This window comes from Enterococcus malodoratus ATCC 43197 (genome assembly GCF_000407185.1).
Taxonomy (GTDB): domain Bacteria; phylum Bacillota; class Bacilli; order Lactobacillales; family Enterococcaceae; genus Enterococcus_A; species Enterococcus_A malodoratus.
In genome coordinates this window covers 115,344-346,029 of the sequence record NZ_KE136483.1, presented here as the reverse complement: position 1 = coordinate 346,029, position 230,686 = coordinate 115,344, and the positions used below count along the sequence as shown (strand labels likewise).

At 39.8% G+C, this 230,686-nt stretch carries 218 protein-coding genes and 1 other annotated feature (2 of these 219 only partly in view); of the genes, 48 read left to right on the top strand and 170 right to left on the bottom strand.

Features of this window, described 5'->3' with window-relative positions:
* From asnS to I585_RS17080, 6 genes are all read right to left on the bottom strand, one after another.
* Positions 1-416: the 5' end (the start) of an asparagine--tRNA ligase gene (gene asnS, locus I585_RS17105; RefSeq protein ID WP_010740780.1), read on the bottom strand. 883 nt of this gene lie to the left of the window's left edge; only the first 416 of its 1,299 coding nucleotides appear in the window; it begins with the start codon at positions 414-416; its stop codon lies beyond the left edge, outside the window.
* 38 nt (positions 417-454) lie between these two features.
* Positions 455-1,642, bottom strand: a complete 1,188-nt coding sequence (locus I585_RS17100) for a pyridoxal phosphate-dependent aminotransferase (protein WP_010740781.1) — start codon at positions 1,640-1,642, stop codon at positions 455-457.
* 27 nt (positions 1,643-1,669) lie between these two features.
* On the bottom strand, positions 1,670-2,173 hold the full coding sequence (locus I585_RS17095; protein WP_010740782.1) for a cell wall elongation regulator TseB-like domain-containing protein: 504 nt from the start codon (positions 2,171-2,173) through the stop codon (positions 1,670-1,672).
* 54 nt (positions 2,174-2,227) lie between these two features.
* Positions 2,228-4,981, bottom strand: a complete 2,754-nt coding sequence (locus I585_RS17090; RefSeq protein WP_010740783.1) for a helicase C-terminal domain-containing protein — start codon at positions 4,979-4,981, stop codon at positions 2,228-2,230.
* Positions 4,982-5,267: 286 nt separating this feature from the next.
* On the bottom strand, positions 5,268-5,468 hold the full coding sequence (locus I585_RS17085) for a cold-shock protein (protein ID WP_010740784.1): 201 nt from the start codon (positions 5,466-5,468) through the stop codon (positions 5,268-5,270).
* A gap of 191 nt (positions 5,469-5,659) precedes the next feature.
* Positions 5,660-6,763, bottom strand: a complete 1,104-nt coding sequence (locus I585_RS17080; RefSeq protein ID WP_010740785.1) for a baeRF6 domain-containing protein — start codon at positions 6,761-6,763, stop codon at positions 5,660-5,662.
* 396 nt (positions 6,764-7,159) lie between these two features.
* On the opposite strand from I585_RS17080, the gene I585_RS17075 reads away from it, so the two are divergent.
* Complete coding sequence (locus I585_RS17075) at positions 7,160-7,699, top strand: PH domain-containing protein (protein WP_010740786.1); 540 nt, start codon at positions 7,160-7,162, stop codon at positions 7,697-7,699.
* 42 nt (positions 7,700-7,741) lie between these two features.
* Here the strand turns inward: I585_RS17075 and I585_RS17070 are convergent, their stop codons facing one another.
* The 11 genes from I585_RS17070 to dnaX form a co-directional block, all read right to left on the bottom strand.
* The gene (locus tag I585_RS17070; RefSeq protein ID WP_010740787.1) at positions 7,742-8,086 is read right to left on the bottom strand and encodes a P-II family nitrogen regulator; all 345 of its coding nucleotides are present in this window, start codon (positions 8,084-8,086) and stop codon (positions 7,742-7,744) included.
* 24 nt (positions 8,087-8,110) lie between these two features.
* A complete protein-coding gene (locus I585_RS17065) occupies positions 8,111-9,325 on the bottom strand; it encodes an ammonium transporter (protein ID WP_010740788.1) in 1,215 nt (404 codons plus the stop codon).
* 150 nt (positions 9,326-9,475) lie between these two features.
* Positions 9,476-10,330: a 16S rRNA (cytidine(1402)-2'-O)-methyltransferase gene (gene rsmI / locus I585_RS17060; RefSeq protein WP_010740789.1), complete on the bottom strand. Its 855-nt coding sequence runs from the start codon at positions 10,328-10,330 to the stop codon at positions 9,476-9,478.
* Positions 10,331-10,531: 201 nt separating this feature from the next.
* Entirely contained in the window at positions 10,532-10,879 is a 348-nt protein-coding gene (locus I585_RS17055) for a DNA replication initiation control protein YabA (protein WP_034709502.1), read from the bottom strand.
* Positions 10,879-11,691: a PSP1 domain-containing protein gene (locus I585_RS17050; protein ID WP_010740791.1), complete on the bottom strand. Its 813-nt coding sequence runs from the start codon at positions 11,689-11,691 to the stop codon at positions 10,879-10,881. Before I585_RS17050 ends, I585_RS17055 begins: the two co-directional genes overlap by 1 nt.
* Positions 11,692-11,717: 26 nt before the next feature.
* On the bottom strand, positions 11,718-12,656 hold the full coding sequence (holB, locus tag I585_RS17045) for a DNA polymerase III subunit delta' (RefSeq protein WP_034709367.1): 939 nt from the start codon (positions 12,654-12,656) through the stop codon (positions 11,718-11,720).
* Between the two features lies 1 nt (position 12,657).
* Complete coding sequence (locus tag I585_RS17040; protein ID WP_010740793.1) at positions 12,658-12,987, bottom strand: cyclic-di-AMP receptor; 330 nt, start codon at positions 12,985-12,987, stop codon at positions 12,658-12,660.
* Between the two features lie 12 nt (positions 12,988-12,999).
* Positions 13,000-13,644, bottom strand: a complete 645-nt coding sequence (gene tmk / locus I585_RS17035; RefSeq protein WP_010740794.1) for a dTMP kinase — start codon at positions 13,642-13,644, stop codon at positions 13,000-13,002.
* 63 nt (positions 13,645-13,707) lie between these two features.
* The gene (gene recR / locus I585_RS17030; RefSeq protein ID WP_010740795.1) at positions 13,708-14,304 is read right to left on the bottom strand and encodes a recombination mediator RecR; all 597 of its coding nucleotides are present in this window, start codon (positions 14,302-14,304) and stop codon (positions 13,708-13,710) included.
* Positions 14,305-14,458: 154 nt separating this feature from the next.
* On the bottom strand, positions 14,459-14,773 hold the full coding sequence (locus tag I585_RS17025) for a YbaB/EbfC family nucleoid-associated protein (RefSeq protein WP_010740796.1): 315 nt from the start codon (positions 14,771-14,773) through the stop codon (positions 14,459-14,461).
* A 16-nt stretch (positions 14,774-14,789) separates the two neighbouring features.
* Positions 14,790-16,538: a DNA polymerase III subunit gamma/tau gene (dnaX, locus tag I585_RS17020; RefSeq protein WP_010740797.1), complete on the bottom strand. Its 1,749-nt coding sequence runs from the start codon at positions 16,536-16,538 to the stop codon at positions 14,790-14,792.
* Positions 16,539-16,720: 182 nt separating this feature from the next.
* On the opposite strand from dnaX, the gene I585_RS17015 reads away from it, so the two are divergent.
* The 4 genes from I585_RS17015 to I585_RS17000 all read left to right on the top strand — a co-directional run bounded on the left by I585_RS17015 (position 16,721) and on the right by I585_RS17000 (position 21,279).
* Entirely contained in the window at positions 16,721-17,956 is a 1,236-nt protein-coding gene (locus I585_RS17015) for an SPFH domain-containing protein (RefSeq protein WP_010740798.1), read from the top strand.
* 28 nt (positions 17,957-17,984) lie between these two features.
* Positions 17,985-19,055, top strand: a complete 1,071-nt coding sequence (locus I585_RS17010; RefSeq protein WP_010740799.1) for a TFIIB-type zinc ribbon-containing protein — start codon at positions 17,985-17,987, stop codon at positions 19,053-19,055.
* The gene (locus I585_RS17005) at positions 19,052-19,843 is read left to right on the top strand and encodes a TPM domain-containing protein (RefSeq protein ID WP_010740800.1); all 792 of its coding nucleotides are present in this window, start codon (positions 19,052-19,054) and stop codon (positions 19,841-19,843) included. The genes I585_RS17010 and I585_RS17005 overlap by 4 nt, the downstream gene beginning before the upstream one ends.
* A gap of 143 nt (positions 19,844-19,986) precedes the next feature.
* Positions 19,987-21,279, top strand: a complete 1,293-nt coding sequence (locus I585_RS17000) for a serine hydrolase (protein WP_010740801.1) — start codon at positions 19,987-19,989, stop codon at positions 21,277-21,279.
* Positions 21,280-21,343: 64 nt separating this feature from the next.
* Here the strand turns inward: I585_RS17000 and I585_RS16995 are convergent, their stop codons facing one another.
* Complete coding sequence (locus tag I585_RS16995; RefSeq protein ID WP_010740802.1) at positions 21,344-21,829, bottom strand: GyrI-like domain-containing protein; 486 nt, start codon at positions 21,827-21,829, stop codon at positions 21,344-21,346.
* A gap of 162 nt (positions 21,830-21,991) precedes the next feature.
* Here I585_RS16995 and I585_RS16990 point away from each other — a divergent pair, with 162 nt between their 5' ends.
* Positions 21,992-23,185 (top strand): YdcF family protein, encoded by a 1,194-nt coding sequence (locus I585_RS16990; RefSeq protein WP_010740803.1) that lies wholly within the window; start codon positions 21,992-21,994, stop codon positions 23,183-23,185.
* A 70-nt stretch (positions 23,186-23,255) separates the two neighbouring features.
* Here the strand turns inward: I585_RS16990 and I585_RS16985 are convergent, their stop codons facing one another.
* On the bottom strand, positions 23,256-25,604 hold the full coding sequence (locus tag I585_RS16985; RefSeq protein WP_010740804.1) for an ABC transporter ATP-binding protein/permease: 2,349 nt from the start codon (positions 25,602-25,604) through the stop codon (positions 23,256-23,258).
* Positions 25,605-25,734: 130 nt separating this feature from the next.
* Between I585_RS16985 and I585_RS16980 the strand changes: the two genes are divergently transcribed.
* From I585_RS16980 to I585_RS16970, 3 genes are all read left to right on the top strand, one after another.
* Positions 25,735-26,409, top strand: a complete 675-nt coding sequence (locus tag I585_RS16980; RefSeq protein ID WP_010740805.1) for a response regulator transcription factor — start codon at positions 25,735-25,737, stop codon at positions 26,407-26,409.
* On the top strand, positions 26,406-27,455 hold the full coding sequence (locus I585_RS16975; RefSeq protein WP_010740806.1) for a sensor histidine kinase: 1,050 nt from the start codon (positions 26,406-26,408) through the stop codon (positions 27,453-27,455). Before I585_RS16980 ends, I585_RS16975 begins: the two co-directional genes overlap by 4 nt.
* Before the next feature lie 86 nt (positions 27,456-27,541).
* Entirely contained in the window at positions 27,542-27,850 is a 309-nt protein-coding gene (locus I585_RS16970; protein ID WP_010740807.1) for a hypothetical protein, read from the top strand.
* A 37-nt stretch (positions 27,851-27,887) separates the two neighbouring features.
* Here I585_RS16970 and I585_RS16965 read toward each other — a convergent pair whose 3' ends face one another.
* Both I585_RS16965 and I585_RS16960 read right to left on the bottom strand, forming a co-directional pair.
* Positions 27,888-28,205, bottom strand: a complete 318-nt coding sequence (locus tag I585_RS16965; RefSeq protein WP_010740808.1) for an AzlD domain-containing protein — start codon at positions 28,203-28,205, stop codon at positions 27,888-27,890.
* Positions 28,198-28,953, bottom strand: a complete 756-nt coding sequence (locus tag I585_RS16960; RefSeq protein WP_010740809.1) for an AzlC family ABC transporter permease — start codon at positions 28,951-28,953, stop codon at positions 28,198-28,200. The genes I585_RS16965 and I585_RS16960 overlap by 8 nt, the downstream gene beginning before the upstream one ends.
* Before the next feature lie 548 nt (positions 28,954-29,501).
* On the opposite strand from I585_RS16960, the gene I585_RS16955 reads away from it, so the two are divergent.
* Entirely contained in the window at positions 29,502-30,191 is a 690-nt protein-coding gene (locus tag I585_RS16955; protein ID WP_010740810.1) for a YoaK family protein, read from the top strand.
* Between the two features lie 35 nt (positions 30,192-30,226).
* Here I585_RS16955 and I585_RS16950 read toward each other — a convergent pair whose 3' ends face one another.
* From I585_RS16950 to I585_RS16940, 3 genes are all read right to left on the bottom strand, one after another.
* Complete coding sequence (locus tag I585_RS16950) at positions 30,227-30,739, bottom strand: VanZ family protein (protein ID WP_010740811.1); 513 nt, start codon at positions 30,737-30,739, stop codon at positions 30,227-30,229.
* A 28-nt stretch (positions 30,740-30,767) separates the two neighbouring features.
* Positions 30,768-31,583 (bottom strand): DUF4097 family beta strand repeat-containing protein, encoded by an 816-nt coding sequence (locus I585_RS16945; protein ID WP_010740812.1) that lies wholly within the window; start codon positions 31,581-31,583, stop codon positions 30,768-30,770.
* An 87-nt stretch (positions 31,584-31,670) separates the two neighbouring features.
* The gene (locus tag I585_RS16940; RefSeq protein WP_010740813.1) at positions 31,671-32,621 is read right to left on the bottom strand and encodes an aromatic acid exporter family protein; all 951 of its coding nucleotides are present in this window, start codon (positions 32,619-32,621) and stop codon (positions 31,671-31,673) included.
* 273 nt (positions 32,622-32,894) lie between these two features.
* Between I585_RS16940 and I585_RS16935 the strand changes: the two genes are divergently transcribed.
* The 5 genes from I585_RS16935 (at position 32,895) to I585_RS16915 (ending at position 36,913) form a co-directional block, all read left to right on the top strand.
* Positions 32,895-33,356: a DUF441 domain-containing protein gene (locus I585_RS16935; protein WP_010740814.1), complete on the top strand. Its 462-nt coding sequence runs from the start codon at positions 32,895-32,897 to the stop codon at positions 33,354-33,356.
* Between the two features lie 160 nt (positions 33,357-33,516).
* Positions 33,517-35,259, top strand: a complete 1,743-nt coding sequence (locus tag I585_RS16930; protein ID WP_010740815.1) for an ABC1 kinase family protein — start codon at positions 33,517-33,519, stop codon at positions 35,257-35,259.
* Positions 35,260-35,523: 264 nt separating this feature from the next.
* The gene (amaP, locus tag I585_RS16925; protein ID WP_010740816.1) at positions 35,524-36,099 is read left to right on the top strand and encodes an alkaline shock response membrane anchor protein AmaP; all 576 of its coding nucleotides are present in this window, start codon (positions 35,524-35,526) and stop codon (positions 36,097-36,099) included.
* A gap of 11 nt (positions 36,100-36,110) precedes the next feature.
* On the top strand, positions 36,111-36,299 hold the full coding sequence (locus tag I585_RS16920) for a DUF2273 domain-containing protein (RefSeq protein ID WP_010740817.1): 189 nt from the start codon (positions 36,111-36,113) through the stop codon (positions 36,297-36,299).
* Between the two features lie 77 nt (positions 36,300-36,376).
* A complete protein-coding gene (locus I585_RS16915) occupies positions 36,377-36,913 on the top strand; it encodes an Asp23/Gls24 family envelope stress response protein (RefSeq protein ID WP_010740818.1) in 537 nt (178 codons plus the stop codon).
* A gap of 98 nt (positions 36,914-37,011) precedes the next feature.
* Here the strand turns inward: I585_RS16915 and I585_RS23895 are convergent, their stop codons facing one another.
* From I585_RS23895 to I585_RS16895, 5 genes are all read right to left on the bottom strand, one after another.
* Positions 37,012-37,266, bottom strand: a complete 255-nt coding sequence (locus tag I585_RS23895; RefSeq protein ID WP_257007101.1) for a P1 family peptidase — start codon at positions 37,264-37,266, stop codon at positions 37,012-37,014.
* Between the two features lie 11 nt (positions 37,267-37,277).
* On the bottom strand, positions 37,278-37,961 hold the full coding sequence (locus tag I585_RS16910; protein WP_010740820.1) for a P1 family peptidase: 684 nt from the start codon (positions 37,959-37,961) through the stop codon (positions 37,278-37,280).
* Positions 37,962-38,105: 144 nt separating this feature from the next.
* Positions 38,106-39,110: a nucleoid-associated protein gene (locus tag I585_RS16905; RefSeq protein WP_010740821.1), complete on the bottom strand. Its 1,005-nt coding sequence runs from the start codon at positions 39,108-39,110 to the stop codon at positions 38,106-38,108.
* A 177-nt stretch (positions 39,111-39,287) separates the two neighbouring features.
* The gene (locus I585_RS16900; protein WP_010740822.1) at positions 39,288-39,959 is read right to left on the bottom strand and encodes an ABC transporter ATP-binding protein; all 672 of its coding nucleotides are present in this window, start codon (positions 39,957-39,959) and stop codon (positions 39,288-39,290) included.
* 1 nt (position 39,960) lies between these two features.
* Complete coding sequence (locus tag I585_RS16895; protein WP_010740823.1) at positions 39,961-41,031, bottom strand: ABC transporter permease; 1,071 nt, start codon at positions 41,029-41,031, stop codon at positions 39,961-39,963.
* Between the two features lie 110 nt (positions 41,032-41,141).
* Here I585_RS16895 and I585_RS16890 point away from each other — a divergent pair, with 110 nt between their 5' ends.
* Positions 41,142-41,732 carry a TetR/AcrR family transcriptional regulator gene (locus I585_RS16890; protein ID WP_010740824.1) on the top strand — a complete coding sequence of 197 codons (591 nt, stop codon included), beginning with the start codon at positions 41,142-41,144 and terminating at the stop codon, positions 41,730-41,732.
* Between the two features lie 35 nt (positions 41,733-41,767).
* Here the strand turns inward: I585_RS16890 and I585_RS16885 are convergent, their stop codons facing one another.
* The 5 genes from I585_RS16885 to I585_RS16865 form a co-directional block, all read right to left on the bottom strand.
* On the bottom strand, positions 41,768-42,727 hold the full coding sequence (locus I585_RS16885) for an IS30 family transposase (RefSeq protein ID WP_002330482.1): 960 nt from the start codon (positions 42,725-42,727) through the stop codon (positions 41,768-41,770).
* Positions 42,728-42,839: 112 nt separating this feature from the next.
* The gene (gene thrS, locus I585_RS16880) at positions 42,840-44,744 is read right to left on the bottom strand and encodes a threonine--tRNA ligase (RefSeq protein WP_010740825.1); all 1,905 of its coding nucleotides are present in this window, start codon (positions 44,742-44,744) and stop codon (positions 42,840-42,842) included.
* A 378-nt stretch (positions 44,745-45,122) separates the two neighbouring features.
* The gene (locus I585_RS16875; protein ID WP_010740826.1) at positions 45,123-47,804 is read right to left on the bottom strand and encodes an ABC transporter permease; all 2,682 of its coding nucleotides are present in this window, start codon (positions 47,802-47,804) and stop codon (positions 45,123-45,125) included.
* A 121-nt stretch (positions 47,805-47,925) separates the two neighbouring features.
* Complete coding sequence (locus I585_RS16870; RefSeq protein WP_010740827.1) at positions 47,926-49,269, bottom strand: PFL family protein; 1,344 nt, start codon at positions 49,267-49,269, stop codon at positions 47,926-47,928.
* A gap of 12 nt (positions 49,270-49,281) precedes the next feature.
* A complete protein-coding gene (locus I585_RS16865; RefSeq protein ID WP_010740828.1) occupies positions 49,282-49,551 on the bottom strand; it encodes an ACT domain-containing protein in 270 nt (89 codons plus the stop codon).
* A gap of 350 nt (positions 49,552-49,901) precedes the next feature.
* On the opposite strand from I585_RS16865, the gene I585_RS16860 reads away from it, so the two are divergent.
* On the top strand, positions 49,902-50,633 hold the full coding sequence (locus tag I585_RS16860) for an NADPH-dependent oxidoreductase (protein WP_010740829.1): 732 nt from the start codon (positions 49,902-49,904) through the stop codon (positions 50,631-50,633).
* 33 nt (positions 50,634-50,666) lie between these two features.
* Here I585_RS16860 and I585_RS16855 read toward each other — a convergent pair whose 3' ends face one another.
* The 5 genes from I585_RS16855 to I585_RS16835 form a co-directional block, all read right to left on the bottom strand.
* Positions 50,667-51,410: a cyclase family protein gene (locus I585_RS16855; protein ID WP_010740830.1), complete on the bottom strand. Its 744-nt coding sequence runs from the start codon at positions 51,408-51,410 to the stop codon at positions 50,667-50,669.
* 132 nt (positions 51,411-51,542) lie between these two features.
* Entirely contained in the window at positions 51,543-52,481 is a 939-nt protein-coding gene (locus I585_RS16850; RefSeq protein ID WP_010740831.1) for an NADP-dependent oxidoreductase, read from the bottom strand.
* 63 nt (positions 52,482-52,544) lie between these two features.
* Positions 52,545-52,907 (bottom strand): YbgA family protein, encoded by a 363-nt coding sequence (locus I585_RS16845; protein ID WP_010740832.1) that lies wholly within the window; start codon positions 52,905-52,907, stop codon positions 52,545-52,547.
* Between the two features lie 167 nt (positions 52,908-53,074).
* Positions 53,075-53,755, bottom strand: a complete 681-nt coding sequence (locus tag I585_RS16840) for a fructose-6-phosphate aldolase (RefSeq protein WP_010740833.1) — start codon at positions 53,753-53,755, stop codon at positions 53,075-53,077.
* 160 nt (positions 53,756-53,915) lie between these two features.
* Complete coding sequence (locus I585_RS16835) at positions 53,916-54,872, bottom strand: sugar-binding transcriptional regulator (RefSeq protein ID WP_010740834.1); 957 nt, start codon at positions 54,870-54,872, stop codon at positions 53,916-53,918.
* 107 nt (positions 54,873-54,979) lie between these two features.
* Here I585_RS16835 and I585_RS16830 point away from each other — a divergent pair, with 107 nt between their 5' ends.
* The 3 genes from I585_RS16830 to I585_RS16820 all read left to right on the top strand — a co-directional run bounded on the left by I585_RS16830 (position 54,980) and on the right by I585_RS16820 (position 57,486).
* On the top strand, positions 54,980-55,456 hold the full coding sequence (locus I585_RS16830; RefSeq protein WP_010740835.1) for a YbaK/EbsC family protein: 477 nt from the start codon (positions 54,980-54,982) through the stop codon (positions 55,454-55,456).
* A gap of 220 nt (positions 55,457-55,676) precedes the next feature.
* Entirely contained in the window at positions 55,677-56,360 is a 684-nt protein-coding gene (locus I585_RS16825; protein WP_010740836.1) for a metal-dependent hydrolase, read from the top strand.
* 100 nt (positions 56,361-56,460) lie between these two features.
* Positions 56,461-57,486: a threonine aldolase family protein gene (locus I585_RS16820; protein ID WP_010740837.1), complete on the top strand. Its 1,026-nt coding sequence runs from the start codon at positions 56,461-56,463 to the stop codon at positions 57,484-57,486.
* Positions 57,487-57,524: 38 nt separating this feature from the next.
* Here I585_RS16820 and I585_RS16815 read toward each other — a convergent pair whose 3' ends face one another.
* A complete protein-coding gene (locus I585_RS16815) occupies positions 57,525-59,084 on the bottom strand; it encodes a PucR family transcriptional regulator (RefSeq protein ID WP_010740838.1) in 1,560 nt (519 codons plus the stop codon).
* Positions 59,085-59,240: 156 nt separating this feature from the next.
* On the bottom strand, positions 59,241-59,828 hold the full coding sequence (locus tag I585_RS16810) for an ATP-dependent Clp protease proteolytic subunit (RefSeq protein ID WP_010740839.1): 588 nt from the start codon (positions 59,826-59,828) through the stop codon (positions 59,241-59,243).
* Between the two features lie 266 nt (positions 59,829-60,094).
* Between I585_RS16810 and I585_RS16805 the strand changes: the two genes are divergently transcribed.
* Positions 60,095-61,528, top strand: coding sequence for an APC family permease (locus tag I585_RS16805; protein ID WP_010740840.1), 1,434 nt, complete (start codon positions 60,095-60,097; stop codon positions 61,526-61,528).
* A 186-nt stretch (positions 61,529-61,714) separates the two neighbouring features.
* Positions 61,715-62,413, top strand: coding sequence for a DUF554 domain-containing protein (locus I585_RS16800; RefSeq protein WP_034709359.1), 699 nt, complete (start codon positions 61,715-61,717; stop codon positions 62,411-62,413).
* A gap of 31 nt (positions 62,414-62,444) precedes the next feature.
* Here I585_RS16800 and I585_RS16795 read toward each other — a convergent pair whose 3' ends face one another.
* Entirely contained in the window at positions 62,445-62,870 is a 426-nt protein-coding gene (locus tag I585_RS16795; RefSeq protein WP_010740842.1) for a GNAT family N-acetyltransferase, read from the bottom strand.
* A gap of 276 nt (positions 62,871-63,146) precedes the next feature.
* Between I585_RS16795 and I585_RS16790 the strand changes: the two genes are divergently transcribed.
* A complete protein-coding gene (locus I585_RS16790) occupies positions 63,147-64,589 on the top strand; it encodes an amino acid permease (protein WP_010740843.1) in 1,443 nt (480 codons plus the stop codon).
* A gap of 58 nt (positions 64,590-64,647) precedes the next feature.
* On the opposite strand, the gene I585_RS16785 is transcribed toward I585_RS16790, so the two are convergent.
* Together I585_RS16785 and I585_RS16780 are read right to left on the bottom strand one after the other, a co-directional pair.
* Positions 64,648-66,423 carry an ABC transporter ATP-binding protein gene (locus I585_RS16785; RefSeq protein ID WP_010740844.1) on the bottom strand — a complete coding sequence of 592 codons (1,776 nt, stop codon included), beginning with the start codon at positions 66,421-66,423 and terminating at the stop codon, positions 64,648-64,650.
* Between the two features lie 11 nt (positions 66,424-66,434).
* The gene (locus I585_RS16780) at positions 66,435-68,153 is read right to left on the bottom strand and encodes an ABC transporter ATP-binding protein (RefSeq protein ID WP_010740845.1); all 1,719 of its coding nucleotides are present in this window, start codon (positions 68,151-68,153) and stop codon (positions 66,435-66,437) included.
* Between the two features lie 292 nt (positions 68,154-68,445).
* On the opposite strand from I585_RS16780, the gene I585_RS16775 reads away from it, so the two are divergent.
* The 3 genes from I585_RS16775 (at position 68,446) to I585_RS16765 (ending at position 73,291) form a co-directional block, all read left to right on the top strand.
* Positions 68,446-69,186 carry a methyltransferase domain-containing protein gene (locus I585_RS16775; RefSeq protein WP_010740846.1) on the top strand — a complete coding sequence of 247 codons (741 nt, stop codon included), beginning with the start codon at positions 68,446-68,448 and terminating at the stop codon, positions 69,184-69,186.
* 19 nt (positions 69,187-69,205) lie between these two features.
* The gene (gene pepA / locus I585_RS16770) at positions 69,206-70,279 is read left to right on the top strand and encodes a glutamyl aminopeptidase (protein ID WP_010740847.1); all 1,074 of its coding nucleotides are present in this window, start codon (positions 69,206-69,208) and stop codon (positions 70,277-70,279) included.
* A 342-nt stretch (positions 70,280-70,621) separates the two neighbouring features.
* The gene (locus I585_RS16765) at positions 70,622-73,291 is read left to right on the top strand and encodes a cation-translocating P-type ATPase (RefSeq protein WP_010740848.1); all 2,670 of its coding nucleotides are present in this window, start codon (positions 70,622-70,624) and stop codon (positions 73,289-73,291) included.
* Positions 73,292-73,335: 44 nt separating this feature from the next.
* Here I585_RS16765 and I585_RS16760 read toward each other — a convergent pair whose 3' ends face one another.
* From I585_RS16760 to I585_RS16735, 6 genes are all read right to left on the bottom strand, one after another.
* The gene (locus I585_RS16760; RefSeq protein ID WP_010740849.1) at positions 73,336-74,067 is read right to left on the bottom strand and encodes an amino acid ABC transporter ATP-binding protein; all 732 of its coding nucleotides are present in this window, start codon (positions 74,065-74,067) and stop codon (positions 73,336-73,338) included.
* Between the two features lie 11 nt (positions 74,068-74,078).
* Entirely contained in the window at positions 74,079-74,732 is a 654-nt protein-coding gene (locus I585_RS16755) for an amino acid ABC transporter permease (protein ID WP_010740850.1), read from the bottom strand.
* Between the two features lie 18 nt (positions 74,733-74,750).
* Entirely contained in the window at positions 74,751-75,524 is a 774-nt protein-coding gene (locus I585_RS16750; protein WP_010740851.1) for an amino acid ABC transporter substrate-binding protein, read from the bottom strand.
* A gap of 42 nt (positions 75,525-75,566) precedes the next feature.
* Positions 75,567-76,718 carry a cystathionine gamma-synthase gene (locus I585_RS16745; RefSeq protein ID WP_010740852.1) on the bottom strand — a complete coding sequence of 384 codons (1,152 nt, stop codon included), beginning with the start codon at positions 76,716-76,718 and terminating at the stop codon, positions 75,567-75,569.
* 455 nt (positions 76,719-77,173) lie between these two features.
* A complete protein-coding gene (gene dapB / locus I585_RS16740) occupies positions 77,174-77,974 on the bottom strand; it encodes a 4-hydroxy-tetrahydrodipicolinate reductase (RefSeq protein WP_010740853.1) in 801 nt (266 codons plus the stop codon).
* Between the two features lie 112 nt (positions 77,975-78,086).
* Positions 78,087-78,734, bottom strand: a complete 648-nt coding sequence (locus I585_RS16735) for a hypothetical protein (protein ID WP_010740854.1) — start codon at positions 78,732-78,734, stop codon at positions 78,087-78,089.
* A 223-nt stretch (positions 78,735-78,957) separates the two neighbouring features.
* Here I585_RS16735 and I585_RS16730 point away from each other — a divergent pair, with 223 nt between their 5' ends.
* A complete protein-coding gene (locus I585_RS16730) occupies positions 78,958-79,179 on the top strand; it encodes a hypothetical protein (protein ID WP_010740855.1) in 222 nt (73 codons plus the stop codon).
* A 48-nt stretch (positions 79,180-79,227) separates the two neighbouring features.
* On the opposite strand, the gene I585_RS16725 is transcribed toward I585_RS16730, so the two are convergent.
* The 3 genes from I585_RS16725 to I585_RS16715 are packed head-to-tail and all read right to left on the bottom strand — an operon-like array spanning position 79,228 to position 82,385.
* Positions 79,228-79,863, bottom strand: coding sequence for a TetR/AcrR family transcriptional regulator (locus I585_RS16725; RefSeq protein WP_010740856.1), 636 nt, complete (start codon positions 79,861-79,863; stop codon positions 79,228-79,230).
* A gap of 4 nt (positions 79,864-79,867) precedes the next feature.
* Positions 79,868-81,478, bottom strand: coding sequence for an ABC transporter permease (locus I585_RS16720; protein WP_010740857.1), 1,611 nt, complete (start codon positions 81,476-81,478; stop codon positions 79,868-79,870).
* Positions 81,468-82,385, bottom strand: coding sequence for an ABC transporter ATP-binding protein (locus I585_RS16715; protein ID WP_010740858.1), 918 nt, complete (start codon positions 82,383-82,385; stop codon positions 81,468-81,470). The genes I585_RS16720 and I585_RS16715 overlap by 11 nt, the downstream gene beginning before the upstream one ends.
* A gap of 406 nt (positions 82,386-82,791) precedes the next feature.
* Between I585_RS16715 and I585_RS16710 the strand changes: the two genes are divergently transcribed.
* Complete coding sequence (locus I585_RS16710; RefSeq protein WP_244266017.1) at positions 82,792-83,334, top strand: DUF998 domain-containing protein; 543 nt, start codon at positions 82,792-82,794, stop codon at positions 83,332-83,334.
* A 48-nt stretch (positions 83,335-83,382) separates the two neighbouring features.
* Here the strand turns inward: I585_RS16710 and I585_RS16705 are convergent, their stop codons facing one another.
* The 8 genes from I585_RS16705 to I585_RS16670 form a co-directional block, all read right to left on the bottom strand.
* Positions 83,383-84,147, bottom strand: a complete 765-nt coding sequence (locus I585_RS16705; protein WP_010740860.1) for an acyl-CoA dehydratase activase — start codon at positions 84,145-84,147, stop codon at positions 83,383-83,385.
* Positions 84,135-85,313, bottom strand: coding sequence for a double-cubane-cluster-containing anaerobic reductase (locus tag I585_RS16700; protein ID WP_034709495.1), 1,179 nt, complete (start codon positions 85,311-85,313; stop codon positions 84,135-84,137). The genes I585_RS16705 and I585_RS16700 overlap by 13 nt, the downstream gene beginning before the upstream one ends.
* A gap of 525 nt (positions 85,314-85,838) precedes the next feature.
* Positions 85,839-86,336, bottom strand: coding sequence for a GyrI-like domain-containing protein (locus tag I585_RS16695; protein WP_010740862.1), 498 nt, complete (start codon positions 86,334-86,336; stop codon positions 85,839-85,841).
* Positions 86,337-86,440: 104 nt separating this feature from the next.
* Entirely contained in the window at positions 86,441-87,736 is a 1,296-nt protein-coding gene (locus tag I585_RS16690) for a sensor histidine kinase (protein WP_010740863.1), read from the bottom strand.
* A gap of 14 nt (positions 87,737-87,750) precedes the next feature.
* Positions 87,751-88,464 (bottom strand): LytR/AlgR family response regulator transcription factor, encoded by a 714-nt coding sequence (locus I585_RS16685; RefSeq protein WP_010740864.1) that lies wholly within the window; start codon positions 88,462-88,464, stop codon positions 87,751-87,753.
* A 245-nt stretch (positions 88,465-88,709) separates the two neighbouring features.
* Positions 88,710-89,363 carry a TerC family protein gene (locus tag I585_RS16680; protein ID WP_010740865.1) on the bottom strand — a complete coding sequence of 218 codons (654 nt, stop codon included), beginning with the start codon at positions 89,361-89,363 and terminating at the stop codon, positions 88,710-88,712.
* Between the two features lie 138 nt (positions 89,364-89,501).
* A complete protein-coding gene (locus I585_RS16675; RefSeq protein ID WP_010740866.1) occupies positions 89,502-89,924 on the bottom strand; it encodes a DUF2000 domain-containing protein in 423 nt (140 codons plus the stop codon).
* Between the two features lies 1 nt (position 89,925).
* Positions 89,926-90,729, bottom strand: coding sequence for a helix-turn-helix domain-containing protein (locus I585_RS16670; protein WP_010740867.1), 804 nt, complete (start codon positions 90,727-90,729; stop codon positions 89,926-89,928).
* 133 nt (positions 90,730-90,862) lie between these two features.
* On the opposite strand from I585_RS16670, the gene I585_RS16665 reads away from it, so the two are divergent.
* On the top strand, positions 90,863-91,603 hold the full coding sequence (locus I585_RS16665) for a DNA alkylation repair protein (protein ID WP_010740868.1): 741 nt from the start codon (positions 90,863-90,865) through the stop codon (positions 91,601-91,603).
* A 70-nt stretch (positions 91,604-91,673) separates the two neighbouring features.
* Here I585_RS16665 and I585_RS16660 read toward each other — a convergent pair whose 3' ends face one another.
* From I585_RS16660 to I585_RS16460, 41 genes are all read right to left on the bottom strand, one after another.
* Positions 91,674-93,347, bottom strand: coding sequence for an immunoglobulin-like domain-containing protein (locus tag I585_RS16660; protein ID WP_010740869.1), 1,674 nt, complete (start codon positions 93,345-93,347; stop codon positions 91,674-91,676).
* 589 nt (positions 93,348-93,936) lie between these two features.
* Complete coding sequence (locus I585_RS16655) at positions 93,937-94,161, bottom strand: LPXTG cell wall anchor domain-containing protein (RefSeq protein WP_010740870.1); 225 nt, start codon at positions 94,159-94,161, stop codon at positions 93,937-93,939.
* A gap of 16 nt (positions 94,162-94,177) precedes the next feature.
* Positions 94,178-94,795, bottom strand: coding sequence for a hypothetical protein (locus I585_RS16650; RefSeq protein ID WP_010740871.1), 618 nt, complete (start codon positions 94,793-94,795; stop codon positions 94,178-94,180).
* Between the two features lie 28 nt (positions 94,796-94,823).
* Positions 94,824-95,342, bottom strand: coding sequence for a hypothetical protein (locus tag I585_RS16645; RefSeq protein ID WP_010740872.1), 519 nt, complete (start codon positions 95,340-95,342; stop codon positions 94,824-94,826).
* Positions 95,343-95,348: 6 nt separating this feature from the next.
* Positions 95,349-97,562, bottom strand: a complete 2,214-nt coding sequence (locus I585_RS16640; protein WP_010740873.1) for a hypothetical protein — start codon at positions 97,560-97,562, stop codon at positions 95,349-95,351.
* A gap of 382 nt (positions 97,563-97,944) precedes the next feature.
* Positions 97,945-98,169 carry an LPXTG cell wall anchor domain-containing protein gene (locus tag I585_RS16635; protein WP_010740874.1) on the bottom strand — a complete coding sequence of 75 codons (225 nt, stop codon included), beginning with the start codon at positions 98,167-98,169 and terminating at the stop codon, positions 97,945-97,947.
* A gap of 17 nt (positions 98,170-98,186) precedes the next feature.
* Entirely contained in the window at positions 98,187-98,801 is a 615-nt protein-coding gene (locus I585_RS16630; RefSeq protein WP_010740875.1) for a hypothetical protein, read from the bottom strand.
* Positions 98,802-98,828: 27 nt separating this feature from the next.
* Positions 98,829-99,350 (bottom strand): hypothetical protein, encoded by a 522-nt coding sequence (locus I585_RS16625; protein ID WP_010740876.1) that lies wholly within the window; start codon positions 99,348-99,350, stop codon positions 98,829-98,831.
* Positions 99,351-99,356: 6 nt separating this feature from the next.
* On the bottom strand, positions 99,357-101,465 hold the full coding sequence (locus tag I585_RS16620; RefSeq protein ID WP_010740877.1) for a pectate lyase-like adhesive domain-containing protein: 2,109 nt from the start codon (positions 101,463-101,465) through the stop codon (positions 99,357-99,359).
* Between the two features lie 392 nt (positions 101,466-101,857).
* On the bottom strand, positions 101,858-102,682 hold the full coding sequence (locus I585_RS16615; RefSeq protein WP_010740879.1) for a helix-turn-helix transcriptional regulator: 825 nt from the start codon (positions 102,680-102,682) through the stop codon (positions 101,858-101,860).
* A gap of 2 nt (positions 102,683-102,684) precedes the next feature.
* Entirely contained in the window at positions 102,685-104,688 is a 2,004-nt protein-coding gene (locus tag I585_RS16610) for a HelD family protein (RefSeq protein WP_244266016.1), read from the bottom strand.
* 129 nt (positions 104,689-104,817) lie between these two features.
* Positions 104,818-105,048, bottom strand: a complete 231-nt coding sequence (locus I585_RS16605; RefSeq protein ID WP_010740881.1) for a hypothetical protein — start codon at positions 105,046-105,048, stop codon at positions 104,818-104,820.
* Positions 105,049-105,066: 18 nt separating this feature from the next.
* Positions 105,067-105,654: a TetR/AcrR family transcriptional regulator gene (locus tag I585_RS16600; RefSeq protein ID WP_010740882.1), complete on the bottom strand. Its 588-nt coding sequence runs from the start codon at positions 105,652-105,654 to the stop codon at positions 105,067-105,069.
* A 153-nt stretch (positions 105,655-105,807) separates the two neighbouring features.
* On the bottom strand, positions 105,808-106,515 hold the full coding sequence (locus I585_RS16595) for an N-acetylmannosamine-6-phosphate 2-epimerase (protein WP_010740883.1): 708 nt from the start codon (positions 106,513-106,515) through the stop codon (positions 105,808-105,810).
* A 130-nt stretch (positions 106,516-106,645) separates the two neighbouring features.
* The gene (locus tag I585_RS16590; protein ID WP_010740884.1) at positions 106,646-107,314 is read right to left on the bottom strand and encodes a ribulose-phosphate 3-epimerase; all 669 of its coding nucleotides are present in this window, start codon (positions 107,312-107,314) and stop codon (positions 106,646-106,648) included.
* Between the two features lie 36 nt (positions 107,315-107,350).
* On the bottom strand, positions 107,351-108,226 hold the full coding sequence (locus I585_RS16585) for a class II fructose-bisphosphate aldolase (protein WP_010740885.1): 876 nt from the start codon (positions 108,224-108,226) through the stop codon (positions 107,351-107,353).
* Between the two features lie 17 nt (positions 108,227-108,243).
* Complete coding sequence (locus I585_RS16580) at positions 108,244-108,954, bottom strand: GntR family transcriptional regulator (RefSeq protein ID WP_010740886.1); 711 nt, start codon at positions 108,952-108,954, stop codon at positions 108,244-108,246.
* 187 nt (positions 108,955-109,141) lie between these two features.
* Complete coding sequence (locus I585_RS16575) at positions 109,142-110,176, bottom strand: zinc-dependent alcohol dehydrogenase (protein ID WP_010740887.1); 1,035 nt, start codon at positions 110,174-110,176, stop codon at positions 109,142-109,144.
* Positions 110,177-110,202: 26 nt separating this feature from the next.
* Positions 110,203-111,051 carry a PTS system mannose/fructose/sorbose family transporter subunit IID gene (locus I585_RS16570; RefSeq protein WP_010740888.1) on the bottom strand — a complete coding sequence of 283 codons (849 nt, stop codon included), beginning with the start codon at positions 111,049-111,051 and terminating at the stop codon, positions 110,203-110,205.
* An 11-nt stretch (positions 111,052-111,062) separates the two neighbouring features.
* Positions 111,063-111,830: a PTS mannose/fructose/sorbose/N-acetylgalactosamine transporter subunit IIC gene (locus I585_RS16565; protein WP_010740889.1), complete on the bottom strand. Its 768-nt coding sequence runs from the start codon at positions 111,828-111,830 to the stop codon at positions 111,063-111,065.
* Positions 111,831-111,842: 12 nt separating this feature from the next.
* The gene (locus I585_RS16560; RefSeq protein WP_010740890.1) at positions 111,843-112,316 is read right to left on the bottom strand and encodes a PTS sugar transporter subunit IIB; all 474 of its coding nucleotides are present in this window, start codon (positions 112,314-112,316) and stop codon (positions 111,843-111,845) included.
* Entirely contained in the window at positions 112,313-112,741 is a 429-nt protein-coding gene (locus I585_RS16555) for a PTS sugar transporter subunit IIA (RefSeq protein WP_010740891.1), read from the bottom strand. The genes I585_RS16560 and I585_RS16555 overlap by 4 nt, the downstream gene beginning before the upstream one ends.
* Positions 112,742-113,083: 342 nt before the next feature.
* The gene (locus I585_RS16550; protein WP_010740892.1) at positions 113,084-114,013 is read right to left on the bottom strand and encodes a serine hydrolase; all 930 of its coding nucleotides are present in this window, start codon (positions 114,011-114,013) and stop codon (positions 113,084-113,086) included.
* Between the two features lie 18 nt (positions 114,014-114,031).
* Positions 114,032-114,964, bottom strand: a complete 933-nt coding sequence (locus tag I585_RS16545; protein WP_010740893.1) for a zinc-ribbon domain-containing protein — start codon at positions 114,962-114,964, stop codon at positions 114,032-114,034.
* Positions 114,965-115,142: 178 nt separating this feature from the next.
* Positions 115,143-116,186, bottom strand: coding sequence for a serine hydrolase (locus I585_RS16540; RefSeq protein ID WP_244266015.1), 1,044 nt, complete (start codon positions 116,184-116,186; stop codon positions 115,143-115,145).
* A 237-nt stretch (positions 116,187-116,423) separates the two neighbouring features.
* Positions 116,424-117,251 carry an ABC transporter permease gene (locus I585_RS16535; protein ID WP_010740895.1) on the bottom strand — a complete coding sequence of 276 codons (828 nt, stop codon included), beginning with the start codon at positions 117,249-117,251 and terminating at the stop codon, positions 116,424-116,426.
* Entirely contained in the window at positions 117,251-118,264 is a 1,014-nt protein-coding gene (locus tag I585_RS16530; protein WP_244266014.1) for an ABC transporter permease, read from the bottom strand. Before I585_RS16530 ends, I585_RS16535 begins: the two co-directional genes overlap by 1 nt.
* Before the next feature lie 33 nt (positions 118,265-118,297).
* Entirely contained in the window at positions 118,298-119,902 is a 1,605-nt protein-coding gene (locus I585_RS16525) for an ABC transporter substrate-binding protein (RefSeq protein WP_010740897.1), read from the bottom strand.
* A 19-nt stretch (positions 119,903-119,921) separates the two neighbouring features.
* Positions 119,922-120,905: an ABC transporter ATP-binding protein gene (locus I585_RS16520; RefSeq protein WP_010740898.1), complete on the bottom strand. Its 984-nt coding sequence runs from the start codon at positions 120,903-120,905 to the stop codon at positions 119,922-119,924.
* Positions 120,906-121,898 carry an ABC transporter ATP-binding protein gene (locus I585_RS16515; RefSeq protein WP_010740899.1) on the bottom strand — a complete coding sequence of 331 codons (993 nt, stop codon included), beginning with the start codon at positions 121,896-121,898 and terminating at the stop codon, positions 120,906-120,908.
* Between the two features lie 391 nt (positions 121,899-122,289).
* Positions 122,290-122,724 carry a hypothetical protein gene (locus I585_RS16510; RefSeq protein ID WP_010740900.1) on the bottom strand — a complete coding sequence of 145 codons (435 nt, stop codon included), beginning with the start codon at positions 122,722-122,724 and terminating at the stop codon, positions 122,290-122,292.
* A 237-nt stretch (positions 122,725-122,961) separates the two neighbouring features.
* Entirely contained in the window at positions 122,962-123,699 is a 738-nt protein-coding gene (dagF, locus tag I585_RS16505) for a 2-dehydro-3-deoxy-phosphogluconate aldolase (protein WP_010740901.1), read from the bottom strand.
* Positions 123,700-123,722: 23 nt separating this feature from the next.
* On the bottom strand, positions 123,723-124,820 hold the full coding sequence (locus I585_RS16500; protein WP_010740902.1) for a DgaE family pyridoxal phosphate-dependent ammonia lyase: 1,098 nt from the start codon (positions 124,818-124,820) through the stop codon (positions 123,723-123,725).
* Positions 124,810-125,916 (bottom strand): amidohydrolase/deacetylase family metallohydrolase, encoded by a 1,107-nt coding sequence (locus I585_RS16495; protein WP_010740903.1) that lies wholly within the window; start codon positions 125,914-125,916, stop codon positions 124,810-124,812. Before I585_RS16495 ends, I585_RS16500 begins: the two co-directional genes overlap by 11 nt.
* Positions 125,917-125,931: 15 nt before the next feature.
* Complete coding sequence (locus I585_RS16490) at positions 125,932-126,624, bottom strand: DUF4310 family protein (protein ID WP_010740904.1); 693 nt, start codon at positions 126,622-126,624, stop codon at positions 125,932-125,934.
* A gap of 111 nt (positions 126,625-126,735) precedes the next feature.
* Positions 126,736-127,515, bottom strand: coding sequence for a DUF4311 domain-containing protein (locus tag I585_RS16485; RefSeq protein WP_010740905.1), 780 nt, complete (start codon positions 127,513-127,515; stop codon positions 126,736-126,738).
* A 21-nt stretch (positions 127,516-127,536) separates the two neighbouring features.
* Positions 127,537-127,887 carry a DUF4312 family protein gene (locus I585_RS16480; RefSeq protein ID WP_010740906.1) on the bottom strand — a complete coding sequence of 117 codons (351 nt, stop codon included), beginning with the start codon at positions 127,885-127,887 and terminating at the stop codon, positions 127,537-127,539.
* Positions 127,888-127,899: 12 nt separating this feature from the next.
* Entirely contained in the window at positions 127,900-128,259 is a 360-nt protein-coding gene (locus I585_RS16475) for a glycine-rich SFCGS family protein (RefSeq protein WP_010740907.1), read from the bottom strand.
* A gap of 18 nt (positions 128,260-128,277) precedes the next feature.
* Complete coding sequence (locus tag I585_RS16470) at positions 128,278-128,610, bottom strand: PRD domain-containing protein (RefSeq protein ID WP_010740908.1); 333 nt, start codon at positions 128,608-128,610, stop codon at positions 128,278-128,280.
* 82 nt (positions 128,611-128,692) lie between these two features.
* The gene (locus tag I585_RS16465; RefSeq protein WP_010740909.1) at positions 128,693-130,543 is read right to left on the bottom strand and encodes a BglG family transcription antiterminator; all 1,851 of its coding nucleotides are present in this window, start codon (positions 130,541-130,543) and stop codon (positions 128,693-128,695) included.
* A gap of 356 nt (positions 130,544-130,899) precedes the next feature.
* Positions 130,900-131,334: a MerR family transcriptional regulator gene (locus I585_RS16460; RefSeq protein ID WP_010740910.1), complete on the bottom strand. Its 435-nt coding sequence runs from the start codon at positions 131,332-131,334 to the stop codon at positions 130,900-130,902.
* A 118-nt stretch (positions 131,335-131,452) separates the two neighbouring features.
* Here I585_RS16460 and I585_RS16455 point away from each other — a divergent pair, with 118 nt between their 5' ends.
* Positions 131,453-132,424, top strand: coding sequence for an alpha/beta hydrolase (locus I585_RS16455; protein ID WP_010740911.1), 972 nt, complete (start codon positions 131,453-131,455; stop codon positions 132,422-132,424).
* Positions 132,425-132,520: 96 nt separating this feature from the next.
* On the opposite strand, the gene I585_RS16450 is transcribed toward I585_RS16455, so the two are convergent.
* The 5 genes from I585_RS16450 to I585_RS16430 form a co-directional block, all read right to left on the bottom strand.
* Positions 132,521-133,546 carry a WxLIP family cell surface protein gene (locus I585_RS16450; RefSeq protein WP_071879457.1) on the bottom strand — a complete coding sequence of 342 codons (1,026 nt, stop codon included), beginning with the start codon at positions 133,544-133,546 and terminating at the stop codon, positions 132,521-132,523.
* Positions 133,547-133,621: 75 nt separating this feature from the next.
* Positions 133,622-135,679: a lectin-like domain-containing protein gene (locus I585_RS16445; protein WP_010740913.1), complete on the bottom strand. Its 2,058-nt coding sequence runs from the start codon at positions 135,677-135,679 to the stop codon at positions 133,622-133,624.
* A gap of 18 nt (positions 135,680-135,697) precedes the next feature.
* The gene (locus I585_RS16440; protein WP_010740914.1) at positions 135,698-136,474 is read right to left on the bottom strand and encodes a WxL domain-containing protein; all 777 of its coding nucleotides are present in this window, start codon (positions 136,472-136,474) and stop codon (positions 135,698-135,700) included.
* A gap of 17 nt (positions 136,475-136,491) precedes the next feature.
* Positions 136,492-137,223, bottom strand: a complete 732-nt coding sequence (locus I585_RS16435) for a WxL domain-containing protein (RefSeq protein WP_010740915.1) — start codon at positions 137,221-137,223, stop codon at positions 136,492-136,494.
* Entirely contained in the window at positions 137,220-137,582 is a 363-nt protein-coding gene (locus I585_RS16430) for an LPXTG cell wall anchor domain-containing protein (protein ID WP_010740916.1), read from the bottom strand. The genes I585_RS16435 and I585_RS16430 overlap by 4 nt, the downstream gene beginning before the upstream one ends.
* A gap of 342 nt (positions 137,583-137,924) precedes the next feature.
* Between I585_RS16430 and I585_RS16425 the strand changes: the two genes are divergently transcribed.
* On the top strand, positions 137,925-139,418 hold the full coding sequence (locus tag I585_RS16425) for a helix-turn-helix domain-containing protein (RefSeq protein ID WP_010740917.1): 1,494 nt from the start codon (positions 137,925-137,927) through the stop codon (positions 139,416-139,418).
* A 51-nt stretch (positions 139,419-139,469) separates the two neighbouring features.
* On the opposite strand, the gene I585_RS16420 is transcribed toward I585_RS16425, so the two are convergent.
* The gene (locus tag I585_RS16420) at positions 139,470-140,375 is read right to left on the bottom strand and encodes a magnesium transporter CorA family protein (protein ID WP_010740918.1); all 906 of its coding nucleotides are present in this window, start codon (positions 140,373-140,375) and stop codon (positions 139,470-139,472) included.
* A 381-nt stretch (positions 140,376-140,756) separates the two neighbouring features.
* Here I585_RS16420 and I585_RS16415 point away from each other — a divergent pair, with 381 nt between their 5' ends.
* Complete coding sequence (locus tag I585_RS16415) at positions 140,757-141,125, top strand: hypothetical protein (RefSeq protein WP_167545847.1); 369 nt, start codon at positions 140,757-140,759, stop codon at positions 141,123-141,125.
* Positions 141,126-141,174: 49 nt separating this feature from the next.
* Positions 141,175-141,717, top strand: coding sequence for a DUF2922 domain-containing protein (locus I585_RS16410; protein ID WP_010740919.1), 543 nt, complete (start codon positions 141,175-141,177; stop codon positions 141,715-141,717).
* Between the two features lie 132 nt (positions 141,718-141,849).
* Here the strand turns inward: I585_RS16410 and I585_RS16405 are convergent, their stop codons facing one another.
* The 26 genes from I585_RS16405 to I585_RS16280 form a co-directional block, all read right to left on the bottom strand.
* Positions 141,850-142,191: a hypothetical protein gene (locus I585_RS16405; RefSeq protein ID WP_034709348.1), complete on the bottom strand. Its 342-nt coding sequence runs from the start codon at positions 142,189-142,191 to the stop codon at positions 141,850-141,852.
* Between the two features lie 25 nt (positions 142,192-142,216).
* Entirely contained in the window at positions 142,217-142,816 is a 600-nt protein-coding gene (locus I585_RS16400; RefSeq protein WP_010740921.1) for an alpha/beta hydrolase, read from the bottom strand.
* Positions 142,817-142,880: 64 nt separating this feature from the next.
* Positions 142,881-143,702 carry a class C sortase gene (locus I585_RS16395; RefSeq protein WP_010740922.1) on the bottom strand — a complete coding sequence of 274 codons (822 nt, stop codon included), beginning with the start codon at positions 143,700-143,702 and terminating at the stop codon, positions 142,881-142,883.
* Positions 143,703-143,759: 57 nt separating this feature from the next.
* Positions 143,760-145,343, bottom strand: a complete 1,584-nt coding sequence (locus I585_RS16390; protein ID WP_010740923.1) for a SpaH/EbpB family LPXTG-anchored major pilin — start codon at positions 145,341-145,343, stop codon at positions 143,760-143,762.
* Positions 145,333-149,361, bottom strand: coding sequence for a SpaA isopeptide-forming pilin-related protein (locus I585_RS16385; RefSeq protein WP_010740924.1), 4,029 nt, complete (start codon positions 149,359-149,361; stop codon positions 145,333-145,335). The genes I585_RS16390 and I585_RS16385 overlap by 11 nt, the downstream gene beginning before the upstream one ends.
* A 297-nt stretch (positions 149,362-149,658) precedes the next feature.
* Entirely contained in the window at positions 149,659-150,222 is a 564-nt protein-coding gene (locus I585_RS16380) for a VanZ family protein (RefSeq protein WP_010740925.1), read from the bottom strand.
* Positions 150,223-150,355: 133 nt separating this feature from the next.
* A complete protein-coding gene (locus I585_RS23750) occupies positions 150,356-150,541 on the bottom strand; it encodes an LCP family protein (RefSeq protein ID WP_010740926.1) in 186 nt (61 codons plus the stop codon).
* A 368-nt stretch (positions 150,542-150,909) separates the two neighbouring features.
* Positions 150,910-152,298 carry an oligosaccharide flippase family protein gene (locus I585_RS16370; RefSeq protein ID WP_010740927.1) on the bottom strand — a complete coding sequence of 463 codons (1,389 nt, stop codon included), beginning with the start codon at positions 152,296-152,298 and terminating at the stop codon, positions 150,910-150,912.
* A 79-nt stretch (positions 152,299-152,377) separates the two neighbouring features.
* Positions 152,378-153,346 carry a polysaccharide pyruvyl transferase family protein gene (locus tag I585_RS16365; RefSeq protein WP_010740928.1) on the bottom strand — a complete coding sequence of 323 codons (969 nt, stop codon included), beginning with the start codon at positions 153,344-153,346 and terminating at the stop codon, positions 152,378-152,380.
* Positions 153,343-154,467, bottom strand: coding sequence for a glycosyltransferase (locus I585_RS16360; protein ID WP_010740929.1), 1,125 nt, complete (start codon positions 154,465-154,467; stop codon positions 153,343-153,345). Before I585_RS16360 ends, I585_RS16365 begins: the two co-directional genes overlap by 4 nt.
* 59 nt (positions 154,468-154,526) lie before the next feature.
* Complete coding sequence (locus I585_RS16355) at positions 154,527-155,564, bottom strand: EpsG family protein (RefSeq protein WP_157776595.1); 1,038 nt, start codon at positions 155,562-155,564, stop codon at positions 154,527-154,529.
* Between the two features lie 57 nt (positions 155,565-155,621).
* Positions 155,622-156,593, bottom strand: a complete 972-nt coding sequence (locus I585_RS22745) for a glycosyltransferase family 2 protein (RefSeq protein WP_010740931.1) — start codon at positions 156,591-156,593, stop codon at positions 155,622-155,624.
* 12 nt (positions 156,594-156,605) lie between these two features.
* Complete coding sequence (locus I585_RS16345; RefSeq protein ID WP_010740932.1) at positions 156,606-157,535, bottom strand: glycosyltransferase family 2 protein; 930 nt, start codon at positions 157,533-157,535, stop codon at positions 156,606-156,608.
* A gap of 67 nt (positions 157,536-157,602) precedes the next feature.
* Entirely contained in the window at positions 157,603-158,676 is a 1,074-nt protein-coding gene (locus tag I585_RS16340; RefSeq protein ID WP_010740933.1) for a glycosyltransferase, read from the bottom strand.
* Between the two features lie 28 nt (positions 158,677-158,704).
* The gene (locus I585_RS16335; RefSeq protein ID WP_010740934.1) at positions 158,705-159,655 is read right to left on the bottom strand and encodes an NAD-dependent epimerase/dehydratase family protein; all 951 of its coding nucleotides are present in this window, start codon (positions 159,653-159,655) and stop codon (positions 158,705-158,707) included.
* Between the two features lie 27 nt (positions 159,656-159,682).
* Positions 159,683-160,399 carry a sugar transferase gene (locus I585_RS16330; RefSeq protein WP_034709347.1) on the bottom strand — a complete coding sequence of 239 codons (717 nt, stop codon included), beginning with the start codon at positions 160,397-160,399 and terminating at the stop codon, positions 159,683-159,685.
* A gap of 47 nt (positions 160,400-160,446) precedes the next feature.
* Positions 160,447-161,190: a tyrosine-protein phosphatase gene (locus tag I585_RS16325; protein ID WP_010740936.1), complete on the bottom strand. Its 744-nt coding sequence runs from the start codon at positions 161,188-161,190 to the stop codon at positions 160,447-160,449.
* A gap of 11 nt (positions 161,191-161,201) precedes the next feature.
* A complete protein-coding gene (locus tag I585_RS16320) occupies positions 161,202-161,960 on the bottom strand; it encodes a CpsD/CapB family tyrosine-protein kinase (protein WP_010740937.1) in 759 nt (252 codons plus the stop codon).
* Between the two features lie 14 nt (positions 161,961-161,974).
* Positions 161,975-162,763, bottom strand: a complete 789-nt coding sequence (locus I585_RS16315) for a YveK family protein (RefSeq protein ID WP_010740938.1) — start codon at positions 162,761-162,763, stop codon at positions 161,975-161,977.
* Between the two features lie 14 nt (positions 162,764-162,777).
* Positions 162,778-163,623, bottom strand: coding sequence for a hypothetical protein (locus I585_RS16310; protein ID WP_010740939.1), 846 nt, complete (start codon positions 163,621-163,623; stop codon positions 162,778-162,780).
* Positions 163,624-163,639: 16 nt separating this feature from the next.
* Positions 163,640-164,287 (bottom strand): class D sortase, encoded by a 648-nt coding sequence (locus I585_RS16305; RefSeq protein ID WP_034709487.1) that lies wholly within the window; start codon positions 164,285-164,287, stop codon positions 163,640-163,642.
* A 28-nt stretch (positions 164,288-164,315) separates the two neighbouring features.
* Positions 164,316-164,924: a hypothetical protein gene (locus I585_RS16300; RefSeq protein ID WP_010740941.1), complete on the bottom strand. Its 609-nt coding sequence runs from the start codon at positions 164,922-164,924 to the stop codon at positions 164,316-164,318.
* A gap of 720 nt (positions 164,925-165,644) precedes the next feature.
* Entirely contained in the window at positions 165,645-167,828 is a 2,184-nt protein-coding gene (locus I585_RS22740) for a SpaA isopeptide-forming pilin-related protein (RefSeq protein WP_010740942.1), read from the bottom strand.
* Positions 167,825-172,651, bottom strand: coding sequence for a SpaA isopeptide-forming pilin-related protein (locus I585_RS16290; RefSeq protein ID WP_010740943.1), 4,827 nt, complete (start codon positions 172,649-172,651; stop codon positions 167,825-167,827). Before I585_RS16290 ends, I585_RS22740 begins: the two co-directional genes overlap by 4 nt.
* 107 nt (positions 172,652-172,758) lie before the next feature.
* On the bottom strand, positions 172,759-173,718 hold the full coding sequence (locus I585_RS16285; RefSeq protein WP_002330482.1) for an IS30 family transposase: 960 nt from the start codon (positions 173,716-173,718) through the stop codon (positions 172,759-172,761).
* A gap of 250 nt (positions 173,719-173,968) precedes the next feature.
* Positions 173,969-174,976, bottom strand: coding sequence for a TPM domain-containing protein (locus tag I585_RS16280; RefSeq protein WP_010740944.1), 1,008 nt, complete (start codon positions 174,974-174,976; stop codon positions 173,969-173,971).
* Between the two features lie 299 nt (positions 174,977-175,275).
* Between I585_RS16280 and ahpC the strand changes: the two genes are divergently transcribed.
* Together ahpC and ahpF are read left to right on the top strand one after the other, a co-directional pair.
* Positions 175,276-175,839: an alkyl hydroperoxide reductase subunit C gene (gene ahpC, locus I585_RS16275; protein ID WP_010740945.1), complete on the top strand. Its 564-nt coding sequence runs from the start codon at positions 175,276-175,278 to the stop codon at positions 175,837-175,839.
* A 150-nt stretch (positions 175,840-175,989) separates the two neighbouring features.
* Positions 175,990-177,522, top strand: a complete 1,533-nt coding sequence (gene ahpF, locus I585_RS16270; protein WP_010740946.1) for an alkyl hydroperoxide reductase subunit F — start codon at positions 175,990-175,992, stop codon at positions 177,520-177,522.
* A gap of 67 nt (positions 177,523-177,589) precedes the next feature.
* Here ahpF and spx read toward each other — a convergent pair whose 3' ends face one another.
* Together spx and I585_RS16260 are read right to left on the bottom strand one after the other, a co-directional pair.
* The gene (gene spx / locus I585_RS16265) at positions 177,590-178,015 is read right to left on the bottom strand and encodes a transcriptional regulator Spx (protein WP_010740947.1); all 426 of its coding nucleotides are present in this window, start codon (positions 178,013-178,015) and stop codon (positions 177,590-177,592) included.
* A 388-nt stretch (positions 178,016-178,403) separates the two neighbouring features.
* Positions 178,404-179,222: a MerR family transcriptional regulator gene (locus tag I585_RS16260; protein ID WP_010740948.1), complete on the bottom strand. Its 819-nt coding sequence runs from the start codon at positions 179,220-179,222 to the stop codon at positions 178,404-178,406.
* 87 nt (positions 179,223-179,309) lie between these two features.
* On the opposite strand from I585_RS16260, the gene I585_RS22735 reads away from it, so the two are divergent.
* Positions 179,310-179,750, top strand: coding sequence for an MATE family efflux transporter (locus I585_RS22735; RefSeq protein ID WP_010740949.1), 441 nt, complete (start codon positions 179,310-179,312; stop codon positions 179,748-179,750).
* A complete protein-coding gene (locus I585_RS16255; protein WP_010740950.1) occupies positions 179,708-180,673 on the top strand; it encodes an MATE family efflux transporter in 966 nt (321 codons plus the stop codon). The genes I585_RS22735 and I585_RS16255 overlap by 43 nt, the downstream gene beginning before the upstream one ends.
* 177 nt (positions 180,674-180,850) lie before the next feature.
* On the opposite strand, the gene I585_RS16250 is transcribed toward I585_RS16255, so the two are convergent.
* The 4 genes from I585_RS16250 to I585_RS16235 form a co-directional block, all read right to left on the bottom strand.
* Positions 180,851-182,044 carry a 3D domain-containing protein gene (locus tag I585_RS16250; RefSeq protein ID WP_010740951.1) on the bottom strand — a complete coding sequence of 398 codons (1,194 nt, stop codon included), beginning with the start codon at positions 182,042-182,044 and terminating at the stop codon, positions 180,851-180,853.
* Between the two features lie 194 nt (positions 182,045-182,238).
* On the bottom strand, positions 182,239-183,024 hold the full coding sequence (locus I585_RS16245; RefSeq protein WP_010740952.1) for a putative ABC transporter permease: 786 nt from the start codon (positions 183,022-183,024) through the stop codon (positions 182,239-182,241).
* Positions 183,025-183,185: 161 nt separating this feature from the next.
* A complete protein-coding gene (locus I585_RS16240) occupies positions 183,186-184,154 on the bottom strand; it encodes an AraC family transcriptional regulator (protein ID WP_010740953.1) in 969 nt (322 codons plus the stop codon).
* Positions 184,155-184,181: 27 nt separating this feature from the next.
* Entirely contained in the window at positions 184,182-185,000 is an 819-nt protein-coding gene (locus I585_RS16235; RefSeq protein WP_010740954.1) for an oxidoreductase, read from the bottom strand.
* A 520-nt stretch (positions 185,001-185,520) separates the two neighbouring features.
* Between I585_RS16235 and I585_RS16230 the strand changes: the two genes are divergently transcribed.
* On the top strand, positions 185,521-187,056 hold the full coding sequence (locus I585_RS16230) for an AcpB/EbpR/MafR family transcriptional regulator (protein WP_010740955.1): 1,536 nt from the start codon (positions 185,521-185,523) through the stop codon (positions 187,054-187,056).
* Positions 187,057-187,096: 40 nt separating this feature from the next.
* Here the strand turns inward: I585_RS16230 and I585_RS16225 are convergent, their stop codons facing one another.
* Both I585_RS16225 and I585_RS16220 read right to left on the bottom strand, forming a co-directional pair.
* On the bottom strand, positions 187,097-187,396 hold the full coding sequence (locus I585_RS16225; protein ID WP_010740956.1) for a hypothetical protein: 300 nt from the start codon (positions 187,394-187,396) through the stop codon (positions 187,097-187,099).
* The gene (locus I585_RS16220) at positions 187,396-187,962 is read right to left on the bottom strand and encodes an NADPH-dependent FMN reductase (protein ID WP_010740957.1); all 567 of its coding nucleotides are present in this window, start codon (positions 187,960-187,962) and stop codon (positions 187,396-187,398) included. The genes I585_RS16225 and I585_RS16220 overlap by 1 nt, the downstream gene beginning before the upstream one ends.
* A gap of 75 nt (positions 187,963-188,037) precedes the next feature.
* Here I585_RS16220 and I585_RS16215 point away from each other — a divergent pair, with 75 nt between their 5' ends.
* From I585_RS16215 to I585_RS16205, 3 genes are all read left to right on the top strand, one after another.
* Positions 188,038-188,478, top strand: a complete 441-nt coding sequence (locus tag I585_RS16215) for a MarR family winged helix-turn-helix transcriptional regulator (RefSeq protein ID WP_010740958.1) — start codon at positions 188,038-188,040, stop codon at positions 188,476-188,478.
* 148 nt (positions 188,479-188,626) lie between these two features.
* Complete coding sequence (locus I585_RS16210) at positions 188,627-190,354, top strand: ABC transporter ATP-binding protein (protein ID WP_010740959.1); 1,728 nt, start codon at positions 188,627-188,629, stop codon at positions 190,352-190,354.
* A complete protein-coding gene (locus I585_RS16205) occupies positions 190,347-192,104 on the top strand; it encodes an ABC transporter ATP-binding protein (RefSeq protein ID WP_010740960.1) in 1,758 nt (585 codons plus the stop codon). Before I585_RS16210 ends, I585_RS16205 begins: the two co-directional genes overlap by 8 nt.
* Before the next feature lie 121 nt (positions 192,105-192,225).
* Here the strand turns inward: I585_RS16205 and I585_RS16200 are convergent, their stop codons facing one another.
* Positions 192,226-193,260, bottom strand: coding sequence for an SDR family oxidoreductase (locus tag I585_RS16200; protein WP_010740961.1), 1,035 nt, complete (start codon positions 193,258-193,260; stop codon positions 192,226-192,228).
* Positions 193,261-193,434: 174 nt separating this feature from the next.
* Here I585_RS16200 and I585_RS16195 point away from each other — a divergent pair, with 174 nt between their 5' ends.
* Positions 193,435-194,004: a TetR/AcrR family transcriptional regulator gene (locus tag I585_RS16195; RefSeq protein WP_010740962.1), complete on the top strand. Its 570-nt coding sequence runs from the start codon at positions 193,435-193,437 to the stop codon at positions 194,002-194,004.
* On the opposite strand, the gene I585_RS16190 is transcribed toward I585_RS16195, so the two are convergent.
* The 10 genes from I585_RS16190 to I585_RS16150 all read right to left on the bottom strand — a co-directional run bounded on the left by I585_RS16190 (position 194,001) and on the right by I585_RS16150 (position 205,916).
* A complete protein-coding gene (locus tag I585_RS16190) occupies positions 194,001-194,984 on the bottom strand; it encodes an MFS transporter (protein ID WP_244266013.1) in 984 nt (327 codons plus the stop codon). The genes I585_RS16195 and I585_RS16190 overlap by 4 nt on opposite strands.
* Before the next feature lie 359 nt (positions 194,985-195,343).
* The gene (locus I585_RS16185; protein WP_010740965.1) at positions 195,344-196,516 is read right to left on the bottom strand and encodes a glycoside hydrolase family 3 N-terminal domain-containing protein; all 1,173 of its coding nucleotides are present in this window, start codon (positions 196,514-196,516) and stop codon (positions 195,344-195,346) included.
* Between the two features lie 238 nt (positions 196,517-196,754).
* On the bottom strand, positions 196,755-197,459 hold the full coding sequence (locus I585_RS16180) for a winged helix-turn-helix domain-containing protein (RefSeq protein WP_010740966.1): 705 nt from the start codon (positions 197,457-197,459) through the stop codon (positions 196,755-196,757).
* Between the two features lie 169 nt (positions 197,460-197,628).
* Positions 197,629-198,240 carry a hypothetical protein gene (locus I585_RS16175; RefSeq protein ID WP_010740967.1) on the bottom strand — a complete coding sequence of 204 codons (612 nt, stop codon included), beginning with the start codon at positions 198,238-198,240 and terminating at the stop codon, positions 197,629-197,631.
* 112 nt (positions 198,241-198,352) lie between these two features.
* Positions 198,353-199,294 (bottom strand): oxygen-dependent tRNA uridine(34) hydroxylase TrhO, encoded by a 942-nt coding sequence (gene trhO / locus I585_RS16170; RefSeq protein ID WP_010740968.1) that lies wholly within the window; start codon positions 199,292-199,294, stop codon positions 198,353-198,355.
* Between the two features lie 129 nt (positions 199,295-199,423).
* A complete protein-coding gene (locus I585_RS16165) occupies positions 199,424-200,527 on the bottom strand; it encodes a 5-methyltetrahydropteroyltriglutamate--homocysteine S-methyltransferase (protein ID WP_010740969.1) in 1,104 nt (367 codons plus the stop codon).
* A gap of 272 nt (positions 200,528-200,799) precedes the next feature.
* Positions 200,800-201,041 (bottom strand) — a binding site (T-box leader).
* Positions 201,042-201,265: 224 nt separating this feature from the next.
* On the bottom strand, positions 201,266-202,120 hold the full coding sequence (locus I585_RS16160) for a PTS sugar transporter subunit IIC (protein ID WP_010740970.1): 855 nt from the start codon (positions 202,118-202,120) through the stop codon (positions 201,266-201,268).
* Positions 202,121-202,146: 26 nt separating this feature from the next.
* Positions 202,147-202,575 carry a PTS transporter subunit EIIC gene (locus I585_RS23890; protein WP_010740971.1) on the bottom strand — a complete coding sequence of 143 codons (429 nt, stop codon included), beginning with the start codon at positions 202,573-202,575 and terminating at the stop codon, positions 202,147-202,149.
* A gap of 4 nt (positions 202,576-202,579) precedes the next feature.
* Positions 202,580-204,961, bottom strand: a complete 2,382-nt coding sequence (locus I585_RS16155) for a glycoside hydrolase family 9 protein (RefSeq protein WP_010740972.1) — start codon at positions 204,959-204,961, stop codon at positions 202,580-202,582.
* Positions 204,954-205,916, bottom strand: a complete 963-nt coding sequence (locus I585_RS16150; RefSeq protein ID WP_010740973.1) for an ROK family protein — start codon at positions 205,914-205,916, stop codon at positions 204,954-204,956. The genes I585_RS16155 and I585_RS16150 overlap by 8 nt, the downstream gene beginning before the upstream one ends.
* A gap of 182 nt (positions 205,917-206,098) precedes the next feature.
* Between I585_RS16150 and I585_RS16145 the strand changes: the two genes are divergently transcribed.
* From I585_RS16145 to I585_RS16135, 3 genes are read left to right on the top strand one after another with little or no spacing between them, the layout of a single operon-like run.
* A complete protein-coding gene (locus I585_RS16145) occupies positions 206,099-207,157 on the top strand; it encodes a LacI family DNA-binding transcriptional regulator (protein ID WP_010740974.1) in 1,059 nt (352 codons plus the stop codon).
* Positions 207,158-207,964, top strand: a complete 807-nt coding sequence (locus I585_RS16140) for a Cof-type HAD-IIB family hydrolase (RefSeq protein ID WP_010740975.1) — start codon at positions 207,158-207,160, stop codon at positions 207,962-207,964.
* Positions 207,965-207,983: 19 nt separating this feature from the next.
* Positions 207,984-209,084, top strand: a complete 1,101-nt coding sequence (locus tag I585_RS16135) for an SIS domain-containing protein (protein WP_010740976.1) — start codon at positions 207,984-207,986, stop codon at positions 209,082-209,084.
* 106 nt (positions 209,085-209,190) lie between these two features.
* Here I585_RS16135 and I585_RS16130 read toward each other — a convergent pair whose 3' ends face one another.
* From I585_RS16130 to I585_RS16120, 3 genes are all read right to left on the bottom strand, one after another.
* Positions 209,191-209,655, bottom strand: coding sequence for a PTS sugar transporter subunit IIA (locus I585_RS16130; RefSeq protein ID WP_010740977.1), 465 nt, complete (start codon positions 209,653-209,655; stop codon positions 209,191-209,193).
* A gap of 23 nt (positions 209,656-209,678) precedes the next feature.
* Entirely contained in the window at positions 209,679-211,181 is a 1,503-nt protein-coding gene (locus I585_RS16125; protein ID WP_010740978.1) for a PTS transporter subunit EIIC, read from the bottom strand.
* A gap of 62 nt (positions 211,182-211,243) precedes the next feature.
* Positions 211,244-211,933, bottom strand: coding sequence for an N-acetylmannosamine-6-phosphate 2-epimerase (locus I585_RS16120; protein WP_010740979.1), 690 nt, complete (start codon positions 211,931-211,933; stop codon positions 211,244-211,246).
* 146 nt (positions 211,934-212,079) lie between these two features.
* Here I585_RS16120 and I585_RS16115 point away from each other — a divergent pair, with 146 nt between their 5' ends.
* Complete coding sequence (locus I585_RS16115) at positions 212,080-212,898, top strand: MurR/RpiR family transcriptional regulator (protein WP_010740980.1); 819 nt, start codon at positions 212,080-212,082, stop codon at positions 212,896-212,898.
* A 66-nt stretch (positions 212,899-212,964) separates the two neighbouring features.
* Here I585_RS16115 and I585_RS22730 read toward each other — a convergent pair whose 3' ends face one another.
* The 10 genes from I585_RS22730 to I585_RS16070 form a co-directional block, all read right to left on the bottom strand.
* Positions 212,965-213,660, bottom strand: coding sequence for a winged helix-turn-helix domain-containing protein (locus I585_RS22730; protein WP_010740981.1), 696 nt, complete (start codon positions 213,658-213,660; stop codon positions 212,965-212,967).
* A gap of 307 nt (positions 213,661-213,967) precedes the next feature.
* Positions 213,968-216,547: a WxL domain-containing protein gene (locus I585_RS22725; protein WP_010740982.1), complete on the bottom strand. Its 2,580-nt coding sequence runs from the start codon at positions 216,545-216,547 to the stop codon at positions 213,968-213,970.
* Positions 216,540-216,962 carry an EF2685/EF0750 family sortase-dependent surface protein gene (locus I585_RS16100; RefSeq protein ID WP_010740983.1) on the bottom strand — a complete coding sequence of 141 codons (423 nt, stop codon included), beginning with the start codon at positions 216,960-216,962 and terminating at the stop codon, positions 216,540-216,542. The genes I585_RS22725 and I585_RS16100 overlap by 8 nt, the downstream gene beginning before the upstream one ends.
* 101 nt (positions 216,963-217,063) lie before the next feature.
* Positions 217,064-217,345, bottom strand: coding sequence for a WxL protein host-binding domain-containing protein (locus I585_RS23745; protein ID WP_010740984.1), 282 nt, complete (start codon positions 217,343-217,345; stop codon positions 217,064-217,066).
* Positions 217,305-217,994, bottom strand: a complete 690-nt coding sequence (locus I585_RS16095) for a DUF916 domain-containing protein (RefSeq protein ID WP_010740985.1) — start codon at positions 217,992-217,994, stop codon at positions 217,305-217,307. The genes I585_RS23745 and I585_RS16095 overlap by 41 nt, the downstream gene beginning before the upstream one ends.
* Positions 217,995-218,484: 490 nt before the next feature.
* Complete coding sequence (locus tag I585_RS16090) at positions 218,485-219,639, bottom strand: DUF3089 domain-containing protein (protein WP_010740987.1); 1,155 nt, start codon at positions 219,637-219,639, stop codon at positions 218,485-218,487.
* Positions 219,640-219,750: 111 nt separating this feature from the next.
* Positions 219,751-220,629, bottom strand: a complete 879-nt coding sequence (gene rsmA, locus I585_RS16085) for a 16S rRNA (adenine(1518)-N(6)/adenine(1519)-N(6))-dimethyltransferase RsmA (protein WP_010740988.1) — start codon at positions 220,627-220,629, stop codon at positions 219,751-219,753.
* Positions 220,626-221,189, bottom strand: a complete 564-nt coding sequence (rnmV, locus tag I585_RS16080; protein WP_010740989.1) for a ribonuclease M5 — start codon at positions 221,187-221,189, stop codon at positions 220,626-220,628. The genes rsmA and rnmV overlap by 4 nt, the downstream gene beginning before the upstream one ends.
* A complete protein-coding gene (locus I585_RS16075; RefSeq protein ID WP_010740990.1) occupies positions 221,182-221,958 on the bottom strand; it encodes a TatD family hydrolase in 777 nt (258 codons plus the stop codon). Before I585_RS16075 ends, rnmV begins: the two co-directional genes overlap by 8 nt.
* Before the next feature lie 171 nt (positions 221,959-222,129).
* The gene (locus tag I585_RS16070; RefSeq protein WP_010740991.1) at positions 222,130-222,936 is read right to left on the bottom strand and encodes a Cof-type HAD-IIB family hydrolase; all 807 of its coding nucleotides are present in this window, start codon (positions 222,934-222,936) and stop codon (positions 222,130-222,132) included.
* Between the two features lie 216 nt (positions 222,937-223,152).
* Between I585_RS16070 and I585_RS16065 the strand changes: the two genes are divergently transcribed.
* Positions 223,153-223,749 (top strand): hypothetical protein, encoded by a 597-nt coding sequence (locus I585_RS16065; RefSeq protein ID WP_010740992.1) that lies wholly within the window; start codon positions 223,153-223,155, stop codon positions 223,747-223,749.
* Positions 223,750-223,872: 123 nt separating this feature from the next.
* The gene (locus I585_RS16060) at positions 223,873-224,070 is read left to right on the top strand and encodes a hypothetical protein (protein WP_010740993.1); all 198 of its coding nucleotides are present in this window, start codon (positions 223,873-223,875) and stop codon (positions 224,068-224,070) included.
* Between the two features lie 108 nt (positions 224,071-224,178).
* On the opposite strand, the gene I585_RS16055 is transcribed toward I585_RS16060, so the two are convergent.
* The 4 genes from I585_RS16055 to I585_RS16035 all read right to left on the bottom strand — a co-directional run.
* Positions 224,179-225,672 carry an AcpB/EbpR/MafR family transcriptional regulator gene (locus tag I585_RS16055; protein ID WP_034709481.1) on the bottom strand — a complete coding sequence of 498 codons (1,494 nt, stop codon included), beginning with the start codon at positions 225,670-225,672 and terminating at the stop codon, positions 224,179-224,181.
* A gap of 585 nt (positions 225,673-226,257) precedes the next feature.
* Positions 226,258-227,718: an NAD-dependent succinate-semialdehyde dehydrogenase gene (locus I585_RS16045; RefSeq protein WP_010740995.1), complete on the bottom strand. Its 1,461-nt coding sequence runs from the start codon at positions 227,716-227,718 to the stop codon at positions 226,258-226,260.
* 216 nt (positions 227,719-227,934) lie between these two features.
* Entirely contained in the window at positions 227,935-229,605 is a 1,671-nt protein-coding gene (locus I585_RS16040; RefSeq protein ID WP_147284187.1) for an LPXTG cell wall anchor domain-containing protein, read from the bottom strand.
* On the bottom strand, positions 229,532-230,686 hold the 3' portion of the coding sequence (locus I585_RS16035; RefSeq protein ID WP_010740997.1) for a vWA domain-containing protein. Its footprint extends 672 nt past the window's final position; only the last 1,155 of its 1,827 coding nucleotides appear in the window; its start codon lies beyond the right edge, outside the window; it ends in the stop codon at positions 229,532-229,534. Before I585_RS16035 ends, I585_RS16040 begins: the two co-directional genes overlap by 74 nt.

The window sequence follows — 230,686 nt, the reverse complement described above, 5'->3', positions numbered from 1 at the left end:
CGAATCACTTCGTTACGAATCAACATAATCGCGTGTTGTTGAGAAGAACGCAACCATAAATGGCGATGATCCATCAAGAAATCAACCCCGTGTTCCTTCGGTGTAATTGGATAATCATGACTTTCACCGATTACTTCAATGTCGGTTACACCCAACTCATAACCGAATTTTGAACGTGTGTCTTCACGAATTTCTCCAGTTACGATGATTGATGTTTCTTGTGTCAATTCTTTTGCTAAATGAAAGATTTCTTCTGATACTTCACTTTTGACAACAACGGCTTGGAAATAAGCTGTTCCATCACGTAATTGTAAAAATGAGATCTTTCCGCTTGAACGCTTATTAGCCACCCAAGCACCGATTTTTACTGTTTCGCCAACATGATTCTTGGCATCAATGATTTGAATTTGTTCCACAAATGTCTCTCCTAACTTATTTATCCCGAATTGATGTCTTACTTCTTACTATTTTCAATAAAGCGGCGAATCCGCACGACTGCTTCTTCCAAGTCTTCCATGCTGGCTGAATAACTCATCCGCACACTATCAGCTGATCCGAACCCTTCGCCTGTTACTAAAGCAACATGTTCCTGAGCTAACAAATCGTTCACCCAAGTCGTCACATTGTCGTACCCGCCCATTTCCATCGCTTCTGCGATATTTGGAAACAGATAGAAGGCGCCTTGAGGTTTCTTCAGTTTGAAACCAGGTAAATCAGCAACTTTTGGATAGATTGTATTCAGCCGTTCTTCAAAGGCCTGACGCATTTTTTCCGCAGTCTCTTGTTCACCAGCTAAAGCTTCCACAGCCGCTACTTGGCTGACCGACGTCGGATTGCTTGTCGCTTGAGAAGCGATCGATGTCATTCCGCCAATAATCTCAGCATTCCCAATCGCATAACCGATTCGCCAACCGGTCATAGAATAGGTTTTTGATACTCCGTTGATGATCACTGTTTGATGGAAAATCTCGTCAGATAAAGAAGCGATATGCGGCGCTTCGTTCCCATTATAAACAAGATGATCATAAATATCATCTGAGACAATCAGCAAATCATGACGAACCGCCCATTCACCAATTTCCCGCAATTCATTTTCTGTATAAATCATTCCCGTTGGATTTGATGGTGAATTAATGATGATTGCTTTTGTTTTTTCTGTTCGTGCATCTTCCAACTGGTCAACCGTGATCTTATAGTCGTTGCTTTGAGCCCCCGTAATGAAGACGGGATTGCCTTGTGCTAATTTGACTTGCTCTCCGTAGCTGACCCAATAAGGAACAGGAATGATCACTTCATCCCCCGCATCCAAAATCGTTTGGAATAACGTATACAACGCAAATTTCGCACCGCTGGTCACGATGATGTTTTTGGGTTCAACCGTTAGATCATAGTTTTTCTTGGTAAAATCAACGATCGCTGCCTTCAATTCTGGTGTACCGCCAGAAGCAGTATAAAAGCTGACCTTGCCGCTCTTGATCCCATCAATCGCAGCCTGCTCAATATTTTCCGGCGTAGTAAAATCCGGTTCTCCGACAGTCAAACTGATGACATCTAATCCTTGGGCTTTCAACTCTTTGGCTTTGGCGGTCGCTGCTAAAGTGACGGACGGTTCTAAGTTTGTTACACGCTCTGATAATTTCATAACTGATAACTCCCCTACCAAGATTTTTTAGATTTTTTTGATGACCTTAATCGTCTTGCCGTCATTAAATGCCAGCAAGTAATAATAAATCGTCCCTTGATCGTCTTTTGCGGTAATCTCCCATGTTGTTTGATCACGGTAAATTCCTAAATTCGCTTTTTCAAAAATAAGATCTGGGTTGTCGCTTTCAAAACGTTTTTCTGCCTGCTGTTCAGTCAGACCATCTTTTTGGTTTAAAACACGGATTTTCTCTCCCGATTTTGGAACAATTACAATAATTTGTTCGCCAGTGTTATTTTCACCAGTGACGGTAAAGTAAGTCTTTTCACGATTGAACCAATAAAACTGATCCACCGTTTTTAAATCAGCATATTTCTCTGCCATTTGAACAGCTTCTCTTTTGGCTTGATGCATCGGACGATTCGAACGGATAAAAATCATGGTCGCTGCCACGATAATAATCAGTAGAAAAGCCACGATTCCTAATAGCCAACGATTGAGTTTCTGCTGTCTTGCACTATTCGTATCCAAAATCATACTCCTCTCAGACAAGCTACATTATACCAAAAGAAGGGACTTCCCTCATTAATTCTCTACACTTTTGTCAGAATTTAAAAATTGATCCGTCTCCGCTAAAATTTCTTCCAGCGGCAATTGTTTGATCGGCAATTCTTTTGGCAATGCCTTACGCAGCTTTTCACCATATTTAGCAGTGATAAAGCGTTGATCTAATAGGAGCATGACTCCCTTATCCTTTTCTGAACGAATCAAACGGCCCAACGCTTGGCGCAAACGCAGCGCGGCATGGGGAACAGCTTCTTGGAAAAAGGGATTAATTCCTTCAGATGCCAAAAAGTCATTCCGTGCTTTCACTTGCAGCCGTTGCGGATTTTCAAACGGAAGTCGAGTGACAATCAAAATCTGCAAGATCTCACCCGGCAAATCGATCCCTTCCCAAAAACTGTCAGCCCCAAATAAAAGTGCATCTTTGGATAATAAGAATCGTTTCAGCAATTTCTCACGACTGCCGCCGATTCCCTGCGCCAAGACTTCTCTTCCTTGATTTAACAAGGGGACACGGACCCGTTGGTAGACACGATTCAAAATATCATGGGACGTAAACAAGACTAAAATCGGTCGTTGCTGCTTCTCCGCCATTTTTTGAACAACGTTTGCAACATATTGCGCATAATGGTCCGGCGAAGTCGACTGAATGCTGATACTGTTCGTCGGCAAATACAAACGCGCTTGCTCCGCGTAATCATACGGACTGCTGATGATCTTCAAAGCCGTTTCCGGAATTCCCCAGCGTTTCGCAAAATAGTGTCGGTCGCTGCCGATCTTTAACGTTCCGCCTAAATAAAGAATCTGTTGATAGCGTTCGTACCACGTCGTTTCACGAATTAGCGAAGCCTCTAAATCCTGGACTTGGAATGTTTTACGTTTCGCATTGAACCAGTGAATATAACGCGCATCCCAACGCTCACTAAACAGTTCAAACGCGGTTTGCTGCTGAGCCAAATTATCTAATAATGCTTGCAGATTGCCCCATTCGGCTTGCTCCTTAATACCGAATGTTTCTTTATAAATCGTAAAGTACGTTTGCAGCTGTTCACCTAACGTCAAGGCATCTTGATACAATCGTCCGATCCGCTGTAAAACCTGTTCACCAGCTAATGACAGTTGATCAATCATCTCTTTTGTAATCAAACGATCCTCTTCAGCAGGATATTCTTCCTTGAAAATTTGATAAAAATCAGTCAAATCTTCATCCAACTCTTGCAACACATCTTGTAAAATTTCAAGAACATGTACCGTCTGCTGGTCTTTTTGAACCAAAACCTGCCAATCTGCAAACTTTTGATTATCCTGCAGCTGATGAAAAGCTCGTTGAACTGCTAGAAGATTAAACTGTTGCGTACTGATTTTTTCTAATACTCGATTTAAGTGATGCGCCTCATCAATAATCAAGTAAGGACTTTTCGGCAATTGCGGAAATTTCCGTTGATCCTCTTGTGCCAAATAAGCATGATTCGTGACGATCAAATTACTCTGTGCCAATTTTTCTTGACGATGCCGAATAAAATCTACGCTAAAAAAGGGACTCTTAGGATTCAACGTATGCGTGCCTAAATGAGCCACTTCATGCCAAAAAGCATGCTTCAAGCTTGTCATATTCAACTCATCGAAGTCGCCGGTCTCGGTCTGAGTTAACCAAACAAGTACCGCCATCTGATAAAAAGTATATTGCTTTTGTTCAGACTGCTTTTCAAAACTTTGATAGAAACGCTCCAAATCAATATAATGCCGACTGCTTTTCATCACTACAGCTTGCAGCGGATGATCCAATAAACGATTGATTAACGGCAAATCGTGATTCAAAATCTGTTCTTGCAACAGCAGTGAAACCGTACTGACCACCAACGGCTTTTCCGGTGTCGCCAGAAAACTCATTGGCAGCAAATACCCCAGCGTCTTGCCAATGCCTGTCGCAGCCTCTACCAAAACATTTTTGTCATCCTTCTTGTTGAAAAAATCATAGACTAGATTCATCAATCGAGCTTGCTCTTTACGAAAGTCTAATTCGTTATGGTAGACCTTTTCCTTTGCTTTGCGAGAACGCGGATAAGCTTTCGTCCCAAAATAATTCTCAGAAAAGAGCGGAACATTTTTTTTGCGCAAAGCCAAACCATGTATAATAACTAGATCTTTTGATAATGGCCGGGGATCGGCTTGCATCTCCACCAAACAGTCTTGCAAATACTCTTTCGTTTGAAAAGCCATTTGATCAGCTGCACCAATAATTTTTTTCAGTGTAATGATTGGCAACTCTTTTATCTTTGATTCTAAGTATAATAGCAGCTGCGCCGTCACATCCGCATCACTATCGGCTTGATGCGGATTTTCATGTACCAAATTCAATTCCTCCGCCAAATCCCTCAAACGAAAACTCAAAGAGGTTGGCATGAACACCTGTGCCAGTTCTACTGTATCAATACCAGGAATAGTTAGCGGAGGCATGCCGCAACGCTCCAGCTCATTACTCAAAAAGGGATAGTCAAAGTGTATATTGTGGGCTACAAAGATCGTGTCTGCCAATAGATTAGAGATCGTCTGAGCCACATCTTCAAAATAAGGGGCCTTTCGAATTCGCTGATTGCTAATCCCAGTCAGCGTCTGAATCTGCGCCGGAATATTTTGATCGGGGTTGATATCTGTCGAAAAATGCGTCACAATTCTGCCTTCTTCGATCAGTACACAGCCAAATTGAATGATTCGATCCGTCTTCGGATCTGTACCAGTCGTTTCGATATCAACAACCGCATAATTTTTCTTCACATTCGCCCCTCCTTCCTCTAGTTTTGCAAAATAAATTTGCACCTAACTCATAGAGTACGGATTTTCTTTTCCATAAGTCGCGCCTTCATTTTCGAGAATACTATTTCAATCAAAAAGTATAACTAACAAAGCGTGAGGAGAAACCAGAAAACTCGCATCCTTCCTCACGCATTATATCTGAATAATACCACTTTCTACAAGGAAGTTCTTAGGTTAAAACGTTTCCAATAAAACTTGAACAACAAAAAAGCCAGATGCTTTCGCACCTGGCTGAAAATTCGACTAATTAAGCTTTGTTAACGTTTGTAGCTTGAGGTCCACGTTGACCGTCTTCTACGTCGAAAGTCACTGCTTGACCTTCTTCTAAAGTTTTGAAGCCGTCGCCTTGGATTGCTGAGAAATGTACGAATACGTCGTTTCCGTTTTCAGCAGTGATAAATCCATAACCTTTTTCTGAGTTAAACCATTTTACTGTACCTTGTTCCATGTTAAACATCCTCCTAGGATAAAAATTAATTTGTAATTACTTGAATGGTGAAATAGGAAAGATGTTGTCTGAAACAAACTTGCCAATATTACCGTACAAAAACTACAATTAGAAGTATAACATAGATAAAGCGATAACACTAGGTTATCGCTCAAAAAGTTTTTTCTTAATATATTTGAAATATTTAGTCGCTAATACCGTAAAATAGCCAATAAGCTTTTCTCATCCGGCGCATCCTTTTGGTCTAGAACAAAGACCTGTCCGCCATTTTTGATAACATTGTCAGCAATTTCATTGAGTACCTGACGACGATCGTATTCAATATCCGGGTCTTCCCCATAACCATCTACAAGGTTGGACGTTGCAATAAACAAATGAGAAATTTTTCCTTCCTTTGCAGCTGGTACGATATCGACTAATTGATCAACAAATTTTCTATCGATTAATTTTTTATACGTCTGAGTTTCGACCGCAGCAAGTTGATCAAAGATTTTTTGTGTCTCTTGTTTGATCTCATTTATCCCCGCTTGTGCCGGTGATCCGCTAATCGCCGCTTTATCCGAATAATAAGGATTTTTCGCGATCTTTTTAAATTGTGTTTGGTTTTCTGGCAATGCAAAAAGATACAAAGGCAAATGCTCTGGATTATCTAATTCTTTTAAGAAGTTATCAACGGCCTGATAATAATTTACCCAGTCAATCTCGACTTCTTCATCCTTCGTATTTACACCATGGAAACTGCCGACTTCACCGCCGCGGGCTGAGACATTCAAGTTTCCACCAGTCAATTCATCACCAAGTGCCGTCACAATATCCTTTGGTGCACCTTCTGGAAGTTCGATCGCTTGGACTTCTTTATTACGGACAAGATAAAGTTTCATAGAATCTCTATTCAAAGCCATCAAATAATAAGGATAGTTGAATTGCATATTCTTGATGATCGCCAATAAGTAAGGCAAATCACTCACGTAGTATTGATCATCCACTGCAATGCTTAAGCGATGGATATGAGTTTCATTCGCGCTCAAAATTACCGCAACACTTTTTGTTCCGCTACGCCAAAAGTCTCCATCTGCTAATAAGTGATCGATTTTTTCTTGGAATGGTTCAAAGCTGTGATCAGTGTATTTCTTCTCAAAGCGTGTTTTCGCTTCTTTAGCAAAGTTTTTAAACATGATTTGATCTTTTTCAACATCTTGATGCGCATGGTGTGTGTTCAACATAAACGTGATAAACGGACCTGTTGCTTCTTCTGAAGTCAATTCAGTTAGTAACTTTTTACTGATATTTGCCATAAATGTACCCTCCTATTTAAATCTTCCAACCCAAGTGTAACATAGCTCTTAAATTCCTTAAAATGAAATGCAACCCTTACATTTTGGAATATGCTGTAAAATTTCACCGAAATTTGCATAAGTCTTTTCTAATTCATTTCTTATTGATTAACAAACAGCTATTCATGAATTCATTGACTGTTTGCTTTATCATGAAATCATACCAATTATCCCGAATTGGTTTTTCATACTTACTCCTACCAAGAGTAAATAACAACCTTCATTTCCACCATAGTGACGGCTATGGTGGTTTTTTGTGCCTTTACTCGCAAATGAGACACGAGCTCTGTTAGAAAACTATTTGTTTGCGTTTCCATGTTTTGCTAAACTAAGACTAACAAATAAAAGGAGCATACCATGAAGACTGCCGAAGAAATGTATCAATTTTGCCAAGACACCGGATTCTTTTCAGGTTCCGATCGCCAGTGGAGCGTAAAACTTTTTTCAGTATTAGAAAAGCATTTAGGGCCCGATGAAGAAATTTTAGTTTGCTTTATCGGTCTGCATAACCGAACATCTGCCACTAAAAATGATGGCTTTTATGCCTACGGTTTAACCAATCAGCGTTTTGTCATGGGGCAAAAGAAAATGATCGGCGATGATTTCAAAGTCATTCCTTTAGCAAATATGCAGGACCTGCGTTTAATAAAAGAAACAAGTTTAGATCTATTGGATATAACCTCTCTACAAGGAACTACTAAGATCGTCTTAACCGAAGAGGAAGCGCCAAAAGTTCTGGCAAGATTAAAAGAAACTATTCAACTAGTTACAGAAGAGAGCAAGTCTGAAGAACCATTAAGCAAAGCAGAACAGCTCTTAAAGATGAAGGACCTATTAGATCAGGGTATCTTAAATGAGGAAGAATTCGCCAAAATAAAAGAAGATATTCTTAAATAGAAAAAAGATTCTGCCTAAGAAATAATCTTAGGCAGAATCTTTTTATTGGATCGCTGCTTTGCCTGTTTCCCGTGTACGAATACGAATCGCTTCTTCAATCGGATAAACAAATATTTTTCCTGTTCCACATTCTTCCGACTGACAAGTCTCCAAAATCAAATCAACCACCCGCTCGACATCCTCATCAGCTAAAATAAAGCTAACCGATACTTTTGGCAATAATGTGGTAATAATTTCCTGCCCTCGAACATGGGTTTTCTGACCTTTTTGTAATCCGCAACCTAATACTTGACTGACCGTCATACCATTGACTTCTATTTCTTGATCAATTGCTGCTTTGATCGCCTCTAATTTTTCTTGTCTAATAATCGCTTCAACTTTTTTCATTGCGTCCTCCTCTTGCTGTCGGTTTTAAGAATCCATTCCCATAAATGTCGGATAAGCACTTTCATCATGCTCAATCTGATCTAAACCTAATGCTTCTTCTTGCTGCGACACTCGAATTGGCATGAAGACTCTAATCAAGGAAATGATTAAGTAACTAGCTGCCCCGGCAAATACCAGAGTAAATAGTACGCTTTCGATTTGAGCGATAAATAGATGCGTTTCTCCATAAATCAAGCCCGTTCTTCCACCGACTGAAGGATCGGCAAAAATCCCCGTCACGATACCGCCAAAAATTCCGCCAACTCCATGACAGCCAAACGCATCTAACGCATCATCAAAACCGAGCTTCTGTTTGATTACTGAAATAAAGAAGTAACAAAACGGACTCACTAAAGCGCCGATCAGCAAACTCGACCAAATCGATACAAAGCCCGCCCCTGGTGTTATGGCAACTAGTCCTACAACTGCTCCTGTACAAGCGCCAACAACAGTAGGTTTGCCATTTAGAACTTTCTCAATCAACATCCAAGACAGCATCGCACAAGCCGCTGCTGTATTTGTAGTAATCATCGCGTGAATTGCCAAGCCATCGGCCGCTAATGCTGATCCCCCATTAAAGCCAAACCACCCAAACCATAAAAGCCCAGTTCCCAAGACTACAAAGGGAACATTATGTGGTCGATAATCTCCAAGGTGATACTCGCGACGACGTCCTAATACGATTGCTAATACTAAACCAGAGATTCCTGAACTGATATGAACAACGTTTCCTCCAGCAAAATCAATCGAACCGATTTTATCCAGAAAACCGCCGCCCCAAACCATATGCGCCATAGGGAAGTAAACAACGACTAGCCATATCGCAATGAATAGAAAAATTGCTGAAAAACGCATTCTGCCAGCAACTGATCCCGTTAAAATGGCCGTCGTGATCAAGGCGAACATCATTTGAAAGAAAGCGAAGAGCCCCTCAGGAATCCCATCTCCTTTACTCATGGACACACCATTGAAAAAGAGTTTATCTAAGTTGCCAATAAAATCTCCGCCGCCGCTGAATGATAAAGAGTACCCAATCGCCACCCAGATAAAGGAAGCCAAACCCATTGTACAGATTACCATCATCATCGTGTTCAAAATATTTTTCCGTCGTTCCAGCCCACCGTAGAAAAAAGCTAATGCGGGGGTCATAAGAAAAACCAATCCTGAACAAATCAAAATAAATGCAATATTTGCTGCCATCGAACCACTCCATTTCTCTTTATGTTAAGTATTCTAACATCAAATTCAAATAAAAAAAGAGTTTTTACTCATTTTTTTCATCTTTCTCTAATTTAGTAACTTTTTATGTAAGAAAACATCACACAAAAAGAGCAGGAACAATTCCTGCTCTTATAACTCGTGGTATTCTTTATAAACATCTTGTTTCTTTAAATTATGTCGTTTAGCAACAGATTTAATCGCTTCTTTTGAGGTTTGTCCCTCTGATATCAATGCTTCGACCTGTTCCTTTAAAGTCCCTTCGAAAACTTCCTCTTCTGCTATCTCTGTTGCCCCCGAAACTAGCAAACAACATTCGCCTTTCAATGAATGCTCCGATAAGTATTCTATTAACTCTTCTGCAGTCCCTCGCAGATACTCTTCATAAAGTTTAGTCAGCTCACGACAAATTACCACTTCACGATTACCAAAGACTTCTGCAACGTTTTTCAATGTCTCCTTAACTCGATGGGGCGACTCATAAAAAATCAAAGTCGCCGTTTGATTTCTTAAATCTTCCAATTCTTTCTTTTGAGAACTTTTCTTCCGTTGCAAGAATCCATAAAAATAAAACGGCTGTGGAAGTAAACCAGAAGCAATCAGCGCTGTCATGCCAGCAGTGGCTCCCGGCAAAGCAACAACTGGGATATCCGCTTCAATGCAGGCTACAACCAACTCATGTCCAGGATCACTAATCGATGGCATTCCAGCATCGCTAACTTGAGCAATTGACTTTCCATCTCTTAGAAAATCAAGTAATTCCGGAATCCGCTCATTATAATTATGTTCATGCAAACTTTTTTGCGGCACCTTCACTTCAAAATGGTTCAATAACTTTTGTGTATTTCTGGTATCCTCACTAGCGATCAAATCAACCGTTTGCAATGTCTTTACTGCACGAAACGTCATGTCTTCCAAGTTTCCGATCGGTGTAGGTACTAAATACAGTGTTCCAACTGATTGCGCGAAGCTTTTCTGAATTTTCACAGTTATTCTCCTAACTTAATTTTAGGCTATGTTTTTTCGCTAAAAATACAACACATTCAAGGTATCTTTGGCATTATTCGCTGCATACTTTAACAAACTCCTAATGGAATTCACAAAAAAAGCGGGTGTGACCATAAGCAGCGTCATACCCACCAGTTCTGAATAATCAGTCCTACAAAAGCAGCGGCTTCTGGAGAGACTTTACTTTTGTTTGCTTTCTCGATAAATGACATCTAAGCAAAAAGCACAGGGCTCATCTTGTTCACGCCTTGATCCATAGAGCAGATTGCAGACATGGAACCCGTCTTCATAGATTTTTTCAAGATTTAAACGAGATTCTGACAGTTCTTGTCGTTCATCTAAAATTGGTGATTTTTTTTCATCAATTTCACGAATTCGTTCCCGTAAACGTTCATTCTCCATCTCTAATGTAGCATTTTTTTCAACGAGCTCTAACAGCGTCTCTTTCATCGAAACCAAGTCATCAAGATTTTTATGCATGTCTTGCTCCAATTGATTCAAGCCATCATATAAAGAACGCCGATCCATCATGATAAATCACCCGCTTCAACTAGTTCTTGATAATCAAAATCAATCGTTGCATCACGACCAAACAAGCGGACCTTCACTACCTTACTCAGCAGATTCAAGCCAATCACTTTACCGCGTCCTTCTGGCGTATTGATTTCTTTGCCATAATCCGGCATCTCTTTTTTGGCTGCTTCATATTCGCCATTTTCGTATTTCAGGCAGCACATCAAGCGACCGCAAAGTCCAGAAATTTTTGTTGGATTTAGTGACAGTCCTTGGTCTTTTGCCATCTTAATGGAGACAGGAATAAAATCACCTAAGAAGGTCGAACAGCATAATGGCCGTCCACATGGACCAATCCCGCCAAGAATCTTCGCTTCATCACGAACACCAATTTGACGCAATTCGATCCTTGTTCGAAAACAACCTGCAAGGTCTTTGACTAATTCTCGGAAATCAATTCGGCCATCCGCAGTGAAATAGAAAATCATTTTGCTGCGATCAAAGGTATATTCTACTTGGATTAATTTCATTTCCAACTCATGTGCGCGAATTTTTTCTTTTGCGGTCTTGAAGGCCGCTTCTGCATCCGCTTCATTTTGAGCCACTTTCTTCAGTTCTTTGTCTGATGCCTTATGTAAAATCACTTTTAAATCATCGGACAAATCTTTCTTTGCTATTTCAATTTTTGGAATTGCCACTGTCGCAATCTGGTGCGCCTGTTGTGACTCGACCAAGACTTTATCATTATAAAAATATTCGTTTTTTCCTGGTGCATAATAATAAACATGCCCAGCGTCCCGAAAACGAACACCCACAACTTCAACCATGGTTTTCCCTACTCTCTTAAATAACGTTAAGCAAAAACGATATGTAACGTTATTTGTTCTGCGATATTTTGAAATGATACGTTCGCTTCTAGTTTCTGACTGGCTGATAAAACTTCTTCTAACAGGTAATTGTATTTTCCTAAACCCGTTTGATTTTGTTTCATCACTTGATCACGTTTTTCTTTAACAAAATACGCCAACATTTCAAAAGCAAATTGTTGTTGTGTTTTGTCCTTAAACGTCTTCACCAATTTTTTCTGAACATAGATAAACGCTTGTGAATCATTTTTTTCGAGATAATTAAACCATTGAATAACAACATCTCTAGCTTCATTAAACCATTCATCTTTTGAGATTTCAACAGCTTTTCCATAACTATTTGTTAAATTCGCTAAGAGTTTTGCAGTTTTTGTAGGGATTTGATCCGCTTCTAAACGGGACTGCAAGCGTCCTGCAGACAACGCTTGGAAGTGAATGATCTGACACCGAGAGCGAATTGTTGGCAAAATTTTTCCCAACGATTGGCTTTCTAAAATGATCATAAAGTTGGCTGGTGGTTCTTCCAAAAATTTCAATAAACTATTGGCCGAGTTCAAATTCATCTTTTCTGCTTGGTGAATAATCACGACTTTTTTCGCAGATTCAAAGCCGCTCTTCGTTAATTCACTTTGAAGCGCCCGAATTTGATCAACCTTGATGGATTGTCCATCTGGCTCGATTTCAACGACATCGGGATGATCTTTGCTGATTATCCGCAGACAATTGTTGCACTTTTCGCAGGGCATCCCCTCTTGCAGATCTAAACAAAACAGATGCTTCACGAACCACAAAGCTAATTCAGCTTTGCCGGTCCCTTGATCTCCCTCAAAAAGATAAGCATGGGCCATTCGCCCATGCTCAAAACTGTTTTGTAATTGACGAAAAACAATAGGTTGAATTGTCTGAAGCTTTTTTGCCTCTTCCATCTTAATACTGGTGGAAGCCTTCGACTGGCAAGACAAAGACTGTCGCGCCGCCGACTTCAACTTCAACTGGATAAGGGACTTGTCCATCTAATGAAATATCTAAGGTCACTGGTGTCGTGACATATTGCGTACGTGCTTGGCAGGTTTCCTTAATCAAAGCCAAAGCATCCTCCACGCGTTCGTCTTCGATCCCGATGATAAAGGTACTGTTCCCAGCTTTCAAAAAGCCCCCGGTAGAAGAAAGTTTCGTTGCTCGAATGTTCGCATCAATAAATTCATTGGCCAAACGATTAGAGTCTTTGTCTTGAACGATCGCTAAAATAAGTTTCATAGTTTACACCTCTCATGATTGGAAATAGTCTGGATAACGCGTCAATAACTCGTAAAAACAATCATTTACGACTTCATCTAAACGTTTCCGAGCATCAATTTTTATGATTCGATCTGGATTTGCATCCGCCAATTTTAGATAGGCGTGTCGAACCCTTTGATGAAATTGTAACCCTTCTGAGTCCAAACGGTCAATTTGATTGGTTCGGTTCTTCATGATTCGCTGCAGTCCAGTATCTGAATCTACGTCTAAATACAGCGTGACATCAGGCATTGTGCCTTCAATCGCAAATTCATTGATCTTTGCAACTTCCTCCATGCCGATCCCTCTGCCAGCTCCTTGATAAGCCAATGAACTATCGACAAAACGATCGCACAGAACAATCTTATCTTCATCAAGCGCGGGCCATACTTTTTCAATCAAATGCTGACGACGCGCTGCCGCATATAGCAAAGCCTCTGTTCGATCATCCATTCGATCATTGCTTGGGTCAAGGATCACGTGACGAATTTTTTCAGCGATCGGAATGCCTCCAGGTTCTCTTGTCTTGACGATGGATCGTTTCGCCGTTAATTGTAGTCTTGGATAAAGCTCGTTCAGCACACTGGTTTTTCCAGCGCCGTCCGGCCCTTCAATCGTAATAAATAATCCGTTCACGTTCTTGTCCCCCAAAATAATTTTGATCTTATGGATCTTTTTCAAAAAAACACCGCGAAATTCTTATAATTCACGGCGTCCTTCCACTGCTTTTAACAAAGTGATTTCATCGGCGTACTCGATGTCGCTGCCGACTGATAAGCCATGAGCTAATCGTGTAACTTTAATCCCTGCTGGTTTTATTAACCGCGATAGATACATTGCGGTTGCTTCGCCTTCTGTCGTAGCGTTTGTCGCGATGATGACTTCTTTGATTTCATCATCATGCAGACGTTTAATCAAGGGTGCGATATTGATATCTTCCGGCCCCGTCCCTTCCATCGGTGATAACACACCGTGAAGTACATGATACAAGCCATGATATTCACGTACTTTTTCCATTGACATCACATCTTTTGGTTCTTCTACGACTAAGATTGTACTGCGATCTCTAGTTGCATCTGAACAGATCTCACAAGGGTCTTCTTCAGTGATATTTCCACAAATACTGCAAAAACGCAAATCACGTTTTACACTGATCAACGATCGTGCAAATTCATTAACCGACTCGTCTTTCATATCAATCGTAAAAAAGGCTAACCGAGTTGCAGTCTTTTGTCCAATTCCCGGCAACTTCATGTAACTCTCAATCAGCTTTGCAATTGGTTCTGGATATTGCATTCTGTCCTTCCTCTCTTCCAGAAAGGCTCACGGACTTGTTCAGCTTTTTAGCAATAGGCAAAAGCTAGTTCGTTAAGCCGAACATGGATAATACCATTAGCATAAACTTCATATTTGCAAAATTAGTTTCTATCTTCCATCAAGAAGAAATGACTTACATTCCAGGAAGTCCTTTGGTGTACTGACCCATTGTTTGATCTGTCTCTTTTGTGATCTTTGCAATCGCATCATTGACAGCTAAAACGATCATATCTTGCAGCATCTCTGGGTCTTCAGGATCAATCAATTCAGGATTGATAGCCATAGCCTTCATACTTTTATCGCCGGTAAATGTCACTGTCACTAAATCATTAGTTGAACGGCCAGTAAATTCCTTGGCATTCAATTCATCTTGAGCTTTTACCATTTCTTTTTGCATTTTTTGCATTTGTTTCATCATACCTTGCATGTTTCCCATTCCGCGCATCATTATACGTTTCGCTCCTTTAATCTTCCTTAATCGTTACAAGATCGCCAAACAGGCTTTTTGCTTGTTCAACGACTTCATTCGTTTCTTCTGGTGGTAATAGACTAATTTCGTCTTCTGTATCGTTTGTTTCTACCGCTACAGGACGATCCTGATGTTGGCTAACAAAAGCTTGACGCAAACGCGGCCAGCTTTCGCGAGTAATGAAGACAAAATCAGGTGAGTAATCTTTGATCATCATACTTAAACTATTCTGCATATTCAAGCGTAACTCATCACTGCTGTCTGCTCGTTGACAAACAATCTCATAATCAAACGCAATCAGCAATAAACCAGGTCCTGCAGCCATCGGTTCGCTGGCCTTCAACATCGCCCGCTGAGTTACTGATAGAGCCATCAATAGATCTTCCCAAACATTCTTCACATTAAGTAAATGGTCTTTGGTCGCCTCGCTCAATACTTGATAGACGCGCTCCGTTGGTACTCGATAACTGCTAGCTGTTTTCTTCGGCGCAACTTTGCGTTCTTCTTTTTCAGACGTCGGGTTATTTTTTATTTGTTGCATTTCATTTTGCAACTGTTGCAGCTGCGTTTTTAGTGCCAATAACTCCGATTGTTCGGCAGGCTGTATTGCTGCTGGTGTCTCCATGTTACTCGACTGAACCACTGTTGATGACTCAGTAGTAGTTTGCGGTGTCGCTAATTTCACCGTTGCGACTTCTAAGTAGATGTTAGCATGATTTGTAAAACGAATCTCATTTTGCGTTTCACTCAAAATCTTGATCATGCTATACAAACGTTCAGAAGCCGTTGTTTCGGCTAATTGTTTGAAGTTCTCCGTCAAATAAGCCGCTCGATTTTCTAAAAGTTTTGGTGCTTGCTGATAAATTAACAGGTCTCGACAATACAACAGTAAATCTTCAGTTAATCGACGAGCCTCTTTACCTTCCGCCAAAATATTTTCTAAAACTTCCAAAGCACCGCTGACATTTTGTTGGAGACACGCTCCTATAAAATTGTCCATCATTTCAGTAGTCAAACTACCAGTCACGGCTAAAGCATCTTCTAAAGTAATCTTTTCATTACTGAAGGAAATAGCTTGATCTAAAATACTTAAGGCATCCCGCATCCCACCTTCTGCTGCTCGTGCTATAACAGACAATGCCTGCTCTTCATAAGGCTGGTTGCTTTGTTCAAGAATGTACGCCATTCGTCCGATGATCGCTTGCACATCAATTCGTTTAAAATCAAAACGTTGAGTCCGTGAAATGATTGTCGCCGGAATCTTATGCGGCTCGGTCGTCGCTAAGACGAAAATCACGTGCTCTTTGGGTTCTTCTAACGTTTTTAACAAAGCATTGAAGGCCCCAGTAGAAAGCATATGAACTTCATCGATAATATATACTTTATATTCAGCTGTAGTCGGTGCATAATTTGCACGATCGCGGATAAAGCGAATTTCTTCCACACCATTGTTACTTGCAGCATCAATTTCAATCACATCTTCTTGTCGCCCCTCGGTGATCGAACGGCACATTTCACACTCATTGCAAGGTTCCCCATCTACACTGTTGGGACAATTGATGGCTTTGGCAAAAATTTTCGCCGCACTGGTTTTCCCTGTTCCGCGGGGGCCGGTAAATAGATAGGCGTGGGAAGTTTTTTGTTGTTGGATCGCATTCTTCAACGTTTTCGTGATTGCTTCTTGCCCGACTAAGTCATCAAAACGTTGTGAACGCCAAACGCGGTAAAGTGCTTGATACGCCATAATTCTCCTCTTTTCTTTCAAAATCACTGCTTTTTATTATACGTGATTTCACGTAAAAAAACTATAGAAACCGATCATCCAGCGCAATTGTTTAGCACCTTTTAATTTGTTGGACTGCATCCTTTCTAATTCAAAAAAGGCCTGTGGTATAATGAGAAAAACGTTTTTATGGAGGGATATTCATGGGACTATTTAAAGCAGCAACTAGCAGCATCGGCGGCGGTCTAGCCGATCAATGGCTAGAGGTGATTGAACCTGCCGATATGGGACAGACAACAGTCATGTCAAAAGGAGTGGCTGTACGAAAAGATGATAAACGCGGAAGTAACAAAAAAGGAACCAGCGATGTGATAACGGATGGCTCCGTCATTCATGTCTATCCAAATATGATGATGCTCTTAGTGGATGGCGGAAAGATTATTGATTATACCGCTGAAGAAGGATATTACACGGTGGAGAATAACTCCGCACCGTCAATGTTCAATGGTTCATTAAAAGATGCCGTTGCTGAAACCTTTAGTCGTTTCAAATTTGGCGGTGTAACACCGCAGAAGCAACAAGTTTTTTATATCAATCTGCAAGAAATCAAAGGAATCAAATTTGGTACCAGCACTCCTTTGAATTATTTCGATAATTTCTATAATGCAGAATTATTTTTACGAGCACACGGATCCTACTCTATTAAGATAACCGATCCAATTTTATTTTTTGCCAATGCGATTCCAAGAAATATGGTTCAAGTTGATATCAGCGACATTAATGAGCAATACTTGCAAGAATTTCTGACTGGCTTACAAGCAGCGATTAATCAAATGTCTGCCGATGGGCAGCGTATCTCTTACGTGCCTTCAAAAAGTCTGGAACTAAGCAAATATCTGTCTGATGCGCTAGATGATAGCTGGAAAGAGTTACGCGGCATGGAAATCGTTGCCGTTGCTGTTGCCAGTATCTCTTACACAGATGATTCCACAAAATTAATTAACATGCGGAACGAAGGCGCAATGTTAGGTGATCCAAATGTCCGTGAAGGCTATGTCCAAGGTTCTGTTGCCCGCGGCATGGAAGCTGCTGGTAAAAATGACGCTGGTGCTGCCACTGGTTTCTTCGGAATGGGTATGGGAATGAATGCCGGCGGAGACTTTCTCAATCAAGCATCGCAAAACAACAATCAGCAGATTCAACAAAATCAGCAAGCACAGCAGAAATCTGCTGGCGATCACTGGACTTGTCCAAAATGCGGAGAAGAAAACTCCGGTAAGTTCTGCAGCAACTGTGGCGAACCGAAACCCGCTCCAGCTACGGCGGCAAAAATTCAAATGAAGTGCAGCGAATGTGGTGAAGTTGTTGACTTAAGCAATGGTGTGCCAAAATTCTGTCCACATTGTGGCAAGCCCTTCAAAGGTGTTCCATTAGACTAAACTATTACGAATTAGGAGGAGCCTGCAAATGGCAGATGTATTAACACATCATTGTCCCAACTGCGGCGGTCCTTTAACATTTAATCCAAGTGATCAAAAATTTCATTGTGATTATTGCTTGAGCATTTTTACTGTGGAAGATATCGAAAAATTTGAAGCCAAGAATGCAGATCCAACTGCGGATGCACAAACAGAAACTGTTAGTTCAGAAAAGACGGGCAGCGATGACGTTGACCTCTTTCTCTGTCCCAGTTGCGGCGCTCAAATTGTTACCGATCACACCACCGCCGCCACCTATTGTTACTTCTGTCATAACCCTGTCGTACTGTCAGGACGTTTGACTGGAGAGTTTTTACCTAACAAGGTCTTGCCTTTTAAGATTGATCGAAAAAAGGCTGTTGCTGATTTTTTAGCATGGACACAAAAGAAACGATTCATCCCGAAAGATTTTTTTAACGAACAGCAAATTGAAAAAATGACAGGTGTTTATTTTCCCTATTGGGTAGTTGATGCTGAAACCGATGGTAACCTAACCGGCAAAGGGACTTCATTACGTGTCTGGATCGTGGGAGAAATTGAATATACTGAAACGAAAGTTTATCAAATTTTTCGCAAAGGTAAAGCCAAAATCCAACATCTGACCAAAAATGCGTTGAAAAAAAATCTACAGCAAAAAATGGTGGAAGGCGTACAGCCGTTCCCAATCGATCAGGCCGTGGATTTTCACACAGAATACTTGTCTGGGTTTCAAGCGGAAAAACGCGATATTGAAATCAAAGATCTCGCTGAACAAATTGATCATGAACTGACCGAATATACGGAAGATTTGTTACGCGATACGGTTTCTGGCTACACAACGTTTACACCTAGCAGCCAATCAGTTGATGTTGAAAAGCAAGACAACCATTACATGCTGTTACCTGTTTGGCTGGTAACCTACCAAGATGCGTCAAACAAAACTTATTATTACGCGATGAATGGACAAACCGGCAAAGTCAGCGGGATACTCCCTATCAGCAATAAACGCTTAGGCTTATTCTCCGGTGGAATTTTCGCCGTAATTATGATAATAGCAATGATCGTGGGGTATTTTCTATGAAAAAAATCCTCTTAGTTTTAGGCTTTTTAGCGCTCTTTAACCCGTTGAAAGTTTTGGCCGCTTCAGATACAGTAGACGACCAAGCAAATTTGTTATCGCCAGAAGAACGAACAGAACTCTCAAAACAGGCTGATGCGATCAATCAGAAAATTAAAGGCCAGGTTTTTATCTTAACAACTAATACCAATACAGAGGAACCTCGAGAATTTGCGAATACTCAACTAAAGGCTCGTGTCGGAAAAGATAATAACGGAGCCCTGCTTTTATTAGATATGAACCAGCGGGAAATTTATCTATCCACATCCGGGAACATGATTGACTATGTGACTGATAAACGGCGGGATAGGCTATTAGACGATGTGGAAGCGGCTATGAAGGATGGCAACTATTATCAGGCCAGTGCAGATTACTTGTCTAACGCAAAAGATTTTGTTGATGACGGAGTCCCAAGCGGTTCGTATCGAATTGATGAAAAGACTGGTAAAGTTACTTATTACAAATCCATCACTCCGCTTGAATTTACGATTGGCTTAATCGTTGCAGCGGTGGCAGCAATCGGTTTCTTCATCTCTGTACGCTTGCGCTATCAATTAAAAACTGGCACTTATCGTTACCCCTACCGGCAAAATGCTCAATTAGACCTGATTGAACGTCAGGATCAGTTGGTTAATTCTTTCGTCACAACTCGCCGTATCCCGAAACCTTCCAATAATGGCGGTGGTGGAGGTGGCAGCACTACAAACTCCAGTGGTGGCGGAACATTTGGCGGCGGCGGACGCAGTTTTTAAGTAAATAAAATAAAAAATGTTATCACTATGCACCGGAGTCTTTCAAAACTAATGAAAAACTCTGGTGTTTTCATGTATTTTCTTGAATTCACCCTATGATTTTGCTAAACTTTTGGGGTTAATAGAAATAAAGGAGCCCATCAATGAATAAAAAGAAAAGATTTCCCCTCGTTTTGGTTGTCCTAGTAATTTTTTTCCAAAGTCTCATAGGAATCACCGCCCATGCGGCAGATGAATTTTCTGTCAATGCGAATGCAGGATACGCCATTGACGCTGACTCGGGAAAAGTATTTTTCAACCAGGATGGGGACACCCCAAAAGGCATTGCTTCCATCACTAAAACGATTACGGCATACCTCGTTTTAGATGCAATCAAGCAGCAGAAAATTTCTTGGGAGCAAGAAGTACCGATCTCGGAGTACGCTGAAAAATTGAGCACCGTCCCTGATTTATCAAATGTTACGTTAGTACGTGGGCAAAAATACACTGTTAAAGATCTTTTCGAAGCCATGATCGTCCAGTCAGCCAACGCATGTGCAGTCGCTCTGGCTGAATTAATTGCTGGAAGTGAGCATACTTTTGTAAATCAAATGCGTGAACAACTTACAAAATGGGATATTAAAGACGCAACTATCATTAATGCTTCTGGATTAAGTAATGTTTATCTTGGTGAGCACGTTTACCCAGGCACCCAAGAAAACGATGAAAACTTGATGTCTGCTCGTGATGTAGCGATCGTTGCCCAACACTTGATCAAAGATTTCCCTGAGGTTTTAGAAACTTCTAAAATCACCGAAAAAACTTTCGCGCCAAACACTTCTCAACCTGATGAGATGAAAAATTGGAACGTCATGCTATTTGATGGTCCTAATTATAAAGAAGGCGTAGATGGATTAAAAACTGGGACCACCGATTTAGCCGGGGCATGTTTTGTCGGTACGATTCAAAAGGACGGGCGCCGTGTCATCACCGTGATTCTGAATGCTCTAAACCAGGACAATGATGAAAATGCACGATTTGCAGAAACAAATAAATTAATGGATTACTGTTTGAATAATTGGAGTCAGCAGGATGTAACCGCCGCAGGACAAACTCCCACCGATAAAAAGAGCTTAAAAGTCACTGAAGGTAAACAGAAAACTGTTTCCTTGGCCATGGAGAAACCTGTAAAACTTTGGGTACGAAGCGATATGGATCCAACTAATCTGACGATCAAAACAACATTAGATCAGTCCTTGTTAGATAACAATGCCATCATCGCACCTGTTCACAAAAACGAAAAAATTGGTACTGTCAGTGTTTCATTAGCTCAAGACACTTTAGGTTATGTTCAAAAAGGTGAAGGTGCTACAACCGATCTTGTAACAAATAATGAAGTTGAAAAGGCCAATACCTTTGAACTGATCTGGCAAAAAATCACTAGCTTATTCGCATAACTTTGAAAGTCTAGTGTATTGGACAAGATAAATAAAAAAACTTTCGACTCGAGTCGAAAGTTTTTTATTTTGCTTTGAAAGGAAAATATAATTCGACTTCTCCCTCCGCAAAATGCGGTAAATAATGTTCATGAATTGCACCTGCAAGTTCTACTTGTTCTAGAGGAAAAATTTCTCCTAACATTAGGTTGGTCGCATCTTCAATTTTTTCTGCACTGGCCTTGACTGTCAGATAACTCATTGGCGGGATTTCCCACCGTACCCAACCATCAGGTGCCTCTGCTGTCTCCGGTACTTGGACGCCTGCAAGATAGCGTCCCTCTTGCTGCCACGGTTCCAACCAATGTTCACCATCACTCATTAATCCCCATAAATGCAGATCCTTCATCTCTTGTCCTGCTAAAAGTTCAATCAACTCTTCAAAATGGGTATTCATTTGGTCCCATAATAACGGAACCCACGATGGCCCATCTTCTGCTAATCCACGTCCTTCTTTACCAATTACAAAAAATGTCGGCAAATCAACACGATCGACTCCTTTGATTTCCATCCGCATTCCTCCTCCCCATAATTTTACTAATCTTCTACAAGAAAACCAACTAATAGTTCTTAACTGCGTGTTTCTCATTTTATTTGCTATACTATCAAAGAAAGATACTGCTGAATTGGCAGGAGACTTAACCCTAAAGAATATATAAAAAGGTGTGATGGAATGGACATACAACGAGATTTACTTGCTTTAGCCATTTATTTTATTATTTTGATTGGTTTACTGGTTCGCTTTAGACATAAGAAACTTCGCTATTTTTCAATGTGGACGGGAATATTTTTGGTTTTATACTTTTGTGCGATTGAGATTCAAAAGAAAACCTTTTTCATTTTGATTCCGCTCTTGTTTTTTTCACTATTCTGTTTTTTCTATTTCAAAGAAAAATGTCGCCTACGGAATGGATGGCTGCTCAATCTTTTCCTGATCAGTTTTATGGGATACGTAGGTCTTGTTACAGCAACTTCTAGTTCATTGATTGGTGCGGGAATTCTCGCTGTTTTACTGATCTTGTTCTTAGTAACGATTTTATTTGGATTATATGCAGCAATTATATTTCTGATTGGGAACAGCTTTATTGTTCTGCGGCATGAGTCGCGTAAACTTCCTAATCTATTAACCCTGATTTTAGGGCTGGCGATTATTGCACTGATTATCTTGCAGAGCTTCGGACCAAAAATTTTACCAAACTGGTCCGTCATCCTGTTGTCGATTCCGACAACTATCGCAGTTTATTTCTTTATCGTATTTTGGAATTTTCTATCGATTTCATTACTCTACCAGTTCAATCATCCAAAATATAATCAAGACTTCATTATTGTCTTAGGTGCTGGTTTAATTAATGGGGAAAAAGTCACTCCCTTGTTAGCAAAACGCATTGACCGTGCAATCCAATTTTATCGCAAACAAAGCGAAGAAACATTATCTCCGCCACAACTTTTAATGTCTGGCGGACAAGGGGCAGATGAAAAGGTTCCTGAGTCCCAAGCGATGCGGGAATATGCGTTGGAGCAAGGAATTCCTGCTGAAGATATCCTTATGGAAGCTCAATCTACGAACACACTCGAAAATATGCGCTTTAGTAAAGAGATCATGGAACGTGAAAAACCTTCCGGTTACCATGCTATATTTACCTCGAACAACTACCATATTTTCAGAGCTGGAATGTACGCAGAAGATGTTGGACTGAAAATTGATGGCATTGGTTCAAAAACTGCCCGCTATTATTTACCGAATGCTTTTTTGCGGGAATTCATTGCCGTTGCCCTAATGAATAAACGTCTACACCTTTTCATCTGCGGACTGATCACTTTAGGTTTCGTTGCATTAGCTGTCATTAACTATTTTTTTGTTGGATAGTTTTTCTAATTATAGAACTACGAAAAATGGATTCAAAAAATCGAGCAGAGAATTCTCTGCTCGATTTCTTTTATTCTGCTCGTAATGCAATAGCGGCATCTTTCTTCGCTGCCATTTTCGCTGGGATATGTCCGCCAATCATTGTCAATACGGTTGATACGACAATCAAAATGATGCCGTGAACCGGATTTAGCTGCGCAACATTTTTCAGCTCGGTCATGTTATACAAAATCGCATTGATTGGGAAAGTCGCCAAGTAAGCAATGACTACGCCCAATGTCCCCGAAGCGACACCCAAAATACAGGTTTCTGCATCAAACACACGCGTAATATCTTTTTTCCGTGCTCCTAAGGCCTTCAAGACCCCGATTTCTTTCGTCCGTTCAATCACTGACGTATAAGTGATGATACCAATCATGATCATACTAGTCACTAATGAGATTCCGGCGAAAGCTACTAGGACATAGGTGATCGCATCCATCAATCCGCCAGTCAACTCAGTCATCGTTCCTGCTAAGTCGGTGTAAATAATTTTGTCTTCTTTTTTCTTGCCCTTATTATAATCATCCAAGTAACTCAAGATTTGTTCTTTGTCCTTGTAGTTGTTTGGATAGATCATAATGCTGCTTGGAATACTATCTCCGCCTAAATAAGCAATCGTGCTTTCCTTCGTTGTATCATCTAACGCTTCATTCGTCATCACATTTGTGTTTACATCTCTTTGTGCTTTGACGATCTCTGAGTTTTCATTGTCGTTAACGATTTTAGAGGTTAGCTCATTGCTATAGGCAATTCCCGGTGCCAAAAGATTCATCGTTGATGAGCTCTTCACACGCAAGATTCCTGAAATCTTTAAAACATCATTGTTGGCGTTATCGTACATAGCCTTGTAATCATTATTTGGAATAAAATTTCCTGTTGGTAATTTTGAATAGTATTCATTATTGTTGATCAATTTAAATTCCGTACCAATAATTTTGTCAAAATCTAATTTGTCGCCATCCTTGATATCAAAACCAAGATTTTTCAATGAATTGATGTTAGTACTGTTATTCGCATCGACAATCAACACGACATCCGTGTTCGCTTTTGGATAAGCGCCTGATAATAATTTATAATTATCCTCTAGAAAATTGCCAGAACTTTTATCTAACTGTGTTGGGAAAGAAGAAACACCCATGCCGGTCATACTAGACATCGCACTCATCATTGATGGACCGCTGTCTGGTGCTTCGTTGGATAATTTGACCGGCTTCACATCACCATCCACATCACGCAAAAGATTCATTCCCACTACACGTGTAAAGCCAATATTATTACTTAATTTTGGATCAATCTTATTAATATAATCAACGTAATCTTGATTGAGCTTATTCGTATGCTGCGCTTTGTCTTCATCGCTGATTTTCGCAACTATATTGTTTTTGTTCTCATTACTTGTTTTACTTGCCTTATCAGAACCCAGCGCTTGATTTCGATTGGCCGTTTGATCCGTCGTTGTTTTTGAAATCGTGATCGGATACTTTGCCATCGTTTCAGCCTGCGTACTATCAATTTGCTTTTGGAATCCACTCGATAATGAAAGAACGATCCCAATGCTGATAATCCCAATACTGGAGGCAAATGCTGTTAAGAACGTCCGCCCCTTTTTGGTCCGCAAGTTGTTGAAGGATAGTTTCAAGGCCGTCATGAATTTCATTTTGGTTCTCTTTAATTGAAATTGCTCACCCTTCTCACCTTCAATGTGGGGATGGGAATCATTCATAATACGACCATCAGAAAACTCGATGATTCGATCAGCATACTCATTCGCCAGTGTTGGATTATGAGTAACCATGATGACTAATTTTTCTTTTGATAGTTCTTGAATCAAATTCATAATTTGAACACTCGTCTCAGTGTCCAAGGCTCCTGTTGGTTCGTCACAGAGTAAAATATCAGGATCATTTGCTAACGCCCGCGCGATCGCCACCCGCTGCATTTGTCCACCAGAAAGCTGATTCGGTTTTTTGTGCATATGATCTGCCAAACCTACTCGGCGCAATGCATCTTCTGCTCGTTGATTTTTTTCTTCTTTTGAGACACCGCTCAACGTCATTCCAAGTTCCACATTATCGATAATGCCTAGATGACCAATCAAGTTATAACTTTGGAAGACAAACCCAATGGAATTATTTCGATAAGCATCCCAATCGGCATCTTTAAATGTCTTCGTTGATTTTCCGTCGATTATCATATCACCGGAGTCGTAGTTGTCTAATCCACCGATCACATTCAGCATCGTCGTTTTACCAGAACCGCTGGCTCCTAAAATCGCAACAAATTCTTGTCGACGAAATGCAACTGATACGCCGTCCAAAGCCTTCGTGGTCGTATCACCCACATGGTAATGTTTTTTTATGTCTTTTAGTTCTAACATTGCGTCACCCTTTTTCTCTTAGTTTACTTTGCCAAGATAGCATGGCATTATTAACTCAAAATGAACAAAAATTCATAGTAGGTTCACAGTGATTTGCTATTATTATTGAGCAAAAAGGAGGGCAACGCAAATGAATCGAATACTTATCGTAGAAGATGATGAAAACTTATCATTACTTTATCAATCCGCCTTAAAGAATGAACGCTTCGAAGTATTTCGTACGATGAACGGTGTAGAGGCTCTAGAACTTTTAGATAAACAATTTATTGACTTGATCATCAGCGATATCATGATGCCGGACATGGATGGTTATGAACTAGCAGAAAGTTTACGCGAAGCAGATTATGATCTTCCTATTTTATTTATCACTGCAAAGGATTCTTTTGAAGATAAAAAACGCGGGTTTACAATTGGTGTGGATGACTATATGGTGAAGCCAATCGATGTAAATGAAATGATTTTACGGGTAGACGCTTTATTGCGGCGTGCTCAAATCGTTCATACAAAAGAATTGATTGTCGGAAATACCCGATTGGATCAAGAGACGTATCAAATTAAAACTTCTGATCAAACGGAAACGCTGCCGCAAAAAGAATTTCTCCTCTTATATAAATTACTGGCCTATCCCAACAAAATTTTTACTCGCCAACAATTAATGGATGAGATATGGGGACTAGATTCCGATACCGATGAACGAACGATCGATGTTCATATCAAACGGCTGCGCACACGCTTAGAAAATAATCCCGATTTCTCTATTGAGACAATTCGCGGTTTGGGCTATAAGGCGGTTATCTACTCATGAGAAAAAAATTATTTTCCCAATTATGGATCTATTTTGTCGCGATCACCTTTTTGATGATGGTAATCGTACTATCGGTTTTCGTGGGGCTGCTCTTCATGATCAATCATTTCCAATTGCTTGCTCCAGAACGAGAGGGACACCTGTTTCCCTTTTATTTCATTATCTTTCTAAGCCTAGTGATCGGAGCAGCTCTGTCGGTATTTGTCGGCAAACGAATTTTGCAGCCGATCGGTGATTTGCGTCAAGCTATGAGTAAAGTAGCCAAAGGTGACTTTGCGATTCAATTGAAGGAGCAGCAGCAAATGGAAGATGTTAAGGAGCTTTACCATGATTTTAATGTCATGGTAAAAGAATTGAGCAGCATTGAAACGTTGCGAAATGATTTTGTTTCTACTGTCTCTCACGAATTCAAAACGCCTATCGCAACGATTAAAGGTTATGTTCAACTACTGCAAAATGAAGCACTGTCACCTGAAGAACGACAAATTTACTTAGAACGCATGTTAGATGGTACGCAACAGCTGACTCATTTAACCGATAATATTTTAAAATTGAGCAAACTTGAAAACCAAGGATTAGGCCTTGATTTCCAGCCTTTTCGTTTAGACGAACAGATTCGCGAAGTGATTTTGTTTTTACAACCGAAATGGGAGCAGCTGAATCTGACTCTTGATCTGGACTTACCTCGCACCGATTACTATGGCAACGAAGAATTTTTATATCAGGTCTGGCTGAACCTAATGGATAACGCCATAAAATACAGTCCAAAAAACAGCAATATCTATGTACACCTGAAAAATGAAGAGACCGGGCAAGTCCTAACTATCAGCGATGAAGGCATCGGCATGACAAAAGAAGTAGCCGATCGTATTTTTGATAAATTTTATCAAAGCGATACCAGCCGAAAAACTAAAGGAAATGGCTTAGGTCTTGCTCTAGCAAAACAAATTGTTGAGCTACACCACGGAACGATCAAAGTCAACAGTTCGTTGAATAAAGGAAGCAACTTTAAAATCTTTTTGCCAAATAACTTAAAAACTTCATAATTAATTGAAACAAATGGCCAATTAATTCATCAATAGTTAATATTTCTTTTGTAAGCTATGAGTAACTTAAAGAAAGGGTGACCCCTATGATGGAGAAACAAAAAGTTACCAAGTCCGTGTACTTTGTAGAAGAGACACAAAATATCGAAGGCGCGTATGTTGAAGTCAACACACTTTTTGTCGCTGACAATCAAGAACAAGCAACCGAGGTCTACGAAAAATTAGTCAAAGAACAGCCAAAGAAATCCTTTGGACTTTTATTAAATGAATACATTATCAATGCGGATGGTGGATTTTTCCATAATCTTTTGCAATCATGGAAAAATTTACCAGCTGAATTTTACAGAAAAATGCAAATCCTAACTTATCGGCCAATCGCTGAATATCAAAATTAACAAAAAAAAGAGGCATCCGCGAAGGGCATGTCTCTTTTTAAATCATCGAAAGTAAAAATACAGCGGCCAATCCAGTAATAACGGATATCGCCATCGAACGCGTTTTATACGCGACACCAGCAACTAAAAACATCGCGATAATTCGCACATTACCAATCAAATCAAAATGATTGGCGCTGATAAACACATCTTTAAATACTAATGCCGCAAATAATGAGATTGGTACATATTTCATCCAATCGCTGAACCACTGCGGAACTTGCCGCTGTGAAAAATACAACATCGGAAACAGACGTGGCAAGTAAGAGGCGCCAAAAAGACAAAGGATCAATAGCAGCAACGACGTATTACTCATGATGAACCTCCCCGCCGGTCAAATCATAATGATCCGGGCCGTCATTTTTGGTGTTGGCCGTCTTATGGATGCGTTCAATCAAATAGCCGACAAAAGAAGCTAATAAAGTCGCTAGGATCAATCCAAAGGTATTTTTAAATACCAGCATGAAAATAACTGCTAATCCACCAGATAATAACCCGGTAGCTAGTAAAAGGCCATTACTCAACTGCATCATAAACATAAAAATGAACATTGCGGTCAAAGCGAAATGAACCAGTTCAGTATCCACATGGATAACAGAACCAAAAATCGTGCCTAAAACCGTACTGCCTGTCCAAGAAGCCATCGAAAACCAATTAACATATAACGCTTTCTTTCGGTTCCACTCAGGATCAGTAGAATACTTCAAATAATTCACTGCATAATTTTCATCATTCATTGACTGAGAAAACAGTGCAATAAATGATCTTTTTTCTTTTTTAAAAAATTGCGACAAACTGGAGCCTAGCAATGCGTAACGCATCTCCAAGAAAAAAACCATTAAGATTGTGGACACAAATGATGCATGAACACTTATCATTGAGACGACTAAAAATTGCGCGCCTCCAGAAAAAACAAGCATCGAAAGCAAGGCGGTTAAGAAAATGTTAAATCCCGCTTTTTGTAAAAGCATGCCACATGCTAAACCAACCGGAATATAACTAAAACAAAGCGGCATCGCCGCGTATAACGCCTCTAACCATGGTGTCCTTTTTTTTACAGGCATGGTATGTTCTCAATTCCCTTCACGTTCACAGGATAAAAAGCATTTTCATTCTAACACATTCTTTCGAAAAAGATAGCACCCCGCGAACATCTTAACTCTTTAGAGAATCCCCTTCAAATATTCGTAAAATGAAAGAGTTTCTCTGATTCCCATTCGTTATTCAACTCATTTTAAACACTAAACCGAATTATACTCTTATCCGAAACAAAAAACATTTGCTTTCCCTGTGTAAAAAGAGGAAAGTTTTAAAATTTTCTTATGAAAACTTCATGTACGTTTTCACATTATACCGCTCTTCCTATTGGTAATATCAACGTATACTTACTAAAAATTATTGTCGAACACCCTCGATGGATTCGTATAGTGAATCAAGTCACTTTATTACTTAACACAAAGATCAGTGAATCATTTTAGTCTTTATTGACTCCGTTAATCGAATGGGTCCTTTTTAAGTTCAAAAAAAGTCTTAAGCATCTAAAAAAAATGAAACTAATTAACGATTTTCTGAAAATGTGATAAGATAGTCAGCGAAAAGAGATGAGTGACAGATGGAAAATAGTTTTCATGAGAATCGTTCGGTAGGTTTGCTGTTAACGTTTATCGGTGGAATGATAGACAGTTACACCTATATTCGCTATCAAGCATTTGCTTCTGCTCAAACCGGAAATATTATTTTAGCAATTATCCAAGCCTACGAGCGACAATGGAATATGGTCGGAAAAAAAATGCTTTCCACTTTGTTCTTTTTTTTAGGAATTCTCTTAGCAAAGTTCATGATTGATTACTTTAGAAAGAAAGAGATGCATTTTTGGCGATTGTTTCTACTTTATTTTGAAGCCTTGATCTTTTTTATTCTCAGCTTCCACTTTCTGCAACCACATCCCGCAATTATTACAATCGTAATTGCGTTTACTGCTGCAATCCAATGGATATCTTTTGATAAAATTAATGGACTTGCTTACACAAACTTATTCACAACAGGAAATTTAAAAGGTGTAGCCACGAATCTTTATGATTATTTGAGCACTAAAGATCAGAAAGCGAAGACGCGGTTTGTTCATTTCGCATTAGTCGTTTTGGCTTTTATTGCCGGCGCGATCGTCTCTGTATTCTCTTATCGGATGATTGGAGAAAAAGCTGTCTTGATCATCGCAGGATTATTTCTTTATCTGGCACTTTCAGAAACCTTTTTAGTTTGGCGGTTTCAACGTAATACAGATATTTTCGAAAAAAAATAGCCCTTCAGCAAAATCGCTGAAGAGCTTTTATTTCGTCAATTTAAGAAAAGTAATAACAAGACCATTCCCAAGCATAGGATTCCCATTATACTCCCTACTACAACCAATCTTTTATCCAATTTTGCTTCTGGAATAAAATGTGTTAGTCCTCGATAAATACTGACTCCCAAGAATCCGCCAACAAAATTCATTAAAAGATCTGTCGCATCGGTTGCTCCAATTCCCAAAATGAATTGCATCATTTCGATAAAAAGTGAAAATAGAAAGATAAAAGCGAGCTTCTTCATGAAAGAGGATTTCTTTGCAGAAATCCCTAAAAGAACACCCAGTGGAACAAAAACAACTGCATTTAAGATTATCTCATTGAATGCGATCTTGCCATTCACGATCATCGAATCTTGGAATGGAACCAAGTTGATTGATCTCATCGGATGAGATAGATTTGCTGCTATCTCGGAAAAGGAGAGCGAGAATTTGAACAGTAAGATCCAAACCAATAGAATCAGGTAGATTCCCAGCAATAATTTACTTAGTGTTTTACCAATCATTCCGCTGCCTCCTTCAAAAGAATGTCACTTAACGTACAAATGCGATCTCAATATCCCCGTTGCTCGTTCTAACTTCTAATTCTTTCGAACCATTGTCATGATTGCCCAAATTATTCGAGGCGTTACTAGTCTTGGAGGTAATCGCAAAATCATCCTTATCCCCAATCACCGTTCCATTGACCTCTGAGTTACTTGTGCTAAGTGAAAGTGCCTTTGATGGCTTCAAATCCATTAGATTGATCTTGCCATTAGAAGTATCAAACTCGCCTTCTCCAAAGCTCAAATCCTGCAGGTCCATTTTACTATTGCTGGTTTCAAACGATCCGTCATCAAACTTCATACGTGTCAACTCAACTTTGCCATTGCTAGTTTCTGCATCAATTGTACGAGCATCCACTTCACTAATCGTCATTTTACTGTTGCTTGTTTCCAAATCTAAATTATCCAATGTTAAATTCTCTGCCACAAGTTTTCCATTGGAAGTATCCACTTGCAGATCTTTTAACTTATCCTTTGGAACCTCAATGGTTACTGTAGGATTACTATTGCCAAAATTGAAGAAATTGAAACTGAAACCAATTGTCTTTTTCCGTTCTAAACTCAAGGTATTGCTTGTTTGTTTAATTTTATACTTGATATCTCTGCTCTTTTTATAATTTATCCGCGTCTTGTTTCCAGACACTCCAACAACCTCAACTGGCATGTTGCGATCATCAACGACCAGCTTTTTGACGGTCCTTGATGTAGTGAACGTTTCATTACTCATCCGATTATGAAAGAACATACTGCTCATACTTACTAATGCGGCACCCACCAAAATTAACCCGATAACTATTTTTTTCATTTTTTATACCCCTCACCTGTTTTTCTTATCTTTATCATAAAGAAATTATCAACCGTTTACATGGGACAAAAGGCTGATTCTTTCTCATTACTTGTTCCTATAAAAACCTGCCTTGATTTCAATGAAATCTTGAAACAGTTGGAAAAGCTGGAAAAGCATCGCTCGTTCTTCAAAAGCTTGACGACTATCCGGCAATTGCTTTTGTTGATAACGTCGATCCGTCTCGGAAATTTTAATTAAAATCGCCGAACCATCATTATCTTCCGCTAAAGTCTGTGAGGTAAATTCAAACAATTCTCGCAACTCCTGAACATCCTCGGGTGCGGCAGTCAATCGATTCAGGATCTGCAACATATCGGCTAGAATTTTTAACTGCAAGCGGCGCATTGCGAAATACTCAAAATAATAGCTGTTACCAGAAAAGAAACGGTTTTCTTCATACTCCTGAGCCCGAATTTGCGCCTCTCGGACAAAGTCTCGAAGCGACAAACACTCTTGTCGCAATTCTTCTTCCTTCGCCGGTTGATTTAAATATGCAGACATCTGTCCCAACATTTTTTTCATCGAGACTTCGACTACCATTTGATCCTCCTGAATCTTTTTCTCCGTATTGGGCATGTAGAGATTGGCTATTAAGGCACAGCCAACACCAATTATCATCAGTAGATATTCATTGAAGATCAAACTCAACGGCATCTCACCCGCCACCAAATAATGAGTAATCAAGACGGAACTGACCGCAATACCTTCCGCTAAATCCAAACGAAGGGATAATGGAATAAAAAATAATAGATACAGTCCAAAAACCAATGGATGAAATCCTAAAAGCGAAAAACAAATGGCCGCGATAATCGTTGCAAGTGTTAAAGAAAAAATACGGTTCAACGCTGTCTTTGCAGTAGACCGCTTGGTATTCGTTACGGTTAAAATCGTGATAATTGCGGCCGATGCGGCTGATTCTAAACTCAGCCCATTAGCAATCAGTAAAGCAATTGGGGCTGCCGCCGCCGTTTTTATGGTACGTAATCCTATTTTCATCTGGTGCTCCTTATTTCTACTAATATACTTTTTGGCAAAAAATTTTTTAGTCTGGATAAAATCGGAAAGCCTTCTGCTGATACTTCTATTAAAAGCTTACACTAAAATCGTTTCGGAAAATAGTCGCAACTTGGCAAATTATCTTGTATAGTAAATACGGTGAAAGTTCCAGATCAGATAATCACAGAAATAGTTTATCTCTCCTGAGATAGGATAATGTGATTCTATAATTTACTTGCTGCAGCAAATAATCATACTAAGGGAGTGACCTTTATGGAAAGTTGGATTTTTTTAGGCGTCATTTTTTTGATTGCTCTTATTGCTAAAAACCAAAGTTTATTAATTGCAACATCTGCAATTCTAATTTTAAAATTGATTCCACATTCGGATAAATTTTTGACCTTGTTAAACAAACAAGGGATTAACTGGGGCGTTACGTTAATCTCAGCGACGATCCTAGTCCCGATCGCTACTGGCGATATCGTTTTAAAAGATTTACTGAATACTTTGAAATCACCTCTTGGTTGGGTGGCGACAATCTGCGGTGTCTTAGTTGCAGTCTTGTCTTCAAAAGGAGTCGGGCTAATCAATCAGTCGCCTGAAGTAACCGTCGCTTTAGTTTTTGGAACAATCATGGGCGTCGTGTTCTTGAAGGGCATTGCCGCTGGCCCGGTAATCGCGGCAGGTATCACATACTGCATTATGCAAGTCATTCAAGTCGTGACAAATCACTAAATTTAACAAGCCCCCAATTATTTTCTGATAAAAATAATTGGGGGCTTGTTTGTATCCCGGAAAAATCTCTTGTAAGATAGAAAGGAATAGAACCCTTGATTTGTTTCCCATCCAAAAAATACATTTACCTTTATATAAGTAAAGAAACGGAGGTGCTGTCATGAAAGAACAATCCAAGGCCGCACGATTACGTCAAATTGTAAAAGTTGTCAATCATTATAGTGTCGTCAAAAATATTACCCAGCAAAAGAACCCTGCCGAAGTTCGTCAAGCTTTTGAGGAATTAGGACCAACCTTCATCAAAGTTGGCCAAATGATGTCTGTGCGAACTGACATTTTCACACTGGATTTCACGAAAGAACTGCGCAAACTGCAAGACGACGTGAAAACAGATAACTTTGAATCAGTTAAAACTTTAGTTGAAAAAGAATTAGAATTGCCCTTAACAGAAATCTTTGAGCGTTTTGATGAACAGCCCTTCGCCTCTGCCTCGATCGCACAGGCTCACCATGCGCAATTAAAAAATGGTCAGCAAGTTGTTGTTAAAGTACAGCATCCGGGAATCGCCTACGAAATTGAGCTAGATTTGTCTTTGTTTGAAAAAGCCATTCCGATCGCTAACTGGGTCCCTGAAAGCAAAGTCATCGACCTTAAGAGCATTGTGAAAGAGATTCGCGTTTCACTGCAAAATGAGTTGGATTTCCAAAAAGAGCTGGTCTTAGCGGAAGAATTCTATCGTTTGAACAACGGCTGGAAAGAAATTCGTGCGCCTAAAATGGAGCCTGCCTACTCCACTAAAAAGGTCATCGTGATGGAACTGATGTCTGGCAAGAACCTAAAAGAATTGATCAACGCTGATGACGATAAAATCGTACAGGGCGAGAAAACCTATAAAGAACTAAAGAAAACAATCAGTGAATTGTTAATCGAACATTTCATGAAGGAAGTATTTGAAGATGGCTTCTTCCATGCCGACCCCCACCCCGGCAATATTCTACTACAATTAATAAGTGACGAAGAAAACCAAAAGGAACAATCGATCAAATCAAAAGAACATCAAGGAAAATTTGGAAACATTCCTTACGAGGTCACCTATTCTAAAAATGAACGGCTTCGCCCTTTCCGATTAAACTTTATTGATTTTGGTATGATGGGGACGATCACTCGCGAGATGCAGTCCAAAATGAGCAATACGATTATCGCTATCTACAGCAAAGATACTCAACGAATCGCTAATGCTGTTCATGCTATCTGCAAACAGGTTGGCAGCTTTGATGAAGAAAAATTTACCGATGAATTGGATGATTTTTTAAATCGCTATTTGAACTTGCCGGTTAAGGAGATCGATCTGCAAAAAGTATTCTCACAGGTGGTAATCATCTGTCACGATAATAATTTGCAGATTGATGATTCTGTCACGATGCTGATCAAGGCCTTTGGTACTTTAGAAGGCGTTATCGAAGACTTGAATCCAGATCTATCGTTGTTCGAAGTGGTCGCCCCTTTCGCACAAAAATATTTTATCCAACAATTGAATCTGAAAAATGAGCTGCAGGAAACAGGCTTAGATTATTTATCTACTTTAAAGGCTTTGCCAAAAATCCCAAGTCATGCGTTGAATGCTTTAGATACCTTTGCTAAAGGAAAAGGCAAACTGAACCTCGAAGTAAAAAATCAGCGAAATTTTTTGGAACGAGCAGAAGCCATGGTGAATCGTTTAGTGATCGGTTTGATTCTGTCTGCCTTAGTTATTGGTTCCTCTATCCTTGTGCAAACATCTCCAAAAGGCGATACACTGATTTCTGATCTGGGAATCTTTGGCTACTCTGTTGCTGCCCTGTCGATTCTTTTCCTAGTCGTTGAAAGCCTCTATCGCCGTTATCGAAAATGGAGAGAACGTTAAACTATTTATTAATAGAAGTGCGACAAAGTCATTTGTCACACTTCTTTTTTTTATTCAAAAAAACTGCTCGATCATTTTTTTCTATAATAATTTAAAAAATGAAAAATCCCGGTAAATATTATTATTCTCTTGACTAGAACCTTTCAATCTACACGAAAAAAGTTTTTTTAATAGAAATGCAAGCAAATTTTTTTACATAAAAGGGATATCATTTTATTATTTTATTGTAAACAATTTAGAAATATTGAAGTGAGGAGGTGCGGTATGAACAAAGTTCTCAAAACCATCCTAATTATTTTTTCACTGGTCTTACTTTCTATTTTTCTATCCGTTGTCGCAATCTATTACTTTATTGCTTCAAACCCGTTAGATTTTAGTTCATTGCAACAGTTTGTACTAACAAACGATTATGCTCAGCTATATTTATTCTGGGTAGCAGCAGCTCTAGCAATCTTAACGGTCATTGGAATTTTCGTGATTCTGTTCTATCCAAAACGAGTGACCAAATTTGTTTTGCAAGAAGATCGCGGAAAATTGGCCTTAGACAAGCGAGCAATTGAGGGATATGTTCGGACAAGTATCAAACAGGAAGACTTCATGGACAACCCAAAAGTTAATGTAACAGCAACGAAAAATAAAATTAGAGTGAATGTTCGCGGGCAATTGAAGAAGACATCGGGCCTGGTTGGTCAAACAGACCGTTGGGCTAAGAATGTGGAGACGAAGCTTCGGGAATTATTAGGACCTGAAGAAAAAGTCTCGATCAAAGTAAAACTTCAATCATTTGAACCCACGCCAACAGAAACAACGGTAACACGTACACGGCCGCGAGTAGAATAGGAGGAACAGCGATGCAGGAATTTTTAACACGAGACAAACTGCCTATGATCTTCGGTATCCTCGGTTTTATCTTAGCTGTGCTATTCTTTACCATCGGCTTCTTTAAAACGATCTTACTGATTTTGATCACAGTTATCGGAGTAGTTGTCGGTATCTATCTAAAGAACAACCATATTTTAGATGACTACCTGAAAAAATAGTTAACACAATCAGAATTGAACTAACTTTTTCTTTTAGAAAGGGTTAATACATTAATACACCTAGGAGGAAAGAAATTATGGATAACACAACAATCAAACCAACAGAAGTGAAAAAGGATGTAAAGGGCGAATTAACTTATGAAGACAAAGTGATTCAAAAAATCATCGGAATCGCTTTGGAAAACGTCAACGGCTTATTGACTGTAGACGGCGGTTTCTTCTCTAACATTAAGGACAAATTAGTCAATAGCGATGATGTAACTTCCGGTATCAGTACTGAAGTCGGCAAAAAGCAAGTTGCTGTTGATATGGATGTGGTCGTTGAATACGGCAAAGACATTGAAGACATTTATGATCAAATGAAAAAATTGATTTCTGAAGAAGTCGACAAAATGACTCATTTGGATGTAATCGAAGTGAATGTGAACGTTGTCGATATTAAAACGCGCGAAGAATATGAAGAAGATAGCGAAACAGTTCAAGATAAAGTCACTAGTGCTGCTCAAACGACTGGGAAATTCGCATCAAAACAAACCAATCGTGCGAAGAATGCCATGAGCAATCAAACTGAGAAAATCAGTGACAACTTAGAATCTGAACCACGCGTTAAATAAATCTTCCCCACTGACTAGCTGATCCTTGGCTAGTCTTTTGGTTTTATTAAAAATCAAAACTCAAAAGGGCCAAGACAAGTTCGTCTTGGCCCTTTCTTTTATACATCTTGATAAGCTAAATAATCGCCATAAGTCGCTGCTGTCTTCGTACCAGCAATAATTGCTCGACGAACCGCTTCAACAGCCAAGATCGAAACTGCTTCAAAGCTTGCCTCAATTTGATTCGCACCTAAAACAAATAGGGTATCGCCATCATAAGTCGTATGTGACGGACGAATCGCTCGTGCAATTCCATTATGACTAATATCAGCCAGTTTATTCATCTTGGCTTTTGGAAAGGTCGCGTTCGTCATGACACAACCAATCACCGTATTTCCATCAAATAAGGCTTCTTCGTTTTGATAGTGTTCAAGGAAAAGTTCTTCAGAAAATCCGATCTTTTTTCACCCGGCTTACGGGCACCAGCAATAATTTTGCCAAGTTCTTCCTCATAAACGTCTCCTACGGCGTTGACTGCAATAACTGCTGTCACCCAAAGATTACCGTGGCGCATCGTGTACAGCCCGATACCACCTTTCATGGCGTTTTTCGCACCATTGATAGTCCCGACGCTGCAACCTGTCCCCGCACCATAGTTTCCTGCTTGAAATTGTTGTCCACTAAAGGCTTGTTCACAAGCGTTGCGCCCTGCTTGATAATTTGGCCGAACATCTGCACGCCCGATGCGCAGATCAAAAAGACTGGCTCCCACAACATTCGGTACAAACGTAATCCCCATGTCCCGACCAATACCGTTTTCTTCCAAAAAATCTACCACACCCGCGTTTGCGGCTAGTCCAAAGGCGCTTCCGCCAGATAATGTCACCCCGTGCACAAATTTTCGATTATTTTCCGATTTTAAAGCATCCGTATCACGAGTATTCGGTGAACCGCCGCGTACCGAAACACCGCCCGTCACGCCATCCTCACAGAGAATGACCGTACAGCCAGTCATCGCTTCCGCGTCCGTATATTGTCCAATGCGGAAAAATTCATTGTATTCTTCCATCTTGCTTCCTCCGATTGTTTTCTTTATTCTAGCGCATTCTTTTAACTAGCTCAATTTCAAAGAGCCCTTTTTCGAACAAAAAAGGGCTCAGACTTTCTTCATGTAAATAGAACAAACATTGGAAACAGCTTTGATAGTCTGCTTCTACAGACGATTGATTACTTCATCAACATTCTTAATCGTCACAGAAATTGTGCCATCAGGATTATTGATAAATTCGATTAATTCAGGATTGCGATAAACGTCCAAAGGCACGATCAATTCGATGCCGTTTGATAATTTTAACTTTTGTTTACCATATTTTTTCTCCGTGATTTCGCGAACCTCGCGTAAAAGCGGTGCTTGATCCACATACCCTTTTTCTACGACTTCTTCTTGAAACGCCATTTGGGCCGACACATTGTCTTTAAAGACTTTTTGCGCAACGACCTTGGCATCGATCTGACCGCTTTCTTCTACCACATCGTAGACAGCTTCTTTCACATCAGCGATGACATCGTGTTTGGGATTTTCAAACTTCGCCCCAATTTTTTCTGCAACTTTTTTTATAACACGAACATTTTCTTCCAATGAAGGTGCTGGGCGGCTTTCAATCACTTGCGTTGAAAAATACAATCGTTTTTCCCCAGAAAAAGGATATTTTTTCTCAATCAGCTCATAACTCAAATTACCTAAATTGACTACGATGCCTTCATCGGCCTTTTGGGACTTGCTCGATAATAACGCACGGTGAATAATTAATTCGTTTTTCAATCCAGCCTCATCGGAATCTACTAGGTGTGTGTAGCCCTCGTGATAATTTACCTTTAAAAAGGCTAAGTACATTTGCGTGTCTTCTTCATATAAGACAACAAAAGCATCCGCACTTGGCGCCTCTTCACTCTCTTTATATGCCTCATACCAACGAGTCACGATTCTTTCGCTCACCGATAAAAAGTCATGTTCTGCCTGTTGGCTCAACAAAGCAAACGTTGAATCCTCTGTTAGCATTCCCGTTTTGGTTTGAGCTGAAGATAATTTTTGAATTTTCTTCGTTAAATATTCGCGAACGTATTCTTTTGTTAAGTCTAATTCGCTCTGACTATAAATCGGATCGCCTGATTCCCGATCAACGATATGAAGTGCTGCTTTTTTTAAATAAATATCCATGGATTTCCTGCTTTCTAAAAAATTGATTTTTCTAATCAACTGATAAACTACTAGTTCATTAATAAGATAAAATTTTTGCAACCTTATCATTGGTATTCAAACATAGTGAAACCGAAAATAGCAGAACCAGCAATTGTCAACCAGACTATCATACACAGGAAATGGGCTATTTAGCAACTATTCTTTCATTAAAAGTTTTCCGTCTTTCATTTGATAAACTTTGTCGCTCCACTGCGTCATTCGTTCATCATGAGTGACCATAACGATCGCTTTGCTGCGCTCATGAGCTTCTTTGGCTAAGAGTTTTACGACATCATAAGCATGATCAGAGTCAAGACTGGCTGTTGGTTCGTCTGCTAAAATTAATTGCGGATCATTGAATAATGAACGCGCGATGGCCACTCGTTGACGTTCTCCACCGGATAGTTCTTTCGGATACTGTTCTCGCAGTTCCCAAATATCCAAAGATTTCAACAGCTCTTCAATTTTTGCCGTATTTTTTTCTTGCTCGATTTTTTCTACTAATTGAAATTGTTCTTGAACCTTTAGAAAGGGAATCAAATTTGAACTTTGTAAAATAAACCCAATCTCTTTGAAGCGCGCCTTTGATCGATCCTTCTCGTTCATTTGACCAAAATCTGCTCCATTAATGGTTATTTTTCCTTCTGTTGGAGATTGCAGCCCACCAGCAATCGTTAGGAACGTACTCTTCCCTGAGCCTGATGGTCCAATTACACTGATAAATTCGCCTTGTGCAACAGTAAAATCGATATTTTTTAACGCAGTCACTTCTGTGTGCCCTTGACCAAATTTTTTTATAATATTTTCCATTCTTAAAATATCACTCATCTTATTCCCCTCCAATTGCTGTTACGGGATCAACTTTAGTAACTGCCCGCATCGAGAATAAGCCGCCGATCATCACAACAAGTACTAAAATTACACTGTACAGTGCCCATTCTGACCAATGAACCGCAAACGGCATGGCGCTCGGCAAGATTAAACTCGTCAATACGCTTAAACCAATAGCGACTGCGACTCCAATAATTCCTACTAGAAAAGCCTGTGCCAAAATCGAACGAACTAGATAGCTAGTAGCCACGCCCTGAGCTTTCATCACGCCAAAGATCGATGTTTTTTGTAAAGTGATCACGTACATAAAGATTCCAATTATCGCGGTCACAACAACAAATAGAAAATAAATCATTGTATTCAGCGTTAATTTTTCCGGTGTGTAGCCAGGAATATTCTCGATAAAAGTCTCAGGAGTCATTTTATCCAATTTTGTTTGACCTTCTTGATTATCGATAGTCGTTTGACCTTTTGTCGCAATCAAATTAATCGGTTCATTGCCAGTTGGTTGCGCACCATATTTCAAATTTTTAAAGGTAGTTGAATTCAAGTAGATCACTGGTGCCAATGTATAAGTCGTTTCTTTCGTAATACCAACAATCTTTAATGTTTGATCATTGACTTTTATCTGCTGATTCAATTTATAGCCTTCTGATAAAAGATTTTCCGACACGATGATTTCGTTGTCGTTTTTGTATAATCGTCCCTTAATGACTTTTGGTACGACAAATGCATCGTTAGAAGTGCCAAAAATTGAGACATTGGTTTTTTCACCGTTGTTCTTTTTCTCTGCAGCAGTGGAGTAAATCCCCACTCCGGCTTTTTCTTTAGCCGTTACACGATCAGTATCACTTTTTTGTAATTGTGACGCATTGGCGATTTTATTGCTGTCTTCCGATAAAATAATCGCTGATGCTCCCCAGTCATCGATTGCCGTCCGATTGCCATCTGCCAAACCATTGGCCAATCCCGACAACATGAAAACCACGTAGGCGACGAGGATCATAATACCCACGATCAATCCATATCTTAATTTCGCATAGCGAATTTCTTTCCAAGCTAAAAACATTTACCTCACCCTTTCAAACGTTAGAATACACTTCCGGTGACAAAATGTCACCGATTTTGCTCATGTGCTATACTAAAGGAAAAAATGACTATCCATTGGGGAGGCAGCCCATGCCGAAAAAAACTTTTCTAAATTTACCAGAAACCCGGCAAGCAGAGATTCGCGCTTTGCTGCTGACAATTTTTTATGAAAAGCCCGTCAGTCAGGTCAAAGTCAGCGAAATAGTGAGCGCTTTGCAAATGTCGCGGGGAATTTTTTACAAATACTTTGAGGACCTAAACGATGCCTATGATTATTTGATCCATTTTTATGCTGGTCAGGTACATGGCGAGATCATCGACTATATGACCCAGCAAGAGGATGATTTTTTTCAAGGAATCGAAGCATTTTTGTTACTGTACGTCGATTTAGATGAACGTTCTGATCGCTATCGCCAGTTAGTTCTCTTAGCACAAAACAGCTATCTTTTTTCATATCGACCAAAAGCGGATCATGGTGTTGAAGCTTGGGAAAAACTTTTGGAAAAAAATAATTTCGCCATGCCTACATTAGAGGAACAGATCAGCTTTCTATATTTCTCAATGAAGCTGGTAATCGATTCCTTAACAGACATGTTAGCGAATCAATGGGGCGAAGAAGAATTATTAAAAGATTTTCGTTTTAAAACTGAGTGGTTACTTAAGGGCATTAAAAAACGCTGAAGTGAACTTCAGCGTTTTTTTGGTTATCTTAATTGTCAAATTAAGTTAGACAAATCATCAATACTTACGTAACTCAAAAATACTTCCAAAGGTGTTCGATAATCCAGTGATTTTCTAGGAATATTATTTCGTTTAGATGTGACAGATTGAATAAAAGATTCATCTACTGAATTGAAATCCATAGATTTCAATAAACCATCTCTACGTAACAATCCGTTAGAATTCTCGTTTAGGCCTCTTTGAGACGGCGTTCCTGGATCAGCGAAATAAATGGCAATATCATTGGCATTACTGATTTGTTTCCAATTTGAAAATTCCTTTCCACAATCAAAAGTGATGGATTTGAATAGATTTTTCGGTACAGATTCAAACCAATGATTTAATTTTTTTTCAATATCAATCGCTTGTCTACCACACGGTTTCAATGTGATGATAACTTTTGATAATCGTTCAACTAAGGTAATTACAGCACTTTTATGTTTCAGACCTACGATAGTGTCACCTTCAAGGTGACCAAACTCATTTGAGAATTGGCTATAATCTTTTTCACGTTCATGAATAGAGCGGCGGAAAGCTTGTTTTCCACGCCTTTCTTGATGTCCATTCGGTTTACGCTTGCCTTTCATCGGTAAGTCAGAAGGATTAAATAGCCCCTTTTTGAACATACGATAAATGGTACGAGCAGAACAACGAATAGGAAACGCTGCACGACCAACAATCACATCGGGTGTCCATCCTTGAACAACCTTTCTTTGAATATATTCTGATTGTTCCTCGGGTAAAACAAGCGGGCGTCTACCACAGTTTGATTTGTTTTTCTTATACTGTTGATAGTATTCTAAGGCTGATTTTCCTTGCTTGAAGAATAGGTATACTTTATGGATCGTTTGTCTTGAACGATTCAAGCAATGCGCAGTTTTCGCAACAGATTGATTTATTTTGAAATAAGACTCTATCATTACAAGTTCATCCGTTGTAAGATGGGTATAGGTCATTTGTACTCACTCCTTATAATTCTTTGGTCAGAACTATTTTGAGTGTAGCACAAATGGCTTTTTTAGTTGTCTAGCTTAATTTTACAATCGGCGTTATCTAAAACCGAATATATTATTGTTGATGGTTCTTTTCTTGCATCTGCTGCTTAAGCGTGTCTATGAAATCAGCTTTCTCCATCTGCTTAATCGTGTCACTGCCATGTTTACGAACCGCGAAGGTCCCTTCTGCTAATTCTTTATCACCAATCACTAAAATATAAGGAATTTTCCGCATTTCCGCATCACGGATTTTTTTCCCTAATTTTTCATTCCGCAAATCTTTTTCCACGCGAATTCCAGCAGCGTGTAGTTCATGAAATAAATCTTCTACCCCTGCTGCATGGGTCTGGGCAACGTTGATTAACGCAACTTGTTTAGGCGCCAACCAAAATGGAAATGCACCAGCATAATGTTCGATTAATATTCCCAAGAAGCGATCCAATGACCCAAAAACTGCCCGGTGAATCATAACCGGCTGGGCCTCTTGATTATTTTCATCGACATAAGTTAAATCAAATTTTTCCGGCATTTGGAAATCCAATTGAACCGTCGCACATTGATGGCTGCGATTCAAAGCATCTTTGATATGAATATCGATTTTAGGTCCGTAAAAGGCTCCATCGCCTTCGTTGATATTGTATTTATAACCTAAATCCGTCAATACTTTTCCTAATGATGCTTCTGCTTCGTCCCACAATTCGATTTCACCCATAAAATTATCTGGACGAGTCGAAAGTTCAACTGCATATTCAAAACCAAAAATCTTGTAAACTTCGTCAATAATTTTTAGCGCCAAGGCAATCTCCTGCTCGATCTGATCCTGGCGTACAAAGATATGTGCATCGTCTTGACAGAAGGTCCGAACTCTCAGTAAGCCATTCAACGCCCCACTGAATTCGTGGCGATGAACTTGCCCAAACTCCGCCATGCGCATCGGCAGATCCCGATAAGAACGTTTACGGTCCTTGTAGATTAAGCAATGACCGGGACAGTTCATCGGTTTCAAAGCATAATCCTCATCAGCAACCTTCGTAAAGTACATATTATTTTTATAATGATCCCAATGACCTGAACGTTCCCACAAACGTTGATTCAAGATTAAGGGGGTTTTTACTTCTTTATAGTCATACTTGGCTTGCAGTTCGCGTAAAAATTTCTGTAACTCATTTCGAATGATCAATCCATTTTCCAAGTAAAAAGGCATTCCAGGGGCTTCTTCTGAAAACATAAACAAATCTAGTTCTTTGCCTAATTTTTGGTGGCTCCGTTTTTCCGACTCTTCCAAATAATCTAAATGCGCTAATAGTTGTGCCTTCTCAGCAAAGACGACACCCATAACCCGTTGCAGCATCTCATTGTCCGGATTGCCTTGCCAATAGGCTCCTGAAACTTTTAACAATGAAAAATACCTAGCAGTTGTTAATTCAAGTGCCATTGGTTCAAGAAAATACTCCGTCACATTGCCAAAAGAATAGACAAAAACTACTCGATCCGATTCTAGTTCGGTCAAGGAGAACATTTTCAACTCATTTTCTTTGAATACTTCTTTAGCCTCTGAAACAGTCATTGCCGCACTTTCGATTGGTGTATTGGCCTTAAGTTGCTTCTTAATGTGGTGTTCTAAATCTTTCAAAACAAGGGCACTCAATGGTTGTTTCACCCGCAGGTCGACCCAAATCGTTTGTTCTTCTTGCTGCGACTTCGCAAAGAGAGCTTCAGGATAATGCGTTTTGATGGCCTCTTCCAGCAAAAGACTGACTAACTGACAAATCGCTGTCGTTCCTTCAGTAGATGAACAATCATAAAAGGCAATCTCAGCATTCTTCTTAACAGGAGTTGATAAGTCAACGACTTCGCCATCAATACTGCCGACAACTGCTTCTTCCATCAATTGATTTTTTATTTCAAACAAGGTGGTGTTTTCTGCCACCTTTTGCTTATTTCCATCCGGTAAAACAATTTCGATTTCCTTTGACATTCTACTCAACTCCGATCCGCTTTTATCAGTAAGACGCTTATTAATATATACTTGTTTCTTCTAATTTTAACAAAAGGTCTAAAGGGTTTTCAATAAAAAAACGTCCCTATCAAATAGGGACGTGAATAAACGTGTTACCACCCAAGTTTCCAAAAAGTATGCACCTTTTTGGCTCGTAAGATGCGTAACGGGCATCAGCCGGACCTTTTTAGGTCACTCAAAGGTTGTAAACTGATTTCCTCAACCAGAAGCTTCCAGCCGCGGCTTCTTTCTCTTGTGGCGAGTACAAAATCAATTCTTGTCCTTCTCACTGCATTCAACTATTGACTAAAGCATAGACTTGCAAAAAATTTTTGTCAACGCTTTTTTATTAAGAATTTATTCATTCGATTTTAGCGCATCAATCATATTTATATGCCTTAAACGAAAATGCGTTGCGATCATCACGATCACGGAGAAAAGAATCGTTAATCCGCCTGAAAGGAGATATGCACCTGAACGAACCACTAATGGGAAGGTAATCGTCTCCATCGACGCTTGTACTAAAATAAACTTCGTTAAAACAATTCCTAGACCATAACCAAACAAAATTCCTAATATTGTAAAGACAAAGTTTTCACGGAAAATATAAGAAGTGACTTCTCGATCATAAAAGCCCAATACTTTGATCGTAGATAATTCGCGCAAACGTTCAGATACATTTATATTGGTCAAATTGTATAATACGATAAACGCCAACAGACCTGATAGGACGACAAAGATCCAAACAATCCCATCGAGATTATCCATCGAATGTTCTTGGGTCTCGATTTGAGTAGACATAAACGACGTATTCGTCACCTGATCTGATCCCAAAAGTTTTTGTGACAACTCTTTTTCTTCCACATTGGTTAACCTTTTACTTTTCAATAAATAACTATTTGCGACGAAATCTTTTCCTCGAGCCTTTTGATAATAGTCTTTTGATAAGTATAGGAAGTTTCCTAAATAATTATCCGTGATATTCGCAATCTTTATTTTAAAGGTTTGCTGATCTTCATCATAGACTGTTAAGCTGTCACCTTTCGCTAAATCAAATAACTCAGCCATTTTTTGCGTGATCACGGCGCCATTATTAGGTAATGAGAAAGCTTTTCCTTGTTTCTTTAAATGAAGATACTCTTCAAATTTTTGACGATCATCGGGTACCATCATAGTCAATTTTTGATTGGCTTGTCCTTTTTGTTTCAACTCGACTGTTTGATTCATTGTAGCCAAATCACTCGTAATCTTTTTATTATCCGAAAAAATTGTTTCGACTGCCGCCTTATCCGGCTGATCTTTTAGTGTAACGATTGCATCATAATCAATAATTGGTCCAAACTGTTTGTCACCGACAGAACTAAGCGAATCTTTCAAACCCACTCCCGCAACCATCAACGCCGCACAACCAGCGATTCCGATCACGGCCATAATCATTCGTGACTTATAACGAAATAGATTTCGATAACTAACTTTTGAATTGAAACTCATCCGTGACCAAATTGGCTTGATCCGTTCTAAGAAGATTCGTTTGCCCGGTTTCGGCGCCTTCGGTTGTAATAGTTCTGCTGGCTTTTCATGCAGTTCCTTTAACAAGACAAGTAACGCCGCACCTAAGCTGGCGAATAAGAAAGCGACCGTTGCCTGAATGATCGGACGTGATAAGTAGAAAGCTGTTACTCCTGGGAAATTGTAACGATCACTTGAAAGCTCAAAAACTAATCGCGGCAGCGTATGGGTACCAATTACGGAACCCAAAACAATCCCAATAGCGGCCGCCGATAAAGCATAAATAATATACTTGATCGCTATTTCAAAACGTGAATAGCCTAATGCCTTTAACGTACCAATTTCTCGGCGGTTTTCTTCCACCATTCGAGTCATCGTTGTAAATGTGATTAAGGCCGCGATAAAAAAGAAAAAGACTGGGAAGACATTGGCAATCGCCGCAATTCTATCGGAAAGATCACCATACTCTTGAAAACCCGGATTATCCGCTCGCTGATCATAAGAATAGCTGGGCGTTTTTAACTCATTGATTTCATTTTCGCTATCGCTAATTTTTTGCTGCGCCGAGACTAAAGTCGCTCGATTGCTATCAAGTGCCTGTTGCTGCTGTGCTAATCCTGCTTGAGCCTGTGTGAATTGTGGATTTTCAGTCGGCATCATAGCCGCCTGTTGTTCTAGCTGTCGTTTAGCTTGGTCCAGCTCTTTTTGACCAGCATCCAATTTTGCGAGATTGTCCGCCACTTCCGCTTTTTTCGGCAGCAATTCTTTATCTGCTTCTTCTTTGATTTCTGTTGCCCGTTCTTTCGGCCGATCGGCGAAGATTTTTTCGACCTTCTCGATATTTTTATCCATCATTTTTTCGTAAGCTTTACCATAGGTCCCTTTTCCGTGGACATTTTCAAAGCGAACATAGATGACCGATTTTACTTCGTTCGTAAAATTGCTTTCTGGCAAATAGGCAAAGAAATCTACACTGCCGTTTCCAACGTTGGATAATCCGCGTTCTTCCGTACTTATATAGATTGGTGATTGTACAAAGCCTACGATTTTAAACTTTTTGCGTTTCAATTGATCGGATTGGTTGATCTGGTAGCTTTGATTTAGACGATAGCCTTCTTCTTTGGCTTTAACATCCAAAACAAGTTCATTCTCTTTTTTCGGCAGCCGTCCTTCTTTAAGAATTAATTGATTCTGCTGATTTGCTTTGTCGTAAGAATATAATTTGACCACTTGATTCTTAGCACGATCTGCATAAAAAAGCTGATGACCACTCTCGACTTTGGCTCCGGGAATTTCCTCTGCTAATTTTTCATCCTCTTCTGTCAATCCGCCAGTTGAAATGATTTGCAGATTCGATAATTCCTGCTTATCAACATATTGACTTGCAGATTGATTCAAGATCGGGCCTGTAGCTTTGATCCCGACATACAGCAATGTGCCTAATAGTATAATCAGAACGATTGAAATAAAGCGTCCTTTTGAATATATGATTTCGCGGAAACTTGCCTTTAGATACGTTTTATTTTTCATTTATCTACTCCTGTTTTTTCATCCATTTCATTCTAACACAAAACGTTTTCATGACTGGCACGAAAAATTCTATCCACAAAAAAGAGTTTCCTGTCTTAGGAAACTCTTTAGTAGCATACAGTTAGTTTTTAAATGAATGGATCGGTGCAGGAATGCGTCCGCCACGAGCAACGAAATCATCAGAGCCTGCCGAATTAACTGCCATTACAGGCGCCCTTCCTAATAGGCCGCCAAATTCAACCATCTCTCCGATTACTTTGTCTTTCGCAGGTATGATTCTAACAGCGGTCGTTTTATGATTGATCACTCCGATGGCCGCTTCATCCGCAATCATCGCAGCAATACTGCTTGCAGGTGTAGCACCAGGAATCGCAATCATATCAAGACCAACCGAACAAATCGCGGTCATAGCCTCCAGCTTTTCAATCGTTAACGAACCGTTATTAACCGCATCGATCATGCCTGCATCTTCTGAGACAGGAATAAATGCCCCCGATAATCCTCCCACGTGATTACAAGCCATTACTCCGCCTTTTTTTACTGCGTCATTCAGTAATGCTAATGCAGCGGTCGTTCCATGGGTTCCGACTGTTTCTAGTCCCATTTCTTCTAACACATGCGCAACCGAATCTCCAACTGCCGGTGTCGGTGCCAATGATAGATCGACGATACCGAACGGAACATCCAAGCGTTCAGAAGCGATTTTCCCAACCATTTGTCCCATGCGTGTAATTTTAAAAGCCGTCTGCTTCACAACTTCAGCAACCACATCAAAGGATTCACCCTTAACTTTTTCCAACGCGCGTTTCACTACACCCGGTCCGCTAACACCAACATTGATGACACAATCAGCTTCGCCAACACCATGGAAAGCTCCGGCCATAAATGGATTATCTTCAACCGCATTGGCGAAAACAACAAGTTTAGCACAGCCCAAATCAGAGGCCTCTGCCGTGTCTTTAACAATTTGTCCCATATGCGCTACTGCATCCATATTAATTCCAGCTTTCGTTGAACCAATATTAACAGAAGCACAGACAAAATCGGTCTCGGCTAAAGCCTGAGGAATCGAGTCTATTAAAATTTTGTCTCCATGTTGATAGCCTTTTTCTACTAATGCGGAGAATCCGCCTAAGAAATTCACCCCTACGGCCTTGGCTGCTTTATCTAATGTTTTAGCAAATTTCACATAATCTGTATCAGGTGTCGCCGCAGCGATTATTCCAATTGGTGTAACAGAGATACGTTTATTAATGATTGGAATACCGTATTCTGCTTCAATCGCCTCACCAACTTTAACAAGGTCTTTCGCTTTTGTAGTAATTTTTTGATAAATTTTTTCACAGGCGCGATCACTATCGCTATCAATACAATCTAGCAATGATATCCCCATGGTAATCGTCCGAATATCCAAGTTTTCTTCTTCGATCATTCGAATCGTTTCTAGTATTTGATTGATCTCCACAAAGAGTCCTCCTTATAATTTATGCATCGTGTCAAAAATTTCTTGATTTTGAATACTAATCTTCACGCCTAAAGTTTTACCTAATTCATGAAGTTGTTCCCGTGCCCCTTCAAAATCTTCTGCAGCATTGGTTAAGTCCACTAACATCATCATTGTGAAATAATCCCCCATGATTGTTTGAGAGACATCTAGAATATTAATTTTTTGTTCCGCTAATTTTTGACTGACACCTGCGACGATGCCAACCTTGTCTTTTCCGATAACCGTTACTACGCCACGCATTTGCATAACTCCCTTCAGATAATTGTTTCTCATTATAGCACAGAGATGGCAAAACAATTAGAATTTTATTAATAAAATCGTGTTTTTTTAACCAAACGTTCGTGTTTTTACAATTCTTCGGTTCTGTTTATTGAAGCTTGACGCTTTTGTGTAACCATTATTAACGATCAAAAATACTGAATACCTAGCTTTTTCATAAAATGAAGTCTTTCCGTTCTTAAAAAATAGGCCTATCGATTGTCAACAATCCGAGAACTCTTTACTTCTAATCACTTTTTTTCTATGATAAATTCAACTATGATCCTTCATTTAGGATGACAAGTAATCTAACAAAATCAGGAGGTTTTTCTATGGATTTGTTTGAAACAATGATCCACCATTCGTCGGTCCGCTCATTTACTCAGCAGGAGTTATCAGCAGAATTAAAAGAGCGATTGATCTTAGCCGCTCAAAGTGCCAGCAGCTCTAACTTTTTACAAGCCTTCTCCTTGATCGAAATAACCGATCAAAAGAAAAGAAAAGCGATTGAAAAAATTGCTAATTTCCCGGTAGACAATGGAAACAACGGCCAATTTTATATTTTTGTAGCTGATTTGAATAAGCACGCAAATGTTTTAACTCTAAAAGAAGATTCGATGGAGTACCTGCGTACAATGGAATCCTTGGTTGTGGCAATTGTAGATGCTACCTTGGCTGCTCAATCAATGGCCGTTTATGCTGAGTCTGTTGATTTGGGAATCTGTTATGTCGGTGGAATTAGGAACGACTTGTTTCAAATGAAGGAAATTCTTGATTTGCCCGAATTGACTTATCCCGTTTTTGGCATGTTCATTGGCTACCCCGCTGTAAAAAATGAAGTTAAGCCGCGAATGCCAGTCAATGCTGTACTTGGAACCAATACTTATCGATCACTGACTCCTGAATTAATCAATAGTTACGACGAAGAAACTACGGCTTATTATCAAGGACGCCGTTCCAATGTACAAGAAACCAACTGGTCGGAAAAGGTTCATCAACATTTTGAATTTCCACGACGTCAAAACACCAGCGAATTTCTAAAAAAACAAGGTTTCGTTTTTTAAACGAGACCTTGTTTTTCTGCTGTTTCAGGCCCTTCATTCTGCTGGAACGATAGCAATAGCACGGACATTAAAACCTGGAGCATCTTTGACTTTCGGCACCCCAATCGAAATTGCGCCGCCAATTGGCGGAAGCTCTGTCAGTCGATTCAACACTTCCACCTGAAATTTATCTTGCTGCAACCAGTACAGTTCACCAATTAATCCCGCATTTTTTGTACAATCAACGGCCGAATCAGTATCCAATGTTTCATGACCCACTGCTGTCACCTTGCGTTCTTCATGTAAAAATTTCAGAGCTTCTAGCGACCAGCCTGGTGTATGCGCCTGCCCAGTTTGATCAACATTGTAAAAAGCCTCTGGGTCTTGCCAGCGTTTAGACCAGCCGCTTGCAAACGCTACAAAGCTATCCGCTGGAATTTTCCCGTGTTCTGCTTCAAAAGTCCGAATATCCTCCACTGTCAGGCAATAATCTGGATTCTCTTCAACCGCCCGCTCTTTATTGATAACAATCAACGGCAATAAAAAATCATTGATCGGCAATTGATCGACAGAAGCACGCTCCTCGACAAAATGTACAGGTGCATCGATATGTGTCCCATATTGCGTGACTAACTGATATTCTTTCGCGAAGAAGCCATCTTTCTTAACCGTTACTAGTGTTTTTTCCTGCATTGGTTGAAATGATTGGAAATAAGGTATCCCACCATAAATACTGTGACTCAAATCAATCCATTTCTGCTTTTTTAAAAAGGCAATACTGTTTGTAATTTCACTCATACTATTCCTCCTTATTTAATGTCCTATTCAATAGAAGCGTTTTCATTTCGTTTTAACGATACCGAGAAATATATCTACTGTCAAATCCAGAAAAAAAGGTTGTACCAAAATTTCTGGTACAACCTTTTACTTTTAGTCATTGATTAAAACAATTTTTCCTTTTGCGTGATGAGTCGCACTCAATTCATGTGCTTCTTTTACGCCTTCTGCCGTAAGTGGATAAGTATGTCCAACGATACTTTTCACTTTTCCTTCAGTCATTAAATCTGCGATCTCTTGTAATTGCTTGCCATCAGGCTGCAGCCAGATACTTTCTGCCACTGCAACACGCTTGGCCAACTCTTCATCCGGCTGGCTGACGATTGAAATCAATCGACCCTTTTCATCTAAAACTTTAAAGCTGTCTGCTTGAACATCGCCGCCCATTGTATCAAATACTAGATCAATATCTTCTAACACTTCTGAAAAATCAGTAGTATGATAATCGATCACTTGATCTGCACCTAGCTCTTTCAACAACGCATGATTTTTCTCACTTGCTGTTGTGATAACAGTTGCTCCGGCATTTTTTGCTAGTTGGATAGCATAAATACCAACACCGCCGGCACCAGCATGGATCAAGACCTTTTCACCTGCTTGTAGTTTTCCATGAGTAAATAATGCTTGATAGGCAGTTAAGCCTGCCAAAGGAACCGCCGCTGCCTCTTCAAATGAAACAGAGTCTGGTTTGTTTGCCAATAAATGATCATCAACGATCGTGTAATCCGCATAGGTTCCAAAACGCGTTGTTTCTGGTCGCGCAAAAACGGTTTGTCCAACGTGCCAATCACTTACTTCTGAACCAATCTCGACAATCTCACCCGCAACATCCCATCCTAAAATAATTGGAAACTCCCAAGGCATCATTTGTGCTAGATACCCCTCACGTAATTTCCAATCAATTGGATTAATTGAGGTAGCTTTGACTTTGACTAAAACCTGATGCTCGCCTAATTCCGGCAAGGTTACTTTACTTTCCTTTAACTGGTCCGAATGACCATATTGTTCAATTACAACTGCGCGTGTTTCCATTCATACATCCCTCCATATCTGCCCATTATAGAAGCAGGATCAAAAAATCAGAAACAATTTGCTTTAATCAAATAAGTGAGACTCTAAAAGATAAGTTACCTGATATTTTTCCGCCAATATTTTTAAATATATTCGTGCTTTATCCTCGGTTTCGGTCATGCCGTCTAAAACAGCAAAAAATTTTTGCCTTTCTTCAACCGTCGCTATTTTTTTGAAATAGCCCCAGACATGTTCATAGGCATTTCGCTGCGCCTTTAAATCAACCGGCAATTCTTTCACTTTGTCCAAGTGTTGATAAAACTGTTTCGTTTTTTCTTCCGACCATTGATTTCCAGAAAACAGCTGACGCAATGCTAAATACTCTTTTTGTGATCGCGCCATGACAAAATACTTCCACTGCGCCCATTCTTTTTGAATCTCATGCATCGCACTCACCTCAGCTTTAGGATAGCATTTCAACTGGCAAATCTCGTTGAAAAATGCTCAGCTTGTTCCACCTAGTAACCCGTGCAGCATTCACCAGCTCAAAACTCCAATTTCAACTGGCTTAAGCAAAAAAAACAGACAGCGTTACCTGTCTGTTTTTAATCCTATTATAAGTCAGCGACTGTTGTTCCTTCACCGAAGATAGCTTCCCAATCACCAGTAAAATCAGTTACTGCCTGAGCAATTGAAGGCATTGCTAAAGCTTGTTGGATGATATCAACACCCATTGTTGCAGCTTGACTTCCATTTTCTAAAGCAGCATTGACTTGACCAACATTCTTGAAGCTGGCAGCTAAAATTTTGGTCTCACTCTTTGTACGCGCAATTTCTTCTGCCATTTCAAAAATTGCTTCACGCGGATCGATGTTCAAGTTTTCCATTCGGTTGAAGTATGGTGCGATATAGTCAGCCCCAGCCGCAATTGCTAAGTATGCTTGGAACTTTGTATAGATAGCGGTAGCAGTCACGTTGATCCCGCGGCGCTTCAATTCCTTAATCGCCTTCAATCCAGGTTCATTAACCGGAACCTTAATGAAAACTTTTTGGTCGATATTCGCCAAAATCGTTTCCGCATCTTTGATGATTCCATCATAATCTGTTGCTACAACTTGTACGTGCAATGAACGTTGTTCACCAATGATGGTACGTATTTCTTTCATATGTTGAAAGAAGTCAACTTTTCCCTCTTTTTTCACGATTGAAGGATTTGATGTAACACCGGCGATCGGTAAAAAATCAGCGAATTTTTTAATATCAGCAATATTGGCTGTATCTAGCATAAATTCCATTTTTGAAAACTCCCTTACTCTTTTCTATAGACCAAGCATAGCATCACAGAAAAAAAAATTCCGCATTCATAGCATAAAAAAAACGAAAAGCTTTGTATCAAGCCTTTCGTTGCTGAATATTTCAGCGTAATCGCACAAATGTGCATTTTTTTATGAAAAACTACTTTCGCTGGTTTAAACGTAAAATTTCTTGAGCTGTTTCCTGATCAGTAATCAATGTTTTAAGATAGCCTTTTTTTAGCAATGGTACGATGGAACGAGCCTTTGAAATTCCACGAGCGATTCCCACCGATTGTGGAACTCTAGCCAATTCTTCTAAAGATAAGCCGATCGTCCGCTGATTCAGCGCACCATTCAACAATTTTCCGTAGCTATCATAGAACCGGCAGCAGCAGTCCCCAACAGCTTCCCGCAATTTTAACTCCTCATAGTCTGCTGGCGATAATAAATCCCGCCACTGACTTTTATGATAGCTCAAGGGGCCGCCGACACCTACGATAACCAAATCAAGTCGTTTCCAATATTCTTTTAAATCATGGAAATATTTTGAATTAAAGATTCCTTCGGCCAACTCTTTTGTTTCTTGAATCACGGTGGCATTCACAAATAAACTATGTCCATTTAGTTTCCTTGCCAGTTCGTAAACTAGCGTGTTGACATGATAACGCGAATTAATATGGCTAGGCCCTCCAACTACAGGAACAACCGAAACATCAGACAACTGTTTCGGATCTATTTTATTCACTGCGTTACCGACACTGGCTCCCCATGACAATCCGATGACCATTTCATCTGATAATTGGCGACGAATCCAAGCCCCTGCCGCTTCCGCTAACTGCTCTTCCTTCGCTTCTTCACTAGCATCATTTTCCGTTGGTACCAATTCGACAGCAGTCAAACCAAAAGAGTGCTTCAACTGCTCCTCCAGCTCAAACAATCCGGCATCAAAATGATTGATTTTAATTTCCACGATACCTTCTGTTTTAGCCTGACTCAACATGCGGCTGACCGTTGTACGATAGATGGATAATTCTTTGGCGATCTGAGCCTGAGTCAGCTCTTGTTCGTAATACATGTAAGCAACTTTTGCAATTAATTTCTTCTTGTCCTCTTTCATGTCCGTTTCCTCCCGTAAGCAACTCTTCTTCTATTCTAACAAATATCATTTACTGCGTTCAGTAAAGCGTGTATCATATTTAATTAATAAAACTAGGAGGAATTTATATGTCTTTTGAAGCTGTAAAAGAATTTTTTTCACAGTATGGGATGGCCGAACGCATCCAAGAATTCCCTGTCTCGAGTGCGACGGTCGAATTGGCCGCTCAAGCTTTGAACTGCGCTCCAGAGCGTATCGCCAAAACACTGTCTTTTAAACAAAAAAAAGCAGATAAAAATATCTTGATTGTCGCTGCTGGTGACGCGAAGATTGACAACGCTAAATACAAAGCGGCTTTTGGTGAACGAGCTTTGATGCTAAAAACAGAGGAAGTTGAATCGATCATTGGACATCCGGTCGGAGGTGTTTGTCCTTTTGCAATCAATTCAGACATCGAAGTGTATCTAGACGAATCCTTGAAACGCTTCGAGAGCGTTTTTCCAGCTTGCGGTAATTCGAACAATGCGATCGAATTGACCATACCCGAATTAGAAAAATATACCCAGTACAAGCAATGGATCGATGTCTGTAAGAATTGGGCGTAGGAAACGAGAATGAAGTTCTATCTGCCATTCAAATTTGGCTTAGTCCGGATTAATAAGCACGCATCAACCGTTATCATTTAGCATATTAAACTGTCACTGCGAAATAGTGACTGATTTATTTCTTATCCCTACATTTTATACGAGTTCAGCTTAAAGCAAAAGCTTACTTATTATTATAGGAGTTCGCTATAATGGAGATGTATAAAGAGGAGGAAGTACTATGAAAATTACTTATCATGGTCACTCAGTCTTATCGATCGTAATGAAAGATGGACAAAAATTATTATTCGATCCCTATATTTCCGAAAATATTTTAACCGATTTACAAGCGGATAAAGTAGAGACTGATTGGATACTAGTCACACACGGACACAGTGACCACATCGGTGATATGATTCCGATTGCTAAACGCAACGATGCAACAATTATCAGTATTGTTGAAATTTGTAAATTTGCGGAAAGAAACGGTGTGAAAAAGACCCACGGGATGAATATTGGCGGAAAATTTGATTTTCCTTTCGGCCGAGTAAAGATGGTTCATGCTCAACATAGCTCAGGGTACGAAGTCGATGGACAGATGCTTTACATGGGCGAAGCCGCTGGATTTATTTTACAGGCGGAGGGAAAAACAATCTATCATGCTGGCGATACATCGAACTTTGGTGACATGGCGCTCTTTGGTGATGCCTTCGATATCGATATTGCCTTCTTGCCAATCGGGGATAATTTCACGATGGGACCACATGAAGCAGCCAGTGCAGCTAAACGCTTAAAGGCCAAACAAGTCGTACCGATCCATTACAATACCTTCCCTGTTATAAAACAAGATCCTGAAGAATTTGTTAAACTACTGCCAGATACGATTGGCAAAGTTATGTCTGTTGGAGAAACCATTGAAATTTAATTAGTAAAAGCTTGTGAGTAAAATTTGCTCACAAGTTTTTTTGACTATTTTTGTCGTCTGCTAATCTGCTACAATGAAAATAATTAAGAAAGGAGTCTTTATGCTAAATTTTGAAAGTGATTATTTAGAAGGCGCACATGAAAAAATCTTGCAGCGCATGATTGAAACGAACGAGGAAAAGCTAAGCGGTTATGGTCGGGATAAATATTCTGCCTCAGCAATCGAAAAAATTCGTCAAGCTTGTCTCTGCCCCGAAGCCGATATCTTCTTTATCGCCGGCGGAACGATGACCAATGCTTTAGTCATTGCTTCTTTATTGAAAAAAATTGAAGGTGTAATCGCTCCTGAAACAGGTCATATTACTACTCATGAAACAGGAGCAATCGAGTTTTCCGGTCATAAGGTTTTAAGCCTGCCGCAAACGAATGGTAAAATTTCTGCACAACAGATCCGTGCATATCTCGAACAATTTTGGGCAGATGATAATCGGGAGTTCATGGTCTTTCCAGGAATGGTTTACTTATCTTATCCAACAGAATATGGCACACTCTACTCTAAAGAAGAACTAAAAAATATTTCTGAGGTATGCCGCGAATATGAAATTCCACTCTTTTTAGATGGTGCTCGGTTAGGCTATGGACTAGCAAGTCCTGAATCTGATTTGACACTGCCGCTGATTGCAGAATACTGTGATGTCTTTTATATTGGCGGCACTAAAGTTGGGGCCTTTTTGGGAGAAGCAATCGTCTTCGCCAAAAACAACTTACCCGAATTTTTTATCGCTCACATGAAACAACAAGGGGCGCTGCTGGCTAAGGGGCGGCTTTTGGGACTTCAATTCGATACCCTATTTACTGATCAATTATATTTTAAAATCAGTCAGCATGCGATCGATATGGCTATGCGTTTAAAAAAAGGGTTAGTAGGAAAAAAATACCGTTTCTATCTTGATTCACCTACCAACCAGCAGTTCGTTATCTTGGAAAATAAGCAAATGGAAGAATTGAAAGAAGCTGTCGCCTTCAGTTTCTGGGAGCAGTATGATGATGAACATACTGTAGTTCGTTTCGCTACCAGTTGGGCAACAAAACAAGCAGATATTGATGAATTATTAACGTTACTATGAAAAGCAGCTCGTCATTCGAGCTGCTTTTCATTTGGCTTTTATAGACTGATTAAACGATAGGTCAAACACGCCAGATAGCATTCGTAACTCTCTGAAAAACGCATAACATTATAGCCCAATGCTTCGCTGATCTTTTTAATCCGATATTTCACCGTATTTTTATGGATAAATAATTGTTCGCTGCAAACTTGAAAGTCCGCCCCTGCATCCAATAAAAAACTGCACAACGTCATTAGCTGCTCTTTACTGTCCATGATTGGAGCCAATACACTCAATGTCTCTTCGACTTCAGCCTCACCCGATTGAATCAATTTACTCGCACATACGACTTGACGGATCTCACTGATGGAAAAACTCTTCTTCCCATGAAATAGTTTAGGCAGTTGCAAAGCAACCTTGTTCACTAATTGATACGTCGTTCGTACCTCGGTCGTGTTCCGTAAACGTGGGCACAAAACGATACTGTCGATCATGTCTTGATAAGGACTTGTTTGCAGATAGGCTTCCCCCAGTTCCAATTCAGAATCAGTATGGCAATAATTTCCCAACAGCACAATCAATTGATCATCCATTAATTGTGCTACGCAGGTCTTGTAGAATTTTGAAGCATAGGCAAGGATGTCTTGCTTCAGCTTCTTTTCTTCTCTCAAATCATTCACTTGCAGCAGCCACATCAACTCGATCCCCTTGACGTCCACCTTCAAATGATTGGCTAGTCGATACATTTTCTCACTTTCATCATTTAAAATGGCCTGTACGAGCGCATACTCGCTCACTTCTCCATGCTTCTTTCCCCACAAATTCATTGCAACTTGCAATAATTCCACGGACTGGCCGCATTCAGCTTCGGTCAAAAGATCATGTTCTTTCAATAAATAAAAACGCAATACCCCGTTCTCTTTGTGGTAGAGCTCTTTATAAAATATCGCAAAATCATTTTTTTGAACTTGTTCGCCATCCTCCACAACGACCCGGCGCAATATGCGTTCTAAATCTACAGAAGAATTTCGCGGCCATTTGATCTGATTGATCACTTCATTATCAGGATTCGTCAAAATGATATTCGTTCGTAACAGATCCGAGAGCAGTTTCAACGTCACCTCAACGGTTCGTAAGTGTTCTGGTAATAATGAAGCTTTTTCTAAAACCTCATTCACAAGATTTTCTGTCGAGCGTTCTTTTAAAATTTCGGCCATCACTTCCACGATCACTTCGCTATAGCGAATCTGATTTTGGTTTTTCGGCATTTGAATAATCACAAAATCTAAATCCTCCGCCGTCTTAATAACCTCGGAAGATAATCTCGGAAGGACGACTCCCACGTAATAAAGAATAATTCCCAGTTCGCCCATTTTATGTAAACGGCGAATCGTTTCACATTGCTTCGCTACGTCATCTTTGATGTTGAAAAAGGAAGTCAGTGCCAATTCACCAGAGTGGTATTCATTTGTCTCAAGCAAAGCAGCGTAATCATCCATATTCGCGATATCCAGAAAGGTTAAGGATGTCACCGTCTGATTCAAGCAATTTTGCCCACTCATTAACTGAGCTTCACGTAAAGAAGGCAATCCCATTAACTCTTTTAATTTAGCACCCAAAATTTGTTCCTCCTTAGAATTTTCACATCAAATTTTATTTTTCTTCTAACCTTAGCAGATTCACTTTTTCTTGTCTATTCCTTTTTCTTCAAAAAAAGCAAATTGTCTTCTAAAATATAAAAAAAGGTCGGCTTACGCCAACCTTTCACATTCTTCTTATTTAATTCCTGTGTCGGATTCAATAATCTTTCCGACGATTCCATAATCTTTTGCTTCTTCGGCCGATAACCAGAAATTGCGGTCAGTATCTTTTTCAATTTCTTCCAATGTATGACCAGTCGCTTTAGCGATCAAATTATTCACACGTTTGCGCATACGTAAAATTTCTTTGGCCTCAATCTGAATCTCAGTCGATTGACCTTGAACCCCGCCAGCTGGCTGATGGATCATGTAGCGCGTATTCGGTAGACTGTAGCGGTCTTTTTTATCTGCTGCTAGATAGATGGTAATCCCCGCACTTGCGACCCAGCCTGTTCCGATCATTTTTACTTTTGGTTTAATAAAGCGAATCATGTCATGGATCGTGTCGCCAGATTCAACGTGACCGCCTTGACTGTTGATAAACATAGTAATAGGTTCATCACTGGCTGCTGACAAATAAAGTAATTGTTCTGTCACCGTCTTCGCCAATTCCTGATTGATTTCACCATAAATCAGGATCGTCCGTTGTTTCAATAATTTTAACATCATCGGATTCTTTCCTTCCGATTTTTCCATTTCTTCTTCGGCAAAAAATTCATTCATACTTAATGCCCTCCTTTTCTACTAAATCTAGTATAGCCAAAAAAAGCTGGAATGAACAGAAAGAGCTTTTACTGATTGCCGTTCTATCTTTCTAATTATTTATGCTAAACTAACGATGAAAAACAGTTTTTATTGGCGCATTTTATTTTTTTATGGGATGATAGATCGTATTTTGTGAACAGGAAGGGGATCTTCGTGACCTATCGAAATAAGCCTCCATCATTGGCTGCTCGGCTGAATAATTCTATCTAAAAGGAGCAACTTATATGATCGAGGAAAAGAAAAGTTTTATCTCATGGCCAATACTTGCCATGATGTCGTTTGTTACTGTCATTGGTTTTGACGATATTATCTATAACTTTGCCAATCAAGGATTAGGCGTTATTACTTCTTGGCTAATTTTACTGCTATTATATGTGATTCCTTACTCTTTAATGGTTGGACAATTGGGATCAGTTTTTAATCATGAAGGTGGCGGACTAACCTCGTGGGTTCGGGGAACCAGCGGCGATCGTTTAGGATATTTTACTGCTTGGACCTATTGGGCAGCCTCAATCCCTTACGTAGTCGATACTGCAAATGCTGTTGTTGTCGGGTTCGGCTGGCTGATCAACGGGAATGATTCAATGGAAGATAAGATGTCCAATTCCATGTTTGCATTGTTGACCTTCTGTGTTTTCTTAGCCTTTATTTTCTTGCAGCGCCACTTTAAAAAATCTTTGGAGGTTTTGAGTACATTAGGCGGCGGGGCAATGTTCATCATGGCGATCTTATTTGTCTTTATGACCTTCGCTTCATTATTTATGCCGAACGGTCATATTGAGACACAGCCCATGAACCTGGGAGCGGTCATACCGAAGTTTGACCTCCATTATTTAACGACGATTGGACTGCTGATTTACGCTATCAATGGCGCAGAATTAGTCGCCCCCTTTGTGACACGAATGCGTAAACCGCAACGAGAATTCCCAAAAGCCATGATTATGCTGACAGTCATGACGATTTTCCTAACTGTCTTCGGCTCATTCTCACTAGGTGTCTTCTTTAACGCTCATCATCTGCCAAATAATTTAAAAATGAATGGTTCTTACTATGCCTTCCAACGTTTGGGTGAATTCTTCCATTTAGGTAACACGTTGATGTATGTTTTCGCCGTCACTCAAATTATATATATGTGTGCGTTGCTTGCCGTTTTACTAGACGCTATGACTCGCATGCTGATTTCTGATACGGGGAAACAATTCATGCCGAAGAAATTAACTAAGTTGAATGATGATGGTCTGCCGATCAATGGCTACATTTTAACAACTGCCTTGAGTGCTTTTATCTTATTATTAGGTGTTTTCTTACCTGAAATGAACGATATTTTTAACTGGCTGTTAAACCTTAATGGGATCATTTCTCCAGGTGTAACCTGTTGGATCTTTTATGCCTTCATAAAAATTCGTTTAGATAGTCGGAAATTCCAATCAGATTACATCTTTATCAAAAATGATCGAATGGCAGTCTTCGTTGGTGCTTGGTGTTTGGTCGTTACTATTATCGCCACCTTATTCGGTATTTTACCGCAAGACGCGGCTTACGGTTCAAGCTTATTCTGGCATGAATTGATCATCAATGTTGTCGGAATTGTTGTATTGATTGGTTTAGGTTTTATCATGCCTGCCCTTGCCAAACGCGAACGAGAAAAAGCCGTCTAACAGTTAATATTGAAAAAGGACAAAATCGTTTTGTCTGCCAGACTGTAAGCATCTCCTTTTTATGGATGATGCTTACAGTCTTTTCTTTTAGTATTGCTATTCAAAAAAATATTTACTCGTGGTAAGATGATGTCTAAATAACATTTCATTGTATTTTAATCGAAATCATAGAAACGGGTGAAGGCTATGTTGTTGGGGTCGATCGTAAATTGTCTCGCGATCATTGTTGGGAGTTTTTCTGGTGTGGTTCTGCGGAACATCACAGAGCAAACAAAAGATACGGTAACAAAAGGAATTTCTTTGGGGGTTATTGCCTTGGCCCTTCAGATGTCCTTGCAGGCAAGTTCGTTCATTATCATTATTATTAGTATTTGTCTTGGCGGAATGATCGGAGAGTTTTTGAAAATCGAAGACTCTATGACTCGCTTGGGTTTATTTTTAGAAAAACGGTTCGCTCGCGGCAATAGTAATTTTGCTGAGGGCTTTGTCACAGCTACCTTAATTTATGTCATTGGGTCTATGGGGATTATCGGAGCGATCGAAAGCGGTGTTTCCGGCAGCCATCAAACCTTATTCACAAAAGCTGTAATGGATGGTTTCATGTCGATCATGTTGACGGCCTCGCTGGGTATCGGCGTTCTTTTCTCAGCCTTTCCAGTTTTGATCTATCAAGGAGCGATTACGATCTTTGCAAGTATCATCGTCCGTTATTTGCCAAAAGAATTATTGGATAGTTTGATGAACGAAATCAGCGCCATCGGTGGTTTAATGATCTTAGCGATCGGTTTAAACGTTATGAAGCTGACCAAAATACGAGTCTCAAATTATTTGCCGGGGATAATAGTTCTGATCATCATCATGGTGATTCAATATTATTATTTTTAGCTAAAGTAAAAGCAGATGAAGAAATTCTTCCTCATCTGCTTATTTTCTTTGCCAAATAATACTTTGTCGTCCCTGCCATCGGAACATCTTCCAATTCGCCAAACACTTCATAGCCTTGTTTTAAATAAAAACCCAATGCTTGATACGCCTTTGTCGTCAAGGTAATCGTTTTTACTTGTTCTTGTACTGCATGTTTTTCCATCGCCTGCATCAGTTTGGAGCCGACACCGAATTTCTGATATGCCTCATCCACGCCCAGCAAAGAGATATGCAATGTGTCATATTGCCGTTTACCAACGATCCCCCCAGCTAATTGGTCCTCAATCCAAGCACCAAATGCCCATGTCTGTTCTACTGATTCCGGCATATTATCAACAAATTGTTTTTCATGTTGTTGGTTGAAGACGTTGTCCAAAAAAGGCATTAGCGCCTCTCGTTCACTTTGTCTGATGTCCATCTGCTTCACTCCCATTTTATCTATTCCAACTTTCTAACGAAAAAATGTAACGATTTTCGTTCTCACACCATTCTACCAGCCTTACTAAAGAAAAAAAGCAGATTCGGTAATTTGCCAAAAATGATACGAAAATGAAAATTGAAAAAAAGTACATTAGAAATCTGTAAAGTAAATTCTTTTGATTACCTTCTTCACTATACTTAAAGAAGAATTGTAAGCGCTATATATTCGTTCATGTGAAATTATTAACTTACAGAGAAGGGAAGAAAAAAACAAATGGCTGATAAGAAGATCCGCTGGTTCACTGTCTCGATGATTGCTTTTAGTATGGTTTGGGGGTTCGGGAATGTCGTCAACAATTATGCGCAGCAGGGAATTTCGGTGGTCGTCTCTTGGATCTTGATCATGCTGCTCTATTTTGTTCCTTACGCGCTGATCGTTGGGCAGCTAGGCTCTACTTTCAAAACGAGTTCGGGCGGTGTCAGTTCCTGGGTCAAAGAAACTACCGGAAAAAGAAAAGTTGCTTACTATGCTGCATGGACTTATTGGGTCGTTCATATTACTTATCTCGCACAAAAACCGCAATCGGTTTTAATTGCTCTTGGTTGGGTCTTCAAAGGGAATGGTAGAGTCGCTACCGATATGAGTGTACAGATTGTCGCTATTATCTCGTTAATCATTTTTTTGATCTTTTTATTTCTTTCGACAAAAGGATTGACTACCCTGAAAGTTATCGGAAGTGTCGCGGGTTCAGGTATGCTTGTCATGTCGATTCTATTTATTATTTTAGCCGTTGCTGTCCCCTTTATTGATCCCTCTTTTACGGTCGCTACACCGGATATGGGCAGTCTCAAAACGTATATTCCCGATTTCAATCTCAGTTATTTTGCTACCATCTCCATGCTGGTCTTTGCCGTCGGCGGTGCCGAAAAAATTTCTCCGTATGTAAACTCAATTGATCGACCAACTAAAAATTTTCCTAAAGCAATGATCTTCATGGCAACTATGATTGGCATCAGCGCCGTCCTTGGGTCCGTTGCAATGGGAATGTTGTTTGACAGTAATAACATTCCAGATGATTTGATGGCGAATGGTGCTTACAGCGCCTTCCAAATTTTGGGTAATCATTTAGGTGTCGGTAATATTTTGATGATCATTTATGGCCTGGCTCAAACAGCCGTACAATCTTCGGCGTTGGCCTTCTCCATTGATGCACCTTTGAAAATCTTGCTCTCAGATGCTGATCCCGAATATGTTCCTCAATGGTTACGCAAGAAAAATAAAAACGGGACATTGATCAACGGCTACTTATTGACTGGGATTCTTGTTAGCATCATCATCATTCTTCCCATCTTCGGAATTAAGAGTATGAGTATCTTGGTCCAATGGCTGACGAATCTAAACTCAATTGTAATGCCGATGCGCTATATTTGGGTTTTCTTTGCCTATATGATGTTGAATGCCCAATACAAAAAATTTCATTCAGAATACAAATTCATAAAGAATCCAAAACTTGGTTTCTTTGTTGGTTTCTGGTGTTTTGCTTTTACTATTCTCGCATGTATTTTGGGAATGCTGCCGAAAGTTGATTACGCCGCCGATCCTAGCTCATGGATGTTCCAATTGATTTCCAATATCGTTACTCCGATCGTCTTGATTCTGTTGGGGATGATCCTGCCGATGATCGCCAAACGCGAAAAGCAAAAACAATTGAACTAAAGAAACTAATAAAAAGGCCGTTGTTGAAATCGTTCAGGATTTCAACAACGGCTTTAGTCTATCTAGCATCTTCCAATATATCCTTAGTTTCGGACGTCTCGCCGATCACCCAAGTTTTGGCAACTTCCTGTTCTTTAATCATCTGTGCATACCACCCTTGTTGGCGACACAATTCTTGGTGAGTTCCCTTTTCTCGCACACTTCCCTCATCAAGAACAATGATTTGATCAGCATTAATGATCGTATCTAAACGATGAGCGATTACGACTACCGTCTTTTCAGCCATTAAATGATCCAACGCATGATTGATTTCTTTTTCATTGTCGACATCGAGACTTGAGGTTGACTCATCCAACAAGACTACCGGGGCATCTTTCAGTAATGCACGGGCTATTGAAACCCGCTGTTTCTCCCCGCCAGAAAGTGTAGATCCACCCTCACCGACTAAAGTGTCATAACCATTTTCCATCTGCATGATGAATTCATGACAGTTTGCCAGACGAGATGCTTGAGTCACTTCCTCCATCGTCGCACTTGGTTTGGCCATACGAATATTGTTTAAGATCGTATCATTAAACAGATAAACATCTTGGAAAACACAAGTGATTTCTTCAGTCAATGCATCTGGTCGAATGTCCCGAAGCTTTTCATTTCCCATTCGGATCTCTCCATTATCAACATCCCAGAAACGCGAAATCAAACTAATGACTGTCGATTTCCCTGAACCCGAGGGTCCCACTAAAGCAGTGGTTTTCCCATCCTCGACAGTAAAAGATAAATCATTTAAAACACTCACACCATTTTCGTAGCTGAAAGAAACATGCTCAAAAGTAATTTCATGATCGGCTCCGATAAAAGCATCTTTAGTATAAGGCAATGGCTGCGTTTCAAAAATTTGCCGCAAATTATCTGCCGATTTGGACAGATATTTCAATTCAGGATACAGCATTCCAATTGTCATTAATTGACTAGAAGTCGAGACACTCAACATCAAAACAGCGATATATTGTTCCGGCGTCGAATTGCCCTGAATCAATAAATTGGTTCCCCAGATCAACGCGACTGGAATCATAAAGGACACGATCGTTGAAAAGATCATCACATACGGCATCATTGAGAGTTCCACCCGAATAGATGATTTTTTTAATTCATTAAATGATTGATCCAATCGTTCAAACTTCGTACCGGTCAAGCGATACAATCGGAACGTTTTGATTCCATTGATATATTCCACGACCCGTGAGATCACCGCATTGATCCTTACTCGATGTTCTGGTGCGATAGTGTGCCCAACAGATCCGCCCTTAATCATTAAAGGTAAAGCTACTAAGATCATGACAACCATCACGCCCGCAAAACGAAAATCAATCACTACCGCAGCAATCATACAGACTGATACACTAAACAAGGCTTTAACAAAGTCGGTCAAGTGATGAGTCAGAACTTGTTCAAAATCAGCAATATCCGTCGAAAAATAACTCGTCAACTTTCCAACACTGTTTTGATTAAAGTAGCCGGAGTTTAATCCTCGAACATGTTCAGCCAAGCGCAAACGCAAATCAGTCGCGATCACCGAACCATTCAATTGTAATGAGGCAAAACTATAGCGAGCCAATAATGTCCTGAAAATAAAAACAACCGCCAAAACTGCAATACCGCGGAAGAAGAAACTTTCCGTAAACTGATTCTTGATCAAAGTAACGATGCTCAAAATCATCACCGAATAAAAAAGCATATTCAAAAAAGCATCTAGTACTGCTAACAAGATTGGTGTATAGAGCAGCTTGATCTTTTCACCAATCACCGCCCGTATATTTCTAATCACACTAGTCATAAGTTTCCTCCTTATTTTTCTGTATAAATCTTCCACAATTTAGCGTAGCTTCCGTTGTGGCGCAGTAAGTCATCATGTGTGCCTCGTTCGACCACGCGACCTTGATCAAAGACACAAATTTGATCAGCATGTTTGATCGTATTTAAGCGATGAGCGATCATGATCGTCGTTTTATTTTGCAGCAATTTGTTCAAGGCTAACTGAATTTTCCGTTCATTTTCAATATCAGTAAAGCTGGTTGCCTCATCAAAGATAACTACGGGAGCATCTTTCAAGATCGCACGAGCAATACAGACGCGTTGTTTTTCGCCGCCTGACATTTTAATCCCGGCTTCCGCCATGACTGTATCGTAACCATCTGGCAAACTCATAATAAACTCATGGATCTGTGCCGCTTTAGCTGCTTCATGAATTTCTGCGTCAGTTACTTGATCCTTTCCTACGGCGATATTTGTACGGATCGTATCGCTCAGCATAAAGGCATCTTGAAAGACAAAGCTGATCGCCTGCATTAATGATTCTTCACTAAAACTTTCTACTGGTTGATCATTCAATAAGATCTGACCTTGCTGAATATCCCAAAAACGTGGTACCAACTGTGCCATCGTTGATTTCCCCGAACCCGATACCCCAACAAATGCAGTCAGACTGTTAGCTGGCACCTCTAACGAAACATCGTGCAATACGTCATCTTCCTCATAAGAAAAATGAACATGGTCAAAGGTGATTTTGACCTCATTCAACTGTTCTGAGTGCGACCCAAAATCTTGTTGCGGCAAATCCATGATATCTTTGATTTTCTCTGTTCCACTCAAAATTTGTGAGATCGCCATCGCAAATCCGCTTAAACTTTTCAACGAAGACAGAAACACGATGCTCATAATTAAGAAAAATAAAAAGGTCGGCAAATCAACTGCCCCTTTTAAATAGAGCCAGCCGCCAGCCGGAAAACTAAATAGCAAACCTGATTCGATCAAAATCAAAAACATCCCATAAGGCCAAGCCTGCATTTTTGTACATTCCGTCCACATCTTGTGATATTCTTCAACGGTCGATGAATATTGCTTGAACCCCTTGGCCGTAACGTTAAATGATTTCATCACGTTCATACCATTAATAAACTGCATGATCGAAGAATTTAACTGACCGACTAATTTTTGGTACCAGCCCATGTATTTACTGCTTGAGCGCATCCCGATCATCAAGATGACCGCGCCAATCACGATTGGCAATAATAGACACAACGCTAAAGGGATACTCAACGTGCAGAGATAGATAAACATTAGCAATGGAACTGTGATCGCTTTAGCTAAATCCGGCACTTGGTGAGCCAGCATCGTTTCGATCCGTTCAGTATCTTCAATAATTGTTTTCTTTAATTTTCCCGAAGTCGTCTTAGTAAAAAAACCCAAGTGAAGGGTGGCAATATGGGCACTCAGACGACTGCGAATTTCATACAGCGTATTAAACGCACCGATATGAGACAGTGCCCCGCTGACCATCATCGTCAAAAATTTTACAATAATCGCCACTCCCGCATACATGCCATAACGCATCGCTAAATCCATATTAGGCTGATCACCAAATAAAAACAGCAAGACACGATACAGCATCACTAATGGAACAAAATCCATGATGCCCGAAATAATACTAAAAATTGCTGACGCTAATAAAAGCAAACTCGATTTTCCAGCCAATCGAAACAAATAACCAACATTCGACTTTTCCATAATTTCCTCCTTATTAATGGTAAACTAGGTTCCGTGTATATTTTCGATCTAGAATAAAAATTGTTTTTCTCCTAACCACCACGAACCTAAACTACTGAGTTACTATTCATTCAACCGAGATTGAGAATCGTTCTCAATTACTTCGAAGTATTACATATGTTATCCATGAAGTAAAGCATATTTTTTGACATTCCTTCATTTTTCTGAATATTTTTGCCGTGTTTCATCCATTTCAAATTTATTTTTTTGAGGTGTATACTGAAGACAATTGATGCTTAGAAAGTAGGTTTTTATGTCTGATTTTTTAGAAGACCTTAAAATGTTTTGGAATGATTTCGCCGAAGAATATGAAAACATTCAACAAGAATCTTCTTTTCCGATCGCGGAAGAGCTGCGAGATTTTCTGCTGGCAGAAAAAATCCTGCCCTGTGAAACTTTCTTAGATCTTGCAGGAGGATCCGGTCGTTATTTAACTGTATTACAGAAATACGCCGGAAAATATGATTTAGTAGACATCTCCGAAGAAATGCTGAAGATTGCTGCTGCAAAATCGGACGAAAATGTTCAGTTGATCCAGCAAACTCAGGAAAATTTTCTGAGACAAAACAAACAACGCTATGAGCTGATTTTTTCTGCGATGAATCCTGCCTTGCAAACTAAAACTGATTTTATAGATTTTTGCCGAGCTAGCAATGATTGGTGCTTGCTGCTGCGAGTTGTAAAGGATGAAGACCAGCTCTTCTCCCCTTATGAAGAAAAAAATCCAGAGTTGTTATTAAATGAACGCTATAAAGCATTTTTAAACGAAGAACATATTCCCTATTGGACGAAACGATTTGCATACACAAAAACTGAAGAGATTAGCCGTGATTTTTTTCAAGAATACTTTGCGGATGACTTCTCTTCAAATCAATTGGCAGAGATTACCAAAAAAAATTTTGACGATAAGCAGCAAAAAAGCAATCAGCAGTTTCTCGATTATGAATTGATTTATTTTCATGTACCAAAGGCTTATAATGAGAACGGATTTTAACATTTGAGGGGGAAATTTGATGGAAGAAAAAACATTTCAACGAATCAAAGAATTAACAGAGCTGCAAGGAACCAGCGGTTTCGAGGAAGACATTCGCAGTTATATGCGTAACGCGATCACTCCATTAGTCGATGAGGTTCAACAAGATGGCTTAGGCGGTATCTTTGGTTTGCGTCAAGCTGACGAAAATAAACCGCGCGTGATGGTGGCAGCCCATATGGATGAGGTCGGCTTCATGCTGACAGAGATTACCCCTCGCGGATTATTTAAAGTAGTTCCTTTAGGCGGTTGGAATCCGTATGTCGTTTCAGCTCAACGCTTTACTTTAAAAACTGGCAAAGGCAACTATCCGTGTATCTCCTCCTCTGTCCCTCCACATCTATTGCGGGGAACAACTGGACAAGGACAAGTTAAAGTTGAAGACATTCTTTTTGATGCCGGCTTTGAATCGAAGGATGAAGCATTAGCTTATGGTGTTCTTCCGGGAGATACGATCGTTCCTCAAACCGAAACAGTCAAAACTGCAAATGGCAAAAATATTATCAGTAAAGCTTGGGATAACCGCTATGGTTGTACTGTGGTATTAGAAGCGCTAGAGGCATTAAAAAAGGAAACATTAGATTACACCTTGATTGCCGGCGCTAACGTTCAAGAAGAAGTTGGTTTGCGTGGAGCCAAACCTGCTGTTACAAAATTCCAGCCAGATTTATTCTTTGCGGTAGATTGTTCGGCCGCTGATGATTTAGTGACAACGAATGGAACTTTCGGCCATTTAGGTGAAGGCACCCTCTTGCGCATCCAAGATCCTGGAATGATTTTGCTCCCTCGTTTAAGGGAATATCTATTAGATACCGCGGAGACCCATAACATTCCTTACCAATACTTTGTTTCCAAAGGCGGAACAGATGCTGGTGCAGCTCATACTGCTAACGAAGGTATTCAAAGTACGGTAATCGGTGTTTGCGGTCGTTACATCCACACTCATCAAACCATGTTCAGTATTGCTGATTTTGATGCCGCACGGGAAATGCTGATCCAAGTTTTAAAAGGATTAGACGAAAGTACAATCAAAACAATCGTTGCTGGAAAATAGTTCCTTAATAAAAATTAAATAACTTTGCAAAATGATGATTAACAAGCCGTTTGTTCACTTAAATGATGACTTTCATTTGTACGCCCAGCATTTTTCTTGCATTCAGAAACGATTTCCGTTAGGATTTAACCATATTAATAACTCCTTAGGGGAGTAACCGGCAACTTTGTTGTTGTGATATCAACAGTAAGTTAACCAGCAATGGTTTTCTGGTATCGTATGAAATGGTGAGACCTAAGACAAGTTTAACTACTTGCCTTAGGTCTCTTTTTTTGTCAGTTCTACTTCTTGAACCAGAAAAATTGCCGAGTCTAGTAAATAAAAATCATTGGAGGATATAAATTGACAAAACACGTGTATCAACAAGAATCAGATGAATTAATGAAAGACTTAACCACTGCACCTGAAGGTCTTAGTCAATCAGAGGCGCAGCAGCGGCTGCAAGAAAACGGTCCGAATCAATTAAAGGAAGCGAAGAAAAAATCTTCGCTGACACTCTTCCTAGAAACGTTTAAAGACGCGATGGTGATCGTCTTGCTAATCGTAGCTGTCGTCCAGATGATCATGGGCGCTCATGTTGAATCGATCGTCATCTTCGCCGTACTTTTGCTGAACTCGGTCGTTAGTGTGATTCAAACGAAAAAGGCAGAAGGTTCCTTAGATGCATTGAAAAAACTATCAGCGCCAGATGCCAGCGTTCTTCGAGGAGGACAGGAGCAAAGTATTCCTGCTAAAGATATCGTAGCCGGCGATATCGTCATTCTAGAAGCTGGTGATTACGTGCCGGCTGATGGTCGATTACTTGAAGCAGGTTCGTTAAAAGTCGATGAAGGAATGTTAACTGGTGAATCCACTCCAGCTGAAAAAGAAATCACGACATTAAGCACCGATGTTCCGATCGGGGATCGTCTCAATATGGTTTTTAGCGGAACAATCGTCACTTATGGTCGTGGAAAATTCTTGGTTACTGCCACTGGGAGTGACACGGAGATCGGTCAAGTCGCTGGTCTATTGGAATCAACCACTGAACAAAAAACACCGCTGCAACGCGGCTTAGATTCTTTCAGTAAAAAACTAAGTATTGCGATCTTGGTTCTATCGTTAGTTATCCTAGGCGTTCAATTGCTTCGTGTCTTCTTAGATGGTTCAACAGATATGACGCAAGATATTGTCAACGCCTTTATGTTTGCTGTTGCCGTAGCAGTAGCTGCGATTCCAGAAGCTTTGCAATCGATTGTCACGATCGTCCTTTCATTAGGAACGAAAAAAATGGCAAAACAGCATGCGATCATTCGCAAACTGCCAGCGGTAGAAACATTAGGTTCAACTAGTATCATTTGTACTGATAAAACAGGAACGCTGACCCAAAATAAAATGACTGTCGTCGATCATTTCTTGGCTGATGGACAAAGCGGAGAATTTTCAAATGATCCGAAACAATGGCAAGCAGATGAACAACGCTTGATCGAGATCAGCGTTTTGGCCAATGATGCAACGATTAGTGAGGACGGAACAAAATTGGGTGACCCAACCGAAATCGCGCTGATTGACTACAGCGAGAAGCAAAATCAATCGTATCGCGAACTGCGGAAAAAGCATCCCCGTGAAGCGGAACTGCCGTTTGATTCAGATCGTAAATTAATGTCAACACTCCACACGATCAATCAGCAAAAAATCATGGTGACCAAAGGTGGTCCGGATATTGTTTTTGAACGCAGCTCGAAAGTTTTACTTGATGGTCAAGTCGTTGATTTTACGCCAGAGCTTAAGGCTCGTTTCCAAAAACAAAACGAAGCCTTCTCTGAACGCGCATTGCGTGTTTTAGCTTTTGCTTATAAAGAAGTTTCGACAGATTCATTAACACTAGCTGATGAAGAACAACTTATCCTAGTTGGTTTGTTAGCGATGATTGATCCGCCTCGTGAAGAAGTTTTCCAAGCAGTCGCTGATGCAAACTCTGCAGGTATTCAAACAGTGATGATCACCGGCGACCACAAGACAACGGCTGTTGCGATTGCAAAAGAAATCGGCATCTTCCAGCAAGGCGACCTTGCACTAACTGGTGCTGAACTGGATCAGTTAAGTGAATCTGAACTAGCGGATCAATTAGAGCAAATCACTGTTTATGCTCGTGTCTCCCCCGAAAACAAAATTCGGATCGTCCGTGCTTGGCAGGAAAAAGGAAAAATCTCTGCCATGACTGGTGACGGTGTCAATGATGCTCCAGCTTTAAAGCAAGCAGATATCGGGATCGCGATGGGAACTGGAACCGATGTAGCGAAAGATGCTGCTGCAATGGTCTTAACTGACGATAATTTTGCTTCGATCATTAAAGCAGTCGAAGTTGGTCGAAATGTTTTTGATAATATCAAAAAAGCCGTCGCTTATCTTTTTGCCGGAAACTTAGGGGCGATTATCGCCATTATCTTTGCTTTAGTAATCGGCTGGGCGAATCCATTCACGGCTCTACAGCTGCTCTTTATCAACTTGGTCAATGACTCACTGCCAGCAATTGCGCTAGGTATAGAAAAGGCCGAACCGACAATTATGAAACGTCAGCCGCGTGATCCAAACAGTGGAATTTTTACTGGTAAAACATTGATCTCTGTTACCTACAGAGGAATCCTAATCGCTTTAGCTGTAATTACTGCTCAATGGATTGGGAATCAGCAATCAGCTGAAATGGGGGTTGCGATGGCCTTCTCTACTCTAATTTTAAGTCGGACATTACAAACCTTTGCTGCTCGTTCAAATACTCAAACGTCACTGCAAGTTGGTTTGTTCTCCAATAAAATGGTCTTGCTTGCGATTCTTGTCTGCGCCGGACTATTCAGTCTGACTTTACTGCCAGGATTACGTGAAGTCTTTGCTATTCCAGCAGCTTTTGCTTTGAAGGAAATCGGCTTAGCTCTTGCTTTAGCTGCTTCAGCGGTTCTCTTGATGGAAATCACTAAATTGATTTTAGTAAAAATTCAAGAACCAAAAACAAAAGCACAATTGAATAAATGTTAAGCACTAAAAGAGGCAGCGCCAACTGGGCACTGCCTCTTGATTTTTTATAAAAATTGCTGCAAATATCGCTGAATTCGCAAATTATCACTTTCAAAGAATGCCTGACTGCTGCCATCAAAAGTGACTTGCCCAGCTTCTAGGAAAACAATGCGATCTGCTACTTTGCGGGCAAATTCCAAATGATGGGTCACAACAATCTGCCCATTGCCTGATTCAGCTAAATCCTTAATTACTTGCAATACTTCTTGTGCCAGCTCTGGATCTAAAGCACTCGTTGGTTCATCATAGAGCATAAACTCCGGCTCCATTGCCAGAGCCCGTGCGATCGCTACTCGCTGCATTTGTCCACCAGATAATTGTTTCGGACGTTCCTTGGCTTTATCCAATAAACCGACCGTTGTCAATAATTTTTCTGCCTGTTCACGCGCCTGCTCTTTTGAAACTTTCTTCACCTGCGTTGGACCTTCCATGACGTTTTGAATCACCGTCAAGTGGGGAAAAAGGTTGTATGCTTGGAAAACGATACTGAAATGTCCACGATACTCTTTCAATTGACGAAAGGATAACTTTTGTGGAAAAGAAAGATGGTCTTGATCTATTTTGATCGTTCCACTATCAGGTGTTTCCAATAGATCAATCGCACGTAGTAACGTGCTCTTACCTGAGCCTGAAGGACCTAAGATGACGGTCGTCTCGCCCGGTTGAAAAGTCAAATTTATCTCTTTTAAAACTTGGTTGTTATCAAAACTTTTATTCAATTTCTCGATTGTTAACATCGTTCTTCCCCCTAATAGACCATCCGTTTTTCGAGTACGGATTGTAAATAATTCAAGAAGGTACAAAAGACCAGATAATAAACGGCAACCATGCTATAAAGCAGCAATGGTTCATAGGTCCGTGCTGCAATCCTTTGTGCGGTCATGAAGATCTCAACAATCGTGATACTAGCTGCTAAGGATGTGTCCTTAACGAGACTAACAAAACTGTTGGACAAAGGCGGCAAAGCGATCTTAAAAGCTTGCGGCGCGATAATCCTGGACAAAATCTGCCAACGGCTCATACCTAAGGATGCCGCGGATTCATATTGACCTTGCGGGATCGCTAGTAAGGCGGAACGAATGTTTTCAGAAGCATACGCGCCGGTATTTAGTGAAAAGGTTAAAATCGCGGCCGTCCATGCGTCCATTTGAATTCCAACTGAAGGAAGCCCAAAGAAGACGATGAACAATTGAACCAATAGCGGAGTTCCCCGAAAGATCCAAACATATAGGAAGAAAATTCCGTTTAAAAGGCGATTTTTTGAAATTCGGGCTAAGGCAGTGATTAATGCCAAGACCATCCCCAAAGCAAAAGAGATCAAAGTCAAAGGAATCGTCATTTTTAACAATGCCCAAAATAACGGCAGCGCTGAGCTTTGAATAATATCAATCGTTCGTTCCATCTCACTTACTCCTTCCCTTTACTTAGAAATATCCTTTTTAAAATACTTTTCTGACAGTTTCGTCAAGGTGCCATCATCTTTTAGCTCTTTGATAGCCTTATTGACTTTCTCTGCCAATTCCTCATCACCTTTGTGGAACATCGCGGCAACTTCTGTCGCTTCATCTGAAGTTTTCACGATCTTGATCGGAGCATCGGGCTTTTGATTTAAGTAATCGTAATAAGTCACATCGTCATTCAGCGTAGCATCCGCACGATTATCACTGACTAGTTCCACCGCTTTACTAAAACCATCCACACTCGAAATCTTTGCCCCATTATCTTCTGCCATTTGGGCATAGTTGCTGGTCAATGATTGGGCAGAGGTTTTTCCCTTTAAGTCAGAAAAATCTTTGATCTCGTTATTATCCTTATTCACAATCAACGCAGGATGAGACACAGAGTACGGTGTGCTAAATAAATATTTTTCCTTACGTTCAGGTGTGATCGCTACTTGGTTGAAGACTACATCCGATTTTTTCGCATCAAATGCTGCCAACATCGAATCCCAAGGTGCTTCTACAAATTTAACTTTATAATCGATCTTCTTGGCAACGGCTTTCGCAACATCGACATCATAACCAGTTAATTTGTCATTTTCATCGCGGAATGAAAACGGTGAATAGGTTCCTTCTGTCCCAACTCGCAAAACATTTTTCGAACTTGCTTCGCCACTGTCTTTTGACTGGCATCCCGCCAAAAAAAGGACCCCGACGGCTAATAGACTAGCAACTGCAATTAGTGATTTTTTCATTTTCTTCATTTCCCTTCTAGGTATCTTATAATTATTAAAGAACTATCTTTCTTCATTAAGCACGCTGAAAGCCCGCTCTAGATCTTCTTGTAAATCAGTTATGTCTTCGATGCCGACAGACAAACGAATCAGCCCATCTCTAATTCCAGATATTTCTCTTTTTTCTTTTGGAATTGATGCGTGAGTCATGACTGCTGGTACTTCGATCAAACTTTCGACGCCTCCTAAGCTTTCTGCCAGAGTGATTACTTCCAGTGATTCAACAAAATTGGCAACTTTACTTTCATCAACTAATTCAAAAGCCACCATACCGCCGAATCCACGCATTTGTTTCGCAGCGATTTCATGACCAGGATGATCCGTTAAACCTGGATAGTAAACTTTAGCTACAGCAGAATGGTTTACTAAAAAGTTGGCGATTATTTCCGCATTTTTTTGATGTGCGTCCATTCGTACCGCTAATGTTTTGATCCCCCGTTGCAGCAGCCAGCTATCTTGCGGCCCTAAGACTCCACCAACTGAGTTTTGATAAAATCCGATTCTTTCGGCAAGCTCTTGATTATTCGTCGTCGCCAAACCAGCAACTAAATCACTGTGACCGCCTAAATATTTAGTGCCGCTATGCACCACAATATCTGCACCTAATGCCAATGGTTGTTGCAAATAAGGTGTGGCAAAGGTGTTGTCTACAATTGTTATTAAGTCGTGCTCTTTTGCCCATGCCGCACTCTTTTCCAAATCAATGATTTTTAATAAAGGATTGCTGGGTGATTCCAAGTAAAGAGCTTTGGTATGATCGGTTAATGCGCCCTCAAGTTGCGATAATTCTCGACTGTCTACCATTGTGTAGCTTAGACCTAACGGCTTGAACACCTTTTCCAATAAACGGAAAGTTCCGCCATAAACATCGTCGCCTAAAATCAAATGATCCCCCGGTTGGAATAATGACAAGATCGTATGAATCGCAGCTAAACCAGACCCAAAGGCAAATCCTTTCACGCCGCCCTCAAGTTCAGCGATCAATTCCTCTAAAGCTAAGCGAGTCGGGTTGCCCGAACGAGAATACTCAAACTCTCCTGGCTGTCCTAATTTTTTTTGCCGATAAGTCGACGTTTGATAGATTGGCACGCTGACCGCTCCTGTCAATGGATCTTCACTGATTCCTCCGTGGATCAATTTGGTTGATAAATGCATAATAGTTCCTCCTGTTAGTAAGTTTTTTTGCGTTCATCGATTAAGCAACAACACATGCCGGTTCCCCCTATCTCGAATTTTAGGTACAAAAAAAGAGGTGCAAGCTATTAAAGCTGCACCTCTTGGATTCGTCAAAAAATTAGAAGTTTCCTCTTTTTAAACGAGTTCAGAACAGTTAATAGACATGACAAAGTAGTATGCTGCTTTTTTGCACCATACAACAACATGCTGATTGAACTGTTTGAAAATTACGTTTCGCAATGTTGTTTGCCATGAGTCCTGACCTCCTTAAATGATTGGATTCAATTTAGCATTTACAAAATGAGAAGTCAATCAATAAATTCCCATAAAAATTTAAAATAACTACGTTTAGTTCTTTTATCATTCGAAAATACAGTTAAGCAATCCTATTTTCAATTGATCCGACATTCATCGAAAAATAACGTACTTCTGCTCTAAAATTTTAATACATCAGCGACCGAATAATAGCCCGCTGATTGTTTAGCCAAGAAAGATGCACAATCACAGGCTCCTTGAGCAAAACCACGCCAATCTGTCGAATGATGGCTGATTTCTAGACGTTCACCGAAACCGCCAAAAAGAACGGTATGACTACTTGGCGTATCTCCCATACGAATAGAGTGATACCCAATCGTTCCAGGTTTTCGTTCACCCGTACCTTCACGACCATAGACTGCTGTATCGGACAACTCTGTTCCTAATTCGTGAGCAATCAACTCGCCCATCTCTTTTGCCGTACCACTTGGTGCATCTTTTTTCCAGCGATCATGCATTTCTACGATTTCGATATCTGTCTCTTCTCCGATCGCCGCTGTCGCCAGCTGCAATAACTTGTTCATAACATTTACCAGCTTGGAAGTATTTGCAGCATACAGCATCGGAATCGTCTCGCCAGCTTGCCGGAACAAATCTTTTTCCACAGAATTGAATCCAGTCGTTCCACAGACTAGAGCTTTTTCATATTCTTTTGCTAACTCTAAAACTTCCAGTCCCATTTCCTTTGTGGAAAAATCGATGATAACATCACAGGCTTCGATCACTTTAGACAAATCATCCACAACCGGCACCCCAAGATCACGACCAAGCATGGTTATTTGGCCTAAATCTTGTCCGATATAATCTCTCCCTCTTGGACCAACCCCAGCAACCAACTCTAGCTCCTCACTATTAGCTGCAATCTGCGTGATCAAACGCCCCATCTTTCCACGTGGTCCAACAATAATTGTTTTGATCAATTTTTTTCCTCCTTCAGCAATCAATAAAACGATTTCAAAAATAGTTTACCACGGAAAACAAATAAAAAAATCACTCAAGAAAAATTTCTCAAGTGATCCATAGCCATTATTATTAGAAGAACATTCGTAAAAAGGACCATAAATAACGCAATAACCGAAATAGAATAAACAGGATAAAAATATTCCCAAAGATAAAACTAACGGCATTTCCAGCGCTTGCTTTTAAATTACTCAAAGTAAAGCGGCGTAAAAAACGCGGCATCGAACTGTAGCCATTGCGTTTTAACCGGAAGCTTTCTTCGTAAGTAAGATCAAGCATATCGTAATAGACGATTTGTAATGGTTCTCGAGAGAAGAAGGCTTTGGAAAAACCAACCATCATCGTGTATTGTTTGTTATTGGAAGGCAAGTTGCGCACGCCATTCTTATTGATCCGAACTTTCTCATCGTCGTCTACAACATTGTAGCTATACTCTTCTTCTTGGATTTTATGTATTTGTACCTCTGGCTGATTCTCCTCAAGAAAAGCTTGATAGACTTCTGAAAATTTTTGCTTTTCTAAAAAGAGGTACACGCCTAAACCGGCGATCAACAGCATCAATAAAATATTCAGAAGCAAATTATCCTGAAAAATCCCGCTATATGCCATAATGATGAGCAAAGCAACTCCGCAGATAACAATCCGTTTCCAATAATAATTCTGGTACATGATCTTGATCGTGCGTTCATAATACTCAAAATCTGATGCGGCAAAGTTCATCGATTCGGCCTCCCTTCGTAAACTTATTAAGTTTAGTATAGCGGAGCCACAGTCGGATGTCAGTCCATTTTATTTATTAGCAGAAAAAGTCTTCTTACTTTAAAACTATCTTTAAAAATGAAAGGCCAGTTTCTTTTTTATTCTTTCCTTTAATTATTTCTTTTGAAGAGTATAATGACTAATAGAAAACCGATTACTTTTATTCAAGTGAAGGGGTCTACTTATGAAGATTGCTATTATCCTCTCAACCATCTTAATTGCACTAGTTAATTTTTATCTTTTTTATGTTTATTTTAAAGAGAAAAAAATTGAAGATAAATTAGAAAAATTGGCCGTAATGTTCGGAGCCAATATGAGTGTATTATTTGTCGACAGTCTGATTCTTTTCTTCGGCGCTTTAGTAGAAGAAGGATTGTTCATGATGACTATTTTTTCCGTATTTTAATCCTGCAAACGAAAAAAATCTGCCTCCATATGAAGAGGCAGATTTTTTTTATTGTTCAACAAAGCCGTATTCAAGAATTTTGAGCTTCCGCTTCAAACGTTCGATTGTCGGCATCAAGTCCTCGATCGTTTTCCATTCAGGGTGCTGAGACAACTCCTGTTGAATTTTTGCTGTCTCACTATTTAAGATCGCATAAATCGTTTCAAGAACATCGCTTTCTTGAACATCGGCTCGCAGTGGGAGCTTTCCGATCACTTCATCCGTCAAAGTCATATTACGAGTAACATCCGCATTAAGTCGTTCCATCATAGATTCGCGCAATGGCTCTGGTAATAGCGGCATCTCAGTGTAGGCTTTCATCAGAAAATCAAATTCGATTGGGTATTTTAACTGCAACTCGATCTTGTATTTCGTCGCATCAACCACCATTTCCAATAGGTCAGAGGCATTGGTCCAAACTGAATAATCCATTCGCTGATAGAAAAACTCCGACGTATACACATATGTCGCTTGATACAAACCACCTTTATTCCCATAATAGTGAAACAGCAACCCCTTTGATACTCCTGCTTCTTCAGCAATCTGATCAGTTTTTGTTTCACGATAGCCAGATTGACCAAATAGTTTGGCACTGGTCGCTAAAATATTTTTTTCTTTTTGCGGATCCTTAACTACTTCCTTCATCCAATCACTCCAAGTCCCGCTTATTGTAGCCTACTATACCGATAATCGTCAAAATGAGAAATGCAGCAAATAAGAGGAGCGTCACAGTAACATCTAACTTTTCAGTCGGTACTTTTCCAACCCAACCTAAAGGGGAAATATTCGCCACATCATCCGAGAGATTCAATAATGGTCCAAACATTTTTACTAAAATACTGGCCGCTAAATAAACCCACAGAACATTGGTCAATTTTGGCAATGCTCCTGTTAGGAAAATTGCAATTCCAACAAAAAATAAGACAGCTGGTAAAAATCCCAACATGGTTTCCCAAAAGTGCTTCATCGCGATTGGATTCGCTAACGTGCTGTTTCCAACAAAGAATGCTCCGGCTAAAGTTATCGCAAACACGACTACACTAACAAGGATTCCTACACTAAAATAGCTCAAAGCCAAACGCGTCTTAGAAATACTTTTTGAATGAAGGATTTCCAAATAGCCTTTCTTATCATCGGATTTCAACCGGAAGATGATCAAAATACCGCTGATAGCTGCGATCGCTACGAAAAATAAAGCCAACATATTCAGGAAGTTTAAAATCAATTCCCGATTGGCCGCATTGATTTGTGTCACACCGAGAATTTTTCGATAGGTCGGATTCGATCCGATGATATCACCAATTGTACTGAAGATTGACCCATAAGCAGCACCCAAAACAAAACCGCCAAAAATCCAACCAATAATACTATTGCGCTCAATCGATAAAACTAATCCTAATGGCGAAGACAATAATTTTCCGGCTTTCCCATGACCATTGCGAGTACTTAAAACACCGCTGCCAATATCCCGTGTACCAACAATCTTGATTGCCATCGCTAGGCATAATACTCCTAAAACCAGCATCATCACAACAGGCAACCAATGATCATCCGTATAGATTGCCGTTTTTTGAATCCAGCCTACTGGTGAAAGCCACGTCCATTTCGGATCACTGACATCTGTCATCATCCGAACGATATAAAAGAAACCATACAAACCGTAACTCATGAAATTAGCACTGCGAGAATTATTCGCCAACTGCGCTATCAATAAACTGATAAAACCAAACATGATCCCTATGCTTGCGATACTGACACCCATCAGAATATCGCCTCGCATCGTTGCCCCATTCAGCTCCGCAGCAATCAGACTGACGACGTATAAAAGGCCCATCAATCCATTGATCAAAAGAATTTCCAGCGCCGTTGCGTAAGTTGGTGCCAAGCGTCCAACTGTCCGCGACCGAATCATTTCCAATAATCCTGAGTCTTCTTCAGCCCGAGTGTTTGAGATGGCCAATGAGATATTCATAAAGACCATAAACATCCCCATGAAAACTAACATTTCCGAGGCGAAAACATTAGCCGTCGTGTAGGGTTTCGTTGCCGAAAATTCGCCAAAAAGCGAGACCATCGCTGGTGTTTTTAACGTTTCAACGATCGCATTAATATCTGTCTGGGTGCCAAACAAAACATTGAATTTAGTAGCTGCTGAAGCAAATAGTCCCACTAAAATAGCGATCCAAACAAGATGCTTGATCCGATTTTGCTTCAGGTTGGCTCTTAGCAAATAACCCGTTTTTGCTCCGCTACCCTTCATGAGAATCAGCCCCTTGTTTTTCATAATAACGCATAAATAAATCTTCTAACGTTGGCGGTGTAGAGGTCAGATTAACGATTTGTTTTTCCGCCAAAAAGTTCATAATTTGAGTCATCTGTTCCCGATCAACAGAAAGTACCGCTTGCTGGTGTACTTCCTCAGAAAAATCAACTTTGTGCACGCCCGGCAACTGTTCCACCCCATCTAGCGGCATTTTGGTTTCTACCGTAATCTCCATCCGCGTTAAGTGACGCATTGAAGTCAAGTCGCCTGTCTCAATGATTTCACCTTCTCGAATAATTGCGATCCGGTCACACATCTTTTCAACTTCGGATAAAATATGACTGGAGAGCAGAATACTTTTACCGGCTTCTTTTAATTTCATGACTTCTTCTTGAAATGATTTCTCATTTAAGGGATCTAATCCAGAAGTCGGTTCATCAAAAATGTACAACTCGGCTTCTTGGGACAAGGCTGCCACTAAAGCAATTTTTTGACGGTTCCCCTTCGAATATGTTCGCGCTTTTTTCTTTGGGTCCAACTGAAATTTTCCAATCAAATCTTCTGTCTTCTTCGTACGCTTCTGACCATTCAATCGTAAGAGCAAGTCAATAATCTCGCCCCCAGTCAAATTCGGCCAAAGATAGACATCGCCGGGTACATAAGAAATATCTTTATGAATCTCGGTATCATCTTTCCAAACATCTTTGCCAAAGATCGTTGCTTGTCCACCAGATTTTTTCAACATGCCTAGCAGAATTCGAATCGTCGTAGATTTTCCTGAACCATTTGGTCCAATAAAACCTAAAACCTCGCCCTTATTCACATCGAAAGTAACATCTTTCAACGCCTGAAACTTGCCAAACTTTTTTTCCACCTTACTCAATGACACAACTTGATTTCCCATCAATTTCACCCCTATTTTGAATGGTTAAATTTCTCAATCGCGAAAGTGCAACAGCTTGTCTTCACGGTCCAACCAGTAATAGAACTTATCTCCTTACCATATCTCTATACCGTGAGAATACTCTCTTTTGACTCGTCGGTCAATGACTAGCGAGTCAATTTGAAATCAAAATTTTTCAATGCGGGAAGGAAAATGAAAAAGACTGACTTCCCCTTATTTCTCGTGTTTTAAACAAAAATACAGTATCATAAAGAAAACTTTCGTAAGGAGCATTCGATGACTTTTTTGAAGAAACTTTTCCCGCTATTTTTAATTCTCGCAGTTGTCGGTGACTTTTCATTGCCTTATTATTTAGGACGTTTCTATCCTGGTTTTGATCAAGCAACGATGATCATTAGTCAACTTGGTGAAGCAACCAGCCCTGTTCAAACATATTTTAATCGCGGCTCGATTGTTACTGGTACTTTGTTTGTTTTATCGAGTTTTTGGCGTATACAGTTTTTTTCAGTCAGAATCAAAACGTTTAGCAAAAATCTTGGCGGGGGCCATTGCACTCTATGGTTTTGGCGACTGCATTCTCACTGGGTTAGTAAAAATCAGCGATTCGGCCAGTTTCTTTAGTCCAGCCTATTTTTTGCACGCTGCTTTTTCAGGATGCTCCATGGTGGCAATGATGTTTGTCCCATTATTGTTGGCCTATCAGGCAGCACTCAAACAACAAAGAGCCACGGCGATTTTCTACTCTATCTGTCTAATTGGTTCGATTATTGCCTTGATTCTATTTGCGGCGTATTACTTGCCGCTGATCGGCAGATTCCTTTCTTCTACACGCGGCTTTTGGCAGCGGCTTTCCCTGTTCTTCCTTTACCTGCCGGCACTTAGTATTGCTATTAGACAATTCGCTTCATTTTTTAAAAATTCATCGACCAAAAGTCGAGAAAATAGCTAGACAGGACAAACAAAAAGGATGCGGCTGTTTTTAGCCACATCCTTTTACTCATCTTAATTTTTTTAAGCCAATCTGTGCCGCTCCAATCGCTCCGGCATATTGAGACAACTCATCTCGCCTTACTGGTGCCGCTACATATTGTTCTAGGACTTTTGCAAAGGTAGTACTTTTCGAAAGGCCACCTGTAAAGAGCACTTCTTCTCCGCGAACAGGTCTTAGTTTGGAGTATTGACTGCTGATCCGTTGTGCTATCGAGTGTAAGACACCTAATGCAATATCTTCTCGATCCTCTCCCTTTGAAATTAAACCAATAACTTCTGATTCGGCAAAAACCGTACACATACTATTGATCGTAACTGGTTTTGCACTCTGAACAAATTGATCCAAATCCGAAATATCTTCACCTAAGGTTCGCATCATAACTTCGACAAAACGTCCGGTTCCCGCGGCACACCGATCATTCATACTGAATTCCACCACGTTGCCTTTGCCATTTAGCTGAATTGTTTTGCAGTCTTGACCGCCGATATCAATCACTTGTTTCACTCCGGGATGGAGGTATTCCGCCCCCTTGCCGTGACAAGTAATCTCTGTAACCACCAAATCGGCAGGCAGCAGCTTCCTGCCATAACCGGTCGTCACAAGCTTCAAATCATTCAGCACATAACTTCGTTTAAAATAATCAACAACATCCATCATAGCACCTTTTGGATTTCCAGCGGTCGGGATCAAATATTTATCGATGAACTCTTCGTTTGAAAAAAGCACACCCTTTGTAGTCGTAGAACCAGAATCTAAACCTATTGTGTACATACAGCCTCTTCCTCTAACATTTCGATAAACGCGGTTACGCGGGTGTTGATTTGTTCGATATCTGAAGTTGAATAATCTGTCTCCAAATACATGTATGGAATATGTTTCTCTTCATTCAAGAAGCGTTTGATTTTTAACGATTCGACTGAAAATGGAATACAATTTTGCAGGACCATATCAATCACGCCATCTACTTGATAATCATCGATCATTTGGCTAAGCAAATCTTTTCGCGGCTGGTTGTTCGACATACAGGCACAACCGATGTTAATGTATTTATCCGTCAATGCCTGATAAACATCTTCTTCGTTTTCATCAACTAAACGTTCAACTGCTTTAGCCACTGTACAGTTTTCATAAGCAACCACTAATCCGCCATTTTCTTCGATCGCACGAATAACCTTTTCTGTAACACCGCCCATTGGTGAACCAGTTACTAAGATCCGCGGCTTAGCATCCAACCGTTCGCCGGCCTCATATTGCTGTTTGACCTTCGCTGTCGTTTCTTCCAGCATTTGGATAACTTCTTCTTTGTCGAATTTATATTGCGAACCGTACATAACTTTGAAAATTTCTTGTCCGCTGATTGCGGGCGGATTTAATTGACCGAGACGATAGAAGTTTTGTTTCGCTTGACGCTCACGATTTTTCAACACGATCGCTTCGTGGATTTTCTCGTCAGTAATTTCCACTCCCAAGAAATCTTCCAGCTTTTCTTTGAAACGGACCATCTCGCTATACCAAAGCTTTTTGCTGGCTTCGCTATCTCTCGTATGAGGCAGATGCATCAAATACGTATCTTTGAATTCCTCCATATACTCATACATTTTCTTCTTTCCGTCACAAGTCGTTTCTCCAACCACTAAATCGGAAAAATAAAAATACGGGCATTTATCGGTCTTGCCAAAACCATAACTCGATTTAATCAGTGGGCAAAGATTCCGCGGCAAATCTTCCTCTGCATCGGGAATCGTTTCATCCGAAGTTGAACACAGACTGATTTGGATCGCACCGCCAGCTAATACCAATTCCTCCGGCATAAAGGTACAATACACACCTACGACTGGTTTGCCCTGTTCTTTAATATCCTTAACCGCTAAAAAGCCTTGTCTTCTGGCCTCGCCAAAATCATCAAACATCTCTGGTAAACTTGTTTTTAATTCCACATTATCCATCCCTTTCTCATTTTGAGGTATTTCTTTTGAACTACAGGTAATTTTGCCAAGCATAATAACGTACGCATTGGACACAGCAATTCAGTATTTTTCCTCAACAGAAAAGAGCACACCAAAAAAGGCCTGCTCCTGGATAAGTAGCTATTTAAACGTATCCGAGGAGGAAAAATATTTGGTTGACGCGCTTAGAACCTCTAAGTTTTCTGGCACTCAAAGTCATCGTCTAAACATTATTTCCACCTCCTGATGCGTTTCAGTCAATTTTTTCATTGATGTCCCCATATGACATCCGTAAAGTTTGTGTAAGCATTTACAATATCTAGCTACAGTATAACGAAGGCAAAATGTCCCCGCAAGGCTTCCAAAAGAGAATCGTTCTCATTCCAATGCAAATATTCAAACAGATTAGAAATTAGAATATAAATGGGTTTTGAGCTAATCTTTTTAAAGAATTATTTGATTTTCTACAAAAAAACGTTCAAAATCATAAAGATCTTGAACGTTGTCTAACTCGTTTTATTTTCTTTTAACTGGTACCCAAATCTCCATGTTTTCACCTTGCGTATAGACTTCTAAATCTGGGCCTCCGGATGATATTTCGCCTGTCATGTAGCCTGTATTCAACAGCTCAAATTCTTCTGACTCAGGTCCCCATTTTGTGACAATCTCGATTTGAGTCGTGCCAGCCGTTTTGCCTGTGCATGGGAAAACAGCCCAAGTATTCGCAGGTACTTCTACTTCTTCCATCCCTTCAGGTGTTTCAGCAGTCGTGGCCGCAGCGATATAGTAATCAAATTTTTTACTATCTTCGGGATCAACATTATAGAAACTCGCGCCGATCACACCAAACGGTTCCCGATCAATCAACGGGGCAACTGCCTCCTGCTTATTTCCCGAAATAAAACTATTCCAGAAGGCTTCGCAATCTTTCATCCCTTGCTGGTTTTCGTTCGTGGACCCCATTTTCACGCCGACTAATTTGAAATTCTCCAATTCTACGATTCTGTTTTCCATTTTTCATTCCTCCAATTAGTTGTTTGTTTCTCTTTGCTACACTCATAATTTAGCATTTTAAATGGAGGTTTTTAGCAGCTTGTCATGTTTGCTTAGGTTTCTCGTCATGTTTGCTCGAACAAGTTGAATGATAGGTTAAATGAATAATCATCGCTGGCATAATTTAATTGTCCATGATGCTTTTCGATGATCTCTCGGATTGATTTCATACCAAACCCATGATTAGCGGAATCTTGTTTTCGAGTCGCTAAGGACGTGACTCTTCCCTCAGTACTATTTTCACAGGAAACGACCAATGAATGATTGAAATAGATCATTTTTAATTGAATATATTTTCGCTTCTGACATTGTTCACAGGCTTCACGGGCATTGTCTAAAATATTTCCGATCAAAGAAGACAAATCTGCATCGGAAAAGTTCATTGTTTCTGGGCATTTGATTTCGAACTCACAAGTAATCCCCGCTTGCTTGATTAATTGATAATGGAGACGCAGTAAAGCATTTACTCCAGTATGCTGAGTAAATGAAGGCAATTCACTTGAATCTAGCTGCTGAATCAAATCATTAATTTGCTGATTCGCGGTGTGCTCATTATTCATATCCAAGTAACCGACAATCGAATACAATTGATTCTTCAAGTCATGCTTTATTTTTCGAACCTCTTGTTGATGCTTTTCGACCTGTTGATAATACTCCTCCAATAACTCATGCCGCTGCTCTTGTAATTGGTATTCCTGATTCTTTTTGTATAGATTATCTGACATCTCAAAACCCAGATAGAACAGGCCCAGCAATAAGATGAAGCTTCCCATTAAAAAATAATCCTTAGTCAAAAATTGATTCGTGCTCATCACACTGATGACAAGTATTCCTAAGGATAGGCTGCAAATAGACGCAATCAATAACTGAATAATCGAGAAATTCCGCTGGATTGAGATATCTCTTTTCTTTCTCACCGACCAGAAAGAAAAGATCAAGAGAAAATTGATCAGCATCGCAATTCGGTTCCCAACTCCACTCTCAACAATGAGATTCAACATATTATCGATGGGGAAAACTATCCGCGCCAAGAATGCTAAAACGCCTTCACTGATGACTGTAAATACAATAAACAAGATAGCAACCAAACACTTTTGATACCCTCTCCCTTTAAAGAAAAATTGAACACAAATCATAAAGAACAGTGTGCTAAACAAGTTGAGAACAGGTCGTAAATTTCCTGCATCCGGATTATTCGCAAAAATATTAATAAAGTAAAAAGGAATGACCGCTAAATAAATTAGTAAAAAAAGAGCGCGTTTTGGAACCCAGGACTTCACTGGAAAGAAGCTGGAAAATAATAAACCCGAATTTAATGTACATAAAATTGTAACTGGAACAAAATTTTCTAAAAATGCCATTAGTATTCCTCTCTTTAGCGTGATAAGACAAACTGTTGAAATTGCTGATGGAAGGAAGCATGAAATTTTTTACTAATCGGCAGTTTTTCACCAGCTTTTAAATAAACTGAATTGCTTTCTACCGTGTTCAAGTATTCAAGATTAATGATAATCGAATTATGAATCTGGGCGAAAAGGATTCCCTGTACTTGTTCACGTGCATCCTTCAGGGTTCCATAATACTCATAGGTTTCTCCTTCGGTCGTATGTAAAAAGATTTTTCGACCAGAGCTCTCTATGTAACTAATTTGAGATAAAAAAAAGGTATAAATCTTCTTTTGTGCCACGAACTGGAAGACCCCTTTACGCTTCTGTAAATAACGAACCGCTGAAGACAAAATACCTAAAGCCTTCTCAGTTTCAAAGGGTTTGACAATAAATTGAAATGCCAATACTTCAAAAGCTTCTGACATTAATTCCGAATGGCTCGTCATAAAAATAATCACCGCATCTGGATCTGTTTCTCGAATTTGCGCAGCCGTTTTTAACCCATCTGTCCCTGCCATCTCGATATCTAAAAGATACATATGAAAAAAGTTGGGCTGTTGTTCTAAGAAGTCTAACAAAGCATCTCCTGAAAAGAAAACCTCTGTGTTGTATTTACCTGTCTCTCCATGGAAGACTTGATCAACTAATTCTTCCACCTGACCACTCATTCGATGATCATCATCACATATAGCTATATTCATCTGCCTCTCCTTTGTTAGCGTTTTCTTTAGTATACCTGAGTTTCTGCCGTCGTTGTTTTCAAATTATCATTTCAGTCCTGATTCTTTTGAATTTTTTGTATATAACTGTCCGTTGACGCACTTCTAACTAACAGTCTCGATACTAAGTTGACTCTGTACCAAAACAACAAATAGGAAGTTTTTAGTAAATAAAAAGAACCGCTGCAATTGATTTGCAACAGTTCTGCTAATGTTAAAACATTTAATTAAGATTTTTTGCGATTAAATAGGAAATACATCCCTGCCAACAAGACACAAGAAGCAAGGGAAATAATATGACCATGACTTAAGCCGTGTAAAATATGGGCGATAAAATTATCCTCTACCAGCATTGATCCTGCTGTGTAAGCAATCAATAGAGCACCGATCCAAATCAGCCAAGGGAAACGATCCATTAATTTTAAGATAATCTGACTGCCAAAAATTACGATAGGAATACTAATAATCAGGCCTAAAACTGCCAACATAAAGTGTCCATCCGCCACACCGGCAATCGCTAAAACATTATCCAAGCTCATGACCAGATCGGCAATAATAATCGTGCGAACTGCTGATAAAAGTGTTGTTTCACTTTTGACATTCGCTTCTTCCCCATTGGATTTCAACAAATCATAGGCGATATAAAATAAGAGGATACTCCCGATAATTTTCACATAAGGTACAGTCAACAATTCCACAGCAATCAACATCAAAAGAATTCGCAATACGACCGCACCGGCAGTCCCGATCACAATCGCCTTATTCTGTGAGGCCGCTGGTAATTTTCTTGTTGCCAGTGCAATTACCACCGCATTATCCCCGCTTAATACTAAATTTAATACAATGATCGAAAGAACCTTCGATATTATTTCAATACTCATTAGAACACTCCACATTTCTAGTTCATTTTATCGATTTATTCCAACTATAAAATGTTGGATAAATAAATCATCTTGTCTAAAATACCACTAGTTACTGAAAAAAGCATGAAAATGAACTAATGATTCTGTTTGAGTGTTTTATCGCAGCAAAGGCAAGCTGCCCGTCAATTTATTAACCTGCTTCTTATTGCCAAATAGCGTGAGTCCAAAATAATCGATTGCCGATTCAGGAACCTTGGTCATTTTGTCGATGTATTCGTTGTAGGTTTTACAACCTTGCGCGACATCGAAAAAGTCAACGACCGTCACCTGTTCAAAATTTGGTTCATACAATCGTCCCCGCATGTTTCGTAAAAAATCTCGATTGCCCTTTAGGATTGGAAATGGAAATTCTATGATCCCCTGATGCTGATACCCGCTTTGATCAATTACATCTTGACCAACGACTTCGGGAAAAAGTTTCCCGATCGTTACCCCCATGACTGCCGTACTATTAGCAATAATTCCCAACGGCATCGTTTCATCTACCACCATGACACATTTCAACTCGTTGACTGACATCTTATTCCTCATTTCCTCTAACAAAAATTTTGCGATACTGATTAGGGGTCAAACCAATGAAACGACTAAAATAATTTGTAAAATGACTTTGGTCATAAAAGCCCGTTCGGTCCGCTATTTCAATCAAACTGCAGCCTTGTTCCAATAATTCTTTCGCTTTGACGATCCGATAAGTTTCCAGATAACGATAAGGGGTAATTCCCTTTTCTCGTGTAAACTGGCGAACCAGCGAATGCTTGTTTAAATGAACGAGCTGACAAAGCTGGTCCAACGTAATTTTTTGATCGTAGTGCGTCTCCAAGTATTCACAAATCATCGTAATCGGTTCTTTGTCGTTCACCGCTGCTAGATTTGTTTCCTGTGAATATTTCTGAAGCAGCTCCTCAATAAACAAGATAAACAGCGTTTCCTTGGCTTCAGCTTCGCTCTCGTTCCTGATTGCGCAATGCAGCTGTTGAAAATCTTCAGCCAAATCGGTTTGAGCCTGCATCGGTGACAAAAATCGAGGAAATTCTGTTCCTGAAAAGGGTAGAAAAATTTCCTTTTTAAGATTGATGCATCGATAAGTCAATCGACTGCCATTGATTCCTTCGCAGCTATGATTGTCGTAAGGATTGAACGTCAATAAATCTCCTGGTTCAAGTGTATACTCTTGGTTATTCACGATCATTCTTCGCTCGCCTTCTTCGATCAGACCAACCACATAATAGTCATGAAAATGATTCGGAAAGTTTTGCGATACGCCAGTGAATGAATAGGCCTCTACGCCCAAATCTTCGTCATAGCAAATAATTTTCTGATTCATAGCCGTTCCCCCTTTCTTGTTCTAATTGTAGCAAGTCCAACGTCAGCCTGCTTGGAAGATATTGACCAATTAAAAAAACGAAAGTGAATCTATGGTATCATCGAAATAAAGACTCGATTGGAGGCGGATACATTTGAAACATAAAGATCATTACAACGATCAATACATTTTGGACCTTTCAGAAAAATTAACTCAAGCAATCCCTGATTTCCCTGCGACCATTTTTTCTAACGAGCTGATCGGCAACTTGGAAGATAAAGAATTATTTGCTCGCTTTGATTTTATTGTCGACGCATTAGAGAAAAACCTAAGCGAGAACTATTCTGAAAATATCCAAGCCTTTTGTAAAATTCTCGGCCCCGAACTTGAACAATCCACGGGAATGTTCAGTTTTGGCTGGTGGCTTTGGCCGATTGGCCGTTATGTAGAACGACACGGTAATGAAAACTGGCAAGTCTCATTAGATTTTTTAAAGGAACTAACAAAGCGTTTTACTGGTGAATATGCGATTCGACCCTTATTGAAAGAGCATCCGCAAGAAGTGATGGATGAATTGATTCGCTGGAGCCAAGAAGATAATGTGCATGTTCGCAGACTTGCCTGCGAAGGTGTTCGAACGCGTTTGCCTTGGTCAGAAAAAATTTTCGTTGCCCTTGAAGAATTTGATCGTTACGCCATCATTCTGACGAACCTAAAGGATGATCCGGAAAAATTTGTGCAAAAAAGTGTTGGAAATAATCTTAATGATCTCTACAAAGATGCCCCTGAAAAGGCGGATTATTTGATCAGCGAATGGCAAAAAACACCCAGCAGCAAAGCCCAAGAATGGATTGTCAAACACGGCCGCAGAAATCAAAAAAAGTCCGAAGCCTAATCCTCTCCCAATAAACGCAAAAAAGCCTTCCCCTTTTTCAAATCGAAAGAAGAGGAAGGCTTTGGAGGATCTAGTTTTCTCGCTTAGCTTTTCTAAGAACAAATGCTAATAGGACCATTACCCCACCTATCACAGATACTAATAGGCTGCCGGTTTGTTCACCGGTTTTTGGCAGCTGCTTGCCAGTTTGGGTTGTAACTTTTGTAGGCAAAGCTTTATTAGTCGTTGTTGTTCCTGAAACATTTTTCGTTTCATCATTTGTTTTATTCGGATCTGCTTTAGGCTCTTCAGCAGTTCTGTTCTTCACTGTTAAAGTGATTGTCTTTGCTGTTTCTTCCCCTTCTGGAGTAGACGCATAAAACTCAATTTTATGTTCGCCGGTTTCTACTAGAGTATTATCCGCCAACTTCACCTTGATTTCTCCATTAAGAACTTTGAATCCATCAATTGAGTCTTCAGGATTTTCGGTCTTAGCCCATTCCATGATCATGTCTTCGTTTAATTTATCGCCGACATATAGAACTTTGTCTTCGACTAGGATTTTTGGTGTGCGTTTTTCTGATTTTTCTTTTACAGTCACATCCATCACTCGCGTAATCGTTGCGCCTGACGCAGCCAAAGCTGTATAAGTAACTTTATAGTTCCCAGGTTTTGTATTGTCTACATTAGAATCAGCCCAGACCCCTACACTGCCTGATGCACTAGCTTTGGCCAATTTTTCCTCTTTGCCTGCTGAATTCATCACATATGCCTGAGCAAAACTATACGGATCAAACGCTTGTCCTACTTCAAGACTCAGGGTTGGTTGAACATCTATTCTAATCGTTTCATTCGTATCCAGAATAGTAATCGTTACTATTTTTTTGGTGACTGTATTGTATTCTGAAACAACCGCGATTTCGACCGCTAGCTTACCAGGTTTGTCTGTCGAATGCTGACCAGCTACTGCGATATTTGCCGTTGCAGTTGGTACTTGAGTTCCGTCTGGCTTTCTAACCACGATCCGATCACGAATTGCTTGGACGTAATCACTGCCCTTTGGCAAACTAAAATCAGCGATCTCTATTGAATACATCCCAATATTATCTTCAACTACACGAATAATCACGCTTTGAGTTGCCGTATTCCCTTGCGAATTTGTTACGGAATAAGTGAGTAAATACTCTCCAGCTGTAGTTGTATCTACTGTTCCTGTATGTGTAATTTTTGCGGTGATATCACCATCCGTTTTGTCTGTGGCACTGACACCTTTCATCGGATCAAAGCTGTCGCCTTTACGGATACTTTGTGTTGGCAAAACATTGATTGCTGGATGTGTATTTGTTGGTTCATTTGGTGGAAAAACTTCAACATCTAAAGGTTTTACTTCGGCCTTCTCTGTACTGGTTGTTGTAGAAGGCGTTTCTTTTCCACCCTCGCTGCTGGTTGTTGTTTCTGTTTTCGGTTTTTCTACAGGCTTAACACTGCTGCTCTCAGTCGCTGGCTTAGTCTCAACAGTAGTGCTTGGAGCCTTGCTGCTACCCGTTGTTGTCCCAGGTACCGCTGGCTGTTGGCTAGGAACAGTCGGCGTCTCTTTTGCCGGTGTAGACAAACTTGGCTGCGTCTTTGCCGCATCCTCTGTTTTTTCGGCTAGCTCACTAGCTGACTGTGCGGCTTGTTCTGTTGCAAGTACTGTCGGTGCAGATAGTAACGCATGAACCAACAAACCTGCAAGTGCTGCACATGTTAATTGTTTTCTTTTCATTTTTTTCTCCTTTTCTTCCCTTAACGAAATACCCTTTCAAGTCTGCTTATTTTTTAACATTTCTTTGATAATCATAATCAATCCACGATTGATAAAATCCGTTATTTTATTTTTTCAAAGTGGACTCAACGAACACCATTCAGCACTTGTATAAATCACAATAAAATAACGCAATAATAGAAATTGCCGAAAAATAATCGAACTTATAAAATAAACGATACCATAAAAAAATAGCTAAATCAACGCGTATTCCATGTATTAAAATGTTAGGGATAATTTACTATCAATTATTTTAAAAAACAATAAACTAACAATTGTATATTGAATTATCGTTTATTTTTTCGTGAAATAAAGCAACATATTAAATGCATTTTTATTTAATTTTAAATTTCTTAGTAACCCCTAGTTTATATAGACTATTGATTCTATTATTAAATATTTATAAACTTAACCGATCATTGCGGCAATTATGCTTTTTATCCGTCCCGCAAAGTTCTTGCAACTCTCTTTCATTGATCAGAGTATTCTGTGGTCAACAAAAAATTGCTCATCTAAAGACAGATTACACAGTCTTTAGATGAGCAATTCATTATTGCAACCTCTTTTTGATTCTCAATACAATCATTATCAGTAACAAACATACTCCTGAAACAACTAGATATGGATGTTGATATTCTCCTGTTTTAGGATAGCTGACAGTTATTTGTACGTTGGTGATTTGATTGTTGGGCATCTCTGATCTTTTCTCAGATGATGGAATCAATTGTTCTTCTGATGATCCTAGTATTCCAGTAAGTTGAATCCCGCTTTCCACACAATGCCTCCTTAAGTTAAGGCGCTACAACTGAGTGACCATTCTTATCCAATGCTTCAAATCCCAGTGTTAGTGTATGGGTCGTCTTTTCGGCTTTAGATTTGTAATAATCACTCTTGGTTTTTCCAGAGTATGTATAGGTGGTTTCATTCTTATAAGTACTAACCCCATCTGCTTCCACATCTAATTTTCCTTGATTGTTTCCTAAGGTTATGAACTCGCCGCCATTAAATGTTTTTAAATCAACCGATTTTGCCCCATCAAAAGTATCTTTACTGCTGATAGACAAAGAGTCGACATTATCTAAATTTCCTGAATTCAAACTAAAATCATTTACAGTGATTTTTACCCCACGTCCAGAATTATTAGTAATTTTATATTCTGGTGACGTGATATCCGCATGGTTTGATTCCTTTGTTGTATAGAAAATATTGGCTGTATCTAAAGTTACATTGATCCAATCCTTTGATCCCTCTTCAATATTTGGTCCGTTTTCGTCTTCATTGTCTTGTCCCAATGTACCATTAACTGTGATCGAAGCTGAATCTTCTCCATTGATTTCTGCTCCATGAGCACTGATGATTCCTCCAAATAGAATACTGCTTATCATTAATACGCTTAAAGTTTTTTTCATTACTGTTTCTCCCCATCTGTTTTTTTAATTACCTTTTGATGTGAATCATGATCTTCGCTGCGACTTCTCCTTTCTTTTCTTTAGTTTTATCATCATATAAAGAAAATTTCGCCGTTGCCGGATAATCCCCTTTTGATAATTGTTTTTCAAGCTTGGCTTCTTTCACTTCGAATCCCGGTTTGATTGCGCCTGAAGTATAAATCAGTTCCCCAGTATCATTTCTTGTAATCTCAACATTGACTGGATACGCATTTTGATTGGGATTTTGAATCATTAACTCCCCTGGTTTATCGGCTGAATCAAACGTAGCCTCAGGCGCAATGATCATATTGAATTTACTGCGATCAACTTTCTCTTGTGCCAAGTTTTTTATTTCAGCATCACTGATTTTGTTTGCATCTTTGCCCTCAGGTAAAATATCGCCACTTATCATTGAGACAGGTTTGGCTTCTTCCCGGGTGAAGAAAAAGGTCCCTATTCCACCAAAAGCTAACAATAATAATAGGAGCAAAAGTGCGCGTTTTTTCTTCTTTTTCGTTTCGTCCATTTCCCATCAATCCTTTCTCTCTGCCGTTAATACCAGGCGATACTGTACTTTCTGAGCCTCTTGCGAATTTCCATAATACTTTCCTGAAAATCCTAAACTAGTAGAAGTCTTACCTGCTAAGTCTTTAAAACCTTGCGGCTGTTTTTGTAGGTTTTTCGTTAAAACGCCTAACGTTTGATTGCCCTCAGTCAGTTTTAGAAATAAATCCTTTTGATTGTCCTCATCTGCTTCCGATAATAAATCGATCCCAGTTGGATTTGAAAGTTCTTGAAAATCAGTTGCTTGGATCTTCACCGCAAAAGAACTATTGTTATCTATCTTGTAAGAATCCGCAGGAATTATTTCTTGTCGATTATTTTTCTTTTTCGTATGAAATGCGACCTCGACCGGAAAAGTGACATTAAGCTTTTCTGTTTGTGTCTTAAAGGGAACTTCCAACCACTCGCTTGACTGACTATCAGGATCACTAGCAATTCGCACGTAAAGCCAGTAATCCGTTCGCTCTCTTAAGTCAGAAAATGTTACCGTATCAGCAAGATTTCCGGTTTGTTTCTGCCTAATGAAACCATCGCCTTCCACCGCGGGATCAGCGACTTTCTGATCATAAAGTTTAAACTCCAACTGCCGAAATTTATCTTCATTCCCATTTAGTTGATAATCTGTCACCTGAAATGCAGCATCATTCACGTTGACATTTTGAGCAACTGCCAATACTTTAGCCGGGGGATTCAAACGCTCCAAAGTAACGCTGTTGGCAGCCTTTAAGAGTCTTTTTTCATTTGCAGTAAAATCCGACGTGTTTTGCTGGGTAGAGCGAGAGATATCCGCCGAACCGATAGTCCAAGTTCCTGCATCTTTTTGCGGCGTTAAATCTACCGGAGCATTCTCATTGATACGCACTTGATACCCCGCTGTATTCACACCAAAAGATTTGAATTGGAAGCGATTGTTTCCTGCAACAAAGCCAATCGGATTGTATGTATTTCCTGACTTGCCTTGGAATTTAAGTCGCTTAGCACTATCAATTTCAAACAGCGAGTTTGTTCCGACATCACGATCGAAGATGGACTCGCTATTGGTCATCACAAAATTTCCTGTTGATTCCGGCATAAACCTAAACACACTTCCATTGTTCAGCTTCAAACTATTGGGATAGTTTATGGAAATCTCCGCTTGCTCACCGACAGTTAAGAATGCGGCCTTATCAAAATAATAGAAGTTTCCCTTTCCTGTATTTGTCCCCTTCACAGAAAGCTTGGCCCTTTTTCCTAAACTAATCGTTCCGTTATTAATTCCATTAGAATAAATAAAGTTGTGATTTGTCGTAATAGAAACTTCTGCGTCTTCATTCAAGGTGATATTGCTTGGATTCTTTAATAACCAAAGAAAACCTAATGTTTCGTTAGTATTTTGAATGATCGTTGTTCGGCTGCCGATTTCAAATATGAAATTGTTCCCCTCTGCGAATTCTTGACCCGCTGCGGTCGAACCATTAGCCTTTTGTTGAGTAAAACAGTTTACTCCGTGGAAAAACACCTTGCTTTTTGGATGACGTAAATAAAGCGGCTGTGCTCCCCGATCTGAGTAATAATTGATATTTTCTAAATGCAACTCGGTTGCCTGTTCACTTTGCATAATCCCATAGAGCCCTAAAGCGGGGACTGTCCGATCGGCTGAACCAAACGTCATATTTTGCAGCCGAATCGTTAACCCGGAAACTTTTGTATACAGTCCTTTATTCAGATTAAGCACGCCACCATCATAGGCAACTTGTCGATCACCTCCATCAATCGTTACATTAGCAGTAATAGGGATCGCCGCATTCCCAAAATTGAAAATGGCAGAAGGTCCTGCCAGCTTTATGTAGGGTTCCTTTTTCCTTAAAGCCGTCTGTAACTCGCTTACGTTATTTACGACGGCCCATGAGTCTGCATAAGTCTGTTCATCACTGATTGAATCAGGCTTTTCTGTAAGATCTTCATCAACTGATTCCGTTACTGCTTGGAAACTTTCTTCCACGGATTCAGTTGTTTGTAGTATTGTTTCTTCTGCAGATTTAGTCTCCCGCGTTAAGTCTCCACTAGTCTCAGTATCCTGAGAGTAGCTGGATTCGGAAGTCGGCTCCGTCATAATGGTTTCTGCTCTGATTGGTTTTGCATACAGATAGTTACCGAAAACTAAAAGGAAAAGAAATAAAATTCTATGTACTGTTTTTTTCATGGTTATCTACTCCAAAATTTGTTACCAACAATATAAATAAAATACGAAAAAAGTTCAATAACGTTAGTTTTTTAATTTTACGAAGTATTATTATTAATTCTAAGAAAATAATTACTATAAACATTCATTTCAGTGACATATCTCATCAATCAAATTGCTCAACGCCAATAATAAACCGTTTTCTTTATTTTTTTTGTGCCGTTCGAATTTCAAAAACGTGTTTTTCAATACATTCTCAAATTCCTTACAGGTGTAAAGAATTTTGGATTTTCTATTTACTTGACAGTTTTTCTATAAACAAAAAAGAAGTACCAACGGCTAGCGTTGGCACTTCTTCTCTAAAAATAGTCTATTTTTTAATCGAAGTCATTAAGATTAACAGTCAGTTCTTAATATCCCTTTTCATGCTCAGGATCAGCAGTATTAGCAAGAGACAGATCCCTGAGAAAATCAAATAGGAACTATGGTACTCACCTGTTCTGGGATAACTTGTCTCTGTTTGAACGTTAGTAATATGGGTATCCGATGTTTCTGGTTCCCGATTAATTATAACTTGCTGTTCCTCTGAAGAACCCAAAATCCCTTCGATTTGAATCTCGCTTTTCACGCTATCGCCTCCTCAAATTAAGGCGCTACGGGATTTCCATCTTTTCCTAACGCTTCAAAAGCCAACGTCAAAGTATGAGTTGTTTTCTCAGCAGTCGATTTGTAATAATCATCTTTAGTTGTTCCGGAATACTTGTACGTTGTTTCTTTCGCATGGCTGTCAGCCGTATCCGTCTCAACATTCAGCTTGCCTTGGTTATTAGCTAATACTAAAAATTCGCCTGCCGTAAAGGTCTTTAGATCCACTGATTTTTCAGCGGCTGAATAATCATTTCCGCTAATTTTTAACGTATCGACATTAGTTAAACTTCCTGAATCAATTGTAAAAGTATTGGCTGAAATTTTTACCCCACGACCTGAATTATTAGTAATTGTGTAATCTGGTGAGGTAATTGATTTGTGTTCTGAAGCTTTCGTCGTATAAAAAATATTCGCTGTATCTAAGGTCACATTGATCCAATCATTTGCACCTTCATCAATATTAGGGCTTTCTTCGTCTTTATTATCCTGCCCTAAAAATCCGTCAACCGTGATTTTTGCTGAATCTTCACCATTGATTTCTGCTGCCTGAACACTCAAAACACCACCAAATAAAAAACCGCTAACTAATAATCCACTTAAAATTTTCTTCATTGCTATTGCTCTCCTTTTTCTTAGTAATTAATTTTTGATATGAATCGTAATTTTTGCTGCTACCTCTCCCTTTTTCTCTTTAGTTTTATCATCATATAAAGAGAATTTTGCCGTCGCCGGATAGTCTCCCTTTGATAATTCTTGCTCTAATCTGGCTTCCTTAACTTCATAACCAGGTTGAATAGCCCCAGAAGTATAAATCAATTCTCCTGTGTCATTGCGTGTGATTTCTACATTGACTGGGTAAGCATTATGAGCGGGGTTTTGAATCATCAGTTCCCCCGCTTTATCACTAGACTCAAATGTAGCTTCTGGTGCGATCACCATATTAAATTTGCTGCGATCAACTTTCTCTTTGGCCATCTTCTTTAGTTCCGCATCGCTGATCTTATTAGCATCCTTCCCCTTTGGTAAAAACTCACCACTTACCATCGAGACCGGTTTTGCTTCTTCTCGGGTAAGGAAATAGGCGCCGATGCCGCCAAAGGCCAATAGTAATAGTAGCAATATGATCAGCCATTTTTTTCTATTTTTTTGTTTTTCTTCCATTAAACGTTAATCCTTTCTTGCCGCAGTTAAGGTCAATTGATATTGAACCTGCTGCGCTTTTGCAGTATCCCCATAATACTGACCTGAAAAGCCCATAGTAGTGGAACTATTTCCTGCTAAGTCCGAGAATGTTAACGGGGATTCGTGTAGCTTCTGAGTCAGGACTCCTAAATTCTTGTTTCCTTCTGTCAAATTTAAAAATAGATCCTTCTGATTGTTTCCATCAGCCTCCGGCAACAATTGAATGCCTGTTGGATTTGACAGTTCTTGAAAGTCTGTGGCATTGATTGCCACTGCAAAACTACTATGGTTATCAATTGTATATGTGTCCGCAGCAGTCACCTTTTGCTGACCGTCAGCTTTTTTAGTATGAAAAGCTGCCTCGATCGGAAAACTGACATTAATCATTTCCTGCGGTGTTGTAAAAGGAACTTCCAGCCACTCACTTGATTGGCTGGCTGGATCACAGATGATACGAACGTAAAGCCAGTAGTCTGTTTTTTCTTTTAAACCGTCGAAATAAACTTCATCATCAAGTCCTGCAGTGTGTTGACTTGTCAGAAAATCAGGTCCTTCTTCATTAGGCTCCGAGGTTTTCTTTGAAAATAATTTGTAATCAACGCCTTGAAGATAGTTGTCATTGCCGTTCAACCGATACTCCGACAAACTGAATCGAGCATTTAGTGCTTCAACGATCTGATCCACCTTCAATAGTTCAACAGGAGGTGCCATTCGTTGCAATGTAATCCAGCTCGTAGTTTTTAACCGTGCTTTTTCATCCGTTGTAAAATCAGGTGTATTCGTAAAAACATCACGAGAAATATTAGCTGTTGAAATCGTCCACGTTCCAGCATCGCGTTGCGGTGTTACCGCTTGAGTATCCGTCAGAATCTCATAGCCCGCGGTCCCTGTTTGAAACGTATTAAATTGAAATTTTCCTGTTCCGCCGGCAAAGCCGATCGGGTTGTAATTAGAACCGATCTTCCCCTGAAAGTTGAGTTGTTTCGCATTGTCTATAACAAATGTTGAGTTCGCCCCAACCGCTCTATCAAAGACAGACTCGCTCTCTGTACTCGTAAAATCACCAACAGAATCAGGCATAAACTTGATTGCACTATTGTTTCCCAACTTGATACTGTTGGGATAATTGATACTAAATTCTGCTCCCTCACCAACGTTTAAAAATGCTGGCCTTCTAAAGTAATAAAAATCGCCTTTACTTTTGTTAGTCCCGTTTAATGAGAACCTTGAGTTTTTTCCTAGCGTAATCGTCCCGTTGCTGGAACCGTCAGAATAAATGAAGTTATGATTTGAAGTAATATCAACCTCTGCTTCTTCTCCTAAAGTAATGCTGCTAGGGTTTCCCGGCATCCACAAGCTTCCAAGTGCATCATTTGTATTTTGAACAATCGTAGTAGAACTCCCTGATGCAAATTCATAATTATTGCATTCAGCAAACTCCTGTCCATTACCCATTGAGCCATCCGCCTTTTGCTGCATAAAATGATTCGTTCCATGGAAGTAAATTTTACTATTGGCGTTTCTTAAGTAAAAAGGCTGTGCGCTTACGCTAGAATAATAATTAACATTCTCAATATGCAATTGTGTTGCGGCTTCACTTTGCATAATTCCATATAACCCAATGGCTGGTACAGTAAAGTCTGCCGAACCAAACGTCATGTTTTGCAACCTGATCGTTAATCCAGCAGTCGTTGAATACAACCCTTTGTTCCCATTTAAATTTCCACCATCGTAAGAAATTTGACGATTATTTCCATCAATAGTGACGTCTCCAGTTATAGGAATAGCCGTATTCCCAAAATCAAAGACTTCAGCAGAATCCGCCAACTTTATGTAAGGTTCTTTATTTCTTAATGCTGCCTGCAATTCACTAACCGTGGAAACAAGCAGCCACTGTTCAGCATAGGTACTATTCTTAATTAGTACCTCCTCATTCTCACTAGCAGATTCTGTTGCTTCAGAACTTTGCTGTGTTGTTTCTGTAGTTGATACCGTACTATCCAACATTTCTGCTTGAATGGGGCGAGTAAAGAATACACTGCCCAAACCTATGATGAAAAGAATCACAATATTATGTATTCTATATATGTTCATTACTATCGACTCCAAAAAATTCGCTAATAACAGTAATATAAAGAAAAGATAACGAAATCACAATTTCAAAAAAAAGAAAAAAGTTCGATAACTAACGTTACTGAACTTTGTTACTGAAATCATTAATTATCTAAAACCACTCCCAACAAATAATGATTACAATTAAGAATCCGCTTTTTTTACTCCATCATCCAGCAAAAAATTTTTTTCTTTCCTTTCTATTTTGTCGGTCAATAAAATCTCACATTATTTAAGCCGTTTTTTTAATCATTCGCTTCATTCAAAAAATATTTTGAAGAATTTTGACTATTAATTTTCTGTTTTTTCTTAAGATATCCACAAAAAAAGGCGCCTAATTCCATCATTAAGCGACCTTCTTATCTTTATTATTTCTATTTATTAACTAGGAACATACTCTCCGTCGGATATTCGACCTCCACAATTTGTTTGGAAGGCAAAAAACCTACATTTAACAAACGCTGCCGATGTCCTATGTCCAACTTATCAGACTCTCTGAAAGTAGTTGTGTAAAGAGCTTGCGGACGTCTTTTATTTATTAAATAGGTCAGCAGTTTTTGTTCGATATCTAGTTCCCAACAACTAGGTAAAACTGTCAGATTTTCGATTTTTTGCTTTTGAGGATCAAAGAGCAGCAAGCCGACAATTCGTTTTTTTGCCCATGCAAGATAGCAATTATTTCCCTCGATAAAAAATCGCAGTGCCTGACGGTAATTTTCTTCCTCTAAATACGGAAGAGCTCCTCGCATCAATTGGACAAAATGCAGAATCTTCTCTTGATCTTTTGCTGATCCTTGCCGAATAATCAAATCTTGGTTTTCTGCCCAAACTAGGTAGTCCGAAATACTATACGGTTCCTCAATAAAGAATTGTTTATTTTGTAAGCGATAGCGCTTAGGTGTAAGTTTGAAAAGCTCCTCGAAGGCTTTCGTGAAAGCTGGTTGGCTTTGATAGCCTGTTTGGATCGCCACCTCAATAATTCTCTGATCCGAATAAAGTAAGACTTTTGCAGCTTCGTTTAATCTGCGTCGCTTAATATAGTTATAAAGGGATTGCTGGGTTGTCTCCTTAAAAGCATGCAGCAAATAAAACTTTGAATAATTGAGTTGATTTGCCAACTCCTCAAGTGTTACTTTTTCCTGAAGATGCTCTTCTATATATCCCGTAATACTAGCAACTATCAGAGAATTATTCATCATTTTCACTCCCTTTGAAGAAAATATAGAGCGTGCATCGCTCGTGTCGCAGCAACAAACAATTGCTGTCTGCCTAATTGTCCCGGATATTTCTCCTCATCGGCATCGACGACAATCACTGCATCAAACTCAAGCCCTTTCGACTGGACCAATGGGCAGATCGAAAGGTTCTGCTGCAAGTTCGCTGACTCATCCGCTAAAACGTCGCAAGCTATTCCTTCCTTTTTTAACTTTTCCAGCCATTCATTTGCCTGTGCTAATGTTTTGGTGATCAATGCGATCGTCCCTAAACCTTTTTCTTTTAACTGCTCTACTATCTCTAGTATACCTGAAATTTCTTCTGCCTGAGAATGAACAATTCTTCTTTCCGGCTCCATTCCATGTCGCAACACTGGCTCAATTAGCTGATCGCCAATGAGATTTTTGGCACATGTAATAATTTCATAAGTTGAACGATAGCTTTTTGTGAGAAAAATTGATTGGGCTTTTGGATAATAATTTTGAATCTCCGCTAATGTCATTTCGTTGATGGTGGTCAATGATTGGGTGAAGTCGCCGATCAGTAAAACCGGGCAGGAAAACATTTTTTTGAATACTTCAAATTGAACTGAGGTGTAATCCTGCATCTCATCAATAATCAGATAGCGTATTTTCGAAAACTCATCGATTCCCTCGATAAATAAACGAATATAGATAATAGGAAATAGATCAGAATGACTTAAGTCGCCTTTAACCGAGAAATTCTGTTCTTCTAAAAAATGATAATAAAGTTTGGTGCAATTTGGCTGATTGAACATTTTCTTTAAACGATTAATCAATTGTCTTTTTGTTGGTTTTCGTTTCGGTTGAAACGGCCGACTGCGCAGATTTTCCAAAATGTCTTCCACAATGAGTTGAAAACGTTCAAAAATCGGTTTCTTCTGATAGGCCTCATAACGCTTCAAAATGAAGGTAGCATCGTATTCATAATCCCCGATCATTATTGTTTGCGGTGTAAACTTTTCGATTTTTATGAGATAAGCCTTCAAATCAGTCACGCATTTCTTAGTTGCAAGATAACGAATCCGATCGATTAATCGTGGGTGTTCAGCAAGATACAACGCCTCGATTTCTTGAAAGCGTGAAGGTACTTTTGCTTCCTTCGAAAACTTTTGTCCAAACTCGTCGATTGTCCACTCAGTCACTGGTTCCTCTCCCAATTCTGGTAACACTTGGGCAATAAACTGGCTGAAGGTTCGGTTGGGCGACAGAATCATCACTTGATCAGAAGTGATTCGATTGCGAAAATGATAAAGTAAAAAAGCGATTCGGTGCAACGCGATCGACGTCTTTCCTGATCCAGCGACCCCTTGAATGATCATATCCTTTGAACGGCTATCTCGAATCACCTGATTTTGCTCCTTTTGAATAGTACTGATGATAGTGGACATCTGACCACCTTTTTGCTGGCGAAGCTCATTTTGCAGAACCTCATCAAAGACCGTGGTATCAGATTCCACAACATAATCAATCGTTCCGTTTTTAAATTTGATCTGACGTTTTCGCTGGATCTCCCCTGATGCTGTTCCAGCTGGAGTCTCAAAATGAGCCTCCCCTAAGTCATAATCATAGAAAATGCTAGCGATTGGGGCACGCCAATCATAGATTAGCAGGCCTTGCTCCTTTGTTGAAAAAGAAAATGGCCCGACATAAATTCGTTCCGCTGTCTGCTCCCCTTCATAAACAAAATCAACACGGGTAAAATACGGATTCTTTTTTTGCTTTTCCAGTCGTATCAATTGTTTGCCGCTAACCGATTCTGCTAATTGCTGCTGATCCAAAACTCGAGAATTGATAAACATCTCATGTGGATCGATCTCACCCTTATAATCGACCAAATATTGATGAAATTGCTTTGTCTCCTTTGTAAAATGAATCATTTCTTGTTCAAGACTGGTTTCTTTCTTCTCGATCTCGCTGCGAATCGCTTGCCATTCTTTTTGCTCTTCTGCTAAAACATCCATCCTCATCCACCTCTCCCAAACTTGGTCAAATAACCAGTATAAATGAGAAATGAGCGATTTTTTTCATCAATGTTGCGGTCTTTTTCAACAAAAAAAGACGCTAGAACATGGATTTGTCCTAGCGTTTGAGTTCCATTAATCCTTTAGCTGATAATGTAATGCCGTTGCTCCGGCAAGGCCAATAATGCCTAGCGTGAACATCGCTTTGCTTGATAATAGAACGCCTCCGGCTATCAAACCAACGCCTACCACCGTATTGCTTTTTGCACTTGCCTGCAGACTTCTCTTTGATGGTCGCGGAATCTTTATGGAGACCCCCATATCTTCCGCCATTTTTTCAAAATACTTCGCTGAACTATCAAACATCTTTTTTCCTCCATTCGTTTATTCTTCGGTAAATAATTGGTCACTGATTGTCTCTAGCATAAAAGTAAATACTTCCTCTTGGTCATAAACCGTATTCGTAAGTGTCACTGTATAAAGCAAACTGCTTAGGACTCCAAAAGCCTTCTGCTCGGGTATCGCTAATTTGAGATTCGTGTAATCTAACGTATATTCAAAGAATGACAACGAGCTGTTCGTAAATTCTTCCCGTTCCTCATCATTCAAGCGATTTAACAAGGCCAAAAAATCTGGATTTGAGAAATCATATAAAAAAGGTGCTTGCTGATACTCTCGATATAAGGCAATCATGGCCTCGATAAATCCTTGTTTGTTCGGAGACTTTTTCAATATCGCTATCCAATTATTTCGTAGTCGTTCTTGTACAAAAATAAACGTTTCAAAAAAAAGTTCCTCTTTGTCTTCAAATAAAAGATAAAAAGATCCCGTCGCAATCCCCGTTTCCTTAGTAAGTTCGCCGATCGTTGTTTTTCGATACCCGAACTTAGTCCAGCTTTTTTCGCAAGCAATACAGAGTTTCTTCCTTAAATTGACCTTGTCTTCTTCGGAAAATCCTTTGCTTCTTTTCACTATTTCTAGACCTCCAAACTTCATGAATATATATAATTATGTATTCATGATAAACGATTTAAACCCTTTATGCAATCCCACAATCAGTTTTTTTCACAAAAATAGTCTAGAACGGCAGATTTCACTTCTGCCACTCTAGACTATTTAGTGCAACTAATCATTTTTTGATTTCAATCTTTCTACAAAACGTTCTGTAATTTCCATTGGTCGAGTGATTGCACCGCCTACAACGATCCCTTTCACGCCCATAGCTTGGATTTTTTTCGCTTGCTCCGGTGTATAGATCTGTCCTTCAGCAATAACAGGCACTTCGGCATCGACTAATTTTTCGATCAATTCAAAATCAGGCCCCTGACCTTTGCGCTCCTTAGTTTCTACGGTATAGCCGCTTAACGTCGTTCCGACAAAATCAACACCTGCTTGATAAGCATTTATTCCTTCTTCAAAAGTAGCGATATCTGCCATCAATAATTGCTCAGGATATTTTTCCTTGATCTGTTGGATAAATTGATTGACCGTTAATCCGTCATGACGATTACGGAACGTACAATCTAACGCAATAACTTCTACTCCTGTTGCTGTCAGTTCGTCCACTTCTTGCATACTAGCCGTAATGAACGGCTCTTCCGGCGGATATTGTTTCTTGATCAATCCAATCATTGGCAGATCCACCACCCCTTTGATTTCTTGGATATCTCGTACCGAATTCGCACGGATCGCTGCCGCACCGCCTTCTTTGGCCGCTAACGCCAATAGCGGCATGATTCCGCCATGCTCAGTATATAGTGGCTCACCGGGTAAGGCTTGGCAAGAGACAATTAAGCCGTCTTTTATTTTAGTTAAAAATTCTTCTTTCGTCATTTGTATTTCTCCATTTCAGTCGCATTCCGATTTATATCAATAATAAGAGGTTACCATGGTCAAAAAAATCTGTATAGACAAAAAAATTCCTACCTCAATAATTATTGAGGTAGGAACAACTAGGTTTCTATTAATTCTCACGTAAATTCTGGTTAAAGCTGACAACCTTTTCTCTGTATGAACCAGCACGATCATTGAAAAGTGCAGATGTTCCAACCACATAGATATTCGCACCGATCTTACTGATTGCGGCCGCTGTCTCTGAATAGATGTTGCCGTCAACTTCAATCAGCGGTTTCACCTTTCGCGACTCAAGCTGGCGATTCAACCGCTCAAGCTTTTCTACTACCGCCCATTGAAATTTCTGACCGGCAAATCCGGGATTTACTGTCATGATAAGAATCAGCTCTATGGAATCTAAATAGGGAAAAATTATCTCGATCGGTGTCTCAGGATTTACCGCGATTCCGGCTTTTAGTCCCTTTTCATGGATCTTCTTCAACAATTTAGTTGGTTCTTCAGTCGTTTCAATATGAAAGGTAAGATAATCTGGAGTCAACGGTGCAAACATATCAATATATTTTTCTGGCTCAACACAGGCCAAATGAATATCTGTCGTGAACTTACCAGTCTGAATAATTGGTTCCAGCACGTACGGAGCCATCGCCAAATTGTTTACATACACTCCATCCATCACATCACAATGCAGCCAATCAATCCCGGCTTCTTGCAGATCCTGTAATTCCTGCCCCAATGCCAGTTGATTCCCACACATGATCGATGCCGCAACTTTCTCCATTCGGTTCTCCTCCATTATTTTATTCGAATTGAAAGACTATGGGGCCATAAAAATTTTCATCGCAGCCTTTGCATTATCTTTCATTGCAGCTGTCGCGCTCAACGAAAGCTCATCGAAGAAAACAGCGTCTCCTGAAGTATTTTTCATGTCTTCTTGAACTGCTTTACCAGCAGCTTTATTCATATACGTATAATAGTTGATCTTGCAGATACCGTTTTTAATCGCTATCCGGTAATTCTCTTCTGACACACCTGACCCGCCGTGCATCACAAAAGGAACATCGATTTTTTCCTTGATTTGCGAAATTCGATTGAGATCCAGCTTAGGCTCTTTTAGATAAATTCCATGAACCGTTCCAAAGCCAATTGCCAAACAATCGACGCCAGTTTCTTCGACAAATACCTTAGCTAAGTCTGGGTCTGTGTAGACATCTTCCAAATCCTCATAATCCTCACTAGAGTCAGAGCCTCTGCCTTCTCCGCCGCCGACAGCAGAAGTGAAGATATGCCCTAATTCTGCCTCAACACTTACTCCGGTTGCATGGGCAATCTTAACGATCTCCTTGCTCTCTGCTAAATTGACTTCATATTCTTTACTTGATGCATCATACATTACAGAAGTGAAACCCATTCGGATCGCTTTGACACACATCTCAAAGGTTGCGCCATGATCTAGATGCACCGCCACGGGAACTTTCGCCGCTCTGGCATATTGAAGCATGATCGGACCAATTTCTTCCAAGCCGATCAAATTTTCATGTACCTCCGCGTGCTGCAAAATTACTGGAGAATTCAGCTCCTCCGCCGCTTGAATCACGCCTCGAATCGCTTCAAGATTTGGTACATTAAAGGCTCCAACCGCGTATTGACCTTCTTTCGCATCCTTTAAAAGTTCACTTAATGTCACTAACATGAATCTTCCTCCTCGTTTTATTTACTAAAACGATATTCAAGATTTGTTGAGAAGACATCGGTATATACATAGGAAAGCTCGATCGGTTTATCCTCCCAGTAGGCCATATTATTAACGACCATGACCACTGCCGGATTGGAAATGTTTAGATATTCGATTTCCGAGTAATTAGCCATTCGGGCGCTCACCCGCTGACTGACGATCTCTGGATATATTCCAAATTGGTTTAGCACCTTCCAAAGAGATTTGTCCGTCAAATCGAAAGAACCAATCTCTGGGCAGCGGCCGATAGGAATAAAGCTTTCAGACAATGAATAAACGGTTCCATCTACACTCCGCAAACGCAAAAGATAGAAAACGTAATCATTTTCAGCTATTTTGAGTTCCTTACTCAATTTTTCATCGGCTTGAATCACGTTTTTCTTCAAAACCTTCGAACTAATTTTCTTTTTTCGTGAAACAATATCTTCATAAAAACCAGAGATATGCATACTGGAAACGATCTTTACATCTCGATCAGGAATAATAAATCCTTTTCCTTCAATATAAGTAACGATGCCTTGTCTTTCCAATGATTCTAAAGCGCGTTTGATCGTTGTTCTGCTTACATTAAAACTTTCAGACAACTTTCGTTCACTGGGAAGCGGTTTTCCTTGTCCGCTCAACACCTTAGCTAAATTTTGAATATCATCACTTATTTTTTTGTACTTTGGAATAAACTCTTCCACGTTATAGTCCCCCTTCACTCGTCTTGTCTTGGATAGGGAGATCATCAAAGATTTCTATCAAAACAGACAGGTAGCTACATAATAAATAATTATGAAATCAAATGGATTTTCACTATTGATTATAACTGATTTTTTATACAACTACCTACCTTACTATAGTTGCCAACGTTACTTTTTGCCTTATTAACTAGAATTTTACGACTACACGATACTTGTCCCCTTTAATGGCCGATTCAAAGCCAGCTAAAACATCATCAAATGAAACAACTTCACTGATAAACGGACGCATATCTATTACCCGCTCACTGATCATTCTCGCTGCCCGAATAAAATCTCGACTATTCGAATTGGCCGTACCACAAATGGAGTATCCGCCTTTATGCAGTTTATCCGGACTAAAACTGACCGGCTCATCAGGATAAAAGGAAGAATAGAGAATCACTTTCCCGGTATTTGAAACCAGTTCGATCGATTCCTCCGCAACACTGTGAATAGGTGTAGTATCAAAAACGACATTCGCGCCGAGATTCTGACTAACTTCTTTGATTCGCGTTGAAAGATCTTCTTTAGAAGAATCCACCACATAATGAGCACCAATTTTCTTAGCCAAATCCAAACGCTCTGGATTTAGATCGCAGGCGACCACTCGCGCACCGCTTTTCACTGACAAAGCCACATGTAATAGTCCCATAATGCCGCAGCCAATAACGACAACTAAATCGCCATACTGGATATCCGCTGTCTCACAACTATGGACCACACAAGACAGAGGCTCAGTTAAGGCTGCTTCCTCAGCAGTTACTCCAAAGTAATGAAAGAGGTGCTTCGGCTCTACCAGCATATACTCAGACAATCCGCCCATTCCTTTATGCGGAAGTCCTTCCAAGTGTTTACTGTGATCAAAATCCAAACAATTTTGTTCTTCACCACTTTTACAAAAATCGCAATCCCCGCAGGCGAGATTCGTTCCAAAGACCACCTTATTGCCGACTTGCCATTTTGTCTTATCAATTTTATTTCCTAATGCGACGATTTCAGCAGCGATCTCATGACCGCCAATGAATGGATAGTCGACTTCCTTAATACCTGTGTAGACTCTTTGCTCCCACGTACAAATAGCACAGGCATCGATTTTGATCAGAATTTTATTTTCTGAAACCTCCGGCAAGGGACATTCCTCAATTCTTAAATCCTTTATTCCATAAAAAACGGCCGTTTTCATTTTCTGTCTCCTCTCCTAACAGTTGTCTAAAATATATTGAGTGCCCCAAACAATACACCAATAGCCACTAGAATCAGCATGACCCTGGTTGATTTCATTTTTCTATTTTTCAAAAGATACAATGTCAGTAATGTGATCCCCAGCGGCAGAATACCCTTGAACAATTTATCCAAAATATCTTCTTGCAGGCCTAATTTCACCGCACCTACCTTGATTACGAATGGTGAGGAAACAGAAACAAAATTGGCGGTCAAGGCCCCCAAAACAATTGCTCCCATCGCTGATGCGCCTGTGATCAAATACTGTAGAATATTACTGCTCAAGATTTTCTCAATCCCGGCTTTCCCCATTTTGTATCCCTGCATCCAAACAAAGTATGCCAATGAGAACATGATGCCGAACATCAACAACCCGTAAACAACTGGCCCCATCAAGTTTCCGTCAGAACCAAGACTGACACCAAAAGCTAACAGGATCGGTGTTAATGTCCCTTGCCACAACGTGTCCCCAATCCCAGCAAAAGGACCCATCAAACCGGTTTTTATCCCATTAATCGCATCATCTGTAATCGGTGCGCCATTTGCCCGATCTTCTTCCATCGCAATAACCATGCCGCAAATGATTCCGCCAAAATGTGGTTCTGTATTAAAGAACGCCATATGTCGTTTCAAGGCATTTCGATACTCTTCCGGATCATCTGCGTACAGCTTTTTAATAATCGGACTCAGTGAATGAACCAAGCCGGTAGCTTCTAGGCGTTCGTAATTGTAATTGGCATGACTGAAAAATGTCCAGCGCCAAAAGGACCTGGTTACATCTCTTTTGGATAATTCTTTTTTCGGCTTTTGAATCTCATTTTCTAATGATTGTTCCATCTCTTCTCCTCCTAACTCAACCCGCCAATTTCATTTCTAGGCGTGATCGTATAAAGATAAGCAATGATCGCACCTAAAACAGCAATAACGATGACATCTAACCCCATATAGATCGACATGACAAATCCTAAAATGAAAAATAGCATCGTATTCGGTCGATTAATCGAACGCAGATTCATCGCGATTCCCAGCGCTGGCAGCAATCCGCCGATTACTTGCAGCACATGCAGCGGAGTTCCCTCCAAGTACCCGAGAATACTCGTAACCGCGCCTGCACCGTAGTAGGCGGCAAACGTGACTGGAATGACACTGATCAGAAAAAGAATGATTTGTGGTGGAACGACATGTAAAAAGTTGATTCGGTCAAGATTGCCTTCTTCGGCTGCTTTATCCGCCATATGAACGAAAAAGACATCGATCGTCATATGAGCCACCCAAATCACTGTTCCTAACAAACCGATCGGCATCGCTAAAGTTACTGCAGTTTTTGGATCGGCCCCAGAAGCTATCGCCAAAGCGGTTCCCAATGTTCCGGCCAATCCCGGGTCAACAGGTGCTGTTCCGCCGGCTGAAATGAATGCGATATAAGGAAGCTGGATCGCTGCTCCAATGATTACACCTTGAACCGGGTCACCTAAAATAATTCCGACTACCGTTCCAGCGACTAATGGTTTTTGCATAAAAGAGATACTTCCCAACAACGAAAGCCATGGTGTACCTGTTACGCCAAGATAATAAACAACCCCAATTAAAATTGCTTGAATAAAAGAAATTTGCATTGATACCCCTCCCTAAGTCAATAACTTCGCTACATCAATCGCTTTGTCTTCGGCAATGATTTGGATAGTGACCGCTGCTCCCGCATCAACGAGTTTTTTCAGGCTTTCTTTCTCAGCTGAAGAAGCTGAAATGTTTTTATAAAATTTTGTTCTACCCTCTTTCGCACCCATCCCGCCGATATTTATTTTTTCCAATGAGATTCCTTGATTTGTCAACGCAACGTATACCTCAGGAGATTTGGCCAAAATGATTACTTTATCAGCTTCAGTCAATTGCTTGATCGCATCGACTCCGTCATTGGTACCAAAAACCTCTGTTTTGATATTCGCAGGTGCTACAGAAGTCACGATCATCTTCAAAAAAGTATCATTTGCCGTTTCATCATCTATAATAATAATTCGATTAGCCCCAGTGTAATTAAGCCATGAGGTCATGACCTGACCATGGATCAGACGGTCATCAATTCTCGCTAGTACAATACTCATTTTTCTTCTCCTGCCTTTGCTATCAAATTGTTATACACTTCATTTAAATCTTGAATACTTTCTTTACCGCTTTGCAGTGCTGTTCGAGCCAATGCCTCCAAATCTTCGGTAAACTCGCGATTCACTACAATCTCCAGCAACATTGCCATATTCACACCAGAAAGCACTTTCATTTTATGTGTGACTAAAAGCTTCATCACTTCATTTCCAGGCGTCCCTCCATAAAAATCGACTAAGACGATTATCCCTTCTCCAGTATCCAATGCCTCGACTTTTCCTTGAATCTCCTCTCTCAATTGAACCGGACTATCTCCATGGTACAGACCTACCGACGCGGAGCACTTTACTTCACCAGCAATAATTGCAATGGATTCCAACAACGACTTCCCTAAATCCCCATGAGTAACCACTAGCAAACCAATCAAACAACCCTCTCCTCTCTTAAAGCCTTTGGTTCTAAAAAAGAACCATTGGCTCTATTCACAAATCAAATATATAACCGTTGATAGTTTTTGTCAACATTTTTTTGAAAACACTTTCAAAAATAAAGCGAATAATCCTTATCCAACAACAATTCATTCAGCATTAGTTTTCACAATAATATCTTTTGTTTTTACAGTTAGTTTTATAAGTAATCACAATTTCACATTCTCAACGATTGGAAATGACTAAATTATTCGTTTCTAACACCTATTTCTAACAAAAAAATCGCTTTTGCTTTAGTTGACTAAAGCAAAAACGATTTTTTTTATTCAAGCATGATCCACTTATTTTATTTTTGTCGCTGCTAGCGCAAAGTCACCGATCGCTTGTCGCGTTTCCGCGGAATTTTTACTGTTTTGTGTCAATACCACGATCGCAAACGGATTGGTTTCTGATAGAACCAGCCCGATATCATTTTCGACATAATCCAGTTCACCCGTTTTATTCGCCACCAGAATGTCTCCTGACAATTTACTAGGAATCTTGGTACGGATTGTTTGTCCTTGCATTATTTCAAGCATCGCTGATTGCGGATAGGTTCCTTGCTGCTGATAAAGCTGCTTCAAAAAAGTCATACAATCCGTCAACGAAGTATAGTTTTCCTGACCTTGACTGCGTGCTTCATTGTCTAGCATTTTTCGTTCCAGCCGCGTGTCCTGATAGCCCTGCGCTTGGAAAAAATCATTTAGCTTATCCATTCCAAAATAATCGATCAGTACATTGGCAGCATTATTATCACTTTGTTCGATCATCGGTACGACCCAATCATTTAACGTTCTATCTTGTATCTGCTCATTGGGATCTGCTTGCATAAAAGCGTAGTCCATAATAAAAACCTTGATCACACTGGCGGAAATAGTTGGAGCAGAATTGTTGCTGGAAAAGTCTTTATCGCCATTAAAATAGTGAACACCGTAGTAAACTTGTTCGGCACTTGCCAGCAATTGAGTAGAATCTAATTGCGGTTCTGGCTCACTTGACTGTTGAGTGCTGTTCGTACTAATCGTTTCAGTTGTTTCAAGAGTCGCTGGTGTATTCATTTTTTTGGGATTGGTTTTCTTAACAACTTTCGGTTGCACGGTTTGTTGCTGCGCAAAAAACTGATTCACTACTAAATAGGAAGAACCAGCTATTAGAACAAACAGTAGCACGATCCAACCATACTTAGCTTTTCTCGTTGGCTTCGGACTGGAATGTCTTCCCAAAAGGTTCATCTTCTTTCTTTTAAGATTTTAAGAGATCCAGACCTCGTTGACACCAGCATTTTTGGCTACACCATCTGTCAATGCTAAACGAGAAGAATAAGAAACATAGCCATAATAGATCTGAGTGCCGCCGCCATCCCATTTCACAGTGATCTGAACATTTGGATTGATTAATTTAGTATCAGGCATATCAGAAGGATATTGTTCATTCGTTTCATAACTTAGAACATCCCCACTGGCGTTGGTAATAGTCGCTTTTCCAAAATATTGCGTACCATTCACATTTTTCTGCGTCACACTGCCATTTGCACCAATCGTCAGCGCAGTCTGTCTTTGGCTGGTTTGTGAATAATAGAAATAATAAGTGTTCGCCCACTTTGCATAATCCCCGCTAAAACCGCTGGTATTTCCTGAAGTCGTTACCGCAGGACGATCCTTCTCTTGGGCCTTCTGAGTAGCTTCCTTATCTTCCTCTTGCTTCAAGCCTTCTTCATTTTTATCCGTCAGATCATCTACTTCATCAGCAATCGCTGAAAATTCGCTTTTGCCTAGATCGCTGGCAGAAATTCGACTTAACTTAAGATTCGATTTCTTATACTCGCCGTTGATCGTCAATTCTTTGGCTTCCGCAATAATCTCATCGTATTTACTTGTATCGACCTTGCTAGACGATACTGTGGTTGCTGGCAGATTCGCCTCATTATTCGAACGACCCGCCATCGCAAAACCAACACCTGCAATAACAGCCAATACTGCTACCCCAGCAATAATAAATGGCCATTTTGGAAGACTGGATTTTTTTTGACTTACAGTGTAGTTTGGTGAAGGATTGGGTTCTTGCAGATTGGCTCCCTGATTTCTTTTTGGCAACGTTTCTTCATTGGCAAATTCATAGCCACAATGTTCACAAAATAAAGATCGATCACTGTTTTCTTCCCCGCACCGCGGACATATTTTCATTTTAAAAGCGCCCCTTTTCCCATTATTTAAACCAACTAAAAATATTATTCCCTTTTTTTATATATTTATTTTAGCATATTAATAGTTATAAAAATCACAATTATTTTTTTATGGCACCTATTCCCATTTATTTTCGCAAAAAAAGAACTCATCCTGTTACAGATAAGTTCTTCTTCATCTATTTCAATTTACTGGCAGCCAAACTAAAGTCTGCAATCGCGGTTCTCGTTTGTACGATATCAGATACTTCATTGGTCAGTACAACAATCGCAAAAGGATTGTCTTCAGTCAAAACAAGACCAATGTCATTTTCGACATTCTGCTGCTCGCCAGTGATATTCGCTACGGTAGTATCCTTTGGCAGTTTTTCAGGAATCTTTGTACGAATGACTTGTCCTTTCAAACTCTCAACCATTGTTTTTTGCGGTTCTTTTTCGCGGCCGTCATAGATTTTTTTCAATAATTTCATACAATCATTTAGCGACGTATAGTTATTCTTTTCGGTTCCTCGAACATTGATGTCGACCATTCGACTTTCGATCCGCGTATCAGGATAGCCTTGATCTTTAAAGTAAGCATTCAGTTTATCCATCCCATAATGATCAATCAAAACGTTCGTGGCATTGATGTCATTTTGCTGAATCATTGGGTTGAGCCATTCGCCCAATTTCTTATCTTGGATCACTTGATCGCTGCCATCCTTTTGTGCAAGGGCATAGTCCATAATAAACAGCTCGATGACATTCGCTGCGATCGTTGATTCAGAATTATCGCTGGAGAAATCTTGTTTATTCTTAAAATAGTGAACGCCATAATAAACCTTACCTGCACTTTTAGTTAAATTCGCAGCATCTAACTTACCGGTGGTTTTCTTTTTCGTTTTTGCTGCTGTTTTTTTCTTTGAACTTGCCTGTTTCTTACTCGTGCTAGATTCTTTTGTCTTTTTCTTCTTAGAGGACTCTGTTGTCTTTTTCGTTTTCGCTTTTACTTTCTTCTCAGAACTCTTTTTAGCCGATTGCTTGGTGTTCGCAGACGTCTTTTTTGGTTCCTTTTGACTTTTTTTAGTGGTGACTGTTTCTTTTGGCTTCTCTGTTGGATTATTTAAAATGCGCGTCACCCCAAAATAAAGGCCGCCTGCCAATAGAAGTCCCGCCAGGCCGATCACGACATATTTTCCTTTGGATTTTTCATTTGGATCTGTATGTCTACCCAAAATCTCCACCTTCTTTCTTTCACATGACTATCAGTTATTCAATAATAAGTTTATCATATTTCATTATTAAAATAATTTCTTTTGAAAAAGAATATATAATTTATAAACACTATTTATTACAACGAACTCACAAGTCTCCTATGTATTTCATTTCTATCCCATTCTACTAAATTTTTCGTTTTATTAAAAAGATTTATAAAAATAAAGAAGCCTAACTTATGTGATTCATAAGTCAGACTTCTTCGTTTATTTATTTTTGATTTTAGGATCGAGGTAATCGCGCAGGCCGTCTCCAACAAAGTTGGCGCCGATCGACATAGAGAAGATCGCGATACCTGGGAAGGTGGATATCCACCAATAATTCATATTATTGACTCCATCGGATACCATCGATCCCCATTCAGGTGTTGGCGGTTGGGTTCCTAAGCCTAAAAAGCTTAGCCCCGAGAATGTTACGATCGCATTTCCGATATCTAATGTCGCCATAACCAGCAGTGAGCCCAATGCGTTTGGGACGATTTCCTTGACCAAGATCCGTAAATGACTGGCTCCTAATACTTTGGAGGCAACGATGTATTCGTTCTCTTTCAACGTAATTACAAGACTTCGCATCAGCCTTGCATAGTTGGGCCACCAAATAATGGTCATCGCCAAAACAGAGTTAAAAATACTTGGTCCTAATGCCGCTGCAATTACCATCGCCAAAATCAGCGGCGGAAACGCTGCAATCAATTCTGCGAAACGCATCATTATATCATCAATGATCCCGCCGACATAACCGGCGATCCCACCATAGATTGTTCCGATGACGATCGTGATACAGACCGTTACTAATCCCGCTGTAATCGACACACGGCTCCCCATCAAAACTCGTGAGAAAACATCTCGACCTAATTCATCAGTCCCCAGTAAGTGTCCTGCTGAGCCCGGTGATAAAAATCGTTCCATCATATCTTGTGCCAATGGGTTTCTTGGTACGATCAACGGTGCGAACACTGCTATGATCACCCAAAGACCACAGAGTACGAGTCCTAATTTGAATAAGAAATTTTTTTGTTTTAGTAGTCGTTTCATCAGCTATACCTCACTCTCGGATCGATAACCCCGTAAAGAATGTCAATCAAGAGATTCAGTATCACATTGACCATTGCAATCAATAATGAAACACCGCAAATTGCCGGGAAATCCAGCGTCGTTGCAGAAAGATAGGCGTATTGTCCAATTCCCGGCCACGAAAAGATCTTTTCAACAAAGACCATACCGCCTAATAAATTACTAAAGCCCATTCCCATGACCGTAATCACAGGAATCAACGCATTTCCTAGCGCATGTCTTAAAACGATTTGCCGTTGCGACAATCCTTTCGCTTTTGCCGTTCGAATAAAATCCAACGAAGAGACTTCCAACAGATTCGAGCGGGTCTGCCGTGAAATCAGTCCCATGGTAAAGAACCCTAGAACGATCGCCGGCAAAATCAAATGCGATAAAGCATCATTGAACAACGCCCAATTCCCACTCGTTAAGGCGTCTAGGACATAGAGCCCTGTTCCGCCTGTGGGTGCCGAGATTCGCGAACTGACTCGACCACCGCCCGGAAAGAGATGCCATTTGGAATAGAACAGCAGCAGCATGACTAACGCAAACCAGAAGTTGGGGATTGAGACCCCGCTGATTGAGATAGTACGAACTAGATAGTCAAACGGCTTGTTGCGATAGACCGCAGAGATGATTCCAAATGTGATCCCGAACAAAACGGCGATCAGCATAGCCATGACGGACAGTTCCAAAGTCGCAGGGAAAAACTGTTTCAAATCACTGATAACAGGATTGCCGGTGCGAATCGAAGTCCCTAAATCTCCCCGCAACAAGTTGCTCAAATAGATAAAGTATTGTTCCATTAGCGGCTTGTCCAGACCCCAGCGCGCTCTATAAGCCGCCACCGCTGCCGGATCGCTCATCGCATTTGGACTCATATTTGATGCAATCGGATCACTGGGAACGAGATGTGAGATCATGAATACTAAGAACGTCACCCCAATGATCAAAAAGCAGACAAATAATAAGCGCCGTAATAAAAACCTAGCCATATTCCTCATATACTTTTGCCCCTTGCCTTTTGGTTAGTTGATACCGACATCTTGGAAATTGATTTTTTGTACTTCGTAGTAGTTAACACCTTTCAAGTTGTCGCGATAAGCTAATACTTTTGGATGCTGTACTAAGAACGCGTAAGGCATATCGTTTGCCAACAGTTTCTGCAATTCTTCCGATGCCTCTTTACGCTTCGTTTCGTCCGATTCAGTTTGAATCGTTTGTTTCAATTCAGCCATCTTCGTGTTTGAAGTGTCCATCCATTTCGCACGTTCGCCGACTGTGTCGCCTGGTAAGAAGACTAATTGGTTATTGATATCCATGTAATCTGGATGCCAATGCATCATTAAGAAGGCTTCTTTTCCTTCACGGTATGAATCGATTACGACACCGATTTCAGAAGTTTCGATCTTGGCATTGATGCCGATTTTTTCTAAATCGTCTTTGATTTTTTGCCCTAAGGTTGTCCATGACATTCCCTCTGTATCAAAGTTCGCTACGGTAAATTTCACTTCAAAGCCGTCTTTATAACCGGCCTCTTCCATTAATTTCTTCGCTTCATCAAGGTCTTGATAATCTTTTTCTTTCTCTAGGCCGCCAACAAATCCTTTCGGAACGATATCTAATGGCAACACCGCTTTATCGCCTGAAATCTTCAACAGTTCTTCATAGTTGATCGCTTTACGAACAGCTTCTTGAACTTTTGGATTTGCCATTGGTCCGCCAATTTTTTCATCTTGGTTCATTAATAAGAAGGTTGTTGTCGAGCCGACATAGTTTTTGATCTTCACGCCTTCTTGATCCTTCAATTGTGAAGCATTGTCTACGCCGATACCCAATGCGATATCGATGTCGCCTTGTTTCAACATTTGAATCTGGTTGTTCACATCTGGGATTTCTTTGCAGATAACTTTATCATTCGCTACCTTGCCCCAATATTTATCGTTTTTCGTTAGACTAAGTTCTTCGTTCTGTTTCCATTTGTCTAAAACGTACGCTCCTGAACCAGCTGAATTTGCGTTCAACCATTTTTCAGCAGTATCTTTAGATGATGCATCCTCTGCATCGGTACCACCATGTTCTTTGACAACTTCTGAATCCAGAATCGCAAATGAATTGTTCGCCAATTTTACTAAGAACGCTGCATCTGGTTCTTTTAATGTGAACTTCACAGTGTAATCATCAGGTGTTTCGATATTTTCTACATTTTCCGTATGGTGACTGGTATTACTTTTCAGATTTTTCGTCCGCATCACACTGAACTTCACATCTTTTGAAGTCAAATCATTGCCGCTGGAGAATTTCACGCCTTCTTTGATTTTGAAGGTATGGACTTTTTGCGCATCATCCATTTCGTGTGATTCAGCCAATGATGCTTCAGGTGTTGAAGAATCATAAGAACGATACAAATAGTCATACATCGCGTAATACACCATGTTGCCGTAAACTTCATAGCCATGGTGAGGATCCAAAGTCTTCAAATCAGATGCCATCCCGACTACCAATGTATTGTCGCCATCACCACTGCCGCCACCATCGTTTGACCCGTCTGTGCTGCCGCCACCGCCGCCACAACCAGCTAGTGTCAACATCATCAGACAAATGACGCTCCACAACATCTTTCTTTTTTTCATACCCTGTACTCCTCCTTAGTTATTCCTCTTTATTACATAAATGACAAGCCACTAAGTGATTGTCCTTTACTTCCATTAGTTCTGGCACTTCCGTTTTGCATTTTTCCATCGCAAACGGGCAACGCGTGTGGAACTTGCAGCCTTTAGGCGGATTCGCGGGACTTGGTACGTCCCCAGTCAATACGATTCGTTCCACTTTTTCCTTATCAATTGAAGGGGCCGCCGAAATTAGTGCCTTCGTATAAGGATGTAAGGTGTCATTATATAAAGCATCGCGATCCGCTAATTCCACAATATTTCCTAAATACATCACGGCGATCCGATCGCATAAGTGATAGACAACACCTAAATCATGAGAAATAAATAGATACGTCAGATCCATCTGTTTTTGCAGCTCCACCAGCAGATTAATCACCTGTGCCTGAATCGACACATCCAACGCCGAAACAGGTTCATCACAAATAATGATGTCCGGCTTTAGAGCCAACGCTCGTGCAATACCGATCCGTTGTTTTTGGCCTCCCGACATTTCATGTGGATAACGCTGTTTATAATTTGCGGCTAAGCCTACCATCGTCAGTAAGCGATCGATCTCCGCTTCGATTTCCGCTTTGCTCATCTCTTTTTTGTGATGAATCTGGAAAGGCTCTGCCAAGATATCTTTGATTTTATTTCGTGGATTCAAGCAGGCGGAAGGATCTTGAAAGACCAGTTGAACCTTTGAACCAAAGGCTACTTTTTCTTTCCGGCTTTTGAAGGCGGTAACATCTTGACCGTCGATAATAATGTTGCCGCCAGTCACTGCGCCAAGATTCAGCATGGTTTTCCCCAGTGTACTTTTCCCACAACCGCTCTCGCCCACAATCCCGAATGTTTCGCCTTTGTGTACGGTGATCGAAACATCATCCACAGCCTTTAATGTTCCTTTTTTTCCTTTGCTGTCGCGAATGTCAAAATATTGTTTAACGTGTTCCATTCGAATAATCGGTTCTTGCGTCATCATTTACGTTGTCACCTCGGTCTCTTCTTCCGTCGAATACTTAAAACAACGAACTTTACGATCATTTTCAATCGTTGTAATCGCCGGCCGTTTCTCTTTGCAGATAGCCATCGCATAAGGACACCTAGGATGAAAACTGCATCCTTTTGGCATTTCATCCAATTGCGGGACCATACCATCAATACTGCTGAGCTCACCCTTTTGATCATTGATATTCGGGATCGCCGCGATCAATCCTTCTGTATATGGGTGTTTAGGATTGTCCAATATTTCACGAATCAGTCCTTGTTCCACTACTTTTCCGGTGTACATCACAATCACGCGATCGCAAACTTCAGATACAACCCCTAAATCATGGGTAATCAGAATGATTCCCATCTTCAGGCGATCTCTTAATTCTTTCAATACTTCTAAAATTTGAGCTTGGATCGTCACGTCCAGTGCCGTTGTCGGTTCATCCGCAATCAAAAGCTGCGGGTCGCAGGCAAGTGCCATCGCAATCATCACCCGCTGCCGCATACCGCCGGACATCTGATGAGGATACTCATTAAACCGCTGTTCTGGAGCTGGTATACCAACAATCTTTAACAGCTCGATCGCCTTTGCTTTCGCATCGGCTTTTGAGATATCTGTATGGATCAGCATTGATTCAATGATTTGATTGCCGCATTTGTGAAGCGGATTCAAAGAAGTCATCGGCTCCTGAAAAATCATCGCTAAATGATTGCCGCGATAATGCTGCTTTTCCTTCTCCTTCATAGCAACCAGATCGTTTCCCTTGAACAACGCTTTTCCAGTGACCGTACTCGTTGCTTCATCTAATAAGCCCATGATACTCAAGGAGGTCACACTCTTCCCGCTGCCGCTTTCTCCAACGATCCCTAATGTTTCATTTTCATTTAATAGAAGCTCTAAATTATTTACGGCAGTTACTTCTCCGTTATAGGTTCGAAATTTGACCGTAAGCTCTTCGACCCGCAGCAGTTCTTTCTCCATAAAATAATTAACTCCCTACCTTTGTATTTTTAAATTAAGGTTAAAAAATGACTACTTATTCTAATTTTAAAATCTACGAATAGTCGTTTGTTTATTCAGAATATTCGAAAAATATTTTATTTTTTGATTATACCAGTTGACAAAAGATTGTCAATACTCAGTTTAACAAGCTTTCACTAGAAATCTAACAGGGACAACTCTAATTGCCCATAACCCAAAAATGTTAGATTTTTTATTAGATTATTCTGAGCGTCTCTAATTTAAGGGAACAGCGTTTTGTTATCGCTCAATTTATACCCCAAATAAAACCTGCGAAATAACAAAAAAAGAGCCTTCGACAATTTTCTTTTAAAAACTGTCAAAGACTCTTCGGTAAAGATTTAATTGGTTGTTACATTAATTTCTCAAAGCGGTTTTCGATGACGCCTAAGTGTAATTGGTTAAAATCTCTAAAAGATTGGCAAGGTGCTTCTTCCTTATCGCAATCCTCTGCAAGATAAATTGGTTTGAATCCAAGTTCTTTTGCCTCGCGTAATTGCTCTAGAGAATTCGAGATAAAATTGACCTTTTTATGAGCCAATTCAACTTGTAAAAAATCAACGAGTCCACGAGGAACCGTTCCAGTCTTCTCGCCATTGATAGAAAAATCTAAATAATCGGCTAAGTGGTGTTCCAGCAAAATCTGATTCATCATTGCTTGATCATAGAAAACGATTCCGATTTGCTGTTTCCGACTTTTCAAATAATCTAACAATTGATGGACCTTCATTTGATCTTCTTCCCGTAAAAAAATACTCTCACTTGAAAATACAAAAGTTTCGATCATCTTTTTTCCTCCTAGTCCATTTATTTGTGCATTATTTCACTAATTAAACGAAAAAAATTTGTTGCCTTTCCGGACATTTAACTCGTTGAGGTGCAAATAGAACGCAATCCCTCAAGTTGTCTTATAACTTACAACATTTTTGAAGCGCTGTCAAATAATTATCGGCTATATCCGTGATTCTACTCTTAATATACCTAGCAAAAAGAGCATGACCTCAGCCATGCTCCTCCCTATATTCTATAGAAGATTTTTTACCTTATCTAATAGTATTTTGACCTCTTCCGGTCGTGTGTCCCCTGTTTCTGAATCAATGATCGAGCTGTACACATGAGGAATGACTTTCTTCACTCCGGCATCTAATGCGATTTTGAGGATCTCTTGAAAATTATCTAAATCAATACCGCCAGTCGGCTCCAACAAGAAATCATTTTCTGCACAGGCCTTTGCTACTGCCTGGTATTCTTCTTTATGCACCAACCCCTTCATTGGGAAATACTTGACGGAACTTCCGCCCATATCTTTCAACAAGGCAATCGCTGTTTCGATTGGAACAATGGCTTCCGCTGTTTGAGAACTTAACGGACCAGTTGCGATGTTGACGTAACCAACTTTTCCGCAAGGTGAAACTAAGCCGTTGATTACGGTATCCTCTTGACCAAGCAACGCACGTGATGTCCCTACGCCGGTGAAAACTTGATTCACATGCTGCGGCTGCAGCTTACCTGAGATTCGCGAGACCATTTGGCTCTGATTAGGATCGCCGGCACCTAGCCCAACAGATAAAGCATTCTCCGTCACCGCTTGATATTTTTTCATGTCTTCAATTGCTGTTTCGTCACTGTCGTAATTCTTTGACAATACGCCTAGCACGACATGACCTTCTGCTGCCTGATAGCAATCACGAGCGTTTTCAACTGAGTTTGCTAAGACATTCAGACACACTCGATCTTTATAATACTTTGGGGTTAATGACATATCCATTTGCTCCTTATTCTAAATTAATTGATTTGCATAATTTCCTTTAATCGAACAATGATCCTGTGCAATTCATGCTGATCCACCGATCGAATATCAAATTCGATGATGCCGTTGTTGGCTTGATATTCGCGGGTATAAATTGCCGGATTCTCCGCTTTTAGAGACGCGATCACATCTGTTGCTGATTTCTTTTGCACTTTTACACTAGCACGATAGATGTCTCTTCCGGCCCCATCCTGCACGACCTTGGCTTCAATGCCTTCGATTTTATTGAGTTCCTCGATAAATGGCGCTAAACGCTGCTTCATCGAGTCCCCAGACTCACTGCCATAATGCAGATGATCAACCAAAGCTTGAGTGAAGCCTAAGATATTATCCTTGCCGATTTTCATCGCTCGGCCGATCCCTTTGCCTTGCAGCCGAATCCACTCGATATATTTTCCTTTGCCGATTACTAGACCACTACTAGGTCCTTCAATCGCTTTGGCACCTGAGTAGATAACTAGATCGGCTCCAGTTTTACTGTATTGATAAAGGTCTTCCTCCGCTGCCGCATCCACGATCAAGGGAAGCTGATATTTCTTAGCGACAGCCGCCGCATCAGCCACCGTCAGCATGCTCTTTTGCACGGTGTGATGGCTTTTGATATAAAGCAGTGCCGCGGTATTTTCGGTGATCATCATCTCCATTTGTTCAGGTGAACAGCCGTTGGCATAGCCGGCCTCGACAACTTGTCCTCCGCCTAAATTTACCATGACTTCAACCGGTGTTCCGTAATCGACATTGTGCCCCTTTGGCAAAATAATCTCTCGTTTTTTGATGCGATCCGTATATGGATGATAAGCATGATACATGCTACCTTCGCCAATGATCGCGGCGACAGATTGGGCGATGCCCGCTGACGCTGAAGAAACGATTTGAGCATCCTCTACTTCTAATAGTTTGGCTAAATAAGCTCCTGTCTGGATAAAAAGTTCGCTCATTTCAAAAAAATGTTCGCCGCCGAAACGTTGGGTCGCCAAAACATTTTCTGACACTTTTGATACGCCTAAAATCGTCATTTTCCCTGAAGCATTGATTACCTCTTTTAGGCCAAATTTGTCATAACTAGTTGTCATACATGGCGCCTCCAATAATTGTTTTCACTGGTTTGATCAATTCGTTAGTTACCCGTGTGAAGCCATTTGAATCTATCAGTGTTTTTTCACCCTCTGCTAGATCAAAAATCGTAAGGTCAGCGTCAAAACCTGCCGCCAAACGCCCCTTCTTCTCTAGGTGGAAATATTCTGCAGGTACCGCTGTCACCTTATCCAGAATCTCTTCCCATGAATAACCGACAACTCTCAGTTTTTCCATTGTTGTGGCTAAGTCATAAACAGGTCCATTCTCACGATTGCGGTGATAAATATCGGTACTGATGGATGTTGCTTTGATTCCTTCTTTTAGCGCCGTTTCGGCCACATGAAAGTTAAAGCTGTCCGTGCCATGACCAATATCGAAGACGATTCCCTTTTCATAAGCCGCTTTCGCAAAATCTTTAATCCGATCCGTGTCCTTATCCAGAATGCCATTGGGTTTGCCGTTGAAACAATGGGTCAAAACATCGCCCTCAGCTAAAAGCGCTAAAACTTCCTGCAGCTCTGGCGGTGCCGAACCAATGTGAATCATCAATGGCAGACCGCCATTTTCACGTTGGATATCCTTCGCTAACTCTAATGGTGTAATGCCGTTCTCACCTACGACTGTTTTACTCATCCGAGCTTTGATTCCAACGATAAATTGTGGAAGTTCTGCTAGACGATCACGGACTAGCTTCGCCTGAATCTTTGTCAAATCAGCCAATTCGTCTTGTTCAACAATGCCCCACTTAGAAATATTGACTAACGCATAGACATTGGTTTTAACCCCTTTGGTCAATTCATAAAAATCACTAATATTTTCTGCTCCGGTCGTACCTGCATCTATGACTGTTGTCACACCTTTAGTCACGCCGATTTCGTCAGGAAAATCATAATAAAGGGTCATTTTTTCATAGCAATGTACATGATCATCGATCCAACCCGCCGACAAATAATGTTCCCCTGCTAAATCGAGTACTTCTTTTGCCGATGATTCGATAACCGTATCCACATTCAAAATCACGCCATCTTTGATCGCAACTTCAACTTTTTCTTCATTAATAAGCTTTCCATTTTTGATTAATAAATCAAACATCCTTTAGCCTTCTTTCTACTGGAGCGCTACCGGGAAGATCGTCCCAAGCACCATTGCACCAAGGATTGCACCACCGGCAATCGGTTTCTTCCACGCGTAGAAGCCTAATGCGCCTAAAGTCGCTCCAATCCCAATTGGAATCGACGCACCACAAGCACTCAAGATGATCAATGGTCCTAAGAAACGACCGGAAGAGTTTCCGGCACCCATCATTACATCTGCACCAAACGTTGAATTGGCTTGGTTGATCGTAAATTTACGAATCAGAATAATCACACCGCCGACTAATAACCCTAAAACAGCGCCCGTCATCAATGACAATGCAAAGTTATCGATCGGTGCGCGAATCCCCATACTTAAGAAGATTGCAGGAACCCCGATCCCTATACCTGTTAAGATGGAACCGCCTAAATCAAGAATCCCGACTAACGAACCTTCTAAAATCCGAGCAAACAAGAAACTCGCTCCAAACGCCGCTGCCGCTCCGTAAGAACCCCCGTCTAAACCTGCTTTCAACATCGCTACGATTGAAACTTCATTAAAAGCACCTACGCCATGAGTAACATACATATGTGTTCCAGCAAATACCGCCGCGGACATGATTCCCACTGTGATAGGAAACGCCCAATCAGCATACCAGAAACTCTTCGCTTTTTTCTCTTCAGAAAGCGCTACTTGTTCCTTCTCCAACTCTTCTGTGTTATCCATTTGTTTCCCTCCTACTTCATATTATGGTATTCATTTTTTTCAAAAATGAGTTTTATTTTCATCCGTATAACATTCTGTTTTATCTATTTGATCTTCCCTAACAACCTTTTTTTAATTCAAACCAAGCATTTTATGGATATTTTCTAACCAGTTTGGTGCTTGCATCTTGAAGCTTTCCAAGACTTGCAGATCGAATCCGCGGAAGAAGCCGCTTAGGACGAATAGCAAGATGATCGCACCCATCATCATCTTCGTTACTTTAGACCAGCCGATTTCATCGACACCTTTACCGATCAAGATACCCAATACAACACCCGGTACTGCGTTTCCCATGATCAATTGGGCGATTCCGCCAAATAGTGTGCCCCAGAAGCCAGTACGTTTGCCTGCGTCTAATGCTGCCAACCAGAAAATGACCGGCATTACGATATTGATCAATGTTGTTGCCGCTGGAACCAAAACGGCTACAGCAGTTACTTGCAACGCTGCCGGAATCGCAGCGGCTGTTGAGTTTAGAAAAGCTACAACGATCGCACCGATAACGGCACCTACAAAGCCCATTTTTCTAGGATCATGCATCGTTTCTGAAACATTTTTATTTTTCGCTAATAAGACCGAAGCTGCCCAGTTTGGAATGATTCGATGTGTGACATCCTGTGTAAATGCTCCTGCGCCAACTGTTGAAGCCCACGCATTGAAGAAAAATCCTAGCCCGAATGAGAAATGCGATGCTGGATCTCCCATACAGGCATTCATCTCACCTAAAGTACGAAAGGCACCCAACCCTTGCGTACTCGGAGCATGGAACATTCGTGCCGCTCCCATCGAGGCAGAAAAACCGAGCAAGCCGCCAATAATAATTGATTTTATTAAGATAACTGTAAACTCCACTTCATTACTCCCCTTCTACGTTCATATTTTTTTTGAAATGACAGGAATCTGAATTCCCTCAGGATCATCCGTCATTTCTTGAGTAAACGCGACTTCATCAACTTGAAGTGTCGTCACATTAACCGTCACTTCCAACTCCACGTGATAAGTTGTTTTATTTCTAGGAAAGAAGAAAAACAGAAAACGTTCTTTGTATGTCTTTTGTTTGGCTTCAATCACATTAACCTCGATTGGTTCAATTCGTAAAATCACTTCAGATTCCTGCATCATTTTCTTTTGAATCTGGCCTAGCGCACTTGCAAAAGCATGTTGTTTCGAATCGCCTTTGCCTTCCACCGTCACGATGACTTGTTGGCACTCTTGAATACTCATCTACTCATCTCCCTAATTCGCTGCATGTTTCTTTTCAAAAGCTTCGGTCAGTCGTTTGCCTAATTCTTCCTGATCCATGAAACCAAAGCCTAATACTGTTTTGCCATCATTGATCGCGGTTAAGCCTTCCTCAATTGAGCGCATCCCATGACGTTCTGGGTAGCCATATTTGGTTGAAGCTGTTAACGCTCCAGCGCCGCCGCTTCCGCAAAATGAAATGCCCATATCCGCATTTTCCTGTTGCATGACATCACCTAAACGCATATCCGCGCCCATTCCTGGTACAACTACCGCTCTGCCGCCTGCTGCTTCTACACCTTTTGCTACGTTTTGTCCTTTACCCATGCGGTCTGCAATTACTACTGTGATCATTTATTTTTCCCCCTAAGTTTAATTTTGTTTGGCTGTTTCAAAATGAATCGATAACACATACATCTCGTCTTGCGATAAATCGCTAATTCTTTTCACAACACCTTCAGCTAGGCTGAGCGCTTCTTGTGAGACTTCACTGAACATTTCTGGATCAACTTCAGGAATCTTCTCCTGCTCTTTCGAACGTTTCAGCATTTCGTTTAAGTGATTGATCAAAATGGTCCATTGCAGCTCAGTTGGTTCGATCTTTACGGCCGCGAGTTCGCCTTTCAGCCAATCAATCAATTCTTGTAATTCCCCTTGGTGTTCACTCGTTGAAATTATTTGTAGCGCCTCTCCAGTCACGGTCATTCACTTCCTCCTCTTGTCTGCTTCAACTAACTATTCCCGACTTTTTTATAGCCGTGGAATGTTGAGCGGACATTTTTTCTTACTACTGATTTCCTTTGACGTAAGCAAACAGTGCATTGATCTCTGATTGATTAACGGCTAAATTGTGTTCAGTAAATAGTTGTTCTATCTGGTTGTTTCTTAAATCAGACTCGGCTTGTGCCTCATCCGTTTTCGTCCCCTCCATCATGTATTGCTGATCAAACGTAATGCGATGAACCATTAGAAATACATGCAATAAGAAAGCTTCGCGGTATTCCTGATTCAGCTGTTCTTCAAATAGAAGCAATAATTTTTCATAAATCGTATACGCCTGTAAAATCAGCTCTTTGCTGAAATCCTCCAGCGATGTTCGATTTCCAGCAGGTTCCAACCTCAATTTTTTGCTGCCCTTTTGCGGCGACTGACTTAAGATTTTTTTGACCGCCTGCTGAATCTTTTCCAAATCTTGTTTTGTCGGCAATGGATGAACTTTGATAAACTCACAATCTATTCCTTCTATTGGAAAAATACTGATGACCAATTCCGGTTCTTTTTGCTTAATGATTTCTTTCGCATTCAATACCGACGCAAAAGCCGCAATCTCGATATTCGAAAGCTCCTCCGAAATTTTCTGCTTGATCAGACTGGTCACACCTAGACCGGTAGAGCAGACATAGACGGCCCGAACGCTTCTTAAATCTGCCGCCTTCTCGTAAGATACGAGAAAGTGCAAAGCGATATAGGCGACAAATGAATCATTGATCAGCAAACTTTTGCCGTGAATTTCTCGTCGTACAACCGTTTCGATCGCGTCGAACAGCTCAGGATATTTAGCTTTGATATCGTCTTTGAAGGGATTATACTCATTTACAAATTTCTGTTTGCGAGATAACCGCATCGACAAATGTGCATAGAGATTGGTCAGCAATTGCGGATCGTTGGAAAAGGAATAGTTGATCTTTTTGCTTACCTTATGGATCAAATTTTCCGTTAATGCCATCACATCTTGTTGCGGATCGTTCTCAAAGGTGTCGCTGTAAATGTAGCGGTATTCATCTTCAAACAACGGCAGATGATAATGAGCAAAAACTTGCTGCATCAATAAGTAAGAGAGTTCCCTTTGCTCTTTTGGATCATTCAACAACTGGTAGCGACCGATCGTGTATTCGTTTTGCAAACGCACCGTAGCAATCGCGACCCGAATCAACATATTCAGCAATTCGGCATAATTTAGTTCCGCCGTATCAATCTGCTTCAACAACTGCCGCATATCCGCGATGACTTGGTTGAAAACCTCTTGGAAAGCCGTCCCTTTAGCTGAATACAATTCATAGCCTTCTTGTTTCTCACTTTGCAAGAGCAGCTCCATGATCTTGTAGATGTCATAATCAGTCAGATCTTTTTGTAAAACCTCTTCGATCAGCAGACGAATCTGATGTTCAGGGCCTGTGATCAAAAAGCCTTTGCGGGGCAACCGCTCCAGTGTCATCTTTTGTGCTGTCAGTTGTTTTTCTAGAACCTCCAAGTCATTAATGATCGTGTCCTTGCTGACCATCAAGCGTTCTGCCAACTCAAATGAAGTAATGGCCTGATTCGTGAGCATCAGATGAATACTCAAACGATCTAGTCGCAGCGTTTGATCGGCAAAGAGTTCTAAACGGTCAACATCCATCAGTTCACTCTTCAGCTTGATCCGTTCTGAGTCGCTTAGCTTTAACCAAACCCCCTGACTTCTCTTACTGGTCAAATCTTGGTTTCGTTCCTGAAGCCACAAACGAATGCTGTCCAGATCATATTTAATGGTGCGCACGCTTACATTTTGCTGGTCAGCTACTTCCTTCGTAGTCACAGGTTCTGAATTCTCAAGAAATTGAAGTAAGACCTGAATCTGTCTTTTCGTTAGTTGTTGCATAATGCCCTCTCCTTATACGTTTAACTATAGTGATTAGTTTTCCCTGCAACAATATGAAATGATTGCACTTACTCTAGTGCAAAAAGTCCATATTCTATAGGAAATACAGTGTTTTTTTCTAAAATCAATAGGAATAATAGCGAAATAAACGACTGTTGCCAGTAATCATGTTGCACTAATCTCTTACCTAAAGTAGCACCTTCTGTACTCGTTGTAGACCTTTTACCAAAAATATTTTTTCTTATAAAAATCTTTGGTAAATCAAAAACACAAAAAAGACATGATTTCTACTCTTATAGAAATCATGCCTTTTTAAATTCCCGCTTCGCTTCAAGCTATTGTCCTTGATAGAATCATCAATGAGAGAGTTCGTAATGCATTTTTATATCGGCTGGCAATTCATTTGGCGTTTTTGCTTGTACACTGTCTTCACTGCCATCCTTGATAGCTTCATCATAGTACCAGCATTTATATTGAATCATGCTCAATACTTTATTCAGCTTGGCTATTTCTTCTTCAACCACGCTTTTTTGGTTTTCAAAAAGTTCTTTGCGTGTTTGAAAGGTTTCGCTTCCTTGTTTGCTCCACTCCATAAACTGTTTGATGTCTTTGATCTCTAAACCAGATTTTTTTAAACAATCAATCACTCTAAGTGCTTCTAGCTCATTCTCTGAAAATTTTCGAATTCCAGATACGCGCTGAATCTCCGGAAACAGACCTTCATTATCGTAATACCGCAATGTAGAGACTGGTAAACCAAATATTTGTGATACTTGACCAATAGTATACATAAACTTCCCTCACTTTTTTTGACATTATCCCTTGACCTAAAGTCAGGTTTAGGTATTAACATACTAATAGGATCACTACAACTTGTCAATTATTAATAGTAAGAAGGAGCGAACAAAGATGGAAAAAGAACTTATACTAACAAAAGAATGGGACAAGGTCTTCCCGCAAAGCGAAAAGGTCAATCATCAAAAAGTAACTTTTCACAACCGCTATGGAATTACTTTAGCAGCGGACTTATATACCCCAAAAGAGGTCGCTGGAAAATTACCCGCAATTGCTGTAAGCGGACCTTTCGGCGCCGATAAGGAACAATCTTCTGGATTATATGCGCAAACAATGGCGGAAAGAGGCTTTTTGACGCTCGCCTTTGATCCATCCTTTACTGGAGAAAGCGGCGGTACTCCGCGCAATGTAGCTTCTCCCGATATCAATACCGAGGATTTTCAAGCGGCTGTTGACTTTTTATCAGTGCACGAACAGGTTGATCCAACAAAAATCGGGATTATTGGAATCTGCGGCTGGGGCGGAATGGCCTTGAATGCGGCGGCGATTGATACTCGAATCAAAGCGACAGTCACCGCTACAATGTATGATATGTCTCGCGTGAATGCCCAAGGTTATTTTGACGCACTCGATGAAAATGCTCGTTTTGACTTAAAAGAATCATTAAATGCACAGCGGACAGAAGATTACAAGAATGGCGACTACGCGCGGGCTGGTGGCGTAGTTGATCCGCTTCCTGATGATGCGCCTCAATTTGTAAAAGATTATCATGCGTATTACAAAACGGATCGCGGCTATCATTCCCGCTCGTTAAACTCTAACGATGGCTGGAATGTCACCTCATCGCTGTCCTTTATCAACATGCCGATTTTGCAATACAGCAATGAGATTCGCAGCTCCGTCTTGATGATTCATGGCGAAAAAGCTCATTCTCTCTACTTTAGTCAGGATGCCTTCAAAAAACTGACTGGAGATAATAAGGAATTGCTGATCATTCCCGGAGCTTCGCATACGGATCTATATGATCAGACGACCATTATTCCCTTTGATAAAATGACTGAATTTTTCCAAGCGAATTTAAACTAGCTTTTACTAAAGAAGCGAAAAAGGCTTCCGGCTCACTCTTGCAAAAGAGCACCGGAAGCCTTTTTTGAATTCAACGTCTGATCAATCATATAATAGTTATTCGGTGTCTGCCTGCTTTTTTCTTCGAATAAATAGAATGATCAGTACACTAGCTAGTAACAGGAAAATTCCGATTAGAATGTATAACCAAGTGTAGTCTGGCTTTAAGGTAACATCCTTTTCATTCAATTCTTTTGCGGTATCGCCATCAATCCGAAAATCACGTTCAAACGTCCAATGATTTTCAAACTTGGCGGGGGCGCTGCCATCCTTATTGCCGGAAACAGACAATGACATGTGATAGACTCCAGGCTTTAGTGCCTGTTTTTTCAACGAAACTGGCAGAGAAAAACTTGAGTTTGGAGCGATCTGCAGATTTTCTTTTTCTTCCTGATAAAGCACCTTGTCACTGCCTTTTTTTGTCACCTTAGCAGATAGTGCAACTTGATTGATATACGTTTTTTGATCATTTTGAAGATCCGCTAAAATGACATTCCGTGCATTGATCTGACTCGGTTTCACTTCGTGCAAAACCAAATTCGGTACGACTTTCTTTTGATTTTGACGCATCAATAAAGCGACGACGTAGGAATAATCGTTTTCAATCGATAATCCTTGAGTGCTTTTGGTCGTTTTTTCTTCTGTCGCCGGTTCCTCTTTAAACGTAATGCCACCGGCGATGACTCCGTCAAAGGACTTATTCGGCATATCAACTCTGAACGGAACCGTTTGTTCACTCTTTGGTTTCAAAACAACCGATTCAGGATAATGTACGTGCTCCTTTAGATCGTATGCCAAACTTTTATCCTTCTTTAGGGCATTCTCGCCATACTCAACAATCACATTTGAATTCGTTGTCGCATTGTTAACAGAAACGTCGACCTTCACTTCTTTTTCGGTATCATTTCTAAGTGTTGCCTTCAATTCAGTCGTTTGACTTGGAGCGAGCAGTAAATCAAAATACGTTTTTTCTTTATCGATTTGATGTTCTGATGGCAGTGGCGTCACCGCAAAATTAAATTCACTGGCGATCCCGACAAAAGAATCCAGCATAAGCGACCCAAACAGCATAAACAATATCATCCCGATTGTTTTAAATCCTTTCAAACAAAGCTCTCCTCTTCTATTTATGAGCAAAATCAGTTGTTTCTAAATTTGCTAATTTCCTGGTACATCGGTCAACGTCCAAGACAAGGCACCTTTAAAAGTACCCAAGCGCTGATACTCAACAGGCACGGTGATCTTGATTCCGCGTTGTTGGCCAGCATCTAATAGTCCGCTTAAATCCGTTTCCCCCTTTTGATCGCCTTCAGAAATAGTTATCGCCGCATCGCTGATTGTATCCGACTGACTATCCGTCACAAACGACAAAACATCAGGCATTACTACTGTTCCGTCAGTCAAGGGCTGCGTTTGTTTTAGCTGAACTTGCCATTTATTCGTTGCGCGCTCATCCATGATCCGCAAGCCCTCAGTAGCTGTCCCGAATTTTACCAGTGCCGTAGTTGAAATTTTACGGGAACCAAACACGATTTGCTTTGGTGCCTCCATGAAATAGAGCTCACCTGATCGGAAATAGAAATAAATATCTTGGGTCGTTTCGGAAAAGGTTCCTTCCGCATTCCCTGAGTCATTTTTGAAAACAAAGCCGGCTACGGCAGGAGGTGTTTCTTTATAATGATCGCCTATTTTCCCCGTAAGCTGCTTTGAAGGAGCGACCTCTTGGTTGGTTGCTGCATCTTGATAAAAAACCGTAATGGACTTTTCTTTGGGTTTGGCGATCTTAACGGCTATCTCGTTTGATTTTTGCAGCAGCGCCCCGTTTTCGAGGTATTCGAAGTTCATGGCTAGGCGCTTTTCAGGCGTGGAATCTTGTAATTTGGTTTTTAGTTCGATCACCATGTCTTTTTCCAACACTAAATAATCGGTCAGATCTAAGGTGATTCGTGTTCCTGCCACAATAATGTCCTTATCAGATGCTTGGATACCGTCAATCTTTAAAGAACCCTGTTCATAAGCTAATTCTGAAGGAAGATTGATACTCATCTGCGGCTGGTGTTCATCCGCAAAGTCACGATGACTCTTCAAATCATTATCGATGTGCAGGGTATTTTTTAGCGTGACGATGTCTTCCTTATTCGCCTCTGCTTCCGTTTCGAACCCAGTGTCATTGACACTTAGTTCGGCTGTAGATTTTACACTGGAAGGAATTTGGGTCATTGCCAAGGCGTTCTCTTGATATTTTCCGCCTGTTGATGAAGTAAATCCCCAATAAACTGTCGTCCCACCAAACTTCGCATTAAGATCAGTGACCTCATGTGACGAGGAACCGATCCCTTCTAAATCATAGCTCAATTGCTTAGTGCCGGCATTCCAATGAACTGTCAACATGCGCCACGTTCCATCGGATAGGTAAGTGGGAGCAACTGTTACCCCGGTGTGCTCATTGTCATAATTATTGTTATTCTCTTTGGGCGTGACAAACGCTACATGTCCATGCCCGCTGTTATCACCGCTGATCTCTCTGTCCATTCGGTCTGAAGAACCTTGATTTTTATACGTGTCAAACTCGATCGACAGCCCATTTCTTATATAGGGTTCGCCTGATTTGGTCGAGTAAGCACCTATGCCCATCCCCGAAGAACCGATAACTTGAGTCGCATCGTTCTCCATTCGCGGATCATTGGTCAAAGTGAAGGTCATCCCATCACCCGCACTCCCTCGCTGATCACCTAAATACAGATAACTCTTAAAAGTAAAATCAGACAGTAAACTAATCGGCTTTTTAGACCAGATCGCCCCTTTTTGTGATTTTTGCGCTGGGTTCAATTGAAGCAGCTTGCCATCTTCCAAGATACTCGTACTGTTGCCGATCGGATTCTGAAAAACCTTATCAATCGGGATGATGTTCGGATCTTGAGGCAAATCCGCAGCAAAAGGAGCGGCCGATCGTTTCACTATCTTTCCAGATTGCGGCAAGTCGTCAATAGAAGCAGCAGTTTCTGACAGATCACTCGTATCTGTCTCCTTCACAGCGAAGCTTTCAGATACTGCGGTACTTTCTGAAGTTTCCTCTATTTGTGATTGTTCTGTACTTTGTGAAGCGCTTGTCTGTAATTTTGTAGAGGAAACAGTCGTTGCCTCACTGATGATCGAAAAGCTAGTCATGCTTAATAATCCACTTGCTATAAGGATCAGTATTTTCTTTTTTGCCATCTCTTTTACCTCTATCAGTTAGTTTCCTGGTACATCGGTCAGCGCCCAAAGCAGTTTTGTTTGGTACTTTACGGCATCTTTCGGGGTAGCGCCCGGAATGGACAATGACACTGCTTTGGTCACATTGGCCTTTTTCATGTCTCCATCTTCGGTCGGTTCTTCCATTTCTTCTACTGCTCCCCAAGAAGTAAGCCATAGCCCACTGCCCGTTCCTGCTTTTGCAGAAGTTACTACGACAGCATTCCCAGGAATAAGAACTAGGTTATCGGCAGCAATTGGCTTCGTATCACTTGATGAATTGCTAGTAACTGTTGGAGCCGATAATGAGATTTGTGCTCCGGTTAAAACATCATTTTTAGTCGAAGTAGCAGCCGTTAATTGTTCCGGCTGTTCCACAGTCAATGTCCAGCCTTCGTTGGTTCCTCGATTGTCTGAAATTTGAACATAGTTTGGACTGTCTTCATGGCCGGTTTGATATTTTTGTGCTCTCGCAAAATAGACTTGATCCTTATTTGAAATCCGATTTTTGCCAAAATCAAAGCTGGAGGCATAATCAATCGACAGCGGCCCTTGTGTGCCTGGATTGGGGCCATTCGGATCAGTTGGATCGATTGGCCGAACGGGATTTTCTGGATCAGGGTTTTCTGGGTCAACTGGATCAGTTGGATCTGACGAAGGAACAAATTCTATTTCGCTGCTAGAGTAGTATTCCTTCGCCTCTTCCGCAGCAGCCGCAGAAGAAAAACCAACCAATGTAACACCGACAACAAACGCCTCTACTAGTCTTTTTTTCATTTTTCTGCCCCTGACCCTTAATTATTGTCTGGTGTATTTGCCAAGGTCCACACTAATTTTGTTGAATATTGCTGCGCCAACTTCACTGATTCGCCGGGAACAGAAAGCTGAACAGCATCTTTATTCTCATCAGCCGTTGCCCCAAAACGATACACCCAAGTGCCGACTCCCGTTCCTGCTTTTGCATTTACAGCTAAAACATCACTTTGACCAGGGGTGAATACCACTTCAGAACTCACTGTCGTGGGTTTATATTTTTGATCGACAGACGAAGCCACTTGACCTTTCGTAAACTTCAATTGAGCTCCGACTAATTCTTCTCCTCCAGCCGTTTTGAACTGTTCAGGCTGAGCGATATTCATTTTCCACCCTTCTAACGTCCCTCTTCTGTCGGTTATTTGAACATAAGTCGGCTTTTTTGATCCGTCATTCATTTCATCTGAGGCAGCATAATAAATCTTATCTGCAGTCGAGATTTTTTGCGTACCAAACTTGAATTTTGAACCGTAATCGATCGACAACGCACCGCCTGTTCCTGGTCCGGGGGGGTCAGTAGGATCAACTGGATTTGTCGGATCTGGATTTTCCGGGTCAACCGGCGGCGTCACGCCTTCATCACCAGCTTCAAAAGTAATCGTTCCTTCTGTGTTGTAATCCTTAGGAAAAACTTCTGCAGCGGATGCTCCCGCTATACTCAGTGTCAGGCTCAATAATATTGCTGTCGTAGTTAAGGCAATTGCTTTTTTCATTCTAAAATTTCCTCTTTTCTTTTAGTATGTCGGACAAGATAAATGACTGTTCCACATAAGAGTAATCCTATGTATAGATACTCTGGTGCAGCGGCCTCTCCCGTTTTAGGTAAAAGTGCGTGTCCAGATGATGAAACGTTTTTTGCTTCCTTTGCTGGAGAAGTGTTTCCGTTACTCTTCCCATCTGAGACGGGTTCGTGCTCGACTTTTTCTTCACTGGTGTCATATTCATAGGTTCCATAAAAACTTGTTTGGCCATTTGTCTCAAACTTTTCCTCTTTTTCAGCGGCCGCAGCCGTCTTTCCACTTAAAGTCACTGTGAGCAATGCAACGAAAATGATTCTCGTAAGGTTCTTCATACGTATGCCTCCTTTATCACCTATTTAATTGCTGTTAATTTGGCTAATTGATCGAGTATCGAGAATACATGGCCGTCAAACAAAGACAAACATGAATCAGGATCAAGGATTTTGACGAATTTTCCCATTTTAAAACAACACCTATTTTTTTTCGTATTGCAAAAAAGGTATGTTTCACTGAACCAGCAAAATTCGAATAAAACTTAGGATATATCCAAGACTTACTGTTTTATAAATGTTTATCATGTGTGCTATAGTATCAATGGCACTCCCCCTATTTCAAATACAATTCATGTACATGACTATACACAAACTGTAAAAATAACAGAGGTGACAACAAAGATGATCAAAAACGTAATTCTGCGAAAATTGAATCTGCTCTTTTACATCATTCGAAAGGAACAAACTTCCTTAGCAGAACTTTCTGAACGGCTGGAGATTCCAAAACGCACGGTCAAAGAGGATCTGAAAAGAATTAATGAATTGATGGAGGACGAGTTCCTGCTGACTAACTTTCTTGTTTCCAGCCGCCATGGGGTAATCTCGATTCATCCTGAATACCAGCAAGACGCCGTTAAGAATGCCTATGCGCTGAAACTTTCCCTACTGAAGAGCCAAGTGATTTTCAATTTCTGTGTCCTTTTGATCACCAAAGTCACCATTAGTAAAGATGACCTTTTGAATACCTTATTCATCTCTGAGGCCTATCTTGCAAAACTTACTGTCCAACTAAGCGGGTTTCTCAAACGCTATAAAATCAAGATCCTCATCGACAACGATCACTACTCACTTACCGGAAACGAACTGGAGCTGCGGCTCTTTTCATATAACCTGCTGCAGGATAGTTATCAAAGTCTCGAATGGCCGTATAAAGATGTCACCAAAGCCCAAATTAGAGAAAACATTCCCGAGGAAATCATCAAGTTTTCCCATACGATCTCAAATACGAAACGCAACTCACTCTATCTGCTGCATCAACTGCTGCGATCACGTTATGAGCATCAGCGTTTTTTAAACTTGAAGAGTGATCCTGCGATAGAAGAAGTGATTGAATTGATGGTGTCTCATTATGACGGAGCTTATGTATTGCACGCTGGTGGCTATGGGGAAATTCCCGAAGCTTACTATCGGCAAGAGCTGTTATACTTCAATTTTGTCCAGCACATTTTTACCTCTGATTCGATTCCATATCGGGAAAAGGTCGAGTTAGGGAGATTGTACAGTCAATCTGATACCTATTTTTGCCGTTTTTCCAATGAGCTTTTTCAGGCCTTTTTGTCTGTTTCAAAGTATCCAATCTCAGAAGATAGCGCCCATCTCTATCGGTATTATTTAGTCTTGTTCAATACGCTGTTCGCCTTACTTGGAGACCGTTTTGAAACATTTCTTGATCTTTATATTCCTAGATCGGCCTTTCATTTAGACACTACCAATGACTATATTTCCTCCATTCGTCAAAAGATGAAAAGCCTGATCGATGATCCGCGCCAAGCTGCTTACGCCAGCAGTCTGCTTTACGCCCTGTCTACTTCTGAAAAACAGACAAAAATCAAACTCTACTTACAGATGAATAAAGATTTTATCGCTACTTATGTTATAAAAAATCGCTTAAAAGCCCTCTTTAATTCGGAAAATATCTTTGTCACGGATGATTATTCAGCAGCGGATATCGTGGTGACAGATTCGCTGGAAGAATCAACAACTGAGGATATACTGATCTTTTACTTTGATTCATTGAACAATGACGAGGCTTGGGAGCATTTACTGAACTTAATCCGCAAATTGTATATGAAAAAATGCTCAAAGCCACTCCTCAATGAAACCGCAAAAAGCTAGGAAGACCAATGGTCTCCCTAGCTTTGTTTTTATATAAAGTTTTTCTCCAGCCTATTTCATCAATCTTCGCAATACATAAGACAAGCCGAACCATAAAAGCAGGCTGATCACGATTGTGATGATCCAACCAGAAGCATTGTGTTCCAGCGGCAACGGCACGTTCATTCCAAAAAAACCAGAAACAATCGTAGGAATCGTCAGTAAAACAGACAATACCGTTAGAACCCGCATCGTATCATTCAGATTATTGTTCAAGACATTATTGTATGTTCCTGACAACTGCTGCAAAATCTGCGAAGACAGTTGCGTCATTTCAACTAATTGCTGAGCTTCGATCAATACATCATCCAAGCTTTCCTTCTCCTGATCGCTCAATCGGCGATAAATGCCGTGACTCTTGATCTGCTGCACCAATAATACATTTTGCCGAGAAGCCGTGACGAAATAAACGATCCCGGTCTCTAAATCCGACAATAGTAATAAATTCTGCTTCGTAGTCTTATCTTTCAGCAAGTTGCTGATCCGCTTGCGATCGCGATCCATTCCTTCAACAAAGGGAAAATACTGATCTGAAATAATGAAGAGACTGCCAAATAGCAGCTCAAACAACGTGCTGTTGGGATTTTTCTCTAAATAATTTTTGATCTCAAAATACAAATATTTACTCTGCTGATTCGTTACCGTAATCAATGTCCGATTCACGACGATGAAGGTCATCGGCACTGTTTCATAATGGTTATCGATCTTGCGGCGATTCGGTGCGTTGAAGATCAGCAGCAATACATCCGTCACCTTATCGTAATCTAAATGAGCCCGTTCATTACGGTCCAACGAGTAATCGACGAATTCGCTGTCGATCCCATAATCACGATATAGATTTTTCAATTCGTCTTCATTTTCTGCATCGATATTGATCCAGCTGTTCATCTTATTATTGAAAACTTCTTTTGTATACATAAGCCTATCTCCTAGCTGTATTACGTCCGTTAGCATTCTATCACATAACGTGTGTAATGTACCATTAGAGTCCTTTTACTGCGATTAGATGTTCTCGCTCTGTCCTTCATTCAATCTATTTTTTTCGATTAGACATCAAATCAAAAAACTTTTATTGTACTTCTTTACGACACTTCAAGTCAAAGACCAACTTCGATTTTGACTGTCCAACTTCGAACGTCTAAAACGATAACTCAACGTTTCCAAGCCCTAAATGTTCGAAATTGAACGGTTGAGATCGAAATTGCGGTTCGCTTTATTTTTTGAAATCCGCTATCTTTTAGTCATCGGCCGGAACAAAGAAAATGAACACGGAGGTAATAATCCATGAATGAATAGCTTTTGACGAATCGACAATTGTTCAATCTAAAACCAAAAACACTGGAAAATCGCATCACTCAATTTTATCAACGGACACAAAATAGCAGCTTAACGATCAAATATGTTTTAGCATTACGCGTAAGATACCAACTTGGGGCGGAAGAATTCGCCGATATTTTAAGGGATCTTGTCCGAGATATCTTCATGAACACCAAGGCGACCCGCACCATGAAACGCTTCTTCTATTATTTTCAGGATTACTTTATGGCCCCGGAATGGCGCTCTTTACGCTTAAGATTATTCACCATAAGAAGCTTTGGCGAAAAGGTTTTATCCGTTTTCCATTCCTTATTTTCTGTCGCCCGTCCTGATGAAAACAACGAACCTTGATAGATAACTTATTATTCTTGTAGAAAAAAACGAAAGGGACCGTAAAAAAATGAAAAATGATTTAGTCGCGACATTTAAGAATGAACTTGGTTACGAGCACGACTGGACCTACAAGGGCGTGAATGCCGATCTGCCTGCAGATGCAATCAAAGACGCGTGCCAACTTTTGACCAGCTTAGATATTTTTGAACAGAATGGTGTAAAACAATTCGCTTCCGTTGTTACCGCAAAGATCGTAACAACCACCGAAACAGAAATTTTTGATGTAAAAAACGATCCAAGTGACGAATACAAACAGTTGCCTAAAGAAACCAAAGAAATAAAAACAGCTAATCCTAGTCTATTAATGAAACACCTAGAACAATCTGTGGCAACAAAGGAAAACAATTCTGCTATTTTCCCTACCATAATCCTGCCAGCTTCACAACTTGCTAAAATTCCTGCTGAACCAAAGAATAATTTGGTGACTAGCAGTTCAGATAAAATGCCACGACCTCAGTCTCAGCCAGCACAAAGAAATGGGCGTGGATTTAAACGAACACTCGCCCGACTCTTGGGAAAGAAAGGTAAAAACAAGGACGATCCTTATTGAATGATGTATCAAAGCGTTAATTCTGCCCTTCTCTAAAAGTGGACCAACCTCTCAATCCGGAAGGGAGGTGATTCACTATTCCAATCAAAATATGAGCACAAAAAAAGAGCTGAAAGATTTCTCTTCCACCTCTTATTTCTGGTTATCTACATGCATGAAGCCCCAGTTGGTCGGCATATAATAGCCATTCACTGTCATGTCCTTCAAATCACTGGAGACTAGCTGTCCTGTGATGTAATATATTCGTTTTGCCTTACGCTCAGCATCGCCAAGCTTTGCCAGTAAACCGTTCAGGTCATATTCTGGCATCAGATAATAATGAAAATTGAAGCCCTTCAAACGTTCATGAGTAATCGCGCCTTCAAAGGTCAATAATTTTTGTAATTCGTCATCATTGAACGATAAGTCTGTCAGCTTCAAGGTCAAGCCTTTGTAATCAAATGAGTCTGTCATCATGCCACCCCTTCGACTCATTTTACCACATCCGAAAATACTGTCACTACCCTTTCAACCACTCGCGGGCACTTTGAACTTCATCCATGGTCAATTGGTGACCGTAATTGGTTTCGACTACTGTGACTTCTCCACTGCGATCGCGAAAGGCCGCGACTAATTCCGCAAAAGAGTCATCGCTGACGATCGGATCTTTCGCCCCGCCGTAAGAAACCCAAATTCTTTTATCTGATAAATTAAATGATTGAGTATGAACTTCTAGCGACATTGGATGGAAAAAGATTCCTTCAGCTAATGCCGTTTCACGCTCCAACAACATATGCGCCGCGATATTGGCTCCGTTTGAGTAGCCAACCAAGATCCAATCTTCTAACGCAATCGCTTTTTCTGCGCTGATTTCATTAATTGCTTCCAGCAAATGATCGGTTTCTTTTTCTAAACTTTCAAAATCAAATTGATTCAAGCCGTTCCGTTTAAAGAAACGATTCATTCCCTCTTCTTCGATCGTGCCGCGAAAAGACAGGATCGTACTATCTGCATCCAAAAATTTCGCCAATTCTATTAAAGACGTTTCATCGCCGCCTGTCCCATGCAGCAAGATAAATTTCTTTCCATTCGGTTTTCCTGCTTGATAAAGATATTCCATCTTCACGCACCTCACTTACTAATTGTAAGTTAACATGAATAGTGTCTAAGGACAAATTTTTTGTTTAGGATGCTTTTTCTTTTTGTTTATTCCGCCAATAATTAAATAGGATCAACAGCAGCATGGTCCCGCTAGTAATCAGTACCGCTTTTAGCATTAGATGATTTTCTTTTGTCATGCGTTTCTTCTTCACTGTTTTCTCCGGTTGATAAGGGACTCGTTTTCCCCGTACTAACAAGCGATGTGAGTTGACTCCATAAGGCGTACAAGTCAATAATGTTGCGTAGTCTTTCCCTTTGACCGCCTTCAAGCGCTCTGTCTGTTCCGGCTCGATCACAGAAATCTTGTCCACCTCATACGCCAGCGTCCGATCCAGCACATGAATATAGAAATGATCGCCCTTTTTTAATTCAGTCAAATCCGTAAATAATTTTGCTTGGGTTAAACCAGTATGGGAAGTCAGCACCGTGTGCGTACCCTCTCCTCCAATCGGCAAGGTCGAACCTTCCAAATGCCCCGCCGCTTTTCGCAAGACCTGATCCTTTGTCCCATGATAAATCGGCAAGTTCACCCCAATACTAGGAACCTCAATCTGCCCCATCGTCCCATCAACATTGAGGACACAATAATAATTATCCGGCATCACGATCCCCGAACCCGGCATAAACGGGTCGTGCGCCGGTTGTCCCAACAGGTTTTCATTATAAATCTGAGCGTGTTGAAAAAGCTCTGCGATTTGTTCAGGGGTAAGTTTATCTGCCGCTTTTTGGTAATTATCCATTACTTGCGTCGCGTTTTTCTGATTCAGGTAATTCCCGATAAAAGGGTAAGCAATGATCCCGATCCCCGAAATTAATAGCAGAACGATCAATATGATCCGTTTCATTGTTTGCCCCCTTTCTATGTATAGAAAAAGCCGAGGGCTGCTCGGCTTTAGCTTTATTTAGACCGTTTTCTTCTTTTTGTTCATCGTTAAAATGATCGCCAGCCCGATCAGGACAATCCCGAAAACAACTAGCAGCAAGGTACCAACTCCACCGGTGTTTGGCAGGGTGAAGCCTTTCTTATTGACGATATCTTTTACTACAACGTGATTTGTATCTTCATCATCAAAAGATGCTTTTACTGGATCTTGAAGCAGATTATATCCGCTTGGTGCTTTAGTTTCTTCGATGTAGTACACCATGGCTGATCCATCCGCCTTGTGTGTTTGTAACCCGGAGAAAGTAGCGAGTCCGTTGTCACCAGATTCAACTTCATAAAGGGAATACTCACCCGGAACTGTATCGCCATCCTTGAATGCCTTGATTTCATCAGAGGCATTTTTATAGATATAGTATTTGTCGCTGCCATCTAAATAATAAAGTTTAAATTCAGCACCACTTAGATTGTTGCCATCTTGATCCTTTTTCTTAATACTTACTTCACCCGTATTCACTTCAGTTGGCGGTGTTTTAATCTCTCCATCTGGAGTCGTGGTATTTTCATATTCAATCGTGGCTGTATTAGTAACCTCATTTTTCTCCACATCATTGATATTCTTGTTAACAGTCGTTTTAAAATCAATCCTGATTTTCACCGCATCTACATTAGCCGCTAGTTTAGCAATTCCCTCGGGGGTTAACGCAATAACTATTTTTTCTTTATCTGGGCCACTAGCAGGTGTATGGGTGACGCCAAAATCGGCTGGATTTGCCAACGTTTCAACAACGGTCGTTCCGTTCGCTTCGGTTCCAAATACTTCCACACTGTTTTCCACAAAATTCAATTTTTCATCCAATTCATCGACAATAGAGAAACGTTTGTAATCGCTAAAGTCCGTGGGGATATTTGCGGTTACAGACCATTTAACTTCATCCCCGACATTTACTGACGGTACCTCTGGTTTTTTCTCAGGATTTAATCCCTCATTTTTGGGATAGACATGCACATCAGTCAACCAGCTTTCGCCATCTTTCCCGGTCATAGGAACGGCAACAACAAATGGTTTCACCTTCGATGTAATATTCACATCCTTACCATCCACTTTCGGCGTGCCGTAGGTGAGGTTTTCTTCTACAAAATAGTAGCCCTTTGGCAGGTTTGAAAAGATCAGTTCGCCATTAGCATCCGTTACTTGGCTACCATTATTCACATTAGCACCTAAAGCATACGTATAAATTTTTGTACCGTCACTAACTTCGAGCTTGCCAGCAGCATTCTTTTTGTATGTCCAACCAGTGCCGCCTTGAGGAACTGCATGTTGCTCTTTTTCAGCAGCACTTGCTGGTACGCCATCGATCAGCTCTAACCCTCCAATCTTGTATACATCAAAACCAACACCGCTAACTGGCGGATTTGTAATATCAGATTGGACCGTTCCATCGTTTTCTTTCCCTGTCGGATAAGGATTTTCATCATCGACCCAATATTTATGAATGTGCAAATTTCCAGTATCTGGTGCAGCCGCGAACCCTGTCACAGCCCCTCCCAACGTTGTCGCTAACATCAATAGTACCGCTACTATCTTACTTAATTTATTTTTCATCTTCTTTCCCCTTCTCGTAAGTTGATTTATTTTTTCGATTCTGCAAAAGAATGACCACAGAGCCAAGCAATACAATGCCTAATACAACCAAGAACAATCTCATGTATCCGCCCGCTTTAGGTAACGTATTCTTTAGATAATTAGGTAAATAATAATTCCCATTGTCCACTCTAAAGGCGGGTGGCAGCGGATCGCCTCGCCCTCTGATGGTTTCGATCTCACCATAAAAATTCACTGTAACGATCCACGAACCCAACGGCAGCTGATACCCCGGATGTGTTTTCGTTTCCACCAGTAAATAATCCCCGCGCGTCAAATTCTCAAATGTTACTCGCCCCTTGTCTGAAGCATTCTCACTACTGATTTTCTCGATTGGATTGGCCATATCCCATTTGGTATCTGATGCTTCAGGATCTTCACTGCCGCTGCTTCCGGCCTCGCCATCTTTTGTTTTATAAAGAGAAAAGTGAACACCGCCTAATGGATTACGGTTCGCATCTTCTTTCGTGAAATAAATCGGTTTGGCTTTGTTGGTAAAATAAATATTGGTTCGATCATCGCTGATTGTGTGGCCGGGATCTTCGCCGTCCACAGCTGCATTTCCTGCTACGATCTTATACTTCACATCGAATATCTCGAATTGTTGGGTAGCTGTGTTCCAAGCCGTGTTAATCAACCAATAGCCCTCTGCTCGTTGATAGCCGCTGTAAGTTCCTGTTTCCCGAACAGCATACCAATCATAGTTTTTGTCTTCACCGCCGTTTAAACCAGTCTGCCCGATGGTCGCAAAGTATCCTTGATTATTTGTAGTGGTATTCGATGCTATTTTCGTCCATTGCCCCCAATTGTAGGGATAAGTCTCATAAAAATATCCACCAGAATTCCAACGATAGATATCGAATTGGACTTTTTGTTGATCGGTTGAAGGCATCGCCTCTTCTTGTTCATTGACTTTAAAGAGCGAAATATCTGGCTTCCTATTTTTTAAAATATAGCGATTGCCGTTTGCCTCACTAGGCAGCTCAAAATCTGGCTTATCGACTTCCGTTCCATTCGCCCAGCTTGGTGCAGAAAAAATAAGTTTTGTATTCATATTGACCACCCAATAGACCTCTCGATAAGTGGATAAATTAGCTGGCGGACTATTATATGGCAGGACATAATCTGGATAAGTAGCAACTTCAACAATTGCGTAATACTTCGTTAGATTGGTAATCTCAGGAATATGCATTCTTCCCAAAGCATCAGTAGCGATTGGCTCATCATTAATCTTTGTCCAGACGTCGGGTTTGGCATACGGGCCATTTCCAGGATTATAAGGGTTACTCCCAACTGGTGGGACAGCTGGTGGTTTTGGCTCCCAAATTCCATCCCACTCATAAACATCAAACGCGACTTTCATTTCTCGTCCTTGTTCATCCACTAGCTGATTGCCATTTGAATCCACCGAAGGCATCATTTCGCCGTCCATCCCTTGTTTATAAATGGTGAATGGTACTTCAGCCGCGACAGTGTAATAGAGCTGTAAGGTTAAGCTTCCATCTTCTGCTATAGTTCCAGTGATCTTGCCGTACGCGATTGACAAATCTTCGTCGTATTCGTAAGACTTCAGTAACTCCATCGATGGCTCGCCAACAACTGTTTGTCCCAGATAACCCGACTTTTCTTCTGACAGTTTCAGTTCAAAGTTTTCTTTCGCCGTGTTTCCTTCACTCTTTTGAACATAGTGCTCTACCGTATAATTTGCTTGAGGAAGCTTTTTATTCCATACAGTCACGGTTGGTCCTCTTGAGGTTGTAGAGGGAATGTCAAAGGAAGCCGACACTACAGCCGTGCCATTCCAATTGGGTGATTCTTCTTCATCGTAGCCGGCCGCGGCCTTCGTCTCGACAAAACGATACGTGCCATTTGTTAAACCCAGAACGCCAAAATCAACTTTCACTAATCCGTTGGCCGTCTTCTCTACAGTAATGCCGTTCTCTACTTCGAAATATTGGATACCGTCAGTTATAAAGGTTAACAATTCGCCGTTCTTTTTGACATCGGCCCAACTGGTTCCATTTTTAAGCTGCAACTTAAACTCTGCACCATTGATTGGAACATACGCGTCATTCTCATCACGTTCGACATCAAATTTTTGCAGCAAAGCCTGATTCGTATTCAAAGTGATGCTGCCGTAAGGGTTTTGCAGATTCGCAGTCGCACCATCTCGCTTCGGCATCGGTTCAGGTTCCTTACGATTCAAGGTCAGCGCACTATGAGTATAGATCGCCGATTCATTCCGAATAGCTCCTGATGGTGTATCTGGCGGATACCGAACAGTTAAAGAAATATTATATGCCGCAATTCTTCCGCCAATCACATTGGAATCTCCATACGTTATCGAATAGTAATTCTCCAACAGTTCGCGATCTTCTTCCGCATAATAGCCTCGTCGGATCGTATAATCCGCTGCTTTAGCGGCGAATTGCGTAATGTTGGTACTGACACCTGATTTAGGATTCACGATCGTTCTTCCTGTATAAGCTCCGTCTGTTAAATCGCTGATTTTTTCCGTTTCATTGTTGGTCTTATCCATCAATCCATAATGCATCATCACCGTGGAAACCCCAGAAGTTTCTTTGTATACGCCATATTGATAGGGTGCTGATTTAACTCGCGTTTTAAATTGGCCCTTCGTTTCACCAGCGCCTTGTGTCAAAAGGGTAAAACCCGTTCCCGTTTTTGGTTTTTGTATCTCACTATTTTCCGAACCAGAGCGATACGTCGGCCCATTCCCATAATCCGCTAAAACGTAGGATTGGAAAGCGGCTGTTGAAGAGGGATACACCCCTTCTTGTTTCGCATAATTCTCTTGTGTCAAACCAATCGGAATCGGGATATACCCCGCGATCGTCAACGAAGTCAGATCCGCACCCGCAGGCAGCACATCTTCTACATAACCACTGGCCTCACTTCCAGCGATTTGCACGGAATTATCCGTATAATTGGTTCCCCATGGAAGCCAGACATCACGCCCCGGCTTATCCGTATAAAACCCTTGATACTTATTTCCCGCGCCGCCGTTTACCGCGTAGTCTACTCGATCTCCGCCTAATTCAATATTGGCTGCCCCATTAAATTGAATACCCCACCTCAATGAATTGTTGGACGCAGCAGAGCCGAACTTAAAAGAGAAGCCGTTCGCAGCACTCAACGCAATTTCATTGAAGGTAATACTCTTTGTCAGGGCCCCTCCGCTCGCATCCTGACCAAAGGAGACATTTTGCACACTCGCTTTCGTGACATAGTTCATAAATCCTTGAAAGGTCAACGTAGAATCAAGCGTGTAAATAGGGGAAGTTCCAACCCCCTCTAAAAATTCAACGCGGATCACCTGTGTGTTCTCTGTGGCGGAATTTTCAATCTGATAGCGATAAATGTGCTCTCCATCATCAGTCGTAACCGTGCTCCATCCACTAGGCACCGCATACCAGTGCCCGCTATCACGGTTCTCATTTTGTGGAATAGTTAAGATAAAATAATCATTCGGAAGCAAGTTTCGACCTAATTTGTCGGCCGCGATTGTCCAATCGAAAGAAAAATTATAGGCCTGATTCGGTACAGCATGACTCTTCGAATCACCAGTCAACGATTCACGATTTCCGTTGTTATCACGGAATAGCTCCCAGTCCTCCACAACCACCGCATTCAAAATATTTTGAGTAGAAGCACGAGCCTCTTTAACGGTCGCTTCATTTTGAACAACATTTTCAGACTGCTTTGAACTCGACTCGCTGGTGGACTCAGGCTCTGTGCTCGCCACACTTGATTCATTACTGACAGCCGCTTCATCCAATTGTGAATCGATCGTCGGCAGCAAGTCATTCGTGTTCAGTGTTTCACTTAAGGGTTGAGAAGAAGAAGTTTCCTCGTTGGTTGTCCCTAATGAAAGAGTTGGAAACAAGAAGGATAAAAGAATACAGAAAACGACAAACAAACAAATCAGTTTCTCTTTATTCCATTTTTTAATCGTCATTGTTTGATAAGTCCTCCTTCCATTTATTCATTTCCTTCGTTTCTTTTGACAGAAAAAGAATTCACATTACAAAAAAAGCCATTTTATACCATTTAAAGAAAATTCATTAATTAAAATATGACTATTGTAATTTAATTTTACTATTATTTATTTAATAATTCAAACTTTTTTATAGATATTTGACAAATAGATATTAAAACAGAGCTATTTATCATTAAAATATTACTGATTATATAAAAATAACTTTTATAACAAAAAAAGACCGGAGAAAAATTCTCCAGTCTCACATTATGCACTTTATGCCATGCGTCTTTTTATTTGTGTACAAAGGAAATAGCCGATCATACAACCCGTAAAGTTTGTAATGACATCCCAAATATCAAAAGTCCCAATGTAAAAGACGTATTGGATCGTCTCAATCCCGATGATCGTGATCAACGCAATCACTGCCGCTTCAAGCTTTTTCGCCCGCAGCCCATACAAACAGCCCAATGGAATGAAATAGGCCGTATTCAAAAACAATTCGATGATCTGTTGGTCATTATTCAAATACAATTCAAAAGGATTCAAATTGAATGAATGATACGCCCGCGCTTTCGTAAAGAGCATGATAAACAATAATAGAAAGTAGCAGCTATAAAACAGATACAGATAAATATTCCATAACCGCTTCTGCTCCCACTGCCAATAAAACAGCCACAGACTCAAAAAGATAAATAACCACAACGCCTCATCCGTATATTCAAACCGCTGCGCCATCCGATCCAAGCGAGGATAATTCTGCAAAGTCGGCATGACCAAATAATAGACCATCCCATAGCTCAGCAGCAAAGAAACAATCCCTGCGATGATTCTCTTCATTCGATCCCCTCCCCGATATCCTTATAGCAAATAATTATAACGAAACATTGATGAGGGTTCATTAAAAAGGGTGGTTCGCTAGAAAAGCTTAAAGAAAACCCAGAGGTTGGGGGCCTCTGGGTTTGATTAAGACTTATTTCAGTTGGGCTTTCAATTCATCTTGAACCCGTTTTAACTCACTCGGATCAATCCGTTGATACGAGACACCATCCTGCATGAAGCCAGTGCCCTTCATTTGATCCGACTTGATATGACCAAATGCCGCTCGATAATCTCCCATCAAAGTGCGCATATCCGTAAAGGTTAGATCAGTCTTCACGTTCTTACCCACCGTCTTCAAAATCGATGAATAGTTCGTCAAACCCTTTGTACTCAAAACCTTCTTTGCCACACCAGTAATAATTTGCCGCTGTCGCCCCTGCTCGGTGCACCAAAGCGGACCCGTGTCTAATCCTAAAAGTAAAATGCCGAAGGGGTCTTATTCAGATAAACCCACCGTGCGCTTATCTGATTTATTTTCACGATCTACAGACTTATAGACATCGCTCACTGTGGATTTAACGTCATGATACATCAGCACCCCGACTATTACTAGGATAATTCCTGGTAATGTTAATAGATTTTTTTGGAGCGATTTGTTTTAGATCACAGTATCTATTTTACTTTGTGACTATTCATAAAATCAACTCATACTTTTTTTAATAGGTTGTTTACTATTTTTAAGATAACTTTACTATTGATAAAAATGCTAACAAACATTGCAATACTACTCAATATAAAAAAAGAAGTGCCAGAAAAGGAGAATAATATCCAATATTGAAAAAAGAAAACTAAATGATTCAATATTAAATCATTTAGTTTGACTTTAGTAGCAACAATTTTTCTTGTGTTTATCCATCTAATAATCCAAATTATTAAAAAACTTAGTGTGGAACTTAAGGCAGCACCGTTGAGTCCGAATTTTCGAATCAGAACAGAATTTAAGAGTATGTTGCAAAAAGCACCCATTAAGGTCGTAAAAAAAATACCATTTGTCCTTTTTGCTGCTATATAATACTGACCAAAAAAGCTTGAAAAACTTGAATATAGAACTGTAAGTAGAAGCAAAGGAACATACTTCCATGCTGAATAAAATTGGTCAGAAACTAATATGGTCATTATTGGTTTTAGAATATACATTATTCCGCTAACACCTAAAAATAAAAAATTTAGGTATACAGAAAAAACTTTTGAATAATATAGTTCTTTATCACTAGAGTTAAACTCTTCTATTGCTGATAATTGCCATGATTGAAAAAAAATAGAGTTTAATACTGAGAGTAAAGTCGGAATTTTATTGGCCACTGCATATATTCCGTTAGCAGTAGTTCCAATAATATAAAGAATAAAATAGCGATTAATTGCATTCGTAGCAAACCACGCTACAGAATTCGGAATCAAAGGAATACTATACTTAAACATTTCTCTAAGTGTAGAAAAATTAAAGTATTTATAATCATACTCCTTTATCAAATTGCATTTAATAACTAAAAAAACACTTGAACAAACTAAACCAATTATTATTGATAATAAATATCCCGTAATACCTAAATTCATAGGAACCAACATGATAATATTACAAATTGCAGTTATAAAACTAAGTAGAATACCATTAATCGCAAAATCTCTAACCTTTCCAATCGCTTTAATATATTGAGAAAACAATGATTGATAAGACTGTAAAATCAAAATTATTGCAACATATAAACTGTAACTTGTTCCAAAAAAAAATAATAAAACGCTTATTACGATAGCAAACAAACTCGAAATATTTGAAATTATGCAACCTATGGTAAAAATTTCTTTATTATTCGAATCATCATCCATAACAAATCGTAAAACTGCATCAAAAATATTTAAAGAAACTATTGGTAACAACATAGAAACCGTTGTTTGAACAAGATCGCTTGTTCCATAATCAGATGTTGTCAACTTATATGTATATAGTGGCAACATAAAAAAGGTGATTAATTTACTGCCTAAATTACCAATTGCAAATGCTATAGAATTATTAAATAGCTTTTTATATTTATCCATATAAGTTCTTCCATTTCATAATAGATGCTACCTACCTATTTTACTTCCATAATTATTGTAGTTATACTCTACCTAATTACTAAGGCTTAAATTGGTTTCTCCACTTCTCTATTTCATTTTTAGCTAACTCGACACTTGTTTCCAAACTAGAATTAATAATGTTCTTCAATTCTGACATATGTTCTCGTTCTAAAATATTCAAATTGAAATCTTTTCCCATTTCTCTCGCTCTATTATCTATACTAATTATTAACGTTCGTTTGTTTTTCTGCATAGCTCTAATTCCAGCGTGCAATCGAGTTCCAATAAAATCAACCTCATTATTATTTAAAAATTCATCGTACGAACTCAATCTGGGTGGTATTAGTGATATTTTCTGAGTTATTTCTAAAGGTAGACTACAAAAATATTTATAATCCTCTGAACCCTGAACCCAAAGAAAAACTTCCTCATATTCACTTATCAACGTTCTCAACATAAGAAAATCTTTTTCATAATCCATTAGATAGTCTGTGATAGTAGTCACTACTTTACTACTCTTGTTTCTTGGAATTTTCTGACATTTTTCTGGTGTTAACTGCCACAAGGTTGGGCAACCGGTATTAACAACATTTTTAATACCTATATCTGTCAGTTTCTTTAAAGACATTGAATCTCTAACAGAATGAACAGCCTCTTTACTCAGAATTTTTTTGTAAAATTTTTTGGCATTCGGTTTTACCTCCTTGTTTTTACTTCCCCATCCTGTACCAATCAGTATTACATCATGCATATATTTAGAGTTCCAATAACCAACACAGAACTGGTTTCTCCACGAGACTAAATTGAATTGTGATGACAAAATATTAGTTCCGCCAATTATTGAAAAATCTGATTCCTTCAAAAAATTATTGTATTTCCGGTTAAATCCTGCATGAGTAGATAAATCCAATAAAAATGTATTTTTATCTATAACACTATTAATTTCTCTATTCACAGACTCCATAATTATTTGATCACCTAAATTTTCTGAGGATACTGCCGTGTTAAATATGACCACTGATTTCATTTATTTACCTCTTCAAATAGATTTTCGAAATTTGTAATACTAACTCTTTTTCTTATTTTTTCTGCGCCATCAGGCATTCTTTCTTTCAATTCGTGGTATAAGGACTCGTTAGAAATAATTAATTCAATTTTCTCCTCCAAATCAAAAGAATTATTCTTTGAAATGATTCCATACTCATCTTCTCCCAGTTGCTCCCTAACCCCGGAACAATCTGTTGATACAACTGGTGTCTCTAGTAAAATAGATTCCGAAATAACCGTGCTGTACCCCTCTTTTCGAGAACTACAAACAAACAAATCAGCATTTTTTATGTACTTATACGGGTTTTCCGTATATTCTTCCAAAAACACTGTGTCCTCTAATTTTAATTGCAAAATCAGTTTTTCAAATTTTTTTCTATCCTCTCCATTTCCAAAAATATACATTCTAAACGGCGTTTTAATATTACTCTTTAAATTACTTATTATAGGTATTAGTCTATCGTAACCTTTTTGTTCTATAAACCTCCCAATTGATATTAAATTGAAATAGTTCGAATCAAAATAATTAAGTTTTTCGTTAGACTTTTCTAGAATATTATCAATATCCATAAAATTGTATATTATTTTTACTTTGTTTTGAGAAATTTCTGGGACATTAGCCAAAAAAGACTTTCTAACACTATTCGCAACACAAATAGTAGCGTCATATCTTTTATAACAATTAATCAACTCTTTTTTATTCCTATAAACTTTACATTGATTAGAAAAATCATCAAAAGAGATATGAACCCAATTCAATAATTTACACCTTTTCTGCTCACATCCACTAACTATTCTAGTTGTAACTCCTTCAAAAAAAGAGACAATAATATCATATTCTCCCTTAATTAATCCTTTAAATAGTAACTTTGGAGAAATCAATTTAGTAATAACTCTAAATCCTGTAATTTTCTTTTTAAAAACATAAGAGACTTTTACCTCTGAGTTTATCTCTTTAATATTCACTCCTTGATAGAAAAGGAGTTTAACTTCTACGTCAAAATTTTTCAGGTCGATATTATTTAATATATTAACTAATAATTTTTCGGCTCCACCACCCGATAAATCGTAAATAAAAAATAGTAATCTTTGTTTTTTCATTATATTACTCCAATTCAAAGGATTAATTATACGTAATTATTTCATATCTAATACTTAATTTATATCCCTGTCTTATAAGGAATTATTCCTCCGTAATTAGAATACAATTGCATTAAAAAAGGAATTAATAGCATAACGAAAAATATAATGTATGCTATCCTAAGAATAGATGTATACTTTTTATAATCACCTACTACAACATCCTTAAGTTCTCTATAAAACAAGGGGAAATATAAAATAATTGTTATTTCAAAATACTGTTGTGCCCTAATTATTAAAGAATCTTTTGCAAAAATTATCCCCATAACCACAGATATAATAATGACTGCTTGAAAAAAATAAACGGACTGTGAAAAATTATTTTTCAATTGCAAAGAAAAGAAAATACAGATGAATAGTATTCCAGTTAAGAATAGAGTCAAATATATTCTATTTCCTTCATTTTGATAAATCATAGCATTTTCATATATAGAATAGCCTCTAACAAATGTAGAAAATATTCCCATCAGCAGTGAGGAACCCCTGCCAATAAGTATAGTCATAACAACCAATAAAGCATACTTGAAATAGTTCCACCTAACTTTATATAGAATTGGAAAAATAAAAGCTGTTACTGCCGTTGAGTGTATGAGAAATGCACATAATACTAGTAGGAAGTACTTCAGATACTTTTTCTTAATAAGATAATAGATAGAGCAAAAGCACAGTGAAACAGCAAACATTTGTCTCGTTATATTCATTGTAGAGATGAAGTAATACAAAATATAGTATAGATATCCAGCTTGATAAATTAGGTCACTACACACTCTATATATTGTAACTAAAAATAAAAAATTCGTTAAAAATGCAATCAAAAGAAGGAAAATTTGATAATTTCCATTTGGAAATGTTCCTATGAGCTTCATTAAAAGCTCGTAGCCAACAAATCTACTATTCTGAATAATATGCTCTACAGATGACAGTGACGTACTTGAAAAAATCGTATTATAGTTGAATGTATCCGTTCCTACTGAAACAGCTCTAAAACCTGAAATTATAGTAAAATGGGTAACTAAAAAAAAGAGAATTAGTGCATTTCTATTTTTGAATTTTGTCATCTTGATACTTGTAGAATAAAACATCATTACAAATAGATTGACTATATAAAAAGTCATTTAAACTTTAACACCACTCTTTTTTAGTAAATTATTGATTATATTGGATCCTTTAATAAACCCAAATGAACTCCAAAGAATATTGGCAAAACAATATTTTTTACTTTTTCTTTTTGAATAATCCAAAATACTCTGATTTCTTTTTACATAATTTATACAAGTTAACCGATCGTCTTCTAGAGGTATCTTTGGAAAATCTAAAATTGTATTACAGAACTTAAAAGAGAAGAACTCTTGAATAATCCTACTTTTACTTTGGAAAAACAGATCAGAAAATGTTTCTAAGCGTCCCATTACAGAGTCCAACTTAACTTTATTCATTATTGAATCTGGTCTTACCATTAAATAGTTCACAAAAGAATGATTTGTGATCAAATAACTTTCAATATGTTTAATATATCTGAAGAAGAAATCACAATCCTCTGCACCTATTAGTCCTTTTTTAAATAGTATCTCATTTTTTTTTAGTACTTCAGCTTTGTAAACACTCTGATAAGCCGCCCAAGGTATTATTTCATATTCAACAACAAAAGTTTCTAGTATTTTTTCAAAGCCTTTTTTATTGTCAAAAACTGAAACAGGGAAATCTTTCTTTTCTATACCATTTTTCGTTATCCTGCTCTGGTTTCCAATTATAATATCGTGATTTAAAAGTAATTTATCACAAACATTTAGTGTATCAACTCCAAGAGTGTCATCACCATCTAAAAAAATTATATACTCTCCTTTCGAAGCCATGATACCAGCATTTCTTGCATCAGATAACCCACCGTTTTCTTTATGTATTACTTTTGTATGATGAAATCTCAAACTGTATTTGTCACATATATCTCCTGAATTATCTGTGGAGCCATCATCAATTAATAGTACTTCAAATCTTTTAGTATCGAATTCTTGTCCTACAACACTTTCAATGCACTCAACTAAATAGTTTTCTACATTATAAATTGGTATTATCACACTAAATTTCATAGTTCTCCTTACTCAGTAAATATTCATTAGTATCTCAAATTTATTTTTAATATCGAATAACCGAACCCCACTGTTCATGTCTTTATTGAAAATTAAAAATAATCTATTTACAAAGTTTTCATCATATTTAGAAATCTGTTCTAGAAGAGTCAGACTCTCTGATTTAATTTCTTTTGTCTTAAGAAACCCTAACATTATTCTTGCTGTTTCTTGCATCAACTTCTTTTTATAGTCATTTTTAAACTGATCTATAAGTTCTTTCTTTAGTCTCTTTTTTATTCCTTGATTTGTCCCAGTAACATTATATTCATGTTGCCTATACAAAATAAATGAATTCTCATCATAATAAATCCCACCATTAGTAGCTAAACACAACTTATATATGATCGCATCATGCTCAACCATTTTTGAAAATCCATCAATAGGATACAGCCTACACAAATTAAACAAATTTCTATTAAAAACATATGTACACCCTGCTGTACGATTTCTTACAAATGCACTGCCTAAAGATATTTTCATATTAGCGAAATTTTTTTCCTTAATAAAAATCAATTCATTATCCACCACTTGAAGATTGGAAAAATACAATTTTCGTTCTTCACTCATATCTTCTAATTTCTCAATTGCTTGATTAAGTTTTTCTGGTAGCCAATAGTCATCTTGATCTGAAAAAGCATAGTAATCGAAATTTTGCGGAACACTTTTTACTAGTTCAAAGAAACTCTTTCCATAACCTAAATTTTCACCTTGATAAATTCTTTCTATATGAGGACTTCCAATTTTTTTTATTATGCTTACTGTATGATCTTTTGAGCCATCGTCTCTTATAAATAAAGTCACTGCTACTTTTTCTTGTGCCAATATTGAGGCAATTTGTTCCTCTACAAAATCTTCTCCATTATAAGTTGACATTAATACTGCTACTTTTTTCCCCTTCATTTCTTTACATCACCTTCTTCATCAGCATTAGCATGACTATTGAAAACTAATAAATACATTAAATTGCTCATCTTAACAATTTTTCATAATATAAGCACAACTCATCCGATTCAATCTTTATATTATATCCATGATCAGTTATTTCATTTTTTGAACTATTTCGTGGATTTTCTTTATAAGATAGTATGCGATCTGCCCAAGTACTTAAATCATCGCTTAGAGTTAAAAACGTAATTGGAATCGTTATAGCAGTCTCAATAGTAATTTCTGTTGAAAACACACACGGTAGCCCTGTAGCCTGTGCTTCTATACCAACAACAGGCAATCCTTCGTAATATGAAGGCATTACAAAGCAATCCATAGCATTATAATTTGGAACGTTCTCAGTATTAGCCCCACCATCGATAATATAAGGCTCTAAATTTTTTTCTTTAATTTTTCTCCATATTTCATCCTTTAACTCACCGTAACCAATTAAAAGTAACAGAGAATCACTATCTCGTTTATGAACTTCTTCGAAAATATCAATTAAAAAAGAATGGTTCTTTTGGAATTGGTATCGTCCAATATGTCCAATAACAAACTCACCATTCGCTATATCTAGTTCATTTCGTCTTTTTTTTCTTATGTCAGAATCATAATGAAACTTTTCCAAATCAAGACCATTTCTAAAAATTGCTACCTCATTTAGTTTTTCTTTTCCAAATAACCATTCAGCAGCATATTTTGAATTAGCAGCTAAATTTGTCGCAAAAAACTTACCAAAGGGTTTTAGTAGGTTTTTAAAAACTGTCTTTGGTTCTTTGGCATGTGATGTACTTAAGTTCTCGGCAATTCTGATTTTTGTTCCAGCTAAAAATCCAGCAATCATTGGAAAAATATTTAAAGTGTTTAAGTAGCCATGAACAATCTTATAATTATTTACTTTCAATATTTTTTTTGTTTCAATAATATTTTTCAACGGATTTTTTTGTATTGACGTTACTTCATATATTTTCGCGCCTTGTGAAGTAAACTCATAATAATCACCGTCCGATGAATTTTTATCAACAATTAAATCAAACTGCACTTTTTTTTTATCTATCGCACTATAATAATTAAGAATCACAGATTTTATTCCACCTGTAACATATTTCCCCATTACTACTGCAACTCTTATTGGACTATTATCATTCACTTTTAGATAAAACCTTTCCTGTTGTATTTTCTAAATATTTTGCTGTTTTAACAATTCCTTCTTTTAAAGAGATTGTTTGAACAGGACCATATAAGTTTTCATATTTGGATACATCTAAAAAATTAACTGGTACATCGACCTTTCTTTCTTGTAGATACTTGATTTCTAATTTTAGATTTAATGAATCATCAATTTTCTGTATTAGCTCCTTCATGCTAGTTCCTTTTCCACTACCCAAATTAAACGTACGTTCGTTTGAACAATCAAGAGCAATATTCATTATTCCTTTTATGGCATCGTCAATATAAATGAAGTCTCTTATCACTGACCCATCCCCATACAAATTGATACATTCTCCGTTAATCGCTTGATAGGTAAACGTTGTTACTGCACCGAGAACTCCATTAGGTTTTTGATAGGGTCCATAGGGATTTGCTAATCTAATTACTTTATAATCTAAGCCATACATCGTTTTATATAAGTAAAGAAGTTTCTCAATGGTAAGTTTCTGGATGCCATATGCTGTTATTGGATTAGTACTATCTTCTTCTTTTATTGGACAATTACAATCTGATCCATATACTGTTCCTCCAGAAGACATAAATATAAATTTTTTTATCTTAGTCTTCACACAGCTTTCCAGCAATTTTGAAGTTGTTACTACATTACTCATTAATTCTTCTGATATATGCTGATTACTAGTAGTCGGAACGGTCGTGCTAATTAAATGAAAAACTATGTCTTGATTTCGCAACAATAAGTCAAAGTCCGTTTTCAAATCAAAATTGGATTCAATTATTTTAATACTCTTGGTATCTAAAAACTGTTTTTGAAAAAGACTTCTATCTCTGTCTACAAGTGTCAATTCTATGCCTTTATCAATTAGAAATAATGATAAATTTGTACCAATAAAGCCTGCTGCTCCCAAAATTGCTATTCTCATATTATCCTTCCATTAACTTTATTAAGTTTAATACGCCCCATCTGGCTTCATCATTACTTTTACCGTTTTAACAATCAACGAAATATCGTACCGAATACCACGTCTTTGAATATAATCAATATCAAAATCAACCATCTCTTTAAAATGAACATCATTCCGTCCACTAACTTGCCACAACCCTGAACAACCTGGTTTTACCAACAAACGCTGCATATCATACTGAGTATACTCAGCGACTTCTCGTTGCAATGGTGGTCGTGGCCCAATCAAGCTCATATCACCTTTAATGACATTCAACAGTTGAGGGAGTTCATCCAAACTAGTTCGACGAATGAATTTACCAAATTCGGTCACTCTAGGATCTTCCTGAATCTTGAACATGGCACCCTTGATTTCATTTTTATCAAGTAGGCTATCTAATTGCTTTTCTGCATCTGAACACATTGAACGAAATTTATACATAGTAAATAGTTTTCCATTTCGGCCAACACGTTTTTGCGCAAAGATTACTGAACCATTGGGATCTTCTTTACGTATTTTATAGGCAACCCACAGCATGATCGGAGAGATAAACACGAGCCCAAGGCAGCCTAAAACGAGGTCAATGATTCGTTTGATCAAATCATAGCCTTTTTGATTTTCTATTTTCCCTTTATCTAACCAAATCACCTTGGAATCCCCTTGATTGGAAAATGTTCTATTGTTCAAACTATTCACGTCCCCAAAGGTTTTCTCGCTTTTCATAATTAATCCCCCCAACAAACTATTGATTAAAAAATTTGAAGCGTCATTCATTTTATTGCTTGATACATCGGCCTAACTACTGAATCCCCATTCACTAAGTCTTTTGCCATCTGCTGCATCGCTGCGACCATTTCTCTTCCGCCAATTTTCTGAATTTCTTCATAAGCTTCTTTCATTAGAAAGGTGCGATGACGGAGATTGTGGGCATCGGAAGCAACCATGTATAGCATTTGATGTTCCAACATTAGTCTTGCTGTCTTTTGAATCTCACTGCCAAATATCCCCACGATACTCGGTGCCGTTAATTGTGTCAGTGTTCCCATCTCCAGAAATGAGACCAAGCGATTGGGTTCTTCGCGAAAGACCGCATTTCTTTCTGGATGTACGATAACAGGTACATGACCTTGGCTAAGCAGATGATAGAAAACCTGCTCCGCATAGATGGGTATTTCATTTGTGGGAAACTCAATCAACAAATAAGTATTATCAAGATTTGTAAATAGAATTTCCTCACGTTTAATCGCTGTTAAGAGATACTCGGTGAGCCGTACTTCTTGCCCTTCGAGTAAGGTTAAATCTAGTCCACGCTGATCGAGTTCCTTTTGCAAAGCCGCAACATCTCGAATAATTTTGTCTGCTGGATTGTTGTATTTCCCGTTATTATGATGCGGTGTGCACATCAGATGAGTGATACCTTGGCTGATCGCTTTTCGCGCCATCTCTAAGCTATCTTCTAACGTTTGAGCGCCATCGTCGACACCAGGTAAGATATGACTATGCAGATCAATCATTTAGTACTCACTTACTTCCCTTCCGTGCCATAATAATAGTAGGAATCTTCCCCTTGCTTTTTACCGTTATAGACGACACCGATAATTTTAGCTTTAACCATATCCAATAGCTTTTTCGCTTCTAAAATCGCTTGCTTATTGGTTTTCCGTTCACGAACAACCAAGATAGTTCCGTCAACATATGATGACATGATTTGCGCATCGGTCACTGTAACTACCGGCGGCATATCAAAGATTACTAAGTCGAAGGATTCACTCAAGGTATCAACCAGTTCCTGCATCCGTTTTGAACTAAGCAGTTCAGATGGATTCGGCGGCGTTGGTCCACTTGGCATCAAGTACAGATTCTCGATATCCGTTTCGATCAAACGGCTGCCGATCTGAGTATTCCCCTGTGTTAGATAGACATTTTCCACATCGTTTTCAGATAAGAAACTGCCTGTAGCAGAGTTCCCTTCGGTTAGGTAATTGCTCAGCCCATTCACATTTGGAACCTTGAAGCCCAAGGCGATATTCGGTTTTCTCAAATCCGCATCCACTAAAACAACTCGGCTGCCTGCATTGGCAAAAACGACCGCGAGATTTGATGCGGTAGTTTTCTTTCCTTCAGATGGACCTGAGGAAGTGACAACTAATGATTTGATCTTCTTGTCTGCTGAAGAGAATTCAATATTTGTCCGAATCTTTCGGTATTGCTCTGCCGCGGTTGAAAAAGGATTGATTGCTGTGATCAAATCAACCGGTGTAATTGCTTGTTTCTTTTTCGCCATCTATCATTTTCCCCTTACACGCGTTTTCGATTACGAGTTGGCACTGTCCGTGTTCCTCGTGTCTCTTTAGATTTCTCTGGTGGAACAGGTGCCGCACCGCGGTTTTCATATAATTCTTTTTTAGTGATCTCAGAGACTTGTCCAAGAATCGGTAATTCCAGCGCTTCAATAATGAATCGCTCGTCTTTGACTGTTTTGTCCAACAATTCGGTTAAGAAAGCCAGACCTACACCGATCATCAAACCTAAGACTGCACCGATCAACAGGTTCAACTTATTATTCGGGAAGACTGCCTTGGAAGGAACGACCCCTTTTGAAGTAATCGTAACTTTATTGACCGCTAGTACGTCTTCAGCCTTTTCTTGGAATGTCGTAGCCGTAACGTTAGCGATCGTTGCTGCTTTTCGTGGTTCTGGCGAAGTTGCGACGATCTGGAACATTTGAGAATTCTGTGCCTGTTCCACTTCGATCATGTCCTTCAATTCAGCATTGCTGTAGGTGTATTGATACTCATTTTGCAATTGCTTTTGAACCGCATCGATGACGACGTCACCTTTAATCATGTCCTTGTATGTATTGATTAATAGTACATTTCCGTTAATATCATTTTGCAGATTGGTATTAGCCCCTTCTGCTTGTGTATTTTGCACGATCAGCTGTGCGGCTGAATCGTATTTAGGCGTAATTAAGAAAAAGGTGACCACTGCAGCCAGTCCGATCCCGGCGATTGTTGTCATCAGGATCAATAATGCTTTCTTTTTTAAAACTTGAAATAACTCTTCTAAGCTGATTGTTTCTTCCATCTTTTTTCCCTTCACTAACGAACGTTATGTATTTTTTTAGAGCGCATCCTCTCACTAATGAGCACCAAAAGAAGTGCCAGGACGGTTAACCCTAGTCCCGCAAAAACAAAACTCAAATCAAACGCCGTGATATACCCTGTTACAAATTGGTACAATCCTTCTGACATAATGCCCAAACGATCGATCACTCCACTGAAATAGATAAGTGCTGGTAAAACAGCTAACATCAATCCACCGCCTAAAAAGGTCACACTGCTCCAGCGAATCTTTTGATGCTTCATTTTTGCCATCAGCAACAATCCAACGAAGACCAATAAAAAGGCCGCACCAGCTATAATCAGAATCAATGTTAAAGCGGATTTAAAAGCCATGACTTTCTTCCCATAGCTCAATAAATACGGGATCTCGATATAGCTTGAATAATTCTTCGTAGCAGAAGCTGCTAGGTTATTCAGATTATTTTGAGTCGTTTCGTCGATCGCAATATTTTTCTGCTGCGCATATTGAGTGACGTTCTTCATGATATTGTCTTTTACTTGATCTTCCCCTTGAATTTCAAAGGGAACTTCTTGATAAATACTTCGAATATAATTATCGACATTCGCAGAAACTGTTTTTTCCGAGACCACATCCGCTAAGACTTCTGGCGGAATATTACTTCCCCGACCTAAATCTTGAATGCTTTGTGTCATATCTTTCCGGATCGTTTCTACATATTCCGTTTGATGAATTTGCTTGATCATAAAGTTCTGATTAAACAAAGTCATGCGAATACAGATTAATGCTAACGTTGCAAATAGGAGTAAAGACCCAATGAATGCTAAGATCCACCGTGGAACATTTCGTGTCGCTTGTTTCATATTTTTGTCTTTCCTCCTATTCATTTCCATTAATAATCGGCCCCGAAACAAGTTCTCCGATGGCAAACAGGCGATCGTCTGTTAACCCTAAGCTATCTAATGGATAGCACGTATAAAGAACGATTCGTCGGTCGTTTCGTTGATAGATCATTTCATCAATTTCTTTATCTTTTTTATTTCTTACGTCAAGCTGTGTAATACGGTACGTGTAATTACCATACGTCGTCTGAACTTCGATCGTGTCGCCAACTTGGGCGGCACCTAGTTTTCCGAAATCATCGATGTTATGTCCGCCAATCAGCGACGTACCAAGTTCGCCTGGATAGACCGAGCCCATAAACTGACCCGCGCCTTGACGTAAAATTTCTTCGGTATCTCCAAAATATAAAGGAACATCCAATTGCAGTTTTTCTATCTTCACTTTTCCGAAAAGCTCCCCTCCCACCGGGTAGTTGACCTTGCTCGATGGCAGTTCGTTCTTTTCATTCGTCGCGATCTTTTTATTATCTACAGCCTCAAAAGTCTGTTCCGTCGCCTCAAAGTCGGGAGTATCTGTCAGTAAAAATAACTGAATAGAAGAAGTAACAAATTGAATGACAGGTCTTCCTATCACATACATCAAAGAATAGCCAAAAATCAGAAAGATGATCGGAGCGATCAAAATCGCTCCAACCCTCTTCAGCCTAGAAGCCTTACGCAAGTTTCTTACGTCCTACTACAAATGCACCTGCTGCAACAAGTAATAAGCTTGCGAAAGAAATAGCACTAGACAAATGTGTAATGCCTGTCTGTTTTACTGCACCACCTGATGTGTAAACCGTACTGCTTGCTGGTTTAGTTGAACCACTAGTTGAACCAGCAGAACCTGAACCTGGCTGAGTAATAGAATAGCCTCCAGGGTAGAAGGTGATTGTCAGCCCTAGGACATTAGCCGCTTTCGTGATAATATCCTTCAGTTGGTTTTTGGTGTTCAATGGCAATGCTTTAATCAATGCTTCAATAGAATTGATGTTTGAAACATCAAGCCCAGAAGCTTCAACTAAAGAACGAGCGCTTTGAATTTGGGCAACAACATCGTTCACTTTATCAGCAGAAACATCATTTTGTTTCAAGAAATTTTCTGCTTGTGCACGTTCTGCCGCACCAATGTTAAACGTCTTTCCGCCAACAGTTACGCCTTTATCCAACTCCGACAAAATTCTTTGTTCATCAGCAGATACAGCACCGTCTGCATGAGCGCTAGGCCCAACAAACAAAACCACCGCGATGAGTGCAATTAACCCACTTACAATTTTCTTCATTTACATACCTCCCTTACTAATTATTTTATGTTATTCATGTCACAATTCCAGCAAAAAAAAATCCATTTTTTCTGCTGAATTTAGTATACTTTCTATTACAAAAAAAAACAATGAAATTCACAATTCAATTTTTTTATAAAAAACCCTGATCTTATCAAATAAACGAAACCTTCATATTTCAATTTCATTTCGACATTTTTAAAACTTTAGGCACCGCATTTGCATGAAATAGACATTCTTTCTACTTTTACTGATAAAATAACGGGCTTATAACTTAAATGAAGCTTTTTCAGAACACACTTATAAAGAGCTATTTCCCCTATCTTTGAAAGTATTATTTGAAAATATTTTTCTGCTTTGTTTGCGCTATCAATTACGACTGATTTTAAACTGTATTCCTTTATTTAACAGCCACATAAGATATTAGAATAACGTTTTTTGTTGTTAAAACACAGGCTTTTTCGTCTGAATAAGAACCCAATTTTTTTATTAAATTGTGCCGAATCGGTTTTATCCATATCCGATTCTTTTTTGTGAACAAAACTTCAAAATTAAGGTTTAAATCTTTATTTGCTGTAACATTTTTAAAACTTCCCTCATCATTTAACATTAGAAATTGACCAAAAAAAGGGTATGCAACAGCATACCCTTTTTCCACGTATTCTTTTTTTTATCGACCTTTTTGATAGCCTGACTGCTCCAGAATCCTTTAACGACAGTCTATTTTCTTCTTCGGATATAGACGATGCCGCCCACTATAAGAACAATGATCACGCCAATAACAAGTAAAGTAAGTCCCTTCGCTTCACCAGTTTTTGGGTAGAACCCTTGACTTGGTGTATTTGGTCTACTTGGCTTATTGGGTTCAGTCGGCTGGTTTGGTACTCTTTTGTTCTTAGCGGTTACTTCTAATAGTCGAGGTTTTCCATTCGATTTCGCGGAAACCGTAAAATCGATAGTTTTCTCTGACAATCGGTAGCCTGCTGGTGCTTTTGTTTCTTTGAAATGATACTTACCAGGGGCCAGATCAGTTACTTCTAGCTTTCCATCAGTATTGGTTTTCAGCTGATCCTTCATGACTTTTTGATTGCTATCGAATAGCTGGAATTCAGCATTTGCCAATCGTTTATTGGAATTATCAGTATCAATCTTGGTCAGTTCGACACTTCCTTGATAGTTTTCAAAATCACCTAGGTTTAAAGTTGCTGGTTTCCCGTTTTGCGGATAAATCGTAAATTTGTGTTCGGTGGTATCTAAAATATATCCTTTTGGTGCCTTGGTTTCTTTTAAGATATAGTCTCCAGCACTTAAGCCTTTAGCAAAGAATTCGCCATTTTTACCTGTTTTAATAGTAGTTTGTTTCTTACCATCTTTATCGGTGGTTTCAATTGATTGATTCAGATCACCTGACTTGAATAGTTCGTACTCAGCTCCGGCAAGTTCTTTATCACCACTAACTTTTCTTCCTTTAATAGAAGCTTGATAGTTTGCCAAATCAATCGTCATTCCAATGGCTTGTTGATTATTTACTACGAAATAAATTGGTTGATTGCTAAGCACGTAGTTCGCAGAGGTTTGTGTTTCGACTAATTTATAGCTGCCATCTTCTAACGCTAGATTACTTAGCTCGATCGTCCCATTGGTAGTTTCTGGACTTAAGTCATCTTTGATAAGCTTGCCGTCTGTTGACCCATCATCAAGGTACAAAGCAAACTTGACTTGTGACAAGTCTAGATTACCAATCTTCTTCGATTCACCATCTGTTTTCTTCAGCTCAATTTCTTTTCGAGCATTTTGGAAATCGCCGGCGTCAACAACATACGTACCGTCTTCGATTTTATTTGAATGGTTTTGTCCATCCGTCATTGGCATCGTCGCTGGTACGCGATCAGGAATGACAAATGTTAACGGGAATGTATTGACCAAATACCCGTTTGGCGCCTTGGTTTCCTTCACATAATACGTTCCCGGTGCTAAATCTGCGAATGACACATTGCCTTTTGCATTCGAAGTGACTTTCACAGGAGTTGAATCACTAAAATCTGCTTTTGTATAAAGCGTAAATTCTGCTCCGGCTAAATCAACCTCTTTGGAGTTATCAGAAAGATCATTTCCAACTTTATGCAGACGGATCATCCCCCGATAGTTTGCCACAGAATCTTTTATTTTTACAGTTGCTGGTTCGCCACTGTTTTCTGCTGGAATCCTGAATGCTAGATTCTCACCAGTCATAATGTATTTACCATCCTTGCCCTTATCAGGCGCCTCGGTTTCCACGAAACGATAGTTACCAGGAGCTAGTCCGGTCACACGAACAAGTCCTTTTTCATCGGATGTCGCCATCTTACCCGCGACATCTTTTCCTTGAGCATCAATGATTTTGAATTTTGCATCCTGCAGCGCCTTGCCAGCCCCATCTGTCTTAGTAAGCTGTGCGGAACCTTGATAATTTACATTCGCATCCTCAGTAATCGGAATATCAAGTACTGGCGGATCGCTCTCTGCTTGTTCTTGTACTTTGAAAGGAATTTCCTTCGTATTCAGCAGATATCCTTGTGGTGCTTGCGCTTCAACAAATTTGTAGCTGCCTGGCGATAATTCGAAGGCCTGCACATTTCCGCTCAATTCATCTGAGGTGAAAAGCCCATCGCTGCCTGCGCCATTATCCACGTTAGTTATAGGCTGCCACTGGTCGTTTTGCTGCATGAGTAGTTGATATTTTGCACCGCCTAAACCATGCCCTTTAGCATCAAGCTTTTGGAATCGGACGCCTTCTTTATAGTTTTTGAAAGGCGTCTGTTCGTCTATGACCAATTTTTGGCTCGCGTCATCGATCGTGACTGAACTGCCTTCTTGGTTATTTGATACAGGTGTTGTAAAGCGGACTAGCTGCTGGTTTGTCAAATAGTCGTTTGGGGCTTGAATTTCTTTGATCGCATAACTCTTCCTGGTGTTAGATTCTCAAATGTAAAGTAGCCATCTGATCCTGAAGTGATAGGGTCCCCGACTGTGGTCTTTCCATCAGCTTTATACAATTGGAATCGTGCACCAGCTAAAGGTGTTTCTTTGCCTTTATTATAGTCATGCCCATCGACTTTCTTGAAGCGTGCGGAGCCTTGGTAATCAATCAACGGATCTCCGTCATTCAGCTGAATCGTAGCCGGTTCTTGATCCCCAGTCGTGACTGGTTCCACTGCAAAAGTAAATTCTCTACTATTTAAATAGTATCCTTCTGGCGCTTGGCTTTCCTTTAACTTGTATTTACCAGGCGGCAGTTCGGTCAATTTCAATTGCCCTTTACTATCTGTTACATAAGAATCTTGAATCCCATAATCATAATAATCATTCGTATTATACTCCGCCCGTTGTAAATTAAATTTTGCTCTGGCGAGACTTTTACCTGATTCATCTGATTTCTTCAGCATTGCAGAACCTTGATAGTCCTTCAACTGTAATTTCCCATCCGAAACAACTTCATCATTCACAAAAACGTTGCGTGAATTATCCGCGTTTCTCTTTACTTCAAAATCAATGGGCGTCAGATTGATCTGGTATATTTTCGGTGAGGCTGCTTCTCGAATTCGATACTGCCCATCCCCTAAACCAGATAGATCGACTCCTTCTTTCTTAGACACAAAGGCCCTTAACAAAATATAATTTGGCGCATCAGCCGTACCGTTATTTTGGTAAAGATTAAAAAATCCACCCTCTAGCGGTTTCCCATTGCGATCGGTCTTATGGAAAATCACCTTCACTGGTTCATTTTCAATCTGCGTGATTGGTGTATCATTACTAGTACTTACAGAAACTTTCTTTCCTGCTAGCAGATCCGGCGAAATGGTGTACCCATCTGGCGCCTCGATTTCTTTGACGTAATACTCGTAAGTCGAACTGGTAGCGATCAGATTTCCGAAAGTCGCCAATCCTTGACTATCTGTCGTCGTTTTATAAAGGACGTCAGTCTTATTGGTTTTAATATTTTTGCGCAGCAATTCTAAAACGGCTCCTGAAACGATGCTGCCATTGCCATCAACTTTTTGAACAGTAATTTTTCCTTTGGTTCCAAATGCCGTTCCACTCGAATCCTGGATAGTTACAGCGATGTTCTTCTGTGTGTCTTTTCCTGGCAGCTCTCTGCCTTCACTGGAAATAGACGCGCTGTTTGTAACCGTCTCTGTTTTGGCAGTAAAGTTGGGCTCGGTATCGTAAACCAAGACATATGGTTTTTCAATAACTCCTGTTAAGTACTGACCTGCATTATTTGGATCTGGCTTTTCCTTTATAGCAGACATATCCACAGTGAAGCTTTGCTGTCCAGTCGCTGGGTCAGTCGTCACATTTACTTTGTACTGATCACTAGGAACTAGCTGATCAGGCTGAACCGTCGTCGAATTTCCTGAGCCTGCGTATTTTCCAGTGTATAACTTGAAGCTCTCTTGCAGTATTTGATTCGAACTTGGTGTGTCTTGGATTTTTACATTAGACAGCAAAGATTGGTTAGGATTGATATCCAGCTGCCAATTGATAAATCCAGTTTGAGTATTGTAATTTCCCGTTTTTACAGCCGATTTACCGCCAAAGGCAATCGACACCGAGGCACTCAGCCGTTGTTCAATTCCTTCTACCGTGGTAGTCGCCGTATTGGTATACGTTGATTGATCATAAACCAGCTTTCCGCGTAAAGATGTTTTAAATTGAATGCGGAAGACCATCGGCGTACCAACTGTATCCCATCCAGGAATATAATTGCTGTCTGATCCAATTCCCATTTCCAAAGTTCCCTGAGCGTTCTCTCCAGTTGGTTGCGGATTAGTCACCTTTAGATAGTCTTTGCCTACTTGATTACCACTATAATTAGTGTCTGTTGTCGCTTGAAAATTCCCATTTGCATTGATACTTCCGCGAGTAACAGTTAATGAATCCGGTTCATAAACCTGATTCCCAGTGATTGGATCTTTGAAGCCAAACACCGATGCACCAAGATTATTGTAGTTGGCGATGATCGTCCACGTAATCTCTTTTGTTTTCGGATCATAACTACCTGACTTCATCCCTTGGTTCACTTCTTGCGTGCTGGTTTTGAAATCAGTTGAACTTGAAGATGAATAAGGATTTCCATTATTCGTGAAATTGGCTTCCATCGTATTTTTATAATCGATACTCGTATTTGGATTCGGCTTATTTTGACTAAATTGGTTATAGCCTATATAGTACTCCATTTTAAATTGATGATTGGTTTGCGCGTAAGCGTTTTGAAATTTCACAGTAAAATTCTTATACCCTGCATGATCTGGAGTCAGATTCACCGAAAGAATATAATCTGCTGCAACTGGATCACCAATGGTTCCCAAGATATCCCCATTAGATTCGACTAATTGGACCGCACCGATTAAGATTCGATCATTGTCTGAAACGTCACGAATCACGACCCCTGCATCTTCATCGGCTTTGGGCAATTTAACCTTTGACGGGACATTCGCATAACCTTGCTCGGTGTAACTCATCGTGTCAGTAAATAGCGCATTATCCATTTGATACTTATTTTTGTTCAGATCAATGGTGTAATGAGCCGTTTTTGTTCCTACGTCCACGGTTGGCTTATTCTTAATTACAACTTGCTGAACCGGGGTTGTGGTAATAGGCGGCGTTGGCGGCAAGTTATTCGTTTTCGCCTGATTGGTCACGGCTACTTGATTGGTTGAAGAGCCAGAGACAATTTTGTTCACCTTCGTCTTATAAGCGATATTGATTGCTTTACCTGCTTGAACATTATTCTTAAAGGTCACGGTAAACGGATTGGTTGAAGTATCAATCGTGTAATTATTTGAATTGATGGGAGCTCCGTTAACCGGATTGCCATTACCATCAAAATTGACGGTATAGATATTAAAACTGTCTGCTTCAACATCCATATTAGTAGAGTAAGTATCGGAAATAACTTTGTCATCGGCCAGTTGTTTCTGACCATAGTTATAACGAATCAACCAGTTGTACTCCTGCCCAACACTATCATAACCAGTCCGAACTTTTTCTAGCGCCTTTTTGTAATTTAGCTGAACCGTAGCTGAAGCACTCAAGTTAATCGTTCCCGCCGTTAAATCAACCTTATTTGTAATCGGTACGGTTCCGCCATCTATTGGTTTCGCCGTATCCTTGATAGTCGTCGAGTACACAACTCGATAAGGACTATCCAACGGTGTATTGAACTGGATCGAGCCATCATCAGCCACAGTGTAAGTACTTGGATCAATCGGTGTTTGCCCTGTATCAATCACGTTACCATTGAAATCCACATTTAATGGGTAAATCGTGACTGCACCTGTTTCTTCTTTATTAAATGTTACTTGATCTGGAAAATGCTCCGTTAATAATGGATTGGTCAATTCAGAGAAATCTTTATTGAAATCCACGTTCCAAATAACTTTATTTGGATTGTTTGGTGTATCTGTGTGTCCCGCTTTGCTGATAGATGAGCCAACTGTTGGTTTAATTTTGATCGTTAAAGGTGGGATATTCGTCTTAGTCGGATAAACGATGCTCGTTTGTCCAGGCTGCATAATTTTCTTTGTATCAAAATGAACATCGGCCGTTACGGAACCATTCTCTGGCGGAAGAAATTCCTTGCCATCCTGTTGAGTAAAAGTGATCCGCAATTTTTGCGTCGTCGCATCAAAAATATAGGTTCCGTAGATCGTTCCATCGTTATCAGTTAGATTTCCACTAGGTGATGGCGTGCCAATCGCTAATCCTTGCGGAAAGTCCATTTCATAGTAGTCGCCAGGAACCATCTCTGTCCGGACCGATTCTGGAATCACAAAGTTCAGTTTGAAATCAATAACCGAATTGATTGTCGGCGGGTCAGGATCAAAGTCTAAACTGCTGTCACTGACAAAATTGTCCCCTGGCGCAAATTGCGTAAACAAATCGTCGATTGGGCCTGCAGCTCTACGCGCTTTCTGTTCATTTGCCTTTGCTTTGGTTGCATTCTTTTTCTTAGTTGGTTCGTTCTCTTTTGATGACTCAGTGGTCTTTTTTGAATTGTCTGTTGTACTGGATTTAGCGCTATCTGTCGTAGCTGTTGTTTCGCTTTCCGATATGCTTGAGCTTTCTTCAGACTCTTTGAGTTTCGGCACTGCTAATTGAAACAGCTTTTGGTCCGCTTGATAAAAATCAACAGTTTGATCGGGACCACGAGTAATCGTGCCTAATAGAATAAGTTTGAAACGAGTATCGCCTTTTACAAGCTTATTGAAATTCAACGTATATTTTGTACGTTCACCAGTCGCATCAACCGTATACTTGCCAATCGTTTCATTCGTTTCATTTAAAATGATTTTCTCGTCAGCTTTATTGTCCTTTACCGTAAATGGTTTCGTCATTTCAAATATAACTGGTTGATTATTTTCAACTGAACTATTAACTGTCCCAACTAGATTCAATTCAGTTTGATCTTTAGATAGATCTTTATCGACAAATTCACTTGTCTTATCAAACTGTAAAGAATTTTTGATCTCAACGGATTCTTTCGTATCCTCTGTTTTCTCTGGTATTGGAGCCGATTCTGTCGGCACCGTTTGTTGCGGATCACTGGATAATGAGTTTATCGTAGTGCTCTCGCTTGCTCCACTGGCAGTACTTTCTGTCGTTTCAACGGCGGTCGCAACAATCGGCGCAGCAAAGCTTCCAAGCAAGCTGAGCAGCATAACGGTACTTACCCATCTCTTCATACTATCCCTACTTTTCGAGTTTTCTAATCATAACCTGTTCAATTTTGAACGAACAGGATGAATTTCCTACCCATTATCCTATGATTATTTTTTCTTTATCTTAATTGTCAAATTAAGTTAGACAAATCATCAATACTTACGTAACTCAAAAATACTTCCAAAGGTGTTCGATAATCCAGTGATTTTCTAGGAATATTATTTCGTTTAGATGTGACAGATTGAATAAAAGATTCATCTACTGAATTGAAATCCATAGATTTCAATAAACCATCTCTACGTAACAATCCGTTAGAATTCTCGTTTAGGCCTCTTTGAGACGGCGTTCCTGGATCAGCGAAATAAATGGCAATATCATTGGCATTACTGATTTGTTTCCAATTTGAAAATTCCTTTCCACAATCAAAAGTGATGGATTTGAATAGATTTTTCGGTACAGATTCAAACCAATGATTTAATTTTTTTTCAATATCAATCGCTTGTCTACCACACGGTTTCAATGTGATGATAACTTTTGATAATCGTTCAACTAAGGTAATTACAGCACTTTTATGTTTCAGACCTACGATAGTGTCACCTTCAAGGTGACCAAACTCATTTGAGAATTGGCTATAATCTTTTTCACGTTCATGAATAGAGCGGCGGAAAGCTTGTTTTCCACGCCTTTCTTGATGTCCATTCGGTTTACGCTTGCCTTTCATCGGTAAGTCAGAAGGATTAAATAGCCCCTTTTTGAACATACGATAAATGGTACGAGCAGAACAACGAATAGGAAACGCTGCACGACCAACAATCACATCGGGTGTCCATCCTTGAACAACCTTTCTTTGAATATATTCTGATTGTTCCTCGGGTAAAACAAGCGGGCGTCTACCACAGTTTGATTTGTTTTTCTTATACTGTTGATAGTATTCTAAGGCTGATTTTCCTTGCTTGAAGAATAGGTATACTTTATGGATCGTTTGTCTTGAACGATTCAAGCAATGCGCAGTTTTCGCAACAGATTGATTTATTTTGAAATAAGACTCTATCATTACAAGTTCATCCGTTGTAAGATGGGTATAGGTCATTTGTACTCACTCCTTATAATTCTTTGGTCAGAACTATTTTGAGTGTAGCACAAATGGCTTTTTTAGTTGTCTAGCTTAATTTTACAATCGGCGTTACAAATAATAGCTCTCAGAATCATCAATAAAAAGAAGAATAATATAAGAAGTAAGAATTTATGGATTTATACCAATATTATTGTCATTTTTTGATTAAATATTTGTTGGCTTCAGGAATACAAAAAAAACTGCTGAGGGACACTCCTCAACAGTTTTACCAATCTGAACTTGCACCGCCGCCACCAGAGCTGCCGCCGCCCCAAGAGTCACTTCCTCCTGAGTCGCTGCTGCTAGAACCACTGCTGGTCCACGTATCTCTATGATGGTAATACACCGAATATTGCTTCATATCTTTCTGTTTCTTCCAAAGCAGCCCCCATAGTGTCAAGGTGCCAAAAGCATACGTAAAATCAAAGTAAAGCGGCCGCTTTCGTTTTAGTTTTCCATATCGTTTTTTGATAGCTTGTTTCGCCGTCTCGACTGGCGGTTCATTACAGCGAATAATCTTTCCAGTCGAGTAGCGTTGATATTGGGGATCGGCGGTTTCTAATCGCTTCTTTAGTTCTGCCGCAAACTCTTTTCTAGCTTTTCGATAAATAAGCAATTTCACTATCGGCGGCTCAACAAAAGCATAAATAGCTACCAGCACAAAAATCGCCGGACCCAAACGCTGCGTGATAATTTCCCAGAGCGTCAATCCCGAGAACAATCTGGTAAACAGTCCCGGCTTAAAATCCTCCACCTTTTTATTTCCTAATAAGACCTCATTAATGTTGGCTGCTACAATAGCTACTCCTGCATCATAGTTTTCTTCTCGGAAATGATCTTTGGACTTTTCAGTCATAAGATCCATTGCTAAAGAATCAGGAATGGTTTCTTCTAAACCATATCCAACTTCGATTCGCTGTTTACGATCCTTCACCGCGATTACATACATCACGCCTGAATCATGCTCCTCATCGCCAACCCCTAGTGCGCGGAACTTTTCGTTCGCATAGGTTTCGATTGACTGATCGGCTGGCAATTCTTCAAGAGTAACAACAGCCAACTGCGGACGCGATTCTAGTTCCTTATACTTTTGATTATATTGAAATATTTCCTCTTTCGTCTCTGAAGACAGCACATTCGCATGATCTTCCACATAAATATTTTCTGCATGAACTGCTCCCCCTACAAACAGTCCAAAAATTACCAACGAAAGAAAATAAAGTACCCGCTTCATTTCCTCACCCGCTTTCCTTTTTATCAATTATGAAGGCTGTTAATCACTATTGCAATCGCTTTTCTAAATTTCCAGATAATTGTTCAACGAGCTGTCTAGTCAATGCAAATTCTTTTTTTTACATTTTTTTGGGCTTTTTAGGAGAAATAGTTTCAACATTCTACCAAAAAACCATTTACAATGGAATGAGTTTCTGTTTATAATTATTTTAAATAAAGGGTCATTAATCTGAGATTTTTCAGATTTCCTTTTATCAATTACGAGAAAACATTCTCAATCTTAATCAGGAGGGTTCATTCATGTCATTAATTGGAAAACAAGTTGAAGCATTTCACGCACAAGGTTACCGTCAAGGAAAATTTATCGAGGTTTCTGAAGAAGCGTTACAAGGCAAGTGGTCTGTGGTTTGTTTTTATCCAGCTGATTTTACCTTTGTTTGTCCGACCGAATTAGAGGATTTACAAGACCAATATGAAAAATTACAAGAATTAGGTGTTGAGGTTTATTCTTGCTCGACCGATACTCACTTTACTCACAAAGCATGGCACGATACCTCAGATGCGATTGGTAAGATCAACTATACAATGATCGGCGATCCTTCACATCATATCTCTCGCATCTTTGATGTATTAGATGAAGAAGCTGGTTTAGCTCAACGCGGAACTTTTATCATCGATCCTGATGGTATTGTACAAGCGATGGAAATCAATGCAGATGGTATCGGACGTGATGCCAGCAGTTTGATTGATAAAATTCGTGCAGCGCAATATGTTCGCACACATCCGGGTGAAGTTTGCCCAGCAAAATGGAAAGAAGACGGCGAAACCTTAAAACCAAGTTTTGACTTAGTCGGCAAGATTTAAGTCTGCCTGTTGTCCATTCTACTAATTTTGTCTTAACAAGATTAGTAGAATGGACTTTACTCAAGTCTATAAGTGGTTTATTTGGTGTAAGCATGGAGCTTATTTTTTTACCGGTAAGATAAATACATTCAACAAGAACAAGGAGCGCTTATGTTAGATAACGAAACAAAGGAACAACTCAAACAATATTTAGCCTTATTGGAATCAGATATTGTCTTCTCAGCAAGCTTAGACGAATCCGACGATTCTAAAAAGATCGAGGATTTTCTGACTGAAGTCGCAGAGATGGATGGTAAAATTTCTATCGAGGCCAAAAAGTTGAAACGTACTCCAAGCTTTGAGATCAATCAAAAAGGATCTGAAGCCAGCGGAATCATTTTTGCCGGCTTGCCAATGGGACATGAATTCACTTCGTTCATCCTCGCTTTACTGCAAGTTGGCGGACGAGCACCGAAGATCGAAGATAGTATGATTCAACAGATTCAATCCATTGATCGTGCATTAATCTTTGAAACCTACGTCAGCTTAACCTGTCACAATTGTCCTGATGTCGTCCAAGCTTTAAATATCATGGCTGTGCTTAATCCGAAAATTTCCCACACCATGATCGAAGGCGGGATGTATCAAGCCGAAATCGATGAAAAAGAAATCATGGCTGTACCGACAGTTTTCTTGAATGATGAAGAATTCGACAGCGGTCGCATGACGATCGAGCAAATCATCGAAAAAGTCAGTGGACCACTAAGTGCAGATGAGTTTGTTGATAAAGAAACATTCGATGTATTAGTAATTGGCGGCGGTCCTGCAGGGGCTAGCTCAGCCATCTACGCCGCACGCAAAGGCATTAAGACTGGTATGGTCGTGGAAACCTTTGGCGGGCAAGTTTTAGAAACTTTAGGTATCGAAAATGTGATCGGTACGCCTTATGTGGAAGGTCCACAATTGATGCGGCAAGTTGAAGAACACGTGAAGCAATATGACGTAGACATCATGAAGGGACAGCGAGCAAAATCGATTCAAAAAAATGATTTGATTGAAGTTGAGTTGGAAAATGGTGCACAACTTAAAGCCAAAACTGCGATCCTTTCTACTGGTGCACGTTGGCGTGCGATCAATGTTCCGGGCGAAAAAGAATTCAAAAATAAAGGAATCGCTTATTGCCCGCATTGTGATGGCCCATTATTTAAGGACAAAGAGGTTGTAGTAATCGGCGGCGGGAACTCTGGTATTGAAGCTGCCATTGATTTGGCCGGCTTGGCGAAACATATCTATGTTTTAGAATTTTTACCAGAGTTGAAAGCCGATCAAGTTCTGCAAGAAAAACTTTATTCATTGTCAAACGTTACAGTGATCACCAATGCCGCAACAAAGGAAATTACTGGTTCTTCCCATGTAGAAGCATTGACTTACACGGATCGCTTAACAAATGAAGAACATACGCTGAATGTCGAGGGTGTTTTCATTTTGATCGGTTTAATGCCGAATACTGAATGGTTATCTGATACAGTCAATTTGACTGATCGCGGTGAAATTCTAGTAGACAAACATGGCGCAACGAATGTTGAGGGTATTTTTGCTGCAGGCGACTGTACCGACAGTGCTTACAAGCAAATCATCATTTCCATGGGATCTGGTGCAACAGCTGCTCTTGGAGCCTTCGATTATTTGATTCGTCAAACATAAAAAATAATCCCCATCCTGTTCTTACCTAACAAAAGAACAGGATGGGGATTTATCTATAATTATGTCTCTATGCAAGACTTTCTTTTTGTAAATCTAAATAAAGTAAGACTCTGGCCATTTTCTTTGAAGTGACTCTGCGAACTTCACGCAGGATAAATTGATGAATCTCATCTTCATTATAACCAACTTGAAATCTAGTCTCGTCAAAAACAAGCGGACGTCTTAGCAGGCTTGGATATTCCGCGATTATGTCGACCAACTCATTCAACGATAATTCCTCAAAATCAATCGCTAACTTTTCATAAACCTTTGAACGTGTGGAAATAATTTCATCCGTGCCTGTTTCAGTCAGGGAAAGGATCTCGATGATTTCTTCTTTTGTTAAAGGTTCAGACATAATATTTCTTTCTTCAAAAGCTAGTCCATTTTCTTTCAACCAAGCTTTGGCTTTTCTACATGAGGTACAACTAGCGGAAGTATACAATTTAATCATTTTACATACACCTTTCTGCAATTTCATTTTTTAAGTAACACGAGTTATTCTACACATATTACGATACAGCACTTTTGACCCTCTGTTAAATGTTTAACTTGTTAAAGTAGCTGAAAATGACATCCGAATCTACAGAAATAGTTCTTTTTATAACTTAAAATGATACTTATTCTAAACTGGGTTAATATACTAATATAGAATGATTCTAAGCAGTTCAGGCATTGCTTGTTTCTTTATATAAAGAGTTTTATAACACCTGTAATATTTTTCGCGATTAGTTACTCAATAATTTCCCTTGTAATGCAAAAGATGATTGTGTATGATAAAGTTCCCTTTTTTATAATTTTTAATTGTTTTAATATATCATCCTCACTAATATTCACTCGCGCTAATTAATAATCTGAATGGCAATTTGTAACAAATAGTCTGCACTGTTCTTTTCAGCGATTTCATCGATTAAGTACTCCTCATAAGCATTTCCTATGATTTCAAGATTGTTCTGCTCAATATATTGAAGCAGTTTTTGGTAAAGCTCGTCAGTCTCCCCGTAGTCTGCATAGATTGTTCCAACAACATATTTCCCTGCTGGCTTTACGTGATAAAGCGGATAATTCTTATGAGAAAGACGATAATAGTAATGGCTAGGCTTATCCCAACGCTGATTCAATATATTTTTCTTAGATACAAGTGTCCCAACTGTATAACCTAATTGAATATTCTCTGCCTGACATTTGGCATAAAAATCGGGTAAATGCGTCCATCCATCGGTCAGATCGTAATCAGCCGGCAAATGTGGCCCAAGAAAAATATTTTCTTCTTTTTGATCGTCCACTTTGATTGATGGCTTTCCACTTTCTAACCCTTTTTGTGTTTGTTGAATACGTGATTGAATCATCTCTTGAATTTGATGAAGTTTGCTGATTTGCTGTTCAAGCATCTCTTCCTGTTTCCCCAAAGTACTGATTAGCATTTCCGGCGATTTTTTACTTAAATAATTTTTGATATCAGACAATGACATGCCTGCTTCTCGCAAAGAAACGATCACACTGGCCGTATCGATCTGACGATAAGAATAGTAACGATAGCCATTGGTTTGATCGGTCGCATGGGGGTGCAACAATCCATGATTATCATAAAAAATCAGCAATTTTCTTGATATACCAGAAAGCTTGGAAAACTCGCTGATTTTGAGCAATTCTTTTTCCAATTTTCCCAACTCCTCTTGACTGTATAATTGTTATACAGTATATACTGATAGGAAAATCGTGTCAATACAGATAGAGGAGAAAATAATATGTTGGGGAACAAAGAAAATAATAAACAGATTTTACGTTATGTGCTGCCATCAGTCAGCGCGATGATCGTATCCTTTACCTACAACATGGTGGATGGGATGTTTGTCGGACAAGGTGTCGGTCCTAGCGCCCTAGCTTCGGTGAATCTGGCCATGCCTTTTACTCAAATTATGACGGGGATAGCATCTATGCTAGCTATCGGCGGAGCGACCGCTATGGCAATCTATAAAGGAAAAGAAGATACAAAGAGAGCAAATCAAGTTTTTTTGACAAGTACACTGTTAGTGATTATTGCTGGACTATTCATAACAGGGGTCGGTTTCTTTGCCTCAACTCAGATCGCCCGTTTGTTTGGGGCAACAGAATTGCTGCTGGGACAGACGGCTACCTATATTAAATGGTACAGCCTATTTTCGATTTTTTTACCGCATCCATTTTAGGGAATGCTTTTGTCAGAAATGATGGCAGTCCTGAACTCGCTTTTTGGGGAATGATCGTTGGGGCATTGAGTAATATTTTTTTAGATTGGCTATTTATCTTTCCGCTCCAAATGGGGATCAAAGGAGCAGCCATTGCCTCTGGATTGGGACAATTACTATCTTGTCTCGTCTTAGCGTTCCACTTTCTGCGTAAAAAAGGCATACTGCGAATTGAGCGTTTCTCTGTAAATGTTAAACAGTGTCGCGAAGTCATTGTTTGCGGATTGCCAGAATTTGTCATTCAGATCAGCCAGCCGATGACGATCTTTTGCTATAACTTGGTTATACTCCACTATTTAGGCGAGTCTGGATTGACTGCCTTTGCTGGTGTAACTTACATGATGGTCATTATGCTAGGTGTCTTCTTTGGAATCTCACAAGGTTTGCAGCCGTTGATTGGAACAAGCTTTGGGCGTAGAGAAACTCACAAGGTCAATTACTATTTTCGAGCAGGTTTACTTATCAACTTGATTCTTTCAACGTTGCTTTACAGTATCTATGTTTTGATTGGTCCCTACGCGCTAAAACTATTCATCACTGATAATACATTGATTCCTTTGGCTTATACCGCACTAAAATGGTACGGGCTAGCTTACATTCCTGCGGCAATCAATATTATCTATATCACTTATTTTCTTTCTATCAGAAAATCGGGACAGGCTTTCTGGATTTCCTGCAGTCGTGGGATCGTACTCAATTGTTTATTGATTTTTACTCTCCCAGCATTATTTGGTATCAAACTAATTTGGCTACCACTTTTAATAGCAGAATCTCTCACCTTGATTTTCGCAACGCTGTTGAAGAAAAGAAAAAGTACAAAAAATATAATTGCAGATAGAACCGAGGACTGTTTGGAAAAAAGGATGTCTCAGGATAATTTGTAAATGCCAATTTTCGTATGTGTACGATTTTACTAACCTTAAATGATAAGTTGATCTAGCTCATAATCAAGGTATGATTTTTTCGTACGCATACCATTCTACTAATCTGCTAAAGCAGAAAGTAAAACTGGCAAAAAGAGCCGATTGAAATCAATGGATTTCAATCGGCTCTTAAATTTATTAACTAATAACTGTCACTGTTACTGAACGACGTCCCCATTGGATACATTGTTCAACAGTAGAGAAATGGCAATCAATAATATTGCCTTTGATTGCGCCACCAGTATCTCCGGCAATAGCAATGCCGTAACCTGATACTTCTACCATTGATCCTAATGGAATGACACTTGGATCAACAGCAACAACTTGCGGATTTTGACGTAAGTCGATTCCCATTGCTGTGAAGTACGTATTTACTGATTCCGCACATGAATACGCGGTTGATTCCATTTGCAACGTACGACCCGAAGTTGTCGGCGTACTTGGTTCAGCTGGTTTTGGTGCTTCCTGCTTCGGTTGTTCACTTGTTTGTGTTGTAGACTGTTGTGAACTGGATGCTGACGATGCAGGTTTTGATGATTCCGTTGAAGCTTGTGGAGCGACTTCTGCTTTCGCTTTTTCTTGTGCTGCCGCAGCCTGGGAAGCTTTCTCAGCTTCGGCTGTTTTTGCAGCTTCAGCTTCTTTTGCCTCTTTTTCAGCTTGAGCTTTTTGTGCCTTTTCAGCAGCTTGTCGGGCTTTTTCTACATCTTTATCTTGACTGATTTTTTCTAAACTCGTTTTATTGTCGGCCAACTCTTGTTTCAAGTTCACCATTTTACTGTCCAGCTTAGTCGTTTCAGTTTCAAGGCTTTGACTATCTTGTTTTAATTGGGCTTGTGTTTTTTCTTGTGTTGCTTTAAGTTCAGTCAATGTATCTTTGGCTTCACCTAGACTAGCTACCTTTGTTTTCTCCGCATTTTGAATAACGGACATCGCAAAAGCACGATTTAAAAATTCACCAAGATCTTTTGACTCCAATAATGCATTGATAGAACGGTCAGTCATACCGCCGACTTGCGCGGCTTTCATCCGCTCAGCAATTGCTTCTTTGCGTTGTTCGATCTTTTGTTCTGTCTCTTTGATGTCGACTTTGGTCTTTTCCAAAGTTGCTTCATTTTCGCTGATCTTTGTCCGAATGTCATTAACCTCTTGGTATTTTTCATTGACATCATTCAATGCGATCTGCAATTCTCCGCTGATTTTATCGCTTTGGCGAGTGATTGCGGATTCCTTTTTGTCTAAATCATTCAGTGACTCTGCATGTGCAAAGACTGGTAAAAGTACGTTAGCACCCAACAATAGTGTGGCAACGAACCCAAACGTTTGCTTTTTCACTTAAAAAGTCCACCTTTCTATTTACCCTTCGTCATTATACGAAAAAAAGCCGGCCTTTTTGTTTCAACCGCATTACATTTCATTACAAAACAAAGCGGTTTTTAGTAACATTTGTTTTATTTTCTTCAAATTGCACCAAAAAGATAGTCCCCTCAACCATTGAAGGGACTAATTTTTGTCATAATTTTGTAATATTATTTTTTTCGCAACTCTTTAGATAACTGACGAATCTCCGTTAACGGACTCTTTATTTCTTTTGATTTCATGTTTGGAAAGCTGTTCAAGAAGCGGCGCTCTTGGAAATTCAATTTTGGTAATTGTTTCCGCCATTCCGGCTGCTCCTTCATTTCAGCTAGCCATTGACGGTTTTGCAGACGCTCTTCCGCAGCTACCTTCAACTCTCCAAGATCGGTTTGAACTTGTTCCTTTTTGTCTTGAATTGTCGCACTCATCTTGTTGATTGCCTGACGCAGTGACGCTAAGTTTGCTAGCGTAAAGCCAAGATCAAAACTGGTACTCATCAATAGAATCATTGGTAAAAATATCCCGAACCGTTGCTGCCAGTCAATAATCAAACTCATCAAATAGGGATTCAAGACGCGGACGATAAAAACACAGGCCAATCCCCAAAAGATCGATACAGGTACAGCGACACGCCCATTGATGTTCAGCGGTACCTCTTTATAATCCCACAATGTTAAATGAAATATTTTCTCCAATAAGAAACTCGTGAGATATTCCAGCGCGGTAACAAGAATCAGCGCTAAGAAAAACAATAAGACAATATTCCGCTGATAAGGTTCAATCAAGTAGAGAACCCCAACAACACCAAAACCATAAATCGGTGTGATCGGTCCTAATAAGAATCCCCGGTACACAAAATGCTTGGCTTTGATTGAACAGTAGACCGTCTCCCATAACCAGCCAATAAATGAATAGCAAAAAAATAATAGCACTACGATCGTAAAAATTTGTTCCATTTTCTCCCCCCTTATAATAGTGACTAGTGAACTCACATAGTCAAATACGGAAAATACTGCTAGTGCAGACTTTATTAAAATAAATAATTTATAAAGTACTAGAAGTAATTATTCCATGGATAGAAAGAAAATGCTAGTTTCGTGGCGAATTAATCCCTAAACTAGTTACTCTTAACTTCAGAAATTGTTTTACCTGTCCAACTTTTAAAGGCTCTGGCAAACGAACTCGTCTCCGTATAGCCCAATAAATAGGCCACATCGATCGTTGGTAAAGAAGTCTCCTGCAAATACCGCTCTGCTAGAATTTTTTTAGTCAATTGAACTTGTTCATGAAAAGTAGTCTGTTCTGCCGCCAATTTTCGTTGAAGATTTCGAGCACTCATTCCAAAGGTTTGACTGACTGCTTTCAACGAACACTGGCCACTGGGAATTGCGGAGAACAATTCCTTCTGTAACCATTCGGTAAATGTCTCAGTCGTCGAAAAACTATTCAGTCTCCGCTTTAACTCAGGTTCTAAGTATTCCAGCATTGGATTGTTTTGCGTAAAGAAAGTTTCCGTTAAATCCGCTACAGCAAAAATCAATTGATTCCGCTTATTATAAGTCGCGGGTAGCCCTATATACTTTTCTAACTCGGCTCCATAAACAAAAGGACTTTCAATACTGATCGGTTTAATTGTCGAATCCTTGGTTCCTGTCCGCAATAAACTGATCAATAATAATTGCTCATTCAAAATCGCAAAGCGCGGCAGTTCATTCTCCTTGCCGAGAAAAGAAAAATGAATAGCTAAATGATTTGAGTATTTTTCCAGCTCGACTTTCACCGGTCCGACGAGCCTTTTATACGTCGAAAAGCGTTCAATCGCTTCTTCCCCATTTTTGGATGCTAGCGCTGCGTAAAAAGGCGGCATAAACGAATGCAGATGCTCAATCTGACTAAAAGCCAAAAGCTGCTGATCCGTTGTTATTCGATCTAACTCTTGAAATAATCGAAAATAATCAGTATCTGATAATTCTAGGTGGTCTTTCCATAGTGAATTGGGAATATCTGCTCTTTTTAATAAGTCCTCAATCGGCAGTCCCAAACTGCGAATAAACTCCTGAAATTGCTTGGAAATCATCAACTTCATACGCTTCGACCCTCCATTGTCTATTTTTTAACTCACGTTTTTAATTATTATATCAAACAGCCGTGTCGGTAAGAGGGTTTTGAAAAAAACTAGCTCTCGTGCCCCAAAGCCTACTAAATAGCGCGCTTTAGGTTTCCGCCGGTTAACTGACTTTAGGATCGTTTTAGCAACAGTCGAAGGACTGGAACCCCAATTTGAAGTGTATTGCTTTTTTATGCCTTGCGCTTTTTGTGAGGCGATCTGTTCATAGCTGCCGCCTTTTGCAGACTCGGCAAGATGATCCGCCGCAATGATACCCCAATCTGTTTTTATTACTCCGGGTTCAATTAATATCACATCAATTCCGAAACTTTTTACTTCCATTCTTAACGCATCACTAAAGGCTTCCAGCGCATATTTGGTCGCATGATACCACGCGCCGAAATAAGTCGTTAATCGGCCGCCCATTGATGACATGTTGATGATCTGTCCTCTTTTTTGAGCCCGCATATGAGGTAAGACTAGTTGTGTCAGTCTGGCCAAACCAAATAAATTTACTTCAAATTGATTTTTTGCCTCGGCAACAGTAACATCCTCAACTGCCCCCAGCGATCCATAGCCAGCATTATTAATTAGAATATCAATTCTTTTTTCTTTATCCATGACATGATCAACAACTGCCTTCAGTGATTCCTCTTTCGTAATGTTCAAATAAACAGTTTCCACCTCGAATTCTTTTAGTTCCGACAATTTTTCAGTTCTTCTTGCTGCTCCATAAACCTTGTATCCTTTCTGTGCAAGCAATTCTGCTGTTTGATATCCAATACCGCTGCTAGCTCCTGTAATCAGCACAACTTTCTTTTCCATGATCTTTGTCCTCCATCGTTGTTTTTATTTAACACAACTATAAATAATTGAAGAAGTAGATGGAATGTCAATGAACGCCAAAAAAACAGCAAAAGACGCCAAAGCATAAACCGATTGGTCATTTTTTGGTTAAACCGCTCTTTGTGATTAAAATGAACACAACTAGAAACAACCAGTCCTTTGGTTATATACTTGAGAATTTTTTCATCCAAACAGAACACTGACTTGGATGATTCGTCCGTCTAAAAAAGCCTCATAAGAAGATTATTTTTATTCTATTATCGATTAATACTTGTCATCAAAGCCGAAAAGTTTTATCATTTTTATAAAGAAAACGTTTTAATTGTTTGAGCATCGTGACTATATTATTGTTTTTTTAAGATCCGTCGTACGTTTAACGAACAAAAAAATTCGAACGTTTATTATTTTAGCGAAAAATTATTCTGTATAAAAAGAAGGTATCTCACAAGGTAATTCAACTATTTCCCATAGAAAACGTTCTTTTCGAGGAGGAATGACAATGGATTTTCGATCAATTTTAGGAACTAGCAACAAACGGCGCTTGTTACTGTTGGAGCAGTTGTATCATCGGCGAGATGGCCTGTCTAGTGATCAATTATTGAGTACATTGAATTGTTCGTTGCCTATTTTATTGAATGATATTGATTTGATTAATGGAGAGCATCCTAGTTTTCAAGTTGTAAAAATAAAAGGACTCTATCGGATAGTCATAGACAAAGCGGTAAGTTTAGGAAATTTATATGCTAGTTTTTTGAATACCTGTCCTGAGTTTCAAATCATTGAAGAACTTTTATATGAGGAATGTGAGAATATTACTGCGCTGGCAAAGAAATTGTATCTAAGTTCTTCTAATACACAGCGCTATTTAAAAAAAATCGAGCAAACATTGACGATGGCCGGGATGAAACTATGTTACCGTCCATTACGAATTGAGGGAAACGAGGGAGAAATTCGCAACTTCTATTATCGTTTTTATAGTGAGCGGCAAAGTGCATTCGAAAGCACGCTTCCGAAATTACCATCCAATCATTATCATATCCTCGAACAATATGTACAAGATTTTGTGAAGGTTAATAAAATCCATCAGAAATATATTTTCCAAAAACGGCTAATTTACAATATGTATATCAGTTTTTGGCGGATTAAAAGCGGACATGATTTTCCAAAAGATGAACTGAGAACAGAAGGAATCCTTCTACCAATGGATGTCTCCTATAAAAAATTGAGGCAAGCCGTCAAAGAAGGAGTAGGGTTAAAACTTACACCTGAAATGCTGCGTGATACTCTCTGGCTGACTTTTTCAGATGCTATTGTATTCAGTCTATTACATCGTGAATTAGCAATGACCGAAAATCCGAAATATAAAAAAATGTTCATGCAGCATTATGCGTTAGCTGAAGAATTTAACCAAATGCTGGGAGATCGTTTAACAAAGATGAATCGGTTAGATTTAGCTACGGTCTTATGTAATGACTTCTATCTGTGCAATCCACAGGGCAAATACCTAGGTGTATTGTGGCGAAATCGTTCTGTCTTTTTGCAAGAGGTCTCTGAGGTGTATAAACGCGGTGTGGGAAAAGTAAGAGATCTGGTAAATCGTTTCGTAGAAAAATTCCAGATGTTTCAAGAAGAGGATTTTATTCAAAACTATGTTTACTTATTGATCACCACAGAAGTCTATAGTTTGGAATGGTTAGCTAGTCAAGAGCCTCTGCAAAAAGTTTTGCTGCTTTCTGATTTAGCCCCTACAGAAGAGAGCTTTTTAGCAAAACAAATCTCTGACAGTATCTATGGAAATTTTACGATCATTCATTTTGAAAAATTATCCGGCGGTATCCCCAATCTGAAGGAAGAGCTGCATGATTATGATTGCCTGATTACAACAGGTTCATCCGAAGGGTTGCCAGAAGAGTACCCAGTCGTCGTTATCTATCCTTTCTTAACGAGTCAGAGTACACGCTGGATCCAAGAAATGATCAGCGAACTTTCAAAACAAAAAGAACTTGCTATGATAGAAGTAGAAATGAGAGAGTGATAGAAGTTTTTCTATTACTCTTTTTTATTTCAGAAAACTATTACGACAAGAAAGCGGACTTTCTATTAGGAAAAGTAAGAATCCCTATACTTGCCGATCCAACACCAATAACAAGTAATGCAATTTTTCTAACCCGTCGATCACGTGCATTGTCTTCCTGACTCCAATCAAAAATGCTAGAAATAGTTTGATTGTCCACATTATCTTTAACAAACTCCTCTTGTCGCGCCTTATCCTGAACTTCATGTTTTTCAAAAACAAAATTAAAGAGATACAACCCTAAACAAACTAGAGCGAGTCCTAAAAGTCCCCCGCCAAAAATTTTTCGAAAAATGCTCATCAGCTCCCTCCTTCCATAGAAAATAGATCTATAAATTCTTCTGAGACCATCTTGACTTGTGGCGCAACCCTTTTAAAGGCTTGATCAATAGCAATAAACTGATTATTTTCATCGAACATTTCCTTCGAAATACTCAAAGGCGGATTAACAGACATGTTATACATATTTAATCCTTGAGTAACTAATTTCATTGCAATCAATCCTTGAAAACCGCCATGTCCGCCATAAACCATGATACTTACGGGCTTATGACTCCATTCCGAATAAAGAAAATCTAACGCGTTCTTCATCACTGCTGGATATCCCCAATTATATTGTGGAAACAGCAAGACAAAGCCATCATATTGCTGAATCAATTGACTCCATTTTTTTGTATGCTCCTTTTGATAATTTCCCATTGCCGGAATATCTGGTTCATCCAAAAAAGGCAGATTGATCACTGCCAAATCAATGATATCAATCGTTAGTTTTTCGTTTTCCATCTGCTTCTTGACCCAATTCGCGATTTCTTCGCCAATCCTAGTTGGTCGATTACTGCCTAAAATAATACCGATTTTCTTTTTCATACCACTTCACGCTTTCTAAAAGATTTTATGTGCAATTTGCACATATTATAGTACAGCTATGCTATAATTACAACTATGAAAACAGATATTTTTGAATCCCTCTTTCAGATTGTAAACTTCTTTAATGATCCGAGACACGACACTACTCTTTTGAAAAAGGCAGGCATCAAAGACGATAAAAATTTACTACCCATCATCGTTCGTGTAGGAGTAAGTCAGACAATCAGTGTTGGGGATTTAGCCAACCAATTAGGAAAAAATCATTCATCAATCAGTCGGCAAATTGATAAATTTGAAAAGCAAGGACTGCTCGTTTCTTCGTATAATGATAATGACCGAAGAATTCGCCAAGTCGCTTTAACAGAAAAAGGAGCCGAACTTCTCCAGTTGATCGAAAAAGCACGTTATGAATTACTTGATGATATCTTCAGTCAAATAACTGAAGATGAATTAAAAGGAATAGCGAATAGCCTAAATTTATTAGCAACTACTTTAACCCGAGCTGACAAGAATTAACTAGTATTGAGTGAACTGAAATTTCTCCGTTCATTCAATACTTTTCTTTTTTTTGCAGGTATATCTTTCGGCCTTGTTTGACAAGTAAGTTACAATAGAAGCGATCCTATTCTGCTTATTATTTACTTTAAATATTGGAGGAACTTACATGTTTCAGCTTTTACGTTACGCCAAAGATTATCGCAAACAGATTATTCTTGGCCCCTTTTTCAAATTTTTAGAAGCCGTCTTCGAACTGATCCTGCCGTTGTTCATGGCTCGGTTAGTTGATGAAGGAATCGCTCAGCACAATCAAGGCAAGGTCATCGAGATGACGATTGCTATGCTAGGGTTATCAATCGTTGGTTTACTTTGCGCACTTATTTGTCAGTACTACGCATCGATTGCCTCCCAGGGCTTTGGGACGGTCTTGCGAAATCGTTTGATGGAAAGAATCAACAGTTTTTCTCATAATGAATTGAATCGTTTCGGTACTGATACGTTGATTACCCGCATGACCAATGACATTAATCAAATGCAGGGTGCTTTAGCGATGCTGATCCGCTTAGTCGTTCGCGCGCCATTTCTAAGTATTGGTTCGGTCATCATGGCTTTTTACATTGACTGGCAAATGGGGATCATTTTCTTGATTTTATTGCCACTTTTCTGTGTGATTCTCTTTTTGATTATTCATTATTCTGTCCCTCTGTACAAAAATATTCAGCAAAAACTGGATCAGTTGAATCAACTAGTCACCCAAAATTTGAGCGGTGTTCGGGTGATTCGTGCTTTTGCCCGCACAAAGACCGAGACTGACCATTTTGATAAAGAAACCGAAGAAATTTCTCGTTTGAATCAAAAGGTTGCCAATATTTCTGCCCTGCTTTCTCCTAGTACCACACTGATTATGAATGCCGGTGTTGTTGCCTTGCTTTACTTTGGCGGTTTCAAAGTTAATATCGGACATTTAGAACAGGGACAAGTTTTGGCTCTGATTAATTATATGAACCAAATGCTTTTAGCCTTAATCGTTGTTTCAAACCTGGTTGTGCTTTTCACTCGGGCAGCCGCTTCGGCGAATCGAATCAACGAGGTTTTTGCGACAGATGCAACTTTAACTGATACTGGTTCGACACAGCAAGTCAATGAACAAGCACCTTTGATAGTTTTTAACGATGTCGATTTTCGTTATACAGAAAAATCTGGGCTAGCTTTACAAGACATTTCTTTCACCTTGAAAGAAAATAAAATTCTCGGTATTACCGGAGCAATCGGCAGCGGAAAATCAACATTGATCAGTTTGATTCCACGTTTTTACGATGCTTCTAAAGGAACCGTTGCTTTTGCTGGAAGTAATGTAAGGGACTGGTCGTTAGACAGCTTGCGGTCTGAACTCGCGCTCATTCCACAAACGGCCGTTTTGTTCAGCGGAACAATCCGCGAAAACCTGCAATGGGGGAAAAAGGATGCTTCTGATGAAGACTGTTGGGAAGCCTTAGCCACTGCCCAAGCTGCCGAATTTGTCGAAACATTACCGGAGGGACTGGACACACTTATCCTAGAGAATGGGAAAAACTTTTCCGGCGGCCAACGTCAACGATTGACCATCGCCCGTGCATTGATCCGTAAACCGAAGCTGCTGATTTTAGATGATTCATTGTCAGCATTGGATTATCAAACAGATTTAGATTTGCGCCAAGCTTTGAAACGCGATTTGGATTGCGGTGTCATTATTATTTCCCAACGGTTACGTTCAATCCAAGACGCCGAAACAATTTTGTTAATGGATAATGGAAAGATCGCTGCTCAAGGTAAACATGAAGCCTTATTACAGGAATCTGAGCTTTATCAAGAACTGGTGAAATCGCAAGAGGAAGGTGGGCAATCTAATGATTAAGAAAAAGAACTTTTTCCGTTCATTAAAACTATTTCTTCCTTACTTAACCGCGTATCCAAAAGAATTGATCGCTGCAATCATTTTAGGTATCGCCAGCGGAATCACCTCTGTCTTGATGACTTATTATATCGGTGTAGCTGTCGATCAAATGGTCAATCAAGGTGCGGTTGATTTCACGCGACTCTTCCAGATTCTGCAATTGTTTGTCGGTATCTTTTTAGTGACGGTCATCAGTCAATATTTCATTCAGCGGCTAGGGAATACGGTCGCTTTTGACTCTGTTGCCAAATTACGGGAAGAAACCTTTACTCATCTAAATAAATTGCCGTTGAGCTATTACGATCAAAGCTCCAAAGGTGATATCGTCAGTCGGTTTACCAATGACATGGATAATATTTCAACGGCGATCTCGGCCATCTTTAATCAAGTTTTTTCTGGCATGACCGTTGTCTTAGTTGCTTTAGTCTTCATGCTCTACCTTAGTCCCATGCTGACTCTGGTAGTTTTGGTAGCAACACCGATCATCTTTTTGCTGACTTATATCGTGGCTCGTACCTCGCAGCAATACTTTACGAGTCAACAAAAATTAGTTGGTTCGATTTCTGGGTTCATTACAGAAATGGTTGGCAATCAAAAAATCGTTAAAGCTTTTCAACGAGAGGAACAGAACCAAACGAACTTTGAAGCATTAAATCAAGAACTCTATGTCCGAGGACAGAAGGCGCAGTTCGCCTCTTCCTTGACTAACCCTTCTTCACGTTTTGTTGATCATTTGGCTTACTTAATGGTAGGTCTTGTAGGTGGTTTGTTAGCATTAAAAACCGACAGCAATGTGACGATTGGGATCATTTCCAGCTTCACGATCTATTCCAGTCAGTTCACGAAGCCTTTCATCGAACTTTCCGGGATCACGATCCAGATTCAAACAGCGATCGCAGGGCTTGACCGCTCTTTCGAATTACTGAAAGAACCCGTTGAACAAGCAGATGATCCAGACGCAATCACGTTGACTGATGCCAAAGGAACCGTCGTTTTTGATCACGTAGATTTCTCTTATCAAAAAGATCAGCGATTGATTGAAAACTTTAATTTAACCGTCGAACCTGGTGAAACAATCGCCATCGTCGGAAAAACCGGTGCCGGAAAATCCACACTAGTCAATCTTTTGATGCGTTTCTATGAAGTGGATCACGGACAAATCACCATTGACGGCACGAACATTCGTCATTTGACTCGTGACAGTTTGCGTCAGCAATTCGGGATGGTCCTGCAAGAAACCTGGTTGATGGACAGCAGCTTACGAGCGAATTTACGCTATGGACGAAAATCTGCGACCGATGAAGAAATCTATGCTGCATTGAAAGATGCTTATATGTATGATTTCGTGATGCGCTTGCCAGATAAATTGGATACCATCGTGGGTGAAGCTGGAATCAAGCTTTCTGATGGTCAACGACAATTATTGACGATTGCGCGTACCATGATCAGCCGCCCTTCGATGCTGATATTAGATGAAGCAACCAGTTCCGTAGATACGTTGACCGAACAAAAAATCCAAAGTGCTTTTCTTGCAATGATGAAAAACCACACTAGTTTCGTGATCGCTCATCGTTTGTCGACGATCCAAAACGCCGACCAAATCCTTGTGCTGGATCGTGGACAAATCGTCGAGATCGGCAATCATCAAGCCTTACTGCAAAAAGATGGAGCTTACAAGAAGTTATATCAAGCACAATTTTCAAAAAGCTGAAAAGAACCGCTGCGAATTTAATCGCAGCGGTTCTTTTAATACCTTTAACAAAGTATTAGTTGATTTAAACAGTTAAAAATACCCCGATTGATCATTAGTTTTCGATCAATCGGGGTATTTTCTATTTTTTGACGATTCCTAAGTCAATCATTGATTGGGCTGTTGCGATAATCGCTTCACGCGCTGGGCGTGGGTTCCAACCTAATAAGTCTTTTGCTTTTTGATTACTTGTTCCAGCATATTTCCCAGTTAAAGAAGCCACCATCCGCAATTTGGGATCAGCAACCGCCGCTGCTTTTAAAATCGCATTGGGGATTTTTTTGGTAGGCAGTTTTGCTGCGTAAGCTGGAAAAGCCTCGCGTAAAATATTTGCCACATCCAACATAGATAAGGTTTCTCCAGTAGTCGCCAAGAAACGTTCACCTGCAGCTTTAGGCGAAGTCATCGCTAACAGATGCAAACTTGCAACATCGCGTACATCAACGTAACCAGAATCAACATTCGGTACTGCTTTGACTTCGCCGTCTAATAACTGTTGGATTTGAATATTCGAGTGAGAATAATCCGAAGTCAAGATTGGCCCCATTACAGCCACTGGATTGACCGTTGCTAATTCCATCCCGTTGCCCTCTTCTTCGATAAATTTCCAAGCTGCTCGTTCAGACAAGGTTTTTGATTTTTGATAAGGAAAAATATTTTTAGCGTCTAAGTTCGACCAATCTTTTTCAGTATACGGAGTTGTGCGATTCTCATGACCAGCAAAGATTGCACCGTAAGCCGAAGTCAATACCACTCGTTTTACATTCGCATCTCGTGCCGCCTTCATCACATATAGGACACCATTTACAGCCGGATCAATCATTTCTTTTTCATCCTTAAAATTCAGTTTTGGTGTTGGAGAAGCAGGATGAATGACATAATTGACACCTTCCATCGCTTTATCCCAGTTCTTTTCGCTAGATAAATCCGTTTCAATAAAAGAAAGATCATCAAGCTTATCGATGCCCCCCGCTGTAATGATTTTTTTAACGCGATCAATCTTATCTAATGAACGAACCGTTGTCCGTACTGCATATCCCTGTTCCAATAATTGTAAAATAATATTTGAAGCGATATAACCGCTGCCGCCTGTTACTAAAACTAATTCTTTTGCCATGATGAAGACTCCTTTTTCTTTCTTATAGGAAAAATGAATTCAATTCTCTGTAAAAAGTTGAATTATCATTCTTTCGTTGCGTTACACTTGTAACGTTTGTGAGGTTATATTAGAATAGAACCTTACAGAATACAAGTTGTTTACCCGCATCTGTGACAGAAAGGAAAATGTGTAATGGCAGCTACTGACCACTCACAAGCAATCAAACAAGATTCAAAGGATTATTTAACGACCGCTTTATTACAACTCTTAGAAAAAAATCCCTATCAGAGTATCAATGTTTCACAAGTCGTTCGTCGTGCAGGAGTCAGCCGAATGGCCTTTTACCGCAATTTTGATAGTCTTGATGACGTGCTATTCGATTATTTTTCGACAGTTATTAGCGAGCGCTTTGCTGATATCATCCAACATGTTCCACCAACAGAAAAATTAAAATCATTGGAACTATTCTTCAAGGATTTTGCAAATACTTTGGAGCTAAGTGTCTCACAAGGTTATGAACCGATCATTCGTCGAGTCTTCAATGAAAATATGCAGCACTTTTATAATAGCTTGCCGCTTTTTGAAGAACTCAAAGAACCGGAAAAGAGGTATTATGTCAAGTTCATGAGTGACGGCGTCTACAGTATTTGGCGCGAATGGTTGATTAGTGACCAAAAAGAATCGCTAGATATGATTCATCAACTGTTGGCGACACTTCAAAACTCCACTTTGGAAGCACTAAAAAACCAGCAAGCGAACTAATCCGCTTGCTGGTTTCCTTTTGTCTTTGCTCGTCGATAAAACAATAAACATAAGAGACTAAAAACTAACGTTAAAATTCCTGAGATCAAAAACCATCTGGCAATTCCTAACTTTTCAGATAATGGTCCAGCCAGTAATAACCCGATCGGCATCGCTCCTGACATCACACTGCCAAATAATGAAAAGACCCGTCCCAATTTTTCTGGTGCAATCGTCTCTTGTAAATACGCTGTAAACGGTATATTGTACAAATTCCCTACGCCGCCCATTAAGATACAAAAGAACACAAACATCCAATAACCTGTAAGATTAGCGGGAACTAAGCCGCTGCCGATAAAAGTAATCGCTAATCCAATATTAGCCAGTTGCGCAGCCAGCAGCTTCTCCCGCCATTCCTTTTTCATTCCGATTAAAAAGGCACTGACCATCATACCAGCGGCATAGGAAAATTCCACCACACTAGCAAACCAAGCAGACAGTTCAAAATGCACATTGGTCATCAATGGAAACAAAATTCCCAACGGCAGATAAAAAATCATAATAAAGAAGGAAAAGAACATGACAACCAGCATTGGTCGGTCTTCTTTAAAGACAAAGAATCCGTCCTTTAATTCTTGTAAATAATGCTGCATACTCTCTTCACTGCGAGGGATACTTGGAACTTCTACGATCCATAAGGTGAGACAAGCAGCTAAAGCGCCGATCAGATCCGTTAATAAGATCAGCCATAATGGCATTGCCGCAAACATTGCCGCGCCTAACACCGGCCCCAACATGAATGCTCCCGATTGTAAAAACTGATTCCAGCTATTGGCTTTGACCAACTCTTCTTCCGGCACCAATAGCGGCACAATAGCTTGAATCGAAGGCATGTGGAACACGTTTGCTAGAGCACGCAAAAACAATGCGGCAATAACGACTAAGTAGCCTGGATTTCCCCATAAAAACCACAGGGACAAAACCAAGGCCACGAGTCCCATAAATAAATCTGCAAAAAATCACGACATACTTCCGCTTCAACCGATCCAGCCAGACACCGACAAAAGGACCTAATAACATTTGCGGCAGATACGCAGATAGGCCCGCCAATGACAACATAATAGCTGATTTAGACTCATTGGTCAGCCACCATATCAATGCAAACTGAACGGCGGAACTTCCAATCAAAGAAACCGTCTGTCCAGATAAAATCGTTAAATATTTTTTTCTCCATTGTTGTTTTTCCATAATTGCTCCTTTGTTTGCCGTTTGAACAAACAAGAAGTTCGTCAAACGTTGATTATTTGGCGATTCGTTCAATTCTCAAACGCATAGAAGCACACATAAAAAATCCTCCTTTTTATTTGATTAACCCTAATTCGATTTTCCACATCAACAGATGTTCCACAGATTGATTCAATTGTTGTTCACTGTACTCGCCTTTTTTGATAGCCTCCAATATATAAGGAATTTGGGTACTGTAGCTTGAAGATAAAATCATATCGTTTCCCGCTTGCAAAGCCTGCAAACCTGCCTCCTCTTGGGAAGTAAAGTTTGCCAATCCTGCCATATCCATATCATCAGTCATGATTACTCCTGTAAAACCTAATTCATTGCGAATCACGTCATGGACTGGTTTCGAGATTGATGCCGGACGTTCACCATCAATAGCCTGTACAATATTGTGTGACACCATAATGCTATCGGCTCCGGCTTTGATCCCTGCTTCAAATGGTAAAAAGTCATTTTTCCGTAATTCGTCTATCGAACGATTATCCGTCACGATCTCCACATGCGAGTCGCGATTATTGCCATAACCAGGAAAATGCTTCAACGTAGAACCAAGCTTTTGTTTCTTCATTTCTTCAACAGTCAATTTTACATAATGACTTGTGCCGGCTGCATCCATGCCAATCGTTCGATCATAAATAAAGGATTGGGGATCTGTCGAGACATCCGCATCGGGAAACATCCCCAGCTGAATACCTAACTCGCCAAAAACTTGGGCTTTGCGATCAATCTCTTGGGTAACTCCATCCCAACCATTTTTTTGATACGAGGTTTGAGGACTTTCAAAAGCCGGAGAAACGATTTGATTTCTGCTTAATCGGCTAACCGTTCCGCCTTCCTCATCTGATCCAATAAACATGGGAATCTTACTGGTCTCTTGATAGCTTGTAATTGCCTGTTTAATCTCACTTTGGCCTTTCCCCTCCATATCGCGGTCAAAAAGTAAATATCCGCCTAAATGATAGGTCTGGATATCCGCTGTTTGGTTTTGCTCTGGTACACGGGCCATGAATAATTGCCCGACTTTTTCTTCCAAAGTCATTTCTTTCATCACTTTATCCATCTTTTCCTTTGCAGTCATTTCTTCTTTTTTTGACTCAGTTATCTGCTTCTCTTCTTTTGTCGATTCAGTCGATTTGGCTGATTCGCTAGTTGTTGACGTTTTGTTGTCAGAACTTCCACAGGCAGTTAATAGGAAAACTGCTGATAGCATCAGCAGACTCCATAAAATGCTTTTTTTCACTTCTACTCGCTCCTTATTTGGAATGACACACTAATAATAAAAATCGGCTCAATTCAAATTACTTCTATCATTCCGCTATACATATCAGCGTGGACCTCAATTTATTGAACTTTACAATGACCTGCTGACAGTACTTACGGTTCATTTTATCATAGCCTATGAAAAGAAAGCATCGTTTCGATTTTTTCCAAAAAAAAATTCCGAGAAAAAGCATAAATGCCTTTTCTCGGTATTACATTTATTTGTTTTGGACAGTTGCATCTTTTCGAACACGATACCCTTTGCCCCAAATTGTTTGAATGACTTCTTGATCTACTTCTAAAACCTCTAATTTCAGTTTGATATTTTTGACTAAAGAAGAAAGCTGAGCTAATCGGGATTGAGAAACATTTCCCCACAAAGCTTTACACAGTTCATCACGTGAGACAATCTCGCCTGGATGGCTGCGTAATTTTTCTAGAACCTGCAGCTCAAGTGAAGATAAGTTAATCAATGTCATCGCTGAGATGCCCTGATTCTCTTCTGCCACTGGGCATTCTTCTGCTGCAACAGGTACAAATGACCTGCCTTTATATTGCGCAGCCACCTCTGCCAATTGCTCCCGCAGCAATTCAACCGAGTCGCTATTCTGCACAACCCCACTTATCCCGTGTTCATTCAATACCGCTCGTTCATCCTCAGTGAGAAAATGATCAACCTCTCGTAAGATACTTTGACCACGATCCCTCAATTTTGGCAGCATCAGTTCCATCTCATAGCTTGAGATCGTTTCGCCGATAATGATGATCGGAAAATGATTTACCAAATCAGGAACACGATCATCCATTTGAATTTCATCCAAAATACTGGTAGAACAAAAAACCTCATAATTTAAATGTTGCAATTTATTAGTTATAATTTCTTCCGCTAGGATATTTTTTGTTAAAACTAAAACTCGAACCATCAATCCGACCTCATTTTCTACTCAATAATGATTATGAATAAAATATAACTTAAATTTAAGCAAATAAAAGGTCTTTTTTTAGATGATACTAAATAAAATTATGAACATTCCTAACTATTTCGTTTTTTTAAATTTGGAATAAAGAAAAACCGTGATTTGTTATCACGGTTTAGGCAGTTACTTTACTTAATTCTTTTTCTTGTTTAACGGCTTTTTCAAAAATTGGCAGGTTGAATTGCTTATACAATGCCCCCGCTACAAAGTATGCAATGTTGAAATCAACCAGACTATGAACTAGTCCACCAATGCCCATCAGAATGAAAACCGTATACAAATATCCTTGTGAATAGAAGGTATCCGGCATATTCCCCATGAAGTAAAAGGCTGATACAACAAGCATTTCAGCAACTGCATGAATGATTCCAATGATTAAGTTAAAAATTTGGAATCGACCGTTTGCTAAAGTAAATTTTCCATTTTTCAATACAAGTTCGGGATGCTTTTGCAGATATTTTGCTCCGATTACTGCAAAAATCAAATGAGAAAATGCTCGCAATGCAATGATTGGCGTCGTCGAAATGAAGAATCCGAATGTCGTTCCTAAGACGACTGCAATTGCTACTAATGGCGAAAAGAACATCGCGATGAACACAGGTACATGGCTCGCAAGAGTGAAAGATGCCGGCCCAATCACGATCTTAGGCATAACCATCGGGATCAAAATTCCTAACCCAATCAATAATGCTGAGATCGTTAAATTTCTAACAGAACTATTTTTCATTTTATTCTCTTATCCTCCTTGATATGTCAAGACACTTAATTCGCTCTTTAGTTTAGTTCAAAACCTTAGAGGTGTCAAGACAGATAAGGTGGGAATTTTTTGAAAAGTTTCACTATTTACCGATCAAACTTAAACGTTCATTTCGTTCCTCCACTGTTAAGTGGTGTTTTTTCACATAACGATTATTTATTTTTTTTGCACATGCAATTGAGCATGCTCCCAAGTATTTTTCCTCATTTTTTTCGGAAACTAGTATTTGACGATTGCATTCGGGATTACTACAATTGATATATCGTTCGCAAGGAGTCCCATCAAACCATTCTTTCCCGATGACCTGTTTGTCGACTTGGTTAATCTCTACACTGATTCGTTCATCAAAAACATACATCTTGCCATCCCACAATTCACCACGTGTCGTTTCATCTTTGCCATAAGCCGCGATTCCCCCGTGAAGCTGTGCAACATCATCAAATCCTTCTCGCAATAACCAGCCAGAAAATTTTTCGCAACGAATTCCGCCTGTACAGTATGTCACAATTTTTTTATCCATAAACTGTTCTTTATTCTCACGAATCCACGTTGGCAGTTCACGGAAATTATGAATTTCCGGACGAATGGCTCCACGAAAATGTCCCAAATCATATTCATAATCATTACGGGCATCAATGACTACTGTATCCTCGTCCAACAAAGCTTCGCGAAACGCATGCGGCTCCAGATAATTTCCAGTCAATTGTCGTGGATCAACATCTTCCTCTAAATGCAGAGCCACCAATTCTGTTCGTGGACGAACAAATAATTTTTTAAAGGCATGCCCTTCACTTTCATCCATTTTGAAGTATGTATCTTTAAACCGGTCATCCGCCAACATCACTTCCATATAGCGATCCGTCGCTTCCTTTGTTCCTGAAAGTGTGCCGTTGATTCCTTCCGGTGCAACTAAAACCCGACCCTTGATCCCTAAGTCTTGACAAAAAGCGAGATGCTCTTTCGCAAAAACCTCCGGGTCTTCGATTTTTGTATAGTTATAGTAAAGCAATACACGATAATCCATGATGATTCCTCCAGTTTCTTTGATTCTTTACTACTATAGGAGATGGAAACCGTTTTTTCGAACTTGATGCTTGTGGAATTTTTTACAAGAAAAAAATCCTCCTGTAAATTTCTACAAGAGGATAAAGAATTAATCTTTCCAAACTTCTTTAGCTGTTTCAATCACTAAGTTTAATTTTGCCCATTGGTCTTCTTCAGTTACTTTGTTGCCTTCATGTGTAGAGGAAAAACCGCATTGCGGACTTAAACATAGTTGTTCTAGCGGAACAAACTTCGCAGCTTCCTTGATACGAGACTTCAATGTTTCTTTATCTTCTAAGTCAGGTGTTTTTGTAGTTACCAGTCCCAAAACGATTCGTTGATCCTGAATATTTTTCAGCGGCTCAAAGCTACCTGAACGCTCATCATCAAATTCCAAGAAAAAGCCATTGAATTGAGTTATCGATAATAGGCGTTCAGCGATTTTATCGTATGAACCATTATAAAGCCAATGAGACTGAAAGTTCCCTTTACAGAAGTGGAAGGTTACTGATAAATCGGACGGCTTATTGGCAAGAACCGCTTCGGTGATATCACCAAATTCTTGGATCAATTCATCTGGGTCATAACCATTGTTAGCGATCATTCCTCGGAATCGTTCATCGAAGAGTCCACCCCAACTCGTATCATCTAATTGCAAGTAACGACAGCCAGCATCATAAAATGCTTGGATGGCTGCTTGATAAGTCGTGATTAGATCTTGAATGAACTCCTTTTTATCCTCATAGACAGGATTCTCATGATATTGCTTCGACAAAATAAATGAATCCAAATAAATCATATTCGGTCCTGGAATCGTTTGTTTCGCGACCACATCCCCAGCTTGTTCGTTGGTAAATTTGAAATGATCTAAAAATGGATGTGCAGGATTAAATGCCAGCGGACCGCTAACAAAAGTACCTTGTGCCTCAGTCGTGATCCCGAAAGCCGTCGTTTCAAAATCATAAACGGTAATACCGTTAAGTCCAGCAATAAAATCCAAGTGCCACCAACGGCGACGGAATTCACCATCAGTCACTGCTTGCAGACCGATTTGCTTTTGTTTTTGGATAACTTTGATAATTTCTTCATCTTCAACTTTGGTTAATGCTTCTTTTGTGATTGTTCCCTGTTTGAACTCCTCACGAGCCTTTTTTAACCTCTCAGGCCGCAATAAACTACCTACTTGATCAAACCGAAATGGAATCTTACTCATAAAATCCTCTCCCTTTTTTACTATATTTTTTCAGAATAATTCTGATTTGTTAACGTAATGAATTCGACTAAAATCTCATATAATACTGTCCGACTATTTTCTTTACGCAATAAAAGGACTGTTAAAAGTCGGACTGACAGCTAACTCATTAATAAATGGATGAATTTTTCTAACGTAAAAATTCAGGCAATTTTCGTACGCATACGATTCCACTAACCTGCTAAAGCTGGAAGTGGAACTCGCAAAAAAGCCCTTAGACAGCTGAATAGCTATCTAAGGGCATAATTGATATACGTTACCACCTTGATTCGCAGCTTCCTCACGGTTGCTGCCTCGATAAGTACCCCATCGCTGGGAGACTTCTGTTGTTTAACGGAACATTCCGTATCTTCTTAATTAGTCAGAAGATCCACTTAAAAGCCATTTTCAACATAACTCTTTTCTGTCTCTTTTCAGCTGCCGAGACTCTCTGGAAGAAAAGCTTTATCTCTACTTTCTTTCTCATAGTGTTTTAATATTAATCTAAGTTAAGAATAGCGGTCAGTCCTTCGTTTGTCAAACCCTTTTTTGAAGTAAAGGTAAATCTACTATTTAAAAATTTTCTACCTCTTTACCTTGAGTGAAAAAGATATGACTTCCAAACTCGTCTTGTTTTTCACCGGAATACTTTTACTATCCATCAGTTTTATTCTTTCAAAAAGAAGAGCGTAACAGAAATCAATTCTGTTACGCTCTTTGCTAGACATTTTCTTCCATCTTGTTTGAAATCAAGACGAATGGCATGTAGATAAATACACCCGCCACGATAATCACTAGCTGTAGAATCGCCGCTCGGATATCGCCCGCAGTTGCCAAATAGCCTGAAAGCACTGGTGGGGTTACCCAAGGAATCAAAATGTAAGTTGGGTTCACCAATTGCAGACTTGTTGCAAGATAGGCCAGCATTGTTGAAACCATCGGCACGATACAGAATGGGATCGCATAAACTGGATTGAAGACGATCGGCAAGCCGAACATGATCGGTTCACTAATATTGAACAAGTTTGAAACCCCACCCAATTTTGCGATCATACGCTGATCTTCCCGTTTTGAAAAAATCAGTAAGGCAATCACTAAACAGATCATCGTTCCGCCACCGCCCATATAGACATACGCATCTAAGAATGGTTGGGTCACGATATTGGGTGCAGCAGAACCTGCATTGATTGCTTCTACATTTTGCTGCAAGGAAGTTAAAAGAATTGGACCTGAGATCGCACCAAAGACAAAGGCACCATGAATACCAAAGATAAAGACAAAGGTTGATAAGAATACATACAATAAAATACCTGGCAATGTCTGGAAGCCGCCAACTAATGGCGCCTGCAAAATATTGATAATGATTTCTGGAATCGTCAACCCAGTTGCTGTACGCAAGCCAACTTCAACGATTGCAAATACGCTGATCGTTAACACGGTCGGGATCAAGCTATTGAAAGATTTCGCGATTGCTGGCGGAACACTGTCTGGCATTTTGATCTTCAACCGTGAATTATTCGTCAATTTTACCACCATCGGTACACTCACTAGCGCGGCGATGATTCCTAATAGCATTGCTGAAGCACTGGTATAAGTTTGTGTTAATGCTCCCGCAGTTTCAAAGGTTTGTCCGTTGGCCCCGTTATATTGATCACATTAGGAACTAATACGACATAAGAAGCTAGTGCAACAATTCCTTCAAGCGCGCCATCGGCATCATAAGAACGAGCCAAGCGTAACCCGATTAAGAACGTGACCATCAATCCTAAAATTCCTAAAGTACCATTGTAAGCTTGGACACAAATCTCAGAGATTATTGCACGACCTGGAATCCCACGCAAAAGTCCCGTCTTTTCTGTCAGCAAAACATTGTTTATCAACAAAAAGAATGCGGCGGTGATGGTGATCGGAATGGTACTGGCAAACGCGTCTCGAATCGCGGCAATAAAACGATTACTAGCCAGCTTGTTCGCATAATAAGCTACTTTTTCTCCTAAAGCCTCTTTGTTGAATGTGCCATCTTTCATCATTGTTTTAATCTCCCTTATTTTCAGATTTAATTAAATCAGCTACTAATGACAACCACTTGCCTGCAACACCAACCCACACTTCTTTATACGTCGCATTATTGAACTGAGGCCAATAAGGTTGATCCTCGTTGCCAAATGTCTGCATCCCAACAGGCATCTCACCTGTGATTTCTCCAGAAGAAACCGAGTATTGCTGCGGATAATTGTATCCTTCGCCATAGATCATAGATTGTCCAAACGGATTTTTCCCGACCATCCATTGGAGTTGTTGATGAGCTTTGTCCAGCAGTGTTCGGCGATCCAGTATGCGTCCCATCACAGCGGCGCTTTTTCCCATCGAAAGTAAGATGCCATTATTGCCGCGGAAAGAGAACCATACAGGGAAACGTTTGATATATAATCCTTCACCAACTTTTATCCCCTGTTTTAACTGCTCCTGATAACTCGTTTCTGCTTCGTCATCTACTAATAAATGCTGTTTATAGAAACTTTCTTTATCCTGCCATTCGTCTTCGTGATAAATTCCGCTGGCATACATTGGATATGGATCGGTAAATTGACCCAAATAGTCCAAATAATCGGCGTAGTTATTTGCCTGGATAAGCCACTCATCGCCTTTTTCACGTTTTGGCGAAGCCGCCAAAACCTCTTCAAAAGCTAAAGCATACAAATGTTCCCGAGCTTGATGATTGAAATGCTGAAAGACCTTATGCGTTTCATCCCGATAAAACATCCCATTAAGAAGAGTGCCATCTGATAACTCAAGACCGGCTTGTTCTTGGCAAGAAAGCAAACCATCAAACCATTCCGTCATCTGTTCTCGATAATCTTCCTCTTCCGTCAACTGATACATTAGAGCAGCCGTCCATGCCATCGTCGCTAAGAAAGTACTCTTTGACGTATTATAGGTATGCTCCCAAAAAATCGGCTCATGCTTAAATCCCGTTTTTTGAAATCCAGCCAAAGCATAGTGATAATCTTCTTTTACTACTTGCATCAACTGTGCTTTCATCGCGTAATCTTGCGGTAAGGATTTGATGATCTTCGCCAAAAGTCCCGTGATCAAGAAATTGTCATAAGGACTGTTGTGAATTCGCGGTACGGCATCATCCATCGTGCCGATACGATTGTCAGTCCAGCGAGTAATACCGGCGCTAGTCACCCGATATCCTTCATCCAGACGCGTCTTCAAAATAAAATCAATTCCCCACTCGCCCTCTTCAATTAACCGCAGATACAGATCCGGCTGATCCTTAACCGTTTCCGCTGTTTCAAATAAACTGCTGGTCACCTCGGCCGTTTGAACTAATTGCTGTGAAAGGTCGCCCGCATCATGCCAACCACCATTAAAACTGACTAACGAACCTTTATATTCCACGGTTAAGTCTTCATGGCACGTTCCATGAATCCCATGGACTGGACAACCGCAGCGTTCACAGAAAATAAAGTTCAACGACTTCCAAATTGAATCGAATTTTAAGGTCGAAACTTTTCCGATCTGGAAATCTGGCGTTTTAATATCATCTATTTGCAGATAATAGCTGCCTGGCTCAGTGATAGCTGAAAAATCCAACAGCCCAAAGGTGCCATTTGCTGTTGATGCTTTTTGAATTTCTGCTTGAAATACAACTTGATCGGCCCTTTTTAGTTCAAAAGTTGTCGCTGTAAAATCTTCGTGGTTGATAATTGCTGTTTTGGAATAATCGGGATGATAGCCGATATGTGAAAAAATGATTTCCTTACTTGGTACTTGCCACCCCTTAGCAGAGGTACTGTGCAGATTTTTCTCTAAAAATAGTTTGCTGATAGTATAGCTGAGCCGACCTTTCAAATTCATATAAGAACCATTTGCTCCGCTAAAAATACGAATGCCGGTTACCACGTCTCTTGGCAAATTACTGATGTCCAAGACATACGTGTGCTGTTCCTGTCCTTCTAAATTAATGACATGCGTTCCTTCACGATTATAGATATCCGGAATTTTGATCTCCCCGTCATTTTCCAATGTGATCGTGATATTCGGATTAACCGCATTGAGACAGTCAGCCGAGACATCCAGCTTGATTTGAGTAAATTCTGTCCAGTCTTCTTTTTGAATTGGCAGATACGCCCCGACCTCACCGAAATTAATATAGTCTCCATCCTCTGCTGCACCTTCAGGCCAAGTATCATAACGAGCAGCACTCAACAAAGTGACGGTTTCCTCGGTTTTTTTGATCTCACCTCGTCCGCGATGCTGCCAATTTTCAAAGCTGTTAGTCAACCGTCGACGGCTCGCTATCACTTCTTTTTCTAATTGCTGTTTTTCAAATGAACGATCATTGTCCAATGGCAACGGTCGATGAATATAGCCTGTCGCCTTTACCGCTTGTTTAAAATCATGCATAAGTTTTCACTCCTTTCTCCATAATAAATGCTAATGTTGCAGCGCCTTTTAGGGCCACTTCATTCGGGTCAAGTGCCGTCACACGCATACCTTTCGTTACAAAGCGGATCGTTTTCGCATTTAGAAACGTTACCAAATGATTCAAAAACCAGCCGTCATTCATTACACCGCCGCCAAAAATGACTGCTTCTGGATCGCTTACTCGAATCAAATTCATCGTTAATGCCGCCACCGCGCGCAATGATTGATCCACAACTTTTTTAGCTAGCGGATCATTTGCTTCGTAGGCTGTGATCAGCTCTTGAAAGCTTACACGTCTGTCCTCTTCGATCGTTAAAATCGTATCTGGGTATTCTGAGGCAAACTTCACTGTCTGGTTATGCATGCCCAAACCCGAAGAAAACAGTTCAACACAGCCTTTTCTGCCGCAACTGCAAAGATCATCGCTCATCATGTCCACGACCATATGACCTACCTCGCCAGCATTAAAATTTCCACCCTTGATCACATGATTATCAGCGACCACACGGGCAGCAATGCCTGTTCCAATATTGATATACACAAAGTTTCCTGTTTCCTGACCGATGCCTAAGATACTTTCTGTTAAAGCCGCTCCGGATACATCATTTGTAAGCCAGCACGGAAGCTGAAAAGCTTGGGTGATTTCCTCAGCTAAAAAGATCGGATCAGAAAGACTCGGATGAATCTCCAGCCATTCTCCTTGCTCCGTATTTACCCGACCTACGACACAAATACCGATTCCGATTAAATCGCCATGAATGACATGCTGTTGTAAGTAACTTCTAATTGCTGTTTTTATTTTTTCTGCTGCACTTCGCTGATCGACTACTGTTGATGGGTATTTCTCACTCGCGAGAATCTCCCCAGCAGGCATGACCTCACCAACTAATATCTTGGTTCCGCCTAGATCAACTGCTAAAACCGTTTGTGTCATTCTACACCTCAAATTCTGGTAACGTTACCAAATAGAAATAATATGTTTCCGTTTTCAAGAGTCATAATACCCTGTGAGTATTCTTGCTGTCAACAGTTTTTTGGACATTTAGAAACGTTACCAAAAATATCTTGCTTTTTTTTCACTCCTCCCCTAAACTAATTTCTAGGAGGCGCTCTCTCATGAAAAAGACAATAACAATTAAAGAAATTGCAAAAGAAAGCGGTGTGTCTGTTTCGACAGTTTCCCGCGTTTTGAATAATCACCCTTCCGTTTCACCTGCTAAACGGGCCAAGGTCCAAGCAGTGATTGAAAAAGAAGGTTTCCAACCAAGTATGTTGGCTCGCGGCATGATTTCCAATAAAACGAAAACCCTTGCAGTAGTTGTTTCGGATATCACCAACCCTTACTTTACTTCATTGGTTTCTGAAATCGAGCTGGCTAGTTTTGAACAAAACTATTCCCTTTTACTTTTTAATACTATGACTGCTGGCCGTCAAAAAAAAGCAGACAGCAGTTTCGCTGAACGAGATACCTTCAATACGATTTTTGAGAAGAAGGTCGATGGCGTACTGATTCTCGGGGGAGAAATCGATCGAGATGAACCAAATCCAGAATATCTGCATACACTTGAACAGCTGAACAGCCAAGTACCTGTCCTGATTATTGGACAAAAGCAAGAAAACTGCAGCTACGTCTTTATCGAACGGGATTTAGAAAAAGGTGTCTTTCTTTCTGTGCAGCATCTGTTGGCTCTTGGTCACCGAAGCATTGGTTTTATCGGCGGGGAGCCTAGCGTCAAAATAACGACGCAAAGAGTTCAAGCTTTCGAGAAAGTGATTTCCTTGTACAGTACCTTTGATCCGTCACTGATTCTTCTAAGTGATTTTTATACAGAAGATGGCTATCAAAATATGGATACACTCATCAAACAAGGTCCACTTCCCGATGCGGTATTAGCGATCAATGACCGAGTAGCTCTAGGTGCTTTTCGTGCCTTAGCCGATCATGGTCTATCCTGTCCAAAAGATATCGCAATCGCCAGCTGCGATGCTTTTCCTGACGGCGATTATCAGATTCCTAGAATTACGACCATCAATCAGCATAACCAGTTTCTTGGTAAATTGGCTGTTACCAATCTTTTGAAAATGATTAATGAAGAACCGTTGGATACTTTAGAAATTCATTCACCAGAATTGATTATTCGGGAATCCTGCGGTATTGGAAGGATACAAAAATAGATGGATAAACACTTAATTTTTATGGATATCGATGGCACTCTCGTTACTAAAGATCAACAGATTTCGGCTCGCACGAAGTTGGTCGTCAGTGAGCTGCAACAAGCCGGCCACCAGTTTTATGTCGCTACTGGCAGAAAATACTCTTCAGCAAGTGAAATTGCCAAACGATTGAATGAGCAGACTCAAGTGATCGCTTCAAATGGCAGCGTGTATTCGATCAATGAGACACTCCATAAGAATCGATTATCAGATGAAGCTCTTCAGTTCGTCTATCAAACAATGACCGAACATCGATTGCCGATGTTTTTCTTCGGTGAGCATACGATTTTTTATACTCAGCAGCTTCCGAGTTATCTGCAAAAAAATGATCAATCGCGGATCGGCAACACTGAAGAAGATTTTCTATTTATTGATTCATTGGAAACTTTGATGGCGGTCAGTCCTCGCATCATTAATGGGATAATCATTGCAGATGATCGGGAGGCAGAGCTTGAGATCGTCCGGAAATTTTTGGAAGAAAGTCAGCTCTTGTCCGTCTCCTCATCTCACCCGAATAATATCGAACTGATTCCTTTAGGGGTCAACAAAGCTACCGCGATCCAAGCTGTCCGAAAAAATCTGGCAGTCCCGCAAAAAAACATTATCAGTTTTGGGGATGGCTTAAACGATTTGGAAATGCTGCAGGCTTCAGGTGTCAGTGTTGCGATGGGCAATGCGGTCGACGAACTGAAACGTCACGCGAAATTTATCACGAAAACCAATGTAGAAGATGGCATCGCCAAATTTCTGCTGGATTACTTTTACTAAATATAAAGGAGACTAAACGATGTCTAAACCTACAATGTTGTCATACATTTTAGAAGAACAAGAAATATTAACGGCCGCGATCAATGCTTACCCCACGAATATCGATGCTGCTATTAATGGACTGAGCTTGGATAATGAAAACTGGCTCGTTTTAGGCACAGGTTCCAGTATCAACGCCGCGAAAAGCGCCAAATACTATATTGAAAAAATGGCAAATATAAAATTGGCGATTGAAGAGCCTTATAATTTCACTCACTACGAAAAAATTGATCCGCAGCTTCAGGTTGTTTTAGGAATTTCGCAAAGCGGTCAAAGCACATCGACCATTGAAGCAATGGACAAGATCACCAACCATCATGCCGTCCACACCATGGCGGTTACAAGTATTCCAAACAGCGAGATCACTAAAGTCACAACCTCCACATTGGATATCCTTTCAGGTCGTGAACGAGTTGGTTATGTAACAGTCGGCTTTTCTGCAACCGTTTTGGCTTTGATGTTAGTAGGTCTAAGAATCGGAGTGAAAAAAGGGCTGATCACTTCTCAGCAAGAAACTGATGAGCTGAAAGAGTTTCTAGAATTGACTAGTCGTTTTAATCACGTGATTGAACAATCAACGACATTCTTCGAGAGTCATCGGAAAGACTTTCAATTGGCTCAGCGATTTACTTCGATCGCCTATGGACCAGCGGTTGGAACTGCCAAAGAAATGGAAACCAAATTTTCTGAGACCATTCGCGTCCCTTCAACAGGCGTTGAATTAGAAGCCTTCATGCACGGGCCTTACCTAGAGCTTAACTCTGAGCATCGTTTATTTTTCATTGAGACTCCGGCAAAACCTGAGATCATTGAAAAAGCGGGACTATTGAAAGCTTACGAACAAAAGCATACTCAGCATGTCTTCACTATTTCCCTACGGTCAAATGAAGCAGAGGATGAGAATACACTAGCTTTAGGAAATTGCCCAGATGAGTTCAAAGCGCCATATTTGGCAATCGTTCCTTTCCAAGTCTTTTGCTGGTATATCTCCCGCGAAAAAGGCATTGATATCACGAATCGGATCTTTACTGATTTCTCTCAAGCGGTCAAAAGTAAGACGGCCGTTCAAGATTACGTTTAATCTCAGCCCCCTATTTGATTGGTAAAACCCTAATTTTATTACCAATCATTTAGCTATAAAAAACCGCTCAACCTTAAGAAGTTTTCTTAGGTTGAGCGGTTTAATTTTATTTTTTTAGCAACTCGCCGTGCTTCAACGACTTCTTCTCTAGTGAATCAAAGCTTTCTCCACCGTTTGTTAATAAAGTTAAGACAACGTCTGCTTTACCAGCAGTTCGAATCTGCTCAAAATCTGCGGTCACCAGCAGCGTTTTTTCATCAACCTTTTGTCCCTCGTGAACATGAACTTCAAAAGGTTTACCTGCAAGTTCCACAGTGTCTAATCCAATGTGGATCAAAACTTCTGTCCCCGAATGTCCTGTCAGCCCAATCGCATGCTTCGTTTGAAAAATAGTCGTCACCACACCTTTGACTGGTGAATAGATTTCTGTGGATGTCGGTTGAATACCGTAGCCTTCCCCCATCATTTTTTGCGAAAATACAGGATCAGCCACTTCGCTTAATGGCACGAACTGACCATCAACAGGTACAAAGAAAGCATCTGTCGTTTTCTTTTTGAATAAATCAAACATTCTTCATTCTCCAATCCTTCGTATCAATCATCGCGACCTAATAATTGATTGATTTCTTGACTATACAAATCTGCTTTTCCGCCAAATACGGCTTGAATCCCGCCTTGAACTTCAAAAACAGCGGTCGCGCCTAACCTTTTAAAGACCGGTTTCTGAATTTGATCCCCTTGCTTCACCGCAACTCTCAATCGTGTCGCACAGGCGGTGACCGTTTCAATATTTTCATCTCCGCCTAACGCTTCAATGATTTGCCACGCTTCTTCTTGCAAAGTACTTGAACCCGAATTATCGACCTCATTTAAGACGTCTTCATCATTTTCCATTCCTGGTATAGCTACACGGAATTTTTTAATAAAGAAACTGAATACAAAAAAGTAAATAAGTGCCCAAGCTATCCCAAATGGAATCACTTTTATCCAGTTTGTTTTATCATTTCCTTGTAAAACACCAAATAAAAGGAAGTCGATCAGTCCGCCAGAAAATGAGTTTCCGATGCGGATATTTAAGATATCAGCAAAATAGAATGACAGCCCATCAAGAAAAGCATGAATCACGTACAACCATGGAGCTACAAATAAGAACATATACTCAATCGGTTCGGTGATCCCAGTTAAGAAAGAAGTCAACGCACCGCTAAAATATAAGCCGCCATTTTTCTTGCGGTTTTCTTTGGGAATCGCCCGGTACATCGCATAACATGCGGCCGGCAGCCCGAACATCATTGTTGCAAATCGTCCAGCGAAGAAACGCGTTCCATATGTGAATAAGCCAGTATGACTAGAATCCGCTAATTGAGCAAAGAAAATATTTTGTGCGCCGGAAATCGATTGGCCAGCAACCGTTTCCACTCCACCTAAAGAAGTGTACCAAAACATTGGATAGATCGTATGATGCAATCCGACTGCCCCCGTCAACCGAAGCAAGAAGCCATAAAAGAATGAACCGATACTCCCCATTTGTGCCACTTGATGACCAACCACGACCAAGCCATTTTGAATCGGCGGCCAAATCAGATAGAAGACACAACCAATCGCAATTGCGCTAAACGAAGAAACGATCGGAATAAAACGTGATCCACCAAAAAATCCTAAAAATTGTGGAAGCTCGATTTTCCGATAGCGGTTATGCAAGAAAGCAACGGTTCCCCCAATGACGATTGAACCGACTACACCAGTGTCGATACTAGCGTCTTTAGCAGAGAACAATTCCAATAACCCGCTGATTGTAGCTGTATAGACTAGAAATGCGACACCCCCAGCTAAACCTGCTGTCCCTTTATCTCCTTTGGCCAAACCAACTGCGATACCGATCGCGAAAATCAATGCTAGATTAGCAAAAACAGCATTCCCGGCAAAACTCATGACGCTAAGAATCGTTTGCAGCCACGGTTGATTTAAAAATGGATAAGCAGCTACTGCACTTTCGTTCGTCAGTGCCCCGCCTAACCCCAACAGCAATCCGGCCGCCGGCAAAATAGCGATTGGCAGCATAAACGCTCGCCCTAACTGTGAAAACTTTTTAAACATTCTATTCTCCTCCTTAATTTACATGTATGACTTTCCAACTGAGTGAATTGATAAAAAAGTGACTAACTTTCTTCCTTCAACGCTTGAATAAAGCGTTCCGCAATCTCTTTAGGTCGTGTAATTGCTCCACCGACAACAACTCCTACAGCTCCTAGATCCTGTATTTTTCTGGCCTCTGCTGGTGTATGAATTTGTCCTTCGGCAATAACCGATACGCCTTCATCCACCAAAGCCTTTACCAACTCAGCATTCGATGTTGCATCTGCTTTGGTGTAGCCCCTCAAAGTCGTCCCTACAAAGTCCATTCCGGCTTGCCAAGCATTGATTCCCTCGTCAAAAGTCGCGATATCAGCCATAAATAATTGCTCTGGGTATTTTTCTTTGATTTGTTTGATAAATTGATTGACTGACTGATTATCCGGACGTTGACGCAAAGTACAATCTAGCGCAATAACCTCGACGCCGGTTTCCATCAATGCATCGACTTCTTTCATTGTTGCCGTGATAAACACATCCGACTCAGGATACGTCTGCTTGATGATTCCTATGATAGGTAAATCAACCTTTTCTTTAATTCGCAGAATGTCTCTCACTGTATTGGCACGAATGCCAACCGCACCCGCTTCTTTTGCTGCTAGCGCCATTAAAGGCATGATCCCTCCTTCCATTGTATATAACGGTTCGCCTGGCAACGCTTGGCAAGAAACAATTAAGCCGCCTGAAACAGCGCGCAAAAACTCTTTTTTATTCACGCTCCATTTTCACTCCATTCATAAATATTTTTGGATTATTACTCCAAAAATATAGCATGCGCTTTCACAAATGTAAATAGAAAATGAAAAAAAAGTTTTTTTGACGTATAATTTGAATTGACAATGCATTGACTAAAGGAGAAAGAATGGCTATTACTTATACGATCCAAGAAAACTACTCAACTCTGACAAAATCAGAAAAAAAAATCGCTGACTACATTTTGTCCAGCGGTGAAAAAATCGTGCACAGTACCATGAGCGACATTAGAGAAGCGACGAAGGTCGGCGACGGAACCATTATTCGCTTTTGCCAAAAAATTGGTTTCTCAGGTTTTTCTGATTTGAAAATCGCGATCGCCAAAGAGGATTTCAGCAAACAGCAGGAAGACTCGCAGGAATCCGACCTTTTTGATAAACGGACGAAAACGATCAACAATGCGTTAAAAACGACGAATCAGCGTCTGGATAGCGAAAAACTTCAACAGGCGGTCCAATTGATCACAAATGCTAATCAAATCTACATCTTTGGTGTAGGCTCCAGCGGCAATACCGGCAATGATCTCGAAGCTATGCTGCTGCGTGTTGGTGTTCAATCTCGTGCAGTGATCGATCCACATTTTCAAGCACAGATTGCCTCTTTGTTAACAGAAAAAGATTTGGTTATCGGATTTTCATTATCAGGCAGAACCAAAGATACCTATGATTCAATGGATATCGCAAAGAAAAATAAGGCCAAGGTAATTGCTATTACAAATTATCAGCTATCACCAATCGCGCAACTAGCCGATATTGTGCTGCAAACCGCCATTGAAGAGTTCCTAGACGGTGCTTCCTTGGCAGGAAAAATCTCTCAATTGTACCTGTGCGACTTGCTTGTTCAGCGATACGAAATTGAAAATAATGTAAATTCCATTGAATTAAGAGAAACTGTTTTACGTTCTATTTTGGATAAGAGTTTGGATTAATTAGTTCTTTTTTTTAATAATAATACGAGAAGGTATTTTTTTACTATGAAAACTTCATCAGTTCATTCAATATTTGGACGATACTTTTCTTAAATGATCGCTATCCAATAGATACCCTTTGCCCCACAATGTTCGAACACAGGAGCTGTCTAAGTTGGCATCGTCCATTTTTTTCTTGATTTTCTTTATCAGTAGCGATAATTGCGACTGATTAGAACTTGTTGGTTCTGTTTGCCAAATTCTTTGGCATAGTTCTTTCCGTGAAAGAACCTGTCCACTCGATTCCATCAGCTCATGCAACACTTTTCGTTCTTGTCCAGTCAGGGTCAACTGACTCAAAAGATTTGTCTCACCTGAAAACGAGGAATGCGAACGATTGACTCCATCTACATGTATCTCTCCTTCTAAACTTAGAGCCTCTCTGATCATTTCCAAAGTAGCCTGTTCGGACAAATGATAATGGATTCCCTGTTTGACTTTCTTGCTCAACTCTTCTTCTACTGGATGATTTTCAACCATTTGTATGACGATTGAATTGTGTCCTTTTATTCTTTCTAATAGTTCAATCACTTCTTTGTTAGGTATCGTATTACTTAACAGAATAATCTGAAACTTTTGTAAGAAGTCAATGGAAAGCTCTCGATTCTTCAACATATCCAGTAAACTCGCACTACAAAAGACCTCATATCCTAATTTTCTTATAATTTTTTCACTCTGCAATCCTGCATAAGGACATTTTGTTAATAAAAGAATTCGAAACATTTTGTCACCTCTTTCTTATTTACTGCTGCCTTCCTATGTATAAGGATGCTTACTCACGTAAACATCCCTTGGTTATTTAGACAAGAAGTAATTTATTTGGTTCTACTAATTGAAATAGAACATTACTGTCGCTATCAACGCACAAAGAGTAAACCACAATCTACAAGCAAAACAAGCGGTCTTTGCTGCTCTACTTAGCGACGACTATCTTTAATATAGAAGGTAATAAAATTAAGGAGCCCTACTACCGCAATCATGCCAAATACGCCTAACCACATAGGTCATCGTTTGTTACTTTCAAAGCGCTTTATGGTGTGTCGTTTAATGACCAAGTCAATTTTGCTTTATAGTTGCTGCCTTTTTTTCCGGCATTTGCTGGTAAGTTCAAAGAGACTTTTTCAAATGGGATACGCAATTGCCAAGTATCTTTTCCTTCACCTGATTTAGCAGAGACTAATGTTTTCGCATTGTCTCCTGCGATCAGTCTTTCTGAAGCCTTAACAGTACTTGGTCCATCCGTTGCTGAAGTATCTACCGCCTCTTGCGGAGTATCACGGTTCGCAATTGCTTCAATCGTTAGATCGTCAAATTTCACCGCCGCACCGCTGCTGTTAGGCATTACTTCTTCGGAGCTGTCTGTAAAATCTGACAGCTGCGCTGTTAGATCCCATCCCGTGCTGGTCGAACGATCGTCCTTCATACGAGTGTAAAAACCATTTGTTACAACGTCAGTATCCTCTTTATAAGCATCTGGATTCAATGTATAGGTAGTTTCTTTCCCTTGAATTTTTTGAACGCCGTAATTAAAGGCTGTTGGTGCGGTTAACAACGCGATATCGTCATCATTTTCACCTGGTTTGCTTGCATCTTCTTTTTGGATTTGAACAGAACCTTTAACCTCTTTAGAATATGGGCTGCTGATTGTATCGTCTTCCCAATCAACGGTTCCTTTTGCTTCCAACTCTTCATCGATCGCGCCTTCCGCTTTTGTTTTAAAAGTAATGACTTTCTTTTCATCTTGATCTAAATCACCAAGATTGTTGGTTCCATCAATATCTTTTAGACTAGCTGCCACACCATCAATTTTGATGCTGTCAGGGTCGATTGTTAAGCCACTTGGCAGATCAAGTACTGCATGGATGTTTTCAGCCTTTTTCGGCAAGAAGCTCGTAAGCGTCCCAGTCCATTCAACGGTATCCCCACTTTTCACTTTTTCTTGATCAGCTACCAATTCATTCTCTATCTCACTCACTGCATCAAAATAAATTGTTCCAGAGAAGGAATTTGACGCGCCATTATTTCCTTCTGACAATTGCGCACCCGCATAATCAAAGCGAATCCCTTTATTGATCAAACCAAGTCTTGTGACATTCGATAATTCGATCACATTACCAGTTGTTGTGAAGCCCGGTTCTGGTTTAACAGCGCTTGTTGCGAAACCATTAGAAGCAGTTAACCCTGCATGAGCGGTGGTTTTCAAGACATCCACGGTTGCTTTATTATCTGTTACAACAGGTACTGGAATTCGAATTGTTTGGTTTGGAGCTTCTAAGGTAGCAAGTTTCGCTAATCCGTTCATGTTTGTGATATCACTAAGATGATTACTAAAACAGCTTAATGTGGTTAATTCTACGTTGTTGCTGACATCTAACGTAGTTAATTCATTACTGCCGCATTGTAAATTATCCAATACAGGGTTCTGAGATACATCCAAATTAGTCAAATCGTTGTCATTGCAATATAGAATCTCTAATTTAGGATTATGGCTCATGTCGAGCTCAGTAAGCTTATTCACATAACATTGGAGCATTCTCAAATCCGGATTTTGACTTAAATCTAATGTAGTTAGTTTATTGAAAGAACAAGCCAAGTCGATCAGTTGACTATTTTTACTTACATCTAGATCTGGAATTTCATTCCAAGCACAGACTAGAAATTTTAACGCCAGATTTTTGCTCACATCCAAAGACGGCAATTGATTCGAGGAACAATAAAGTGTTGTTAAGTTGATATTTTTACTAACATCCAAAGATGGCAATTTATTTTTACTGATATTTAAATGCTGTAATTTTTTGTTATTAGACAGATCAATTGTAGGTAATTGATTACTATAACAAGTTAGTTTCAATAATCCGGTATTTGTACTTACATCTAAAGTCGGCAATTGGTTACCGTAACAAGTTAACTCCTCTAAATTAGTTAGTCCGTCCAAATTTAATGAAGTCAGCTGGTTTTTAAAACAATAAAGCTCTCTTAGTGCATTATTGCTACTAACGTCAAGATTTGTTAATTGGTTATCGTTGGCAACAAATTTCTCCAAAAAACTATTTTTACTAAGATCTACATCCGTTAGTTTATTGGTATAACAATTTATTATCTTTACATTTACCGCATATTCAATCCCTTTTAAGCTGGTCAATGATTTTTCTTGAACATGAATTTGAGTCAATTTTTCCATGTCTTCAATAGTCAACTCATTTTCATTTTTACCATAACCAGACCAAGAAGCATAATAATTTCCTGCCAGCGAATCAGTTCTTAAAGCCTGTGCAAAATCTGCGTCGATATCGACACCTTCAACTAAAGTCGTCGCACCTTTTTTCTCTTTGCTGCTTACTTCCTCTTTTGATTCTTCCGTTGCTTCCTTAGTGTCTTTTGTTTCTTCAACGACTTCAGCGGCCGCTGCTTCTGAGTCCGTTTCTGTTTCAGCAGAAACTTGCTCTTCTGCCTTGTTTTTCTTGTCTTTTAATGGATCTTCCGCGATTGAGGATAGTGTTGTTTCGCTTGCTGTCGTATGTTCAACAGTCTCCGCGTCAACGAATGCAGTCGGGAATAATGATGTCACCATGATCCCTACACTCAGCATTGAAAATATTTTTTTATTCATGGTTGCCCTCCTTCTTGAAATGGAAATATAGTGATAGCCAGAAAACGGCAGTTATACAGCCAAATCCAAGAAATTGGAACATCCGGATGTCTTGTTCACCAGTTTTCGGCAAAGTACCTTTTCCCGATTGATACGTAGAAACGTTTCGAGAAGTCGAAGGCAGCACATTCGTTACTTTTTCTTGATTGGATCCTACTTTTTTTGAATCCTCTGTATTATTCTCATCTTGCTTTGGATCTTCTTTTTTCGGATCCTCTGGTTTTGGTTTTTCCTTGCCAGGATCCTCCCCATTTGTACTTTCATCAGCAAAACCAATGCCAACCTCTGTCGTTGCTTCATCTGCTGCCCATGAATGGATCGGGAAACACATACTTAAACAAGCAACCAATACTAGTCCGTATTTCTTTTTTATCACTTTGTTCACTCTCCTTATTTTTTCCATTGACGCTGACGTTTGACAAGATAACCGATTAAAACCAACAATGCAGCAACCAAGCTAAGTGCCGCCCACGTTCCTCATGTTGGAACGTGTACTTGATGCGCAGCTTCATCTTTCATCTTCTCAAGCTTGTCTGAGTCAATTGTAAACTCCTTTGTCCATCGCCAAGTGTGGCCATTTTCTTTTGCGGAACCTGTAAATACATACGTACCCGTACGAAAGTCTTTTAATTTCACGGGAACCTCAAAATCAAAATTAGAATTTGGTGCAATTGAAAAATCCTTCATTTCATGTGTATCTAGTGTCTTATTTTCACCTTTACGTCTGATACTTCCTTTGATCGTCATTTCTTTGACCATTTTGGATCGTTGCTGCCACCACTTTTTTCCCTTTAGAGCGTATTAAATCAACTTTTTTTAAAGCCAAATTCGCTCCTTGATTAAAGGGTTCGCCATCTTCCGTGAGCATCAAGGCGATCACATAGGCATATTCAGTCGTCAAACCGCTCTGCTTCTCATCTTCACCTTTTTTTACAAAGCGCAGAGACCCCAGCTTGATCCCTGAGAAAAAATTCTTGGGCGGTTGTATCTGATAATCAACGATTTTTTCTTCAAAATTAACTACGGTTACTTCTTTTTGCTTATCACTAATAGTGACCAATTCGGTAATCGGTTGTTTTAAACTTTTGTCTAACTTCGGATCACTATTGGCATAATCGATTGCTCCATTCGAACTGCTAATTGCGTCATGAATCGTCAATTTGACTGTGACTGCTTCTTTTTGCGTACTTCGCACCTTCACTTGAATCGTTTGAGGCATATTCGGCGTCATCTTCAAATAGAAATAGGTTTTCGTTGTATCTACTTGATTTTCTGGAATGACACTCTCAACTGTAAAACCTGTTGGGCTTTGTGTATTCTCCGCCTTGACCGGTGAGGGCGAAAGAAATAAACAAATCAACCCTATAAAAACAAGACGCGATAATTTTTTGCTAAACTGTTTTACCATCAGAGGCTCCTTCGATTCTTTGATCGCAAATAAGCCTAGATTTCCTCATTTCTGATACATGAAAAAAATTTTTTCTTGTATTCGAAAGATTTTCGTTAATTAATAAAATGATCTTCATCCCTTTTTCCATAAAAAACTCCCTTTCAATTTTCTATTTATATCAAATGGCACCACCAATTTAATATTCCAATTACTACGAACAAAGAAATAGTGTCATTTCCACTATAATTCCATTACAATATTATTAATTAACAAAAAATTATATGATATTAATTCCAATAAAGAAATATTATTTCTAAAAAATCTTGATTTAAAGATTATTTTCTTCTTACAAAGCGAGATCGATGGATAAAAATAATTTTTAAATTATCAATCAACGTCGTTTATGCACTTTTATTCTCATTTTTAAATTCACATAATAAGTGAAATCATTTATATAATTTTACAAAAAAAGCTGCCTACCAAAATTGATAGACAGTTTTAAGAAATATTATTGTGCAGGCTGTTGAGCCGCATCTGATGTTTGTGTGCTTTGTTGGTTCGGATCAGCCGCTGGCTGCGGATGCGTCGCAAAGTATTGCGCTTCGCGGTTTTCTGCATTTTGCTGCAGGTTGTAATAATAGAAGCTGATATCATTATTTAAGTAGGATCCGGCTGGATAAAGTTTGCGCGTACTTTCCGGCATTTCGTATTTTGCTTTATCCACGGTTGAAGAAACAACTAAACCTCTTGTTCCATCGACAGTCGCGTCAGCAAGATTCATTTCTTTCGAGTAATCTCCGCTGTCATTTCGTACATAAGAACCTAAGTTTTCTGCTGCGGTCGCAGGCGTCCCATCCGTTTTCCAGTTGATTGGGTTGATGGCTAATGCACCTTCATCCCATGTTGGCAATTCTCCAGTAAAATCAGGAGAGACCGTATTATACGAAACAACTACACCAGTATCATCTGGGCCCGTTGCGAATTTCACTTGCGGATTGTCGTTCATTTCTTGTTGTGTCACCGATTGTCCAAGTACATACGCCGCGATCATGCGGTCGCTGACACCAGGATTATTTTTGAAATAATCATACATGATAGCTTTGATCATGCGCGCCCCTTGAGAATGCCCCACTAAGATAAAGGGACGATTATTATTTTCATGTTTAATGTAATAGTCAAAAGCCGCGTAAACATCAGCTTTTGGAATACCATCCACATATTCATTCTGTTCTGCTTTTGATTTTGAGTACAGCCAATTTGCATCTAATTGTCGATAGTATGGAGCGAAAATATTTCCACTAGTATCGAAAGCCGATCCCTGAGTCGCTAGGAATACTTGCGCCCCTGCACGCATCGTCGCATTATCGATTTTCGCTACAGGTGATGAATTTTTATCCTTTTGTGCATAGGCTGTTGGATAAAGCATGAAGACATCCGCTTGGCTAGTGATTTCTGTTGGTTTCGCCAACCAATTGCCGGAATCGCTGTAATCGCTGGCTTTGATCGTCTCGCCAGATTTTTCCGGCTCTTTTGCTTTCTTGATCGTAGTTTTACGTGTTTCTTGTTTCGGTGTATCCTCTTTGCTGAAAAAGGTTGTATAGGCGTAATACCCGCCAGTGCCTAACACAGCTATAATGACTAATCCAATTAGGAATTTTTTCATCGTATCCTCCAAGTAAAAAATTTATGTCCCTTTCTATTATAGGGGAGTTGAGTTTTAATTGACAAATTTCGTTGGGATTTAATGAAAAAACAAAAAGAGCCGAAGCCCTTTTTATCCTTGTCTATTTGCTTCCAACGCATTAGACAAACGGGCGAATTCTTCTAACGAAAGGGTTTCACCACGACGTTTTGGATCGATCTCAGCCTGCTGCAAACTGGTTTCTAGCCAAGCTCTCTTGGCCTCATCTTTGCCATAACTATTTAATAGATTGTTCCACAATGTTTTACGTCGTAAAATGAAGGCGGATTTAGTCAATTTGAAAAATTCCTTCTCATTCGTTACTTCGACCGCTGGCGTTTCTCGGCGAACGAGACGTAAAATCGCAGAATCTACATTCGGCTGCGGAATAAATACCGTCTTCGGCACGATAAAAGCAGTCGTTGCTTCCATGTAATATTGTACGGCGATCGATAATGATCCATAGGCCTTTGTTCCCGGTTTAGCTGAAATCCGATCCGCTACTTCCCGCTGCATCATGACCACCAACTCATCAACAGCAAGGTCAGATTCTAAAATATGCATCATGATCGGTGTCGTGATGTAATATGGCAAGTTCGCTACAACTTTGATTGGACCTGCTTGATCAAAATATGCTGTTTCCTTCATTAAATCAACTTTTAAAATGTCGTTATGCACGACTTTGATATTATCATAAGGGCTCAATGTATCAGCTAGAACTGGAATCAATCGATCATCGATCTCAAAAGCCAATACTTGATGGGCCGCGCGCGCCAGATGTTCCGTCAATGCGCCAATTCCTGGACCGACTTCAATCACGTTAGTGTGTTCATCAATCTCAGCAGTAGCGACGATTTTATTCAAAATATTTGGTTCAGTTAAAAAGTTCTGACCAAGACTCTTCTTGAAAGAGAATCCATGTTTTTGCAGGATTTCTCGGGTTCTCGAAGGTGTTGCTATATCTTTGTTCACAAAGTTTCCTCTACTTTCCTCATTGCCTCATGCAGTTGTGCTTCGGTGATTCGAAACATCGTTAAACGTTTCTCCAATTGTTTGGCATTCGTATAACCAATCTTCAGTTCATCACCCAGCCGTTCACGGCGTTCACGGGCTTGAGCTCCCGCTATTAAACCATAATCCAACAGCGTTTGTCTAGCTATTTTTGGATCATCATTCTCCGCTGGTGTCACAACTTTATGCAAGGCGTCAATAATCGCTTCATCACTGGCATGCTCTACCCCAAGACTAGCGCCGCGTTTTTGCGGTGCCGCCATTCTTCTCGATAAAAAAGCATGTTGTGCATCCGGAATTGCCTCCATGATCGTCTTACGAATTTTTTCACCAGAAAAATCAGGATCGGTAAAGACGATCACACCACGTGTTTCTTGTGCATGTTCGATTTGTTCTAGGATCGCTTCATTGATAGCTGATCCCCGTGTTTCGATCGTGTCTACGTCAAAAACTTCCTTCAACCGTTTAGTATCATCTTTGCCTTCAACGACGATGATCTCTTCGATTTTTTCTTTAGTCATGGGCATTAATCCTAAACAAACGATGGGCGTTTTCTGTCGTTTGCTGTGCCACTTCTTCCATTGGCAAATTCCGTAATTCTGCAATTTTTTCAACGACATAGCGAGTATAGCCCGGTTCGTTGCGTTTGCCGCGATACGGCATCGGCGCTAAATACGGTGCATCCGTTTCGACTAATAATTTATCTATTGGCACGATGGTCGCAGCCTCTTGCACATCTAATGCCTTCTTGAAAGTCACGACACCTGAGAACGAGACATGCATCCCTAAATCTAAGAAACGTTTTGCCCATTCGCCGCTGCCGCTGAAACTGTGCATGATACCGCCAATATCGCGAATATCTTCCTCTTTCAGAATCTTATAGGTATCTTCCATCGCGTCACGTGTATGAATGCTGATTGGCAAGTTCATCTCTTTAGCGATCGCGATTTGGCGACGGAACACTTTATCCTGAACCTCTTTCGGATCTTCCATCCAATAATAATCCAATCCGATCTCACCCAACGCTACTACTTTCGGCAAGGTCAATTTTTTGATCAAATCCGCTTCAATTTCTTTTGTGTAACTTCCCGCCTCTGTGGGATGCCAGCCGATGATGGAATAAATCCCTTCGTACTGTTGGTTTAATTCCAAACTCTTTTCAATCGTTGGCGTATCGAACCCGACGACCGCCATCTCTGTCACGCCCAGTTCTCGTGCTCGTTCGACCGTTTCTGGAATTTCGTTTTCAAATTGCTCTGCATTCAAATGCGTATGAGAATCAAATATCATTTGTAGTCCTCCTAAATCAAAATCATTTTAACTATCTATCTTGGAAAATCCGCTCAATTTCCGAGTTCAGCTAGAATCAATTTATTTTAACACACTGCCTGCAAACAAACGAAAATCTAATACAACAAAAAGAACATTAAAGCTGAGATCGCCTAAATGTCCTTTTCCCTTCTACGATTTCAATAAAAGCTCGATTTTATCCAAGACACTCTCTTGGTTGTTCGATCCGATGATTTCATTGGAAGCCTGTTTTACTTTTTCCTGCGCATTGTCTACAGCAAAACTTTCCCCAGCATATTTCAGCATCTCGATATCATTACCGCTATCGCCGAAGGCTGCTATTTCAGCCGGATTGATTCCCCATTTGTCGCTTAATTTTGCTAAACCAAATGCTTTATGAACTCCCGGAATGATTAAATCAATATCCCCATGCCCACTGGAAACGGGAATCATTTCTCCAGCTAAAATATCTGTTAAAGCGGCCAATTTGGCTTCGATCCCGGTATTTGGAAATGTCAGAGCAAATTTGAATATCTCGTCCTCTTCCGCCGCAATCTCTTCCAGCCTATCGAGTTTTTTATTGCTCGGATAATAGAACTGCACATTGTTGAATACCTCTTCAGGCATCTCTTGTGAAACATAAGCACTCTTTTTGCCACACACCACAGTGACTGTCGGTTCAAGCGCCTCGAGCCCTGTCAAAACCTTCATCACTTTTTCTATCGGCAGTTGCGCGTTATAGTAATCATTGCCTTCAACGATAATGTTTGCTCCATTTTCAGAAACGAAGGACATTTCTTTGTGCAGCTCGGGAAAAAAGCTTTTTAATTGATCATATTGATTTCCGCTGGCAACAACAAATTTGATGTCCTTTTCTTTTATTTGATGGAAGATTTTTTCGAATCTTTCCCGATTATATTCTTTCTGATCATCTAAAAATGTTCCATCCATATCTACCGCAATCATTTTGATAGTCATTTGCCTCATCTCCTTCTTCTTATTCGTCCCCACAAGAGTACCATAAACTATGGGACGCATTTCAGGTCAAGCGAATTTTGATGAAAACTAGGTCTAAATCCCTATGAAAATCCGCCGAAAGTCGGATGCTCCTACTGAATTTTCTCTCTATACTAATTGTTGAGGAATGATATACGTCAAAAAAGTATATCCATTATTTAGAAAGAGGTGAATTTTATGCCTAATTTTCAACAAGATTTTCCGAATGCGGCCCGCTACTTAAAACAACGCTATCCAGACAAAGAACCCTTAAGCAGTTTTTGGCATTGGGCAACATTAGTCCTATTCGCTATTTTATGTATCGCAACGATTAAACAACAGTTATTGTTGATTGGGATTTTGATCCTTGTCGCTGCTTTGATCAAAGGACCGGGGATCTTACTTTTCGGTGCGATTTATTCATTGTTGGTCAGTTTCTTTCCGCCAATTGGGATCGTTCTTTCAGCACTTTTCTTCTTGTTTAATATTCGTTTATTAACGAAAAGCTGGCGTGTGAATATCGTCACCTCACTATTTTACTTGTATCCGTTAGGGTTGAGCTTGCTACGTTACTTCACTCATTGGGATGCGGCATGGCAGATCGGTCTTGAATTATTGCCAGGACTATTGCTATTGCATTTTGTTTTGATGCAGGTGTACTACTTCCATCCAAGCGCCCGGCAAGTGGCTTGGACCGTGTTAGCAACACCGTTTGAATTAATCTCACTCGTATTACCTAAGCGCTTCAAGAAACCGTTTCGGACTACGGCACAACCAACCAGAATCAAGCGCTAATAAAAAGGTCGTTTAAAGAGGTATTTACTTCTTTAACGACCTTTTTTTGAATATAAGAAACATGTTAAAATAAAAGCATGCACCTATCGTAATTTGAGCCGTTCTATTAAAGGGGGGACTGACATGATCGCAAAATATGAGCTTCCAACCAACGAAGAGCGGTTGGCTAAGGAATTTGAGAAATTAGGTCGGCAATTCTTTGATAAGTTCGACGCAAAGAATTTCACACAAGCCTATAAAATTTTAGATCAACTAACACATGATCCCCACCGTTATCCTCAAGAAACGAAGATCTATGTCAAAACTTCAAGGCTTATTTAAACTACAAAAAGGACAGCAAGAAAATTATTCGATTTCCTTGCTGTCCTTTTTTCTAAGAATCCTGTGATCATCTACGATCCGCTCTCTATGGGGCCGAACCGGCCCCTTTCAACCTGCTAGCTTACTGATGAGCTGCTGCAGCTGATAAACATCTTGATTCGTTAAGAATGGATCGATCACAACAGTCGGATACTCCTCCGGTACTTCCTCCACACTGCTGGACGTAATCAGCGCATCATATTTTTCCAATTCTGAACGATTGATATTCACATTACTCAGTTTCTTCTCTACATAATGAACTTCAAAATTCCCGTAGATTTGATTTTCGATTTGATTGCCTAGGAAAAATTCTTCTGTTGGCGACAGCTCGGACAACAGCAGCAACTTCAACGGCCGGTCGCAACTAGCCAAAAGCGTTAAGCTTTGAGGAACCATTGTGATCAAGATATAGACGTAATTCCAAACAAAGTCCTGATCTTGATAAAATTGATATCGTCTAACAAAGTGATCGACAATCTTTTTCACTTTTTTAACTGCTTGATCGTGGGTCTCCGACAATTTTTCTAAAAAGATTTTACGTTGACGGAACAAAATATCAATCAACTGTCCATCAGGCTCATAAATCCGATGCTCATTCATCAACACGACTGCCAATTCCTGTTTCTTGTCATTCCCCAACGAAAAATTCAAGAGACTATCAAAATCCTCCACCAATTCTAAATGGCGATAATAATAATCCGCGTACTCACCTTCTTTTCGTAAGGCACTATGCAGTTGGCTCTTGCTGGCTATCACTATATCGGCATAGGACAACCAGAGGCAATCTTTGATCTTATCCGAAGACAGCTTCACGCGAAAAACCTCCAACGCCATTCGCTTGAACGCATCCAGAATTTGTCTTTCCGGCAACATCAAATCACTGCTTAACTCGGATTTTGGATAGTAATGGCCATTTTTGATCCGCCACAGACTAATGTACATGTTGTACCCTAATCGTTTACGGGAAATGTAGTTGTCCTCAAGTTTATTCACTTGGATGAATTGATTCACCAAATCTGTGATGGCCTTGATCTGGAATTCTTTCAAATCACGATATAATGAATCCAAACGATCCGACTTCTCAATGAAATAACGATAATACATATGACGAATCACACTTTCGTTTCCTTCCAATCGCAGTGGACGGTACTGTAATGTGATCCCGGTTTTCAGCAAAATACTCTCAATTTTTTTAAGGTTTCGCTGCGTTTTTGAAGGACTTAAAAAGAGTTTTTTCGACAAATCAATAATGTTTTCGCATTCTTCATAAAGCAGCTCTTCGATAATTTGAAATTCCGGAGATTGCTGAATCGTATCCGCGTATAAACGATTGATACTGACATGCGATTTGATTTGTAATTGATAAAGTCCTTTGTATTTCATGATGCGAAAAGCATCCTGCTGACTATTAATCAGCTTAACATCTTTAAGTAAAACAGATAGCGAGCATTCTAACTCCTCTAGTAATTGGTCACTCGATAGACCGGTTCGACAGGCATAAAGTAATTCAACTAGACGCAAATGTCGAAGATTGCTCACCCCTAAAATATCTCTAAAATTCATATCTTCACCCTCTTCACTAACTCCTAAGCTTAACCCACCAACAATTGACTCTAAGGAACTAGCAGTCATCTTTGTACGAACCAAAACCCCTTTTGTCTCGTACTGAATCGTCTCTCACTAAATCCTTTTGGAGCAATTAAAATAGTGTCTATCCCTCCCTTTTTATTATGATAAAAGAAAAAGCCGAGCAACAAATCAAATTCTTGCTGATTATCGCTTCGGTTTATCCGTTGACTTACTATATAATCATGGTAACTGATATAAGACTTCTCTGCTTTTGTCTCCCAAAAATTCACAATCGTTATTTTATCCCGACATAATCCTTAAAAATAAATTCCATAACGATTCCACTTAGTTATTTAATTCACTTTTTAAAATAAAAATAAATTTTTTTAGAAACTAATAGTTAAATATTTTTTGTTTCGTTTGAATTATTGGAATTTTTGAACTTAAATGAATAAAAATAAATACTTTTTCTTTTAGAACCTTGGATGAAAATCTGTTTTATCCATCTCTATATAACTTTATCTATCACAAAAAGAGCCATTCCTTCGAAAAAGAATGGCTCTTCACTATATTATGCGGCTATTGAGCAGTACGAATATTGACAAATTTGACATCTATATATTCTTCAACCCCGTATGTGCCGTTTTCACGTCCAAAACCAGAGTGTTTTACACCACCAAAAGGTGTAGCCGAGTTTGAAATGTCTGTATCATTGACACCGACCATTCCATATTGTAATTTGTTACTCACATTTTCAACTGTGTGGATATTGGTTGAAAAGAAATAAGAGGCTAATCCAAATTCTGTATCATTTGCGTCTTCGATGACTTTTTCCTCATCCTCAAAAGTAATCAATGGAATTACTGGTCCAAAGGTTTCTTGATAGAAAATATCCATGTCCTTCGTTACCCCATCCAATACAGTCGGTTCAAAGAAGTTCCCGTCAGCATAATCGCCATCTTCCAACTTATGACCGCCAGACAAGATTTTCGCACCCTTATCAGTCGCGTCTTTCAATTGTTCGACAACCTTTTCGAGCCCATCTTGATTGATCAAAGGCCCCGTCGTCGGGTCATCTAAACCATTTCCGACAGTCACATCTTTGATTGCTTCCACGATTCGATCGGTGACTTTTTCTTTGATTTCTTTATGGATGAAAATTCGGTTGGGTGACGTACATACCTGTCCATTATTAATAAATTTTGTTTGAATCAATGTCTCCACTGCCCGTTCGATATCAGCATCTGGGAAAATAATGTACGGCGCATGTCCCCCTAACTCCATTGAGACCTTTTTCAGGCTCGGTGCTGCTTGTTCATTTAGCGTTTGGCCGACTTCGGTCGAACCAGTAAACGTGATTTTTTGTACGTCATCTGACTCTGAAAGGATCGTTCCAATCGTTGAAGAATCCCCTAAAACGATATTCACAACACCATCCGGGAAGCCTGCTTTATCAAACAATTCCATTAGCGCTAACGCAGATAGCGGCGTTTCTTTCGATGGTTTTAAAATCACGGTACAACCAGCAGCGATTGCTGGAGAAATTTTACGAATAATCATATTTGATGGGAAATTCCATGGAGTGATCGCTCCCACGACACCTACCGCTTGTTTGCGCACATGCCATTGATTCGTTGCTGGTGATGGAATGATCTCACCCAATAATCGTTGTCCTTCCGCTGCATTCCAGCGTAAATTTTCAACATTCGTTTGAATCTCGCCTTTGGCTTGAGTCAACGGTTTGCCTTGTTCCATCGTCATGATCGTCGCTAAACGATCCGCGTCTTCTTCCACGAGATCCGCCATTTTGTTCATTAATTCAGCCCGTTCGGCCGCTGATTTTTGTGACCACTCAGGAAAAGCCTCATTCGCCGCTTTAATCGCTGAATTGATTTCTTTTTCGCTCCCGACATGGACCTTCGCCAATGTTTCTCCTGTTGCAGGATTTGTCACTGGTTTTGTTCCTTCTGAGCCTTCCACCCATTCGCCATTTATATAGAGACGTGTTTCGACTGCTGGTAAATCTTGATGTTTTGCCATGTGTCTAATTCCTCCTATTTTTCATGTCTAGTAGTGGTCGAATTCTTTCAACAGCATTTTTAATTAGCCGTTTACTACATAAATAACCGTAACACGGATAAAAATAAAGCTCAAAAAATCGGCTTAATCCTTAAAAAATAAAAAAGGAGACAAAAAACAGGATAAGCAATCTGCCTATCCTGCACCCGTTCACCCTATTCACTTTCTATTTTTTCCTTAGCTCTTCTTTCTATAATATAACCAATAGAACCCACTTAGTAATCCTGCACCTATGGCCAGCCCAAATGCTATCTTGAAGAATAGCTTCGTGCTGGTGCCCCCAGTTCTTGGAAGCACGCCTGGCAAAGCTTTTTTATTTTTGATCCTTAAACTGATAGAATTTACGGCATCGCCATCCGAAAGTACACACTTGGCTGATACAACATCTGGATGTTCATCAAAGGTTACGGTACCGTCTAGATTAATCGTAAATTGGAATGCTGGTTCCATTAATCGATGACCCTCAGGCGCTTTCGTTTCTTTCACTTGATACGTTCCATGCTTTAACCCTGCAAAAGTAAAAAACGGGATATCTTCTTTTATTTTTTTCTTATAATTATTCGGGCCAGTTACCTCGAACTCCGCACCGCCCACAGGTATTCCATCATGCCCGATTTTCGTGATGTACAAATTGTAATCCTTCAGCTCGTTGATCTTATTGACCGGTGTTGAACTATTATTCATTGTAGTTTCTACAATATATTTTGTGTTACTACCTTGAGTCACCTTCTTTTCAACGGCCTTCAGGCTAATATTTTCCATCTTCTTAAAACCTTTTGGTACATAAGTTTCCTCAATGATAAACTCACCAACTGGGATATCTCTGATCGTCACTTTTCCATCTTTATCCGGCGTAAGATCCTTAACTAATTCTTTCCCATCATCCTTTCGTTTCACCGTAAATTTCGGTAGATCGCTACCAGTAAATGGTGTCTTGCCATCTTCTAGGAATTTGTTGAAGATCGCTTCACCTTTTAACAAACGGTTGACGATTTTGGCAGTTCCATCACCTTTAATACGTAAAGAGTTATATGAGAACTCTCCTTGTATATCCTCTGGTGCAGCATAGCCTGATGTTTTCCCTAATTCCACAATTCTATGAACCGTATCTTCTTTGTCTGTTTTAAAAGATCCTTTCCAATTACCATTTTTCTCCGAAAGAGTGACCGTTTCAACATCTTTCCATTGATTGTTACTTTTTTCTTGAATTTTGAAATCTACGCTATTACTGCGTTTCCCCCAATAATTATCTGTGCCTTGATGCTTGTCCTCCCAGACCTTCTCGATTGGAATCGTGATGTCTTTCTTCAAATCATTCTTGATTACGTAACCCGCTCCTTTATTGTCAGCGAAGGTAATAATAACTTTATTTCCTTCATCATTCTCAACAACTTTGATCGGAACATCAGCCATTTTGCTGTATCCGGCTGGAGCATAATCTTCTTTGAGAATATAATTTCCAATCGGAATGTTTTCAATCGTCACTTTCCCGCTGCTATCTGGCTTGAGATTGTCTGCTAACAGTTTCCCATTCTCATGTGTCACCGAGAACTTAGGCAGGTCTGATGTAGCAAACGGTGTCTTTCCATCTTCCTTGTATTTGTAAAAATGAGTAGAACCAGTTAGCAATTTGTTGGTTAATTGAACTTTGTTATTGCCTAATTCCGCTTGTGTGAGTGTTTTGTAATTCATTGTCACTGGCGCATATCCTTGAGTTCGGGCTACCTCTTTGATCCTAAAAGTGTTCGAACGACCGGCAACAGCTGAGAACGTTCTATTCCACTGATTCCCTGCATTTAATTCCACCGTTTCCACTTTTTTGAAAGCACCTGTATTCGGATCTTTCATTTGTAGCTCTGCCATTATTTTTTGACCTTGAAGTCCCCAATAGTTTGCTACTCCTTAACTCTTCTTTTGTGTGTCCTTCCACAACTCTTGGCGGGTCCATTGCCGGGTTTATCCCAATAGCAACAGTATGAATTTCAATTCCTTTATCTTTCAATGTTTTTGCAGTGGAGTTAGTAGTTGTTATATGGCTGTTTATATATTTTCCATCAGCCATCTTGTAACCATTCGGATAGTTCCCTGGTTTTATTTTTGTCGGACTCGGATCATTTACTCCTTGAAACCGGCTGCCGTACGTATAATTTTCTTGATAGTCAAAATTATTAATCATGATTTTATCGTAGTACATGTTGTTATCTACATATCCGCCTTTAGGAGTTGCGCTCAAAGTGGGCGTTCCATCAGTTAGAACAAATAATACTTTTCTTCGTTTCGCATCAGTAGATTTAGACAAGTAGTTATCACTTTCAATCAATCCTCTTTGAGTGTACGTATCGCCAGCACTCGATAAACTAGCGTATTGATTCTGCATTTGTAACCAATTGGAATATGTCGGAGATAACGAATGCAATTTGGGTTCATTCGGCCATTGCCGATAATCTGAAAAAATATGTCCTCCAATCTGAATACGACCACCAGTCACTGTCTGTTGATCGTTTAAAGCTGTCAACAATTTTCCTAGATAATCGTTTGCAACTTCCTTTCTCGTTAAATTTCCAATTTTATTTTGAATCATTGAACCAGAATTATCTAACAGAAAAAAGATATCTATCCCCGGTTTTTGAACCGTCCCTCCACGGACATTTAGCTTAACGGTAAACGCATCTTCCTTATCTGTTTCTTTTGCATATTTTCGAAGTGAGATACTCGGTGCATTTGCTCCTCCGTAATGGATATAGGAGTTTTCATATCTATCTGCCGTGACATCCCAGTTTTTTTTACCATCCCAGATTTCTAAATCATCAGAGCCTTTTTGATTTTCTATTCCTCCTTGATGATTGATGACATTGGTTTGATTGTCCGGCTGCCAAGAATTAGTAGGATAGGTTCCCTTTGTATCCTTTTTGTATACAGGGACTTTATT

Bases quoted from the DNA above. Each gene is read 5' to 3' on its own strand.
- I585_RS16620 (WP_010740877.1), bottom strand. From the start codon at position 101,465: ATGAACATATATAGAATACATAATATTGTGATTCTTTTCATCATAGGT.
- I585_RS16130 (WP_010740977.1), bottom strand. From the start codon at position 209,655: ATGTTTGATTTATTCAAAAAGAAAACGACAGATGCTTTCTTTGTACCT.
- I585_RS16210 (WP_010740959.1), top strand. From the start codon at position 188,627: ATGTTTCAGCTTTTACGTTACGCCAAAGATTATCGCAAACAGATTATT.
- I585_RS16820 (WP_010740837.1), top strand. From the start codon at position 56,461: ATGCTAAATTTTGAAAGTGATTATTTAGAAGGCGCACATGAAAAAATC.
- I585_RS16075 (WP_010740990.1), bottom strand. From the start codon at position 221,958: ATGATATTTGATTCTCATACGCATTTGAATGCAGAGCAATTTGAAAAC.
- I585_RS16235 (WP_010740954.1), bottom strand. From the start codon at position 185,000: ATGGAAAAGAAAGTTGTGCTGATTACAGGAGCTAGCAGCGGTATTGGA.
- I585_RS23895 (WP_257007101.1), bottom strand. From the start codon at position 37,266: ATGACGAACGCGACCTTTCCAAAAGCCAAGATGAATAAACTGGCTGAT.
- I585_RS16355 (WP_157776595.1), bottom strand. From the start codon at position 155,564: ATGACAAAATTCAAAAATAGAAATGCACTAATTCTCTTTTTTTTAGTT.
- I585_RS16175 (WP_010740967.1), bottom strand. From the start codon at position 198,240: ATGAAAAATAGTTCTGTTAGAAATTTAACGATCTCAGCATTATTGATT.
- I585_RS16070 (WP_010740991.1), bottom strand. From the start codon at position 222,936: ATGACTATCAAAATGATTGCGGTAGATATGGATGGAACATTTTTAGAT.
- I585_RS16435 (WP_010740915.1), bottom strand. From the start codon at position 137,223: ATGAAAAAAGCAATTGCCTTAACTACGACAGCAATATTATTGAGCCTG.
- I585_RS16865 (WP_010740828.1), bottom strand. From the start codon at position 49,551: ATGCGTGGCGTAGTAACGGTTATCGGAAAAGACAAGGTTGGCATCGTC.
- trhO (WP_010740968.1), bottom strand. From the start codon at position 199,294: ATGGATTATCGTGTATTGCTTTACTATAACTATACAAAAATCGAAGAC.
- I585_RS16670 (WP_010740867.1), bottom strand. From the start codon at position 90,729: ATGAATCAGAAAATTATTTGCTATGACGAAGATTTGGGCGTAGAGGCC.
- I585_RS16935 (WP_010740814.1), top strand. From the start codon at position 32,895: ATGGAAAGTTGGATTTTTTTAGGCGTCATTTTTTTGATTGCTCTTATT.
- I585_RS16810 (WP_010740839.1), bottom strand. From the start codon at position 59,828: ATGAATGAATTTTTTGCCGAAGAAGAAATGGAAAAATCGGAAGGAAAG.
- I585_RS16725 (WP_010740856.1), bottom strand. From the start codon at position 79,863: ATGAAGGAAGTAGTTAAGGATCCGCAAAAAGAAAAAAATATTTTAGCG.
- I585_RS16625 (WP_010740876.1), bottom strand. From the start codon at position 99,350: ATGGAAGAAAAACAAAAAAATAGAAAAAAATGGCTGATCATATTGCTA.
- I585_RS16575 (WP_010740887.1), bottom strand. From the start codon at position 110,176: ATGAAAACGGCCGTTTTTTATGGAATAAAGGATTTAAGAATTGAGGAA.
- thrS (WP_010740825.1), bottom strand. From the start codon at position 44,744: ATGTCAAAGGAAATCGAAATTGTTTTACCGGATGGAAATAAGCAAAAG.
- I585_RS16570 (WP_010740888.1), bottom strand. From the start codon at position 111,051: ATGGAACAATCATTAGAAAATGAGATTCAAAAGCCGAAAAAAGAATTA.
- I585_RS16450 (WP_071879457.1), bottom strand. From the start codon at position 133,546: ATGATATTGTTTATGCTGTTTGGGTCGCTTATGCTGGATTCTTTTGTC.
- amaP (WP_010740816.1), top strand. From the start codon at position 35,524: ATGAACAAAGTTCTCAAAACCATCCTAATTATTTTTTCACTGGTCTTA.
- I585_RS16225 (WP_010740956.1), bottom strand. From the start codon at position 187,396: ATGAGCATTTTTCGAAAAATTTTTGGCGGGGGACTTTTAGGACTCGCT.
- I585_RS16860 (WP_010740829.1), top strand. From the start codon at position 49,902: ATGGATTTGTTTGAAACAATGATCCACCATTCGTCGGTCCGCTCATTT.
- I585_RS16605 (WP_010740881.1), bottom strand. From the start codon at position 105,048: ATGTTTGATAGTTCAGCGAAGTATTTTGAAAAAATGGCGGAAGATATG.
- I585_RS16950 (WP_010740811.1), bottom strand. From the start codon at position 30,739: ATGATTGGTAAAACACTAAGTAAATTATTGCTGGGAATCTACCTGATT.
- I585_RS16680 (WP_010740865.1), bottom strand. From the start codon at position 89,363: ATGAGTATTGAAATAATATCGAAGGTTCTTTCGATCATTGTATTAAAT.
- I585_RS16905 (WP_010740821.1), bottom strand. From the start codon at position 39,110: ATGGATATTTATTTAAAAAAAGCAGCACTTCATATCGTTGATCGGGAA.
- I585_RS16045 (WP_010740995.1), bottom strand. From the start codon at position 227,718: ATGGCAAAACATCAAGATTTACCAGCAGTCGAAACACGTCTCTATATA.
- I585_RS17080 (WP_010740785.1), bottom strand. From the start codon at position 6,763: ATGGCAAATATCAGTAAAAAGTTACTAACTGAATTGACTTCAGAAGAA.
- I585_RS16585 (WP_010740885.1), bottom strand. From the start codon at position 108,226: ATGTTAGTGACATTAAGTGAACTTTTAAAGGATGCGAAAGAAGGTCAA.
- I585_RS16730 (WP_010740855.1), top strand. From the start codon at position 78,958: ATGAAGATTGCTATTATCCTCTCAACCATCTTAATTGCACTAGTTAAT.
- I585_RS16220 (WP_010740957.1), bottom strand. From the start codon at position 187,962: ATGAAAAAGAAAATCGGTATTATTTTAGGCAGTAATCGACCAACTAGG.
- I585_RS16705 (WP_010740860.1), bottom strand. From the start codon at position 84,147: ATGTACACAATAGGTTTAGATTCTGGTTCTACGACTACAAAGGGTGTG.
- I585_RS16380 (WP_010740925.1), bottom strand. From the start codon at position 150,222: ATGAAGAGAATCATCGCAGGGATTGTTTCTTTGCTGCTGAGCTATGGG.
- I585_RS17015 (WP_010740798.1), top strand. From the start codon at position 16,721: ATGGGACTATTTAAAGCAGCAACTAGCAGCATCGGCGGCGGTCTAGCC.
- I585_RS16460 (WP_010740910.1), bottom strand. From the start codon at position 131,334: ATGTATACTATTGGTCAAGTATCACAAATATTTGGTTTACCAGTCTCT.
- spx (WP_010740947.1), bottom strand. From the start codon at position 178,015: ATGATTAAATTGTATACTTCCGCTAGTTGTACCTCATGTAGAAAAGCC.
- I585_RS16180 (WP_010740966.1), bottom strand. From the start codon at position 197,459: ATGGTTCGAGTTTTAGTTTTAACAAAAAATATCCTAGCGGAAGAAATT.
- I585_RS16310 (WP_010740939.1), bottom strand. From the start codon at position 163,623: ATGAAACAAGCGACACGAAATGTTCCACGGTGGATCTTAGCATTCATT.
- I585_RS16990 (WP_010740803.1), top strand. From the start codon at position 21,992: ATGGACATACAACGAGATTTACTTGCTTTAGCCATTTATTTTATTATT.
- I585_RS16525 (WP_010740897.1), bottom strand. From the start codon at position 119,902: ATGAAAAAAAGAAAGATGTTGTGGAGCGTCATTTGTCTGATGATGTTG.
- I585_RS16465 (WP_010740909.1), bottom strand. From the start codon at position 130,543: ATGCAACAACTAACGAAAAGACAGATTCAGGTCTTACTTCAATTTCTT.
- I585_RS16975 (WP_010740806.1), top strand. From the start codon at position 26,406: ATGAGAAAAAAATTATTTTCCCAATTATGGATCTATTTTGTCGCGATC.
- I585_RS16785 (WP_010740844.1), bottom strand. From the start codon at position 66,423: ATGACTAGTGTGATTAGAAATATACGGGCGGTGATTGGTGAAAAGATC.
- I585_RS16055 (WP_034709481.1), bottom strand. From the start codon at position 225,672: ATGAATTTTAGAGATATTTTAGGGGTGAGCAATCTTCGACATTTGCGT.
- I585_RS16970 (WP_010740807.1), top strand. From the start codon at position 27,542: ATGATGGAGAAACAAAAAGTTACCAAGTCCGTGTACTTTGTAGAAGAG.
- I585_RS16650 (WP_010740871.1), bottom strand. From the start codon at position 94,795: ATGAAAAAAACTTTAAGCGTATTAATGATAAGCAGTATTCTATTTGGA.
- I585_RS16140 (WP_010740975.1), top strand. From the start codon at position 207,158: ATGGATAAACACTTAATTTTTATGGATATCGATGGCACTCTCGTTACT.
- rnmV (WP_010740989.1), bottom strand. From the start codon at position 221,189: ATGACTAAAGAAAAAATCGAAGAGATCATCGTCGTTGAAGGCAAAGAT.
- I585_RS16980 (WP_010740805.1), top strand. From the start codon at position 25,735: ATGAATCGAATACTTATCGTAGAAGATGATGAAAACTTATCATTACTT.
- I585_RS16325 (WP_010740936.1), bottom strand. From the start codon at position 161,190: ATGATTGATCTGCATAGTCATATCTTACCTGGTGTCGACGATGGCGCT.
- I585_RS16150 (WP_010740973.1), bottom strand. From the start codon at position 205,916: ATGACACAAACGGTTTTAGCAGTTGATCTAGGCGGAACCAAGATATTA.
- I585_RS16535 (WP_010740895.1), bottom strand. From the start codon at position 117,251: ATGAAACGACTACTAAAACAAAAAAATTTCTTATTCAAATTAGGACTC.
- I585_RS16715 (WP_010740858.1), bottom strand. From the start codon at position 82,385: ATGGGAAATCAAGTTGTGTCATTGAGTAAGGTGGAAAAAAAGTTTGGC.
- I585_RS16385 (WP_010740924.1), bottom strand. From the start codon at position 149,361: ATGACGATTAAAAAATGGAATAAAGAGAAACTGATTTGTTTGTTTGTC.
- I585_RS16230 (WP_010740955.1), top strand. From the start codon at position 185,521: ATGGATTTTCGATCAATTTTAGGAACTAGCAACAAACGGCGCTTGTTA.
- I585_RS16365 (WP_010740928.1), bottom strand. From the start codon at position 153,346: ATGAAATCAGTGGTCATATTTAACACGGCAGTATCCTCAGAAAATTTA.
- I585_RS17040 (WP_010740793.1), bottom strand. From the start codon at position 12,987: ATGAAACTTATTTTAGCGATCGTTCAAGACAAAGACTCTAATCGTTTG.
- I585_RS16315 (WP_010740938.1), bottom strand. From the start codon at position 162,763: ATGGAAGAAACAATCAGCTTAGAAGAGTTATTTCAAGTTTTAAAAAAG.
- I585_RS16590 (WP_010740884.1), bottom strand. From the start codon at position 107,314: ATGGAGAAAGTTGCGGCATCGATCATGTGTGGGAATCAACTGGCATTG.
- I585_RS16440 (WP_010740914.1), bottom strand. From the start codon at position 136,474: ATGAAAAAAAGACTAGTAGAGGCGTTTGTTGTCGGTGTTACATTGGTT.
- I585_RS16760 (WP_010740849.1), bottom strand. From the start codon at position 74,067: ATGTTAACAATCGAGAAATTGAATAAAAGTTTTGATAACAACCAAGTT.
- I585_RS16165 (WP_010740969.1), bottom strand. From the start codon at position 200,527: ATGAGTAAGATTCCATTTCGGTTTGATCAAGTAGGTAGTTTATTGCGG.
- I585_RS16940 (WP_010740813.1), bottom strand. From the start codon at position 32,621: ATGAAAATAGGATTACGTACCATAAAAACGGCGGCGGCAGCCCCAATT.
- I585_RS16425 (WP_010740917.1), top strand. From the start codon at position 137,925: ATGATCAAAAACGTAATTCTGCGAAAATTGAATCTGCTCTTTTACATC.
- I585_RS16885 (WP_002330482.1), bottom strand. From the start codon at position 42,727: ATGACCTATACCCATCTTACAACGGATGAACTTGTAATGATAGAGTCT.
- I585_RS16825 (WP_010740836.1), top strand. From the start codon at position 55,677: ATGAAAATTACTTATCATGGTCACTCAGTCTTATCGATCGTAATGAAA.
- I585_RS16145 (WP_010740974.1), top strand. From the start codon at position 206,099: ATGAAAAAGACAATAACAATTAAAGAAATTGCAAAAGAAAGCGGTGTG.
- I585_RS16955 (WP_010740810.1), top strand. From the start codon at position 29,502: ATGGAAAATAGTTTTCATGAGAATCGTTCGGTAGGTTTGCTGTTAACG.
- I585_RS16290 (WP_010740943.1), bottom strand. From the start codon at position 172,651: ATGAAGAGATGGGTAAGTACCGTTATGCTGCTCAGCTTGCTTGGAAGC.
- I585_RS16685 (WP_010740864.1), bottom strand. From the start codon at position 88,464: ATGAATATAGCTATATGTGATGATGATCATCGAATGAGTGGTCAGGTG.
- I585_RS17000 (WP_010740801.1), top strand. From the start codon at position 19,987: ATGAATAAAAAGAAAAGATTTCCCCTCGTTTTGGTTGTCCTAGTAATT.
- I585_RS16630 (WP_010740875.1), bottom strand. From the start codon at position 98,801: ATGAAGAAAATTTTAAGTGGATTATTAGTTAGCGGTTTTTTATTTGGT.
- I585_RS22745 (WP_010740931.1), bottom strand. From the start codon at position 156,593: ATGAAATTTAGTGTGATAATACCAATTTATAATGTAGAAAACTATTTA.
- I585_RS16530 (WP_244266014.1), bottom strand. From the start codon at position 118,264: ATGGCTAGGTTTTTATTACGGCGCTTATTATTTGTCTGCTTTTTGATC.
- I585_RS16370 (WP_010740927.1), bottom strand. From the start codon at position 152,298: ATGGATAAATATAAAAAGCTATTTAATAATTCTATAGCATTTGCAATT.
- I585_RS16280 (WP_010740944.1), bottom strand. From the start codon at position 174,976: ATGAAGCGGGTACTTTATTTTCTTTCGTTGGTAATTTTTGGACTGTTT.
- I585_RS16515 (WP_010740899.1), bottom strand. From the start codon at position 121,898: ATGGAGAAAGAACTGCTGCGGGTCGAAGAGCTTACGGTCAAATTTCGA.
- I585_RS16500 (WP_010740902.1), bottom strand. From the start codon at position 124,820: ATGACAACTAGTTATGACAAATTTGGCCTAAAAGAGGTAATCAATGCT.
- I585_RS16855 (WP_010740830.1), bottom strand. From the start codon at position 51,410: ATGAGTGAAATTACAAACAGTATTGCCTTTTTAAAAAAGCAGAAATGG.
- I585_RS16360 (WP_010740929.1), bottom strand. From the start codon at position 154,467: ATGAAAAAACAAAGATTACTATTTTTTATTTACGATTTATCGGGTGGT.
- I585_RS22725 (WP_010740982.1), bottom strand. From the start codon at position 216,547: ATGAATAAAAAAATATTTTCAATGCTGAGTGTAGGGATCATGGTGACA.
- I585_RS16545 (WP_010740893.1), bottom strand. From the start codon at position 114,964: ATGAAAATATGTCCGCGGTGCGGGGAAGAAAACAGTGATCGATCTTTA.
- I585_RS16330 (WP_034709347.1), bottom strand. From the start codon at position 160,399: ATGAAAAGCGAGAAAACCTTTGGGGACGTGAATAGTTTGAACAATAGA.
- I585_RS16060 (WP_010740993.1), top strand. From the start codon at position 223,873: ATGATCGCAAAATATGAGCTTCCAACCAACGAAGAGCGGTTGGCTAAG.
- I585_RS16430 (WP_010740916.1), bottom strand. From the start codon at position 137,582: ATGAAGAACCTTACGAGAATCATTTTCGTTGCATTGCTCACAGTGACT.
- I585_RS16205 (WP_010740960.1), top strand. From the start codon at position 190,347: ATGATTAAGAAAAAGAACTTTTTCCGTTCATTAAAACTATTTCTTCCT.
- I585_RS16490 (WP_010740904.1), bottom strand. From the start codon at position 126,624: ATGGATAACACAGAAGAGTTGGAGAAGGAACAAGTAGCGCTTTCTGAA.
- I585_RS17070 (WP_010740787.1), bottom strand. From the start codon at position 8,086: ATGAAAAAAGTTGAAGCGATTATTAGACAAGAAAAATTAGAGGCGATC.
- I585_RS16255 (WP_010740950.1), top strand. From the start codon at position 179,708: ATGGTACAGCCTATTTTCGATTTTTTTACCGCATCCATTTTAGGGAAT.
- I585_RS16335 (WP_010740934.1), bottom strand. From the start codon at position 159,655: ATGAGAATAGCAATTTTGGGAGCAGCAGGCTTTATTGGTACAAATTTA.
- I585_RS17075 (WP_010740786.1), top strand. From the start codon at position 7,160: ATGAAGACTGCCGAAGAAATGTATCAATTTTGCCAAGACACCGGATTC.
- I585_RS16830 (WP_010740835.1), top strand. From the start codon at position 54,980: ATGTCTTTTGAAGCTGTAAAAGAATTTTTTTCACAGTATGGGATGGCC.
- I585_RS16995 (WP_010740802.1), bottom strand. From the start codon at position 21,829: ATGGAAATCAAAGGAGTCGATCGTGTTGATTTGCCGACATTTTTTGTA.
- I585_RS16155 (WP_010740972.1), bottom strand. From the start codon at position 204,961: ATGCATGATTTTAAACAAGCGGTAAAGGCGACAGGCTATATTCATCGA.
- I585_RS17005 (WP_010740800.1), top strand. From the start codon at position 19,052: ATGAAAAAAATCCTCTTAGTTTTAGGCTTTTTAGCGCTCTTTAACCCG.
- I585_RS16135 (WP_010740976.1), top strand. From the start codon at position 207,984: ATGTCTAAACCTACAATGTTGTCATACATTTTAGAAGAACAAGAAATA.
- I585_RS16340 (WP_010740933.1), bottom strand. From the start codon at position 158,676: ATGGGGAAATATGTTACAGGTGGAATAAAATCTGTGATTCTTAATTAT.
- I585_RS16805 (WP_010740840.1), top strand. From the start codon at position 60,095: ATGATCGAGGAAAAGAAAAGTTTTATCTCATGGCCAATACTTGCCATG.
- I585_RS16520 (WP_010740898.1), bottom strand. From the start codon at position 120,905: ATGATGACGCAAGAACCGATTATTCGAATGGAACACGTTAAACAATAT.
- I585_RS16475 (WP_010740907.1), bottom strand. From the start codon at position 128,259: ATGATCACAGTAGTAATTGCAGACCGCATGGGTAAAGGACAAAACGTA.
- I585_RS16845 (WP_010740832.1), bottom strand. From the start codon at position 52,907: ATGCATGAGATTCAAAAAGAATGGGCGCAGTGGAAGTATTTTGTCATG.
- I585_RS16090 (WP_010740987.1), bottom strand. From the start codon at position 219,639: ATGAAAAAATTCCTAATTGGATTAGTCATTATAGCTGTGTTAGGCACT.
- I585_RS16645 (WP_010740872.1), bottom strand. From the start codon at position 95,342: ATGGACGAAACGAAAAAGAAGAAAAAACGCGCACTTTTGCTCCTATTA.
- I585_RS16495 (WP_010740903.1), bottom strand. From the start codon at position 125,916: ATGTTTGATTTATTAATCAAAAATGGAAAGCTTATTAATGAAGAAAAA.
- I585_RS16245 (WP_010740952.1), bottom strand. From the start codon at position 183,024: ATGGAACAAATTTTTACGATCGTAGTGCTATTATTTTTTTGCTATTCA.
- I585_RS16965 (WP_010740808.1), bottom strand. From the start codon at position 28,205: ATGAGTAATACGTCGTTGCTGCTATTGATCCTTTGTCTTTTTGGCGCC.
- I585_RS22735 (WP_010740949.1), top strand. From the start codon at position 179,310: ATGTTGGGGAACAAAGAAAATAATAAACAGATTTTACGTTATGTGCTG.
- I585_RS16610 (WP_244266016.1), bottom strand. From the start codon at position 104,688: ATGAGGATGGATGTTTTAGCAGAAGAGCAAAAAGAATGGCAAGCGATT.
- I585_RS16735 (WP_010740854.1), bottom strand. From the start codon at position 78,734: ATGAACTTTGCCGCATCAGATTTTGAGTATTATGAACGCACGATCAAG.
- recR (WP_010740795.1), bottom strand. From the start codon at position 14,304: ATGCAATATCCAGAACCAATTGCAAAGCTGATTGAGAGTTACATGAAG.
- pepA (WP_010740847.1), top strand. From the start codon at position 69,206: ATGGAAGAAAAAACATTTCAACGAATCAAAGAATTAACAGAGCTGCAA.
- I585_RS16890 (WP_010740824.1), top strand. From the start codon at position 41,142: ATGCCGAAAAAAACTTTTCTAAATTTACCAGAAACCCGGCAAGCAGAG.
- I585_RS22730 (WP_010740981.1), bottom strand. From the start codon at position 213,660: ATGTTTCGAATTCTTTTATTAACAAAATGTCCTTATGCAGGATTGCAG.
- I585_RS17010 (WP_010740799.1), top strand. From the start codon at position 17,985: ATGGCAGATGTATTAACACATCATTGTCCCAACTGCGGCGGTCCTTTA.
- I585_RS16285 (WP_002330482.1), bottom strand. From the start codon at position 173,718: ATGACCTATACCCATCTTACAACGGATGAACTTGTAATGATAGAGTCT.
- I585_RS16550 (WP_010740892.1), bottom strand. From the start codon at position 114,013: ATGAACCTTTTGGGAAGACATTCCAGTCCGAAGCCAACGAGAAAAGCT.
- I585_RS16660 (WP_010740869.1), bottom strand. From the start codon at position 93,347: ATGAAAAGAAAACAATTAACATGTGCAGCACTTGCAGGTTTGTTGGTT.
- I585_RS16675 (WP_010740866.1), bottom strand. From the start codon at position 89,924: ATGTCAGTCAACGAGTTGAAATGTGTCATGGTGGTAGATGAAACGATG.
- I585_RS17025 (WP_010740796.1), bottom strand. From the start codon at position 14,773: ATGATGCGCGGAATGGGAAACATGCAAGGTATGATGAAACAAATGCAA.
- I585_RS16900 (WP_010740822.1), bottom strand. From the start codon at position 39,959: ATGAGTGATATTTTAAGAATGGAAAATATTATAAAAAAATTTGGTCAA.
- I585_RS16115 (WP_010740980.1), top strand. From the start codon at position 212,080: ATGGCTATTACTTATACGATCCAAGAAAACTACTCAACTCTGACAAAA.
- I585_RS16920 (WP_010740817.1), top strand. From the start codon at position 36,111: ATGCAGGAATTTTTAACACGAGACAAACTGCCTATGATCTTCGGTATC.
- I585_RS16565 (WP_010740889.1), bottom strand. From the start codon at position 111,830: ATGCAAATTTCTTTTATTCAAGCAATTTTAATTGGGGTTGTTTATTAT.
- I585_RS16790 (WP_010740843.1), top strand. From the start codon at position 63,147: ATGGCTGATAAGAAGATCCGCTGGTTCACTGTCTCGATGATTGCTTTT.
- I585_RS16745 (WP_010740852.1), bottom strand. From the start codon at position 76,718: ATGCATTTATCAACCAAATTGATCCACGGAGGAATCAGTGAAGATCCA.
- I585_RS16390 (WP_010740923.1), bottom strand. From the start codon at position 145,343: ATGAAAAATAAATTAAGTAAGATAGTAGCGGTACTATTGATGTTAGCG.
- I585_RS16420 (WP_010740918.1), bottom strand. From the start codon at position 140,375: ATGTATACAAAAGAAGTTTTCAATAATAAGATGAACAGCTGGATCAAT.
- I585_RS17085 (WP_010740784.1), bottom strand. From the start codon at position 5,468: ATGGAACAAGGTACAGTAAAATGGTTTAACTCAGAAAAAGGTTATGGA.
- I585_RS16400 (WP_010740921.1), bottom strand. From the start codon at position 142,816: ATGGAATATCTTTATCAAGCAGGAAAACCGAATGGAAAGAAATTTATC.
- ahpC (WP_010740945.1), top strand. From the start codon at position 175,276: ATGTCATTAATTGGAAAACAAGTTGAAGCATTTCACGCACAAGGTTAC.
- I585_RS16455 (WP_010740911.1), top strand. From the start codon at position 131,453: ATGGAAAAAGAACTTATACTAACAAAAGAATGGGACAAGGTCTTCCCG.
- I585_RS16985 (WP_010740804.1), bottom strand. From the start codon at position 25,604: ATGTTAGAACTAAAAGACATAAAAAAACATTACCATGTGGGTGATACG.
- I585_RS16640 (WP_010740873.1), bottom strand. From the start codon at position 97,562: ATGAAAAAAACAGTACATAGAATTTTATTTCTTTTCCTTTTAGTTTTC.
- I585_RS16755 (WP_010740850.1), bottom strand. From the start codon at position 74,732: ATGGAACGAACGATTGATATTATTCAAAGCTCAGCGCTGCCGTTATTT.
- I585_RS16200 (WP_010740961.1), bottom strand. From the start codon at position 193,260: ATGGCAAAAGAATTAGTTTTAGTAACAGGCGGCAGCGGTTATATCGCT.
- I585_RS16470 (WP_010740908.1), bottom strand. From the start codon at position 128,610: ATGACCGTGACTGGAGAGGCGCTACAAATAATTTCAACGAGTGAACAC.
- dagF (WP_010740901.1), bottom strand. From the start codon at position 123,699: ATGTCATTAACCCCAAAGTATTATAAAGATCGAGTGTGTCTGAATGTC.
- I585_RS16065 (WP_010740992.1), top strand. From the start codon at position 223,153: ATGCCTAATTTTCAACAAGATTTTCCGAATGCGGCCCGCTACTTAAAA.
- I585_RS16750 (WP_010740851.1), bottom strand. From the start codon at position 75,524: ATGAAAAAATCACTAATTGCAGTTGCTAGTCTATTAGCCGTCGGGGTC.
- ahpF (WP_010740946.1), top strand. From the start codon at position 175,990: ATGTTAGATAACGAAACAAAGGAACAACTCAAACAATATTTAGCCTTA.
- I585_RS16480 (WP_010740906.1), bottom strand. From the start codon at position 127,887: ATGAGTATTCAAGAGTGCCAACAAGTCATCGTGACGGTGGAAGGCAAA.
- I585_RS17050 (WP_010740791.1), bottom strand. From the start codon at position 11,691: ATGGTTGAAGTTGTGGGTGTTCGTTTTCGGGACGCTGGGCATGTTTAT.
- I585_RS16690 (WP_010740863.1), bottom strand. From the start codon at position 87,736: ATGGCATTTTTAGAAAATTTTGTTCCAGTTACAATTTTATGTACATTA.
- I585_RS16930 (WP_010740815.1), top strand. From the start codon at position 33,517: ATGAAAGAACAATCCAAGGCCGCACGATTACGTCAAATTGTAAAAGTT.
- I585_RS16910 (WP_010740820.1), bottom strand. From the start codon at position 37,961: ATGGAAGAATACAATGAATTTTTCCGCATTGGACAATATACGGACGCG.
- I585_RS16040 (WP_147284187.1), bottom strand. From the start codon at position 229,605: ATGAAAGATCCGAATACAGGTGCTTTCAAAAAAGTGGAAACGGTGGAA.
- I585_RS16300 (WP_010740941.1), bottom strand. From the start codon at position 164,924: ATGAAGAAAATTGTAAGTGGGTTAATTGCACTCATCGCGGTGGTTTTG.
- I585_RS17100 (WP_010740781.1), bottom strand. From the start codon at position 1,642: ATGAAATTATCAGAGCGTGTAACAAACTTAGAACCGTCCGTCACTTTA.
- I585_RS16510 (WP_010740900.1), bottom strand. From the start codon at position 122,724: ATGATCGAAACTTTTGTATTTTCAAGTGAGAGTATTTTTTTACGGGAA.
- I585_RS16945 (WP_010740812.1), bottom strand. From the start codon at position 31,583: ATGAAAAAAATAGTTATCGGGTTAATTTTGGTGGGTGCCGCATTAGTA.
- I585_RS16875 (WP_010740826.1), bottom strand. From the start codon at position 47,804: ATGAAAAATAAAACGTATCTAAAGGCAAGTTTCCGCGAAATCATATAT.
- I585_RS16780 (WP_010740845.1), bottom strand. From the start codon at position 68,153: ATGGAAAAGTCGAATGTTGGTTATTTGTTTCGATTGGCTGGAAAATCG.
- I585_RS16895 (WP_010740823.1), bottom strand. From the start codon at position 41,031: ATGTTTTTAGCTTGGAAAGAAATTCGCTATGCGAAATTAAGATATGGA.
- I585_RS16445 (WP_010740913.1), bottom strand. From the start codon at position 135,679: ATGGCAAAAAAGAAAATACTGATCCTTATAGCAAGTGGATTATTAAGC.
- I585_RS17065 (WP_010740788.1), bottom strand. From the start codon at position 9,325: ATGGCAGCAAATATTGCATTTATTTTGATTTGTTCAGGATTGGTTTTT.
- I585_RS16915 (WP_010740818.1), top strand. From the start codon at position 36,377: ATGGATAACACAACAATCAAACCAACAGAAGTGAAAAAGGATGTAAAG.
- I585_RS16190 (WP_244266013.1), bottom strand. From the start codon at position 194,984: ATGGGACTCGTGGCCTTGGTTTTGTCCCTGTGGTTTTTATGGGGAAAT.
- holB (WP_034709367.1), bottom strand. From the start codon at position 12,656: ATGGAAGAGGCAAAAAAGCTTCAGACAATTCAACCTATTGTTTTTCGT.
- I585_RS16395 (WP_010740922.1), bottom strand. From the start codon at position 143,702: ATGAAACGGATCATATTGATCGTTCTGCTATTAATTTCGGGGATCGGG.
- I585_RS16195 (WP_010740962.1), top strand. From the start codon at position 193,435: ATGGCAGCTACTGACCACTCACAAGCAATCAAACAAGATTCAAAGGAT.
- I585_RS23745 (WP_010740984.1), bottom strand. From the start codon at position 217,345: ATGGTCAAAGAAATGACGATCAAAGGAAGTATCAGACGTAAAGGTGAA.
- I585_RS16160 (WP_010740970.1), bottom strand. From the start codon at position 202,120: ATGCTATTAGGAATCATCGCCGCGCTAGTGAGTGTACCGATGGTGGTA.
- I585_RS16345 (WP_010740932.1), bottom strand. From the start codon at position 157,535: ATGAAGGGGAAAAAAGTAGCAGTATTAATGTCAACTTATAATGGAGAA.
- I585_RS16320 (WP_010740937.1), bottom strand. From the start codon at position 161,960: ATGGCGAAAAAGAAACAAGCAATTACACCGGTTGATTTGATCACAGCA.
- I585_RS16560 (WP_010740890.1), bottom strand. From the start codon at position 112,316: ATGAGTATTGTACTAGCGAGAATTGATGACCGTCTGATCCATGGTCAG.
- I585_RS23890 (WP_010740971.1), bottom strand. From the start codon at position 202,575: ATGATGAAAGATGGCACATTCAACAAAGAGGCTTTAGGAGAAAAAGTA.
- I585_RS16595 (WP_010740883.1), bottom strand. From the start codon at position 106,515: ATGACGAAAGAAGAATTTTTAACTAAAATAAAAGACGGCTTAATTGTC.
- I585_RS16095 (WP_010740985.1), bottom strand. From the start codon at position 217,994: ATGGTAAAACAGTTTAGCAAAAAATTATCGCGTCTTGTTTTTATAGGG.
- I585_RS17055 (WP_034709502.1), bottom strand. From the start codon at position 10,879: ATGGATCGGCGTTCTTTATATGATGGCTTGAATCAATTGGAGCAAGAC.
- I585_RS16850 (WP_010740831.1), bottom strand. From the start codon at position 52,481: ATGGAAACACGCGCAGTTGTAATTGAACAATATGGTCATTCGGACCAG.
- I585_RS16835 (WP_010740834.1), bottom strand. From the start codon at position 54,872: ATGAAAGAGGACAAGAAGAAATTAATTGCAAAAGTTGCTTACATGTAT.
- I585_RS16215 (WP_010740958.1), top strand. From the start codon at position 188,038: ATGAAAACAGATATTTTTGAATCCCTCTTTCAGATTGTAAACTTCTTT.
- I585_RS16795 (WP_010740842.1), bottom strand. From the start codon at position 62,870: ATGGACATCAGACAAAGTGAACGAGAGGCGCTAATGCCTTTTTTGGAC.
- I585_RS16720 (WP_010740857.1), bottom strand. From the start codon at position 81,478: ATGAAGGGTAGCGGAGCAAAAACGGGTTATTTGCTAAGAGCCAACCTG.
- I585_RS16960 (WP_010740809.1), bottom strand. From the start codon at position 28,953: ATGCCTGTAAAAAAAAGGACACCATGGTTAGAGGCGTTATACGCGGCG.
- I585_RS16800 (WP_034709359.1), top strand. From the start codon at position 61,715: ATGTTGTTGGGGTCGATCGTAAATTGTCTCGCGATCATTGTTGGGAGT.
- I585_RS16410 (WP_010740919.1), top strand. From the start codon at position 141,175: ATGAAAAATGATTTAGTCGCGACATTTAAGAATGAACTTGGTTACGAG.
- I585_RS16240 (WP_010740953.1), bottom strand. From the start codon at position 184,154: ATGAAGTTGATGATTTCCAAGCAATTTCAGGAGTTTATTCGCAGTTTG.
- I585_RS16775 (WP_010740846.1), top strand. From the start codon at position 68,446: ATGTCTGATTTTTTAGAAGACCTTAAAATGTTTTGGAATGATTTCGCC.
- I585_RS16125 (WP_010740978.1), bottom strand. From the start codon at position 211,181: ATGTTTAAAAAGTTTTCACAGTTAGGGCGAGCGTTTATGCTGCCAATC.
- I585_RS16695 (WP_010740862.1), bottom strand. From the start codon at position 86,336: ATGGAAAACAGAATCGTAGAATTGGAGAATTTCAAATTAGTCGGCGTG.
- I585_RS16405 (WP_034709348.1), bottom strand. From the start codon at position 142,191: ATGAGTCGAAGGGGTGGCATGATGACAGACTCATTTGATTACAAAGGC.
- dnaX (WP_010740797.1), bottom strand. From the start codon at position 16,538: ATGGCGTATCAAGCACTTTACCGCGTTTGGCGTTCACAACGTTTTGAT.
- I585_RS16615 (WP_010740879.1), bottom strand. From the start codon at position 102,682: ATGATGAATAATTCTCTGATAGTTGCTAGTATTACGGGATATATAGAA.
- I585_RS16840 (WP_010740833.1), bottom strand. From the start codon at position 53,755: ATGGAATTTATGCTAGATACAGCCAATATTGCTGATATTAAAAAATTC.